At 62.2% G+C, this 198806-nt stretch carries 171 protein-coding genes and 2 tRNA genes (1 of these 173 cut by a window edge); 86 read left to right on the forward strand and 87 right to left on the reverse strand.

The window, feature by feature from the left end; genetic code table 11:
• A protein-coding gene (locus tag KBB96_RS20030; protein ID WP_211631270.1) for an esterase/lipase family protein crosses the window boundary here: on the reverse strand, nucleotides 1-497 show its start. Its footprint begins 1081 nt before the window's first position; only the first 497 of its 1578 coding nucleotides appear in the window; the start codon lies at nucleotides 495-497; the stop codon falls past the left edge of the window.
• Nucleotides 498-606: 109 nt separating this feature from the next.
• Between KBB96_RS20030 and KBB96_RS20035 the strand changes: the two genes are divergently transcribed.
• The 4 genes from KBB96_RS20035 to KBB96_RS20050 all read left to right on the forward strand — a co-directional run bounded on the left by KBB96_RS20035 (nucleotide 607) and on the right by KBB96_RS20050 (nucleotide 4016).
• Entirely contained in the window at nucleotides 607-1218 is a 612-nt protein-coding gene (locus tag KBB96_RS20035; protein ID WP_211631271.1) for a hypothetical protein, read from the forward strand.
• 79 nt (nucleotides 1219-1297) lie between these two features.
• A tRNA-His gene (locus KBB96_RS20040) sits at nucleotides 1298-1372 on the forward strand.
• A 62-nt stretch (nucleotides 1373-1434) separates the two neighbouring features.
• A complete protein-coding gene (gene rnc, locus KBB96_RS20045; protein WP_211631272.1) occupies nucleotides 1435-2142 on the forward strand; it encodes a ribonuclease III in 708 nt (235 codons plus the stop codon).
• A 125-nt stretch (nucleotides 2143-2267) separates the two neighbouring features.
• Nucleotides 2268-4016 carry a LamG domain-containing protein gene (locus KBB96_RS20050; RefSeq protein ID WP_211631273.1) on the forward strand — a complete coding sequence of 583 codons (1749 nt, stop codon included), beginning with the start codon at nucleotides 2268-2270 and terminating at the stop codon, nucleotides 4014-4016.
• A 61-nt stretch (nucleotides 4017-4077) separates the two neighbouring features.
• Here the strand turns inward: KBB96_RS20050 and KBB96_RS20055 are convergent, their stop codons facing one another.
• On the reverse strand, nucleotides 4078-4938 hold the full coding sequence (locus KBB96_RS20055; protein WP_211631274.1) for a sugar phosphate isomerase/epimerase family protein: 861 nt from the start codon (nucleotides 4936-4938) through the stop codon (nucleotides 4078-4080).
• 96 nt (nucleotides 4939-5034) lie between these two features.
• On the opposite strand from KBB96_RS20055, the gene KBB96_RS20060 reads away from it, so the two are divergent.
• Both KBB96_RS20060 and KBB96_RS20065 read left to right on the forward strand, forming a co-directional pair.
• Nucleotides 5035-5811, forward strand: coding sequence for a DUF4339 domain-containing protein (locus KBB96_RS20060; RefSeq protein WP_211631275.1), 777 nt, complete (start codon nucleotides 5035-5037; stop codon nucleotides 5809-5811).
• Between the two features lie 69 nt (nucleotides 5812-5880).
• Complete coding sequence (locus KBB96_RS20065; RefSeq protein WP_211631276.1) at nucleotides 5881-7920, forward strand: thioredoxin domain-containing protein; 2040 nt, start codon at nucleotides 5881-5883, stop codon at nucleotides 7918-7920.
• A gap of 3 nt (nucleotides 7921-7923) precedes the next feature.
• On the opposite strand, the gene KBB96_RS20070 is transcribed toward KBB96_RS20065, so the two are convergent.
• Nucleotides 7924-8397 carry a nuclear transport factor 2 family protein gene (locus tag KBB96_RS20070; protein WP_211631277.1) on the reverse strand — a complete coding sequence of 158 codons (474 nt, stop codon included), beginning with the start codon at nucleotides 8395-8397 and terminating at the stop codon, nucleotides 7924-7926.
• 182 nt (nucleotides 8398-8579) lie between these two features.
• Between KBB96_RS20070 and KBB96_RS20075 the strand changes: the two genes are divergently transcribed.
• The 3 genes from KBB96_RS20075 to rpmB all read left to right on the forward strand — a co-directional run bounded on the left by KBB96_RS20075 (nucleotide 8580) and on the right by rpmB (nucleotide 14682).
• Nucleotides 8580-11339: a PD-(D/E)XK nuclease family protein gene (locus tag KBB96_RS20075; protein ID WP_211631278.1), complete on the forward strand. Its 2760-nt coding sequence runs from the start codon at nucleotides 8580-8582 to the stop codon at nucleotides 11337-11339.
• On the forward strand, nucleotides 11336-14344 hold the full coding sequence (locus KBB96_RS20080; protein WP_211631279.1) for a UvrD-helicase domain-containing protein: 3009 nt from the start codon (nucleotides 11336-11338) through the stop codon (nucleotides 14342-14344). Before KBB96_RS20075 ends, KBB96_RS20080 begins: the two co-directional genes overlap by 4 nt.
• A gap of 74 nt (nucleotides 14345-14418) precedes the next feature.
• Nucleotides 14419-14682, forward strand: coding sequence for a 50S ribosomal protein L28 (gene rpmB, locus KBB96_RS20085; RefSeq protein WP_211631280.1), 264 nt, complete (start codon nucleotides 14419-14421; stop codon nucleotides 14680-14682).
• Nucleotides 14683-15479: 797 nt separating this feature from the next.
• Here rpmB and KBB96_RS20090 read toward each other — a convergent pair.
• Entirely contained in the window at nucleotides 15480-15644 is a 165-nt protein-coding gene (locus KBB96_RS20090; RefSeq protein WP_211631281.1) for a YegP family protein, read from the reverse strand.
• Nucleotides 15645-15829: 185 nt separating this feature from the next.
• On the opposite strand from KBB96_RS20090, the gene KBB96_RS20095 reads away from it, so the two are divergent.
• Both KBB96_RS20095 and KBB96_RS20100 read left to right on the forward strand, forming a co-directional pair.
• On the forward strand, nucleotides 15830-16663 hold the full coding sequence (locus KBB96_RS20095) for a DDE-type integrase/transposase/recombinase (protein WP_211631282.1): 834 nt from the start codon (nucleotides 15830-15832) through the stop codon (nucleotides 16661-16663).
• Nucleotides 16660-16947, forward strand: a complete 288-nt coding sequence (locus tag KBB96_RS20100) for a hypothetical protein (protein ID WP_211631283.1) — start codon at nucleotides 16660-16662, stop codon at nucleotides 16945-16947. Before KBB96_RS20095 ends, KBB96_RS20100 begins: the two co-directional genes overlap by 4 nt.
• Before the next feature lie 13 nt (nucleotides 16948-16960).
• On the opposite strand, the gene KBB96_RS20105 is transcribed toward KBB96_RS20100, so the two are convergent.
• Nucleotides 16961-17548, reverse strand: a complete 588-nt coding sequence (locus KBB96_RS20105; RefSeq protein WP_211631284.1) for a hypothetical protein — start codon at nucleotides 17546-17548, stop codon at nucleotides 16961-16963.
• A 134-nt stretch (nucleotides 17549-17682) separates the two neighbouring features.
• Between KBB96_RS20105 and KBB96_RS20110 the strand changes: the two genes are divergently transcribed.
• The 3 genes from KBB96_RS20110 to KBB96_RS20120 all read left to right on the forward strand — a co-directional run bounded on the left by KBB96_RS20110 (nucleotide 17683) and on the right by KBB96_RS20120 (nucleotide 19093).
• Complete coding sequence (locus KBB96_RS20110; protein ID WP_211631285.1) at nucleotides 17683-17928, forward strand: helix-turn-helix domain-containing protein; 246 nt, start codon at nucleotides 17683-17685, stop codon at nucleotides 17926-17928.
• 95 nt (nucleotides 17929-18023) lie between these two features.
• On the forward strand, nucleotides 18024-18575 hold the full coding sequence (locus tag KBB96_RS20115; protein WP_211631286.1) for a hypothetical protein: 552 nt from the start codon (nucleotides 18024-18026) through the stop codon (nucleotides 18573-18575).
• A gap of 5 nt (nucleotides 18576-18580) precedes the next feature.
• Nucleotides 18581-19093 (forward strand): ImmA/IrrE family metallo-endopeptidase, encoded by a 513-nt coding sequence (locus tag KBB96_RS20120; RefSeq protein WP_211631287.1) that lies wholly within the window; start codon nucleotides 18581-18583, stop codon nucleotides 19091-19093.
• 199 nt (nucleotides 19094-19292) lie between these two features.
• On the opposite strand, the gene KBB96_RS20125 is transcribed toward KBB96_RS20120, so the two are convergent.
• Together KBB96_RS20125 and ruvA are read right to left on the reverse strand one after the other, a co-directional pair.
• Complete coding sequence (locus KBB96_RS20125; RefSeq protein WP_211631288.1) at nucleotides 19293-20576, reverse strand: hypothetical protein; 1284 nt, start codon at nucleotides 20574-20576, stop codon at nucleotides 19293-19295.
• A 14-nt stretch (nucleotides 20577-20590) separates the two neighbouring features.
• Nucleotides 20591-21211 (reverse strand): Holliday junction branch migration protein RuvA, encoded by a 621-nt coding sequence (ruvA, locus tag KBB96_RS20130; RefSeq protein ID WP_226373594.1) that lies wholly within the window; start codon nucleotides 21209-21211, stop codon nucleotides 20591-20593.
• 347 nt (nucleotides 21212-21558) lie between these two features.
• Between ruvA and KBB96_RS20135 the strand changes: the two genes are divergently transcribed.
• From KBB96_RS20135 to KBB96_RS20145, 3 genes are all read left to right on the forward strand, one after another.
• Nucleotides 21559-21798: a hypothetical protein gene (locus KBB96_RS20135; RefSeq protein WP_226373595.1), complete on the forward strand. Its 240-nt coding sequence runs from the start codon at nucleotides 21559-21561 to the stop codon at nucleotides 21796-21798.
• A gap of 108 nt (nucleotides 21799-21906) precedes the next feature.
• Nucleotides 21907-22278 carry an NADH-quinone oxidoreductase subunit A gene (locus tag KBB96_RS20140; RefSeq protein ID WP_211631290.1) on the forward strand — a complete coding sequence of 124 codons (372 nt, stop codon included), beginning with the start codon at nucleotides 21907-21909 and terminating at the stop codon, nucleotides 22276-22278.
• Nucleotides 22279-22287: 9 nt separating this feature from the next.
• On the forward strand, nucleotides 22288-22605 hold the full coding sequence (locus KBB96_RS20145; protein WP_211631291.1) for a Dabb family protein: 318 nt from the start codon (nucleotides 22288-22290) through the stop codon (nucleotides 22603-22605).
• Nucleotides 22606-22640: 35 nt separating this feature from the next.
• On the opposite strand, the gene KBB96_RS20150 is transcribed toward KBB96_RS20145, so the two are convergent.
• The 3 genes from KBB96_RS20150 to KBB96_RS20160 form a co-directional block, all read right to left on the reverse strand.
• Nucleotides 22641-26873 carry an alpha-N-acetylglucosaminidase TIM-barrel domain-containing protein gene (locus KBB96_RS20150; RefSeq protein ID WP_211631292.1) on the reverse strand — a complete coding sequence of 1411 codons (4233 nt, stop codon included), beginning with the start codon at nucleotides 26871-26873 and terminating at the stop codon, nucleotides 22641-22643.
• Between the two features lie 49 nt (nucleotides 26874-26922).
• Nucleotides 26923-27591, reverse strand: coding sequence for a hypothetical protein (locus KBB96_RS20155; RefSeq protein ID WP_211631293.1), 669 nt, complete (start codon nucleotides 27589-27591; stop codon nucleotides 26923-26925).
• A 120-nt stretch (nucleotides 27592-27711) separates the two neighbouring features.
• Nucleotides 27712-28617, reverse strand: coding sequence for a helix-turn-helix transcriptional regulator (locus KBB96_RS20160; RefSeq protein ID WP_211631294.1), 906 nt, complete (start codon nucleotides 28615-28617; stop codon nucleotides 27712-27714).
• Between the two features lie 65 nt (nucleotides 28618-28682).
• Here KBB96_RS20160 and KBB96_RS20165 point away from each other — a divergent pair, with 65 nt between their 5' ends.
• On the forward strand, nucleotides 28683-29441 hold the full coding sequence (locus tag KBB96_RS20165; protein ID WP_226373596.1) for a phytanoyl-CoA dioxygenase family protein: 759 nt from the start codon (nucleotides 28683-28685) through the stop codon (nucleotides 29439-29441).
• 152 nt (nucleotides 29442-29593) lie between these two features.
• Here KBB96_RS20165 and KBB96_RS20170 read toward each other — a convergent pair whose 3' ends face one another.
• On the reverse strand, nucleotides 29594-32023 hold the full coding sequence (locus KBB96_RS20170; RefSeq protein ID WP_211631296.1) for an ATP-binding protein: 2430 nt from the start codon (nucleotides 32021-32023) through the stop codon (nucleotides 29594-29596).
• 140 nt (nucleotides 32024-32163) lie between these two features.
• Here KBB96_RS20170 and alr point away from each other — a divergent pair, with 140 nt between their 5' ends.
• The gene (gene alr / locus KBB96_RS20175; protein WP_211631297.1) at nucleotides 32164-33270 is read left to right on the forward strand and encodes an alanine racemase; all 1107 of its coding nucleotides are present in this window, start codon (nucleotides 32164-32166) and stop codon (nucleotides 33268-33270) included.
• 79 nt (nucleotides 33271-33349) lie between these two features.
• Here the strand turns inward: alr and KBB96_RS20180 are convergent, their stop codons facing one another.
• The 6 genes from KBB96_RS20180 to KBB96_RS20205 form a co-directional block, all read right to left on the reverse strand.
• Entirely contained in the window at nucleotides 33350-33856 is a 507-nt protein-coding gene (locus tag KBB96_RS20180) for an RNA recognition motif domain-containing protein (RefSeq protein WP_211631298.1), read from the reverse strand.
• Between the two features lie 147 nt (nucleotides 33857-34003).
• Complete coding sequence (gene hisF, locus KBB96_RS20185) at nucleotides 34004-34783, reverse strand: imidazole glycerol phosphate synthase subunit HisF (protein WP_211631299.1); 780 nt, start codon at nucleotides 34781-34783, stop codon at nucleotides 34004-34006.
• Between the two features lie 119 nt (nucleotides 34784-34902).
• Nucleotides 34903-35175 carry a type B 50S ribosomal protein L31 gene (locus KBB96_RS20190; RefSeq protein WP_211631300.1) on the reverse strand — a complete coding sequence of 91 codons (273 nt, stop codon included), beginning with the start codon at nucleotides 35173-35175 and terminating at the stop codon, nucleotides 34903-34905.
• A gap of 272 nt (nucleotides 35176-35447) precedes the next feature.
• On the reverse strand, nucleotides 35448-35831 hold the full coding sequence (locus KBB96_RS20195; protein WP_211631301.1) for a hypothetical protein: 384 nt from the start codon (nucleotides 35829-35831) through the stop codon (nucleotides 35448-35450).
• A gap of 94 nt (nucleotides 35832-35925) precedes the next feature.
• Nucleotides 35926-36837, reverse strand: a complete 912-nt coding sequence (locus KBB96_RS20200) for a hypothetical protein (protein WP_211631302.1) — start codon at nucleotides 36835-36837, stop codon at nucleotides 35926-35928.
• Between the two features lie 90 nt (nucleotides 36838-36927).
• Complete coding sequence (locus tag KBB96_RS20205; RefSeq protein ID WP_211631303.1) at nucleotides 36928-37899, reverse strand: KpsF/GutQ family sugar-phosphate isomerase; 972 nt, start codon at nucleotides 37897-37899, stop codon at nucleotides 36928-36930.
• An 83-nt stretch (nucleotides 37900-37982) separates the two neighbouring features.
• On the opposite strand from KBB96_RS20205, the gene KBB96_RS20210 reads away from it, so the two are divergent.
• Together KBB96_RS20210 and KBB96_RS20215 are read left to right on the forward strand one after the other, a co-directional pair.
• Entirely contained in the window at nucleotides 37983-38969 is a 987-nt protein-coding gene (locus tag KBB96_RS20210) for a hypothetical protein (protein ID WP_211631304.1), read from the forward strand.
• 10 nt (nucleotides 38970-38979) lie between these two features.
• Entirely contained in the window at nucleotides 38980-39582 is a 603-nt protein-coding gene (locus KBB96_RS20215; protein WP_211631305.1) for an HD domain-containing protein, read from the forward strand.
• Nucleotides 39583-39586: 4 nt separating this feature from the next.
• Here the strand turns inward: KBB96_RS20215 and KBB96_RS20220 are convergent, their stop codons facing one another.
• The 5 genes from KBB96_RS20220 to KBB96_RS20240 form a co-directional block, all read right to left on the reverse strand.
• A complete protein-coding gene (locus tag KBB96_RS20220; RefSeq protein ID WP_211631306.1) occupies nucleotides 39587-40240 on the reverse strand; it encodes an HAD family hydrolase in 654 nt (217 codons plus the stop codon).
• Nucleotides 40241-40291: 51 nt separating this feature from the next.
• Nucleotides 40292-40945, reverse strand: a complete 654-nt coding sequence (gene infC / locus KBB96_RS20225) for a translation initiation factor IF-3 (protein ID WP_211631307.1) — start codon at nucleotides 40943-40945, stop codon at nucleotides 40292-40294.
• Nucleotides 40946-41338: 393 nt separating this feature from the next.
• The gene (locus tag KBB96_RS20230) at nucleotides 41339-41848 is read right to left on the reverse strand and encodes a hypothetical protein (RefSeq protein WP_211631308.1); all 510 of its coding nucleotides are present in this window, start codon (nucleotides 41846-41848) and stop codon (nucleotides 41339-41341) included.
• A gap of 268 nt (nucleotides 41849-42116) precedes the next feature.
• Nucleotides 42117-43994, reverse strand: a complete 1878-nt coding sequence (gene thrS / locus KBB96_RS20235) for a threonine--tRNA ligase (RefSeq protein ID WP_211631309.1) — start codon at nucleotides 43992-43994, stop codon at nucleotides 42117-42119.
• Between the two features lie 146 nt (nucleotides 43995-44140).
• Nucleotides 44141-44386 (reverse strand): hypothetical protein, encoded by a 246-nt coding sequence (locus tag KBB96_RS20240; RefSeq protein ID WP_211631310.1) that lies wholly within the window; start codon nucleotides 44384-44386, stop codon nucleotides 44141-44143.
• 297 nt (nucleotides 44387-44683) lie between these two features.
• On the opposite strand from KBB96_RS20240, the gene KBB96_RS20245 reads away from it, so the two are divergent.
• From KBB96_RS20245 to KBB96_RS20255, 3 genes are all read left to right on the forward strand, one after another.
• The gene (locus KBB96_RS20245; protein ID WP_211631311.1) at nucleotides 44684-46552 is read left to right on the forward strand and encodes a polysaccharide lyase family 8 super-sandwich domain-containing protein; all 1869 of its coding nucleotides are present in this window, start codon (nucleotides 44684-44686) and stop codon (nucleotides 46550-46552) included.
• Nucleotides 46553-46702: 150 nt separating this feature from the next.
• On the forward strand, nucleotides 46703-47770 hold the full coding sequence (pelA, locus tag KBB96_RS20250) for a pectate lyase (protein WP_211631312.1): 1068 nt from the start codon (nucleotides 46703-46705) through the stop codon (nucleotides 47768-47770).
• 194 nt (nucleotides 47771-47964) lie between these two features.
• Nucleotides 47965-49380 carry a sulfatase family protein gene (locus tag KBB96_RS20255; RefSeq protein ID WP_264176979.1) on the forward strand — a complete coding sequence of 472 codons (1416 nt, stop codon included), beginning with the start codon at nucleotides 47965-47967 and terminating at the stop codon, nucleotides 49378-49380.
• An 85-nt stretch (nucleotides 49381-49465) separates the two neighbouring features.
• Here the strand turns inward: KBB96_RS20255 and corA are convergent, their stop codons facing one another.
• The 8 genes from corA to KBB96_RS20295 all read right to left on the reverse strand — a co-directional run bounded on the left by corA (nucleotide 49466) and on the right by KBB96_RS20295 (nucleotide 58359).
• Nucleotides 49466-50557 carry a magnesium/cobalt transporter CorA gene (gene corA, locus KBB96_RS20260; protein WP_211631313.1) on the reverse strand — a complete coding sequence of 364 codons (1092 nt, stop codon included), beginning with the start codon at nucleotides 50555-50557 and terminating at the stop codon, nucleotides 49466-49468.
• Nucleotides 50558-50629: 72 nt separating this feature from the next.
• The gene (locus KBB96_RS20265; protein WP_211631314.1) at nucleotides 50630-51373 is read right to left on the reverse strand and encodes a transporter; all 744 of its coding nucleotides are present in this window, start codon (nucleotides 51371-51373) and stop codon (nucleotides 50630-50632) included.
• A gap of 160 nt (nucleotides 51374-51533) precedes the next feature.
• Nucleotides 51534-54182, reverse strand: a complete 2649-nt coding sequence (gene mgtA, locus KBB96_RS20270) for a magnesium-translocating P-type ATPase (protein ID WP_211631315.1) — start codon at nucleotides 54180-54182, stop codon at nucleotides 51534-51536.
• A gap of 56 nt (nucleotides 54183-54238) precedes the next feature.
• Nucleotides 54239-55261, reverse strand: coding sequence for a sensor histidine kinase (locus KBB96_RS20275; RefSeq protein ID WP_211631316.1), 1023 nt, complete (start codon nucleotides 55259-55261; stop codon nucleotides 54239-54241).
• On the reverse strand, nucleotides 55258-55956 hold the full coding sequence (locus KBB96_RS20280) for a response regulator transcription factor (RefSeq protein ID WP_211631317.1): 699 nt from the start codon (nucleotides 55954-55956) through the stop codon (nucleotides 55258-55260). Before KBB96_RS20280 ends, KBB96_RS20275 begins: the two co-directional genes overlap by 4 nt.
• Before the next feature lie 139 nt (nucleotides 55957-56095).
• Nucleotides 56096-56172, reverse strand: a tRNA-Met gene (locus tag KBB96_RS20285).
• 154 nt (nucleotides 56173-56326) lie between these two features.
• The gene (locus tag KBB96_RS20290) at nucleotides 56327-57475 is read right to left on the reverse strand and encodes a glutathionylspermidine synthase family protein (RefSeq protein WP_211631318.1); all 1149 of its coding nucleotides are present in this window, start codon (nucleotides 57473-57475) and stop codon (nucleotides 56327-56329) included.
• Nucleotides 57476-57498: 23 nt separating this feature from the next.
• Nucleotides 57499-58359, reverse strand: a complete 861-nt coding sequence (locus KBB96_RS20295) for a hypothetical protein (RefSeq protein WP_211631319.1) — start codon at nucleotides 58357-58359, stop codon at nucleotides 57499-57501.
• 264 nt (nucleotides 58360-58623) lie between these two features.
• On the opposite strand from KBB96_RS20295, the gene KBB96_RS20300 reads away from it, so the two are divergent.
• The 7 genes from KBB96_RS20300 (at nucleotide 58624) to KBB96_RS20330 (ending at nucleotide 65312) form a co-directional block, all read left to right on the forward strand.
• The gene (locus KBB96_RS20300) at nucleotides 58624-59382 is read left to right on the forward strand and encodes a hypothetical protein (protein ID WP_211631320.1); all 759 of its coding nucleotides are present in this window, start codon (nucleotides 58624-58626) and stop codon (nucleotides 59380-59382) included.
• A 64-nt stretch (nucleotides 59383-59446) separates the two neighbouring features.
• Nucleotides 59447-60124 (forward strand): response regulator transcription factor, encoded by a 678-nt coding sequence (locus KBB96_RS20305; protein WP_211631321.1) that lies wholly within the window; start codon nucleotides 59447-59449, stop codon nucleotides 60122-60124.
• Nucleotides 60121-61563 (forward strand): sensor histidine kinase, encoded by a 1443-nt coding sequence (locus KBB96_RS20310; RefSeq protein WP_211631322.1) that lies wholly within the window; start codon nucleotides 60121-60123, stop codon nucleotides 61561-61563. Before KBB96_RS20305 ends, KBB96_RS20310 begins: the two co-directional genes overlap by 4 nt.
• A 69-nt stretch (nucleotides 61564-61632) precedes the next feature.
• Nucleotides 61633-63147 (forward strand): ArnT family glycosyltransferase, encoded by a 1515-nt coding sequence (locus tag KBB96_RS20315; protein ID WP_211631323.1) that lies wholly within the window; start codon nucleotides 61633-61635, stop codon nucleotides 63145-63147.
• Between the two features lies 1 nt (nucleotide 63148).
• Nucleotides 63149-64153, forward strand: coding sequence for a glycosyltransferase family 2 protein (locus tag KBB96_RS20320; protein WP_211631324.1), 1005 nt, complete (start codon nucleotides 63149-63151; stop codon nucleotides 64151-64153).
• Complete coding sequence (locus KBB96_RS20325) at nucleotides 64150-64536, forward strand: GtrA family protein (RefSeq protein WP_211631325.1); 387 nt, start codon at nucleotides 64150-64152, stop codon at nucleotides 64534-64536. The genes KBB96_RS20320 and KBB96_RS20325 overlap by 4 nt, the downstream gene beginning before the upstream one ends.
• Nucleotides 64533-65312 carry a ChbG/HpnK family deacetylase gene (locus KBB96_RS20330; protein WP_211631326.1) on the forward strand — a complete coding sequence of 260 codons (780 nt, stop codon included), beginning with the start codon at nucleotides 64533-64535 and terminating at the stop codon, nucleotides 65310-65312. Before KBB96_RS20325 ends, KBB96_RS20330 begins: the two co-directional genes overlap by 4 nt.
• Here KBB96_RS20330 and KBB96_RS20335 read toward each other — a convergent pair.
• Nucleotides 65293-67164, reverse strand: coding sequence for a beta-N-acetylhexosaminidase (locus KBB96_RS20335; RefSeq protein ID WP_211631327.1), 1872 nt, complete (start codon nucleotides 67162-67164; stop codon nucleotides 65293-65295). The genes KBB96_RS20330 and KBB96_RS20335 overlap by 20 nt on opposite strands.
• A gap of 204 nt (nucleotides 67165-67368) precedes the next feature.
• Between KBB96_RS20335 and KBB96_RS20340 the strand changes: the two genes are divergently transcribed.
• Both KBB96_RS20340 and purB read left to right on the forward strand, forming a co-directional pair.
• On the forward strand, nucleotides 67369-67842 hold the full coding sequence (locus KBB96_RS20340; protein WP_211631328.1) for a hypothetical protein: 474 nt from the start codon (nucleotides 67369-67371) through the stop codon (nucleotides 67840-67842).
• A 56-nt stretch (nucleotides 67843-67898) separates the two neighbouring features.
• Complete coding sequence (purB, locus tag KBB96_RS20345) at nucleotides 67899-69317, forward strand: adenylosuccinate lyase (protein ID WP_226373597.1); 1419 nt, start codon at nucleotides 67899-67901, stop codon at nucleotides 69315-69317.
• 112 nt (nucleotides 69318-69429) lie between these two features.
• Here the strand turns inward: purB and KBB96_RS20350 are convergent, their stop codons facing one another.
• On the reverse strand, nucleotides 69430-71634 hold the full coding sequence (locus KBB96_RS20350; RefSeq protein ID WP_211631330.1) for a beta-N-acetylhexosaminidase: 2205 nt from the start codon (nucleotides 71632-71634) through the stop codon (nucleotides 69430-69432).
• Nucleotides 71635-71829: 195 nt separating this feature from the next.
• On the opposite strand from KBB96_RS20350, the gene KBB96_RS20355 reads away from it, so the two are divergent.
• The gene (locus tag KBB96_RS20355; protein WP_211631331.1) at nucleotides 71830-73233 is read left to right on the forward strand and encodes an Nramp family divalent metal transporter; all 1404 of its coding nucleotides are present in this window, start codon (nucleotides 71830-71832) and stop codon (nucleotides 73231-73233) included.
• Nucleotides 73234-73246: 13 nt separating this feature from the next.
• On the opposite strand, the gene KBB96_RS20360 is transcribed toward KBB96_RS20355, so the two are convergent.
• Both KBB96_RS20360 and KBB96_RS20365 read right to left on the reverse strand, forming a co-directional pair.
• Nucleotides 73247-74200, reverse strand: a complete 954-nt coding sequence (locus KBB96_RS20360; protein ID WP_211631332.1) for a DMT family transporter — start codon at nucleotides 74198-74200, stop codon at nucleotides 73247-73249.
• 185 nt (nucleotides 74201-74385) lie between these two features.
• Nucleotides 74386-75087 (reverse strand): helix-turn-helix transcriptional regulator, encoded by a 702-nt coding sequence (locus KBB96_RS20365; RefSeq protein WP_211631333.1) that lies wholly within the window; start codon nucleotides 75085-75087, stop codon nucleotides 74386-74388.
• 395 nt (nucleotides 75088-75482) lie between these two features.
• Between KBB96_RS20365 and KBB96_RS20370 the strand changes: the two genes are divergently transcribed.
• Nucleotides 75483-75848: an ArsR/SmtB family transcription factor gene (locus KBB96_RS20370; RefSeq protein WP_211631334.1), complete on the forward strand. Its 366-nt coding sequence runs from the start codon at nucleotides 75483-75485 to the stop codon at nucleotides 75846-75848.
• 175 nt (nucleotides 75849-76023) lie between these two features.
• Here the strand turns inward: KBB96_RS20370 and KBB96_RS20375 are convergent, their stop codons facing one another.
• The 4 genes from KBB96_RS20375 to KBB96_RS20390 all read right to left on the reverse strand — a co-directional run bounded on the left by KBB96_RS20375 (nucleotide 76024) and on the right by KBB96_RS20390 (nucleotide 79271).
• Entirely contained in the window at nucleotides 76024-76881 is an 858-nt protein-coding gene (locus tag KBB96_RS20375; RefSeq protein WP_211631335.1) for a carbon-nitrogen hydrolase, read from the reverse strand.
• A gap of 245 nt (nucleotides 76882-77126) precedes the next feature.
• Nucleotides 77127-77516 carry a type II toxin-antitoxin system VapC family toxin gene (locus KBB96_RS20380; protein WP_211631336.1) on the reverse strand — a complete coding sequence of 130 codons (390 nt, stop codon included), beginning with the start codon at nucleotides 77514-77516 and terminating at the stop codon, nucleotides 77127-77129.
• Entirely contained in the window at nucleotides 77513-77797 is a 285-nt protein-coding gene (locus tag KBB96_RS20385; RefSeq protein ID WP_211631337.1) for a type II toxin-antitoxin system Phd/YefM family antitoxin, read from the reverse strand. The genes KBB96_RS20380 and KBB96_RS20385 overlap by 4 nt, the downstream gene beginning before the upstream one ends.
• Before the next feature lie 103 nt (nucleotides 77798-77900).
• A complete protein-coding gene (locus tag KBB96_RS20390; protein ID WP_211631338.1) occupies nucleotides 77901-79271 on the reverse strand; it encodes an alpha-L-fucosidase in 1371 nt (456 codons plus the stop codon).
• Between the two features lie 384 nt (nucleotides 79272-79655).
• On the opposite strand from KBB96_RS20390, the gene KBB96_RS20395 reads away from it, so the two are divergent.
• The 6 genes from KBB96_RS20395 (at nucleotide 79656) to KBB96_RS20420 (ending at nucleotide 96616) form a co-directional block, all read left to right on the forward strand.
• Nucleotides 79656-88550 (forward strand): tetratricopeptide repeat protein, encoded by an 8895-nt coding sequence (locus KBB96_RS20395; protein ID WP_211631339.1) that lies wholly within the window; start codon nucleotides 79656-79658, stop codon nucleotides 88548-88550.
• A gap of 135 nt (nucleotides 88551-88685) precedes the next feature.
• Nucleotides 88686-90386: a hypothetical protein gene (locus KBB96_RS20400; RefSeq protein ID WP_211631340.1), complete on the forward strand. Its 1701-nt coding sequence runs from the start codon at nucleotides 88686-88688 to the stop codon at nucleotides 90384-90386.
• A 14-nt stretch (nucleotides 90387-90400) separates the two neighbouring features.
• Nucleotides 90401-91381 carry an AAA family ATPase gene (locus tag KBB96_RS20405; RefSeq protein WP_211631341.1) on the forward strand — a complete coding sequence of 327 codons (981 nt, stop codon included), beginning with the start codon at nucleotides 90401-90403 and terminating at the stop codon, nucleotides 91379-91381.
• Nucleotides 91382-91449: 68 nt separating this feature from the next.
• A complete protein-coding gene (locus KBB96_RS20410) occupies nucleotides 91450-92319 on the forward strand; it encodes a DUF58 domain-containing protein (protein WP_211631342.1) in 870 nt (289 codons plus the stop codon).
• Entirely contained in the window at nucleotides 92316-94085 is a 1770-nt protein-coding gene (locus tag KBB96_RS20415) for a BatA domain-containing protein (protein WP_211631343.1), read from the forward strand. Before KBB96_RS20410 ends, KBB96_RS20415 begins: the two co-directional genes overlap by 4 nt.
• Before the next feature lie 20 nt (nucleotides 94086-94105).
• Nucleotides 94106-96616 carry a VWA domain-containing protein gene (locus KBB96_RS20420; protein WP_211631344.1) on the forward strand — a complete coding sequence of 837 codons (2511 nt, stop codon included), beginning with the start codon at nucleotides 94106-94108 and terminating at the stop codon, nucleotides 96614-96616.
• A gap of 14 nt (nucleotides 96617-96630) precedes the next feature.
• Here KBB96_RS20420 and KBB96_RS20425 read toward each other — a convergent pair whose 3' ends face one another.
• Nucleotides 96631-98553, reverse strand: coding sequence for an alpha-L-fucosidase (locus KBB96_RS20425; protein WP_211631345.1), 1923 nt, complete (start codon nucleotides 98551-98553; stop codon nucleotides 96631-96633).
• A 96-nt stretch (nucleotides 98554-98649) separates the two neighbouring features.
• Here KBB96_RS20425 and KBB96_RS20430 point away from each other — a divergent pair, with 96 nt between their 5' ends.
• Nucleotides 98650-100017 (forward strand): GH1 family beta-glucosidase, encoded by a 1368-nt coding sequence (locus KBB96_RS20430; RefSeq protein ID WP_211631346.1) that lies wholly within the window; start codon nucleotides 98650-98652, stop codon nucleotides 100015-100017.
• A gap of 88 nt (nucleotides 100018-100105) precedes the next feature.
• Here the strand turns inward: KBB96_RS20430 and KBB96_RS20435 are convergent, their stop codons facing one another.
• The 11 genes from KBB96_RS20435 to KBB96_RS20485 form a co-directional block, all read right to left on the reverse strand.
• Nucleotides 100106-103432 (reverse strand): GH36-type glycosyl hydrolase domain-containing protein, encoded by a 3327-nt coding sequence (locus KBB96_RS20435; protein ID WP_211631347.1) that lies wholly within the window; start codon nucleotides 103430-103432, stop codon nucleotides 100106-100108.
• A gap of 38 nt (nucleotides 103433-103470) precedes the next feature.
• Nucleotides 103471-104193, reverse strand: a complete 723-nt coding sequence (locus KBB96_RS20440; RefSeq protein ID WP_211631348.1) for a C40 family peptidase — start codon at nucleotides 104191-104193, stop codon at nucleotides 103471-103473.
• 119 nt (nucleotides 104194-104312) lie between these two features.
• On the reverse strand, nucleotides 104313-105623 hold the full coding sequence (sufD, locus tag KBB96_RS20445) for a Fe-S cluster assembly protein SufD (RefSeq protein WP_211631349.1): 1311 nt from the start codon (nucleotides 105621-105623) through the stop codon (nucleotides 104313-104315).
• Nucleotides 105624-105669: 46 nt separating this feature from the next.
• A complete protein-coding gene (gene sufB, locus KBB96_RS20450; RefSeq protein ID WP_211631350.1) occupies nucleotides 105670-107106 on the reverse strand; it encodes a Fe-S cluster assembly protein SufB in 1437 nt (478 codons plus the stop codon).
• 21 nt (nucleotides 107107-107127) lie between these two features.
• On the reverse strand, nucleotides 107128-107658 hold the full coding sequence (gene dps, locus KBB96_RS20455; RefSeq protein WP_211631351.1) for a DNA starvation/stationary phase protection protein Dps: 531 nt from the start codon (nucleotides 107656-107658) through the stop codon (nucleotides 107128-107130).
• 36 nt (nucleotides 107659-107694) lie between these two features.
• Nucleotides 107695-108453 carry a Fe-S cluster assembly ATPase SufC gene (gene sufC, locus KBB96_RS20460; RefSeq protein WP_211631352.1) on the reverse strand — a complete coding sequence of 253 codons (759 nt, stop codon included), beginning with the start codon at nucleotides 108451-108453 and terminating at the stop codon, nucleotides 107695-107697.
• Nucleotides 108454-108470: 17 nt separating this feature from the next.
• Nucleotides 108471-108878, reverse strand: coding sequence for a Fur family transcriptional regulator (locus tag KBB96_RS20465; RefSeq protein ID WP_226373598.1), 408 nt, complete (start codon nucleotides 108876-108878; stop codon nucleotides 108471-108473).
• A 224-nt stretch (nucleotides 108879-109102) separates the two neighbouring features.
• Nucleotides 109103-110995 carry a hypothetical protein gene (locus KBB96_RS20470; protein WP_211631354.1) on the reverse strand — a complete coding sequence of 631 codons (1893 nt, stop codon included), beginning with the start codon at nucleotides 110993-110995 and terminating at the stop codon, nucleotides 109103-109105.
• Nucleotides 110996-111015: 20 nt separating this feature from the next.
• Nucleotides 111016-111420: a hypothetical protein gene (locus KBB96_RS20475; RefSeq protein ID WP_211631355.1), complete on the reverse strand. Its 405-nt coding sequence runs from the start codon at nucleotides 111418-111420 to the stop codon at nucleotides 111016-111018.
• Between the two features lie 77 nt (nucleotides 111421-111497).
• Nucleotides 111498-113237 (reverse strand): ABC transporter ATP-binding protein/permease, encoded by a 1740-nt coding sequence (locus KBB96_RS20480; protein WP_211631356.1) that lies wholly within the window; start codon nucleotides 113235-113237, stop codon nucleotides 111498-111500.
• Between the two features lie 54 nt (nucleotides 113238-113291).
• Complete coding sequence (locus KBB96_RS20485; RefSeq protein WP_211631357.1) at nucleotides 113292-113795, reverse strand: iron-sulfur cluster assembly scaffold protein; 504 nt, start codon at nucleotides 113793-113795, stop codon at nucleotides 113292-113294.
• A gap of 123 nt (nucleotides 113796-113918) precedes the next feature.
• Between KBB96_RS20485 and KBB96_RS20490 the strand changes: the two genes are divergently transcribed.
• From KBB96_RS20490 to KBB96_RS20515, 6 genes are all read left to right on the forward strand, one after another.
• Complete coding sequence (locus KBB96_RS20490) at nucleotides 113919-114362, forward strand: hypothetical protein (protein WP_211631358.1); 444 nt, start codon at nucleotides 113919-113921, stop codon at nucleotides 114360-114362.
• Nucleotides 114363-114449: 87 nt separating this feature from the next.
• Nucleotides 114450-115949, forward strand: a complete 1500-nt coding sequence (locus KBB96_RS20495) for a xylulokinase (RefSeq protein WP_211631359.1) — start codon at nucleotides 114450-114452, stop codon at nucleotides 115947-115949.
• A 4-nt stretch (nucleotides 115950-115953) separates the two neighbouring features.
• The gene (locus KBB96_RS20500; protein WP_211631360.1) at nucleotides 115954-116646 is read left to right on the forward strand and encodes a lysophospholipid acyltransferase family protein; all 693 of its coding nucleotides are present in this window, start codon (nucleotides 115954-115956) and stop codon (nucleotides 116644-116646) included.
• Nucleotides 116643-117524, forward strand: coding sequence for a bifunctional methylenetetrahydrofolate dehydrogenase/methenyltetrahydrofolate cyclohydrolase FolD (gene folD, locus KBB96_RS20505; protein ID WP_211631361.1), 882 nt, complete (start codon nucleotides 116643-116645; stop codon nucleotides 117522-117524). Before KBB96_RS20500 ends, folD begins: the two co-directional genes overlap by 4 nt.
• Nucleotides 117525-117622: 98 nt before the next feature.
• Nucleotides 117623-118966 carry an alkaline phosphatase family protein gene (locus KBB96_RS20510; protein ID WP_211631362.1) on the forward strand — a complete coding sequence of 448 codons (1344 nt, stop codon included), beginning with the start codon at nucleotides 117623-117625 and terminating at the stop codon, nucleotides 118964-118966.
• Between the two features lie 101 nt (nucleotides 118967-119067).
• Nucleotides 119068-119952 (forward strand): metallophosphoesterase family protein, encoded by an 885-nt coding sequence (locus tag KBB96_RS20515; protein WP_211631363.1) that lies wholly within the window; start codon nucleotides 119068-119070, stop codon nucleotides 119950-119952.
• 6 nt (nucleotides 119953-119958) lie between these two features.
• On the opposite strand, the gene KBB96_RS20520 is transcribed toward KBB96_RS20515, so the two are convergent.
• Together KBB96_RS20520 and KBB96_RS20525 are read right to left on the reverse strand one after the other, a co-directional pair.
• Nucleotides 119959-120147, reverse strand: a complete 189-nt coding sequence (locus tag KBB96_RS20520; protein ID WP_211631364.1) for a hypothetical protein — start codon at nucleotides 120145-120147, stop codon at nucleotides 119959-119961.
• A gap of 18 nt (nucleotides 120148-120165) precedes the next feature.
• Complete coding sequence (locus KBB96_RS20525) at nucleotides 120166-120960, reverse strand: histidinol-phosphatase (RefSeq protein ID WP_211631365.1); 795 nt, start codon at nucleotides 120958-120960, stop codon at nucleotides 120166-120168.
• A 76-nt stretch (nucleotides 120961-121036) separates the two neighbouring features.
• Here KBB96_RS20525 and KBB96_RS20530 point away from each other — a divergent pair, with 76 nt between their 5' ends.
• The 3 genes from KBB96_RS20530 (at nucleotide 121037) to KBB96_RS20540 (ending at nucleotide 125957) form a co-directional block, all read left to right on the forward strand.
• Nucleotides 121037-122110, forward strand: a complete 1074-nt coding sequence (locus KBB96_RS20530) for a phosphate acyltransferase (protein ID WP_211631366.1) — start codon at nucleotides 121037-121039, stop codon at nucleotides 122108-122110.
• Nucleotides 122107-122931, forward strand: coding sequence for an SAM-dependent methyltransferase (locus tag KBB96_RS20535; RefSeq protein ID WP_211631367.1), 825 nt, complete (start codon nucleotides 122107-122109; stop codon nucleotides 122929-122931). Before KBB96_RS20530 ends, KBB96_RS20535 begins: the two co-directional genes overlap by 4 nt.
• Before the next feature lie 74 nt (nucleotides 122932-123005).
• A complete protein-coding gene (locus KBB96_RS20540; RefSeq protein WP_211631368.1) occupies nucleotides 123006-125957 on the forward strand; it encodes an alpha-amylase family protein in 2952 nt (983 codons plus the stop codon).
• Nucleotides 125958-125979: 22 nt separating this feature from the next.
• Here the strand turns inward: KBB96_RS20540 and KBB96_RS20545 are convergent, their stop codons facing one another.
• Entirely contained in the window at nucleotides 125980-126201 is a 222-nt protein-coding gene (locus tag KBB96_RS20545; RefSeq protein WP_211631369.1) for a hypothetical protein, read from the reverse strand.
• A 107-nt stretch (nucleotides 126202-126308) separates the two neighbouring features.
• Between KBB96_RS20545 and KBB96_RS20550 the strand changes: the two genes are divergently transcribed.
• Both KBB96_RS20550 and KBB96_RS20555 read left to right on the forward strand, forming a co-directional pair.
• Nucleotides 126309-127175 (forward strand): GH25 family lysozyme, encoded by an 867-nt coding sequence (locus KBB96_RS20550; RefSeq protein ID WP_211631370.1) that lies wholly within the window; start codon nucleotides 126309-126311, stop codon nucleotides 127173-127175.
• 46 nt (nucleotides 127176-127221) lie between these two features.
• Nucleotides 127222-127665, forward strand: coding sequence for a DUF5069 domain-containing protein (locus KBB96_RS20555; RefSeq protein WP_211631371.1), 444 nt, complete (start codon nucleotides 127222-127224; stop codon nucleotides 127663-127665).
• A gap of 37 nt (nucleotides 127666-127702) precedes the next feature.
• Here KBB96_RS20555 and KBB96_RS20560 read toward each other — a convergent pair whose 3' ends face one another.
• Nucleotides 127703-129688, reverse strand: coding sequence for an alpha amylase C-terminal domain-containing protein (locus KBB96_RS20560; protein WP_211631372.1), 1986 nt, complete (start codon nucleotides 129686-129688; stop codon nucleotides 127703-127705).
• Between the two features lie 189 nt (nucleotides 129689-129877).
• Here KBB96_RS20560 and KBB96_RS20565 point away from each other — a divergent pair, with 189 nt between their 5' ends.
• Nucleotides 129878-130258, forward strand: a complete 381-nt coding sequence (locus KBB96_RS20565) for a hypothetical protein (protein WP_211631373.1) — start codon at nucleotides 129878-129880, stop codon at nucleotides 130256-130258.
• Between the two features lie 62 nt (nucleotides 130259-130320).
• On the opposite strand, the gene KBB96_RS20570 is transcribed toward KBB96_RS20565, so the two are convergent.
• The gene (locus tag KBB96_RS20570; protein ID WP_211631374.1) at nucleotides 130321-130845 is read right to left on the reverse strand and encodes a cob(I)yrinic acid a,c-diamide adenosyltransferase; all 525 of its coding nucleotides are present in this window, start codon (nucleotides 130843-130845) and stop codon (nucleotides 130321-130323) included.
• A gap of 137 nt (nucleotides 130846-130982) precedes the next feature.
• On the opposite strand from KBB96_RS20570, the gene KBB96_RS20575 reads away from it, so the two are divergent.
• The 3 genes from KBB96_RS20575 (at nucleotide 130983) to KBB96_RS20585 (ending at nucleotide 132927) form a co-directional block, all read left to right on the forward strand.
• A complete protein-coding gene (locus tag KBB96_RS20575; RefSeq protein WP_211631375.1) occupies nucleotides 130983-131735 on the forward strand; it encodes a 7-carboxy-7-deazaguanine synthase QueE in 753 nt (250 codons plus the stop codon).
• A 105-nt stretch (nucleotides 131736-131840) separates the two neighbouring features.
• Nucleotides 131841-132239 carry a hypothetical protein gene (locus KBB96_RS20580; RefSeq protein ID WP_211631376.1) on the forward strand — a complete coding sequence of 133 codons (399 nt, stop codon included), beginning with the start codon at nucleotides 131841-131843 and terminating at the stop codon, nucleotides 132237-132239.
• A gap of 37 nt (nucleotides 132240-132276) precedes the next feature.
• Nucleotides 132277-132927, forward strand: coding sequence for an HAD family hydrolase (locus tag KBB96_RS20585; protein ID WP_211631377.1), 651 nt, complete (start codon nucleotides 132277-132279; stop codon nucleotides 132925-132927).
• Nucleotides 132928-132964: 37 nt separating this feature from the next.
• Here the strand turns inward: KBB96_RS20585 and KBB96_RS20590 are convergent, their stop codons facing one another.
• Genes KBB96_RS20590 through KBB96_RS20615 form a run of 6 tightly spaced genes read right to left on the reverse strand, consistent with a single transcriptional unit; the run spans nucleotide 132965 to nucleotide 139762 of the window.
• Nucleotides 132965-134377, reverse strand: coding sequence for a sensor histidine kinase (locus tag KBB96_RS20590; RefSeq protein ID WP_211631378.1), 1413 nt, complete (start codon nucleotides 134375-134377; stop codon nucleotides 132965-132967).
• Nucleotides 134374-135024: a response regulator transcription factor gene (locus KBB96_RS20595; protein ID WP_226373599.1), complete on the reverse strand. Its 651-nt coding sequence runs from the start codon at nucleotides 135022-135024 to the stop codon at nucleotides 134374-134376. Before KBB96_RS20595 ends, KBB96_RS20590 begins: the two co-directional genes overlap by 4 nt.
• Before the next feature lie 11 nt (nucleotides 135025-135035).
• On the reverse strand, nucleotides 135036-136253 hold the full coding sequence (locus tag KBB96_RS20600; RefSeq protein WP_211631380.1) for an ABC transporter permease: 1218 nt from the start codon (nucleotides 136251-136253) through the stop codon (nucleotides 135036-135038).
• Nucleotides 136250-136987 carry an ABC transporter ATP-binding protein gene (locus KBB96_RS20605; protein ID WP_211631381.1) on the reverse strand — a complete coding sequence of 246 codons (738 nt, stop codon included), beginning with the start codon at nucleotides 136985-136987 and terminating at the stop codon, nucleotides 136250-136252. The genes KBB96_RS20600 and KBB96_RS20605 overlap by 4 nt, the downstream gene beginning before the upstream one ends.
• On the reverse strand, nucleotides 136984-138312 hold the full coding sequence (locus KBB96_RS20610; protein WP_211631382.1) for an efflux RND transporter periplasmic adaptor subunit: 1329 nt from the start codon (nucleotides 138310-138312) through the stop codon (nucleotides 136984-136986). The genes KBB96_RS20605 and KBB96_RS20610 overlap by 4 nt, the downstream gene beginning before the upstream one ends.
• A gap of 22 nt (nucleotides 138313-138334) precedes the next feature.
• A complete protein-coding gene (locus KBB96_RS20615) occupies nucleotides 138335-139762 on the reverse strand; it encodes an efflux transporter outer membrane subunit (protein WP_211631383.1) in 1428 nt (475 codons plus the stop codon).
• Nucleotides 139763-140447: 685 nt separating this feature from the next.
• On the opposite strand from KBB96_RS20615, the gene KBB96_RS20620 reads away from it, so the two are divergent.
• The 4 genes from KBB96_RS20620 to KBB96_RS20635 all read left to right on the forward strand — a co-directional run bounded on the left by KBB96_RS20620 (nucleotide 140448) and on the right by KBB96_RS20635 (nucleotide 153245).
• Nucleotides 140448-141344, forward strand: a complete 897-nt coding sequence (locus KBB96_RS20620) for a hypothetical protein (protein WP_211631384.1) — start codon at nucleotides 140448-140450, stop codon at nucleotides 141342-141344.
• Nucleotides 141341-143002: a LamG domain-containing protein gene (locus tag KBB96_RS20625; protein ID WP_211631385.1), complete on the forward strand. Its 1662-nt coding sequence runs from the start codon at nucleotides 141341-141343 to the stop codon at nucleotides 143000-143002. The genes KBB96_RS20620 and KBB96_RS20625 overlap by 4 nt, the downstream gene beginning before the upstream one ends.
• Before the next feature lie 11 nt (nucleotides 143003-143013).
• Nucleotides 143014-151257 carry a glycohydrolase toxin TNT-related protein gene (locus KBB96_RS20630; protein WP_211631386.1) on the forward strand — a complete coding sequence of 2748 codons (8244 nt, stop codon included), beginning with the start codon at nucleotides 143014-143016 and terminating at the stop codon, nucleotides 151255-151257.
• Between the two features lie 455 nt (nucleotides 151258-151712).
• The gene (locus tag KBB96_RS20635; RefSeq protein WP_211631387.1) at nucleotides 151713-153245 is read left to right on the forward strand and encodes an RHS repeat protein; all 1533 of its coding nucleotides are present in this window, start codon (nucleotides 151713-151715) and stop codon (nucleotides 153243-153245) included.
• A gap of 602 nt (nucleotides 153246-153847) precedes the next feature.
• Here KBB96_RS20635 and KBB96_RS20640 read toward each other — a convergent pair.
• On the reverse strand, nucleotides 153848-154708 hold the full coding sequence (locus KBB96_RS20640) for a sigma-70 family RNA polymerase sigma factor (protein ID WP_211631388.1): 861 nt from the start codon (nucleotides 154706-154708) through the stop codon (nucleotides 153848-153850).
• 362 nt (nucleotides 154709-155070) lie between these two features.
• Here KBB96_RS20640 and KBB96_RS20645 point away from each other — a divergent pair, with 362 nt between their 5' ends.
• The 3 genes from KBB96_RS20645 to KBB96_RS20655 all read left to right on the forward strand — a co-directional run bounded on the left by KBB96_RS20645 (nucleotide 155071) and on the right by KBB96_RS20655 (nucleotide 158805).
• The gene (locus KBB96_RS20645; RefSeq protein WP_211631389.1) at nucleotides 155071-156093 is read left to right on the forward strand and encodes a quinone-dependent dihydroorotate dehydrogenase; all 1023 of its coding nucleotides are present in this window, start codon (nucleotides 155071-155073) and stop codon (nucleotides 156091-156093) included.
• 100 nt (nucleotides 156094-156193) lie between these two features.
• Entirely contained in the window at nucleotides 156194-156451 is a 258-nt protein-coding gene (locus tag KBB96_RS20650) for a YMGG-like glycine zipper-containing protein (RefSeq protein ID WP_211631390.1), read from the forward strand.
• A 134-nt stretch (nucleotides 156452-156585) separates the two neighbouring features.
• Nucleotides 156586-158805: a protein-disulfide reductase DsbD family protein gene (locus tag KBB96_RS20655; protein ID WP_211631391.1), complete on the forward strand. Its 2220-nt coding sequence runs from the start codon at nucleotides 156586-156588 to the stop codon at nucleotides 158803-158805.
• 9 nt (nucleotides 158806-158814) lie between these two features.
• Here KBB96_RS20655 and KBB96_RS20660 read toward each other — a convergent pair whose 3' ends face one another.
• Genes KBB96_RS20660 through KBB96_RS20670 form a run of 3 tightly spaced genes read right to left on the reverse strand, consistent with a single transcriptional unit; the run spans nucleotide 158815 to nucleotide 160549 of the window.
• Nucleotides 158815-159102, reverse strand: coding sequence for a Smr/MutS family protein (locus KBB96_RS20660; protein WP_211631392.1), 288 nt, complete (start codon nucleotides 159100-159102; stop codon nucleotides 158815-158817).
• Between the two features lie 2 nt (nucleotides 159103-159104).
• The gene (locus tag KBB96_RS20665) at nucleotides 159105-159794 is read right to left on the reverse strand and encodes a glycosyltransferase family 25 protein (protein ID WP_211631393.1); all 690 of its coding nucleotides are present in this window, start codon (nucleotides 159792-159794) and stop codon (nucleotides 159105-159107) included.
• Nucleotides 159795-159805: 11 nt separating this feature from the next.
• Complete coding sequence (locus KBB96_RS20670) at nucleotides 159806-160549, reverse strand: glycosyltransferase family 25 protein (protein WP_211631394.1); 744 nt, start codon at nucleotides 160547-160549, stop codon at nucleotides 159806-159808.
• Nucleotides 160550-160630: 81 nt separating this feature from the next.
• Between KBB96_RS20670 and KBB96_RS20675 the strand changes: the two genes are divergently transcribed.
• Nucleotides 160631-160951 (forward strand): hypothetical protein, encoded by a 321-nt coding sequence (locus KBB96_RS20675; RefSeq protein ID WP_211631395.1) that lies wholly within the window; start codon nucleotides 160631-160633, stop codon nucleotides 160949-160951.
• 7 nt (nucleotides 160952-160958) lie between these two features.
• Here KBB96_RS20675 and KBB96_RS20680 read toward each other — a convergent pair whose 3' ends face one another.
• Nucleotides 160959-161270: a DUF4177 domain-containing protein gene (locus tag KBB96_RS20680; RefSeq protein WP_211631396.1), complete on the reverse strand. Its 312-nt coding sequence runs from the start codon at nucleotides 161268-161270 to the stop codon at nucleotides 160959-160961.
• A gap of 110 nt (nucleotides 161271-161380) precedes the next feature.
• On the opposite strand from KBB96_RS20680, the gene KBB96_RS20685 reads away from it, so the two are divergent.
• From KBB96_RS20685 to KBB96_RS20695, 3 genes are read left to right on the forward strand one after another with little or no spacing between them, the layout of a single operon-like run.
• Nucleotides 161381-161713, forward strand: a complete 333-nt coding sequence (locus KBB96_RS20685) for an ArsR/SmtB family transcription factor (protein WP_211631397.1) — start codon at nucleotides 161381-161383, stop codon at nucleotides 161711-161713.
• Nucleotides 161710-162252, forward strand: coding sequence for an SRPBCC family protein (locus KBB96_RS20690; RefSeq protein WP_211631398.1), 543 nt, complete (start codon nucleotides 161710-161712; stop codon nucleotides 162250-162252). Before KBB96_RS20685 ends, KBB96_RS20690 begins: the two co-directional genes overlap by 4 nt.
• Nucleotides 162249-162689: an SRPBCC family protein gene (locus tag KBB96_RS20695; protein WP_211631399.1), complete on the forward strand. Its 441-nt coding sequence runs from the start codon at nucleotides 162249-162251 to the stop codon at nucleotides 162687-162689. Before KBB96_RS20690 ends, KBB96_RS20695 begins: the two co-directional genes overlap by 4 nt.
• 23 nt (nucleotides 162690-162712) lie before the next feature.
• Here KBB96_RS20695 and KBB96_RS20700 read toward each other — a convergent pair whose 3' ends face one another.
• On the reverse strand, nucleotides 162713-163699 hold the full coding sequence (locus tag KBB96_RS20700; RefSeq protein WP_211631400.1) for an aminopeptidase: 987 nt from the start codon (nucleotides 163697-163699) through the stop codon (nucleotides 162713-162715).
• Between the two features lie 90 nt (nucleotides 163700-163789).
• On the opposite strand from KBB96_RS20700, the gene KBB96_RS20705 reads away from it, so the two are divergent.
• Genes KBB96_RS20705 through KBB96_RS20715 form a run of 3 tightly spaced genes read left to right on the forward strand, consistent with a single transcriptional unit; the run spans nucleotide 163790 to nucleotide 166345 of the window.
• On the forward strand, nucleotides 163790-164788 hold the full coding sequence (locus KBB96_RS20705) for an NAD(P)/FAD-dependent oxidoreductase (RefSeq protein WP_211631401.1): 999 nt from the start codon (nucleotides 163790-163792) through the stop codon (nucleotides 164786-164788).
• Nucleotides 164785-165381 carry a tRNA 5-(aminomethyl)-2-thiouridylate-methyltransferase MnmM gene (gene mnmM, locus KBB96_RS20710; protein ID WP_211631402.1) on the forward strand — a complete coding sequence of 199 codons (597 nt, stop codon included), beginning with the start codon at nucleotides 164785-164787 and terminating at the stop codon, nucleotides 165379-165381. Before KBB96_RS20705 ends, mnmM begins: the two co-directional genes overlap by 4 nt.
• A gap of 49 nt (nucleotides 165382-165430) precedes the next feature.
• Nucleotides 165431-166345, forward strand: a complete 915-nt coding sequence (locus KBB96_RS20715) for an alpha/beta hydrolase (protein ID WP_211631403.1) — start codon at nucleotides 165431-165433, stop codon at nucleotides 166343-166345.
• A 77-nt stretch (nucleotides 166346-166422) separates the two neighbouring features.
• On the opposite strand, the gene ndk is transcribed toward KBB96_RS20715, so the two are convergent.
• Both ndk and KBB96_RS20725 read right to left on the reverse strand, forming a co-directional pair.
• Nucleotides 166423-166857, reverse strand: coding sequence for a nucleoside-diphosphate kinase (ndk, locus tag KBB96_RS20720; RefSeq protein WP_211631404.1), 435 nt, complete (start codon nucleotides 166855-166857; stop codon nucleotides 166423-166425).
• Nucleotides 166858-167028: 171 nt separating this feature from the next.
• Nucleotides 167029-167811: a hypothetical protein gene (locus tag KBB96_RS20725; protein WP_211631405.1), complete on the reverse strand. Its 783-nt coding sequence runs from the start codon at nucleotides 167809-167811 to the stop codon at nucleotides 167029-167031.
• 57 nt (nucleotides 167812-167868) lie between these two features.
• Between KBB96_RS20725 and KBB96_RS20730 the strand changes: the two genes are divergently transcribed.
• From KBB96_RS20730 to KBB96_RS20760, 7 genes are all read left to right on the forward strand, one after another.
• Nucleotides 167869-168264, forward strand: a complete 396-nt coding sequence (locus KBB96_RS20730) for a DUF3147 family protein (protein WP_211631406.1) — start codon at nucleotides 167869-167871, stop codon at nucleotides 168262-168264.
• Nucleotides 168265-168447: 183 nt separating this feature from the next.
• The gene (locus KBB96_RS20735; protein ID WP_211631407.1) at nucleotides 168448-168666 is read left to right on the forward strand and encodes a DNA-directed RNA polymerase subunit omega; all 219 of its coding nucleotides are present in this window, start codon (nucleotides 168448-168450) and stop codon (nucleotides 168664-168666) included.
• Nucleotides 168667-168727: 61 nt separating this feature from the next.
• A complete protein-coding gene (gene smpB / locus KBB96_RS20740; RefSeq protein ID WP_211631408.1) occupies nucleotides 168728-169186 on the forward strand; it encodes an SsrA-binding protein SmpB in 459 nt (152 codons plus the stop codon).
• Nucleotides 169187-169293: 107 nt separating this feature from the next.
• On the forward strand, nucleotides 169294-169545 hold the full coding sequence (gene rpsO / locus KBB96_RS20745) for a 30S ribosomal protein S15 (RefSeq protein WP_211631409.1): 252 nt from the start codon (nucleotides 169294-169296) through the stop codon (nucleotides 169543-169545).
• A 208-nt stretch (nucleotides 169546-169753) separates the two neighbouring features.
• Nucleotides 169754-171895 (forward strand): polyribonucleotide nucleotidyltransferase, encoded by a 2142-nt coding sequence (locus KBB96_RS20750; protein ID WP_211631410.1) that lies wholly within the window; start codon nucleotides 169754-169756, stop codon nucleotides 171893-171895.
• A gap of 135 nt (nucleotides 171896-172030) precedes the next feature.
• On the forward strand, nucleotides 172031-172357 hold the full coding sequence (locus tag KBB96_RS20755; protein WP_211631411.1) for a hypothetical protein: 327 nt from the start codon (nucleotides 172031-172033) through the stop codon (nucleotides 172355-172357).
• A gap of 86 nt (nucleotides 172358-172443) precedes the next feature.
• Nucleotides 172444-173385 carry a DUF2167 domain-containing protein gene (locus KBB96_RS20760; RefSeq protein WP_211631412.1) on the forward strand — a complete coding sequence of 314 codons (942 nt, stop codon included), beginning with the start codon at nucleotides 172444-172446 and terminating at the stop codon, nucleotides 173383-173385.
• Nucleotides 173386-173447: 62 nt separating this feature from the next.
• On the opposite strand, the gene KBB96_RS20765 is transcribed toward KBB96_RS20760, so the two are convergent.
• Nucleotides 173448-173921 carry a hypothetical protein gene (locus tag KBB96_RS20765; RefSeq protein ID WP_211631413.1) on the reverse strand — a complete coding sequence of 158 codons (474 nt, stop codon included), beginning with the start codon at nucleotides 173919-173921 and terminating at the stop codon, nucleotides 173448-173450.
• A 132-nt stretch (nucleotides 173922-174053) separates the two neighbouring features.
• Nucleotides 174054-175337 carry an argininosuccinate synthase gene (locus KBB96_RS20770; RefSeq protein ID WP_211631414.1) on the reverse strand — a complete coding sequence of 428 codons (1284 nt, stop codon included), beginning with the start codon at nucleotides 175335-175337 and terminating at the stop codon, nucleotides 174054-174056.
• 111 nt (nucleotides 175338-175448) lie between these two features.
• On the opposite strand from KBB96_RS20770, the gene KBB96_RS20775 reads away from it, so the two are divergent.
• Complete coding sequence (locus KBB96_RS20775) at nucleotides 175449-176192, forward strand: sulfite exporter TauE/SafE family protein (protein ID WP_211631415.1); 744 nt, start codon at nucleotides 175449-175451, stop codon at nucleotides 176190-176192.
• 3 nt (nucleotides 176193-176195) lie between these two features.
• On the opposite strand, the gene KBB96_RS20780 is transcribed toward KBB96_RS20775, so the two are convergent.
• From KBB96_RS20780 to thiH, 5 genes are all read right to left on the reverse strand, one after another.
• Complete coding sequence (locus KBB96_RS20780; RefSeq protein WP_211631416.1) at nucleotides 176196-176843, reverse strand: site-2 protease family protein; 648 nt, start codon at nucleotides 176841-176843, stop codon at nucleotides 176196-176198.
• Nucleotides 176844-176906: 63 nt separating this feature from the next.
• Entirely contained in the window at nucleotides 176907-179432 is a 2526-nt protein-coding gene (gene topB / locus KBB96_RS20785; protein WP_211631417.1) for a DNA topoisomerase III, read from the reverse strand.
• Nucleotides 179433-179589: 157 nt separating this feature from the next.
• A complete protein-coding gene (locus tag KBB96_RS20790) occupies nucleotides 179590-180090 on the reverse strand; it encodes a hypothetical protein (protein WP_211631418.1) in 501 nt (166 codons plus the stop codon).
• Nucleotides 180091-180099: 9 nt separating this feature from the next.
• Nucleotides 180100-181203, reverse strand: a complete 1104-nt coding sequence (gene dprA / locus KBB96_RS20795; RefSeq protein WP_211631419.1) for a DNA-processing protein DprA — start codon at nucleotides 181201-181203, stop codon at nucleotides 180100-180102.
• A gap of 10 nt (nucleotides 181204-181213) precedes the next feature.
• Nucleotides 181214-182371 (reverse strand): 2-iminoacetate synthase ThiH, encoded by a 1158-nt coding sequence (gene thiH / locus KBB96_RS20800; RefSeq protein ID WP_211631420.1) that lies wholly within the window; start codon nucleotides 182369-182371, stop codon nucleotides 181214-181216.
• A gap of 105 nt (nucleotides 182372-182476) precedes the next feature.
• On the opposite strand from thiH, the gene KBB96_RS20805 reads away from it, so the two are divergent.
• The 5 genes from KBB96_RS20805 to KBB96_RS20825 all read left to right on the forward strand — a co-directional run bounded on the left by KBB96_RS20805 (nucleotide 182477) and on the right by KBB96_RS20825 (nucleotide 186207).
• On the forward strand, nucleotides 182477-183316 hold the full coding sequence (locus KBB96_RS20805) for a hypothetical protein (protein ID WP_211631421.1): 840 nt from the start codon (nucleotides 182477-182479) through the stop codon (nucleotides 183314-183316).
• Nucleotides 183317-183407: 91 nt separating this feature from the next.
• Entirely contained in the window at nucleotides 183408-183650 is a 243-nt protein-coding gene (locus KBB96_RS20810) for an acyl carrier protein (protein WP_211631422.1), read from the forward strand.
• A 101-nt stretch (nucleotides 183651-183751) separates the two neighbouring features.
• Nucleotides 183752-184288: a hypothetical protein gene (locus tag KBB96_RS20815; RefSeq protein WP_211631423.1), complete on the forward strand. Its 537-nt coding sequence runs from the start codon at nucleotides 183752-183754 to the stop codon at nucleotides 184286-184288.
• Between the two features lie 18 nt (nucleotides 184289-184306).
• Nucleotides 184307-185239, forward strand: a complete 933-nt coding sequence (locus tag KBB96_RS20820) for a LysM peptidoglycan-binding domain-containing protein (protein WP_211631424.1) — start codon at nucleotides 184307-184309, stop codon at nucleotides 185237-185239.
• A gap of 14 nt (nucleotides 185240-185253) precedes the next feature.
• Nucleotides 185254-186207 carry an acetyl-CoA carboxylase carboxyltransferase subunit alpha gene (locus tag KBB96_RS20825; protein WP_211631425.1) on the forward strand — a complete coding sequence of 318 codons (954 nt, stop codon included), beginning with the start codon at nucleotides 185254-185256 and terminating at the stop codon, nucleotides 186205-186207.
• Between the two features lie 81 nt (nucleotides 186208-186288).
• Here the strand turns inward: KBB96_RS20825 and KBB96_RS20830 are convergent, their stop codons facing one another.
• Together KBB96_RS20830 and KBB96_RS20835 are read right to left on the reverse strand one after the other, a co-directional pair.
• Nucleotides 186289-186582 (reverse strand): hypothetical protein, encoded by a 294-nt coding sequence (locus KBB96_RS20830; RefSeq protein WP_211631426.1) that lies wholly within the window; start codon nucleotides 186580-186582, stop codon nucleotides 186289-186291.
• 44 nt (nucleotides 186583-186626) lie between these two features.
• The gene (locus KBB96_RS20835; RefSeq protein ID WP_211631427.1) at nucleotides 186627-188000 is read right to left on the reverse strand and encodes a mandelate racemase/muconate lactonizing enzyme family protein; all 1374 of its coding nucleotides are present in this window, start codon (nucleotides 187998-188000) and stop codon (nucleotides 186627-186629) included.
• Between the two features lie 221 nt (nucleotides 188001-188221).
• Here KBB96_RS20835 and gpmI point away from each other — a divergent pair, with 221 nt between their 5' ends.
• Entirely contained in the window at nucleotides 188222-189760 is a 1539-nt protein-coding gene (gene gpmI / locus KBB96_RS20840) for a 2,3-bisphosphoglycerate-independent phosphoglycerate mutase (protein WP_211631428.1), read from the forward strand.
• Nucleotides 189761-189821: 61 nt separating this feature from the next.
• Here gpmI and nagZ read toward each other — a convergent pair whose 3' ends face one another.
• The 9 genes from nagZ to KBB96_RS20885 form a co-directional block, all read right to left on the reverse strand.
• Nucleotides 189822-190886 (reverse strand): beta-N-acetylhexosaminidase, encoded by a 1065-nt coding sequence (nagZ, locus tag KBB96_RS20845; protein ID WP_211631429.1) that lies wholly within the window; start codon nucleotides 190884-190886, stop codon nucleotides 189822-189824.
• A gap of 171 nt (nucleotides 190887-191057) precedes the next feature.
• Nucleotides 191058-192014, reverse strand: a complete 957-nt coding sequence (locus tag KBB96_RS20850; protein WP_211631430.1) for a phosphatidate cytidylyltransferase — start codon at nucleotides 192012-192014, stop codon at nucleotides 191058-191060.
• A complete protein-coding gene (locus KBB96_RS20855; RefSeq protein ID WP_211631431.1) occupies nucleotides 192011-192616 on the reverse strand; it encodes a lysophospholipid acyltransferase family protein in 606 nt (201 codons plus the stop codon). The genes KBB96_RS20850 and KBB96_RS20855 overlap by 4 nt, the downstream gene beginning before the upstream one ends.
• On the reverse strand, nucleotides 192613-193245 hold the full coding sequence (locus KBB96_RS20860; RefSeq protein ID WP_211631432.1) for a CDP-alcohol phosphatidyltransferase family protein: 633 nt from the start codon (nucleotides 193243-193245) through the stop codon (nucleotides 192613-192615). Before KBB96_RS20860 ends, KBB96_RS20855 begins: the two co-directional genes overlap by 4 nt.
• Nucleotides 193246-193314: 69 nt before the next feature.
• Complete coding sequence (locus KBB96_RS20865; RefSeq protein WP_211631433.1) at nucleotides 193315-193716, reverse strand: type II toxin-antitoxin system death-on-curing family toxin; 402 nt, start codon at nucleotides 193714-193716, stop codon at nucleotides 193315-193317.
• Nucleotides 193713-193940, reverse strand: coding sequence for an AbrB/MazE/SpoVT family DNA-binding domain-containing protein (locus KBB96_RS20870; protein WP_211631434.1), 228 nt, complete (start codon nucleotides 193938-193940; stop codon nucleotides 193713-193715). Before KBB96_RS20870 ends, KBB96_RS20865 begins: the two co-directional genes overlap by 4 nt.
• A gap of 45 nt (nucleotides 193941-193985) precedes the next feature.
• Complete coding sequence (pyrG, locus tag KBB96_RS20875; protein ID WP_211631435.1) at nucleotides 193986-195605, reverse strand: CTP synthase; 1620 nt, start codon at nucleotides 195603-195605, stop codon at nucleotides 193986-193988.
• A 19-nt stretch (nucleotides 195606-195624) separates the two neighbouring features.
• Nucleotides 195625-196380, reverse strand: coding sequence for a 3-deoxy-manno-octulosonate cytidylyltransferase (gene kdsB / locus KBB96_RS20880; RefSeq protein ID WP_211631436.1), 756 nt, complete (start codon nucleotides 196378-196380; stop codon nucleotides 195625-195627).
• Between the two features lie 212 nt (nucleotides 196381-196592).
• Nucleotides 196593-196820, reverse strand: coding sequence for a hypothetical protein (locus KBB96_RS20885; RefSeq protein WP_211631437.1), 228 nt, complete (start codon nucleotides 196818-196820; stop codon nucleotides 196593-196595).
• A 25-nt stretch (nucleotides 196821-196845) separates the two neighbouring features.
• Between KBB96_RS20885 and KBB96_RS20890 the strand changes: the two genes are divergently transcribed.
• Nucleotides 196846-198516, forward strand: a complete 1671-nt coding sequence (locus KBB96_RS20890; RefSeq protein ID WP_211631438.1) for a sodium:solute symporter — start codon at nucleotides 196846-196848, stop codon at nucleotides 198514-198516.
• Nucleotides 198517-198806: the final 290 nt, after the last annotated feature.

A 198806-nucleotide genomic window follows, 5' to 3' on the forward strand; every position in this document is an offset into this window, starting at 1 on the left:
ACCGCGGTGACATTGAACGGCTGGCCTGTCGGAGGTGCGAATTTCGCCCGGGACTGTTCCTTGCCCTCGGATGACTGGGCGTGCCAACCCACCAGCGGAATTCCGAGTCCGGGTGTGGTCTGGCGCGGGCCGACCGACGAGGTGTTCACAAGGTTCGCCGGGAAGAGGGACTGGATGTTTTCCAGATAAGCGTCGTCCTCGCCATGAGCCTGGATGCGGGTGCCGAGCGAGGCCGCAGCCTCTTGCCAAGGGCGAGCGGGGCAGCGCATCTGGTCGAAGAGTTTTGCCACCGCATCATTGTAGGCTGCTTGGGCCGCCGGCCACTGGGCACGGCGTGCGGGGTTGGCCAGAATGTGCCAATCCGCCCGAGCCTCCGCGATCAGGGCTGCGGCAGGCACGCGGGATTCCTTGGGGACGCTGGGGCAGCTGGGAGCCTTCGGGGCTCCGCACTGGGTGAGCATCAGCACGGCCAAGGCGAGGGCGGGGAATCGGGTCATGGCGGAGTCGCCCGCATCATGCGGTCGGAGCCTTTTCTGCCAAGTTCGGAATGGCGGTGTGGGCCGTAGTGGCTCGACAAAGAGGAGGGAGGATGATTTCGATGGAGTCATGTCGGACCCTTATCTTCCCGGTGCCCCCTTCGGTCAGCCTTCTCCGTCAGCCTTCCCGCCTCCCGCCCGCCCGGCGCAGGTCCGTGTGTTCGGCATCCTCCATCTTGTCATCGCCTGCCTGGGAGTGCTGATGGTTCTCTTCTCGCTGGCCATGCAGGGTATGACCCGCACGATGATGGAAAATCAGGAAAAGGCCGGCGGCGTGCAGGAGCTCCAGGCCAAGATGACCCGTGAACTGACCGAGGCCACGAAATCACTGACCTACGCGCAGCACGGTGCCTCCATCATCCTGGCGGTGATGCTCGTCATCGCGGGGCTCGGTCTCCTGAAGTGGAAACGAAGTGGATTGAAATGGTCGAATGCCTACGCGTGGACCTCGATCCTCATGAAGATCCTCCTCATCGTGCTCATGTTCGTGGTGGTGCTGCCGCGGATGAACACCTTCTTCGATCAACTGGAAACGGGCGCGAAGGGTGACAAGACCATGATCGGAGTGATGAAAGCCACGATGATGGGCAGCATGGTGGTGAGCCCGCTGCTCTACTGCATCTATCCGGTGCTGGTGTTGATCCTTCTGAACCGGAAGTCCGTGCGGGAAGCGCTTTCGTGAAAGGTTTTGGCGGCGCGGGCGATTTTTCACTTCCCAAATCCGGGAACGTCGCGTAGTTCTCCCGCCCGCCGAAAAAATGGTGGCCGTAGTTCAATGGTAGAGCCCCAGATTGTGATTCTGGTTGTTGCGGGTTCGAGTCCCGTCGGTCACCCCACTTTTCTCATCGGGTAGCGTCAGCGTCCGGGTGAGGAGAGAGGAAACCTCGACCGCGTGACCATGCAGCCCCTCGAAAGCCGGATCGGCTACAAATTCCGTAATTCGTTCCTCCTTGCGGAAGCGCTCACCCATCCGAGCCTCGCCTACGAGTCCCAGCGGCCTCATTTCGACAACCAACGGTTGGAGTTTCTCGGCGATGCCGTGCTGCAACTGATCCTCACCGAGGAACTCTTCAAGATGTTCCCGGACTTTCCGGAAGGCCGCCTGACCAAGCTCCGCTCCCGGGTTGTATCGCGCCGGGCCTTGGCCCGTTTCGCGATGACCATCCACCTCGGCGACTACGTGTTGCTGGGGAAGGGCGAGGAGTCCACCGGCGGCCGCCGCCGTCTTTCCACCTTGGCGGATGCCTTTGAGGCGCTCATCGGTGCCGTTTACCTTGATTCCGGTGTCGCTGCATCCCGCGAGCTGGTGCTGCGCCTGCTCCAATCGGAGATCGGCGGACTCGCGGCCAGCCCGGAGGAGCGCAATCCGAAGGGTGAGCTTCAGGAATGCCTGCAATCGCTTTGTCCGCAGGCTCCCACCTACCGGATCATCGGCGAGAGCGGTCCCGACCACCGCCGTGTGTTCCAGGCGGAGGTCGCCTGGCAGGGATTGATCCTCGCCACCGGCAAGGGCAAGAGCAAGAAGGAGGCCGAGGCCCGCGCCGCATCCGAGGCACTCCGCTCCCGTGTATGGGAGAGGGAGGAGTGGAAGAAAGGTCAGGCCTGATGGCATATCCATCCTCTGTGACGGGGATGTGATGTTTGGTTTGACCGTGTAAGTTGCACGGCGGAGTTGAATAGACTTGAGTGAACTCAGGAGGCTGGGCACGCAGATGGCATACGCCTTGTACCATGAAGTTGCCCCCGCTTTCATCCTGCACCTTGCTGTTGCTGCTGGCTCCCGCCGCCCATGCCATCCAGGACACCAATGGCAATGGCATGGGGGATGCCTGGGAGAAGTACTTCAATGGCGGTAGTTTGTTTTCCGCGGCTAATACCAATCATGCCGCGACCGCTGATCCGGATCGTGATGGCTGGACCAATGCCATGGAGGCCTTGGCGGGAACGGACCCTTTCAAAGCCACCGCGCCGACGGGACATGTGGATTTGAAAATCACCCGCACGGTCCCGGATGACTTGCTCAAGTTCTCGTGGCTGTCGCAGGCAGGGAAGGTCTATCAACTGGAGACGTCTCCCAATCTCATGGCCTGGAGTTCTTCCGGTGCTCCGGAAGAAGGCACGGGAGCGGAAATCCAACGTACGCTGGGTGGTCCGGTGGATGTGAAGCGGTTCTGGCGCGTGAAAATCACCGATTCCACCGTGGACCCCGATGGTGACACGTTGAATGCCTGGGAAGAGAACGCGCTCGGCACGAACCCGCTGCTGGCCGATACGGACGGCGACAACATCCCGGACAACCTTGATCCCTATCCGACGGTGAATGCCGCGTTGTCCGATCCGGATGGCACGGGAGTTTCCGCGGCCTTTGCCACCGGGTTGAAGGGCTTCTGGGATTTCGAGTCGATCCAGGGGGCCACCTTTGCCGACCGTTCCGGAAGCAACCGCCACGCCACCTCCTTTTCCGGAGGGCCGGTTCGACTCGGCATGCCGTCACAGGCGGCGCGCCTCAACACCACCGGCTATATCACGATCCCCCCGGCGACTGTTAAGCCTGCTAACGCAAGCCAAGACATTTGGACGGCCAGCGGGTGGTTTCGGTTGGGCAAAGACAGCATCAAGAATTCCAATGGATTCTTCCGAGTCATTTTCTCGCTTTATGATCAGCAGGGGACGGGACCAGCACCCAATTATGCCACTCTTGCCCAAGGGACCTGCTTCATGTTGCGGCGGACCGCCGCAGGCCAACAGTGGTATGTGGGCGGGTATCGTCAGTATGCGTCGGATGGATCGAACGGCACGTCGGTAGGCAGCCCTCTCACCGATTTCAACGGCTATGACTTTTCTTGGACCAAGGGGACTGCGGATGACGGCAATTGGCATCATTTCGCGGTGACTTACGCGCCTTCCATGGCGAACGGCCAGAGGGTTTATCTTGATGGTGTACTCGTGAAGCAGGTGGCGACTCAGTACTATCCTGTAGCCTACGATACCGATACGACTTTCACATTTGGCCGACTTTACCCGGCATATGCACCCAGTGCCCTGCCGGATGCCATGTTGGACCGCCTGCGGGTCCACTCCCGCGTGCTGAGTGCCACGGAAGTGCAGGACCTGTTCCATCAAGATGCCGATGGCGATGGCCTGTGGGACGTCACCGAATCCCGCACCGTGAACTGGGTGGACGCGAACTCCAACGGGGTGGTGGATGCCGGGGAATATACCTACGTGTCCTCCCCCTACCTCTGGCAGGCGGCATCCACCGATCACGATGGAGATGGCCTGACCGATTTGCAGGAGCAGACCGCCGGCACGGACCTGACCAAGGTCGATACCGATGGCGACCTGATGCCGGACGGATGGGAAGTGACCTACGGTCTGAACCCTCTCAGCTCCGCCGATGCCGCGGTCGATACCGATCACGACGGCAAAACCAACCTCTACGAGTACCAGCACGGCACCAATCCGACGGTGCCGAACTGAACCTTCCGGCCGGATTCGCTTGCCCGCGTGACGGAACACGGGCAAGCCGGTGACTTTTTCGTCACGCCTTCAGCTTCGAATAGGCCCGCAGATAGCCCACGCACTGGGAGATTTCCGGAACGGATGTTTCCCAGTTGTGCTCATACTCGATGCTGACGTTACCCGCGAAACCCTTCGAGCGAACTTCATCGAGGATGGCGGGCAGGTTGATCACGCCGGTGCCGAAGGGACGGTCGTGGGTCCATTTCTCGATCGATTCACGATCCTTGAGATGGAAGGAGCGGATGCGGGTCGAGATTTTCTTCACGATTTCGAGCGGCTCCCAGCCGGAGGAGGCGAGGTGGCCCACGTCACAGCAGAAGCCGACATTCTCGTGGCGGTCCTTGATCTGCTCCCAGGTCTTGAGCGGATCGCCGAGCTTGGTGCCCTTCGGGTGGTTGTGGAAGCAGACCTTCACGTCGTATTCCTTGGCGAGCTTCTCGATGGTGTCGAGGGCTTCGAGGGATTCGGTGGTCAGGCCGTAGAGGCCGAGGGTCTTGGCCATTTCGAAGGTGGCGCGGGCTTTCGTCTCATCCTTCGGGACGTCGCAGACGCCGTAGTTCACGGCGACCAGACCGTTTTTGGAGAGGTGATCGAGCAGGCTTTGATAGATCTCGGGCTTGAGGTCGGGACCCATCTTGAGATCGCCGTGGGGGCCGCCGAGTTTCTGGCCGGGGTAGAGTTCCACGGAGGATGCCCCGGTCGAGGCGGCCTTTTCAATGGCCTCCCAGAGGGTGTATTTGTTGAAGGACCAGCACTGCACGGCGATGGAAAAGCCGGCTGCGGTGAGCGCGGGCTGCGGGATCGGTTTTCCATTGGAGCGCATGGCGAAAAGGACGGAGACGGCGGGGACCATCGTGAGCAGGGATCGGCGTTTCATCATGACAATGCTTGGGGAACAGACGCCCGGTGGCGAGGGATTCTTTCCGGGGCGCGGCGGGTTTGACGATTTCGGTACGATAGGGTATTCCGGGGAGCAATGAGCGACGTGCCGCAGGACGCCTGGTTTTTCTCCAAGGATGGGAAGCAGTACGGCCCCGTGGGCATGGAAGAACTGAGATTCGTCGCCAGCCAGGGCCAGCTCCACCCGCGCCAGGATCTGGTGTGGCGGCACGGCATGGAACAGTGGACTCCTGCCGGAGAAATCGAAGGCCTCTTCGAGAAAGTGGTGGCGGTGCCGGAAGCGGCGGTGATCCTCGCTCCGCCGATCAATCTCGAAGTACCCACCGATGAGGAAGAGGCGGCGCGCGAACTGATGGCCCATCAGAAGGATTGGGTTGGAGTGAGTCGCATCGGCTACCCCATCGGCATCATCCTGGTTCTCTTGGGCGCCTATTTGGTCACGAAGTATCTGGTGCCCTTTGCCGCGCCTTTGATCAAGGACGCTCCGCAATCCCTCCTGGCCATTCCGGTGCTGACGGTTTTGGGGCTTGTCGTTCTCAGTGTGAAGCGTCTCCGGAACGTTGGCATGAGCGGCTGGTGGCTTCTCGGTGCATTGGTTCCATTTCTGGGCCTTTGGGTCGGCTATCGCGCGGTTGCCTGTCCCGGTGGTTACCAGTTCCACCGCAAGATGGATGGGGTCGGGATCTTCCTCGCGATCCTCTATTGGTTGGGGGTGCTTTGCCTGGTCCTGTTGGTCGTAGTGGTCGTGCTGGCGATATTCGGTGCGCTGGGGGACCCCGAATTCCAACAGAAGATGAAGGAGGCCATCGAAGAGGGGCAAAGGCAGGCGGCTGCCAGGCGTCCGGCTCCTTGAGGGCCCTTGTTTGGGAGCCGGGATGACATTCCCGGTGGCCATGCCGCCGGGTTCGATGTTTGTTGCGGCATGCCCAACGCGCTCATCGGAGAGACTTCTCCCTATCTGCTCCAGCACGCCTGCAATCCGGTGGAGTGGCAGCCGTGGAGCGAGGAGGCATTCGCGCGGGCAAAGGCGGAGGACAAGCTGGTGTTTCTCTCGGTGGGTTACTCGACCTGCCACTGGTGCCATGTGATGGAGCATGAGAGCTTCGAGAACGAGGCGATCGCCGTGTTGATGAACCGTCACTTCATCAACGTGAAGGTGGACCGCGAGGAACGCCCGGATGTGGATGCGACCTACATGGCTTTCGTGCAGGCTACGACCGGACAAGGCGGATGGCCGATGAGCGTGTGGTTGACTCCGGAGGGGAAACCGGTGGTTGGCGGTACCTATTTTCCACCGGAGGACCGCCATGGACGCGCCGGCTTTTCGCGCTTGTGCGAGGAGATCGGGAAACTGTGGAAGGACGATCGTGCGAAGATGGAAAGCAGCGCCGAGAAGGTGATGATTCATCTGCGCGCGGAGGCGGATGTCGGCGCGGTGATGCAGGGCCTGCCGGATACGCGGGTGTTCGGGGATTTCATCGATCGTTGTGAGGCGATGTTCGATCCGCAGGAAGGCGGCTGGGGTGGTGCGCCGAAATTTCCGCGTCCCGTGGTGCCGCGATTGCTGCTCCAGCTGTCGGAACGGTTCGGCCCGGAGAGCGAGGAAGGCGCGGCGTGCCTGCAGATGGTCGAGCGCACACTGGATGCGATGCAGGCGGGCGGAATGAACGACCAGCTCGGCGGCGGATTCCACCGCTACTCGGTGGACCGCTATTGGCACGTGCCACATTATGAAAAGATGCTCTACGACCAGGGTCAGCTCGCGTCGCTGTATCTGGATGCCTGGCAGGCCACGGGCAAGGACAGCTATCGTGAAACCGCCGAAGACATCTTCCGCTACGTGCTGGATGAAATGACCGATGAAGGCGGCGCCTTCCACGCGGCGGAGGATGCGGACAGTCTGCCGGAGGCGGATGCCGCGAAGAAACGGGAAGGGGCTTTCTGGACGTGGGAGGCGGATCGGATTTTCGACCTTCTCGATGCGAAATCCGCGCTCATCTTTTGCGCGGCATACGGCGTGCAGGCGGAGGGCAACGCCCGCTCGGAAAGCGATCCGCACGAGGAGCTTGTCGGGCAGAATACGCTGTATCGCGCCCTTGCACCGGAGTCGCTTGCGACCCGGTTCGGGATGACCGTGGAGGAGATTCGCGAAAGCCTCGGACAATCGCGCCGTGTGCTGCTGGCCGCCCGCAAGCAACGTCCTATGCCACATCGTGATGACAAGATTGTCACGGCGTGGAACGCCTTGATGATCGGAGCTCTCGCGCGAGGTGCGCGGGTGCTGGATCGCTCGGATCTGCTCGATGCGGCGAAAAAAGCGGCGGCTTTTCTATGGGAAAATCTTTGGGACGGACGACGCCTCTTCCGCAGCTATCGCCAGCGGAATAGTGGCATCGCTGCCTTCGCTGCCGACTACGCCTTCCTCATCGCCGCTTTCATCGATCTGCATTCCGCGGATGGAGATGCCATTCATCTTGATCGCGCGCTTGAACTCCAGGCCGCGATGGATGGGGAGCACTGGGATGGTGAGCGCGGCGGTTACGTCATGAAGGCCGAGCTCGCAGGCCAGCCGTTGTTGGTGATGCGCGAGGACTACGATGGCGCGGAGCCTTCACCGGGGCATGTCGCGGCGGAAAACCTCCTGAAGCTTTCCATGCTCACCGGGCGCACGGAATTCGCCGGACAAGCGGAAATCATCCTGCGCGCGGAGGCAAGGGTGGCGGCCAGGCAAGGCTTCGCCGTGCCGGTGTTGTTGTCCGCGTGCGATCTTCATGATCGCGGCGTGATGAAGATCGAGCGGCAGGGTGATGCGGCTCCCGAACTCGAGGCGGCTTTGCGCTCCACCTATCTGCCGCGGGCGGTCTTCAGCCGCAGCGAGGGGCCCGGCCAGGTGATCGTCTGTGAAGGCCGTGTTTGCCTGCCTCCAGTCAGGTCATTGGAGGAATGGCGGGTTCGGTCCTGAGGTTTATCTTCCCGCCTGCTTGTAGACTCCGGGATCCGGAGCCAATGACGAGATCTTCAACCGCCGGTGGAAGAAGCGCATCAGCGAACCGAGAAACGGAACCTCCCCATACACAACGAAGGAGGCATCCCAGAGGTCCTGCTGGTGCGAGATCCGGCCGTCGCTTGCGAATTTCACATGACTGGCGCCGGTGATGGAGTGGTCCTTGCCACGGAAGCTGTAGAGCAGCGTCCAGAGCAGAAAGCCGCTGTGCTGGTCGCCCTGGGCATCGATCACTTCCATGGACCATGCGTCCATGCTTTTCAAAGAGTCCTCATAGACGCCACGCAGGGCGGGCAGGCCGTTGGCCTCGCGGATGGGATCGCGGAAGTGGACGGAGGGGGAATAGATATCGCTGAGTTGGTCGAGCTTTTTGAGGCTCAGTTTTTCGTAGTGGGCCACGATGGCGGCGAGGGACTCGGGACAGGAGATGGACATGATGAAGGCGAACGGACGGGGAGCGATAGCAGCGTCGGCGGGGTCCGCAAGCACTCATGGATTCTGTTAGATCGGGCTGCGGAATCCACGCGCGGGTTTTCACCTGGAGGCGGGTCGGTGGACCCGGGAATTTACGAACTTTTGCTTCCGTGGAGCGGATCGCCGGGGCATGAAGACCTGCGATGGTTGAGCGTGAATTCCTGGGCTGGGACCGGCCGTTCCTCGGACTGCTGGTGGCTTGGCTGTTGGCACGTCGGGACGCTCTGCCGGGCATGCTGGTGGTCGTTCCCACGGCGCAGTCCGGAAGGCGCTTGCGCGAGGCGCTGGCGGAGGCCGGTGCGGGACTTGCGCCACGGGTGGTCACACCGGGGCATTTCATGCGTACGGAAAGCGCGGCTCCGGCCGCCATCGAACATCTGGCGTGGGTGGAGGTTCTGGAAAACATCCCGGACTGGCATGCGTTCGAAGAGGTGTTTCCCATTCCACCCGGGGAGGGTGAGGCTGCCGGTTGGGCGCTGGGCCTGGCTGGAGCGATGACGAATTTGCGGATGGGTTTGCAGGAAGGGGCGATCACACTGGCGGTGGCGGCGAAGAGGATGGTGAAATCCATCGAGGCCGGGCGCTGGCAGGCGCTGGCGGTTCTCGAGGAGCGCGTGGAAAAGCGGCTGGCCTTGTGGGGATTCACGAGTCGCAGTGCGTTGCTCGCACGGGCGGAATTTCCGCTGCTGGAAGGAGCTCGCGAAATCGTATTGGCGGGATTGCCGGATGTTCCCGCTGCCGTGGCCACCCTTTTGTTGAAGTCTCCGGTGCCGGTCACTGCTTTGGTGGGGGCCCCACCGGATGAGGATATGGCTTTCGATGAGTTGGGCAGACCGAAAGCACTCAAATGGGAGGAGGATCCGGAGACGAAAAAGCCGACAGAGGCAAACGACGATATTTGGACCGGCAGGACCTATGACTGGCCTTCTTCAAACTGCGGTTCCGTGACGCTCACCGCCGATCCCCGCCAGCAGGCGGCAGAGGCCGTGAGGATGGCGGCGCAGGCAGGCGCTCCTTCCGATGATCTCGTGGTTGGCTCCGCCGATGAAGAAACCGCGGGCGAGCTGGTGCGTGCCTTCGGTCGCGCGGGATGGGTGTTGCACGATCCCTCGCATCTGCCGCCGCAACCGGTGATGGCGTGGCTGGCGGCATGGAGCTCGTTTGTGAAAACACCCACGCTCGCCACCGCGATTGATCTGCTCGGATTTTCGCAGACCGGTGTCTTCGTATCGGGCCGCCGGGCCCAGCGTGCGAAGGCGTTGTCGGCGGCGCGCGACAAATGGCTGGCGAAGGAACGCGCGGACCTGGTGCGATCGCTGGAGCTTGCCACCCGCGGGCAGGACCAGGAGAGCCTGCGGCTTGCGATCGAGACGATGGAGGCCTTGGAGAAGCGCCGTGGCCTGTTTCAGCGCGATGGCTTCCATGCCGGCTTGGAAAAGCTGATGAAGGCCATCGACCCGAAGCGTGAGGAAACCTCGGAACTGCACGATTGGTTGGAGGCGACCGCGGGCATGGCGGAAAGGGTGGATCGCGATCCGGGCTTTTGGATCGATCTGTTGCTGGCATCCGGACCCGAAGCCATGGCGGTCCCGCCGGATGACCGGGTGCTGGACGTGCAGGGCTGGCTGGAGCTTTTTCACGAACCCGGCCGCCATCTCATCATCTGCGGTATGAATGAGGGCAAGGTGCCCGGACGTGCCAGCAGCGATGCCTGGCTGCCGGAGAACATCCGGAAACTGCTCGGCCTTTCGACCGATCACACGCGTGCCACCCGTGATGCCTATCTGCTCACGGCGATGACGCATGCACGCCGCGGGGGCGGGCGTGTCGATCTGCTGCTGGCGAAGTCCGGCGCGGGCGGGGATTCGTTGCTGCCGTCGCGCCTGCTGCTGGTGGCGGAGGAAAAAGATCTGCCCGGGCGGGTCACGGCATTGTTCCGCGAGATCGAGCCGCCGGATGCCGGATTGGCGTGGACTTTGGAAGAAGCGTGGAAGTGGAGACCGCGGACGGTGGAGATGAAGCCGCGTCTCGGCGTCACCGCGTTCTCCGATTACCTCGCATGCCCGTTCCGTTTTTATCTGAAGCATGTGGTGGGCATGAGTGCGCCCGAGCCGGAGCGCGTGGAATGGAATGCGCGCGACTTCGGAAACATCGCGCATACGGTGCTGGAGAATTGGGCGCGCGATGAGGAGGCGAAGGACTATTCGAAGACCGAAGCCATCGAAGCCTGGGTGCACGCGGAGTTGGACCGGATCGTAATCGAGCATTTCGGCACAAGGCCGCCTTTGGCGGTGCGCATTCAGAAGGAATCGCTGAGGCAACGGCTCTCGTGGTTCGCGAAGGTGCAGGCCTGCGAGCGTGCTCTGGGTTGGCGGATTGTGGAGGTGGAGCAGAAGTTCGAGATCCCCATCGATGATTTCACCATCGTGGGCCGCATCGACCGCATCGAGCGTCATGAGGATGGCCGCCGCCGCGTGCTCGACTACAAGACGGGCAATGTCGGCCCCATCGAGTCGGCGCACCGGGTTGCGATGACCACGAGGACCGTATTGCCCGCGCACTTGGAAAACGTGCCCGCGATCATCCACACCGCTCCGGATGGAAAGATGAAGCGTTGGAAGAATCTCCAGCTCGCGATGTATGCCGCCGCGCTCGGAGATGTGGATGAGATCGGCTACTTCGCGCTCGGTGCGGTGGAGGGGGATGTGGGACTGTCGTTGTGGGATGGATTTTCCGCCGATGATCGGGATTCGGCGATGGCCTGTGCGCAATGGGTCGTCGGCCAACTGAAAGAAGGCGTGTTTCATCCGCCCGCGGAGAAGGTGCCTTGGGATGACTATCAGGTGCTCACCTTCGGGCGTTCGCTTGTGGAGACCGTGGCGTGGGAAGGTGGTGCGGAGTGAACGACGATGCCATCCACATTCTGGAGCGGAACCTGATGATCCTCGCCTCGGCGGGTTCGGGAAAAACCTTCCAGCTTGCGAACCGTGTGATCGGCCTGGTGGGTGCGAGGGGGGCTTCTCCGGAAAAGATCGTCGCGCTGACCTTCACTCGGAAAGCGGCGGGTGAGTTCGCGGATTCGGTGCTTTCGCGTCTCGCCGGATGCGCCAGCGATCCGGTGAAGGCGGCGGAGTTGTGCGCACAGATTGGAGAAAGCTTCGAGGTCGGGCCGGTGCTGGCAAAGGTGGTGCGTGCCTTGCCACGCTTCCAGCTCGGCACGATGGACGGCTTCTTCGCGCGGATTGTACGAGGTTTCCAGTATGAACTCGGACTTACCGGCGGCACCTTCGAACTGATCGAAGGTCCGCGCTTGGAGGCGGCGATGGCGGACATCCTCTCGGCGGTGCTGGGGGGCGCGCTGGATGATGGCAGCGCGGAGGAATTCCTGCATGCCTTCCGCCGTGCCACGCTGGGCAAGGAAGGGCAGGGCGTGCTGCGGGACGTGGAGAAATTCCTCGGTTCCTGGCACGGCTGGTGGAAGTCCGGTACCGTGGCTTCCGGCTGGGGCGGGGGACATCTTTTCACCGGTCTGCCGGAGGTGGATCTGTGGGAGACGGAGAAGATGGGATTGCTTGGAGCACTGCGCCGCGGCGAGTCGAACGATGCGGTGCTGAAGTTGATCGACCACTTCGAATTGCATACCGTGGGCAGCGGACGCGTGGCAAAAGCGGGTACGTTGTTCGAGCGTCTGCTGGAGGCTGTGCCGGCAAGCGGTGAAATGGAGCTGGCCTACAACCGCAAGGTGATCCGCTTTTCGCTCGCGGTCTCGGACCAATGGCGGGATGTGGTCCGGCTGTTGGCCGCGTGCGAGCTTTCCGCGTCCGTCGCCCGCACCCGCGCCGTGGCGGATTTGGTGGCGCGGCTGGACGGTGAGTGTGAGCGCCGTTTGCGGAACCGCGGGCTGCTGGGTTTCGATGACGTGAAGGTGCTGATGGGGCGCTGGGCCGGGGATGAGGAAGCGCGTGGCCGCCGTGAAGCCGTCGATTTCCGTCTCGATGCCCGCTATGATCATTGGCTGCTGGATGAGTTCCAGGATACGAGCGTGGCGGAGTGGCTGGGCATCGTGCCGTTGCTCGATGAGGCCGCGACCAATGATGACGGTACGTTGTTCGTCGTGGGTGACCGCAAGCAGGCGATCTACGGCTGGCGGGGTGGCGAGGTGGCACTCTTCGATGAAGTGGAGCGCCGCTACCGCCAGTATGATTTGCAAACCCGTCCGATGCCGAAGTCGTGGCGTTCCTGTCCGGCGGTGCTGGATCTGGTCAATGCGGTCTGCGGCCACAAAGCGGTGATCGGCTCGCTCTTCGGAGAGGAGATGATCCGGCGCTGGGTGTGGGAGGATCATGATTCCGCGAAGCCCGGCCTCGGGGGTTGCGCGACGGTGGAGGTGGTGGCGAAGGAGGACCGCGATGAGCGTCTGGTGGAACTGCTGCATGAGATCGGCATCGGAGAACGCGCGCTGACCTGCGGAGTGCTGGTACGGACGAACTCGCAGGTGCGGGAGATCGCCACCTTGTTGCGCGAGCACGGCTTCGATGTGATCGAGGAAGGTCGCCGCCATCCGGTGGAGGACAATGCGGTGGGTGTCGTGCTTTTCCATTTGATGCGTTGGCTGGCGGACCCGGCGGATGCATTCGCCGAGGAGGTTGTGCGGATGTCACCGCTGTGGAGCGTGGTATCCGCCCGTTTTCCGGAGGACTGGTATATGGTGTGGGAAGGGCTTCTCAAAGAGGCTCGTACCGATGGCTTTGCCGCAATGGCGGGGAAGGTGGTCGAGCCGCTGTGGGATGGGCTTTCGGAATTTTCACGCCGCCGTGCGGGGGACGTGATCGGCGCTCTGGCGGAGTTCGATGCGGGTGGAGCGGCCACGGCCCGTGAGGCCGCGCGTTGGCTTGCGGATCTGGAAATCGCCCAAGCGCCCGGCGTGGCGGCAGTGCAGGTGATGACGATCCACAAATCGAAGGGGCTCGGCTTTGACGTGGTGGTACTGCCGGAGCTCGAGGACGGACAGGTGCCGGATCGCGGCAACTTCGATGTGGCGCGCGGCATCCATGCCGGGAAGAGCTGGTTGCTGGAGCCGCCCGCGCGCTGGGTGCGTGGGCTGGTGCCTGCGCTTGCCGCCGCCGAGGAGGCGTGGGCGGATGACCAACGCTATGAAATGCTCTGCACGGTCTATGTGGCGCTCACGCGGGCGAAACGCGGCCTGCACGTGCTGCTGCCGCAGGTGCCGAAGAGCCGGAAGGACGCGGACGATTGGGCTTCGCCGGCGAATTGGATCGCCCGGGCCGTGGGCACGGATTTTCAGGCTGGCGATCCGAGGTGGTTCGAGTCCATCCCTCCCCGGGAAATCAAACCGACTCCCACCATGCCGGATCTCGGTCCTGGGGTGGCGCGCCGTGCCCGGCTCAAGCCATCGGGCGGCGGGGTGGCGGCTTCCCAGGAAGGGCTGCGGTTTGGGACCAGCGTCCACGCCGCCTTCGAGCGGGTCGGATGGCTGGACGAGGGTCGACCGGTGCTGCCGGATGACGAGGGCGGTCGTCTGGTGAACCGTTTGATCGGGTTGTCCAAGCTGTCGCGGTGGTTCGAGCGGAAGGGCCGGAACGTGGAACTGTTCCGGGAGCAGCCATTGGAGGCGATCGTGAACGGGGCTTGGATGAGTGGGGTCATCGACCGCCTCCATCTCGTCCGGGACGATCTGGGGATGGTGGCTGAATTGGAAGTCTTTGATTTCAAGACGGATCGCGTGGATTCGGCCGCGGAATTGCTGGAGCGCCACGCGGCCCAGATGGACGCCTACCGAAGCGCCTTGCAGCGGGCCTACGGAGGGGCCATGATCCGATGTGTCCTGATTTCCTCCCATTTGGAAATGGCGGTGGAAGTTCAGGATTCCGGGCAATCGGTAAATTAGACATAGGATTTCCCTTGACCTATCGGCGTGGAGAGACAGACTCCGTGCCCCGCAATCCTTTTCCGACCACGACCATGGCACGTATCTGCAGCATCCGAGGAACCCGCGTCCGCTCCGGTGGTAAAATTCACCGTTCCGGTCTCGCGAAGAAAAAGGGCGGTATCGGCCGCCACGTCACCAAGGTCGTGAAGCGCACCGTTTCGCCGAACCTCCAGACCAAGCGCATCTGGGTTCCGGAACTCAACCGTTTCGTCCGCGTCAAGCTGAGCTGCCGTGCGCTCAAAACCGTCAACAAGAACGGTGCTTACGTGACTCTCAAGGCCGCCGGCCTCGTTTGATCCATTTTCCCATCTTCCACGTCGAGGTTTCATGACGTAAGCGGCCCGGAGGAAACTCCGGGCCGTTTCCTTTTGTACGTGGCGGTAATGGAGCGCAGCGACATGGACCGGCTGGTTATTTCACTACTCGGTCAGTTTTCAACCGCGTTGCTTTTGCTCCTTGAGCAGATAGTGTCCTAATTTGAATGAATCCTTACTGAGCAAGTAAGGATTCGTGTGGATCTTTCAATCCCCTTGGGACATGCTTCACTGGAGGCATGCCGGAAGCATCAGCGTCTAACGAATCTCGGTACGTCCTTGTCTCAGTTGTGAAACCAGAAGGGCTTTTACCCACCGAACCAAGAGCAGTGGCTTGGAAGAAGTTCTCAGGTGATATTTCCACGAATAAAAAGCTAGTTTCAGGAGACCGACGCCTTGCCGAAAACTGTTGGTTGCTCCAGCGAGATAGTGACATGCACGATCTAGTGGAGCTTCTAGTCCATCTTGCCAAAATTGGGATGAAGCCGACAATTCGGTTTCTTCGGAACGATTGAGGGTCATGCAGACATTTATTCCGGCTCACTTCCATCCAAAGTGGGCACTGAGCCGGTCTAGAGCTTCGTCGATCTCAGTCCGCTGGCTGCGCTTCTTGTCAGCCTCCCTCTGCCGCTCTGTCTGGCGGACGAACCCTGATTCTAGATCCGTACGCTCTCGGCTTCCCTTGTCTTTGGCGCTCTCCTCCATTTCCCCATTTATCATCTAACAGAGAGAAATGGCGGGCTCCGAGGGGAGTCCGGAGCCCGCCATCTTGTAAACGCTTACCGTTCGTAAACGGGTGCGTTCTGAGATGCCTTCACGAGCGAGATCGCGTGAAGCGCGCTCGATTTGGCAGTGTAGCCTTCGCCGTTGGCAATGATCTCGTTGTTGCCACCTTTGAGGTGCCAATACCAGAGGCCTCCACGTTGGAACACTTCGTAGTACATGTTGCTTGGTCTGGTCGGGAGGTTGTGCCCGACACGTGCAGAATGCCTGATTTCGATAGCAGGTCAAGCGAACATGCATGTTCAAAAGACCATTTTGTTCTTTTGAACTCAAATCTTGGAAGCTTTCTCGAAAAAATCGGGTGTACTGCCATTTTGAAGCCGGTTATTTCCCTAGGTAGAGGACGATGGCAAACCACCTTCCATTTAAGAAGAAAGTCTTGGCGGTCTCCATGCTCTGCGAGGGCAGCAGCATCCGGGGAGTAGAGAGGATCACAGGCGTTCACCGCGACACCGTGCTGCGGCTTGGACTCCGGGTCGGGATAGGCTGCAAGGCGATCCTCGACGAGAAGATGCGAGGCTTGGACTTGAGGAACATCCAAGTGGACGAGATGTGGGGCTTTGTGAAAGCCAAGAAGAAGACAGTGAAGGAGAAGGGGCTGGGTCCCGATGCAGGCGACGCCTGGCTCTGGGTCGCTCTGGACGCGGACACCAAGGTCGTTCCCTGCTTCCTCGTCGGAAAGAGAGACCGAATTCACGCCAACCTGTTCATGAGGGACCTCGCCTCCCGGCTGACACCTCGTCCCCAGATTTCTTCAGACGCCCTCATAGCCTACAGAGACGCAGTGCGCCTCGCCTTTGGAAAGGAAGCCGACTACGGGACCATCGTGAAGACGTTCCCCCAAGGGAAACTCAGAGCCTCCCGGAACGGCACCGAGCCGGGAGAGATGCGGATAGATAAGGCTGTGATCCAAGGGGAGCCTGACCCGGCGAAGATCTCCACGTCCTTCGTGGAGAAGCAGAACCACACGGTCCGGATGCACTGCCGGCGCCTCGCCCGTCTCACCAACGCCTACAGCAAGAGGAGAGAGAACCTCGATGCGGCGGTAGCCCTCCACTACGCGTACTACAATTTCTGCAAGACCCACTCGACCATCCGCTGTGCGCCTGCCATGGAAGCTGGTATCACAGACACCCACTGGTCGGTGGCAGACCTGCTTGAGATGACAGGAGAGAAATGAGCGAATACCTGAGCAATCTGAGAGAGGCCATCCGAGAGCTGCACGGGTGCGAGAGCACCCACGCGGGCACGTCTCGCGTCGTCGAGTACTTCGGGGAACAGAAGGTCTGGGAGGGAGACGTGGAGACGTTCTCCCTCTCCGGTCACCCAAAAGCGGAGGAGGCCTTCGCCTGGGCTTTCGACAACGGAGAGGAGCCGCAGTACGTCGCCGTCCTGAAGCTCCCGCCGGTGAAGGACCCGTCCGACGCCGTTAGGGCGTCGATCGCCTCCGGGGCGTTCTACTAGGGCGAATGCTCTCCTAGAAGCCGAGCTTCACGGCTTTATCGTCTCCGCCGAAACCGAGCTTTCGGGTCATGAAGACGAATCCAGAGGCGTCTGAGGGCACCTCGTAGAGCGCAGAGAAGCTCTTCGACATGCCCGAGGTGAGCTGCTCCAGAGTCAGCGTGTTCTCTCCGTCCTCAAGGTAGAGGGAAGCTCCGTCGAGGTGCTCGAACTCTCTGCCCTTGGAGTCTCTGAGCTTCGGCGTGTCGAGAATTCGCTCCTCTCGGTTCTTGGTGTTCGTGATCTTGTAGCGGACGTAGAGGAACTTCCCGTCCGTGCGCTTGGTCTCTGCGAGCATGTTCGTCCCTTTGAGGACGCTACCGAGGGACTTGGCTTCCAGCACCTGCCACTGGGAGTCGTCCTCAAAGGTCACGGTATCTCCGATCTGGAACGTCTCGACCGGACGCTCGGTCTTGTTCTTGCCGGAAGCGCCGACCAGAGCGGCTAGGAGGGCACAGCCTCCAATTGCCGCTACGGCACCGAGACCGGTGACGATCAGGAAAACCTTGAGGCATCCGGGTTTGGACTTCTGGACGGGAGGCTGGGAGAGAGGCGGAGGATTCATATCTGTCTGTTTTCAAGCACTTTGTGTTCTAACAGGGCGCTCAAAATTCCAAACAGGAGAGGGGCTAAAAGGGAAGGAGAAATTCTAGAACTCTAGAGCTTACTCCGCAGAAGGGCGTAGAAGAGGCTCGGCGGGTGATACCCGTAGAAGAAATTACCGCCACGTGCCGCGCCGTCGCAGCAGTCCTTCGAAAGAGGAGAGAAAGCCTCGGGCTCACGAAGACCGCCGTCGCTCAGAGGGCTGGGATCAACAACCAGACGGTGACCTTCATTGAGGACTGCGTGAACATCCCCACGATCCACACCCTCCTGCGCTTCTGCTGGGCTCTCGACACGACGCCGGAGGCGGTCTTCAAAGAAGCCAAGAAGACAATAAAGTAGGGCTTGTTGGAAAATTCCCGAAATTTGTAGTTCTTTTGAACACTGAATTGTTTTAGCTTCCGCTCAGATGAACCTGTTGGTAGCACCACTACGGAATGTTTTCCTCCCTAGTCATTCTCTCGCTCTTTTTAGCAGCGGATCTCCCAAACGAGCCGCCGACCGGACAGCCGCCGCCATCGAAGATTGTTGCCGATGCTAATTCCGATGCGTCCAGCAAGCCTCCATTAGCGAAGAAAGAGCCCGACCCTATTGCTTCAGAAGCTTCTATGCAAGTGCTGGAGATCGCGTCCAAGAACGTCGATATGTCGTCGTCTTTGGTCTCCATGGCTGCTTATGTCTTAGGAGCACTGGGAATTGTTTTGGCTGTAGCAACTTTGCTTATTCAGGTGATCGGAGCTACTTCGAGAAAACGGGCAGTTGATGCTGCCATCAAACGAACTCTCGACGGCTTAGCTACTAATACCGACTTTGCCGAATTAGTTTTGCAGGAAATCATTCAAAAACAGAAGCTTAAGGATTATATCTTCAAACAAATCGATGAGGCAGTCAGGCAAACCGCGGAAACGATTTTAACGAAAGAATACTTTGAGGCGCGAAGCCGCGAGCTAGGGGTGAAATGGAACGAACTGAACAACCATAAATCCTAAAAATCATGGATTACGTTCTACCAACCAAAGATCCTGAGCAGCTATACCTTCACCAAGGTTCCTGTGCTTTTCCTCCTGTGGATGTGGAGGGATTGGCTCGCGCTATGGGTATTGTCTTCGACAATAACTTCAGCCTTTCGCGCTTCGGATATTCGGGTGAAATTAGATGGCAAGAAAATCGTCCCGTCGTATGGATCAATCCAGGCGACTCCCTTGTTCGCAAGAGGTTCACATTGGCGCACGAAATCGGGCATTACATCCTTCACATGCTGGATGACCGAGACGCTGTTTTTAAGGACGATGTCAAGATCATGAGGCGAGGTGGAGAATGGACAAGCAAAGAGATGCAGGCAAACCGATTTGCAGCGTCTCTTCTTATGCCGAAGGCACTCCTCGTTGCCGAAATGCAAAAGCCCCGCTTTTGGGGACCCACTACGGCACACTTAGCGGAGCGTTTTCAGGTCTCTGAAGAGTCTATGGGATATCGTCTGTCGAACCTTGGATTGAAGGCTTCTTGAACAAATCTTTACTGATTCAGTAAAGATTCGTTCAAATTAGGACACTATCCAAGTTCGACGGAGAGATCACAGATTTCACAGATTGCGCTGATTTTTCAGAGCGGTAGTCCGCTTCTCTCTTCAATCTGTGTAATCAGCGTAATCCACGTCATCTGTGGTTCTTGCGCCGCTGTCCTGTGAGGCGCCGTCACTACATACATCACACCGCGACGGTTACCGGCACCAGCACGCCGTCGCTCATGCCGTGGATCTTCTTCTTATCCGCAGGCACCAGCGTGGCCAGGCAGCCGGCGAAGGTGGTTTCCCCGGCATCATCGGTGAAGAAATAGGGGCAGAGGCGTGCGCGGCCGCGCATCATTTCTACCGAACCATCGGCATTGAAAACGGGATGTTCGATGAGCCGGCCCTCGCGGAATTCCTGGAGCAGCCACGGTTGCTCATCGGCGGAGGCCAGAGCCTCGTCGATGCGGGCCTTCCACTCGGTGCCAGGCAAGTCGTGGCCGATGTAAACACCGCGGGAGCCCCAGGCGGTTTCGTGAAAGCCGCTGATCTTGAGCACAAGCTGGCGTTCCTTCTGGCTGAAGGCGGCGACCTCCTCCCAAGAGTTCACGTCCAGCTTCGGGAGTGCGGCATGGGGCGGCAGTGGGGCAGGGTCCATGACCCAGCCGAAGGGGACCAACTCGCGCAGGCGCTGGAGGTGGTTTTGCCGCATCGATTGTTCCCAAATGCGGCGCAGGCCCGGGGACCACAGCAGGGCGAGCCAGAGCTTGTCCTCCAGGTGCGGCTTGAAGGGAGATGAGAGGGAGATTTCACCGGCTGTGGCCTTCGTGGCAATGCGACGTGAGGACGGGATCGCCTCCCAATCGAAGAGCTCGAAGAAGCGGTAGAGCGTGCGGCCATCCGGTTCGTATTCCTCGGCTGCCATGACCTCCCAAGCCTCACCCAACTGGGACGCCAGCCATTCCATTTCCGGCCGATAGTCACCGGCTTCCTCGGACACGAGGATCGCGCCGCCCTCCGGCATCAGCGAGCGGAAGCCATCAAGCATGCCATCCCGGCCGCCAAGAATGTCGTATCCGGCGTCCGCATAGACGCGGGACAGCCACGCGGTCACGCCGATGCCGCCCGGCACGCTATCCAGCTCGGTGAGAGCGAAGCTGTCGTGGCCAAGGATGAGATCCGGACGGATGACCCGCGGCAGCTGGTTGACCGTGCCCGCGTGACGTTGCTCGCGGACCATCCATTCGGGTTTTCCGACATCGAGGGTTTCGGCGATCCAGCTGGGCAGTTTACCATTGGCGCTGCGACGGTAGATCGTGTCGCTGGCCTTTTGGAACTGCGCCAGCGGATGGCCGAGCCGGGTAATGAAACGAGCCTCCGAGGCGGTGAGCTTCAGCGGCTCCGGCGACCAGCGCCAAGCGCCACCGCCGAAGAGTCCACCTTGTGGCAGCGAGGACTGGAGCTGGGAAAGAGTCAGGGGCATGACGGATGTCTGGCTCAACCTTGCAAATGGCGGAGCGCGCCGCGGATAAGAGCCTCGGTGGCGGCTCCGGGCTCGGCATCGAGCACCTTGCGGACAGCCTTGCGGGCCTCGACCTGCTTGTAGCCCAGCGCGATGAGCGCCAGCTCGGCATCGGCGGCTCCGGCGGTGACCTGGCCGGCGGCGGCGTCCTGCCAGGTATCGACCACGCCCACCTTGTCCTTGAGTTCCAGCACGATGCGTTCGGCGGTCTTCTTGCCGACACCCTTGACCCGGGAAAGGGCTGCAACGTCATTCTGGACCACCGCGCTTTTGAACGCCGGGACCGGCATACCGCTGAGGACTGCCATGGCGATGGCGGGACCGATTCCACTCACGCGGTCGATCAACAGCAGGAAGACATCGCGTTCCTCCTCCGAGGCGAAGCCGTAGAGCGTGTGGGCGGTTTCACGGATATGGAGATGGGTCCGGAGATCCACCATCAATCCCTCCGCGGCATGCAGCCGGTCGAATGTGGATAGCGGCACGTGCACCTCGTATCCCACCCCCTGTACATCCACCACCAGCCGGTTTGGATAGGCTTCCAACACTGTTCCGCGGAGTCGCGCGATCACGCCGCCACCTTGGCGAGGGGTCACGCACCGTCAATGCACATCTCACGATTCACACAGGTGAAAACTTTTTTGCACGATGACCGGGAAGGACTCCGATTCCGTTACCAAGGGTGGGGGGATTTACGCAAAATCAAGGCTCACAGGGATTTGTGGATTGGAACGCGGAATGCTATTTTGCGTTGCAACCGCTTGGGATCACCCTCCTGAAAGAAACTTAAGTCTTGCAAAATATCTCAATTGTGAGTGGATCGTAGTTCATTTTTGGGGTCGCTTTTGTTACAAAGGGGTGGTATAATCGCGCCGTTATGGCAACCACCACGAAACGAACTCGATTCTCGCGCCGTCTCCCTGACCATGTCACTGACGAGCTCGTGAACGTACTTTCTGAGAGCAAGGTGTTTGGTTTCAACGACCTCTTCGAACGGGTCTTCGAGAATCTGAAGGTTCGAAATGCGGTCAGCGGCGGCGAAGAAATGCTCCGCCTGCGCGCATATGAAAAACTGCAGAACCTGGTGACGCGCGGTCTCGTCGAAAAGATCGGCAAGGAATACAAGGGCACCGCCCGTGTGCGCGAGGCCTCCAGCGAATACGCTGCAGCCCAGGAGGACTGAAGCCGCCTGCCATTCCCTGATTTATGAAACCCGCGCCGGAGATCCGGTGCGGGTTTTTTTTCTATCCATCCGGCGCAGCGGCCGACACTATCCCCACACTCAGCCGCCATGTTGCAGGACTACCTTCCGATTTTCTTCCAGATCCTCATCGCCCTCGGATTCGCGGCGGTGACCCTGACGCTCAGCGTGGTGCTCGGCCGCTCGGCAAAACGCAATGCGATCAAGGACAGCGCCTACGAGTGCGGCATGCTGCCGATCGGTGACGGCGCGCCGCGTTTCTCGGTGAAGTTCTATCTGGTGGCGATGCTCTTCGTGATTTTCGACATCGAAGTGGTCTTCATGTATCCGTGGGCGGTCCAGTTCAAGGATCTCGTTGCGAACAGCCCGGTGGCGCTGGTGAGCATGGCGGGCTTCGCCGGCACGCTGGCCTTCGCCTATGTGTATGCGCTGAAGAAGGGCGCGCTGAACTGGAAGTCCTGAACCTCTCCCATGATTTCCCACGTTGTTTTTTTCCAACTGAAGCCCGAGGTGGATGAAGCCCGGGTGGAGGAAATGGTGCGCACCACGCGCAGCCTGCTGCTGAAGATCCCGGAGGTGCTCAGCGTGAAGTCCGGTCGCAACGTTGACACCGCGTCCGAGTGGCAGTTCTTCTTCAACATCGAGACCGAGTCGCTGGAGAAACTGAAGATCACGCTGGAGGATCCGTTCCATCTCAAGTTCGTGGAGTCGGTGATCAAGCCGAGCACCACGGCCCACTTCGCGATGGACTTCGAACTCGATCCCTCGAAGGACCTGCGGTACTCGTGAGATTCCAGGGAGCAAGGAATATCCTTCCTCCATGATCACCGCGCAACTTTCGCGCGCAGACGATAGAAGCGCTTTGGTGAACCCTGTGTGTCGAGCTGGTAGCTGCGGCGCACCCGGTTTCCGGACAGGCTCGATTCACCGGTGAAGAAGGCGTCCGCCGCCTCGCTCCAGTTTTGGAGATCATTGCTGCCTTCGATTTGCAGCGTCACGCCCGTTCGCTGTTTCGCAGCGGTCAATTCGAGATGATTGCCGTTCGGCATGGCGAGCAGGCTGGTGTCGCTGCTGCTTCCTTGCAGGAACTGGAGGACATCGGGTACGCCATTGTGATCGGTATCCTGTTGCGGCTGATCCGGATTGAAGCCCTGTTGGACGGCCCATTCGCGCCAACCGGTCGGGTTGGCTGCGGTCGGGGCGTTTTTCTGGATGGCGATCGTTCCCAACGAGCCGGCGGATGTTGTGCTGCCGGTTGCGATCTTCAAAGTGACCGGCTGGTTGCTGGTGAGGTTCGTCACGCTCAAGGTCCAGCTTTGCGTGGGTGTGGTGGCATCCAGTGATTCATCGCGGATCTCGCTGCCGATCGCCTGTCCACCTTGCTCGAGCCAGACCCGGTCCACGATGAGCGCGCTGGTGCCTCCGGTGCGATTCATCGTGATCTGATACGTGCCCCCGGTGTTGACCGTCGATGAAACATCTTGTGTCCAGATGCGGCGGGTCGTGGAGCAATCGGCGGGTGCCCATGCGCCATTCACCGGCCATTCATCGCAACGGACCAACGTGATCGTGCCGCTGGAGTTGCTGCCACCGGCTCCGTTTGCCACGGCGTTGAGAATGATCGGGCCATCCAGCGACGAGACCTTGAAGTAGTAGCGGTTGTCATAGGTCGCACTGCCGGTCCAGCCGGGGTGGCGGTCGGTGTCGAGCATCACGCCGTTTCCGGTCAGGGATGCGGAGGAGATCTGGAGGGCGTTGGCGCCGCTGGTGTATTGGAATGTGACTACCCAGGTGCCGGTCTGGTTCACCACGGAGGTCACGTCACGGGTCCATTTTGCGGCGGTGGGTTTGCAAATCGCGGGAGTCCAGCCGGCACCTACGGTGAACGTCGTAAGATCGAAATCGCCCGAGGCTTCCGCGCCATATTTCTGCCACAGTGAACGGGAGATGGCGATGGTGTCCCCGGTGGGAACGGAGGGGTGGCTCTCGTGGCCGTTCACCCAGTTCAGCTCCCAGGCCGCCACCTGATTTCTGGCGGTGGTTTCATTGAAGGCCGTGCCGTTGTCCACCGCGCTGTGGAGTGCCGTGAGGAACTGCTGCCAGCGTGGCCGGTAGAAGCCATTCAGCAAACCCGCCCAGTCCCGGTTCGCGTAGTCGTTGAGATCGCTGACCGAGGCTCCCCACGTCGTGACCAGCAGCCGGGCATCGCGCTCGCACAGATCCTTTTCCGCCGTGGTGCCACCCCAGGAGCGGGCGTCCCGCAGCCAGGTGCCGAGCAGCCATTCCGGGCGTGTGGCGCAGAGTGTATCGAGGTCGGTGATGATTTCGAGAATGCGGTCGCCATGCGCGTGGACTCCGGCGGCATCGTTGGCGGCGTAGGCGGCGGCCAGCATCCGCTGGTGGCGGGTGGCGAGGTCGCACAGGTTCTGGCGGGTCACATCGGCGAGATCGAAACGGAAGCCGTCCGAGCCGGAAACCTGATCCGCAGCATCGAGCAGTTTGCTCCAGGCCCGCGCCATCCGGAAGGTGTCGTAAGACACATCGGTGGTGGTCCAGGTGCGGGCCTTGATGGTCGTCAGCACGCTCGGGCGCGCATTCACGATCGAGTTGTGCGGGTGCTGGTCGATGGCGCTGATGTTCTGGCTGGTCGCCAGCAGATCATCCCATGCGGAATCCAGAGCCGGGAGGGTTTTGCCATAACGACGGCGTGTGTAGTCGCGGACCCAGGGCACGAGCGCCGGGGCATCGCTGCGCCATGCGTGCTCAAAGAGCATCTCGTAGGCGGCGGGAATCGTGTGACTGCCTTCCGGTACCGCGCCGATGCCGGCCATTTGTCCCCGCGAGGCGTCCGCCAGTGCGGCGGCGGGACCGGAGGCAAGGATGCCGAGCTTTGCATCCATGCCGGTATTGCCACCAAAGTTCTGAATGGCACACCACACCCATGGCGTGCCGTTGTAGGCATTGCGGCCGCGCCATATTTCCGTGTTCGAGCAATCGAGATCGAGGACGAGCAGGCGGCTCTTGTCCACGGCATCCAGGATTGTCTGGAGCGGATTGCCACCCCATGCCTCGATCACCCAGATACCCCGCGGATCGGCGAGGTTGATGCCATCACGGATGGCGCGGAAGGCGGCGGGAAGATCGACGCCGGTTGTATTGCCCCCTTCATGGAAGGGATCGGCGGCGAAGTAGCGGACCGGTCCATAGACATCGACCAGGGCCGGATAGTAGGCCTGCGCGAAGGCGGCGAACTTCGCATCGGAAGGATTGAGCATGTCCGGCCGGGTGAAGCCGCCCGCCCATCCACCCTGCGACAATACGTTTGCAGCGGGGTAGCGGGTTTTGAAATCCGGAGGCACCATGCCGTAGTAGCCCTGCACCATCGGCGCGATGCCCAGCGCGCGCATGCGGTCGCAGATCTGGCGGCCGAGTGTGGCACGGGCATCGATCAGCGAGGATGGCACCGGTCCATTGAACGACTGCATGTTCGAAAGCATCATCCACGGCAGATGCGCGGGCATGCACAGCCACGAGCGCACGTCGGCATCGCTGTAGCCGAAGCCGTTCATCAATGCGCGCCGGTAGACCTCCTCCACCCCCGGTGTGACCTGGGCCACGTTCACGCCGGAGAGCGCGAGCAGGTCGATCTCCCGTTCCCACTGGCTCCAGCTCCACCACGCCGAGGTGTAGCCCATCGTGCAGGGATTGTAGAAGAAGCGCACGCGGTGCGGGCTGACGATGCGGACCTTGGCTGGCACCAGTGGCAGCGGTGCGGGGAGTTGCATCTGGTCGCCGTTGCGCGAAATGCTGCATAGGCAGATGTTTTTCAAATACCAATTCAGCGCGGAGGCCACGCTGACCGGGGTATTGCCGCGCAGCGCGATCTTGTCGCCGATGCTCTCGACCTCGAAGACATCTTTGCCGTCCTGTGGCTCGATGAAGGCTACGGTGAAATGATTCCCCTGATCCGGCAGCAGCCGGTTGACCAGGGATGAGGCTCCGCTCACATCGCGGTTGTAAGGCAGCACTGTCAATGTGGCCGCAGTACTGGTGGCGGAACCCTGGCTGTTGGTGGCGCGGACCGAGTAGTCACCGGCATCGGCCAGTGTCAGGTTGGAGAGGGGCAGGCTCGCCGATGTTTTTCCCGGGAGATCCACGCCACCTTTCATCCACTGGTAGGTCGGTGCCGGTGTGCCGGTGGCCTGCACGGTGAAGGTCTGGCTGCCGAATTCGGTGGCGGTGGCCGATGCGGGGGGGATGGTGATGGCAGGAGCGACGGCGACCACCGGCGTCGACACCAGATCGGCGAAGGTGGTGGCGATGCGGATCTCGTCGATGGCCAGATTTTGATACGATATTCGTAGTCGATCGAAGACCGGTTGTTTCGCCGCGTCGTTATTGGTCCCGGCACTGGAGGTGTAGGTGGCGTTGGCGAGGTTGGTCACATCCGCGACCGAGGTATTGAAGAGATACATCGTCGCGGTGGACGACGTGGCCGAGTTGAAGTGGAAGCGGATCGCGTAGAAGGCCTGATTGGTGGTGTCGATGTTCGACAGGTTGCCGTTGCCGACCGTGGTTTCATTCGTCCAGCTCCACGCGTTGCCGGTGAAGGTATTGGTGCCGGTGAGGATCTTGCGGTTTGCGGCGGTATCGGTGAAGCCGGTCATCAGCGCGCACATGAAACCCTTGCCGGAGGCTCCGGTGTTTTTGCCGAGATAGCCGACCCAGACATCGCCGGCATTCGTCTGCTGCTGCTGGATCGCGGCGATGGCGGAGGACGAGAGTTGGCGGAAGCGGGTGGTCGAAGTCGCCCCGATACTCATCGAGCCGCCGGTGGTGCCGAGTCCTCCCGCATTCAAGCCCGCATTGATGGTGAGGGCTGCCGTCGTGCCGGTGGCATCGCACCACGCACCGTTCCAACCGGTTCCGCCATTGGCCGTGGGAACGGTACCGGCGGTGTAGTCGAAGGGTTCGTAAGCGATCAGTTCCGCACGGGCCGTGGCCAGGCAGAGCAGGAGGCTTGGGAAAAGAACCGAAGGAAAGGCAGACGGGCGCATGGCTGAAAAGTGAATACCGGGTTTTGGAGGAAGCTGACTGGACCGGCCGTCATCGACGGCGACGGGCCAGCAGCGTGAGACCCGCCAGGGCGGCCAATGCGGCGGCCGAGGGCTCCGGGACGGCGGTGGCGGAAACGTTGTCGATCATTCCCGTGCGCTGGAAGGTGAAGCCGGTGGTCGTGTTCAGGAATACCAACCCGATGTTGTTGATGGAAGGTGAGGAAAAAGTCAGCGTGGGATTCTCCGTGGTCAGGACCGGAGTGCCGGTAGTGGCGGCGGTGCGTGAGAAGTCGTAGCTGGCCAGCACCGCGTCCGAGGACTGGTAGAGGCCGTCGCTTCCGAGATCGACCAGGCGGACCGTCATGGCGGCGGTGCCGGTGGCGGCATCGCTGCGGAAGCCGGCAGCGAAGCTGATCGTGTAGCTGTTGTAGGTGGAAACGGTGAGGCTCGCGTTCGAACTACTGAGATTCTGGTAGATTCCGAGAAAGTTGGGCGCGCTGGAGGAGCCTGAGGCCATGAGGTAGGCGATGTCATCCGGAGCGGCGGCTTCGGCGGGGTTGTAGTAGACGTTGCCGCCGCCGACCTCGAGATCCGTCCAGCCGGTGGCGGTGGTGCCGGTATTCGGGGAAAAACCGCCGTTGTTGACCACGACGGCGGCAGCAGGGGTGTGGACCGTGGACAGGGCGATGACGGACGAGAGAGCGACGATGGTTTTCATGGGGGTTGTGCGGAACGGGACGAACCGGAGCGGAGATGCTCCGGGGCCGTGTGATGGCGGCATCGTCTGATTAGCACGCCGCCACCTGTTCCGCGTTCAACCCATCGCCATGATCGGATCTCAAACATCCCCCATGCCCCGGCGATCCGCCGAGGCCAGCCATTCCGTCGGCGTGACGCGCGTGTAGCGCTTGAACACGGTGGCGAAATACTGGGAGGAACTGAAGCCCAGTTCCATCGCGGCGGTGGTCACGGATTTCCCAGCCCGCAAGCGCCGTTGAGCCTCCAGGATCTTCCGCCGCAGGATGAAATCGGCCGGGGAAACGCCGATCTCCCGCTTGAAGCGGCGATGGAAATGGCTCTCTGAAAGTCCCGAGGCCGCAGCCAGTTCCGCCACCGCGGGTGGATCGTCTTCCAAGCGTTTTTCCAGCCAGTGCAGGGCCTTGCGGATGCCGGAGGAAATGTGTGCATCCGCGCCTGAGCCGATGACGCGCTGGAGTTCGACAAGGAAGAGACCAAAGGTCAGATCGTATTCGGTCCGCGTCGGATGCGATCGGTCGGAAGCATCCATCGCCACCAGTTTCGCGACGAGGGATTTCAAGGCCGGTGGAATGCCGAACCGGAGCTGGCTGGGTCCGGTCATCACCTTCCACCATTCTTTCGCGGCTGTTTTTCCGAACCCGGGCAGCGAGAAAGAGCCGGCGTGTGGTTTCTCAAGGGTCAACCAGACCATTTCCCCGCGTTCCTCCGGAAGCATGCCACTGCCGTAGCGGACTCCCGGCAGCAGCCTCAATCCCTGGCCGCCGCGCAGCACGTGTTCCCCGCCATCCACGCGGTAGTGCTGCATGCCGGAGAGCAACAGGGCGATCACCAGCCGCGAATCGCTGCGCTGCATGGGAACCGGCGGCATCGCGCGATCGTAGCGGTAGTGGCCGAGCGCAACCACGCTGCCGCCGAAACGACGGCGGAAATCGTGGATCGTCCGCTGGGGTGTGTTTTCCAGGTCCAGCCACTCTTCGCGAGCCATGTTTGAATTTCTAGCGTGGTCTGGAATCAAACGCAAACATCCATGGCGGCCGCTAGTGTAATGTCATGCCCAGCATTACGAATCTCAGGCGCGAATTTTCAGAAAACGGGTTTTGTATGACGGAGGAACTTCTGTCCGCGGCGGAGGTGGCCGCCTATCTGGAAACCTATGACAAGTTCCTCGATGGCACCATCTCCTGTGGAGCGAAACGTTCCGATCTCGGAGCGGGGGAAGCTCGGAAGGGAACGGTGGAGAACATCACCCAGATCATGTGGCCTTCCGCGCTGCTGCCAGTGCTGAGAGCGGCACCGTTCCACCAGCGCGCGTTGAGGCTGGTGCGCGATCTTCTCGGAGAGGACATGGACCTGGATTTCGACATGCTCATCAACAAGGCGCCGCATTCGGATACGCCGACACCCTGGCATCAGGACTGCGCGTATTGGATCGATCTTCCGGACAAACGCGCCGCCTCGATCTGGATGGCGCTGGACGAGGCCACCCTCGACAACGGCTGCATGTGGTATGCCCCGGGCTCCCACTTGCAACCGGTGCGTCCGCATCGGTCGGCTGGAAAGGGCGGAGGCGCGTTGTCTTGCGATGGAGATGAGTCGGAAGCCGTGGCGGTCCCTTTGAAGCCGGGAAGCGCCGCGATCCACGGCGGCGGAACTCTGCATTATTCTCGAGGCAACAAGACCGCCGGGCACCGGCGTGCCTTCATCCTCAATTTCCGCCCCGCGGCCATGATCCGATTGGAGCGCGAGCAGGGAATGGATCACGGGTTGACCGACAATACCCGCAAGGTCCGTAGCGCCGCCGCGAAATGAAAAAGGCGGCCGGATCCCAGAAGAGACCCGGCCACCTTGCTCTGTTCATTGCATCATGTTACCCAGGAAATCCGTGGCCGGTGACCGACCATGGATACTTTACGGATTTCCCGGGGGCGCGGTAGTGGGCAAAACTGCCTACACGTGCGCGGTTACCAGGCCCGGTCGCCGCGCTCGTCGTAGGGCAGCCACAGCAGCGCGATTGACTGCACCTTGACGTCGGTTTTGGCGGGTTTCAGGGACTTGGTGTCCAGCTTGAGGCCTTCCGGAGTGAAGCTCTGATCCAGCGCGGCGATCTGGTCGGCCACGGATTGGTTGATCGCGTCGATGTCAGCCTGGATGCTGTCGAGCTTGGCCTCCGCATTGGCCACGTCCTGATGCTGCTTGTAGGCACCGGTGGCTTTGCCGAAGGCGGAGGTGCCGCTGCGGGCGATGCTGGTGATGCCGCTCTTGCGACCCAGCACCGCACCAAGGATGCCGCCGAGCACGGAGACGCCGGCCTGCATCGAGGCGGACTGGGATTCGGCTTTCTGTTTGGCGAGCTGGCCCTCCGCAGTGGTCCGCTTGCTCTCCTGAGCGGCGACTTTTTTTGCAGCGTCCTGGCGGATTTTTTCGACTGCGGCGTCACGGGCTTCACGGGTTTCAAGCGCGAGCCGCTGGCGGAAATCGGCTTCTTGTTCTCCGGGCTTCGATTCTCCCTTCGGAGAATCACAAGTGAAGATGTCGAGTCGCTCGTTGCGGTAGAGCTCGTCGGCGAAGTCCTTCTCCACCGTCTTGTAGTTCGCTGCATTCATGGCATAGCCGGGCAGCGGCGCGAAGCCGACGCCGGAAGCGGGATCGCCGCCGAGGTTCTCGGGTTTCAATGGCGGAGGCAGTGGTGTGGTGGACGGTCCGGTCTCGGTCAGTTCGTTGAGCCGCCGTACTGAGCGGGCATAGTCGCCTCCCGTGGTGGTGAAATGAACCACGCCAACCTTGAGCAGGTTCGGCCGATAGACCATGCCGTCCTCCTCACGGGCAGGCGGTGCGAATTTCTCCACCACGCCCATGCCGACTGCAGGACGGTTCGAAGAGGCATCCGAGGCCGGACGGGGCGCGGCCATCGGATTGTCCGGGACTGCGGGTGTGGCGGAGGTGCTGCCGGCATCCGTAAACTCGGCGCGACGCGGGTCCATCAGCGTCTTGATCTGTGCGCGGGTGAGCGGACCTGTTAGATAGCTCATGGCCCAGCGGACCTGGAGCAGTACGGGATGATCCTCGTGGACGTTGTTCATCAGGAACACGCGGTTGCCGAGGGCGGAGAGGAGTTTCTCCATTTCATCGCGGTTGAACTTCACGTTCTGGCTGCCGGCGGCGCCCTCGAGTCCATCGAGCACACGCAGCTTGTCGCGCTCGGTTTGCAAGCGGCCGAGAAACCAGGTGCCGATGTTCGAGAGCGCCTTGTAGTCGAGATCCACCGGGTTCTGGGTGGCGAGCAGGCAGCCGAGACCGAAGGCGCGGCCTTGTTTGAGCAAAGTCATCAGCGGCTTCTTCGATGGCGGGTTCGCCGTCGGCGGCAGATAGCCGTAGATCTCATCCATGTAGAGAAGCGCGCGCAGCGAGGTGGTGCCATTCTGCGTGCGCATCCATGCGAGCGTCTGGTTGAGCAGCAGGCTCACGAAGAACATGCGCTCCGCATCGCCGAGATGAGCAATGGAGAAGATGGAGAGCCGTGGTTTGCCACTGTCGGTGCGGAGCATTTTTCCGATGTCGAGCGGCGGGCCTTCCAGCCAACTGGCGAAACCGGGAGAGGCGATCAGGTTGTTGAACTTGAGGGCGAGTGCCTGGCGGTTTTTTTGCGGGAAGAAGGTTTCCAGATCGATCACGCCGACTTTGGCGAAGCCGGGCTTCTGGATCAGCGCGATGAGGCCTTCCAGAGTGACATTGCGGCCGTTCTTCCATTCGTTCTGGAAGATGGCGGCGAGCAACACCGCCTCCGGGCTCTGGATCGGATCCGCATCCACGCCGACGAGCGAGAGCAGTGAAAGCACGGTGCTCTCCACCCGCTCTCCATAGATTTCCGCATCCTCGGTGACTTCCTCCGGAGGGGCTTCGAGAGAGGCGAGGATGGATACGGGAATGCCGGCCTTGCTGCCTGGCGTGAAGAGGGTGATGTCCACCTTGTCGCGGAGCTGCTGGATGCGCTCCGGAGCCTGTCCCCAATCGGCGAGGCCCTTCTTCCACATCTCCGCCGTCTGGGCGGCGTATTCATCGGGCGAGACGCCTTTTTTCGCCGCATCATCCTCATTGATCCAAGGACGGAAGTCCTCCGGAGCGAGGTTCGGGAAGGTCAGCAGGAGATTGGAAATGTCGCCCTTGGGATCGATGATGATGGCCGGGATATTGTCCATCGCCGCCTCCTCGATGGCGGCGAGGCAGAGACCGGTCTTGCCCGAGCCGGTCATGCCGAGGACCACGCCATGGGTGACGAGGTCCTTCGAATCGTAGAGGACGAGATCGTCCGTGGGTTTTTTGGTGGCTTGGTCGTATTCGCGACCAAGGTAGAATTGTCCGAGTTTCTCGTAGTCCGCGGAAGAGATGCTCATGCGGTTTCAGATTGGCGGCAGGTCGTTGGATCTTCCAGTGATTTCCGCGCCTGCCGCAAACTACACAGCCAGGTGGAAATCCGGCCTGAACAGTGCTGGCCACGCTTGCCCGCCGCGTTGTGGCCGATACCGTTTCCGCCGTGAGTGTTTCCGTTGCAGCATCGCCGCCCCGTGCGTGGGCGGAGGTTGATTTGTCCGCCCTTCGTCACAATCTCGGCGTGGCCCGCGAGGCTTGCGGCTGCCATTTGATGCCGGTGGTGAAGGCGGGAGCCTACGGGCACGGATTGGAGGAAATCGCCCGCGCCCTGGAGGGCGAGGGGATCGAATTTTTCGGTGTCGCCAATGTCGGCGAGGCCCGCCGCATCCGCCATGCCGGGGTGAAGACCCGCATCTATCTGCTGGGGGCGACGTGGTCCGAAGAGCGCGCGGAAATCGTGGCGCAGGATTGGACGCCGTGCTTGTCCTCGATCAACGAAGCCCTGCATTTCAACGAACTGGCTGCGGATGCCGGGGTGCGCCTGAAGGTGCATATCTCCGTGGATACCGGCATGGGGCGGGGCGGGTTCGTGGCGGCGGATTTGCCCGGGCATATGGCGGAACTCGAATCGCTGGAGCACCTCATCATCGAGGGCCTGGGTTCGCATCTTCCATCGGCGGATGAGGACCGTGAGTTCACGCTCGCCCAGTTCGCAAAATTCGAGAGCGTGCTTGCGGAACTCGGCGGCGAGCGCTTCCAGTGGCGGCACCTTTCCAGCAGCGCCGGTTTGCTCGGCTATGACAACCACGCATGCAATCTGGTTCGTCCCGGCCTGCTTCTCTACGGAGTCTCGCCACTTCCGGGATTCCAAGAGCGGTTGCGCACCGTGATGTCGCTGAAGTCCCGCATTACGCTGGTCCGCACCCTGCCTGCGGGTCACGGGGTTTCCTACGGCCGCGACTACATCACGGATCGTCCCACCAAAGTTGCCACCATCGGTATTGGCTACGGAGATGGTTATACGCGGCATCTCTCCAACAAAGGCACCGAGGTTTGGATCCGTGGCCAGCGTTGTCCATTGCTGGGACGTGTTTCCATGGACCAGATCATGGTGGATGTCACCGCGCTTCCGGAGGTAGCGGAGGGGGACGAGGTGGAATTGTTCGGCGCACACATCCCGGTCGCCGAGATCGCGAAAAAGGCGGGCACCATTCCATGGGAGATTTTCACCGGCATCACTCCGCGGGTGACACGGGTTCACCGGAGCTGACCGTTCCCGGAAAAGAAAAACACCCGGCCTCTTGCGAAGCCGGGTGTCTTGGAAATTTGATTTGGGTCAGGAGTGGGGATCAATCCCAGCCGCCGCCGCCACCTTTGTAGCCGCCGCCGCCGCCGCCACCGTTGTAGCCGCCACCGCCGCCATCTTTGTAGCCGCCGCCGCCACCACCCTTGTAGCCGCCGCCGCCACCGCCACGGCGTTCGCCGTAACCGCCGCCGCCGCCACCACCGTAGCCACCGCCGCCGCCACCTTTGTAGCCGCCACCGCCGCCACCTTTGTAGCCACCGCCGCCACCGCCCTTGTAGCCACCGCCACCACCACCGAAGCCTTTGTTTTCCTTAGGCTCGGAAGCGTTGACACGGAGGACACGGCCTTGGAGGTCGTAGCCGTTGAGGGCTTCAACCGCGGCTTCGATCTGGCTCTGGTCGCCCAGGGTCACGAATGCGAATCCCTTGGAGCGGCCGGTTTCACGGTCGGTGATGATTTTGACCCGATCAACCGGGCCATACGAGGCGAAGAGACCAGTGATGTCTTCTTCCGTCGCGGTGTAGGGCAGGTTGCCCACGTAGATGTCCATTTGCTTCTATTCTCAGATTACGCCATCACACTGAACACTTCCTGAGACCATGGCGTGGGAGACCAGACGAAGCGCGTCCCAACCGGACGAGCCGGGAGGACCGCACATCCATAAGCGCGAATGCGCGAGGCTGGCAAGAAGTAAATTTCAAGCACTTGCAGCTCCAAACGGGGGGCGGACCGGGATGCCGTGTTTGGCGAAATGGCGTTTTGCCTCGCCCACGGTGTGCTTGCCGAAGTGGAAAATGCTCGCCGCCAGCACCGCATCCGCCTTGCCTTGCTCCAACACCTCCACCATGTGGTCGAGATTGCCTGCGCCGCCGCTGGCGATCACGGGGATGCCCACGGCCTCCGAAACGGCAGCCGTGAGACCGAGATCGTAACCCGCCTGGGTGCCATCCGCGTCCATGCTGGTGAGCAGGATTTCACCCGCTCCCCGGCGCCAGACTTCCTTCGCCCACTCTACCGCATCCAGGCCTACCGGAGTGCGGCCGCCGTGGGTATAGACGCCCCATTTGCCGGGGCCTTCGCGCTTGGCATCGATGGCTACCACGATGCATTGGCTGCCGAAGGCTTTGGCGCCAGCGTCCACCAGGTCGGGGTTCTTCACTGCGGAGGTATTCACCCCCACCTTGTCCGCTCCGGCCATGAGCATCTCGTGCATGTTTTCCACGCTGCGGATGCCGCCGCCGACGGTGAGCGGAATGAAACAATGCGCGGCGGTGCGGCGGACCACGTCCACCATCGTGCCGCGATTGTCGGATGAAGCGGTGATATCGAGAAAGACCAGCTCGTCCGCCTGTTGGGCATTGTAGGCCATGGCGGCCTCCACGGGATCGCCGGCGTCGATCAGGTCGACGAAATTGACGCCTTTGACCACCCGGCCATCGGTCACGTCCAGACAGGGAATGATGCGTTTCGCGAGCACGCGGGGAGCAAAGCGCCGATGCGGCCCGCCGCCAAGCAAAACGCCCGGCCGCAGGCTGCGGACGGGCGTTTTGTGGAAAACCTTTGTTGGTGCCGGACGGGGAGTCCGGCCGAGGTTCATCAGGCGCCGAGCTTCGGCTTGCCGACGCGGCGGACAGTGCCGAAGCGCTTGGTGAACTTGTCGATGCGGCCTTCGGTGTCGACGAACTGCTTCTGACCGGTGAAGAACGGGTGGGAATCGGAGGTGATACCCATCGAGATCACGCTGTGCTCGACGCCGTCGATGACTTCCTTCTTGTCGGAGGTCTTGGTGGAGCGGGTCACGAAGCGCGCACCGGTCGTCATGTCAACGAACACGACCGGATTGTATTTGGGATGAAGATCCTTTTTCATGGCGGAGAGGACCACCACGTTTCCAACGCGGCGGGGCGGGGAGAATGCCGGAAAAGTCCGGTCTGTCAAGAGGGGAGGTTGGGGGCGGGAAATCCATCATCCCACCCTGAAAACAAGCGCCGGACACCCGGTATCGGAATGAACCGATACCCGATGCCCGGCGGCCTGGAAAACGTGCGGGTTTGAAAACCGGGGGTGACGGGGATCGTGGGGCGATCAAGGGAGGCCGGAACCATCCCCGTCATCTGCGGTTTTGAAGCTGCCTTCCAGGTTCAGTCGAGGTTGAGCGTCCAGCGGGCCTTCAACTCCCGGTTCTGCCAGGGCAGACGGTGGTTGATGGGGTCCTGGAGCGTCCGGCGGACCTTGCGGCCACCGGCAAACACGAACGAAGGGGTTTCGATCGTGACGACCTCAAGGCCCTGGTAGTAGGTATCCTTGAGGATGATAACGGCATCCTCGCCAAATGCTTGGGCGAGGTGGCCGCGGAGCAGCCCGGTTTCCTTTTTCCCGAGGAACAGGAAGGCCGGGGTTTCGCCGTGGTCGGACTTGGAGCGGATCAATCGTGCGATCGCTTCAGAGTCCCAGGCTTCCCCCATCCTCACTTCGGTGGGGACCAAAGTGTGATCGGGGATCATGTAGGGTGTGTTGGCACTCATGTCTGCAGGGCAACGCCCGCGACCCTACTACAACTTCCCGACCCGGCATCTTTCGCCGAGTGACAATTCCGTTGACTTTTCTTAAGGAATCGGATTATCCGGCGTTCTTCGTCCACAGCCACAGATTCTCACCCCAGACGGCGGCATGGCGCACCCACTCATGTACGAACGCTTTTCCGCTGAGCCAGGGATTATCGGCGGCCAGGCACAGCAGCAGTGCCATCACCAGCAGGTTGGCCAGATAGATGACGGTCAAGGAGAGGAAGGTGCCGTTTTCTTTCAAATCCGGCTGGTCACGCGGAATCATCCACAGCGTCCAAGCGAAGTGGAAGGTCCAGGTGAAGCCGGTGGCGGCGAAGAGGATCTTGTCCGCATAAACCGGCAGCCCGGTGGTGTGGCGGAAAATCAGATAGAGGCCCACCACCACCGCGGACCAGAACGGAACGAAGTAAGGCGAAAGAGCGATGATGATGTTCGTCTTGTTGGTGGTGATGTAGCCGCCCTCCAGACTTACATGGAAACCGGTCACCTTGCCACGGCAGAGATAGACGAAAATGGCATGCGTCAGTTCGTGACCAAGTACGTAGAGATAGAGGAAAACGGACTGTAACAGCCCCGAAAGGAACCAGCCGACCATCAGCAACGCGCCGGTGGCGAAGTACCAGAAGGCGGAGGTCTGCCAGAAGCCGCGGTCGATCGCGGCGTGGGAAAACTGGGAGAAGAAGGTCCAGGTGGTGACCCAGCCAAAGGGCAGCAGCGCAAGACCGATCAGCCAGCGCATCATCCGGTGTCCGAGGCTGACATCCGGCTCGCTGTCATCCATCACCGGAGCGGTCGCGGCGATGGCGGCGCGGATCGATTTTTCACCGCGCTTGCCGAGGCGGCGGTTTGCCTGCTCATGGGCGCGCTGGTTGGCGGCACGCATCATCTCCCCGAACGTCGGGCGGTCCCGGCGACGGTTTTTCGCCAGTTTATCGGAGAGTTTGAGCGAGCGTGACCGAGCCATTCGAAGCGCGATCTTGATAATCCGAAGATCTTAAAGAATCAAGATCGGAATCCAAAAAATAGTGGATTTATGAACAGTGGAATGCGGTGTTCAGACAATCTTCAACCGGGCCAGGTCCTGACTGTCGATGAGGCCCACCGGACGGTTTTGGGCATCCAGCACGATCACGTCGTCCACGCGGTTGTGGCCGATGGTTTTCACGGCCTCCGCCGCCAGCGATTCGGCCTGCACGCTGATCGGCCTGCGGGTCATGAACTCCGCCACCGGACGGTCGGCGATGTGGGCGTCCTGCTGGAAGCAGCGGGCGAAGTCGCCGTGGGTGAAGATGCCGGCCAAGCCGCCATCCGGCTGAAGAATCAAGCAAGCTCCGGAACGGGCGGCGGACATGGCGAGCAGGGCTTCGCGAACGGTGGCGTTCTCCGGCACCGTGGCCAGTTCGCTGCCGCTGCGCATGATGTCTGAGACTTTCGTCAACAGGGCGCGGCCGAGGGTTCCTCCGGGATGAAAGCGGGCGAAGTCGTCCTCGGTGAAGCCACGGGCCTCCAGGAGCACCATCGCGAGCGCATCTCCCATCACCAGCATGGCGGTGGAGGAAGAAGTGGGAGCGAGATTCAGCGGACAGGCCTCGCGTTCCACGGAGGTATCGAGCGTGACATCACTGAACTCGGAAAGCGTGGAGGAGGGCTTGCCGGTGAGGGCGATCAAGCGCACATCGAAGCGCTTGATGAAGGGCAGCAGGTCCAGCAGCTCGCGGGTTTCACCGGAGTAGGAGAGAGCGACCACGGCATCGCCATCGGAAATCAGGCCGAGATCGCCGTGGAGGGCGTTCTGGGAATTGAGGACCACGGCGGTGGCACCGGTGGAGTTCAGGGTGGCGGCGATCTTGTGGCCGATGTTGCCGGATTTGCCGACGCCGATGACGACGATTTTACCACGCTGGTCGAGGGTGTCCTTGAGCAGGGTTACGGCGCGGGTGAAGCCCTCGTCGAGCCGGCTGGCCAGCCGCTCCAGCGAGTCGGTTTCGATCCGGATCACCCGGCGGGCTTTTTCAATCGCGTCCATGGGCGGAGCATGAACGCCCGGCGGCCCGGCGTCCAACATCGATCATTGATCGCCGCCGCATTCCGGTTCCACACTTCCCGCACGTGAACGACGAGGAACTCCAGCGGATCAAGGTCGGCTCGAAACAGGAGATGCAGCAGGGGATCGCCCATCTCAACCAGGGCGAGTGGCAGGCGGCATTGGGCTGCTTTGATCGTGCGGTGGCGTTGCGCGAAACGACGCCATGGCGCGAGGATGGCGAGGCCGCCTGGCTGCTGGCAGCCGCTTGGATCAACCGCAGCGATGCTTTGCGTCAGCTCGGGGATGCGCGCCTGTTGCCGGAGGCGATCCGATCCCTGGACCGGGGCATCGAGGCCATGCAGCACGTGCGTTTGGAAGGCGATCCGATGTTTGCGGAGCGACTCATTCTCGCTTGGATCAACCGTGGCACGGTCTGTGGGGATGCCGGACAGAGCGAGGAGGCCTTGGCGGGTTTTGCCAAGGCGGATGAGGTCTTGGAGACATGGGGCAGGGAGGTGACCACCACCCGCCGCTTCATGCATGCGATGCTGCTGGTGAACCGGAGCCGGGTCTTGTTGGAGAGCGGCGCGGTGGAGGAAGGCTGGCGGCAGTCGGCGGCGGGAGTGGAGCTTTTGAAATCCCTGGAGCCCGGTGACGGGCTGGTGGCCCAGACCGGCATTCGTGCCCGCGGGGTTTTGTGCCATGCGCTCGCGCTGCTGGTGGAGAAGCCCGGTGGCGAGCAACCGGACGACTGGATCGCCGCAGCCACTGATGCGGCGGAAGAGGCGCTGGCGATCGTGAAGCGCACGGGCACCCGCGACCCGGGCGTGGCGGATCTGGTGCGCTATGGGGCACGGATCTACCGGATCTGCCAGCCGCAGTTCCTCGCCGAGTTCGTGCGGGAGTGGCTGGCACCGGACGGCCCGCTTGCGCATGATGCCCGTTTGCGCGAGGAAATGCAGGGAGTGGTGCAGCTCGCACGCGCCGAAGCGGAAACGCGGCTCCGCGCCGCTCCTCATGACGATGCCGTGGCACAGCGCGAGCTACGGATTCTCAAAGCCCTCGAATGACCTCCTTTCCATGAAAAGCCGATTCCTGATGTGGTGCATCGCCGCGGGTGCCGATGGCGAGTCCGCAGGGTTGTTGTGGCTCGATCTCGGCAGCCGCTACAGCGAGCCGCACCGCCACTACCACACGCTCGACCACATCGAAGCTTCACTGGCTCATCTGGATGAAGTGGAAGTCAATCCGGCGGTAGAGGGGGCGATCTGGTTTCACGATGTGGTCTATGATCCCACCCGCGATGACAACGAGGCACAAAGCGCGGCCTTCTTTCTGGAGACGACCCGGCCGTGGATCGATCCGTCCTTCGCCGAACGGGTCCATCGCCTGATTCTTGCCACCGATTTCCGCGTCGCGCGGGAAGATGATCCGGATGAATGGCTGATGACGGACATCGATCTCGCGATTCTCGCGGCGGAGGCTTCGGAATACGACGCCTATGCGAAGGCGATTCGTCAGGAATACGCACATGTGCCGGATGAGGAATTCCGGCGCGGGCGGCTGGCTGTGATGCAGCGGTTCCTGGAAGAGCCGGTGTATCGCAGCGAGGCGTTCCGCTCCCGGGAAGAAACCGCGCGGGAAAACATCCGCCGTGAGTTGGCGGCGTTGGCGGGCGGATAGAGGTTTATACTTCCTCCAGCGTCTTCACCACCCGGTCAGCCCCACAGGCGCGCAGTTCATCGGCGGTGAACTTGCCCGTCGCGACGGCGATGCAGGGAGCACCCAGCGCTTTTGCGCAGGCGATGTCTTTCGGCGTATCGCCGACCACCACGATTTCATCCGGTGTGAAACCACGCCCGGCATGCTTGGAGGCGCGGTCCGCGGCGACCGGACCGAGGAGGTTGCGGTCGGCATGATCGCAACCGTAGGCGCCGAAAGGGAAGAAATGGTCGAGGCCGTAGTGGCGCATCTTTGCGGCGGCACCGCCGGCGATATTGCCGGTCAGCAGGCCGAGATGCACCGAGTCATCCGCATGGAGGCGTTCGAGAAGCGGCACCACGCCGGGCAGGACCCGTCCGGGATAGCCGCCATGGGTGAGGTTCCACTCGAGCCGCTCCAGATAAGTACGGAAGAAGGAGTCGATCCGCTCGCTTTGCGGCTCGAGGCCGAAATGATCCAGGATTCCATGGATCACGCCCAGATCGGTGCTGCCGGCCAGATCGAGTGGAGGTCCTTCGCCGCCGAAGCATTCGGTGGCGGCCTCCTGCAGGGCACGCATTCCCGCGCCACCGGTGTCGACGAGGGTGCCATCGATATCGAACAACCAGAGTGCGGCCATGAAAAAGGAAAACGGGCCTTCCCGGAGGAGGAAGGCCCGTGGGAAATGGATTCAGGACTCGGACTCGCCGGAGGCCACGGATTCTTCCGCATCCGACTCATCGTCGTCACCGACACTTTCGTCGAAGTCTTCCGCTTCGTCTTCTTCGAAGTCGTCTTCTTCCTGCAGCTCGCCGTGGAAGAGGTGGAACTTCCGCTTCCGCTGGTGGGCGGGCAACGGGGACAGGGTCATGCCGATGGCGCGACCGTTGAGGCGCGCTTCCTGGTCGACCTGGCCCATCTGCTTGAGGTCCTCGACGATCTTCTTCATCACCACGAAGCCGAGATCCTTGTGGGCGTTTTCACGGCCACGGAACTGGAGGATGAAGCGAACCTTGTGGCCCGTGTCGAGGAAGCCCTCGGCGCGGCCCATCTTGATGTTGTAGTCGTGGGTGCCCGTGCCGACGCGGAATTTCACTTCCTTCATACGGCTGGCGTTCTTCGACTTCTGGTTCTTCTTCAGCTTCGCCTGCTCGTACTTGTACTTGCCGTAGTCGACAATCTTGCAGACCGGCGGATCGGCCTGCGCGGCAATCTCGACGAGGTCGAGGCCGAGCGACTGGGCTTTGGCGAGGGCTTCGCGTGAACTCATCACGCCGAGCTGGTCCCCGTTCGCCATGACGACGCGGACGCGCGGGGCGCGGATTCGGTCGTTGATCCGCGTCATATCGCGGAAACGACCCCTGTTTTGGTCTCTCTGTGGCTTAGGTATGGCTTTGTCCTCCGATGGGTGGCTGCGACGCGACGGCACCACGCGGGCGGACGAATCCGGCGCGCAACCCCGTTGCGAAGAAGAATGCGGAACGATGGCACATGCGCCGGATCATACGGGCATGGAGAAGCCGCTGGGCCGGTCGGCTCGACCGGTTGCGGACGGGATCTCGTATCGTTCCTTGGAAATCATGAAGCGGCTGGTGCCGGATGCAGAACCGGATACCGGGACGAAAAGGGAGAACCGCGGCTCTCCGTGTCCCGGCGGGCTTGCTGGGCGCAGGGTATAAGGGACTGAGGCCCTGTCAATCAAGGGGAAACTTGTGCGGTTAGGGGCTTCCGCCGGTGGTCAAGCGCGTCCCAGAATCATCGCCAGCTCCTCAAGCTGGTCGCGCCGGAGGGCGGCGGTGTCCTCCTCTTCGTGAAATTCCATGAGCACATCGCTCGACTGGCGCTTGAGGGCCGTCATCGCGCGGGACTTCACCAGATCGTCGATCGCGCCTTCCACGAGCAACTGGGCGAAGGCCAGCCCGAGGATGAACTCATCGCGCGTGACCACACTGAAGCCTTCGTCTTCGTCGAGCGCTTCCTGCAGCGCCTCGGCATCAAGGAGATCCCAGTCGGCGTCTTCGATTTCAAGGGCGTCGAACAGATTGGTGATGAAGGTTTGCACTTTTCCTTTCGGCTGCTCCCGGCGGAAATCCAGATAAGCCGCGAAGGTGTCCGCGCCGATGTCATTGCCCAGCGGCGAATCCTCGTCGCTGAAGTCCCAGATCCAGGAATCCGCGGGGATCAGCTTGCTGGCGCGTTCGTGGGCGGTATCAGGGGTGACTTCCCAGATGTCGGTGAAGGAGGGCATGTTCCGACAGGCTCCGGGGAAAGCGTGGTTTCGCCAAGGAGAAATGATGTCGGGAGCTTTCTCTCTTCGTAGCTGGAGTCGTGAGACTTCAGGTGGGGCGAGGTTGCCCGGATCCTTCGATTGCTTTCGCTCATCCATATTCATGGATGGAGGTATCCGAGCAACGGGTGCTCTGACGAATGCATGCATCCACCCCGCCCGAAGTCTTACGGCTCCGGCTACCAAAAAAGAGAGGCGGACTCGCGCCCGCCTCTCTCTGGTCGAATAGTTACAACCGCCGCTCGGCGATCTCCGCCTTGAGCTCGGCGAGGAATTCGTCCACCGGCTTCGAGCCGAGGTCGTCTTTGTCGCGGTGGCGGACGGAAACGGTGCCTTCTTCTTCCTCACGCTGGCCGATGACCAGCATGTAGGGGATGCGCTCGAGGCGGGCATTGCGGATCTTCGCACCGATTTTGTCGGAATCGCGGTCGATGGAGACGCGGATGCCGGCATCTGCGAGCTTGGCCGTCACGGCTTCCGCCGTTTCGAGCGTCTTTTCGGAGATCGGCAGCACGCGCACTTGTTCGGGAGCGAGCCACGTCGGGAACTTGCCTTCGAAGTGCTCGATGAGCAGACCGGTGAAACGCTCCAGCGAGCCGAAGGGCGCGCGGTGGATCATGACCGGCGTGTGCTGGGTGTTGTCCGCGCCGATGTAGGAAAGCTTGAAGCGCTCCGGCAGATTGTAGTCCACCTGCACGGTGCCGAGCTGCCAATCGCGGCCGATCACGTCCTTCACCACGAAGTCGATCTTCGGGCCGTAGAACGCGGCCTCGCCGAGCTCTTCCGTGTATTCCACTCCGAGCACCTGTACGGCGCTGCGCAGGGCGTTCTCCGCCTTGTCCCAGTTCTCCGCCTTGCCGACGTATTTGTCGGAGTCCGGATCGCGGAGCGAGAGCCGCACGCGGTAGTCGCCCATGCCGAGGGTGCCGAGCACCTTCTTCACGAGATCGAGGCACTTCGTCACTTCTTCCGCCACCTGGTCCGGCGTGCAGAAAAGGTGGGCATCGTCCTGCGTGAAGCCGCGGACGCGCGTCATGCCGCCGAGTTCGCCGGATTGTTCCCAGCGGTACACCGTGCCGAACTCCGCGAGACGCACCGGCAGATCACGATACGAGCGATGCTCGCTGGCGAAGATCTTGATGTGGTGCGGGCAGTTCATCGGCTTGAGCATGTAGCCCTCGTACGTGCCATCGGAGAGACCGTTGATGAGCTGGCTGCACGTCGCGTCCTCGTCGGCGAGCTTTTCGAGCACGTCGCGCTCGGCGATCGCCGGGTACTGGCTTTCCTGATAGTAGGGGAAGTGGCCGGAGGTGCGGTAGAGGTCGAGCTTGCCAATGTGCGGCGTGAAAACCTGCGAGTAGCCCTGCTTGTCGAGCTCGGCGGTGATGAAGTCCTGGAGCGAGCGGCGGATGAGCGCGCCCTTCGGTTTCCACAGGATCAGGCCCTGGCCGACTTCCTCGTCGATGTGGAACAGGTGCAGCTCGCGGCCGAGGCGGCGGTGGTCGCGCTTCTTCGCTTCCTCCAGGCGCACGAGGTGCTGTTCGAGGAGTTCCTTGTTTTCGAAAGCCGTGCCGTAGAGACGTTGGAGGCTGCCTTTCGATTCATCGCCCATGTAGAAGGACGAGGACACCGACATCAGCTTCACGTTCTTGCACTTCGCCGTGTAGCCCACGTGCGGGCCGGCGCAGAGGTCGATGAACTCGCCGTTCTGGAAGCAGGAGATTTCTTCGCCTTCCGGAATCTTGTCGATCAAGTCGAGCTTGAAACGGCTCGGATTGCCCGGGCGCTCCGAGAGACCGCCGAGGCGGCCGCTTTCGGCCATCGCCTTGGCTTCCTCACGGGAAATGACGCGGCGCTCGAACTTCTGGTTCTCCTTCGCGATCTTCTTCATCTCCGCCTCGATCTTCTCGAAGTCATCCGGCGTGATCCGGTGCTTCATCTCGAAGTCGTAGTAGAAACCGCTGTCGATCGGCGGGCCGTAGGCGAACTGGGCGTCCGGCCAGATCCGCAGGATGGCGGTGGCCATGACGTGGGCGCAGGAGTGGCGCAGGCGCTCCAGGTCCGTCATCTGCTGGCGCTCGTCGAGGGTCTTCCGTTCGGCTGACATGGGACGGCGGATGAAACATCCCGCGGCCCGATTTTCAAGGCAAACCCGCCACCCACCGGGTGACATCGGAGGCATGGAAACGTTGGAATCCCGACCATGCGCCGGGACGCGGACGCGATTGGCGAACTGCCAAGGTAAATTCGGGACTACCCCCGTTCGCGGGCGGCTTTCATTTCGTCACGCACGACGTTGGCGAGACCACCGATTCCCGCCCATGCCAGGAAAAGGAAGGCAACGACGAGAAAGGCGACTCCACCTTGCGGGTTTCCACGATCCAACGCGACACCCGTCGCTGCCGAAAAGACGATGAATCCGGCGTGAATCAGACGGCGGAGTCGGTTGATGGCCGCAGCCACTTCGTGGTTGCCGGATTGTGGTGGAGTGTCAGACATGACGGTATCTGGATCATTTGCCGGATTTGATCATCTGCCCAACCAAATCCGGCAGTGTGAACGGGATGGGCCGATGAGCCGAAAGATCCGCCAGATTGGCAGCGTTTCTGCTTTAAGTTGCACGCCATTTTATCTGTGTCTCGCCTACTACTTCTTCTCTTTTTCGGGCTTTCCGTCGCCCTTCAGGCGTCGGAAGCGGATCTGGATCGGACCATCGTCCAGTTCCGGGAATTCTTATTGGGGAAGGTTGCGGTGGGGATGGAGGACACGAACGAGCCGCGTCATTCGGACACAAAGGTGGACCGTTTCGTCCGCGCATTGAAGCCGGACGGCTCATGGGCGGATGTCGACTACGGTGGCAAGGCGCGTTCCGGGTGGCAGCCTGCGGAGCATGTGGCGCGGCTGCGGGCGATGGTCGGTTCCGTGGCAAAGAACGAGGGCAACCGCGCTGAAACGCTCGCCGCCGTTCACCGGGCTTTCGCGTTCTGGATCAAGAGCGACCTCCAGTGCCCGAACTGGTGGTACAACAACATCGGCATGCCGAAGGAGCTCGCCGCCTGTGGCATCCTGCTCGGCAAGGATCTGCTGCCGGAGGAAAAACGCTTTCTCACGGAGGTGCTGATGCCGCGCTCGAAGATCGCCATGACCGGCCAGAACCGGCAGTGGTTGGCCGGAAACACGCTGATGTTCGGTTTGCTCAAGCGCGATGAGGCGGTGGTGGGTGAAGCTGCCGCAGTGATTTGGAACGAGGTACAGGTGGTGGAGAAGGAAGGCATCCAGCCGGATGCAAGCTATCACCAGCACGGACCGCAGCAGCAGTTCGGGAACTACGGGCTGGCCTTCGCGGTGGAGATCGGGCGCTGGGCGACCATGCTCGGGGGCACGCCGTGGGCGCTTCCGCCTGCGAAGCTGGAGGCCTACCGGTTGTTCCTGCTCGATGGTGTCGCCTGGGTTTGCTGGCGCGGGGTGATGGACGTGGGGGCCTGCGGACGGCAGTTTCAGCCGGGCTCTCCCGTGAGCAAGGCTTCGTCGGTGGCCCGGGCGATGGAATGCGCGGCGGGTTTCGATCGCGATCACGCGGCGGCTTATCTGGCAGCGGCGAAGCGTAACCAGCCCGGCGCGGCAAACGATCTCACCGGAAACCGTTTCTTCTGGCGGTCGGACGGCATGGTGCAGCGGAATGCCGAGTGGAGCGCCACGCTCAAGATGTCCTCAAATCGCGTGATCGGCTCGGAGATCGTGAACGACGAGAACCTCTCCGGCTACCATCTCGGGGATGGCATGCTGTTGTTCTACCGCAGTGGCAGCGAGTATCAGGACATCTTTCCGGTGTGGGACTGGCAGAAACTTCCTGGCACGACATGTGCGCAGAATGAGCTGCCGAGATCCAACCGCTCATCGGTCGCGCGGGATTTCATCGGTGGTATCTCCGATGGCAGATCCGGGATGGCGGTGATGGATTATGCCCGCGATGGCGCGAGCGCGCACAAGGCGTGGTTTTTCAATGACAGCACGGTGGTGTGCCTCGGCGCGGCCATCCAAGGTGATACGAAGGAAAAGGTGGTGACCACGCTCGATCAATGCCTCGTCCAAGGACCGGTCAAAGCCCAGCGCGAGGGGAAAACCGCGCCGTTGTCACCGGGCACGGTTTCCGGGATCGAGTGGGTCGAGCATGGCACCTTCCGCTACAGCCTGCTGGAGAAATCCCCCGTGGTCATGACCGCCGGACCGGCCGCCGGAAACTGGAGCCGCATCTATCGGAATCCAAACACGCCGAAGGCGGATGTCACCAAGCCGGTCTTCTGTCTCACCATCGATCACGGAGCGCAGCCGAAAGACGCCCGGTATGCCTACGCCGTGTCACCCGCGGGTGAAGCAGCGCGGGCGAAGGTGCTGGTGAACACCGCGGATCTGCAGGCGGTCCAGCTCTCCCCGGATCTGACCGGCATCATTTTCTGGAAAGCCGGGGTATTCACCACGGCATCCGGTGCTCCGATCACGGTGGATCAGCCCTGCGTGGCGCTGTTGGATGCGACCAAGCGCGAACTGAGGGTGGCGGATCCCACGCAGAAGCTGGCGACGGTTCACGTAACGCTCGGCAGCGGAATCAAAACCGTAGTGTTCCCGACCGGTGGCCAGGCAGGAACCGCAGTGGTGGTAAGGTAGGAAGGAGCCGGGGCTCTACCGGACTCATCTGGTTCAAGTCTGCCACGCTTCGTTGCCCGACAGCATGCCTGCCGTGAAATGAGGTGCTGCCGCAAATTGTGCGGTCGTGACCGTTGCCGTGTGACCGCGGCGGGGGCATGATGCCTCCCCATGCGAAATGCCGGCCTTTCCTTCGCGCGTGTCCTGGGACTCGCTCTGGCGCTGCTGGCTCCCGTTCCGTCGATGGCTGCCGGAGGCGGCACCGCGCCGTATCTCCAGAAGCCGGATGCCTGGTTTGCCACGCCGGAGGCGAAGCACGTTGCGGAGATCATCCTTTCCTACCAATCCGATCTCGGCGGCTGGCCGAAGAACACGGACACCGTGGATGCGCCCTACACCGGGGATCGCAAGGAATTGCATCCGACCTTTGACAACGGCGCCACCACCGGTGAGCTGCGCTTTCTCGCGCGCATGTTCAACGCCACCAGGGACGAGGCCTGCCGCACCGCATTCCAACGTGGCCTTGCCTACATCCTGAAGGCGCAATATCCCACCGGCGGCTGGCCGCAATTCCATCCGCCGGGCAAGCAGTACCACCGCCATATCACCTTCAATGATGATGCGATGGTGCGGCTGCTGGAGTTCCTGCGCGAAGTGGCTCGGGAGGATGCCTGCAAGTTCGTGCCCGATGTGGAACGCAAGGCGTCGGACAAGGCCTTTGCCGATGGCATCGCGTGCATCCTGAAGTGCCAGATCCGCATCGATGGCAAGCCGACCGTGTGGTGCGCACAACATGACGAGATCGACTACAGTCCACGTCCCGCGCGCGCGTTCGAGCTCGCATCCTTCAGTGGTTCCGAATCGGTCGGCATCGTGAGGCTGCTCATGAGCTTGGAGAAACCCACGCCGGAAGTGATCGCTGCCGTGAATGGCGCGATGGCGTGGTTCGAGGCAGCGAAGATCACCGGCATCCGTCTTGACCGCGTATCCGACCCGCAAAGCGCGAAAGGAAAGAACCTCGTGGTGGTGGCGGACCCGGAAGGCCCGCCGCTGTGGGCGAGGTTTTACGATCTCAAGACCGGAAAACCGTTCTTCTGCGACCGCGATGGCGTGCCGAAGGCGACCATCGCCGAGATCGGCTACGAACGCCGCAATGGCTACGCGTGGTACGGCGAATGGCCGGCGAAGTTGATCGAGAAGGACTATCCGGCTTGGAAGGCGCGGAATCATTTTCGCTGAAACTCCGACTGTGCTCGTGGAGGGTACGGTGGATGCCGTGTGTTTGTGGGAACTATTTGCGTGAGAAGTACGTAAGAATGGATTCCATCAGCCTATAGTCTTCCATGATGATGAGAATCCCGACCATCGTTTGCGCCCTTTTCGCGTTGGCAGCTTGCGTTGCGCCACTATCCGCGGCGCCGAAACCGAACATCGTGCTTTTCGTCACCGATGATGAAAGCCCCATCGCCGGTTGCTACGGATCGCCGGTGATCCAGACGCCGCATCTGGATGCCCTGGCCAAGGATGGCACGATGTTCACCAACGCCTATGCCACCACGGCCTCGTGCTCGGCGAGCCGCTCCGTGATTCTCACCGGTACTCACAATCATGCGAACGGCCAATACGGACACGTTCACGACTACCATCATTTCGAGACCTATGCGAACTGCGCCGCCATCAGCCTGCCACAGCAGTTGAAGCTTCTCGGCTACCGCACCGCCCACATGGGCAAGAACCACGTCGCGCCGGATTCGGTTTATCACTACGATCAGGAGCTGAAGGTCACCGGTCCGCACGATTCGCCGAACTGGGTGAAGAACTGCGAACCGTTGTTCAATGAAAAGTCGGACCAGCCATTCTATCTTGCCTTCTGGACGCATGATCCACATCGCAGCGGTGAGGAGCAGCAGTCGGTACCCGGCGATCTGAAGCCGAACGCTTTCGGCAACCCGCAGGTCGGCAAGGAATATCCGGGAATCAAGGAAGTCATCTATGATCCATCGAAAGTGGTCGTGCCTTCCTATCTGCCGGATACGCCGGAGTGCCGTGCGGAGATCGCGCAGTACTACCAGAGCGCGACCCGCACCGACAAAGCCCTGGGCGCGCTCGTCGAGGCGCTGAAGAAAGCGGGCCAGTATGACAACACCATCATCATTTTCACCGCCGACCATGGCATGGCATTCCCGGGTGCGAAGACCACCGTCTATGAAGCGGGCCTTCGTGTGCCCTTCGTGGTTCACATGCCGGGCGCGAAACCCGGCGTGGTGAATGATGCGATGATCTCCCACCTGGATCTCACGCCGACGTTGGTGGATGCCGCAGGAGGCCTGGATAAAGCGGCCAATGCCCCGAAGCAACTCGCACCAGTGGAGAAGGCCGGCCTTGGCGAGAACGCAGGGAAGAAGTTCACGCGTTACCAAGGTCGTTCGTGGGTGGGCCTTGTCGGTCGGGAACACGGTGAAGGCTGGGATGAAATCTCAGCCTCGCACACCTTCCACGAAATCCAGATGTACTATCCGATGCGCGCGATCCGTGATCGCCGCTACAAGCTGATCTGGAACATCGCCTCACCGCTGCCATTCCCCTTCGCTTCCGACCTGTGGGCGGCCTCCACCTGGCAGGGCGTGTGGCGCAAGGGGCCGCAGGCGCTCTATGGCAACCGTACCGTGGACTCCTACATCCATCGCCCGCCGTTCGAGCTCTACGACATGGAGAAAGATGCGGCGGAAACGAAGAACCTCGCCGAGGATCCGACTCACAAGGAGCTGTTGGAATCGATGAAGAAGCGGCTCAAGGAGATGCAGAAGCGCACCGACGACCCGTGGCGTCTCAAGTGGGAGTACGAGTGAGAGGGCGGGGAGGGGGGCGTTGAAGGTCACATGGCCGCCGCCCGGCGCGGTTTGTTCGCCCGCATACCGGATTCCAGCGGCAGCATCAAAGCCACTTCTTCCATTTGAAGAGCCACAATTGGATCGCGGCAATGACCGCCATGACGGTCATGACTCCGATGTAGCCGTAGGGATGGTACAACTCCGGCATGTTCAATGGCAGTGTTCTGCCGGCGGGGGGATCGGGGGCGAAGTTCATGCCATAGACTCCGACGATGAACGTCAGCGGAATGAAGATCGAAGTGATCACGGTGAGCACCCTCATGATCTCGTTGGTCCGCAGCCCGACGCTGGAATGATAGAGATCCATCAGACCGGAGGTGATGTCCTTGTAACTCTCCACGAGGTCCATGAGCTGGACCGTGTGATCGTAGCAATCGCGGAGGAACACCTTGGTCGGCTCGGCGATCTGGCCGGATGCGTCATGGAGCAGTCCGTTGACCACGTCGCGCAGGGGCCAGATCAAGCGGCGCAGTTGGGTGAGACTGCGTTTGTGTTCATGGAGGGCCAGCACCATCTGGCGCGAGGGTTTTTCAAGCAGGTCGTCCTCCAGTTCCTCAATGCTCTCACTGATGCATTCGAGCACCGGATAGTAGTGGTCGATGATCGAATCCAGCAAGGCATAGGCGAGGTAGTCCGCCTTGGATTTCCGGATCGGCCCCATTCCGGCCCGGAGGCGATCCCTTACCGGATTGAATACATCATAGTCGGCCTCCTCCTGGACCGTGATCAGGAAATGATCACCGAGGAAAAAGCTCACCTGTTCGCCGCAGATGTTGCGCTTTTTGTCCTGATATACCATTTGGGCGACGATGAACAGGTAGCCGGGAAACTGTTCCGTCTTGGGGCGTTGGCCGGTGTTCAGGGCGTCTTCCAGAGCCAGGGGATGGAGGTCGAAGTGTGCGGCGAGCGTTTGGAGAGCCTCGACGTCGCCTAGGCCGTCAACATTGATCCAGGTGATCTTGTGATTGTCGATGTGCGAGATCAGCCCCTGAATGTCGGTTATCTCGCGTTCCTCGAAGTGGCCGGCGTCATACTCGATGCACTGGATGCGGGGTTTCCGGGTTTTGCCGTCCACCAGATGAGGGAGAAGGGTGGCTGGAGATGAACCTGGTGCCGAATAGCGTTTTTCGAACATGGAGCGGGGCTTCATAAAATGAAACAAGATCGGGTGTTTCCGCGGAGGCCGCTGCGAAACGCGGCCCTTCTGTCAAAAAATGAGTGTTAGTCCGAGTGAAATCGCGGCTTCTTCGGTCCCCTTGCAACCGGCTTCGAATGCACCGCCGATGTAGACCCCGCGGGTGACTTCCGCTTGGCAACCGCACCGCAGGAAGCTTTGGAGATCCGCTCCATCGTGATCGGGCAGCAGCATGTAGGTCTCCACAAACAACATCCATTTCTCCGTAGTCTGCCATCGGAGGGCGGCTCCGAAGAATCCGGCTTCCTCGCTTTTGTTGTCCCTGCCGCTTTCCGGCACCCAATTGAACCCGGCGTTGCCATCGAAGCTGACCCTTCCCCATTCCCGTGTAGCGATGAGGAGGAAATTGAAGTTCGTCGCCCCAACCCCCAATCCATGGGACGCGGTGGGGAGCGTGGCGGTGGAGCTCAGGCTGAGGGCAAAGGGACACCGGGACGAATCGACCAAAGGGGTTTTCAATCCCAAACTCAGATCCAGGAGTCCTTCCCGCTCATTGGGAGTTGCGGAATCTCGTTCGCGCTGCCACCCGAATCCCAATCCCACGGATCCTTCGATCCGGGAGCAGATTCCCGTCGTGAACGAGAAACTGTTTCCGGCTGCATGGGTCGCCGGATCACGCCGTACGTCCACGGTCACGTCGATCTCCCTTTCGCCGGGAGGATGAATTGCCGCGTCGTCCACCACCAGCGGGTAGGCGGCGCGGAGCGTGCCCATCCCTGCAAGGGTGACGATGCCGATGCGGATCGATGGTTTCATCGCATTGAATGTTGGTTCAAATCATGGCGCTCCGTGCGGGCCGTCTTGCAACAGCGGGCGAGAGCGGCGCGGATCGGACCCAGTCCGGAATCGGCCACAGCCGATGGTCCGGACCAGGGTGGTCGTAGGACCGGATGCATGGCGTGCTTTCGTCCGGGGTTTACAGCCATGCTCCGAACCTGCGGATATACATCCGCTTCAGTGTCTGGGTGAGGACACAGTAGGCAAACAGCGTGATGATGAGAAACGGCCAATAGGCGGGTGGCAGGGCTTGCAAGCCCACCGAGTGACCGAAGCCGGTGAAGGGGATGAGGCAGCCGATGGCAACGATGATTCCCGACAAGAGGATCACCACGGGAGCCGCGGCACTCTGGATGAAGGGGATCTTCTCCGTGCGGATCATGTGGACGATCAAGGTCTGGCTCAGCAGCCCTTCGACAAACCAGCCGGAGTGGAACAGGCTCTGTTTGTCCGCCGAGTTCGCACCAAAAAGGAACCACATGCCAAGGTAGGTCGTGATGTCGAAGATCGAGCTGATCGGACCGATGCAGATCATGAACCGCGTGAGATGTCCGGATGCCCATTTCTTCGGCGTCTTCAGCCAATCCTCATCCATGCGGTCCCATGGAATGGAAATCTGTGAGATGTCGTAGAGCAGGTTCTGGATGAGCAGGTGGATTGCCAGCATCGGCAGGAACGGGATGAACGCGCTCGCCACCAGGACGCTGAAGACATTCCCGAAATTCGAGGATGCCGTCATCTTGATGTACTTGGTGATGTTCCCGAAGGTGACGCGGCCTTCGATCACGCCCTCCTCCAGCACCAACAGGCTTTTCTCAAGCAGGATGATGTCGGCCGCCTCCTTCGCCACATCCGTGCCGGTATCCACGGAGATGCCCACGTCCGCCTCGCGGAGAGCTACCGCGTCGTTCACGCCATCTCCCATGAATCCCACGGTGTGACCATTGGCCTTGATAGCCCGGACGATCCGCGCCTTTTGCATCGGCGAGGCCTTGGCAAAGATCGTGGTTTGATCGACCGCGCGGCGCAATTCGTCGTCATCCATTTTCTCCACCTCGGTGCCTGTGAGCACTCCCGAGACATCCAGTTCCACGTCACGGCAGATCCGGCGGGCGATGTTGGCGTTGTCCCCCGTGATCACCTTGACGCCGACCCCGTGGTCCTTCAGCAGGCGCAGTGCTTCCCGGGCGCTTTCCTTGGGGGGATCGAGAAAGCAGATGGTGCCGCAGAGGACGAGTTGTGTCTCGTCTTCCCCGCGCAGGGGGCCGTGGTTGTTGGGCAGGGTTTTGTAAGCCACGGCGATGACGCGGAAGCCGTCCTCGTTGTGATCGTCCCGCTGTCTCAGGATTTCCGCCCGCATCGCCTCATCCAGAGGCAGGATCCTGCCTTGGTCTTCGTAAAAGGCGCAGACATCGAGCATTTCATCGGTCGCGCCCTTGGTAACCATGAGTTGCTCCGTGCCACTGGCCGCCTTGACCAGAACGGAGAGGCGGCGGCGGTTGAAGTCGAACGGAAGTTCGTCCGTGCATTCATGGTCACGGGCGGCATCGCGCAGTCCCTGTTCGGCGGCGGCATCAATCACCGCCCGGTCGATGAGGTTTTTCAGACCGGTTTGGAACAGGCTGTTGAAGTAAGCGATTTCAAGGACACGGCTGCTTTCCTTGCCGTGGATGTCCAGATGGTGGATGAGCACCACGCGGTCCTGGGTCAGTGTGCCGGTCTTGTCGGTGCAGAGCACATCCATGGCTCCCAGGTTTTGGATGCTGCTCATGTTCTTCACCACACACTTCCGCCGGGACATGGCGACGGCACCGCGGGCGAGGTTCGCGTTCACGATCATCGGCAGCATCTCGGGTGTGAGCCCCACGGCCACGGCGACCCCGAAGAAGAAGGCTTCCAGCCAATCTCCTTTGGTCAGCCCGTTGATGAGAAAGACGATGGGCACCATCACCAGCATGAAGCGGATGAGGATCCAGCTCACGCGGTTCACCCCTTTGTCGAAGTCGGTGGCGGGGCGTTCTCCGGTGATCCTTCCGGCGAGAAAGCCCATGTAGGTCTTCGCGCCGGTGGCGAGCACGAGGGCCCGCGCCATGCCGCTGATGACGCTGGTGCCCTGGAGGGCAAGATGGGTGGTGCCGAATGGATCACCCGCGTCCACCCGGGCGCCGGGTTGCCAGGCCTCCTTCTCCACGGGCATGGCTTCCCCGGTCAGGGCGGACTGGCTGACGAAGAGATCCCGCGCTTCCAGCAGGATCACGTCGGCAGGTACGAGATCGCCTGCAGACAAGCGGATGACGTCCCCTGGAACCAGATCGCGCATCGGGATCTCCGCAGCCTTGGGATCGAGGGAATCCCGGGGAATACCCTGCGGAAGATCGCCCTGACGATAGACCGTCGCCGTGTTGTGGACCATCTTGCGGAGGGCGTCCGCCTGCACCAGCGCCTTCATCTCCTGCCAGAAGCGCAGCAGGGTCGCGATGGTGATCATCACGCCCAGCACGATCGTGGCCTTCAGGTCATCGGTGAAGTACGATACCGCTCCGAGAAACAGCAGGACGAAGTTGAATGGGTTCCTGAAAGACAGCCAGAGCACGAGCCACCGGGATTTCCGCTTGTCCGAAAGTGGCGCGTTCGGTCCATGGAAATCGAGCCGCGCGCGGGCCTCGGGCCACTCGAGGCCGAGGCGCGAGGCGGAAAGACGGACGAGCGCCTCGTCGGCTCCCAGCAGGAACTCGGCGGATGCGGCGTCCCCGTCATTCGGACGGATGTCGGTAGCGTGGCGGACCATGGGACAAGCCTCGCGGCTTCGAGGGGGACCGGGTAGAAATGAAACCTGAAGATTGCTTAGGAATCGGACTGCGCTGGCAGGACGACGGCAAAGGTGCTGCCGCGCCCGGTGGTGCTCTCCAGCTCGATGGTCCCACCGATCTGCTCGATGGAGCGGAGCGCGATGGCCAGTCCGAGCCCGCTGCCCGGTGGTGCCTTTTCGCCATGCGCACCCGGACCGCGATAGAACCGCTCGAACAAGCGATGGCGTTCGGATTCCGCGATGCCGGGACCGTGGTCGATCACTTTGAGGACGAAACGGTTTCCATCCGCGCGTCCGGATCGGAGGATGACCTCTCCCATATCCGGGGACCAGGCGATGGCATTGTGCAGCAGGTTGAGAAGCGCGGTCCGCAACAATCCCCGGTCCGTCCGGAGAGGGACTTTCTCCGCACCCTCCACCACGATGGTCACCCGCCGGTCCTCGGTAAGGGCCAACAGGCTTTCGCGGCATTCGTGCAGCAGTTCCACCGCGTCGAAGGAGGTCACGCTCAATGGGGTTTGACCGCTCTCCAGGCGCGCCAGTTCAAGCAGGCGGCTGAGCAAGCGGTTCAGGCCCTCGGTTTCCTCCAGCATCATCCCGATGGTATCACAGAGCTTTTGTGGATCATCGGCGTGCTGGCGCAGGGCGAGTTCCCCGACGGTCCGTAGTGCCGTCACCGGGCGGCGCAACTCGTGCGAGACATCTCCCGTGAAACGCCGCAGTTCGGCCAACAGTTGATCCCGCCTCCGGGCCTCGCTGCGGAGCAGGGACGCCAATCCTTCCAGTTCCGAAGGCACCTTGCCCGGGCGTGGTTCATTGATGGAGGCACCCAGGCGGCTGATTTCCGAGAGACACCATCCTGCGACGAGCCAACCGCCCGCGAAGAAGATTCCCAGCACAAATACCGAGGCCGGGATGATCTTGCCCTCTGTCAGCACATGGATGCCCGAGGACCGTGCGATCAGGGCCAGAAGAAAAACCAACGCTCCCGCCGCCAGCGATCCGAAGGCGAATGCCAGCCGCGCCCGCAATGAGAGCTGTCCCCACCATGCTTTCATCGGATGTCCTCTCTCAAGACGTAGCCGACGCCGCGCAGCGTGTGCAGCAGTTTCTTCCCGCGCCCTTCGTCCAGCTTCCGGCGCAGATGGGTGATGTGGACATCGATGACATTGTCGATGGGGGTCGCGCGGTTTGGTTCCCGCCAAACACCACGGGCCAGTTCATCCCGGCTCACCGCCTCACCCGACCGGACCAGCAGATAGGCCAACAGATCGAACTCGCGCGGTGTCAGTGCCAGCACCTCTCCGTCACGCATGGCGAGCCGGGTGACGTAGTCCACCGTCAGGCCGCCCAAGGACCGCCGCAGCGGCTCGGCTGGCATCGCCCTGCGCAACAAGGCGCGGATGCGTGCCAACAGTTCGGCGAAGGCAAACGGTTTGGCCAGATAGTCGTCCGCGCCGGATTCCAGACCATGCACCCGGTCCGTCACGGCATCCCGCGCGGTCAGCAGGAGCACCGGGGTGCGGACACCCCGCTTCCGCCAATCCGCGAGCACTTCCACTCCGGCCTGCCCCGGCAGCATCCAATCCAACACCACCAGATCGAACGATCCCGCCAGCAGGCTCAATGACGCATCCTCCGCGGTCCCTGCAATCAAGGCTTCGAAGCCCTCCTCTCCCAGCGCCGAAACAAGCGCCTGGGCGGTGCGCTCGTCATCTTCGACGATCAGGAGCCGGGACTTTGTTGCTGCCATGGGCACAGCTTAACAGCCCGGCGACGGTATTTGACAGGGCCCAGGAGCGGATTTTTTCCTGCAATGGAACTTCCGGAACGCGCAGGCGGCGGCATCAAAAGGCGAAGGCCGCGAACTCTTCCGAGTTCGCGGCCTTCATTGGTTGCGGGAGTAGGATTTGAACCTACGACCTTCAGGTTATGAGCCTGACGAGCTACCGGGCTGCTCCATCCCGCGATTCCATTTGGTCACCCCTTGCGGGGCGGGGCGGGAAACTAGTCGGACGGACCCGGGTTGCGCAAGAGGAATGTGAGGATTTCTTCACTTCTTGAGCGGGGGGAGGGCTGCCATCGTCCCTCAGAAACAAGGACAGGAATGTCCTTGCTCCCAGTCACCCTTCGAGAACATGGGCGAGGAAGCGGCTGGTGTTGCGGGTGATGGGGCCGTCGTCCTCGCGGACGGAGAGGCCGCGGCAGGTGTCGCCGATCATCCAGGCACCCCAGACACAAGAGCGGGAGCCGTTCTGGAGGAGGTCGGCCTTCTGCTGGTAAACGAGCGGAGAGTCCGTGAAGTCGCCGGAGGAGTCTGCGGTGATGCGACCGCTTTCGAAGATCCGGACGTTCGCGCCTTCGCGACCGAGCAGGGGCTTCGAGACGTAGCGGTCGATGCCGGCGCGCTGGAGATCGGTGAAATCGAGCGAGGCGGGAAGCAGCAGCGGATGGCCGGGATTCAGTTCCCAGAGGATGGGAAGAAGGCCTTTGTTCGAGAGCAGCATCTTCCAGATCGGTTCGGTGAAGAGCGCACGGTGTGGGGGGATGTGGCGGAAGAAATCTTCCGCGGCCATCCATTCCCACGGGTAGAGCTTGAAGAGGCGTTGGATGCGGCGCTCTTCCAGATCGGTGAAATAGCCCTCCGGGTGAACGCCGAGCTCATGCATGCCGAGGAGGACGGTTTCCTTGCCGGCTTGCTCGGCGGTTTCGGCGAGGTAGGCGATGGTCTGGCGGTCTTCGTGCGAATCCCAGACACAGGTGAAGTGGATGACGGGCTCAGGGAAAAGGGACCAGCGTTCGATGAGAGCCTCGTGCAACGAATTGAGTTGGTCGAGATGGGGCGCGGTGTCTTCCAGCCATTGCCACTGGATGACGGATGCCTCCAGCAGCGAGGTGGGCGTGTCGGCGTTGTATTCGAGGAGCTTCGGTGGGCCCTGGCCGTTCCACGCGAGGTCGAAGCGGCCGTAGAGAGATACATCGCCCTCGCCCCAGGAAGCCTCGATGAGCGGAATGGCGGCGGCCGGAATGGAGAGCCGGTCCCACCAGCCACGGGCGATGATTTCATCGCAGGCACGGAGACAGAGCTGGTGGAGCTCATTGGCGGCGTCTTCCAGCACCTCGGCGGCGGCGAGGGAGAGGGTGACGTGGCGCCCCTCGGCCCAATAGGGCTGGTCGTCCGCGCTGTGCCAGGTGAGTCCGGCATCCTCGACGCGTTGTTTCCAGTTGTGACGGCGCAGGCGTTCCTGGATGCGGATGGGGTGATCGGGCATTCGGAAAGAGACGGAGAGAACTATCAGGAAGAAGAGGAGCCGCCGCCACTGCTGCCGAAGCCACCGCGCGAGGAAGGCGATGACGAGGAACCGGAGGCGTGGGTGCTGCCAGAGGGAGAGCTCGGGCGCGAGGCGCTGGTGGAGGAGTGATTGTCTCCGGAAGAAGAACTACTGCTACTGCCTTTGCCGTAGGTGGTGTGCGAGGAGCCGGAAGAACCGGACGTGCCGCTGCGGGAGCCGCCGCCCGCATAGCTGGCGGTGCGGGCCTGCTCATCCCGCTGGCGGCGGTAGGTGGTCTCGAAGAGCGGTGCGCGTTGACCGAAACTGCTGAAGCCGGGGCCGGGAGCATAGGAGCCGCGGTTTCCGGACAGCAGCCAGTACATGGCCAGCGCGGTGCCGAGACCGGGGCCGGAAGAGTGGCTCTGGTTCTGGTAGTAGGTGGCCTGTTGCGCGGTGGTGTCGAGCGACTGCTGTTGTTTCGCCAGGGCATCATCAATGCGTTTCAGCGCCTCGGGCGAGGGACGGCTGGCGGGAACGTCTTCGGGACCCGGAGCTTCGGCCCAGGTGTTGTTGACGAACCATTTGCCATCGCGCTGGAAGTTGTAGGAGTGCTCGTAGAAATCGTGCGCGCCGGCGTGGTAGTAGCCGATGTCGTCGATGCGGAAATTGTTCGGCACCTCACCGGAGAGGAGCTGGGTGCGCTGGTCGTCGAGTTCGGCGATGAGACGCTTCGACTCCGCCTCGTAGCTGGCCTGGGCCTGGCGTGCCTTGCGTTCGGAGGAATCGCAACTGGTGAGCGTGAGGGTGCTGCCCGCCAGGATGATCCAGGTGGAAAGTTGCAGGATTCCGCCGCGGCGGATCTGAAGGGAGGGGGCGCGTTTCATGGCGAGCATCGAAGATAGCGGGATTGGGCGCGGAGAGTCAATGCGGGTCCGATTCCAAAGGGGGGGCTTGGTTCCAATCAGAAGGCGATCCGTGGGAAGAGGGAATTTCGTGCTTAGTGCTTTGATCCTCTTGTGCTGGGGTGGGGCATGGTCACCGCCGCGCCCGTTTTTCTCTCCGCCGCCGCTTGGCGGGAGCGGGAGCGTGCGCACCGGGCGCGGGCGGAGCGGTGGACCTTGCCCGCGCGGGATCGGCGGGGGCGGCGCGTGCCGCATCCCATTGATGATTTCCTGTTCGTGTATTATCCGTTTTCCTTCGGGAAGCTGGAGGCGTGGCATCCGGGTTTCGGCACCGCGCTGGAGGTGGTGGAGGGAATGCCGGCGGCATTTGGAAGCGAGCCGTATCGCATGACCGGCGGGGTGGCGTTTCTGGATACGGGAATGCCGGGCGGGAAAGAGCGCCAGCGCTTGCAGTGGATTTTGGAGCTGCTGGAGGCTACCCGCGACCGCGCGCCAAACTTCGCGTGCTACGGACTGCACGAGTGGGCGATGGTCTATGGTGGCAAGGAAGTGCGCCACGAGAAGACAACTCCGCTGCGCCTGCCGCAGGCGGAGATCGATGCATTGGTGAAATCCCGCCCCGTGGTGTGCTCGCACTTCGATGCCTTCCGGTTCTTTGCTCCGGATGCCCAGCCGCTCAACCGCCTCCAGCCGACGCTGATGGATCGTCCGGCATTCGAGCAACCGGCGTGCATCCATGCGAATATGGACCTCTACAAATGGGCGGCGAAATCGATGCCATGGATCGGCTCGGAGCTGTTGCTCGATTGCTTCGAACTGGCGGTGGAACTCCGGGATCTGGACATGAGGGCCAGTCCCTATGATCTGACGGCCTGGGGGCGGGAGCCGGTGCGGATCGAAACTCCGGAAGGGCGTCGCGATTATGAGCGCGAGCAGCGGGCGCTCGCCGAGAAGGCGGCGGTGCTGCGCTCAAGGCTGGTCACGGCACTGGGCTTCCTGGCGTGAAGGATGTCGCACTACTTGCAGTGGAGCTTTTCCTGCACGATGGACCCTGATAGGGAAACCGAAGATGCGCTTGCTGCTGATCGAGGACCATGACCCGCTGCGGGAAGGGCTGTGCCAGTATTTCCGGGAGGCGGGCTATCTGGTGGATGCGTTTTCTTCCGGAGATGAGGGGCTGTGGGCGGCGGAGAGCGGCGGTTACGATCTGGTGCTGCTGGACCTGATGCTGCCGAGGGTCGATGGGATGTCGATCTTGAGAAAACTCCGTGCGATGGAGAATCCGGTTCACATCCTCGTGATCAGCGCGCGGGATGGGTTGGAGGACCGGTTGGAGGCCTTGGATGGAGGAGCGGATGATTTCCTGGTGAAGCCTTTCCCGCTGGCGGAGGCCTTGGCACGGGTGAGGGCTCTCCTGCGGCGGAGCTACGTGAAGAAGAGCCCGTTGATCCACGTCGCGGATCTCGAGGTGGATCCGGTGAAGCGATTGGTTCGCCGGGCGGGCCGGGTGATCGAACTGACCGCATTGGAGTACCGGCTGTTGGAGTACCTCGCCTATCGCACGGGAGAGGTGGTGCCGCGCACGGACATCTGGGAGCGCGTGTTTGAGGATGGCGAGGGCGGCAGCAGCAATGCGGTGGACGTTTACATCGGATACCTGCGGAAGAAACTGAACGCCGGTGGGGAAGCGGACCTGATCCAGACCCGCCGTGGCCAGGGCTATGTGTTGGAGGGGAGGGAGTCATGAGGGCGAAATCGATCCGGCTTTCGCTGCTGATCCGTTGTGGAATCGGCGTGGGAGTCCTGCTGTGCCTGCTCTCGTGCTCCGTTTACTGGCTGGTCCGGCAGAGCCTCTACCGCGAGCTGGACAATTCGCTTGAGGAAACAGCTTCCCTGCTGGGGAACCAGGTGGAGCTGGAGAACGGCGGCATCGTCCATGAATGGCGGGAGGGCATGGGCGCGAATCATCCGCTGATCGCCAATGGGCTTTATCAATTCTGGGATGAGACCACCGGGGACACGGTGCGGTCTCCGGCTTTGCATGCCAGCAATCTGCCGAAGTACTCCGGCCTGGATGGGAAGCCGCTCTTGCGGAACATACCGTTGCCAGAGGGAGGCCGTGGCCGTGCGGTCGGCTTGCGGATTTATCCCTTCGTACTGCCGGAGGAAGTGGAGCGCATGAAGGAACGCCATGCGGTGATCGATCCCAGGACATTGCCGCATCTGCTGGTGGTCGCGCGCGATGCCGAGCCGATCCACCGGACCCTTGAGCGGTTGAAGATGATGCTGGTCGCGGGGACGGCGTGTACCCTGGGGCTCGGGTATCTGTTGGTCGGCCGGGTGGTGCATATTTCGCTACGGCCCCTTGAGCGGCTCACCCGTGAGGTGAGAGGACGTGCCGAGCACCAGTTGGATGCGGCGTTGGACGTGCCGGGTGAATTGCCGGTGGAACTCACGGGATTGGCGCGTGACTTTGATTCATTGCTCGGGCGCGTGGCGGTGACCCGGCAGCGCGAGCGGGATTTCATCCGCCATGCGGCGCATGAGCTGCGGACCCCGATCGCCGGGCTGCGGGCGACCACCGATCTTGCGTTGTCGCAGACCCGGGAAGCGGAAGCCTACCGCCATCACCTCGCGGTGTGTCAGAAGACGGCCATCGAACTCGGGGAGCTGGTCCAGCGGCTGTCCATGCTGGCACGCATCGGCCAGACGCCACAGTCGGCGAAACAGGAGCCGGTGGATGTGGCGGGGCTGCTCACCGATTGCGAGGCGTCCTTTCAGCGTCGGGCGCATGAGCGCGGGCTGTCCATCGACCATCGCTTTCCGGATGAGAAGGTGATTGCGGGAGCCGACCCCGCGCTACTCAAGATCGTCTTCAACAATCTCCTGGATAATGCGGTCTGCTACGCCGCGGCAGGCAGCACCTTGTGGATCAGTCTCCGGAGGGCGGACGGGCGGGTTGAGATGGTGTTCGGAAATGCCGCCGAGGATTTGCCGGACCCGATCGAGCGCCTGTTCGAGCCCCTGTTCCGTGGAGAAAGCTCACGGCATGATGCGGAATCCCATCTCGGAGTCGGGCTGACCTTGAGCCTGGATGTGGTGCGTGCCATGGGGGGGACGCTCCAGGCCCGCCGTGCGGAAGAGGGGGCGATCGAACTGGTCCTTGAATTGCCGGCGGCGGAGTAATTCTACGGATACGGGAACAGCGGGGCTCTCACCGGGTTCTCATGTTGGCTTTGCTAGGAGACACGCCACATGGCCGATGTCTCTTCCGCGGATGACCGCAAATTGTTACGCCGCCTCTGGCTGATGCTGGCGGTTCTGGTGGCCTGCCGTCTGGTGTTGCTGGTGTTCGCCCCTCACACCGATCCTTCGGAATCCCGCTACGCGGAGATCTCCCGGAAGATGGTGGAAACGAGCGATTGGATCACTCCGCAGTTCAAATACGGGGTGCCATTCTGGGCGAAACCGCCGCTCTCCATGTGGATGTCCGCGCTGGGCATCGGGCTTTTCGGTGCGAATGAGTTCGGATCGCGGATCTTCATCTTCCTGGCCGCGCTGGCGGTTCTATGGCTGGTCGCGAAAATGGGAGCCCGCGAGCGGGATCCCGCCACCGGCCTCGCCGCGGCAGTCCTGTTGATGGGGATGCCCTTGTTCTTCTATTGCTCCGCGGCGGTGATGACGGATCTGCCATTGCTGCTCGGGATCACGATGGCGATGGCGGGTTTCCGGTTCGCGGTGAGGGATGGTTCGCGAGGATGGGGCTACGTTTTTTTCCTCGGGCTGGCGGTCGGGCTGCTGGCGAAGGGGCCCTTGGTCGGCGTGCTGGTGATGCCGCCTCTCGTCGGTTGGGTGGTGGTGACCGGCCGCTGGCGGCAGACATGGAAGAACCTTCCCTGGTTCACCGGTACGCTGCTGATGCTGCTCATCGCAGTGCCGTGGTATGTGCTGGCCGAGCGGAAAACCCCGGGATTCATCGACTACTTCATCGTGGGCGAGCACTGGAAGCGTTTCACCGTAAAAGGCTGGCAAGGTGACCTCTATGGCCATGCCCATGCCACCGCTCCGGGCATGATTGCGGTTTTCGTCCTGGCGGGAACCTTTCCCTGGTGCCTCGGGTTTCTGGCGCTTCCGTTCCGTCGCCTGCGGAGTCTCCTGGAGTGGGCGAAGGCGGATGAAGGCGGCGGTCTCTATTGGATGCTGTGGGCGTTGTGGCCGGTTGTCTTTTTCCTTCCGGCCCGCAATATCATCGCCACTTATCCGCTGCCCGCACTGCCCGCGCTGGCCATGCTGTTGGCAGGGATCGCGGTTCCGCTGGTGAGGAAGGGAGTGGGGGTGGGATCGCCGCATGCGCTGAATCCGTTGATCGTCTCCGCCTGCGGGGCGGTCATGGTGTGGGCGCTCGGCGTTTCCCTGGTATGGACCGACCATGCACCGAAGTTCTCCGAGCGCGAGCTGGTGCGCCGCTATCAGAAACAGCACCAGACGGGGGATGTCCTGCTCTACTATGGACTCCGTAAATTCTCCGCCGAATTTTATGCCGAGGGCAACATCGACTATGCCAGCTCCGCCGATGAGGTGGAACAGAAGCTCGCGGCACCCGGGCGTCTCTTCCTGGCCTGCCCGACCCGCTATATTTCATTGCTTCCGGAACCCGTGCGCCAGCGCTTCGCCGCCGTCGGCACATGGGGTCCGGAAACCCTCTACGAAGAAATTCCCATGCTGCCGGCCATGGCTGGCGGCCACCAGGCATCCACACCCAAGCCCTGACATGAACCCGACCCTGGCTCCGCCTGCTCCGGCTCCACACGCGCAACGTGTCTCAAACGTGCAGCCGTCCATTTCGTGCGTGGTGCCGGCCTTCAACGAGGCCGCTGGAATCGCGGCGTTCCTCACGGAACTGTGCGCTCATCTGGCCACCCTCAGCTCCCGGCACGAGGTCATCGTGGTGGACGACGGGAGCCGTGACTCGACGGTGCTGGAGGTGATCGCCGCTTCGGGCGGGCTGCCGGTGAAACTGGTGGCGCTATCCCGCAACTTTGGCAAGGAAGCCGCGATCAGCGCGGGCCTCGATGAAGCGCACGGCGAAGTGGTGGTGATTCTCGATGCCGATTTCCAGCACCCCTTTTCCACCATCGGTGAATTCATCCGCCACTGGCAGCAAGGGTATGACATGGTCTATGGGGTCCGTGCGGACCGCCGCACCGATCCGATGGTCAGGCGTTTTCTCAGCCGGAGCTTCTACGCGATCATCAGCCGCGGGGCCTCGGTCGAAATCCCCGCGGATGCGGGCGACTTCCGGTTGATGGATCAGAAGGTGGTCGCGGCGATCCGCGATCTGCCGGAGAACAGCCGTTTCATGAAGGGGCTCTACAACTGGGTGGGCTTCCGCTCGATTGGCATCCCATTCGAGGTCGCCGAGAGAGCGGAGGGGCATTCCCGTTTCAATTTCAGAAGGCTCTTCGAACTGGCAATCACCGGACTCACGTCGTTCTCATCCTTCCCGCTGCGGTTGTGGGTGGGCGTTGGCTCGCTGGTCTCGGGAATCTCGATCTTCTACGCGTTGTTCATCGTCACCCGGACGTTGATCAGCGGCGCGGATGTGCCCGGTTGGGCCACGCTGGTGGTGGCGGTGACATTCCTCGGAGGCGTCCAGTTGTTCTCGATCGGCATCCTCGGCGAGTATGTCGCGCGGATCTTCAATGAGGTGAAGCACCGGCCCAATTATCTGGTGGCGGAACGCCATGGTTTTTCCAGAGACGATCACCGCTCATGAAACTAAGTGTGCAGGTGATCCGCTTCGGATGCGTGGGAGTGGCGGCGATGCTCGTCCACCTCGGCGTGGTATCGGTGCTTGTGCCGGGTGGCATGTCCCCGCTGGTGGCGAACGTGGCAGCCTTCACCGTGGCGTTCCAGGTCAGCTACGGCGGGCATCGTAGGTGGACCTTCGAGGCGGACGGCGGATGGGGTGCGTACCTGCGGATGCTCGCGGTTTCGCTGGCTTCCTTCGCCCTGAATGAAGCGATGTATGCCGGGCTGCTGCGCTTCACCACGCTCGACTACCGTGCCGCCTTGTTCCTGGTGCTGGTGGTGGTGGCGTTTCTCACGTTCGCCGCTTCCCGGCTGTGGGTGTTCACACGTGGAGAACAGCCGTCATGAAACGGATGACCCTGTGCGCGGACGACTACGGCCAATCGCCGGAGATCTCGGACGGCATCCTGAAGCTGCTGGCGATGGAGCGCCTGCAGGCGGTGTCGTGCATGGCGGAATCACCGGATTGGCCGGCTGCGGCGAGAGCCCTGCGTGAGCGGCCGGGCGAATACCAGACCGGCTTGCATTTCAATCTCACGCATCCCTTCACGCAGGCGGGCCGATCCCTGTCCTCCGTCATGAGAGACGCCTGGCTGCGGCGGATGAATCCCATGGAGGTGGAGCGGCGGTTTGATTCCCAGTGGCAGGCGTTCGTCCGGGAAATGGGCAGGCCGCCCGACTACGTGGACGGGCACCAGCATGTGCATGCTTTTCCAGTGATCCGGAAGGTGGTGGCGCGGCGGGTGAGGGAACTCTCCGCCACCGCATGGATCAGGACTCCCGGAGGACGGGAATCAGCTCCGAAGGCGTTGGTGCTGGCATGGGCCAGCCGCGGCCTGCGGCGGACGCTTGGAATGGAAGGCCTCGCCACGAATCCCGGGTTCGCGGGACTGCGACCCTATGAACCGCAGTTCGATTTTCGCAGGGCCTTTTGGAAATGGCTGACGGCAAATCCGGATGGCACACTCATCATGTGCCACCCGGGGCTTCCTTCGGAGGATGTCCACGATCCCATCCGGGACTGCCGGCCGCTGGAACTGGCGTATCTGACATCGGACGATTTTGCGGATGATTGCCGGGCGTCCGATGTCGTGTTCGAGCGTCCTACTTTTTCTGGAAGCTGATGGAGCCGTTGGAGTCGGTGCCCTCGTGGCTGTCGGCGCTGGCACGCAGGACGAGCTTGGCTCCGGCAGGCACGCCGGATTTCACCTCCAGCGTGTAGGCGGCATCCTTCGGGTTCGCACCGGTGAAGCCGCGGTGTGCATCGGTGGCGATGACCTTGCCATCCGCGAGCAGTTCGATCTTGTCGAACCACAGGCCGAAGCCGCCGCTTTCATAGGTGGGCGTCGCGATATAGATGCCCGCAGCCAGCGGCCCGTTGACAGGACCCTCCAGCGTCACGGTTTTGCTGGCCGGGCTGATGCTGGCGGTGTCCCACTGGACCGGCGGAAGAGCTTCCAGCTTGCGGTAGTTCACCTTCATGGCATCGAGCCGCTTCACATGCACGGCGAGGCGCTTTTGGAAGCTCTTGAAGTCCTTGTTCGCGGCGATGGTCCAGGTGGTTTCACCAAGAGCTACGGCACGTGGATAGGCCTGGTACTCGACGTGTTCGGGCTTCGGCATCAGCTCGGTCCAGAGCTGTGCCTGAGCGCCCCAGAGATTCTGCTTCTTGTCCGCGGCCACGTTCGGCAGGTCGCAGTTGAAGTTATAGACGGAACGCAGGGTGATCGGCCCCTTGTAGAGGGCTTGGTTGTCGGTGGGATCGCTGGTCTGGTAGGAGTCGAAATACAGCGGACCGACCGGGCAGAGGATCACGGGGTTGCCTTCGTTGGCGACCTTGGCCGCAGTGCCCATGGAGAGCCATGGCATGACCACGGCATTCTTCGGCGTGCCTCCGTGGGTGATTTCCTCCCAGCCCACTGCGACGCGGCCTTTCTTTGCGATGTGCGCGGACATTTGATCGAAGAGCCAGCCTTGCAGGGCCTCCTCGTCTTTCAGGCCCAGCTCCTTGATGCGCTGCTGGACATACTCGCTCTGCTTCCACTGGCCTTTCGGCGCCTCGTCACCACCGAAATGGATCCACTTTCCGGGGAAGAGCGCCATCGTCTCATCGAGGATGTCCCTGAGGAAGTTCAGTGACTTTTCATCGACATTGATGAGGTCCGGCGAGTGGTTCGATTTCACCACGGGCACCTTGCCGGTGGTGGAGAACTCCGGATAGGCGGTGAGCATCGTCATCGCATGTGCGGGGAACTCGATCTCCGGCATGATGGTGATGTGGAGCTTCGCCGCGTGGGCGACGATCTGCTTCACGTCCTCCTGGGTGTAGAAGCCACCGCCGTGGAAGCTGCCGTAGTGGAACTTCGCCTTCACCGAGTGATCGGTGGGGTCTTCACCGGGATAGGAGGCGGGCTGGTCCTGGCCCACCTGGGTGAGCTTGGGATACTTCTTGATCTCCAGACGCCAGCCCTCCGAGTCCACGATGTGCCAGTGGAAACGGTTCATCTTCTGCGTGGCCATCACGTCGAGGCACTTCAGGACGAACTCCTTCGGCATGAAATGGCGGGCGCTGTCGAGATGCAGTCCGCGCCATGGGAATGCAGGGGCGTCCTCAATGGAAACGCAGGGAACATCCGCGGCAACCGCCTTGTCGGCATCACTGCCATAAACCTGCGGTGGCAGGAGCTGGAGGAGCGTCTGTACGCCATAGAAAACGCCTGCGGAGTCACCCCCTTCGATGAGGGCTCCCTGTGGAGTCACCTTCAGGCGGTAACCTTCGGTGGGCAGACCGGAGGTGATGGCGAGCTTGATCGGGCCGTTCTTGTCGAGCGACACCGGGTGGCCGAGCCCGCTCTTTAGGCGGGTGCCGAGGTAGGTGGCCTCGTTTTTCAGGTCCTCCGGAGCGCTGATGCCGACATTGGCGGGGAGCTTGAAAGAGCCGTCCGCGCGCTGCACCGAGCGTGGCTGTGGGATCAACGGCAAGGGTTCCACTGCAAAGGCAGCGGCCGACAGGGCTATGGTTGTAAGCAACGAACGCATGGGATGACAAAAAGATCGGCCGCGATACGAGCAGGGTGCGCGGGTTCTGTCGATGAGAAGGAAGAGGTCGGCAAGGAGGCCTCAGTCGCTTGGCCTATCTTTTTTCTCGCCAGTGGATTTCTTCCCGCCCGACGTTCGGGTATGTCTTCCCTCGATCTCGAACGTCTGACTGCCTATCATGAGGCGGGCCATGCGGTGATCGCATTGTCGGAGGGGCGCATGATCCAAGAGGTGAGCATCGTGCCCAAACTCCAGCGACTGGGACACTGCGAGGTGAAAAAGGGGACGGCGCGGAAACTGAAGGACAGTCTCGAAACCGACCTGCTGATCCTGCTCGGGGGGATGGCGGCGGAGGCGCGACTGACCGGGCGTTATCACCTCCCGGGAGCGGCGCAGGACTTGGAAATGGCGCGGCGGCTGGCGGAAATGCGGGCTCCGAATGCGCGCCAAGCCGGGCGTTTGCTGGAGCGGATGCTCTCCAAGGTGGAGCATCTGCTGGAGGACGCCGCGACTTGGAACGCGGTGACGGCAGTGGCGGATGAGCTGTGCAAGTCACATAAAATCAGTGGCCGAGCCGCCCGGCATTTCTACGATCTGGCGATGGCGGGAAGGTGATCCGGGCGATCCTCCCGGGCTTGCGCTGCCCGGTGCGGTTTCCTACGGTCCCGCCCGTGATTCCCAACGTCCTCGCCGAACGCTACGCTTCCTCCGCCACCCAAGCCATCTGGTCCGCCGAGGGCCGCATCGTGCTGGAGCGGGAATTCTGGATCGCGGTGATGAAGGCCCAGCGCGATCTCGGCCTCGACATCCCGGCCGAAGCCATCGCCGCCTACGAAAAGGCGAAGGACAGCGTGGACCCCGGCTCGATCATGGCCCGCGAGCGGATCACCCGCCACGACGTGAAGGCGCGCATCGAGGAGTTCAACGACCTCGCCGGGCACGAGCACATTCACAAGGGTCTGACCTCCCGCGACCTCACCGAGAACGTGGAGCAGCTTCAGGTGTTCCGCTCGCTGGAAGTCATCCGCGACAAAACGGTGGCCACATTGAAGCGCCTGCGCATCCGTTCCGAGCAGTGGGCGGATGTGGTCATCACCGCCCGCACCCACAATGTCGCCGCCCAGCCGACCACCCTCGGCAAGCGTATCGCGATGTTCGGCGAGGAGTTGCTCGGAGCCTTTCATGCACTGGAGGACGTGATCGCCCGCTACCCGGTGCGTGGTCTGAAGGGTGCGGTTGGCACGCAGATGGACCAGCTTTCCCTGTTCGAAGGCGATGCCGCGAAGGTGGCGGAGCTGGAGAAGAAGGTCGTCTCCCACCTCGGCATCCCGGCGGTGTGGATGAATGTCGGTCAGGTCTATCCGCGCTCGCTCGATTTCCGCGTGGTGTCCGTGCTCACGGATCTCGCCAGCGGCCCGTCCTCTTTCTCCAAGACCCTGCGCCTGATGGCCGGTCACGAAACCGCCAGCGAAGGCTTCGCGCCGGGCCAGACCGGATCGAGCGCCATGCCGCACAAGATGAACTCCCGCTCGTGCGAACGCGTGAACGGCTTCCACGTGATCCTGAAGGGCTACCTCGCCATGGCCGGCGGCCTCGCGGGTGACCAGTGGAACGAGGGGGACGTGTCCTGCTCCGTGGTACGCCGCGTGATGCTGCCGGATGCCTTCTTCGCGCTCGATGGTCTCTTCGAAACCTTCCTCACCATCCTCGATCAGATGGATGCCTATCCGGCAGTCATTGCGAAGGAGAACGCGCACTATCTGCCATTCCTCATGACCACCACCATCATGATGGAAGCGGTGAAGGCCGGTGTCGGTCGTGAAACCGCGCACAAGGCGATCAAGGAGCACGCCGTGGCGACGGTGAACGACCTGCGTGTTGGCAAGACCACGGTGAACAATCTCGTCGAGCGCCTTGCTGGCGATGATCGCATTCCTCTCACCGGCGAACAGCTCGCCGCGATCGTCGCGGAAGGTGAAAGCAATGCAGGTGCCGCACGCGCGCAGGTGGCCGCGTTCGCCGCTGCGGTCAGCACGATCGAAGCCGCGCATCCGCAGGCCGCAGCCTACGCACCGGGCTCGATTTTGTAAGGTCGCGCGAAGCTTGGCTTCGCGCGCCGGTAGCAAGCCCGGTTCTGATCGGGCATGCTTGTGACCGAACAGGGCGTTTTCCACACGCGAAGCCCAGCTTCGCTTCACTTGGCTACGGCACCTTCTTCAGGAGCACCACGCCGTTGGAGTCGCTGCCTTCGTCACCATAGACGGCGGCGCGGATCTTGAAGGAGGCACCGGTTTCATAGCGGTCCACCTTCAGGCGATAGACATTCTTGTCGTTCGTCGCGCCGGTGGTGCCGTGATGCACATCCTTCGCCACGCTGTCCTGGTTGAGGAAGACCTCCACGGAGTCGATGTCGAGGCGCTGCTTGCCATCGGTGAACTGGAAGGTGACCTCATAGGTGCCCGCTTGGTTGATCTTGCCGGTGGCATCGAATTCCACGGTCAACGGCTTGCGATCTCCAACCTTGCCGGATTTCCACTCGCCGATTTGCTCTCCATATTTCGCGAAGCGGTTGTCCGCGGCCTTGGTTTGGAAAGGCAGGCTGATGTGTCCGTCCGCGTTCACCGCCACGGCGCGGAAGTCGGATTCCTTTTCCACGGTGACGGGCTTGGTGTAGGCAGGGGAATAGGCGAGCGGCCAGTTGCCATCCGTGGTGTAGCGGATGCCGCCGTCTTCCACTTCCGAAACGGCGGTGGCGGTGAGCTTGCCATCGGTGCCCTTGGTGAAGGTTACCTGCGGGATCGGCAGACGGTGATTCCATCCGGCGGCGGCGTAGCGCGCGTATTGGCGGGCCATGCGGGTGGAGAAGTCCTTCCAATCGCGTGACGCCTTCGGGGTCCACGTCACCTCGGCCAGCGCGGCGGCGCGGGGCAGCATCAGATATTCCAGATAGCGTGCGGAGCGATCTTCGTTGAACGGTGTGGTATCGGCGAGGAACGGCTTGTGAAGGAATTGGTCGCTCCACAGGCAGCCTTCGGCTCCCAACACGGTCTTCTCCTGCTGGGGCGTGAGACCGTCCGGAGTCGGATGCCACTCGTAGGCCTGCTGGAGGGAAATCGGCGGCAGCCAGGTGGCACCAGGCACTTCGCCGGGCTCCTTGCTTTCCGGCACGTCGAAGTAGCAGCGGTTCGTGAGCGCGAGGACGAGCGGGTTGCCACGCTTCGCGCCTTCGGTCACGGCCTTCGGGTCATGCCATGGCATCAGGCCCGCGGTGGTGGAGACGCCGCAGCCGAGGATCTCATCCCAGCCGAGGATCTGGCGGCCCTTTTTCTTGAGGTAGTTTTCCACCTCGGTGGTCATCCAGCCTTGCAGCTCGTGTTCGCTCTTCAGGCCCAGTTCCTTCATCTTCTTCTGGCAATCCGGACAGGCCTTCCACTTGGTGTATTTCGCCTCATCGCCGCCGATGTGGATGTAGGTGGACGGGAAGAGCACACACATTTCATCGAGCACATCGTGGAGGAACTGCCACGTCGTGGCCTTGCCCGCGCAATAGAGATCGTCCGAGATGAAATGGACGGCGGGAACCTTCTGCTCCTTGCCGGTGCAGGACAGCCACGGGTAGGCGGCGATGGCGGAGAGCGTGTGGGCCGGAAGCTCCAGCTCGGGGACGACGGTGATATTACGATCCGCGGCGTACTTCACAATCTCGCGGATGTCCTCCTGCGTGTAGAAGCCGCCCTGGCGGGTCGGGCCCTCGCCGCGGAAAGCACCGATCTCGGTGAGCTTCGGGTATTTCTTGATCTCCAGGCGCCAGCCCGCGTCATCGATCAGGTGGAAATGGAGCACGTTCAGCTTGTGTGCCGCCATGATGTCCAGATAGCGGAGCACGAAAGCCTTGTCGAAGAAGTAGCGGGACGAATCCAGCATCATGCCACGCCACGCGTAGGACGGTTGGTCCTCGATCCGCACCGCCGGGATGACCCACGTCCGGCCTTTGACCTCATGGTCGGAATAGATGGCGGAAGGCAGGAGTTGGAGGAGCGTCTGCACGCCATTGGCAATGCCCGCATAGGCGGGAGCCGTGATCGTGGCTCCGGAGGAGGCGACCGCCAGCTTGTAGGATTCAGCACCCGCGGCAGCGGAGCCTTCCACGCGCAGGATGATGGCCGCACCATTGGCTTGGGACTGGATCGGCAGGCGATAGCCGGTCGACTTGAAAAGCTGGTCGGCAAGGATCCGTGCAGCCGGTTGGCTGGCGGTATCCGCCACAATCACCGTCTGTGGCGTGAGGGTGAAGCTGCCGCTGTCGCGGGTGAGGGCGACCGGTTTGGGGATCACCAGCGGAGAGGGATCGGCGGCGAAAACCGGTAGTGCGGCGGCCAGAAGGGCAAGTGTAAGCGCAAATCGCATGGCAGAAATCGGTGAAACAAAAAAGGAACCGCCACCAAACGGAGCAGGATGGGCAGTCATTTCAATCTCTTCATGGGGAGTTCTGCCGATAGAGGCTTCTTGGCCCACGTTTCGGAGGCTCGCCCACAAATTTTAGCTTAGGCTAAAATTCGGTGTTGATCCGTAGAATTTGAAGGGTAACAAGTGTGCAGCGACATGTCCGACCCGGCCGCCACGTTCGAAGACACCACTCCCAGCCCGGAGGACACTCCCTGCCGCGGCAAAGGATGGCGAGGCAAGGGACGCGAAAGTTTGCCGGAGGTCTTCCGCTCGATCAGGATACCGCAGAATGCCTCATGGTGGCGGAAACTTCTCGCCTTCGCCGGACCCGGGTTCCTCGTTTCGGTTGGTTACATGGATCCGGGCAACTGGGCGACCGACCTCGCGGGCGGAGCGAAGTTCGGCTACACGCTGCTTTCGGTCATCCTGATTTCGAATCTGATGGCGATCCTCCTCCAGCACCTGTGCGTGAAGCTGGGGGTGGTGACGGGCCGCGATCTCGCGCAGGCGTGCCGGGACCACTATCCGCGCCCGGTGGCGTGGATGCTGTGGGTGCTCTGTGAGGCGGCGATCGCAGCGTGTGATCTGGCGGAGGTGATCGGCTCGGCCATCGGCCTGCAACTGCTCTTCGGCATCCCGCTGGTATGGGGCTGCGTGATCACCGTGGCGGACGTGATGATCGTCATGCTGCTGCAGAACAAGGGCTTCCGTTACGTGGAAGCGCTGGTCATCACGCTGATCCTGACCATTGGAGGCTGCTTTGCGGCGGAGATGATTTTCGCGAAGCCGGATCTCGGCGGTATTGCCCGCGGCTTCATGCCTTCGGCCGAGCTGCTTCATAACAAGGAGATGCTGTTCGTGGCGATCGGCATTCTTGGTGCGACGGTGATGCCGCACAATCTCTACCTCCACAGTTCGATCGTGCAGACACGTGATTTCCAGCGCACCGACGAGGGGCGAGCGGAGGCAATCAAGTATGCGACCATCGATTCGACCGGCGCGCTGATGTTCGCCCTTTTCATCAATGGCGGCATCCTCATTCTCGCGGCCGCGGCATTCCACACGACCGGGCGGCACGAAGTGGCGGAGATCCAGGAGGCGTATCAGTTGCTCAGTCCGGTGCTGGGCGTGGGCATTGCCAGTACGTTGTTCGCCGTGGCATTGCTTGCCAGCGGCCAGAACTCCACGCTCACCGGCACGCTCGCCGGTCAGATCGTGATGGAAGGCTTCCTGAACATCCGCATGAAGGCGTGGGTGCGGCGTCTCATCACCCGCCTGATCGCGGTGGTGCCGGCGGTGATTATAATCGCGATCTACGGGGAAAATGAGACGACCAACCTGCTCATCTGGAGCCAGGTGATTCTTTCCATGCAGCTCGGCTTCGCGGTTGTGCCGCTGCTGATGTTCACCGGCGACAAGGTGAAGATGGGTCGCTTCGCGAATCCACTGTGGATCAAGCTCCTCGCCTGGCTCACCGCGGTGGTCATCATCGTGTTGAACGTGAAGCTGCTGGTTGATTTCTTCGTGCCGGAGGCCTGGCGCGCGGCGATCGGTTTGTGAACTGCGGATCGCTTCACGGCATCGGAGCGATCGAAGGATCGTGCGGAGGACGTTTCCACTGCATCAGCACGTTTGCCGCCAGAATCAGCGAGCCGCCCACCATCAGCGAAAACGTCAGCGTTTCGTTCGGGTATTCCTTGCCGACGAATGTTCCCAGCATCGCAGGGAGGAACAGCGCGTAGCCCGCGGTGAATACCGGTTCGATGGTGTAGATCAGGCCGGCCTCGGTGGCGGAGACACGCGGTTGCCAGACGTTCATCAGCAGGTAAGCCCCCACCGAACAGAACACCGCCAGCACCGCCACCAGAACGAACGAAGGCAGCGAGGCACCTGCCTGGATCATGGCAGATGAGGATGGAGCGAGCACCCACGCGATCGGGATGAACAGGATCGCGATGCCGGAGCACATCACGAAGGTCACGGGCAGGCCGCGGTTTCCGTCATAGCGGGGATTTTCCAGCGTCAGGATCTGGAAGGTGAAAATGAAGGCCCCGACCAGCGTTTCGATCTCACCACGGCCGAGACGGAGATCGCCCGGGCGCAGGCCCGCGAGAATCGCTCCACCCGCCACTACCAGAGCGGTGGCTCCCACCACGCGTAATGTCGGCCACTGGCGCTGCCGCAGGCAGGCCCACAGAGGCAGGATCACACAGTACGCTTGGGTCAGGAAGGCGGATGTGGAAGCAGGGGTGTAGGCGAGTCCGTCCGCCTGTACGGCCATGCCAAAGCCACCCCAGAAGGCCAGCAGGAGGCCTTGGCGGAGCTCCTGACGGGTTGGTCGCACCCGATGCAGCAGAGGCAGGAGGATCAAGGCTCCGAGGCCGAAGCGCCCCACCTGCATCCATGCCGCCAGAAAGGCACTGCTCGCCTCCGGGATCCGCAGCGTCTGCTCATAGTGCAGCGCCTTTACCACGGGAAAACTCAATCCCCACAGCGCACATGCGATGATCAGAAACAAAACCGGCACGGATGGATGCTAACCGGGACTTCCGTTGCGTGGCCAGCCGCATCCCGGGAAAAGCCCGGGCCAGCCCGACTGTCCCCGACCCGCTGTCTGTCATGAGCACCGGGCCGGGAGACGTCGGCTTGCCACTTCGTGGCCTGCGCTGGTGGCTGTAATGTGAAACACCTTGTCCCGCCAATTCCCCAAAACTAGGGGGTGTCCCGCCCATCCCCCACACGGAAGCGGGCCAGCAGCTCCGGTGTGGAGCGCACGGTGAAGTGCGAGAAAAGTGTTTTGACGTAATCGTTGACCGTATGGACGGACAAGCCGAGGTCCGCCGCGATCTGCTTGCGGGACCTCCCGTGCAGGAGCTGGGTGAAGACCATGCGGCAGCGCGGAGACAACGCGGGCAGCGAGCGGGACTCCTCCACCGGCAGGCCATCCACATGCAGCCAATCCACCTCCGTGAGCAGGACATGGACGATTTTTGATTCGCGTTGGGTGAACTGCGGCTTGTCGAGATGACGATAGATTCCCACCGAACTGATGGCTCCACGATCCAAGGGGCGGAACGAAAGGATGAGGGGACCCAGACCGGCCTCCTCCCATAACTTCGAGGCGGGTGAAGTCTGGAAGCGCTCATCCGGGATGATTTGCTGACGGCGGCGGGTGAGGTGGGTCTTCTCGTTCTGGAGTTCCATGATGAACGGAAGGGTCATCTCCCCGGTGTCCGGATGCTCCACCGCCTTGAGATAAGCCGGAAGCTGCTCCGGACCGAGTCCGCCGAGCTGATGATAGAAATAGACCGGCTGTCGTCCGGGGATCAGGGAAGGGGCCGCGGCCCACAACCAGGCCTGGGCGTCGATCAGGCGGCAGAGGCCTTCCATCAGGATCTCGCGCTTGCGGTTCACGGGACCCGATTCCGCCGCTACTTCGGATAAAAGCCGGACAATAGCTCGTACATCCTCGTCTTCCAACAGGTGTTCCGGGTTGGGGGGATGTTTTGAATTCTCCACGCGGCGAGGCTGCGGTACAGATCAATGTTTGTGGAAATGTTTTCGATCATGTGATGACAACTTTTTTATCCTCTCGGTGTTGCATATTCGTGCGATCTGCGGTCTCTTGTATCCGGTCGTTGGTAATCAGCGGGTTGGTGGTTAATATTGGTAATCTGAGGGTTACGCATATGTTTCGGGCTATGGGTAATTTTACGATTACCATTGAACTTCAGAAGAAAACTTATGTCTTTCACGGGTTAAGGGATTGCCAAGTCAGGTGATAATACCTATGCCTCGCATGAGTGGAGATGAGCGGTACGAAGACCAGATTACGGGCGGGCCTGAAAGAACAAGGAAAAGCCTTGGCTGGTGCCCGGAAACCCTTGGCTCTCGGGCATCCGGTGAGGTGGGCCTTGATCCGTGAGGTGGCTTTCCATGGTCCGCTGCCGGTGAAGGAACTGGCCCAGCGGCTGGGGGTGGACCGCCCGGCCTTGTCGAGTCATTTGCCACAACTCCTCGAGTGCGGAATCGTGGCGGTCTTCCCCGATCCGGGAGGGGATGCCAGACGGCGCTGCATCGGTTTGTCCGAGTCCGCTACCTGTCACCAGAACGGCCACGGACTGGAAGTGGACTTCGGAGAGCTGGTGGTGCGCTTCGGCGAGAAGGGGGAATAGATCTCCCGATCCGCAGATACGTCATTGCGGGCAATTTCCGGATAGTTCAAGGCAGGCTCACATCAATCCGGCCGACCCGGTGCCGCGGACGAGCCGACGGGTATCGATGGCGAGCGGACTGAGATTGAAGGCGTACTTGATCAGGTTCGGCACCTGGTCCTTCGCCGCGATGATTTCAACTCCGCCAGCGCTTCGTCAGATCGCCGTAGGCATCGATACGGCGATCGCGGAAGAACGGCCAGATGCGGCGGAAATCCTCCACAAGCTGGAGGTCCACATCGTGGTAGAGGATCTCTTCGTTCTCCGTGGAGGCCTTTGCGACGATTTCGCCATAGGGATTGGCCACAAACGAGCGGCCCCAGAACTCGGTGTTGTCCTGGTTGCCGGTGCGGTTGATGGCGGCGAGGTAGCAGCCATTGGCGACGGCATGGCCACGCTGGACGGTTTCCCAGGCGCAGTGCTGGGCATCGCCAAGGGTCGGTTTTTCCTCGGGAAGCCAGCCGATCGCGGTAGGATAGACGAGGAGCTGGGCACCGCCGAGGGTCATCAGGCGGGCAGCCTCCGGATACCACTGGTCCCAGCAGATCAGCACGCCGAGCTTGCCGAACTTCGTGTCCCACACCGGCCAACCGGAGTCGCCGGGGGTGAAGTAGAATTTCTCCTCAAAGGCCGGGTCCTGTGGGATGTGGGACTTCCGGTAGAGACCGAGCAGGGCGCCATCGGCATCGTGGATCGCGGCGGTGTTGTGGTAGAGGCCGGGGCCGCGTTTTTCGAAAAGGGAGGAAACCAGCACGATGCCGAGTTCCTTCGCCAGCGCGCCGAGGCGGTCGGTGACCGGGCCGGGCAGGGGATCGGCCAGGTCGAACAGAGCCGGATCCTCGACCGTGCAGAAATACGGGGTCAGGAACAGCTCCTGCGTTACCACGATGTTTGCGCCGCCTGCGGCGGCTTCGCGGATCAGCTTCTCATGGTGGGAGAAGGCTTCGTCCTTGGTGGCGAAGGTCTTGGACTGGAGCAGGGCGAGACGCGGCATGGCGGGAGAACCTGAACATGGCATCCGCCGCGATCAACGTCGAACATCGGGGCGTGAAAAATCCGCCAGTCATGCTTGGGTCCCTGCATGGAGAGCGATCTGCCCGTAGTGAAAGACGAGCCGCAGCCCTGCCACCTTTGTGGTCAGGAGGCCGTGATCGTGGTCGGAGGCGAGGCATGGTGCGCGTCCTGCCTCCATGCCCGGGGTTCGTGTTGTGCGGAATCGGAGATAGATGAGTAGGGAAGCTACCAGAGCCGCTTCGGCGCGTATGCGTCCAAGCTGTTATCGGCGCTGAGGATCGCCAGGCCGTCTGTGGCGGCTTGTGCCACCAGCAGACGGTCGAAAGGATCACGATGATGCCAAGGCAGCCGGGAAACGGTTTCGCAATGGATCGCGGATAGGTCGATCCGACGGACGCCATTGCGGGTCATTTCTTCCGGGATCAATCGCGCCCAACCACGTCCAAGCTTGAAGTCCGGGCGATCGAGGCTGAGCTTGATGGCGATTTCCCAGAGAGAAGCCACACTCCAAGCCAATTCATCCGCGCTGGTGATATGACGCCGTGCCGACGGAGAGAGCCTTGGATCATCCGCGATCATCCACAGCAGGGCATGGGTATCGAGCAGCAGTCTCATGGCTTTTTCCGCCGGTAGGGTTTCTTCGGCTCCGCCACCCGTTGTGAGATCGGGGGCGCATAGTCACCGAAGTCTTCCAATTCATCGTTGAAGTGGTCTCCCATCGCCAGGACGAGGCCCTTGAGGCCGCCGAACTGCCTGGAGGGAGGGCTTTCACGGACCACTTGCAGCCGGACCATGGGCTCGTTCCGATTGGCGATGATGATTTCTTCACCCTCCAAAGCCCGCTGGATCAGCCGGGAAAGATGGGTTTTCGCTTCATGAATGGAAACGATGCTCATGATCAAGACTTAGTCATGAGACTTGGTCTTGTCAAGATGGCCGAGAAAAGCCGCCATGAAGGCACGGCGGCTAAGGAAGAATGCCCGATTGATTTGTGAGGATTCAGTCCACTTTGATCACCGTGGCGATCGGATCGGCGAGGGTTTCCGGCAGGGTAATGGTGGTTTGATCGCCATCCACCTTCACTTCCAGCGCCTTTCCGCCATCCAACAGCACGGCCTTGGCGGCTTTCACCGGCAGGACGATGGTGCCATTGTCCGGACGCTTGAAGACATGGAGATAGAGGGTGCCGCCCTTCTTGGTTACGCGGCCGTCGAAGGCGGATTCCTTGAAGGGATTCGCCTTGGTGCCGTAGATCGCCTCGCCGTTCTTCTTCAGCCACGCTCCCATGGCTTCCATGCGCTCGACGCTTTCCGGAGGAATGGTGCCATCGCCGGTCGGACCGACGTTGAGCAGGTAGTTGCCGCCCTTGCTGGCGATGTCGATGAGGTTGCGGATCAGCTTCTCGGTGGATTTCCACGCCTTGTCGTGTTCGGAAAAGCCCCACGTTCCGTTCATGGTCATGCAGGTTTCCCAATCGACCGTGCCGAGCCCGTTGGCGGGGATGTTGTTTTCCGGGGTGACGAAGTCGCCGTATTGCGGGTCCATGCGGTCAGTGACGTTGTGGGTGCCCATGCCGCTGAAACCCGCCTCCGGGCGGCGGTAGAGGCGGTTGTTCATGATCACGCCCGGCTGCTTGGCGCGCACTTCCTTGATCAGATCGGCGGCTCCCCAGGCGGCATCGCCATCGAACTGGGTCGAACTGTAGTCCCACCAGATCACATCCACCTTGCCGTAGTTCGACAGCAGTTCATCGACCTGGCCGTGGAGATACTTGATGTACTTTTGCTGATCCCGCGGTTCCGTCGCCTTCTCGGCGGCTTGTTTCGGATAGGGCAGTCCCTTGGCGGCCTTGAAGTCGTAGTCCGCATGATGCCAGTCGATGATCGAGTGGTAGAAGCCGACCTTGAGGCCTTCTTCATGAAGCGCGTCGGTGATCTCCTTGATCAGGTCGCGGCCGGTGAAGTCCTTGCCATCGAAGTCGGTGAGCTTCGAGTCTCCGAGGTAGAAGCCTTCGTGATGTTTGGTGGTGAAGACGACGTATTTGCAGCCGGCGTCCTTCGCCACCTTGGCCCACGCTTTTGCAAAGCCCGGCTTTGGAACAAACTTCGGCTTCGCGGCCTTCGTATAGGTTTCCGTGTCCACTCCCACGCGTGTCTGGAGCCATTCGACCCCGCCACCGCCGATCGACTTGCCTTCCCATGTGCCGGCCAGTCCTGAATAGAGGCCCCAGTGGACGAACATGCCGAAGCGGGCTTCCCGCCACCATTCCATGCGGGCATTCCGCTGTTGTTCGGTTTCGGCAGCGCGGGCGGGAACGGCCTGGAGCGCGGTGAGTGCGGCGGCCAACGCGAGGACGGTTTTGCGGATCATGGGAATCGTGGGAATGTGCGGGAAATCCAGCGAATGGTTGTGAATCCGGCGGCTTCTGGCGATTGGTATTTTCGAAGGAATGGGGGTGGAATCTGCGCTCGTTTCCTTGGCAGATGAGTGGGAGAGGAAGCCGGGGGAGACAGGATTTTTTGTCGCTCCGCAGACAAAACGGGGCGCGGTGGGAGTTGGAAAATGAAGCGTCCTTTCCAATGACGATTCGTGATTTTGGACGGGACAGCGGCCTTGGCTTTTGAAAGGTAATCAGACGCAACCTCCTGACTCATGTTCCATCGTCCTCTTCTCTTTGCGTTGGTTCCCGTTTCCCTGGTGTCAGCCGCGCCGGAGGCTCCTCCGGAGAAGGCTTTGAAATATCATGACGCCTTGATGAAACGACCGCACAACGCGGCGTTGTTCGACCGGTTCTTCGGCGCGTGGATCGATGAACAGCCGGTGGAGTCTCTCGGCGTTTTCCTCACTGATCGCGCGGAGAAAAACGGTGGCCAGGATTGGACGGTGCTGGCGCTCTATCAACTGCGGCGTGGTCAGGAGGACGGTGCGCTGGCCTCTCTGGGCAAGGCGATCGCCGCGGTCCCGGACGACCCGGCGCTGGCGATGGATCGCGCGAAGTTGCGCTTGCGCCGCATGGAATTTGATAGTGCGCGGAAGGATCTGGCCGCGGTTGTGGCAGGAAAGGATGAAGCACTTGCTTTGGAGGCGTCCAAGCTGTTGGGGAAATCCTGGCTGCGGGAAGGCAAGGCCGAAGAGGCGATCAAGGCTTGGGATGCCGTGTTGGCCGCGCATCCCGGAGATGAGGATTTGCTGGAGGATCTTGTGGAGACGGCGGCTGCCGAAGGCGAGACCGCACAGGCTTTGACTTATGTCGGGAAATTGATCGAGGTCAGCAAGGACCCCTATCAGAAAACGCTCCGCGGGCTGCGGCGGGGCGATTTGCTGGCGCATTCCGGCAAGAATGACGAAGCCGTGGAAGCCTACGCCGCCACGCTCGCCCAGGTGGGCGAGGGATCGTGGTTGGAACGCGAGGTGCTGGCCCAGATCGAGAAGGTTTTCCGCAAGCAGGACCGGCTGGATGAACTGGCGGCCCAGCTCGCGAAACTCGCGGAGGCGAATCCGCGCCGCCTGTTGATCCACCGCCAGCTTGCCAAGTTGGAGGCGGCCCAGGGAGATGCGGACAAGGCGATCGGCCGTTTCCGCGAGGTGTTGAAGCGCTCGCCGGGAGACCGCGAGCTGCGGGAGGAATTCGTGCGTCTGCTGACCGATGGCGAGCGGTTCGATGATGCCTCCGCGGAACTGGAAAAGCTCATTGAAACCGCACCGACCGAGAGTGGTCTCTATCTCCAGCTCGCCTCGTTGCGCAGCAGGCAGGGCAAGCCGGAGGCCGTGCTGACCGCTTTGAAGAAGGCTCACGAACTGATGGGCAAGGACGAGGGCGCGGGCATCCGCATTGCGGGCCTGATGCTCCAGTATAACCAGAATGAGCCGGGAGAGGCGTTGTTGAAGGAGTTGTCGGCGGCACCTGGTGCGGGACCGGCACCGGCCGAGGTTCTGGCCGCGCAATATGGACGTACCAACCGCAAGACCGAGGCGTTGGATCTGTTGAAAAAGGTGGGAGTCTCGGATGACGTGGATGTGGTGATCCGGGTTGCCGGGGCGATTTCCGCACTGGGCGAGAGTGCCACGGCATATGACGTGCTTGTTGCGAAGGCGGAGAAATTCCCATCGGAGCCGCGGTTCCTGATCGCGCTGTCCCAGACCGCCCTCGCGGCGGGCAAGGCGGAGGGTGCCGTGCCACAGGCGGTGAAGCTGGTGCGGCTGGCCAAACAGAGTACAGAACTGGCCGAATCCATCGGCCTGGCGGGCCGTGTGATTGCCGCGGCGGATAAAGGCTTGGAATGGCGCAAGACGTTGGAGGCACAGGCGGCGAGATCTCCGAGCGAGACCTGTCTGCTGGCCAGCCTCGCGGAAACGCAGGGGGATCTGCCCGCTGTCGGCAAGTTGCTCGATGCCGCCACCGATCCGCTGGTGGTTCATTTCCACGCCGCTCTTCTCGACCGGCGCGGGGATTTTGATACGGCAATCGCCGTACTTTCCCGCCTGGCGGATACAGATGAGGGCAGGAAGGCCGCCTATTTCAAGGATCTGGCGGAACTCCAGCAGCGGGCGGGAAAAGCGGCCGATGCCATCGCCACGGTGGAGCGCTGGAAACAAAGCGCGCCGGGGGACAAGACCGCGTGGACGATGGCCAGCCGCCTGCTGCGCGAAAGTGGCAAGGCGGATGAGGCGGTGAAAGTGGCGCGGCAGGCCGCCGCCCGGTTCGAGGGCGATGCGGATCTCGCGGCGGCGCTGGCCTTGCTGCATGACGAGGCCGGCCAATGGGCGGACGCGGAGGCGATCTATTGGCGGCTGTATGATGAATCGCAATCCCCCACCGATCAGGCCCGGTGGGCGGCGCAGCTTGCCCAGCTCGCGTTGAAGAATGGCCGGACTGAAGAACTGGATGAAAAGCTGAAGGAACGTGCGAAGGGCAACCGCCGTTCGCTTGGTCCCATCCTCGCGCAGGCGGAACTGGCCCGGGTGATGCAGAACGAGGACAAGCGCCGCGATCTGTTGCTGGAAGCGGTCCGGATCCAGCCGAAGGACGTGGACCTGCGGTTGCAGATTTCCGCGTTGGAAGACAAGGCGGGCAATCAGGACCGCGTCGTCGCGGTATTGGAAGAGGCCCTTCCCTATGACAATGCCAACAAGGTCCGCTCCGCTTTGGCCCAGGCCTATCTGCGACAGGGGCAGGCACTGAAAGGTCTGCGCGAAATGCGGGCGATGTCGGGCAAGAAGGCCGGTGATCCGCGTTCCACCGAGGAAAGCGCCGCCGCGCTCGCGGGATCGAAGATGCACGATGAAGCCATCCGCTTCATGCGTGAGGAGATCCCGGATGGCGGCGACTGGCGCTCGAAGTATCTGCTGGCGGTGCTGCTCGAAGAGGACGGTCGTGAGACCGAGGCGCTGCCGATCTTCATTTCACTGATGCAAGCCGAGGGGGATCTGCCCTCGGCGAAACCCGCGACGCCCAATCCACAACAGGTGCGCAACAACTACGAAGCCTATGGTGAGGATGTCCAGAAGCTCATGGAACTCAGCGGTGCCTCCCAGGCCGCCTACACTCACAAGCGTCCCGGCAATTCCTATGGTCATATGCTGAGTCGGGGCAGCGGGATGACCGGTTCTTTCCGCCTTCCGGATACATCGGAAGAGGTGCGATCTTATTCCCTCGTCCATCTGTGCAAGCTGGCCAAGCGGGGAGGAGGTGGACTGGACCCATCGGTGGCCGCGCTGATCAAGGCGGCGGGAGTTTCCAACATCGAGTTCGCCTCCGAGTTCTTCGAACAGCAGTCGAATGGGAATCCGGATTTCGCCCGTCTGATGGAAAAGTTTCCGGACCAGCCGGGGCTGATGGAGCTCGCCGGCATGTACGGCCGCGGCGTGACAGTCGCCGTCGCGCGCAAGGTGCTGGAGAAGGGGGACAAGGTCAGCCCGCTTTCCCGGGTGAATGCCTGCATCCGGATCCTGTCGGAAGCCGGTGACAAGCCGGAGGACAAGACGTGGGATGCCTTGATCGATGCGGCTCGCGCGGCGGGTGATGTCAAAAGCGGGCCGATGAGATCGATGATCGGCTATCAGGTGCTGTCGCTGCTCACGCCGAAAGATCCCCGGAACGGATCGCAGAACAACACGGTCACGGTGCCGGACTCGAAGAAGGAGCCGCTGAAGAAGCTGGTGGTCGAGACCCTGGTGGAAAAGCAGGAGCAGGATATGGATTCACTGCATCTGCGCCTCGGGGCGCTTTCCGTGGCGGGGACGACGGAGCAGTGGATCGATGCGCTCAACAAGGGGATCAAGGATTTCCGCAACCAGCCGCCGAACAAGAAGGCGGGGCAGATGATGGGGGGACGCAGCGCCTATTCCCGCATCCTGCAATACGGCCGGTATTCGAGTGGGTACAACCCATGGGAATCGAACAATCCCTTTGAACTGCCGAAAGCGGAAACCTGTCCTCTGGGGTCGATCCCTCCCTTGATCTTTTCCCAGTTCAAGATGCCTTCCGCGGACACGAACAATTATTATGGCTCGTATGGCCGGGGGGTCGAGATCGCGGAGGCGATGAAGAGCCTGGACCGGTTCGAGTCGCCGGTGTTGCGGGTATGGATCGCCACGCTGTCCGGTGATGATGCCGCCATTGCAAAATCGCTTTCCGCCTCTCCGCCGAAGGAGGAGGCGGCGGACTTCGAGGTGTTCCGCGCGCTTCAGCTCATCAAGCAGAAGAAGATGGCGGATGCCTATGCGACCCTGGAGAAAGCCCGGACCCTCGGTGCCGCAGACCGGGATTTCGCCATGTGGGTGAATGTCTCGATGGTGGCGGTGGCGGGAGAGATCCCGGCGGAAGAGCGGGCGGGAATATCGGACTCGCTGCAAGCGGCTCTGATGCAGTGCCGCCAGAGCTTCGGGCCGATGGCCGCTGCGGTTGTGGCGGGCCAGGCGACCAAGCTCGGACTCGCCGATCTGGCGAAGCGCCTGCAACCGCCGCCGGGTGGCGGAGGGACGTCCGGCCGATCCGTCATCGGACCCGCGGGTTTTGCCGCGCGCTCCAGTTCGTCATCTTCTTCGTCCGGAGGCGTGACAGCCTCGGTCCAGCGGATGACCAAGTTTGTTTCGGAGAAGAAATACGAAACCGCGGCCCGTGAGGCGCTGCAGATCCTCCGCAACCAACGCAGCAATCCATATGGCTACAGCGGCGAGGAATTGCAGAACCTCAAGCAACAGCTTGGCGAGGAAGGATCGAAGGAACTGATGAAACTGGTCGATCCGGGTGAATCGAAGAGTTTGGTCAAGCGACTGGAATACGCGGACGTGTGCGGCCGCCTCGGCATGAAGGACGCCATGGTCGCCACCTTGGAGAAGCTGCATGAGGAACGTCCGGACGATGTTTCCGTGGCCGCGCGCCTGGCGTTTTCGCTGCCGCTGGAGAAGAAGGATGAGCGGCTCAAGCTCATGAGTGCGGCTGCCGGAAACGACGAGTTCGTCAGCATGGCCATCGAATCGGCGAATGCGCTGGGCAGGAATTCGTCCACCGATGGCAAGGCGTCCGTGGATTTCCAGGAGAGCGTGACGGCGTGGCTGGAGCAGACGGATCCCAAGACGCTGGAGAAGGCGAACCTGACGTGGGTCAGCTACTATGGAAAATCCTTCTTCGAAGAATACTACGAGGCCGGTCTTCCCAACCTGATGGAGTCTCCGGAAAAAAAGAAAGGCGAGGGCGGAGAGCCGAAGGACGGGAAGAAGAGCGACAAACAGTTGCTGGTGGAGCGGCGCCAGGAAGTGGCGAAGCGTCTGGCCCTGGTGATGTTGAAGTATCCCGTGATGGCGGAGGAAGGTTTCCGTTTGCTGGCGGGCGCCAGGTGCTGGACGTTCGCGCCGGAGGAGCTGGATGGATACGCGCGGCAAGCGCTGATCAACTCGAAGAACGAGTTCACCAGCGGAGCCTATTCGGATTCCCGCTATTTCGTGCTGCGCCGTGGAAACGGCGGATCGAGCAGCGGCGACGATCTTGCCCAGCATGCGTCCGTGAAATGGATCATGACCCGTCTGGGGCAGGTCAAATCACCGGACGTGGTCCTGCCACCCGCCTATCTCGAGGATCTGAAAAAACGCGATGCCTCCATCGGAAATCTGGTCGCCTCGCTTGCTTCGCTGAAGAGCGTGGATCAGCTCAAGAAGCTGTGGCAGGACGAAACCATTTCCTCCGGCCAAGGGCGGGTTCATCAGATGCTGCGACTGGGACTCATCGCCCGTGCGGCGACGGTTCCGGGTTCATCCGCCTTCTTTCTCGGAGAGCTGGCCAGAATCAAACCGGGTTCGACCCGCTATGGATACTCGGAGATGTCCAAGGACATGCTCCTGATCCAGTCGGCTCTTTTGTCGGCGGGTGCGATTGTCAGGGACAGCGAGCGCGAGAGCCTGTGTCTCGCGGTTCAGAAGGCGACATTCGGCGAGAAGGTGGACTGGGAGCATCCGGCGGATACCCAGGCGCTGATCAGCCAGGTGAACATGATCGAGCAGATCCTGAGGGCGGGCGAAATCGAGCCCGTGGCCGCGGCCAGACTCTGCCGGACCCTCCATCGGTTGAAGATCCCGGTGGGCAGTGGTGAATACTCGGTGACCCAGCATTTCCAACGTTCCAACCTCAAGACCGCGGAAGAAGCCGAGGCGTATCTGGAATCCCTGGGATGCCTTGCCGAGGTGGATGCGTGGAGCCCGATGGCGGTGTGGACGATGCGCTGGGAGGGTGGCTCGCGGAATGCCAAGATCACCGTGAAGGAAACCCTGCTGCAAAACCGCTTGTTCGGTTCGACGGACTTCTCGTCCTCGGACCTGGTCAAGCGGCTCAAGGAACGGAAAAAGGGGCGCTTCGGATCCTTGATTTGCGCGGCGACATTGTCGTCCTCCAGCGACCGGGACGCGCTGGTGCTCCAGGCGATCACGGAAGCGGCTCCCGTGATCGCCAAGATGCCGGAAGCGCGCCTGGGCGGCATCAACCTCGTGATGACCTGGCTGAAGCCCGAATCGATCGCGAAGCTTCCGCCCAATCTGCGCTCGAAGTTCAAGGGCGTGGATGAGAAGCGGCGTGTGGAGGTGGCCAAGCAGGCGGAGGAGTTCCTGAAGAACAAGCCGACGGTCTCGCCGGGATCGTATTACTCGATGCGTGGGGATGTCAGCAATCTCGTGAAGCAGCTGCTGCCCTTGGCTCCCGACAAGGCCTTGGAAGTCTTCCTGGAAGCGGAGCGGCGTTATACGAAGGCGCTCGCGCAAGGCGCGCGCTCATCCCGATCAAACTACAATGGCTTTGAACTCAGCGACCGGGATTCCATGCTGATCTCGCTGTTTGATTCTTCCAGCGAAACGCCGGGTGCCAGTGCCGATGAAGCGCTGAAGTTCTATCAGAAAGTCCAGACCGCGCCGGAGGGGGGGCGTTTCAGCTTCAGCCCGCGGTATGAGGACGACAACAACGAAGCCTTCTCCCGGATCGGCGGCATGCTCGTCACCGCTTCAGCAGGGGACAAGGCCAAGGCCGCCTTGCCGGAAATGCAGCGGATGATTGAATACGCGTTGTCCCGCGATGCGGCCCTCCGCGCGGACGCGGTGATCGCCATGGTATGTTCGAAGCTGGATTCCGGCCGCTACAACTCGGTCAACGTCGCCGAGGAAAGGAAGAAGCACGAGCCTGCTCGTGCCGCGCTGGGTGCGAACTACCGTTATATCAGCCTCCGCTTCGGGCTGCTGAACTGGAAGAATGACAGTGCCGAGGTGCGCAAGGAGACGGTGGATGCCTTGGCCGCCGTGCTGGGGGATGCCGCGATCCGGACGCCGTTGAAACAGGCTCTCGCATTCCGGGCGGTGGCGAGGGTTCCCGAATTGTTGGCCGAGCCGGCTGTTTTCGAATCCCTGGCATCACTTTATGAAAGCTATTGTGCGGATGAGCGCAGCGCCGTGAACGGTTGGAGCGGAGTCTTGTTCGCGGCACTCGCCCGTTATGAGGCGCAAGCGTCGGCACTGCCGGTGGTGAAACGTTTCGGAGAGGCTTTCTGGAAGAACGCGCAGGCTTCGAAGCCCGGCGGCCATGGCAATATCCCGTCCTCGCTGGCTGGAAACCTGATGGTGGTCGCGGCGAGAACCGGTGATGGCGCGACGGCCAAGCGCCTGTTCAGCCAGACCCAGGGTGAGATGTCGGGCAATCTCAAGGTCATCACTTCGATGATCGCTTCCGGCCAGTATGATCTGGCGAAGATGCTGCTGCCACCGCGTGGATTCCTGTATCCGGTGGATCAGCAGCAGGCCGGGGTATTCACGCGCCAGTTGGAGGAACGCCTGCCCGGGTTCGTCGCATTTGTGGCGGATCCCGAATTGTCGATCCGTCTGGAGACGAAGCTGCTGACCTATGGGGATGCCGAGGGGGGCGATGCTCCCAAGGAGAAAAAGCAGCAACGCTCCGAACGCCTCGCGAAGAGCTATCCCGAATGCCGTCCCAAGGATCGTGTGATCCAGGCGGAGGTGCTGTGCGGATTGATCCGGAACAACCGGTTCACCACCATCCCGTTGGCGGATGAACTCGCGGCATGGGCAAGGGACTGCGACTACAAGGCGGGCATCGATCAATGGGAGAATGCCTACAACTCGAAGGTGAACAACATCCTCCGCTACCAGTATGCCTCCATCGAGAACGAGGTGTATGGAGCCGCGGTGATGGCCTCCCTGTTGCGCGGTGATCCGGCGTTGTTGGAGAAGGCCACGGAGATATTCGGAAATTCACCCGTCCTCGAGAAAAGCAGCCGGAACAGCTACAAGGGGAGCACCCAATACGTGCTGAAGACCTGCCAGATGGATCTCATGGACCGTGCGTGCTTTTGGTACTGGTATGCCCTGGCGAATGGCGGCACGGACGGTTTTGAAAAGGCTTTGCCGCTCTTCGAGACTCTCGCACTGAATGCCGAGAAGCGTTTCGAGTTCGAACAGGATGAGTTGAATTCCGGTCTTTCGATCTGCCAGTTCCTTGCTGTCTGGAGCGGGCATCCGGAACGCTTCGACGAACTCAAGGCGAAGATGCAAACGCGCCCGGATATGGTGAAGAAATATCAGTCGCGCTGCGGCATCGCGCCCTTCGCCTATTCCGGCGCGCGCTTCGCGCCATGGAAAAATCCGCAGTTCAAGGACATGCGGAAGGTGGCGGTGGAGAAGGTCTTCGCCAATCCGAAGTTCGCTTCCCTGGTGCCATGGGACGGTGGGTGGCTGGAACAGTTGAGCACCAGCGTGCCGATGGAGCAGTTGTGCGAGATCGCACTGCTGCCGGATGACAAGCTCATCCCGGAAGTCCGTCCGACTCTCTTTGAATACCGTGGTAAGAAAATGGCGGGCCAGAAGAAGCCGGAAGAGGCCGTCACCGCCTACCGCCGCGCTCTCTCCTCCACTCCGGCAGAGCCGGCATGGAACAGCGTCCGCGGTGCGGTGAAGGTTCCATTGGCCGAACTGTTGGTCGCGGATGGCAAGAAGGACGAGGCGAAGCAACTCGTGGGTGGCATGCCCGCCGGGGAAGTCGGCGATTGGATCAAGTCCCGCTACAAGAAGATCGCCCCCACGCTGGGCGTGCCGGATGTGACGGCTGGCAAGGAGCCCCCACCGCCTCCGCCGCCACCCGCGAAAGAGGAAGATGAATGAAATCTCCAAGGAACGCGTCACGAAATTGTCGGGACAGAAGACGAATGATCTGAAAGGAAATGATGGCAACGGTTTGTAGCTTGGAATCCTGTTCCTTCGGATTGCGTCCCGACTTCCCATCCCTTTCTCCGAGTCATGGCTGAACATCCGGAAATCGACCGTTTGGTTCATCGGGTCGCGCGGCGGCACGATGGCTTCCTCGCGCGGAATATCGCCGTGCGCGGACTTGGCATCGTGGCAGGTACATCGGCACTTGCCTCGCTGGTCTGGGTTTTGCGCGGATACCCGGTGCCCGCGCTGGTTCCGTTGGCGATTCTCTCCGTGGGGATCGTGACCGGGATCGGCTGGTGGGTATGGAAACGCATGCGCCTCGCCGCGGCGGTGCGGGAGACGGATCGGTTCTTCGATCTCAAGGATGCGATTGCCAGCGCCCGTCATTTGGCCGCCACTCGTCCGGATGAGCCGACGACGACCCTTCAATGGGAATGGTTGAAGCCCCGGTTGGCGGCCTGCGATCCGGGAACGATCCGTTCGCCGTTTCCCCGTCGTTCGGCGGGTGCATCCGCGGGCCTGCTGTTGGTGGCTGTCTGGCTGGGTTTGATGCCGCCATCGCCCCAGGTGCTCGCGGCTCAGAAGGAGGCGCGTGAGACGCGGGAGCGCGTGGCGGAGTCCAAGCAGGAACTTGAGAAGCTCATCGGGGAAATGGAGAAGGACATCACCGCGCCCGAGGAAAGGGAGGCGGTGAAGATGGATGAGTTCCGCAGGATGGTGGAAGCCATCAATGAGAGCGGGGACAAGGCGGATGCCGCACGGCAGTTCGCCCGCATCGAGCAAAAGCTTCGCGATGCCAGCAAGGCGCTCGACCAACGCCGCGATGAGGAAACCATGCACCTCGCGTCGAAGGAGCTGGCAAAAGCAGAAGAGACCGAGCCGCGCCAGCTCGGCAAGAAGATGGAGGCGAAGGAGCTGAAGGAAGCCGCAGAGATGGTGGAGAAACTGGCAGGCAAGAAGCTGGACAAGCAGGATCTCAAGGACGCGAAGACTCCCGAGGAGAAGAAACAGAAGCTCAGTGAGGCGAAGAAGGAACTCGCGAAGATGCGCGCCGTTTCCAAACGCCTTGCTGCCGCCGGCAAGCAGCGCCAGGGCGCCCGGAACGCGCAGGGGCAACAGAACGGACAGAACGCCCAGGGCCAAGGCAACCAGGGTGAGAACCAGCAAGGGCAGATGGCCGAGGGCAATGGCCAGCAGGCGGAGCCGCTGGAAGATCTGATGGCGGAGCTCGATGACGCGGCCGCGGAGGTCGAGAAGGAGCTGCAGGAGATCGAACTCGATCCCGATGCCGAGAAGGGCGACGAGGCAGCCATGGAAAAAGCCAATGGCGTGCTTGGCAAGCTGGGCAAGCACATGAAGGGCATGCACGGCAAACGCATGGCGAAAGGGAAGCTCGACCAGCTCCGTGACGCGCTCGCCCAGGCCGGTTCGTTTTCCCAGGGTCAGTCGCAGATGCTGGGGCTGGCGGAGGAGCCGGGTGGTCGCAAGGCGGGAGTCGGCACGGACGAATCCCGCCGTCAGGAGCGTGACAATTCCCAGAAGAATGGCCAGCTCACCGAGCTCAAGGGCCAGCACGGCGAGGGGCCGTCGCTCAGTTCCGTGGAGGAAGCGGACAGTGGCGCGGGTGTCTCCGGCCGCCGTGGCGATATCAGGCAGCGCGAGTTTGCCCGCCAGACCGAATCCTTCGTCCAGCGCGACGATGTGCCCGAGTCATTGAAGCTCGGTGTCCGCAATTATTTCGAGAACCTCCAGTCCGCGCAGCCCGCTGCTAAGGAAGACAAGTAATCCTCTCCACCATCATGACCGCCACCGCTGAACCTGAAGTCGCTCATTTCAAGGAAACCTTCGACCGCATCCGCGGCGCCGTCTCCACCTTCATCGTGGGACAGCAGGAGATCATCGAGGACGTGCTGATCGCCATCTGTTGCGGCGGCCACGTGCTGCTGGAAGGCGTGCCCGGGCTCGGCAAAACTTCGTTGGTCAACACCATCGCCCAAGCCATCGACGTGCAGTTCAAGCGCATCCAGTTCACCCCCGACCTGCTGCCGAGCGATGTGGTGGGGACCCAGGTGCTGATTGATCGTGATGGCCGCCGCGAGCTGGAGTTCCAGCGCGGCCCGGTGTTCTGCAACCTGTTGCTCGCGGATGAAATCAACCGTGCCACGCCGAAGACCCAGTCCGCACTGCTGGAGACGATGCAGGAGAAGCGGGTGACCGTCGCGAACCACACCCACAGCCTGTCGCTGCCGTTTTTCGTGATGGCCACGCAGAACCCGATCGAGAACGACGGCACCTACCCGCTGCCGGAAGCGCAGCTCGACCGTTTCTTTTTCAAGCTGGAAGTCGGCCTGCCCTCGCACGATGAGTTCAAGCAGATCCTTGATCGCACCGGAGGCAACGCGAAGCCGCATGTGCCGGCCGTGGCACACGGTGCGGACATTCTCCGCATGGGGGAAACGCTGCGCGAGGTGCCGGTGGCTCCGGAGGTGCAGGATTACCTCGTGCGCGTGGTGCGCGGCACCCACCCCAGCGAGCACGCGCCGAAGTCGGTGAAACAATTCGTGCGTCACGGTGCCTCACCGCGTGCCGGCCAGGCCATGCTCGCAGCCGCCCGTGCCCGCGCGCTGCTCGATGGCCGCTATCATGTGGCCCGCGAGGACATCGACTCCGTCGCGCTGCCCGCGCTGCGCCACCGTCTTATCCTCTCCTTTGAAGGCGAAGCGGAAGGCGTGAAGCCGGATCTGCTCGTGAAGGATGCCATCGCCGCCGCGAAGGGCTGATCGAGCGAACGAGTTCGCCAGCCTCCTCTTCCTGGATTCTTGATTCTGGTCTCTGGATTCCAATACCCGTGTCCTCCCTCACCGATCCCGCATTCATCCGCCAGCTTGACGCGCTGAACCTGCTCGCCCGCCGCGTGCTGCGCGGATCGTTGCAGGCGGACCGTCGCACGCAGCGGCGTGGCACTGGCATCACCTTCGCCGACTACGCTCCGTATAATTTCGGCGACGACTACCGCGCGATTGATTGGAAGATCTACGCCCGCACCGAGGAACTGCTCATCAAGCTATTCGAGATCGAGGAAGATACGACGGTGTACATCCTCTTCGATTGCAGCCGTTCGATGGCGACGAAGTTCGATTACGCCCGCAAACTCGCCGCGGCCATCGGCTACATCGCGCTCAATGGCATGGACCGCGTGATGGTCTATGGCATGGCGGAAAAGCTGAGCACCATCGTGGAATCCGCGCGCAGCCGCAGCCAGGTGTTTCCTTTCCTTCGCGATCTCGAAGGAGCTGAGACGTTCGGCGTGGATACGGATTTCAGCGCCTGTGCGCGCACCTTCCAGGCGCGGAAGGGTAAGAAAGGCGTGGTGCTGGTGGTGTCCGACTTCTTCTTCCCGAAGGGCTTCGAGGAGGGACTGCGCTTTCTCCAGTGGTCCGGGCACGATGTCTTCGCGCTGCAAGTGCATGACCCGGCGGACCTGGAATGTCCCTGGCTTGGTGATTTGGAAATCGAATGCGTGGAGACCGCTGCGACACAACGTGTGACGATCAGCGAGAAAGAGTCGAAGCAGTATCGCGAAGCGATCGCGGCCTGGAATGACAGCTTGAAAAATGAGTGCGCGCGCCGTGGCGTGGGCCTCGCGAGCACGACCTCGGACGTGCCGTTCGATGTGGTGATCCAGTCGATGTTGAGGAAGGGAGGGCTGGTCGCATGACGTTCGGTTTCCCGATGTTCTTCTGGGGCCTGCTGGCGCTGCTGCCGCTGGCGGCCGTCTATTTCATCCGCACGCGTCCGCGCCGCCAGCCTGTCAATGCGTTCTTTCTGTGGCAGCAGGTATTCCAGCAGAAGGCGGCGAGCTCGCTGTTCCAAAAACTGCGGAACCTGCTCTCGCTGTTGCTGGTGGCCTTGGCCTTCGGAGCCGCGGTGGTGGCGCTCACCCGTCCGCGTTTCGATGATGGCAGCGCGCCGGATCTGTTGATCGTGATCGATCGCTCGGCGTCGATGCAGTCGGTGGAGGATGGCAGGTCGCGGATCGATCAGGCGAAGGATCTGGCCCGTTCCTGGATCACGGCGCTCGGAGGTTCGCAACGCGCGGCCATCGCGGATGTGGCGGGGAGCCTGGAATATCGCGCCCATCTGACCAATCACGCGCGGCTGCTGAAGGATGCCATCAATGGCATGACTGCTTCCGATCAGGCGCTCGATCCGCACGCGTTGGATGAACTCACCCTGCTCTCCGCGGCGGCGAGTGATGGCAAGGCGGGGACGCGCATTCTCTTTCTCACCGACCGCCACTCCTCACCGATGAAGCTGCCGGACGGCGTGGAGGTCGTGCAGGTCGGTGGAAAGGGTGGCAATGCGGGCATCACGGCAGCGGACCTGCGTTGGGATTCGCCCGGCAGGGCATCTCTGTTCGTCTCTCTGATCTCGGACTTTCCGGAAGACCGTGATGTGGAACTGGAGCTGGTTTCGGCGAATGATGGCGTGCTTGCGCGATTGTTCACCGTTCATTTGCCCGCACATGGCACGGCGAACGAGTCGATTGCGGTCGAGCCGATCGAACCCGGGAATTGGCTGCTGCGGCTGCGTGGCAAGGATGTGTTCGATGCGGACAACATCGCGCCGCTGGGGCTGAATGCACCGCAGCCGATTCCGGTGCAGGTCGCGGCGAAGAATCCGTATTTCTTCCAGCAGTGCATCGCGGCGTTCTCGCGTGCGGACTCGCTCTTCGAACCCCTCGATGGTTTCGCCCGGCTGTCATTGGCGGTGGGGTCTCCTCCGGAGACGGAATGCTCGATCGTGTTCGCACCTGCGGGGGAATCTCCGTTCTGGAAGAGCGTGGGAGAGGAGCTGCCACCCGGCCCGCCGGAGGTGATGTCGAAGGATCATCCGTTGATCGCCCGGATCGATCCGGCGCTGCTCGGTTTCGATGGCGCGCGCAAGCTCACGGCTCCGCAGGGCGCGGTGGTGGTGCTGGCTCATGCCGATGGCACGCCCTTGGTTTACACCTGCTCCGTGGACGGGAAGAGCGCGGTGGTGCTGAACTTCGATCCGTCCCGTGAGGATTTCTACCTTTCGCCATGGTTTCCGGTGCTGGTGCATGATGCGGCGGTGCTGCTCACCGGCCGCGAGAACCAGTTCCCGTCCGCTGTTGCCACCGGCAGCCATGTGGAAGTGCCGGGAACCGAGGATGTGAAGAAGGCGCTGCTGGAGATGGACCGTAAGACGGTTCCCGTGACCACCACCATGCCCGCGCTGATCGAGCGTGTCGGAAACTACTCCTTCTCTCGTAATTCGACCGATTGGCACCTGGGCGGCGCGGTTTTCTCCGCCGGGGAATCCGGACCGGCTCCTTCGGGTGATCCGCCGCCGCAGGTGAAGCTGGCCACCGGCTGGCCGCTGGCAGGATGGTTCCTGTTGGGTGCCATCGGCCTCGTGCTCGGCGAGGAGTTTCTCTACCACCGCCGCAAGGTTGGCTGACCGCTTTCGCTTTCCCCTTCATGCAGTTTTCCTCCTTCCTGCCCCTCTGGTTGTTGCTCGGCTGCGCTGCCGCGAGCGTATTCGCGTGGCGGCGTTCGCTGGTGGACCGTCCGCCGCTGCGCAAGTGGCTGGCGCACGGGCTGCGCCTGCTGGGCGTGGTGTGCCTGGTGCTGGCGTTGTGCCGCCCCTATTGGCTGTCCCGCAGCGACGATCTCCATGTGATCTATCTGGTGGATGTTTCCGAGTCGGTGGATCCGGGCGCGATGCGCACGGCGGCCGGAGAGATCGAACAGGCGGCCCGGTCCTTGCGAGGATCGGACCGTGCCTCGGTCCTGTCGTTTGCTGCGAAACTGACTCCCTCAGATCCCACGACCCTGAGGAAATTGGCCGATGAAGCGGATAGGGGAACGGCGGATGCAACCGTTCGCGATTCCACGAGACTGGCGGAGGCCCTGCTCGGTTCGAGACTGGTCTTCGACGCGGGTATGGCGCGGCGATTGGTGGTGTTTTCCGATGGCGCGCCGACGAGCTCCGGCGTGGCGGATGCGATCAAAACGCTGGAGCAGGAGGGCGTGGACGTGCGTTTCCGGCGGATCGATGGATTGAAGCGGCCGGAAGCGGCGATCGTCGCGCTGGAGCCGATGACCCGGGTGGCCTATCGTGGCGAAGTCGTGCGGATGCGTTTGCGCCTGCGCGCGAACGAAGCGATGAACGCCACCGCCCGCATCCTGCATGGTGGCGTTTCCGTGGCGTCCACGCCGGTGAAGCTGGAGGCAGGCAAGGAGACGGCTGTCACGCTGGACGTGGCGATGACCGCCACGGGCGAGAGCCGTTGGGAAGCGGAACTGCAACCGGAGAAGGATTGGTTTCCGGTGAACAACAAGGTGGCCACCACCATCACGGTGAAGGGCGAACCACGGCTGCTGGTATTGCATCGCGATGAGAAGCAGATGCGTCCGCTGGCCCGGGCGTTGAAGAAGCAGGGGATCGAGCTGGAGCTGCGGGGGGAACGCGGTCTGCCGGATACGATGGCGGAGATGCTCGCCTTCGATGCGGTGGTGCTCGCGGATGTTCCCGCCACGGCGATGAACCTGCGGCAGATGGAGCTGCTCAAGCGTTACGTTTCCGATTTCGGAGGCGGGCTTGCCATGCTCGGTTCGGAGGATTCCTTCGGCCTCGGAGGCTACTACCGCACGCCCGTCGAAGAGGCGCTGCCGCTGACCTCGCGCTACGAGAAGGAGAAGCAGAAACCGAGCCTCGCCATGGCACTGGTGATCGACAAGAGCGGCTCGATGAGCGGTGAGCGCATCGCGCTGGCACGCGCGTCGGCGAAGGCGGCGGCGGAATTGCTTGGTGCCCAGGATCAGATCGCGGTGATCGGCTTCGACAGCGCGCCGCAGGTGATCCTCAACATGACCAGTGCGGCGGACAAGGGCACGGTGCTCAATGCGATCGACTCGCTGGAGGCGGGCGGTGGCACCGATGCCTATCCGGCGATGGTGAAGGGCAAGGAGCTGCTCCAGAATTCGGTGGCAAAGGTGAAGCATATGATCGTGCTCTCCGATGGTGAGACGCCGGACTATGACTTCCCCGGACTGGTGCGCGACATGCGCTCCCAGGGCATGACCGTTTCCTCCGTGTGCCTTGGCGAAGGCGGTGCCACGGAGTTGATGAAGATGATCGCACAGGAAGGCGGCGGCCGTTACTACGAGACGAGCGAAGCCGCGAACCTGCCGCAGATTTTCACAAAGGAGACCATGCAGGCCTCGCGTTCCGCGATCAAAGAGGACCTGTATGCCACGGTGGTCACGGGCGATCACCCGATGCTCTCCGGCTATGAGAAGAGCCAGCTTCCCTATGTGCTCGGTTACGTGATGACCCAGCCGAAGCCATCCGCGAACCTGCTGCTGGCGGCGGAAACCGGTGATCCGCTGCTGGCGGTTTGCCGCTATGGCCTCGGCACCGGGTTGTGCTGGACCTCCGATCTCACCGAGAAGTGGGGTGGTGAATGGCTGGGATGGGGCAATGGCGGCGCGTTCTGGGCGCAGGTGTTCCGCGGCATTGTCCGCAAGGAACAATCGGCGGGTCTTGCGGCCTCCGGTTCGGTGGATCGTGAAACCTGGCTGGTGAACATCACCCGCCGCGATGAACAGGATCGTCCGGTGGATCGGGTGAAGTGGGATGCCAAGGCCATTGATGCGAACGGCGTGGACGTTCCCGCGGCTGTCCGTCAGACAGGCGTGGGTCGTTATGAAGCGAGCGTCGATCTTGCGGGCCGGGACCGGGTGAACCTCAGCCTGCGCGATCCGGATCATGCCTTGATGAAAACTCTCGGCTGGCAGCGCGACTATCCTGCGGAATACCGTCTCGACCGCGAGACGGATTCCGCACTTGCAGCTCTACCGGAGTTTGATCCGGCGGCGGTCCGGGCGGACATGCCGAACACCGCCGTGTATCAGGACATCGCCCACTGGTTTGTCTACGCGGGCTTTGCCTGCCTCATCGGTGGCATCGCGGTGAGGCGGATTTGAAGTCGACGGAGCTGTTACTTCGCCAATACCACACCGATCTCGGCCAAGGTGACGTTGTTCTTCTCCAGCACGTGCAATGCGGTGAAGCGCAGATAGCGTGCGCTGGTTCCAGCCGGGAGATCGACGCGCTGTTCGATCGGGTTCGCACGGATGTTCGAAAACTCGCCTTCCTGTGGTGAGCTCCACGCCTGGCCATCCGCGCTCCATTCGAGGCGGTAGCGATCCACTACGGCGTGCGTCGTGCCGTCCTGACGCGGCAGGAAGGTGGCGGCGGCGAGCTTCTCGGTCTTGCCGAGATCGAGTGTGATCGATTGGGGTGGTCCTTGCTCGCCCTTCTCCGCATCGTGCGTGCACCAGAAGGTGGCGGGATTGCCGTCGATGGCCGCGGCGGCGGGATGGTCCTTGGTCTCGAAGCTGGAGGTGACCTTCCAGCCCTTCTTCAATGCGGCCGTGGGATCGGCCTTGGCGAGACTGTCCGGCACGTCGTCCGGCATCTTCCAAAGCGAGACTTCGGCGAGGCAGGGGGATGCGGCGCTCTCAAGAATGCGCACACGCACTCCGTCCGCTGTCACCGGCTTGCCGGGCAGCAGTACCTGGTGGCCGATGCTCGACCCGTTCCCGATCCATTCGCTCCACGTTCCATTCTGGCGGACATCCACGGCGAACTTCCGCACCCGCTGGCCGAGCTGGATAGGCTCGCGCAGGCGGATGACATCGAAGGTGCGTGCTTCCGGCAGGGCGAGTTCAAGTGCCGCCGTCTTCGTGCCATCCGGTGCAGCCCAGTAGGTAGCCTTGTCGGTGTCGAGCACCTTGGCGGCCTCGAAGCCCTTGCCACGGTTTTGGTCGGCGGTGGCTTTCGCTCCATCGGCGAAGTTCTTTGAGAACAGTTGATCCAACGCCTTCTTGTAGCCTTCCAGCGCGGCGACATCGGCCTCGTTCAAACGGCCACGGCGGTCGGGCGGAATATTGAGCAGGAAGGTCGCGCCGTGTCCCACCGAGTTGAAATAGAGGTTCAGGAGGTTCTTTGGGCTGCGGACCTTGCCGTTTTCCGACTCATGCCAGAACCAGCCGGGACGGATGGATACGTCCACCTCGCCGGGGATCCACGCGGTGCCATCCGGCGTGCCGGTACCGAGATCCTTCATTGGCATGCCCGGACCGGGCTTCTCGCCATTGCTGGTGGCCGGGGTGTAGGTGGCCCAGCAGGGATAGCCGGCGATGCCGCGTTCGTTGCCGATCCAGCGTGTGCCCGGACCGACGTCCGAGAACAGCGAAGCCTTTGGTTGGAGCTTGCGGACGAGTGCCCACGTGGCAGGCCAATCGTAGTAGCTCGTCCGGTCGATGCCGCGCTTCTCGCGCTTGCCGCCGTAGAATCCATCACCGCCATTCGCTCCATCGAACCACACGGCGAAAACGTCGCCGTAGTTGGTGAGCAGTTCGGTGAGCTGGGCGCGGTAGAGCTTGATGTAATCCGGGGTGCCATAGGTCGCGTTGTTGCGATCCCAGGGAGAGAGATAGACGCCGAACTTGATGCCCGCACGTTTCGCAGCGGCGGAGAACTCCTTCACCATGTCACCCTTGCCGTCCTTCCACGGACTTTGCGCCACGCTGTGAGCGGTGGTTTTCGTCGGCCACATGCAGAAGCCGTCGTGATGCTTGCAGGTGAGGATCACGCCCTTGAAGCCGGCCTTCGCGATGGAGCCGACGATCTGGTCGACGTCGAAATCGGTGGGGTTGAAGATCGACGGGCTCTCGTCACCATAGCCCCATTCCTTGCCGGTGAAGGTGTTCGTCGTGAAATGGACGAAGGCGTAGGTTTCCATGTCCTGGATCGCGATCTGGGCCGCATCGGGTAGAGCTCCATAGGGAGCGGGGGGCGGCACCGCCTGGGCGAGGCCGAGCGACAGGAGGGCGGGAATCAGGAAACGGGTATTCATGGACAAACGAAGGTAATCGCAGAAATTTGACGGCGATTTACCGGCCAGAGCGAGGAAAACTTTCAGGGTACTCCATCTGTGTTAGGGTTGTCCGCGATGCCATCCGAGTTCGCATTTCCCGAAGGTTTTGTGTGGGGAGCCGCCACCGCCGCGCCCCAGATCGAAGGAGCGGCTGCCTTGGATGGGAAGGGGGATTCGGTCTGGGACGTGTTCTGCCGGGAGCCGGGACGCGTGTACGGTGGGCATACACCGGAGAAGGCGTGCGATTTCTACCATCGCTGGCCGGACGATGTTGCGATGATGCGGGCCGCAGGTTTGCCTGCATTCCGCTTGTCCATTGCGTGGCCGCGGGTGATGCCGGAGGGGACGGGATGCATCAATGAGGCTGGATTGGCATTCTATGACAGACTGATCGACGGGCTTTTGGAGGCGGGCATCCGCCCCTACATCACCTTGTTTCACTGGGATCTGCCGGAAGTGCTGCAGGAGCGAGATGGCTGGGCGAACCGCGACATGGCCGGGTGGTTCGCGGACTATGCGGCGGAGGTGACAGCGAAGCTCGGCGACCGGGTGAAGGATTGGATCACCTTCAACGAGCCGCAGATCTTCCTCGGTTTCGGGCATCGCGCGGGCATTCATGCGCCGGGTTTGAAATTGTCCGAGGCGGATGTGCTGCGATGCGCGCATCATGTGAACCTTGCCCACGGTCGGGCGGTCGGAGCGATCCGCTCCCAAGTGAAGGATGCGAAAATCGGTATGGCGCAGGTGGCGAACGTGGGCATTCCAGCGGACCCGGATGATCCCGGGTCGGTGGAAGCGGCGCGGCATGTCACGCTGGAGCCGGAGTGGACCGGCGATGCCTCGATGTTCCTCGGCTCCTGCTGGTGGTCGCAGCCGATGTATCGGGGCTGCTATCCGGAATCACTGGCGGCACGGCATCCGCGTTTCCTCGAAACGGTGGTGAAGGCGGGGGATTTCGCGGAGATCTCGCGGCCGGTGGATTTCCACGGCTTCAACTACTACTTTGGTCGTAGAATCGCGGCGGATGGATCGGTGGTGAAAGCCCCGCCCGGTGAACCACGCACCGCCTTTGGCTGGCCGCTGCATGCGGAGGGAATGTATTGGGCCGCACGGTTCTATCATGAGGCGTGGGGGTTGCCGCTGTATGTGTTCGAGAACGGGTTGTCTTCGATGGATTGGGTGGATGTGGGCGGTCGTGTGCCGGATACGATGCGAATCGATTTCCTCACCCGCTATTTGCGCGAACTGCACCGTGCGATAGCGGATGGTGCGGACGTGCGCGGATGGTTCCACTGGTCGTGGATGGACAACTTCGAGTGGGCGGATGGGTACAAGGAACGCTTTGGATTGGTCCACGTGGATTACGAGTCACGGAAGCGCACACCGAAAGACTCGCTGGCATGGCTCAGCGAGGTGATTCGGAGGAATGGGGGCAACCTCTGAAGAAAATCACGAAGGGACACGAAATCAGAAAGAACTTCCGTCGATCACTTCCTTTCGTGGAGTTTCGTGTGTTTCGTGGTTGATGGATTCAGGGCGTTTTGATCTCGAGCAGGTTTTTGTCGTCCTTGAGGAGCGATGAGAACAGGGAGGCATCCACTGAGAATCCTCCGCGTCGGTAGGGATGTGGGGTTTCGGTGGTTTCCACGTCCTTGCCGTTCAGACGCACGGCAGGGGATCCGCGATGGAACACCACTTTCAACGGCTTGCCATCCCAAGTGAGTGTGGTTTCCAGGCCGTTCGCGATCTCTGGCAAAATCGGATCGAGACACACGCGGTCGTAGTGACGGCGCAGGCCCAACACCCGTGTGCGGACCAGATGGCAGAAAAGTCCGGGGCCACTGGAGTAGAGACGCCAGCCACCGGCCACCGGGATCTTGCCGGCAACGATGTCTTCATAGCGGTCCGCGGCTTCATAGCGGTCATGCACTGCGGCATCCGAGCTACTGAAGTAAAGGTTTGCCTGCCGTGGCAGCGCGTGGGGCACCGAACGGGTGAGGCCCACCGGATTGACCTGCTGAAGTCCGAGCCACAGCGCATCACGCTCGCCGAGAATCGAGAGCATTTCGAGATAGCGCAGATGGGCGTGCGAATAGAACACGCCGATCTCGCGGGCGAAGGCGGCGGAGCTTTCCGCGCGTTCGAAGATCTTGCGCGGTCCACCACGGTAAGGCGCGGGCCGGTCCATCAGACGCGCGCCATCGGCGGCGAGGAGCTTTTCACGAATGATGACAAGGTGATGCTCCGCTTGTTCCTTCGAGAACAGTCCGGAGATGATCGCGCGTTTCATCGGCAGCAGGCGGTAGTGGATGCCGGTTTCGGTGTCCCGCGGATGCAGCAGGGGATGACCCGCCTTGCCATCTTCATCGAAGACGAAGAAGCCGCTGGCCACGCCATCCACCACCAGCCAGCGATGGAAGTCGGCATGCACCGCATCCGCGAACCCGGCGAGACCCGCGATGCTCTTGCCGCTGCGTTGCTCCAGTTCCTCCAGGCGACGGAGCACTTGATAGGAGAGCGCGACGGTCCAGGTGCTGACCATGTGCTCGCGCAGCTCCGGGCGCGCCGGTTGCAGCGAGTCGTCCCAATCGCCCTCGCCGTAACGCAGCAACGCGGTGCCGGGGAAACATTGCTGGCGCATCCATGCCACCGCGGCTTCCACATGGGCGAGGATGGTGGTGGGTTTGTCCACCGGGCGTGCCGTGTTGGCATCGGTCCAATCGACCAACTCATCGAGGAAGGCGAAGTCGGAGGAGTTCTCGATATAGTCGCACAGCGCCTTCAGCGGCCACAGCGGGATATCGCCATGCATGTGGCGCTGCTGGATCCAGCCGAAGGGATCGAGCATGAACCACTGCGGCCAATCGCCGCTGCCGAGATACTGATGGCTGAAGACGGACACGAGCGTCTCGCGCACCGCATCGTTACGGTCGATGGCGAGCAGCAGTTCCACGGAGCCCTGCGTGACATCGCGACAACCCCATGCACCGCCGTTCCATTGTTCCAGGCCATGCGGATCGCTGTAGTGGATGATGCCGTTGTGAATGAACCACGGCAGGATGGCATCGAGCGCCTCTACCTCCGGGAGATCGACACCGGAGACGCGCAGGGCACGGGTGGCGGCCTGCCAGACCGGTTGCGCTTTCGGGCGTGCAACGTAAGCGCGGGTGAAGCCACTCAAGCGAAGGCCGAACTCTTTCACCGCGGCGGTCTCATAGACGAGGTGCGACGTCGCCGCCTGTTCGAAGCCGAGTCGTTCCGAGCCGCCAATGTTCCGGAATGCAGTGGGGTCGAGCGCCTCGACGGTGAACTTCGCGTCCGGAAAATGTTTTCGGGCCAGGGAATCCGGCCCGGCTTGAACGATGGCGGTGAAGCCATCAAGCGCGATTGAAGCATCCTCCTCACCCTCGCGCTCGCCGCCGACGAGTCCATGGCTGATGACAAACTCCGCGGGTTCGCCCGCCTCCACCACCAGCGAGGTCGTCGCCTCAGGAGCGCCGGTGGAGACTTCCGCCGTCACGCGGATGCGGCGCCCATCGAGCTGATAGATCCACTCGCAGGATGTGAGAGACATCACGAAGGCCGAGGGAATGCCGAGCCATGAGATGCCATCCGCATTCCGAATGCCGATGCGCTGGCCGGAGAAACGTTGCAGGCCGAAGCGTTCGCGCACCGGGCTGAGCAGGCGGTGGAAGCTCGGATGGCCCACTGCGAGCAGGCTCTGGAACACGCCCGCCATGTGACAGGTGGTATCGAGATGATCGTTCACTGCATCGACCGCGGAACCGCTGCGCAGGATGAGTGCATGCGGCCGTGCGGCGGTGTCCTCTTTCATGCGGGTCACCAGGTGACGTCGTTCATTGCCGATGAAGGCCGAGCCGATCTCTCCATTTCCGAGTGTTTCAACCGCGCTCCAATCCGTGCCGAACCATGCTTCGAGACCGGCTTTCGACGGATGACGACCGTGCAGCACGCATGTGGGTGGCGGTGCCGCTTGCAACTGTGGTGGCACCGGGAACTCCATCACCGGCAGATCCTCGATGGCCTGATGCAGGCAGGTGACGTCCTCCGGTCCGCTGGCAGCGGGATGATCCGCGCGGTATTGAGCGATATAGCGGCGTGTCAGCACCGCGCCAGGGGGCACGACCGCAGGTTTTGAATAGATGGCGGGATAGGAGGTTTCATCCTGCCGCACGCGGCCCGGAGCGGGTGCGTCGACAAGTCCGCGCACTAGGCTGCCGCGAGTGCCCTGGGGGCCGAAGAAATCCACGGCATCGGTGCTGAATCCGGCGGTGCCTTCGATCCATGCCTGGATCAGCCACGGATACTTGCCATCGACCGCGAGGTTCTGCCGCGAGGCGATGACGTGGCCGAGCTCCGGATCGATGATCTCATGGTGATCCACATACTGGCTGGTGTAGGACTCGTTCAATCGTGCCGCGAACTGGGTGGTGAGGCCGAGGTCCAATCCATGCACAGCCTGCACGATCACAGGATGGGAGAGGTGATTGGTGGCGGTGACCTCGATCACCCAGCCGTCCCTGATCGGTTGGAGCACGGCGGTGGCTTCGATGCCATCCACTTCCGTTTCCCAACAGGCGGAGTGTTCATCCGCGGAGAAGAGTCCACCGCCGGGACCAGCGAGAGTCACCGCGCGGCGTCCGTGCGCGTCCGCCACCACCAGTGCGATGCGGTGAAGCGATCCTCCGACCGGGCAGCCGAGCAACAGGTTGAGCAGGACATTGTCCGCCCGCAGCGCATGCAGCGTGCCGTCTGGCAGGAACTCGAATACCGGCGAGGTCCCGGTGCGGATCAGGGGGAGATTCGAATAGCGGAGAATCGGTCGCGGCTCGGACATTTGCTTAACATTCCAGCACTCCATGCCGTGGTCGTCAGCTATTTCTTCTCAGGCTGTTTGGGCCGCTTGGATTTTGAAGCGGCTGGTTTTTTCAAATCGGAGGCATGGCGGTTGGAAATTGACCGAGGAGGTGAAGTAGTCTGTCGGTCCATGTCGCTCCGCTTCATTGCCGCCACGGTTTTCCAAACGGGCGGCCCGTAAGCTAGCAACCGTTTTGGAGCGTCCGCGTTCGGCACCTTGAAATCGACGATGTCGAAGCCGTCCTTTTTCACGCCGCGGTAGGAGCGTCCGTCGCTGGCTCCAATCATGATGCGGCGCCCGTCTTTCGCCTCCTTCCCCAAATAGATCTGCACGTGGGTGACGTTCGCTCTGCCGTCCGGACCGAGGGTGCCCCAGAACAAGAGGTCACCCGGCAACAAGGCGGCGAAGGCGGGATCATCCTCATCCGTGACCGATGCGGCGAGCGGGGTGAGCGTGCTTTCTTTTTTCACCCAGTCGTATTGGGCCTGGGCGGAGCGCGGCGGATCGATGCCGACTTTTTCCAGCAGATAGAACACCGCGCCGGAGCAGTCCATGCCGCCGGCCTCCGGTGAAGAACCTGCGTAGCGGTAGGGGATGCCGGGGTGGGCATCGAGTTCCTGCAATGAACGCTCGATGAGGCCCCGGCGCGGCGGGCTCAGCAGTTCGACTCCTTGCAACGCGGGCTGTGCCGCGTGGGCCGCGGTGCAGAGGACAAGGATGATGGGCAGCCTCCATGTCATGCCATACCCTAACACCGGGCGGTGGTGCTTTCAAAAAGCAATGTGCCCGATCCTGAATGCAAAACGCGATGGACACCCTCAGGCATCCATCGCGTGAAATCGGAGAACTCCGTCGAGGGTCAAGCGCCGCCACCGGCGATGTGGGCGAACTTGTCGTCCACGAAGCGCAGGACCAGTTCCTCCACCTTCTCGTCGCCGAGGCGCTCGATCACCTCCACGGAGAAACCGCGGGCGATGAGCTGGCGGGCACGGGTGGGGCAGATGCCGCGGGCTCGCAGGTAGAAGATCTCCTCGTCGCTGATCTGGCAGGAGGTGCTGCCGTGCGAGCACTTCACATCGTCCGCGTTGATCTCCAGGCCGGGCATGGAGTTGGCCTCCGCGTCATCGCTCATGAAGAGGTTGCGGCAGGTCTGGTAGGCGTCGGTGCGGTGCGCGCCCTCGTCCACGAAGATCAGGCCGGAGAAAATGGTACGGGATTTGTCGTAGAGAGAGTTCTTGTAGAGCAGGTCGCTGTAGGCACCCGGGGACACGTGGTGCTGGAAGGTGCGCTGGTCGTATTCCTGGTCGCGGGCCGGGATGCTCACGGAGAGCATGTCCGAGCGGGAGCCTTCGCCCTCGAGGCGGCTGAGCGATTCATTGCGCGCCCAGGTGGCGCCGGTGTTGAGGATGAAGCCGATGGCGGACGCATCCTTGGCCACGCCGGTTTCGTTCACCTGGATGACCTTGGTGTTCTCGTTGAAGGCCTGGATGGCGACGTAATCGAGCTTCGAGCCCGGACCGGCGCTCAGATCGTTCACGGCGATGGCCAGACCGGCGGACGATTCATCGGCGGACTGGAAGTAGTCGACCACGCGCACCTTGGCGTTCGCGCCGGTGACGATGAGCGTGTGCGGGAAGATCACGGTGTTCCCACCGGCGATCCAGTGGAAGACCTCGATGGTGCCCTCAACCTCGACATTGGCCGGGACGTGAACGAACAGACCGTTGCGCAAGTTCGCCTCGTGCAGGGCGGTCCACTTCGCGGAACCCAGGCGGGTCTCCTGCTTCATGAAGTGCTTCTCCACCAGATCGGAGTGGGAAACGAGAGCCTCGGCCAGCGGCAGGCAGATCACTTCCGCTGGGAGATTCGACTCGGAGTGGAGCAACTCGTCATTGCCGAACACGAACTTCGCGACCGGAGCTTCCAGGCCGCTGGAGCGGGCGGTCAACAGGGTGGCATCGGCACCGCCGTTGGTGGGGCGGAATTCGGCGAAATCGAGTTCCTTGATGGAGGAGAAGCGCCATGTCTCATCGCCGCGCTTCGGCTGCGGGGTTTCGAGAAAGCGCTGCCAAGCGGCACGCTGGCGCTCGGCGAACCAAGCGGGGAACGTGGCCGGAGTGACCGGAGCGGAATCGAGGAGTGAGGCGGATTGTTCGAGCACGGCGGGCATCGGAGGCGGGAAAATGATACGTGGTGGGGAGGAGTCGCGGCGTGGTTCAGCCAACCGAGCCTTCCATTTCGAGGTCGATGAGGCGCTTGAGTTCCACCGAGTATTCCATCGGGAACTCGCGGACGAGGTCGTTGATGAAGCCATTCACGGCGAGGGACATCGCGGCGCCTTCGCTGATGCCGCGCTGCTGCATGTAGAAGAGCATTTCCTCCGACACCTGCGAGACGCTGGCCTCGTGCTGGGTGGCGTGCTGGTTGCCGCGCACCGTGATCGCCGGATAGGTGTCGGTGCGGCTGCGGGTGTTGATCAGCAGCGCATCGCACTCGGTGTTGTTCTTGCAGCCCTTGAGGTGCTTCGGGATGTGGACCTGGCCGCGGTAGGTGGAGCGGCCTTCGCCTACGGAGATGGATTTGGAAACGACGTTCGAGGTCGTCTCATCGGCGGCGTGGATCATCTTTGCGCCGGTGTCCTGATGCTGTCCGGTGTTGGCCAGAGCGATGGAGATCACCTCGCCGCGGGCGCGGCGGCCCTTCATGATCACGCCCGGATACTTCATCGTCAGGCGGCTGCCGATGTTGCAGTCGATCCAACGGACTTCCGCGTCCTCCATCGCGAGGCCGCGCTTGGTGACGAGGTTGAAGACGTTCGAGGACCAGTTCTGCACGGTCACGTACTGGATCTTCGCGCCCTTCAGCGCCACCAGCTCCACCACGGCGGAGTGCAGCGTGGAGGTTTCGAACTTCGGTGCGGTACAGCCTTCCATATACATCACCTCCGCGCCTTCGTCGGCGATGATGAGCGTGCGCTCGAACTGGCCGAAGTTTTCGGAGTTGATGCGGAAGTAGGCCTGCAGCGGCTGCTTCAGCTTCACGCCCTTCGGGATGTAGATGAAGGAACCACCGGAGAACACGGCGCTGTTCAGCGCGGAGAACTTGTTGTCGGCGGTCGGGATCACCTTGCCGAACCACGGGCGGAAGATCTCCTCGTGGTGCTTCAGGCCTTCCGTCGAGTTCACGAAGATGACGCCCTGCTTGGTGAGCTCCTCCTTCATGTTCGAGTAGGCGGCCTCGGAATCGTACTGGGCCTCCACACCGGCGAGGAACGCGCGTTCCTGCTCGGGGATGCCGAGGCGCTCGAAGGTGCGCAGCACGTCCTCCGGCACATCCTCCCACGAGCGCTTCGGCTTCTCACCGTCGGACAGGTAGTAGCGGATGATGTCGAAATCGATGTTGTCCAGGTCCTTGGTCGCCCAGTTGGTGGGCATCGGCTTGTCGCGAAAGACCTGCAGCGCCTTGTGGCGGAAATCACGGACCCACTGCGGGTCGTTCTTCACGTCGCAGATATAGTCGATGGTCTTCTCGGTCAGACCGCGGCCGGCATCGAACTTGTGGCGCTCGGGGAAGCTGAAGTCGCCCTTGCTGCGGTCGATGTCGATCGCTTCGCGGGTTTCGGCGTCGATGGTACTGGAAGCTTCGTAGGACATGGAAATCGGGAAAATGGAAAATCAGAGCAGGGGCGTGTCGTCGCCCTCTTCGGGTTCTTCGTCGGTGAACTCCGGTTCGAGATGGGCCTCGAGCAGCCAGAGATTCTTGTCGATGGAATGAGTGGTGCCAATGAGCAGGTCTGCGGTGACCTCGTCATCCACCACCTGGGCATGGTTGATGCCGATGCCAAGCACGGCGGAGACGGCGGCATAGCGTTCGGCCAGCAGTTCGATCAGGTCGAAGCTGCCGGTGGCCTCCGGCGGCAGGGTCGGCAGCGAGGTCACGCTGCCGATGCCGGGCAGGGTGCCGAGGGCGCGGCCGCCGAGGGCGACGGCGCGCTCCGCCAGTTCATCGGTCGATTCATCGAGCTGGCCGACGAAGCCGTCGAGCATCTCGTGGATCGCGATCATGTTGGAACCCCGGACATTCCAGTGCGCCTGCTTCACCTGCAATCGCAGGTCGATCAGCACGGCGATGGTGTCGTTCAGAAGATTGACGACCTTGGCGCGGCTCTGGGCGTCGAGCGGATGGCGGCTGGAGCGGAGGTTCATGGGGGATGTCGGGGATTGGAGTTGGTTTGGATCGGATCAGGCCGTCACGAGTTCCTCGTCCTTGAGGAATTCGTAACCGGACTTCTCCAGCTCCAGAGCAAGTTCCGGACCGCCGGAGCGGACGATCTTGCCCGCAGCCATCACGTGGACGTAGTCCGGGCAGATGTAGTCGAGCAGGCGCTGGTAGTGGGTGATCATCAGGATGCCGCGTTCCGGGGAGCGGGTGGCATTCACGCCGCGGGCCACGATCTTCAGGGCGTCGATGTCGAGGCCGGAGTCGGTTTCATCGAGGATGGCGTACTTCGGCTCCAGCATGAGGAGCTGGAGGATCTCGTTGCGCTTCTTCTCCCCACCGGAGAAGCCTTCGTTCACGGAGCGGCCGGTGAATTTCCGGTCCATTTCCAGAAGATCCATTTTGGAATAGAGGTTCTTATAGTAGGCCACGGCGTCGATCTCCTCGCCCTGCGGCAGGCGGGCCTGGAGGGCGGCACGGATGAAGTTGGCATTCGAGACCCCCGGAACTTCGGACGGATATTGGAAGGCGAGGAAGATGCCGGCGCGGGAGCGCTCGTCGATGCTCATTTCGAAAATGTCCTCGCCATCGAGCGTGACGCTGCCACCGGTGACGACGTAGCCCTCATGGCCGGCGATGACCTTGGAAAGGGTGGACTTCCCGGAACCGTTTGGTCCCATGATGGCGTGGACTTCCCCGGCGGGGATTTCGAGGTTCACACCCTTGAGGATTTCGGTGCCGTCTTCGAGCGTGGCGTGGAGGTCTTTGATGACGAGGGACATGGCGTGGGAGTCGGGAATCAGTGGGAGGGGGTGGAAGAGGGGAGTTCGCCGCGCAGCGTGATTTCCACATCGCTGATCACGGTGCCAGGTGGCAGGTCGAGAAGGTCGGCGAGGTTCACGCCGGGTTTGAAGGTCACGTCGTGGATCGCGCCGGTGGACTCGTCGTGGAAATGACCGTGCTCCTCCAGGTTCGGGCAGAACCGGGACGGATTGCGGTCGAAGTTCACCTGCCGGACGATGCCGTGCTGAACGAGGACTTCGAGGCAGTTGTAAACCGTTGCCAATGAGATGTTTGGCAGGGAGTCCTTGACCCGCAGGAAGACGTCGTTCGCGGTCGGATGATCACGGTTCGTCATCAGGACGCGGTACACCTCCCGCCGCTGGCGGGTCATGCGCAGTCCCTCGATTTCATCGGGGATTGGCATTTCGGAGTTGCTGTCTGACAGATCGTGGACCATTCCGGCGCGGGAAACTACGGCTCCGGAATCCAATATCAAGAATTATTCTAAAAAGCTGCAAACAGTTTTGGTGATTCAAAAGTTACCCGGATTTCCCTCCGTTTTCGGCAGTTCCAGAAGGAGGACTGCACAAAAAGAGCCGACGAGGCGCAATGCCTGCCGGCTCCAAAAGGCTGAAATAGCTCGAGTTGTTACTTCGTGCTGGAAGTGGCTCCCGCGCCGTCTTCCGGCAGGATGTCATTGAGCACGCGCTTGATGCCTTGGTCGGCAAACTTGCTGCCCGCGAAGATTTGCTTGGCTTTCAGGTACCAGGCCAAGGCGGAGCCGGTCTGTTTCTGATCGCGGTTTTCGAATTGCTTGGCGCGGTCGAGCGCGTTGGTGAACTGGGAGACATTGGGCGCGAGCAGCTCCAGTTCACGACCCAGCTTCGGATCGTCCGGGAAGGATTCGCGCAGCTCGGCGAGCTGTTCCCAAGCCGCGCAGGACTGGCCCATCTTGCTAAACTCGGCGGCCTTGCCGAGGGCGGTTTCGATCTTGGTCAGGTTGGTGATGATCTGCTTGAAGGCGTCCTCGCGGCCCGGATCACCCTGAATCGCCGGGGCCAGCTCATATTGGCGGCGCAGGATCTCACGATAGTTTTTTTCGGTGAGCAGGCGGTCGAAGTCGTTGCGGGCGGTGACCAACGGACCGGCGGCTCCGATCATCTGGCGGAATTCGGAGAGCTTCGGATTGGTCGGCCAGATTTCCGCGGCGGCCTTGATCTTCTCGGCGGCCTTGTCGTTGTTTTTCGAGAGCAACTGGGCTTTCGCTTCCTCGATGGCGAGGTCGGAGGCGAGGGTGTAGCCGGCGATGGCACTGTCCACCTTCGAGGACGGGAAGTCCTTCGCATCGGTCTTCAACTTGTCGGCCAGCGTCTTCGCACGGGTGTAATCGTGGGCTTCCAGGGAACCATAGAGCTCATGAAGGTCGCGGACGTAGGCGGCCACGCGGAGCTTCTTGTCCAGTGAGAGGGATGCGACCGGGCCGAGGTATTCGCCGATGGCATAGGCTTCCATCAACCGCTGCGAGGCGGAATGAAGTTCGCCGCGGGTCAGCATCAAATTGAAGGCCTCGATGTACTTGTCCACCTCGCGAATGGCATCGTTGGAGAACGAGTCGAGCGAGGACACTGTCGGGCTCATGCCCACGGACTGGGTGAAGAGCTTGCTGACGTCCGAGTTCTTGTCGATGCGGAGGGCGGAGTCCCCGTCCTTCCAGATCTGGTTGTAGAAACGGGAGGCCATCAGGACGTGCTCATAGCGGCGCTGGGCGAACCATTGCATCATGTTCACCTGATACTGGGTTTTGGCCTGGATCGTCTGAACTTCCGTCTGGAGGATGTTCTTCTTTTTGAGGGCCTCGATCTCGACGATGCGGCGGAGGGCGTCCTTGTAAGCAAGCGATTTGGTGCCCGTGCCTTCACGTTCCACCTGCTGGGTGGTCGTCCCCTGGTTGGTCCGGGTCGTCTGATCCAGCATCTGCGAGCGGTTGTGGGAGGTTTCCCAGTCCTGCTTGGCGGTGAGAGCTTTCTTTTCCTGCTCGATGGAATCGTTGAGTCCTTTCAGCCCATTCACGTCCTGCTTGGCCAGCATGGCCACGTAGATGGCCTCGGCCAGCGAACTGCAGATGTTGGCATCGCCCGGGTAGGTGCCTGCGGACGGCAGTTTTTTGAATGCCTCGTAGAGCTGTGGTCCGCCTTGGCGGAGCGGGGAGATCGTGGCGAGGATGTCCTTGATGTTGGCGCGGTACTCCATCGCTTCCTCCGAACTTTCCGGCGGCTGGCTGAGATACTTCTCGAACCGCGCCTTGAGGATGCGGTTGTCCCCCAGCGGAATGGTCATGCCGCCGATGGTGATTGTCTCCGCGGATGGATCGAGCATCGGCAGTTCACTGCCGAGCGGGCTCTTCTTGTCCGGCTGTTGCGGCCGGGTGACCGTGGTGTCCTGGCTCGGCGGCGTCACCGGGGCGGTGGGCGGCGGCACGTAGACCCCGCCCTGGCCGGCGGCCATGCCCGAGAGGAGGAGAAGCGTGTAGAAGGGTTTCATGGCTTGTGCGGGGATGAGCCTCAGAGGCGGTTGATGCCGGTGGCGACGGGGATGCCACCCTGGCGGAACTTCACTTTGAACTGATAGCGTTGCTCACGCTCGATGTTGCGGTTGTTGAACTCGGCGGGAACTTCGATGCCGATCATCTTCGCCTGCTCGCCGCTGCCGACCTTCACGCTCAGCACCTGGCCGCGGTCCGGAGTCCAGCGCAGCTTTTCATCCACGGTGCCCTCCACCACATACTCGCTGCCGCGGAGGCTGTTGCCGTTCTGGAGAAACTCTTCCATGTTCAACTGGGTGAGATCGCCGAAGTTGGCGGATTTTTTGGGAAGAAGCGCCTTTCCGGCGAAAAAGAGGACGGCCACCCCGGCGACAATGCCGATGATGATGCCGGGATGGAGACTGGAACTGGCGCGACGAGGCATGATGCGAATTCGGTTCGGAAACGGGGAATCTTACGGGAGCGATAGCACGGGAAGAGTGGCCATGGAATGGGGAACTTTCAGTCCCATTGATGGCGGCGGGTTCCCAGCCAGGAGGCGAAAAGGGCGACTCCAATGTGGGCGGCGAGCGTGTAGAGACAGGCGTCCCGGGAGGACAGGGTGGTGTCGATCACCGCCTTCACGGCATCGTGGACCTGGGTCTGGAGACCCTCAACGCTACCGGACCACGCCCAGTAGGAAGAGATGAACGGGCGGGTATAGGTCTCGACGCTTTCCGGCAGGGCCAGCACGGCACCCGAAAGAGGAAGCTGGAAGCCCACAAGGTAGATGGAAAGCAGGGAGGCCTGCTCGGCGGTCCGCATCAGCGATGAGATGGCGAGACAGATTGCCGTCATCGCTCCATTCACCAGCAGCAGGAAACCCGCGTGCTGGACGAAGTCGCCGCGGAACTGGCCGAAAGTGTTCACGAAAAAGGCCATCCACAGCGACTGCGCGATCACCAGGCAGGACAGGAACGCGACTTTGCTGGCGAGGTAGGCCGAGGGCCGCAGGCCACCGAACTTCTCCTTTTCGTAAATCAACCGCTCTCCGGCAATTTCGCGTGCGGAGTTGTTCGAGCCCATCAGCGCCAGCAACACCACCTGGAACATGATGATCCCGGACACGGCGGAGCCGACCTTGACCTGGTCCATGCGGACGTTCTGATGTTCCTGAACCTCCTCCTGCATGTCCGACTGGCGGGTATCAGAATATTTCCGGATCGGATCCTTCGCCTTGTCACTGAAGAGGATCACCAGCAGCGGAAAGCAGATCATGATCGCGAGCTGGAGCAGCACCTGCCCGCGGTCGCGGAAGAAAATCCGCCATCGCCGGGAGAGCAGCGTGCCGAACTGGCTGACAAGGCCCGGCATCTTCGTCGCGACCTCGTCCTTCACCTCTTCACCCTCCACCTTTGCCGGAGGCAGGCTCAGGGCACCGGAAGCCACCGATTTCTCGCGGTTGCGCTCCAGCATCTTGTAGTAGGAAACGCGGTGTTTTTCCCAGGACGATTGCCATCGGTCGGACGGCTGGCCCGCGAGACGCGGATAGACCTCCTCGGTGTCCTTGACGGAGAAGTAGTGGGTCAGTTGGTCCGGCGGGCCGTGGTAGGCGACCCGGCCCTCATGGAGGACCAGGATGGAATCATAGAGCTCCAAGTGCGCCAAGGAGTGGGTCACGGACAGGACGATCCGGCCGTCCTTGCGCGAAAGATCGTGCAGCAGGCGGACGATTTCGCGCTCCGAGCGCGGATCGAGGCCGCTGGTGACTTCGTCGCAGAGCAGCAGCTTCGGATCGGAAACCAGCTCCATGGCCAGGCCGAGGCGGCGCTTCTGGCCGCCGGAGAGCACCTTCACCGGGCGGTCCGCGATGGGAGCGAGACCGGTTTCCTCCAGCACCCGGTCGATTCGCTGGTCGAGCTCGGCATTGTTCTTCGTCTTCACCCGCAGGCGGGTGGCGGCCTCCACCGATTCGTCCACCGTCAGCGGATCATAGGCGATCGAGAACTGCGGTACGTAGCCGATTTCGGATGGGGAAAAGTCGCCCTCCTTCGAGAGATCCCGGCCGTCCCAGATGAGCGCTCCATCGGATTCGGGATTCAGTCCGGCGATGGTCTTGAGCAGGGTGGTCTTGCCGCAGCCGGAAGGGCCGACGATGGCCATGAAATGCCCTTTCGGGATCTGGATCGAGACCTTGTCGACGAGGTTGGCATCCTCGCCGTCCTTGCGGATGGTGAAACAAACGTCCTTGAGTTCGAGCACGGGAAAGCTGGGAGGGTTTTCGGAAAAGTAGCAAACGCAGTGAACAGGTCATTCCTATCCGGCGCGTGCAATAAACACACGGCTGTCAGGAAGGTTGCACTCCGTCGAGCGGTACGATGCGGATTTTTCCCGCCGGACGCTGGAGACCGGCGGACAGGGTGGGGGGTGCGGAGGGGCCGGGGCGGCGGGTGTCTGGTCGAGCGCGCTCTTGAGAGCCCCTTCGACGAGCTGGCCGCAGTGGATCTTCATCGGCGGCAGCGGACCGAGGTCGCCGGTCAGTTCCGAGGCGGATAGCTCCCGGGCTTCCTCGGCGGTCTTGCCCTTCAGCAGCTCGGTGGCCATGGAGGCCACCGCGATCGCCGTCTGGCAACCGAAAGCTTGGAACGAGGCGCGGTCGATCACCCGCTTGCCATCCTTTTCGGTGAACTTCAGCCACATCCGCAGCATGTCCCCGCAATCTGGGCTGCCGACGGTGCCCACGGCATCCGCGTCGGCCAGTTCGCCCTGGTTCTGAGGGTTGGCGAGGGCGTCGCGCACCTTCGATTCAAAATCGTCCATGCCCGAATTTGGCTGTGGAGGAACGTCCTTGCCAGTCTGCATTTTCCCCAAGTGGAGCCACGCGGAGGGCTGCGGCATCTTTTCTGAAAAGTGACAAATGGCGCCGATGTAGCTGACAGGGTCATGTTTTTTGTCCGCCGTATCTTCCAATTCCTCCGGGCCTTGCGTCCCGAGGTGCCGCCCTGTGAGGCGGAGTGGGAAGATGTCACTCCCGCTGAATGGCGGGCGTGGGAGGCCGACCGGAAGTTTTCATTCTCTCTGGACCGGCTGGGGGAGGATGGGGTCCAGAGGGTGGTGATGACCGTTCTGGCCACCGCGGAAAGGGTGCCGGACCGGACCACGGTGAGGGAGCAGATGAGGCGGCTTTTCGGCATGCGCCCGCCCGATGCGGCCCGGGCGGTGGACCGGGTGATCGGCGGGGTGGTGCGGGCGGGTTCCGGCTTTGAATGCCCGGATGCCGGGGCGGACCCTCTGGCCGCGCGGGCATTCATGCTGGCGTGGCGGGACCGGCCGCTGGTTCCCGCGATTCGTGCCCGCTGGGGAGCCTGGAGGCCGGGGGGCGTGTGAAGCCGGTGCAAGGTCCAAAAGCATTTCGCCCAACATTGGCGCTTGGCAGTCTGCTGGACCGGTTTAGAAGTGGAGGTCTTCTTCCCCATGTATTTTCTAGGCATCGAGATCAATCCCGCCGGAACCCGTGTGGTGGCGCTCGATCTTGAGGCGGCGGAGATCGCCGCCGAGGCTGTCGCCCCCCATGCTTGGATCGAGGGGCTGCCTCCCGGCTACCGCGAGCAGGATCCCGCCGGATGGATCAATGCGGTGGATCATGTGATGCGGGAGTGCCTGGCCACCCTTGGAGAACGCCGGGGCCGCGTGGCTGCCATCGGCGTGGCCGGACCTCTGCGTGGCACCGTGGCACTGGATGCCTCCAGCCGGGTGATCCGCCCGGCGAAGCTGGCGGGCGATCTGTCCTCGAAACGCCAGGCCGAGGAAATCTCCCGTGTTTTCGGCGGAACGCCCGGGCTGCTGGAGCTGCTGGGCCAGGTGCCGGGCGTGGATTCGCTGGCAGCCGAGTGCCTGTGGCTGAAGCAGCAGGAGCCCTACCACTTTCAAAAGACCGCATTCTTCCTGCCCGCGCAGGATTTCATCACCTACTGGCTGACGGGCGAGCGCGCCACCGAATCCGGCAGCGCCTCGACCACGGGCCTTTTCGACATCCGCTCGTGCCGTTGGTCCGCGGAGCTCGTCCACGCCATCGATCCCGGCCTGGCCGAGCGCCTGCCACCGCTGCAATCACCCGTCGAGCCACGTGGCCAGCTCCGGCCCGCTTTGGCGCAGGCTTGGGGGCTTTCGGAAGCGGTGCAGGTCGGAGCGGGGAGTGCCTCGCCGATGCTCTCGGCGCTCGCCGCAGGCTGCGTGACCGATGGCTCCATCGCGGTGGAACTCGGGTCCTCCGGAACGATCGTTGGCGTGCAGGACAGCCCGGTCATCGACCTGCGCGGGGAAATCTCGCCGCTTTGCAGCGCCACCGGCGGCTGGCTGGGCACGGCCACCATTGCCAATGCGGTGACCGCTGTCGAACTGGTGCGCCGCCACTACGGCTGGACGCCGGAGCAATTCGAGCAAGCGGTTGCCTCGGCTCCTCCCGGAGCGGACGGCCTGTTGTTCCTGCCCTATCTCACCGGGGAATCGCTGCCTCGCCTCCCGGAAGGCTGTGGTGTGCTGCACGGAATGACGCTTCAGAATTTCAGTCCTGCGGGCTTCGCCCGTGCTGCAGCGGAAGGCGTGGCGCTCGGGCTCGGCTATGGCGTCAGCCGTCTCACCGACCTTGGGTTCGAGCCGGTGGAAATCCGCTTGCTCGGTGCCGCCAGTGTCAGCCGCACGACCCGCCAGCTTCTCGCGGATGTCTTTGGCATGCCGGTGGTGCCGGTTGGCAGCCGCCAGGGACCGGCCGTGGGCGCGGCCATGCAGGCGGCCGTCGCGTTTTTCCGCCAGAGCGGTGAATCACTTGGCTTCGGGGAAATCGCCAGCTACCTCGTCTCGTCCGAGGCGCACGGCCGCTGCGAGCCGGACATGCGCCGCCACGAACTCTACCAACATCTGATGTCCCGCCAGCAGTATCTCGTCGATACACTCCAGCCGGCCGGATTCCTCTGAACGCATGGCCGCCGCCTCCCGCCACGAAATCCGCAAGAGCCGGAAAACCGCCATCTTCGGCACCCTCGCGGGCGGGTTGATGCGGCTGTGGTGCTCCACCCTGCGCTATGAGATCGTGGACCGCTGCAAGCTCGGCGTGCCCGATGGAATCTCCGGCCCGGTGATATACGCGCTGTGGCACAACCGCCTCTTCTCCGTCCCCGCCGCGTGGAAGCGCCTTTGTGGCAAGCACCGCGGCGCTGCCGTGCTCACCAGCGCCAGCCATGATGGTGATGTGCTTTCCCGCGCCATGTCCGCCTTTGGGATCGGAGCCGTGCGCGGCTCCAGCTCCCGCCGTGCCATCGCCGCTTTGGTGGGCCTGAAGCGTTCGCTGGAGGAGGGCGTGGACGTTTGTCTCACGCCGGATGGTCCGAGAGGCCCTCGCTACAAGCTGCAAGGCGGCCTCGTGAAACTCGCCCAAGCAACCGGCACGCCGGTGGTGCCTGTGCATGTGGAGGTCTCGTCCTGCTGGCGCTTGAAATCGTGGGACCGCTTCATCATTCCGAAGCCCTTCAGCCGTGTCCGCGTCATCTTCGACGAGGCGCTTGCCGTCCCGGCCAAGCTTTCCGACGATGCCTTCGAGGCCGAGCGCGCCCGCATCGAGTCCATTCTCCTCGCCGCCACCCACGATCCCGAACCTGCCACACCAGCCCCATGAGCGATTTCAAAATCATCGACGGGAAAGCCGTCGCCGCCTCCGTTCTCGATGAAGTCCGTGCCGAAACCGCGGAACTGAAAGCCCGTGGCGTGACGCCCGGCCTGGCCGTGGTGCTCGTTGGTGAAGATCCGGCATCGAAGGTGTATGTCGGCGCGAAGGACCGCACCTGCCGCGATCTCGGCCTCTACTCCCGCAAGATCACCCTGCCGACCGAGACCACTCAGGAGGAACTTCTTGCCGTGGTCCGCGAGTTGAATGCCGATCCGCTCATCCACGGTATCCTGGTCCAGTCACCGCCGCCGAAGCACATCAACGAGGAGGAGATCATCCGTGCCATCGATCCGCGCAAGGATGTGGACGGCTTCCATCCGCAGAACGTCGCCAAGCTCGCGCTGGAAGACCCGTCCGGCTTCGTGCCCTGCACGCCCGCGGGCAGCATGCGCCTGCTCGCCTCCGCCGGAGTGCAGACCAGCGGTGCCGAGGCGGTCGTCATCGGCCGTTCGATGATCGTTGGCAAGCCGATGGCCCTGCTGCTCATGGCGAAGGGTTCCGATGCCACCGTGACCGTCGCTCACTCCCGCAGCAAGGATCTGCCCGCTATCTGCCGCCGTGCGGACATCGTCATCGCTGCTGTCGGCCGCCCGGAAATGGTGAAGGCCGATTGGGTCAAGCCGGGTGCGGTGGTGATCGACGTGGGCATCAACCGCGTCGAGGACGCCACCGCCAAGAACGGTTATCGTCTTACCGGTGACGTCGCCTACGACGAGGTCGCCCCGAAATGCGCCGCCATCACGCCGGTGCCCGGTGGTGTCGGTCCGATGACCATCGCCATGCTGATGAAGAACACGCTGCAGGCCGCGCGCCAGTTGACGGCGTAAGAGTGTTAAATGTTATTCGTTAAAGGTTATTGGGGGAAAACTCTCCTTTACGCATTCTTCCCCAATAACCTCTAACCATTAACTTCCAGCCCTCTCTCATGCGCCTCGCCGTCATCAATGTCGTCGGTCTCTCGAAGTCGCTGCTGCCGCACGCGCCTTTCTTGAAGGCCTTTGCAGAGAAGAACGGTTTGCAGAGCTTCAAGCCCGCATTCCCCGCGGTGACCTGCACGGCGCAATCGTCGATGGTCACCGGCACTACGCCTGCGGAACATGGCGCGGTGGCGAACGGCTGGTATGACCGCGAGTCCGCCGAGGTGAGATTCTGGAAGCAGAGCAACCACATCGTTCACGGCGAGAAGGTGTGGGACACGTTGCGGCGCGAGATCCCCGGCTTCACCTGCGCGAAGCTGTTCTGGTGGTACAACATGTATTCCACCGCGGATTGGTCGATGACCCCGCGGCCGCTTTATCCCGCGGATGGCCGCAAGGTCTTCGATATCCACACCCAGCCGATGGGTCTGCGTGAGGAGGTGAAGGCGGATCTCGGGCCATTCCCATTCCCCGCGTTCTGGGGTCCGGCGTCCGGTATCGCGTCCTCCGAGTGGATCGCGAATTCGGCGAAGTGGACGGAGAACAAGCACAGCCCCACGCTGAGCCTCGTCTATCTGCCCCACCTCGACTATTCATTGCAGAAGGTCGGGCCGGGTGACCCGTCGATCCCCTCGGAGGTCGCCGCCATCGACCGCGTGGTGGCGGATCTCGTGAGCTACTATGAATCCCGTGGTGTCAAATCGCTGATTCTTTCCGAATACGGTATTTCACCGGTCAACCAGCCGGTTCATCTCAACCGGATCTTCCGCGACAAGGGCTGGCTGTCCATCAAGGACGAGCTTGGGCTGGAGGCGCTCGATTGCGGCGGCTGCAAGGTTTTTGCGGTGGCGGATCACCAGATCGCGCATGTCTATGTGAACGACCGCTCCCTGCTCGGCGAGGTCCGCGCCTTGCTCGAAAAAACTCCCGGTGTGGATGAAGTCCGCGAGGGTGGCGGATCTGGCATCGGCGCGGAAAGGGCGGGGGATCTCATCGCCATTTCGAAGCCGGAAGCATGGTTCACCTACTACTTCTGGAAGGATGATGCGAAGGCTCCCGACTATGCGCGGTGCATCGATATTCACCGCAAGCCGGGATACGATCCGGTGGAGCTTTATCTTGATCCGGCCATCCGTTTCCCGAAGCTGAAGATCGCGAAGTTCCTGCTGAAAAAGAAGCTCGGCTTTCGTGGGCTGATGGATGTCATCCCGTTGGATGCCACGCTGGTGAAGGGTTCGCATGGTCGTGACATCGTGCCGGAGGACGAGCGGCCCGTGCTATTGGGTGCATCCTTCCCAGCCCATGCCGCGGAGGATGTGTTCCTGGCCATTCTAGCCGAGTTCGGCAAGTAGCGCGAAGCCCTGCTTCGCGCCACCTGTCCGTGGCCGAAACGCCCAAAACTTCGGCGGTTTTGCCCGTAAGACTCCATCCGCTTTTTCGTTAAGAACGGACCATGTCACACCCGTCCCTCAACCGCCGCGGCTTCCTCACCCTTGGTGCCGCGACCGCCGCCTCTCTGCCGATGGGCGCGGCAGCCGCTCCGGATGCCGCCGCGGCGCTTACCATTCTCCATATCACGGACATCCACCTGCGTCCGGAATACGATGCACCCGCCCGCTGCCGCAAGATCCTGCGTGCGATCCGCCAGAAGCACCGTGACATCAATCTCGTCCTCAATACCGGCGACAGCATCTACGCCGCCGACTACAAGAACATCACCCGCGAGCGTGTGGAGGAGCAGTGGAAGCTCTGGGACGAGGTTGTCGTGTCGGAGTTCAAGGGTCTGCCGATGCTTCACACCGTAGGCAACCACGATCCCTGGTGGGCTGCACCGGAGGGCGATCCGATGCGCGGTATTCCTTATGTCTGCAAGCGTCTTGGCATCGCGGAGCCATGGGGCCACACGAAACAAGGCGGCTGGGAAATCATCACGCTGGAGAACTCCGGTGGTTCGCTTGGCAAGCCGCAGCAGGACTGGCTGTTCCAGAAGCTCGATTCGCTGCCGAAGAACGCGCCGCTGCTCATCGCGGGACACCTGCCGTTGTTCTCGCTCGCGGGCGATTACGATGGCGGCAACATGAGCGGCGCGAAGGCGGTGATCGACAAGCTCGCCGCACGTGAAGCTCCGACCGTTGCCCTGAGCGGCCACATCCACATCCAGAGCAGCGAGGCCCTGTGGAATATCCGCTTCCACTGCAATGGTGCTCTCAGCGGCTCATGGTGGGAACCCGGAGACCGCAAGGACGGCAGCTACAAGCGCACGCCGATGGGCTACGCCCTCCTCAAGCTCTGGCCCGATGGCCGCAGCGAGTGCCGCTACATGCCGCTGCCGGCGTGAGGTTGCTTATTTGGGCAACATCAGCAGACCTGTGACAATGAGCACAAGGCCGAGCAAGCCTTGGGTGAGAAGGAATGCGTGGAATTGAAATGGCTGGGTCTTGCGATTGACCTCGTAGAGCCCGCCGTTGAAATGCCCGCGCCGATAAGCGAGGAGCGTGAGAATGATCAGAATCGATCCCAGTGCGATGAACATGACGATGGGGCAGGGGGCTTAGAGGGTTTCGCTCCTCCGCTTCCTCCCCTCGAACAGCAACGTCTCGCGATATCCCGCCGCCTTCGCCCATTCGATGGCCTTCGGGAAATCCCGCGCCACTTCGGAGGGATGGTGCGAGTCGGAGGAAATGACCAGCGGGATGCCCGCCGAGCAGGCCAGTTCCAGAAAGCGCGGGGCTGGGTAGGCCTGGGCACAGGGTTTGTGCCAGCCGGCGGTGTTCAGTTCGATGGCGCAGCCGGAGGCGGCGATGGCGTCGATGGCCGGTTCGTAGAAGCGGTCGAGGTCGCCGCCGGGGACGTGGGCGAATTTTTTCACCAGATCCGCGTGGCCGAGAATGTCGAACAAGCCGCTTTCCGCCATTTGGGCGTAGGTGTTCCAGTAGTGGGCCCATACCGCCTCCACATCGGACTCTGCCCAGCGGCCCAGCCACTTCGGATTGTCGAAATCCCAGTCGCCCAGATAGTGGACCGAGCCGATCAGGTAGTCCCACGGGTAGCGCCCGGCCAGATCCGCGATCCAGCCCTCGCAGCCCGCCAGCCAATCGCACTCCAGACCGGCCCGGATCGGGATCCGACCTGCCGCGTGGGTCCGGGCGCGCTCCAGCCAGGAGAAATATTCCGGCAGGTCCGCCACCGCCATCCGCCAGTCATCGAAGGGTTCCGGGATGGCCGGGGCGTGGTCGGAAATCCCGTATTCCGTTAGGCCCGCGGCGATCGCGGCGTCGATGTAGGCTTCCGGCTCGCCTTCGGCGTGATGGCAGAGCGGCGTGTGGGTATGGTAGTCGGCAGGCACTCGGGCGGATTCGGGGTTGAAGGACTTTCAGCAGGGATACTAGAGTAACGGCACGGTGCAAGAGCGCCGAAATCTCATGTCGACCCTTTCCTCTGAAGCACCCGCCGGTAACGCGTTCACGCGGCACCTCATCGAAGCCCTCCGCCGGCACCCGAAACGCATCGTTTTCACCGAAGGGGAGGATCTGCGGGTGCTGGAAGCAGCGGCACGGCTGGTGAAGGAGGAAGCCATCGCCCCGATCCTGCTGGGCGACCGCGAGCGGATCCGTGCTCTGGCGGCCGACAACGGCATCAAGCTGACCTTCATCAACATCATCGATCCGCCGAAATCTTCGGATTTCCAGCTGTTCTGCCAGCGTGTCGACAACATGGCCCGCTACCGCGACATGCAGGTCGGCGATGCGGCGGAGATCGTCGCCCGCCCGCACTACTTTGGCGCACTGATGACCCAGTATGGCCAGGCGGACGGCTTGGTCGGTGGCAACAAGGCTCTCCCGGCCGCGTTGTTCCGCGCCCTGATCAACACCATCAAGCCGCTGCCCTCCGTGCCGAAGATCTTCGGTGCGATGGTTCTTGTGGGTGACCACCTGAAGCATCTCGGCGGCAGCGGCGTGCTGTTCATGGCGGATTGCGGCCTGATCCCGCAGCCGTCGGTGGACCAGCTCGCGGCCATCGCGGTGGAAACCGGCAAGGTTGCCCGTCATTTTCTCGGCCGCACGGCCAAGGTGGCGCTGCTCAGCCACTCCACCAAAGGCTCCGCCGTGACCGATGAGGCGCGCAAGATGATCGCCGCCACCGCCATCGCCCAAGAGGTGGTGCGGAAGGAGTATTTGGAATTGGAAATCGAAGGCGAACTCCAGGCGGACGTGGCCCTCGATCCGGCGGCTGCGGAGGTGAAGCTCCCGGACTCGCCCTTCCGCCAGACTGCGGACGTGCTCGTTTTCCCGAACCTCGATGCCGGTCACATTTCCCTGAAGCTGCTCCAGCACGTCGCCGGAGCGCAGGGCTACGGCCAGCTCATCCTCGGCCTTGCCCGCCCCGCCGCCCAAGTGCCGCGGACGGCCACGGTCGAAACCATCTTCGGCACCGCCGCCGCAGTCGGTGTGGAAGCCATCAAATCCCACCAGCTCTTCCCGGACGGCGAAGTGTGAAGACCCTCGGCGCGGCGCGGCACTACGACACGCTTGACGTGTGGTACCGCGCGCTGTGGGGGGAGCACCTCCATCATGGAATTTGGCTGCCGGAGACGGCGGACCATGCGGAGGCGACCGCGAATCTGTTGAAAGCGGTCGCCACCGCCGCCCGCCTCCAGCCCGGCATGCGGGTTTGCGATGTCGGCTGTGGTTATGGTGGCCCGGCCCGCTGGCTGGCTGCGAACCATGGGGTGGACGTGACTGCGGTGACTGTTTCCGCGGTCCAGTATAAAGCGGCGGTGGGGATCGAGGGGTATTCGCGGGTTTCCTATGAACTCGGGGACTGGCTGGAGAACACCTTTCCGGAGGGCGCCTTTGAAGCCGCGGTGGCCATCGAGTCCGTGTTCCATTTCGAGCAGCCTGACCGCGCCTGCCGCGAGATGGTGCGGGTGGTAAAGCCCGGTGGACGGATCGTGACGGCGGGGTGGATCACGGCGGATTTCGTGCCCGGCTGGGCGCGCTGGCTCCTGATCGATCCGATCCGCGCGGCCGGGGAAATGCCCGGCTTGGCGGACGAATGGACGAGCCGACAGTGGCTTGAGGAGGTGGGCGCGGAGGTGGTGTCCCTGGAGCGGCTCGGGCATCGGGTGGATCAATCCTGGCTGCATGCCATGGGCATTGCTCTCAGGGAATTGCTGCGGAATCCGGCATTGCGGTGGGAGACGCTGCGAAAGCCGCTGCAAGCGTTCCGTTTGGCTCTCAGTTCGTTGCGGATCTGGACTGCCTATCGGTGGGGGATGCTCGACTATCTGATTCTAGCGGCAGAAAGGCGGCGTTAGCGGCGTTTTACCTTGGAGCGAAAGATTGAACTAGCACGCCCGTAGAAGCGGGGATTTCTTTGTTTTTGTTGGTTATGTTTCGATTTCACATTCTTTTGATGGGCTTGTTGGGTGGACTTGGCTCGGCGCAGGCCGGGGCCGAAACCGTGCGGATCGGCAACGATCTGGTGCAGCGCGAACTGACTTTCGATGGCAAGGTCTGGCGGACCACGAAGTTCATCGCCGGGACCGAGTCACTGGAGACGCAGAGCGATGAATTCCACATCCGCATGATGGATGACGCGGAGTTCACGGTGGCGGACTTCGTGGCGGAGGGAAAACCGGTTGAGACCAAGGACGGCAAAACCTCGGTCTGGACGGTGCGGTATCATCCCGCTGCGGGTGACAAGGTCGCGGCCATCCCCGCCACGGTGACGGTTCGCTATACCGCGACTCCCGGCGAGCGCTTCATCCGTAAGGCGGTGGCATTGGAATATTCCGCTGAGGCGACCGTGGATCGTCTGGAGGTCGAGCGCTTTTCCGCGAAGGGCGATGCCACCCGCGGCGGTCGCGGCGAGCCGGTGTTCCTCGGTGACCGTTGGTTCTTTGGCCTCGAATATCCCGCCGGTCACAGCCGCCACACCGATGGCAACACCCCCGAGCCGGACAAGCATCACTATGAGCTGGTAGGAAACTACAGTTTCGTGGACCTGCAAGGTCGCGACAAGGACGCGAAGGGGCGTCCGGGTCTCATCCGCCTGTTCCATTTCCCCGGCTATGCGGTGAAGAACGGCACCACCTGGCAGATCGTCAGCAAGACCGCGGTCGCCGGTGGCGGTGCGGCGGGGCCGGTGGTTGATCAGTTCAATGCTTACATCAAGACCATCGAGAAACCGGATCGCAGCTTCACGCACTACAACAACTGGTTCGACCCGGCGGGCAAGTCGCTCAAGGTCGACAGCTTCATCGCGATCTACAAGGACTTCGCCAAGGCGGTGAAGCCGTATGGCGTGAAGATCGATGCGATGGTGCCGGACGATGGATGGCAGGATCGCAAGTCGGTGTGGGAACCGGCTCAGCGCGATTTCCCCGGTGGCTTCACGGATCTGGTGAAACTCAGCGAGGCACTGAAGAGGGAAGGCACGGAGCTTGGTCTGTGGCTGGCGCTGGATGGCACCAACACCGATATCAAGTGGGGCGAGAGCCAGGGCTACGTGCGGGCGAAGGCGAATCCGTATTTTTCACGCTACTTCGCGCACTACTCGCTGAGCCATCCGGCCTATCAGGAGTTGCTGCGCAAGCAGCTCGTCCGCTTGGCGGGGGAGGGCAAGGTCGGCTACTTCAAGCATGACTTCAACCACCTTTCGGATATTGGCGAGGGCAACGGCCATCCGCCGACCGACCGCCACGGCCATGAGGCGAACGTGGACGCGATGATCTCGCTTTTGAAAGCGACACGCGGGGCGAATCCGCAGGTTTATCAGAACCTCACCAACTGGATGTGGTTCTCGCCATGGTGGCTGATGCACGGCGACGCGTTGTGGATGCTGGCGGGCGACGATGGAGCGAATGGCAACTGGCCGGAGCTTTCCGTGCGGAACATGGCCACCACCGACCGCGATACCTTCCTGTGGCGCATGTGGGGAGATGCGAAGGACCGTCCGCTGGTGCCGATCTCCCGCCTGATGACCCACGGCATCATTCTGAACGAGAAGCACCAGCTCGAAGGACCCGGTGATGGAGTCCGCGAATGGGCGGACCACGTGATGATGTACTATGGACGTGGTATCCAGATGAAGGAGTGGTACATCACGCCGAAGACCGCCACGCCGGAACACTGGAAGGCGCTGGGGACCATCCACCGCTGGGCGGAGAGGAATTTCAAGGCGCTGGCGAAGACCGAGTATGTCGGGGGGCGTCCGGACGAGGGCCATGTTTACGGTTACATCGGTTGGGATGGCTCCCACGGCGTACTGGTGACGCGGAATCCCTCCGCTGAAACGCAGACGTTGGAAATTCCATCGCCGTTCACCTCCGGCGAGATTCGCTCCCGGGTGGTGTTTCCCTATCATGCGGATGGAGCGCCGGTGAAGAGGGATGGCGGCACGATCCGCGTCGAGGTTCCCGGCTACCAGACCCTCGCCGTGGAGTTCGATCCGGGCGGCTCCAAGACGGTTGCCGCGCTTTCCGCCGTGCCGACGAAGGTTTCCGGCAAGGAAGCGTCCGCCATCGTGCCCTCGGATGTCAAAGGCCGCGTGGAGGTGCTGGTCATCGGTTATCCGGATCTCCCGGAGGTGAAGATCAACGGCCAGGTGGCCACTCCGCTCCGCACCAGCAAGGCGCGGCTCAATCCTTTCCCCGGCTATGCCCGCGCGGGCATGCCGAGCGACAAGGCGCGCACCTGGACGATGGGGTCCTTTGATGTGAAGTCTTCCATCGGCAAGGAAGTTCGTGTTTCGCTGGCAGATACGGATGGCAAGGAAGGAACCGCCGAGGCATGGTTGTTGGTCGAGCGGGCGGGCAAGGATGCTTCATTTCCCGAAGCCACGGTGCCATGGGCCATTGACGCGGGGCTGCGCAGCCAGACGGTGCGCTTGATCGCGGAGTCTCCGGTGACGGCTGTCCAAACGGCGTCGCGTGCCCTCACTCCGGCGGAACTTTCCGGCATCAAGGCGGCGAAGCTGACGGTCGGACTGTTCGGAGTGAACGACCGAACGTCCGGGGTGAAGACTCTTTTCCTGAATGGCCGGAAACTCGTCGAGTTGCCAGTGGTGGGGGATGAATGGCAGAACCGGCCGTTCGATCTGGATGCGGAGGCGCTGAAGAGTCTGAAGGCATCCAACACGATCGAAATCCGCCGCTCGACCGCGGAGGACAAGTTCAAGTTCCGTGGTGCCCGTCTGCGGGTGCAGCTCGCGGATGGATCATGGGTCCAGTCTTCCGCGCAAACCGGCACCCAGACGACCGACAAGGACTGGGCGTTTTTCGAGGGCGAGGCATTCGTGTCGAAGGAAGCGTCCGCGCCGGTGACGCTGGACTTCAAGTGACATGCGCCAACGTTTGGGTGCGCTACTTCTGTTTCACCCCCATGACGACGACTACAACTCCCGCGGCAAGGACGGCTCCGCCGATCCACGGCGAGACGCGGTAGGTCACCGGCTCCTTGGCACTCAGGCGAACGTCCCCCACCTCGATGCGGGCGGTTTCCTTGGTGGTGGTGAATCCCTTGTAGGTAAGCAACACCGCTCCCACGATGATGAGAATCACTCCCAGAATGGTTTGGCCTTTCATGGTTCTCTAACATCACCCCGATTTCTTCGGAATCCAGTGGAAATCGAAACAGGCCGGTTTCCACTTCGACAGCAGCCTTCCGATGGGGCAGGATGGAGCGCAAACGCATGAAAAAGCTCCTGCTGCTCATCCCCCTTGCGGGGCTCCTCACCCAGTGCGGCGGCGGTGGTTCCGCCGGCATTCCCTCGCCGCGCCATCCGCAGATCATCAATGTCTCCGGCTACGATCCGAAGGAAAAGCAACGGGCGGGCCGCTCCTATTCCGAGCATGACGTTTCCGCTCTCCGTGCGAACGGAGCCCAGGGACTGATCGCCCGCTGCGGCAAGGGCGGCGTGCTCGATACGAAGTGCGCCGATTTCCTCGCCTCCGCGGACCGCGCCGGGATGCTGGTGGGTGCCTATTACCGCCTTCAGAACCACGTGGACGCCGCCGCGCAGGCCGACCAGTTCGTCACGCGCATGCAGCAGATCGCGCGGGGCCGTTCCTGGCGCACCGGCCGCATGCTGTTGTGCGGGGATTTCGATGCGAACTCCCGCCTTTCCGACATCACCCGCTTCATCGACCGCGTGGAATCCCGCACCGGGGTGACGCCCGTCATTTATCTGGAGAACAGCGAGCACCTGAAGCTGATGCTGCGTTCCGCCGATTCCGCCACGAAGGCGAAACTACGGCGTTCACCGTACTGGGTGGCGCTCTACTCGCACGAGAGCGGTGCGGGCCGGATCTTCCCGGCGCCGGGGAATCCGGAAGGCCTGGTGAAGCAGTATGACGTCTGGCACGACTGGACGCTGTGGCAGTATGCCGGTGTCGATTGGCAGCGCGGTCGTTCCGTGCCGAAGCATTATTCGCACGGCCGTTTCCGCTCCGGTCCGTATTTCGGCAGCCTCGACCGCCCGGTGGAGCGCAATGTCTTCAACGGCAGCTCCGGCGAACTGGCCGGATTCTGGGCGCGCCATGGCATGGCCGCCCATTGACAAGGAATTTGAACGGCGCGCCGGGCTGTGCTTGGTTAGGGACGCCATGAACAAAATCGTCCCTCTCATCAGCTCCGGCATCGCCGGTCCGCTCGGCGTGCTCCATTTGCCGCGCCTGTGGCTCAAGGTTTCCCTCGCCTCCGTGGGCAAGCTCGCCGACGGCTATCCCGCCATTGGCAAGGGGTTCGACAAGATGGTCATCGACGCGCTGGGGCTTACCGAGGATGCCGTGACCGAATACGTGGATGAGCACCATCCCACTTATCCGCAGTTCGAGGAATGGATCATCGAGCAGAAAGGCTCGAAGACCGACGCGGCCACCATCGAGAAGCTCAACCGTGCGATCCGCGGCTACAACCACGGTGATGACACCCGCAGGTCGATCCTTACGGAAGCCGGTTTCGATGAGGACAAGCCGCCGTTCCTTGATGCGATCAACCTGAACAACCTCGAAGACTGGGCCGCGTTTCATGACGCGGAGCTGGATTGAAGAATCGTGGCGGTGGTTGGAAACCGCCGCCACGGATTCACTTCGCGAACACCAGAGCGGTGCGCGCGGGAGTATAAACACTCAGCTTGCCTTCCTCATCGACCGGATACGCGATGGTCCGGTCGATGCGGCCTTGTCCGCCGAACTCCACGGCATCGGTGTCGAGCACCAGATGGTAGTCGCCGCCCTTCGCGACCGGCAGGCGGTAGTCTGGGATCGAGCGGTCCACGGACAGATTGATCACGAAGATCAGGTTGCCGCGCTCGGCGCAGATCACCTTGTTCTCAAGGTCGAGGTTGAGGAGGTTCGCCTGCGGGGTGGCGAGCAGATGGTGGTGGTCCGCGAGTCCGATCAGGGCGCGGTCGAAGGCGGCGAGCCATTTGTATTTGAGATCGGGGTTGTCCACCAGCGACCACTGGCGGCGGCAGTGGTGGAACGACCAGCCATTGCCCTCGCGCGGGAAATCGAGCCACTCGGGATGGCCGAACTCATTGCCCATGAAGTTCAGCCAGCCCTCGCCGCCGAAGGCCAAGGTGATCAGGCGGATGATCTTGTGCAGGGCGATGCCGCGTTCGATCACCGGATCGGGATCCTCGACCGCCATGTGCCAGTACATTTCCTTGTCCATCAGCCAGAAGGCGAGGGTCTTGTCCCCCACCAAGGCCTGGTCATGGCTCTCGGCGTAGGCGATGGTGGCTTCGCCGTGGCGGCGGTTGGTCACGACATTCCAGAGTTGGCTGAGGTCCCAGCCTTCGTCGGGGATCTCCTTGAGCAGCTTGATCCAGTGGTCCGGCAATCCCATCGCGAGGCGATGGGTGAATCCGACTCCGCCTTCCTCCACCGGCCGGCACAGGCCCGGCATGCCGGACATGTCCTCCGCCACGATGATCGCGCCGGGCTTGAGACGGTGGATCAGGGTGGTGGCGAGCTGGAGGTAGAGGATCGAGTCCTCGTCGGCATCGCCGCCGAAGTAGTCGTCATAGCTGTTGAAGGCTTTCGCGCCGTGGGAGTGGTAGAGCATCGAGGTCACGCCATCGAAGCGGAAGCCGTCGAAATGGAACTCCTCCAGCCACCAGCGCAGGTTGGAGAGCAGGAACTGGCGGACCTCCGGGCGGGCGTAGTCGAAGCACTTCGAATCCCACTGCGGATGATCGCCGCGGCCTCCGGCGTGGAAATACTGGTTTCCGGAGCCATCGAAGTCATTGAGACCTTCCGCCATGTTTTTCACGGCATGGGAATGGACCACGTCCAGCAGCACCGCGATGCCCAGGCCATGGGCGGTATCGACCAGATACTTCAGGTCATCCGGCGTGCCGCTGCGTGAGGTGACGCCGAAGAACGAGGACACGTGGTAGCCGAAGGAGCCATAGTAGGGATGCTCCTGCACGGCCATGAGCTGCACCGTGTTGTAGCCGCCTGTCTTGATCCGCGGCAGCACCTGATCGGCGAATTCGCGGTAGGTGTGGACCCGGCCTTCCTCACCGGACATGCCGACATGGGCCTCGTAGATGAAAGGGGATTTGACCGTGGCGGGATCGAAGGAGTGCTGCCAGACGTAAGGTTGCGGCGGACTCCATATCTGGCCGGAGTAGTCGTGGGTCACCGGGTCCTGCACCGCGCGGCGGATGCAGGCGGGGATGCGGTCGCGGCGGGAACCGTCCGCTCCCGTCACATGCAGCTTCACCCGCTGGCCGTGGCCGAGCGTGTCCGCGGGCAGGCGAAGCTGCCAGATGCCGCCGGTGGACTGCACCAGAGGATGAGTGTCGCGGCTCCAGCGGTTGAAATCGCCGATCAACGAGACCGCTTTGGCCTTCGGAGCCCACTCGCGGACGATCCAGCTTTTCGATGAGTCCTGCCAGTGGATGCCGGTGAATTTATGACCGGTGGCGTAGGCGGCGAGCGAACCCGTTTGGTTCTCGATGCCTTTGAGCGTGTCCCGGAAGCGGTTCAGGCGGCGGCGGATCGCGTCTTCGTGGGGCTTCAGCCAAGGGTCGTTATGAACCAACAGCGGGATTTCGCTCATGCGCCCTCACTCTTGCTCATAGCGTGCCACAAGAAAGACGAAACGCCGTATTTTTACGGACTGATTTTCCTTACGGAATTCAATCTTTAGTAACTAGAGTAGAAAAATCATTAAAATAATCATTAGTGAATTGACAATATTAGTCATGAATCTTATCCAAGGGCGTGCCGCGAAGGCACCCAAGACGAAATGATCGCGAAGTCCTACCTGCTGCCAGACACCCGCAGCCTGGAACCAGAGCTTTCCCTTGAGGGAGGCTGGGATTCCCGGGCGGTGTCCGATCTCATCCGTAGAAAGAGCTCTTACGATCGCACTCCGGCTTGCCTGTTCCTCGGTCGTAGGGAGGCCGCGCTGCTGCGCGGGCACCTCTCGGCGGCCTTCGGTTCGAATGCCGTGGCGACCTTGAAGAGCACCTACTACATGGGCCTCGAAGTGGTGGAGATCGATTGCGATTCCTTCGTCTACGTCGGCGGTCGGAAAACCGTCCGCACGCTCCAGGATCCCATCGCGCGGCGCCCGGCGTGGCGCGATGCGGATGAGGAGGGGCTGTGGCGGCTCCGGCTGGCCTGACGTTTTTCCTTTATCCGGTGGTTCGTTGGTGGCGGTTCCTGGCGGGACCGCCACCGCTTTTTTCAGCTCACGCGGGCGAGGATCCAGAGGAGATCGGAGAGGCGGTTGAAATAGAGACGGACTTCCTGCGGCACCCGTTCGCCGGATTCGTGGAGCGCCAGCACGGCGCGTTCCGCCCGGCGGGCGATGGTACGGGCGAAGTCCATCCCGGCCCGGGCCATGGAGCCTTCCGCGCCCGGACGTGCCCAACCGGTGAAGCGCACCCCGCGGGCTTCGTGCTCCTTGGCGATGGTTTCCAGGGCCGTGACATCTTCCGGGTGGACGGCGGCGTAGCCTTTTTCGCGATAGCGTTCCTCGTCCTCGGGCAGGCAGGCGATCTGCCCCATCAGGCCGACAAGCTTTTCCTGGATGTCGTCGATGATCGAGAGCGCTTCATCGGTGGGACCGGCCGCGCGGGCGAGGCCGAGTGCGGCATTCAGCTCATCCACCAACCCCAGTGCATCGACGCGCAGCGAAGTCTTCGCGATGCGCTTGCCGAACAGGAGATCCGTCTGTCCCTCGTCGCCACGACCGGTGATGATGCTCATGGCGGAGGTTGCGGGAAGCGATGAGCAGGAAGCAACCGCGAATGGCCAATAGGCGTCTGATAAAAATTCGTGTCCATTCGTGTGCATTCGTGGTTCCTCATTCCCGCAGCCGGAATCCCGGCCTAGATTTCCCGCGGATGAAACTGGCGAAGCTGAACGACGGACCGGAACTGTTCTTCACCCTGCAGGGCGAGGGCATCTCCGCCGGGCTGCCCGCGGTCTTCGTCCGCTCCTCGCGCTGCAACCTCCACTGCCACTGGTGCGACACCGACCACACCTGGAACTTCGTTGGCACGGCGTGGACCCACGAGAAGGACGGCACTCCGGGCTATGAGAAGCATCGCAAGGAGGACGTGACCTTTGAAATGGCTCCGGAAGCCATCGCGGAGCGGGTGGCGGCGTTTCCGTGCCGCCGCGTGGTGCTCACCGGCGGCGAACCGCTGATCCAGCAGGACGGTTGGCTGGAACTGATCGCGGCACTGCGGCGGCGCGATCCGGCGTATGTGTTCGAGGTGGAAACCAATGGCACGATGGCTCCGTCCGCGGACTTCGCGGAGGTGGTGAACCAGTTCAACGTGTCGCCGAAGCTGTCGAATTCCGGCATGGCCACCTCGATGCGGTTGAAGCCGGAGGTGCTCCGGCTCCTCGCGGAGACAGGCAAGGCTTGGTTCAAGTTCGTCATCGCCAGTCCGGCGGATTTGGACGAGGTGCTGGCGTTGGTGCAGGTGATGCCCCTGCCTCGCGAGCGGGTGCTGCTGATGCCGGAAGGGCGGACTCCCGCCGAGCTGGACCAGCGTGGGCCGTGGCTGGCGGACCTGTGCCGGGACCATGGGTTCCGTTTCTGCGACCGGCTCCACGTCCGGCTCTGGGGCGACAAGCGCGGGGTCTGAATCCTTGGAATTCAGGGCGTTTGGCAGCAGGGGGTTGATTTTTACGCTGATTTTCCGCAACCTGCGGATCGCGCCGGGGTTTCTCCCGGTGAATCGCCTCCGCCCATGAACCGCAACCCGCTGCCCGAAGACGAAAACTGGGAATCGGACTCCGTCTGGAAGCTTCTCGATGAAGCTCCGCCGGTTTCCGCACGCCCGCGTTTCGCCGACAACGTGATGCGCGCCGTGCGCTTGGACGAAGCTCCCGCCCCATGGTGGAAGCGCTGGGCGCTGCCGGTTTCTGTGGGCGGGCTCGTTGCGGCCACCGCCGCGATCGTGCTGACAGTCCAGGCGGTCGTTTCCCATCCTCCGGCTGCGAAGCCCGGCCCGGTCGCAAACAACGCGCCCGCTGCCGAGTCCTTCGATGCGGTGCAGGATATCACCGACTCTGAAGTGCTCGTTGCCGCTGCGGATCATCTCGACCGCTACAGCGATACCGAACTGGTGAGCCTGATCAGCTTCTGATCTTCCCATCCGGGACCGGTCCGGCCAGCTTCGCGGCGTGGCAAGCAGCGGACTGATTTTTGATCTCGATGGCACCCTTGTGGACTCGTTGCGCGGCATCGCCGCCGCGCTGAACCGCACGCTCCACGATCATGGCCGGGACATCCACGATCACGCGGCGGTGCGCCGTTTCATCGGGAATGGCGCGCGTGACCTGCTGCGCCGCGCGGCGGGTGGGGAGATCACCGAGAGCGGCATCGATGAGATGGAAGCCACCTTCAAGATTCATTACGCCGCAGCATGGCGGGATGGCACGGACATCTATCCCGGTGTGCCGCAGATGCTGGAGAAACTGGCGGCGGCCGGACATCGGCTGGCGGTGCTTTCGAACAAGCCGCATCCCTTCACGGTGGAAATGGTGACCACGTTGTTTCCCGGCGCGAAGTTCGATCTGGTGCTCGGGCAGCGGCCGGAAGTGCCACGCAAACCGGATCCGGCGGGAGCGTTGGAAATCGCGGCGGCCTTTGGGTTGGAACCGGCTGCCTGTGCGATGATCGGGGACTCCACCATGGATCTCGATACCGGCAAACGCGCGGGCATGCGGACGGTTGCCGTGACGTGGGGTTATCACGATCGTGAGGCATTGGTGGCTGCCGGAGCCGATGCGATGGCGGAGGACGCCGGGCAGCTTTGTGCGTTGTTGCTTTGAGTGCTGACCGTGGGGGTTGAGAACCGCCGCCACGAATTCAACAACCGGCTTTCGGTAAACTCACCGTAAACACCGCTCCTTGTCCCGGCGCACTCTGCACGGACACGGTGCCGTGATGACGGTCCACGATCGCCTTCACGATCGCGAGGCCCAGGCCGGAGTGGCCGCCTGCGGAACCGCGTGCCTTGTCGGTGCGGTAGAAGCGGTCGAAGAGATGTGGCAGATGGTCCGCGGCGATGCCCGGGCCGGTGTCGGAGACTTCCAGTACCGCATGCCCGTTCTCGGAAAACACACGCACTTTCACGCGGCCGCCGGAGGGCTGATGGTGGATGGCATTGGAGACGAGGTTCGCCACGACCAAGGGCAGCGAACGCGGATCACCTTCCACCCGCGTGGGTTGAAGATCGGATTCGATATGAATGGAATGGGCTTCCGCCAATGGTTTCAGCAGGCCGATGGATTCCGAGGTGATACCCGTGAGATCGCATGCTTCCGCTTCAAGGCTGCCGGAGGTGCCATCCTGTCGTGCGAGTGTGAGCAATGACTCGACCAACGTGCGCATCCGGTCCGAGGCGAGGTGGCAGGTATCGAGGATGTCCTTGTATTCCTGCGGCTCGCGCTCGCGCTTCAGGCCGCGCTGGGTTTCGCAGAGGATCACGGAGACGGGCGTGCGCAGCTCATGGGACGCATCCGCGATGAACTGCTTCTGGCGGTCGATGGCGGATTGGAGCCGATCGAAGGTTTCGTTGAGCACCTGGCTGAGACGGCCAAGCTCGTTGTCGGTGTCCGCGATGTCGATGCGTTCGGCGAGATTGCCATTGGCGATGCGCGAGGCGGTGCCCGCGATCACCGAGATCGGCTTGATCGCACGGCCTGCCAGCCACCAGCCTCCGATGAGCCCGAGCGACCACAGGCCGCCGCCGCACAGCACCAGCTTCCACGTCAGGCGGGCGAGTTCGTCCCGCTCGCGGCTGAGTTCCTTGCCGATGGCGATGCCGGCGTTGTTCTCCATCATGCGGAACCACTCGCGACGGCCGTTTTCGGTGCGGAGGAATTCATAGGCATCCTTGCTGCAACCCGGCGGTTGGAGGGAGTCCGGTGCATTGGCGGAACGGAAAACCTCCACTCCGTTTTCGTCCCACGCCACGCAATAGGGCTCGCCGGATTCGCCTTCGCGGAAGAGTGCCTTGAGCACTTCCGGCATCGAGCCTTCCGGTTTGAGGTTCCGCAGGCGCTCGCGGATGACCTCGGGACTGATCGGGCCTTGGTTCGAGGTCAGGTAGCGGAACATCGCGCGGTCGAATGAACGCAACTCGCGGTCCACGCGGCGCAGGCGTTCCTCCTGGGCCACGTGATGCACCAGCAGGCACAGCGCGGTGATCACTGCCAGCAGGATCAGCGCGTGCCAGATCTGCAGGCGCCAGCGGACGGACTGGACGACGCGCCTCATTCGATGCAGTAGCCGTGGCCGCGGCGGGTGGAGATGAAGGCGTGGCCGAGTTTCTTCCGGACGTTGGAGACGTGGACGTCGAGCAGGTTGGAAAGCGTGTCGTCGTCCTCGTCGAAGAGATGGTCGTAGAGCTCCGAGCGGCTGACCACCACTCCGCGGCGCAGCATCAGATACTCGACCAGCGCATACTCGCGGGCAGTGAGCGGAATGTCTTCGCCTGCATTGGTCACCGTGCGTGCGGCGGTATCGAGCACCACATCACCTGCTTCGATGCGGCACGACGTTTGCCCGGTGGTGCGGCGGATCAAGGCGCGCAGGCGTGCAAGCAGCTCGTCGAAGTCGAAAGGCTTGGTCAGATAATCATCCGCGCCCGCATCAAGTCCGCGGATGCGGTCCGGCACGCCATCGCGCGCGGTCAGCATCAGCACCGGCACCTTGTGATCCGGACGCAGGCGTTCCAGCACCTCCCAGCCATCGAGGCCGGGCAGCATGCCATCGAGGATCACGCAGTCGTACTCCGCGGAGGAGGCCTTCGCCAAACCATCGGTGCCGTCCACCGCGGTATCGACCGCGTAGTTCTCCTCGCGCAGGCCCATGGTGAGGCTGCGCAGGAGTTGGGGATCGTCCTCAATGAGAAGCAGGCGCATGACGGAAAGGATCATTCGTGGCGGAGCGCGTCGATCGGGTCAAGGGACGCGGCCCGGCGAGCGGGCATGAATCCAAAAAGGACACCAATGGCGGCCGAGAACGCGAAGGCGATGATGTTGATCGTGGGATCGAACAGGAACGGAAGTTGTGTGAGCTTCGCCAGCAGCGAACACAGCCCTGCCGCGAGGGCGATGCCGATGATGCCGCCGACGGACGAAAGCGTGATCGCCTCCACCAGGAACTGGAGCAGGACCTCGCGCGCCCGTGCGCCGATGGCGAGACGGATGCCGATCTCCCGCGTTCGCTCGGTGACGGACACGAGCATGATGTTCATGATGCCGATGCCACCGACGAGCAGGCTCACGCCCGCGACCGCGCCGAGCAACGTGGTCATCACCTTGGTGCTGGAGCTGACCGCATCCGCGATCTGGCGGGTATCGATCACCGAGAAGTTGTTTTCCTCGTTCCGTTGCAGACCGCGGCGGTCGCGCATGAGCGAACTGATGTCTTCGACAAGTTCCTCGCTGTCCGTGCCATCGGCTCCCGAGATCATGATCTGGTCGATGTTCTGCTTCGAGGTGCGGCCGGTGAGGCGCAGCCGCAGCGTGGCCAGTGGCATGATGATGGTGTCGTCCTGGTCCTGGCCGAAACCGGTTTGTCCCTTCGGCGACAGCAGGCCGATGACCTCTACCGATGCATTCTGAAGCCGCAGCTTCTGACCGACGGGATCGGCATTGCCGAAGATCGCGCTGCGCACCGTCTGTCCGATCACGCACACCGCGGCCCCGGAGTGTTCCTCCTGCTCATTGAAGAAGCGTCCGCTCACCAGGTTCCACTTTCCGATCTCGAAGTATTCGGAGGTGGTGCCGGTGATGTTCGTATTGCGCGCGGCCTGGAGGTGGACCGTGCTGACGTTTTTTTGACCGACGGGAGCAATCCATTGCACACCCGGGATTTGGGCGCGGATCTGGGTGACGTCCCCTTCGCTGAAGAGTGGTACACCGGCGGAGGATGAGCGCGGGCCGAAGCCCTGGCCCGGACGCAGTACCAGCAGGTTGCTGCCTAGCCCGGAGATCTGCGACTTCACGGCCTCGGTCGCGCCGCGTCCGAGCGTGACCATGGTGACGACAGCCGCCACACCGATGATGACACCGAGCACCGTGAGGAAGGCGCGCGTCAGATTGCGGCGGATTTCGCGCAGGGCGATGATGAATGCATTCCAGATCACGGCGTGTGATTGCGGCGGGAAGTGTTGATGTGGTCCGATTCGATCAGGCCGTCCACGACGCGGACCACGCGCTTGGCGTAGGCAGCCACGTCATCCTCGTGGGTGACCATCAGCACGGTGATGCCGAGGTCGTCGTTGAGCTTGCAGAGCAGATCCATCACCTCGTGGGTGGTGGTGGAGTCGAGGTTGCCGGTTGGTTCGTCCGCGAACAGCGTGCCGGGTTCGGTGACCAGCGCGCGGGCGATGGCGACACGCTGCTGCTGGCCACCGGAAAGTTCCGCAGGCGTGTTCCGCTCCTTGGTGGGAAGGCCGACGCTGGCGAGAGCCTTGCGGGCGAGGGCGTGGCGTTCGTTGCGGTTGACGCCGCGATAGAGCAGCGGCAGCTCGACGTTCTCCAATGCGGACGTGCGTGCGAGCAGGTTGAAGCCCTGGAAGATGAAGCCGAGCGCATGGCGGCGCAGCAACGAGCGCTGGTCCGGATTGAGCCCTTCCACGGCGATCCCCTGGAACAGGTAGTTGCCGGTGGTGGGCGTATCCAGGCAGCCGAGGATGTTCATCAGCGTGGACTTCCCCGAGCCGCTGTGACCCATGATGGCCACGAATTCGCCTTGGTGGATTTCAAGGTTGATGCCCTTGAGTGCCTGGAACGCGGCATCACCCTTGCCGTAGGTCTTGGTCAAACCGCGGAGTTCGATCAGCGGTGCGCCATTGCCGTTGGAGGCGGGGGTGCTCATGAAGCGGCGGCGGTTTCGCTGCGGATGATGATGGCATCGCCTTCCTTGAGTTCGGGAGACGAGACTTCGGTGCGGCTGCCGTCGGTGAGACCGGTTTCCACGGTGACTTCCACCGGCTTGCCATCGCGCATGACCCATACGTGGGACTTCTCCTTCTCAGCGGAGGGAGGACGCGGGCCGGGCTTGCCACCGTTGCGCTTGCCGCCGCCTTGGTTGAATCCACGGCGTGGCGGGCCGGGCATCAGGTTCTGGACGAAGGATTTCTTCGGACCGGCATCGGCGGGATTGGCCGTGTCCTTGTTCGGGTTGAAGCGCAGCGCGGTGTTCGGCACGACGAGCACGTCCTTGCTGGAGGCCACGGAGATGTCCGCCGTGGCGGTCATGCCGGGGCGCAGGCTGAGGTCCGGGTTCGGCACTTCCAGCTCCGTGTCATAGGTGACGACGTTGTTGGTCACCTTGGAACCGTAGGCCACCATCGTCACGCTGGCGGTGAAATTGCGGTCCGGCCATGCATCGACGGTGAACACGGCCTTCTGGCTTTTTTCGACGCGACCGATGTCCGCCTCCGCCACCGCGACCTGGAGCTCCATCTTCTCCAGGCTCTCCGCGATCACGAACAACTCGGGCGCGGTGAACGAGGCCGCTACCGTCTGCCCCGGCTCCACGCTGCGGGTGAGCACGATGCCATCGATGGGCGACTTGATGACCGCTTTCGAAAGGTCGGTTTCGTTCGAACGGACGGCGGCTTCCGAGGCTTGTGCGGAAGCTTTCGCGGCTTCGAGATCGGCTTGTGCGCGATCGCGGGTGGCACGGGCGGTGTCCATCTCGGCCTTCGCCGGAGTCTTGCCGCCGCTGAGCTGAAGGAGTTCCTCCAGGCGTCCGAGATTCGCCACGCTTTCCTTGGCGGTGGCGTCCGATTGCGCCACGCGGGCCTGGGCGGTGGCGAGGTTCGCCTTCATGCTGGCATTGGTCTGCATCAGCTTGGTGGTGTCCAACTTGGCGACCACCTGGCCCTTCTTCACCTCATCGTTGCGATCCACCAGCACCTCGGCGACGGTGCCGGAAAGCTCCGAGCCGACGCTGACCTTGTTGGTGGGGGCGAGGTTGCCGGTGGCGGTGACCTCCAGGGAAATCTCGCCGCGCTTGAGCGGCTCGGTGACATAGATCGGTCCGGCATTCTGCTCGTCCAGACGATGGCGGTACCATGCACCGCCACCCACGACAACGAGGGCCAGCAGGCCGAGGATGATGACATAGCGCCAGCGGCTTTTCTTGCCGGCTGCGGCCACGATCGTGGAGAGATCGTTCGATGCGTCTTGTTTCATGCGATGGAGAAAGAAGGAGAAATCAGGAGTTGGCCGACCAGCCGCCGCCGAGGGCCTTGTAGAGCTGCACGTAGGCGGAGGAGCGGTCGGTGCGGGCGGAGATCAGGCTTTCTTCAAGACCGAGCTCGGTGCGCTGGGCATCGAGCACGGTGACGAGGTCCACGACCCCGGCGCGATAGCGTTGTCCGGCGAGGATGGAGGCCTCCCGCGCGGAAACGGTGGCGCGCTCCAGCACGGCGATGCGTTCACCGGAGCGACGGCAGGCGATCAGTGCATCCTCCACATCCGAGAGGGCCTGGAGCACACTGGAAGAATAGGCGAGCAGCGCTTGTTCCTCCGCCTCGGTTTGGATTTCGATGTTGGCGCGGATGCGGCCGGCATCGAAGATCGGGCCGGAAAGACCGGCGACGAGGCCTGCGGTGGCAGTCTGTGGATTGAAGACCTTGCCGACGGTGGCGGCATTGATGCCGAGAGATCCGGAAAGGTTCAGGTTGGGCAGGCGCTCCAGTTTTGCGGCGCGGGTCTTGTAAACGGCGGCGACCCACTGGTAGGCGGCGGAGCGGACATCCGGGCGCTGGCACACGGTGTCAGCGGGAATGCCGACGGCGAGGCCGGAGGGCGGAGAGGGGATGTCGCGTCCTTTTGAGGACAACAGGCCATCGAAGCTTCCGGGCGTCTGGCCACCGAGGAGGGCGAGCCGGTTTTTCGCCTGGGCGATCGATTGCTCCAGCGAGGGAATGGAGGCCTTGGCCTGTTCCAGACTGGTCTCGGCCTGGCGGAGGTCGAGTTGGTCGATCTGGCCGGCCTTCTGGCGCCAGACGGTGAGCTGGTAGGTTTCCTCGCGGCTCTTGAGGCTGTCCCGCACGACTTGCAGGCGGGCCTGCGAGGAACGGAGATCGAGATAGGCGAGAGCCACTTCCGAAGCCAGCGAGGACTGAACCGTATGCAGGTTCTCCACCGCCGCATTGATGTTGGCGCTGGAGGCGAGGAGGGAAGTGCGGCGCTTGCCGAAAAGATCCACCTCCCACGAAGCATTCAGGCCGGTCGAGTAGCTGATGCTGCGGCTGTCCGCGGCATTGTCACGCATGGTGGTGTTGGCACTTGAGCCGGCGGAACCGGAGAGTGTGGGGAGGAGCGAGCTGGCCTCGGACTCGCGGCTGGCGCGGGCTTGGCGGACGCGGGACATCGAGGTCTCCACGTCGAGATTGTTGGCCAGCGAGGTGGTGACCAGACGGGTGAGCGTCGGATCACCGAAGCGGCCCCACCAGCGCGAGAGATCGCGGGACGGCTCCGCCACTTTGAAACCCGCGGCGTTTTTCCATTCCTGCGGCAGCGAGACGGAGGAAGTGCCGGGTTTTCCAAAATCAACGCAGGCCGTCAGCCCCAATGCGGCAAGCACGGGCGCGACGGAAAGCCGCAGCGGGATGGAGTGCAGGGAGCGGATCGGCATGATGATGATTACCACCGTGCCAGACCGAACCTTTAGAAAAGGTGAAGGTGCGGGATTTTTCGAGCCCTCCCGTCACAACCGCCAGGGAATGCGTGACGCCGCCACTTACCTTCGAACTGAAGCCGGACCATCCTTGGTTCGCGGAGGCTGGAATCCTGCCGGAGACGATCGAGGAATTCGGACTCGGATTTTGCCCGAGGGGATGATGGCAAACCGGATCGTGTTTCCGCTTCGTGACCAGGATGGCAGACTGATCGGTCATGTCGGCCGCTTGTCGGACGCGATACTTCCGGAGGGACAAATCCGATGGAAGTACCTACCCGTCCGCGCCCTTCGCATGATCGTTTTCCCGATGCACAAGCTTGCGGGCCCGCACTCTCCGACAGTCCATTGGGTGGACGAGATTCCCTTGAAGTGGTCGTCGGATGGCAGCAGGGAACACGAAACCTTGCCGCCACTCCGACCCGTGAAGTCTCACTGTCCGTAATCCAAACCCTCCGCCAAGTGGTCGCATAAAATAACAAACAAAAACAACCGGTCGTTCCCTATGGAAAATGACCGGCTTTTTCTGATCCATCCGATTGTGATCAATTCGTGATAAACCGGTGAATTTCCCATGAGTCATGGGATTCGCCTTGTGAACCTCCATCCGATCGGATTGCTAATCACCCAGTTCCCTCCTTCCATGTCAGCAAGGCATCTCATTCTCCCGGCAGCGGTTCTCATATCCTCGGTCCGTTCCCTGTCCGCCGAAGAGGTGGGCGTTCCGATGGAGCCGACCGCGGCGATCACCAGCCCCATCGCGGATGGGACTCCGCCACCGCCTGCTCCGAGGCCGGAAACGCCGGATTTCGTGGTGAAGGACTCCGTCAGCCGGCAGGTGGATGTGGTGGAAGCATCTCCGCTGCCCGGGTTGCCGCCGGTGGCGGGAAGGATTTCGGTGACCACCCGGAAGGTCGAGAATCCCGGACTGCCGGATCTGCCGCCACCGTTGCCACCGGTTGATATGAACGATCCGGCGGTTCAGGCCCGGCTTGCGGAAATCCGCGAACGCTTCCAAGGACAGGACCAACCCGTGATCGCGATAGTTGCGGCAACCTGGTATGTGCAGGAGAAAGTCAGCCGGATCAACTGGTGGGTGGATGGGGAGCAGATGTCTTGTGTGAGTCGCCTCAACATGCTGCATTTCGGAGGATTCGGGGAGTTCAAGGTCGGGGAGCGCCGGTATGCCTTGGTGATGGGGCTGGGGTCTGAAGACACCGGCAGGCTGGAGCAACTTGCGCGCGCGAAGGGCGTGGAGTTCGTTCCTCCCGATTTGCCGGTGATTCCCGATGGCCAGGATTTCGCCGTCACCAAGGGCGATGCCGCCGATGCACAAAAAGTGCAGTTGATCCGCGATCTCCACGCGCTCTCGGCAGTGGAAGGCATCCGCATGGAAGAGGCGTACCTCGCCCGCGAGCAGGCGAACAAGGAGAAGGAAGCCTACCTGCGGGCACATCCACCCAAACCGAAGGACGTAATGATCCACTATTGGCGCGGTCAACGGCCGGAAACCAAAGCTGTCGAAGGAGGTGGGCAATGAAACCGCGTTGGATGATCACCGTGTTGCTTCCTCTTGCTCCGTTGCGTGCGGCGGAGCCCCCAAAGACCACTTTCATCCCGCTTGGAGAAAGCAGCTACCGCTTCGATTGGGAGGGCGAGGAAGGCAGGACCTATTTCGCCCAATACTCCACCAATCTCGTCGATTGGTTTTACTTCCCGGAAGTGGATCAGGGAGTGGTCCACGATCCCCTGGACATGACCCCGCTGGACGGCGGCAACCTGCCGTTGCCGAAATACTTCGTGCGGCTCAAGGTCCGGGAGCACCCGACCCTCGACCCGCGCAACGCCGACTTCGACAACGACGGCATCAGCAACTGGGACGAGTTGACCGTCTATGGAACCGACCCGCTTAAATTCAGCACCGCTGAAGATGGCAATCCAGATGGATACGAGGACACCGATGGCGATGGGATCTCGGATCAGTGGGAGCGCACGCTCATCGGGCAAAGCGCCGATCCGGGCTCATTGACCTTGGAAGACATTGATCCGGGAGACGATTTTGATGGGGACGGGGTATCCAACCTCGTGGAATACCAGCGTGGCTTGAACGGCTGGCAGAAGGACACCGATGGCGATGGCTACGGCGACCGGCTTTCGTTGGACCAGAAGGTGTGGCTGAAGTTTGACGAGACCTCCGGAACGCAAGCGAAGGACAGCAGCGGAGAAAACAAGAACGGCACCCTTGCGGCCACAGCGGCATGGCAGACGACCGGAGGGATTGCCGGAGGCGCGGTTCAACTGCATGGCGGTAGCGATGCGGTGCAGCTTTCGGCGTCCGTTCTGAATGGGGCGGGCGACCTGACCGTCAGTCTCTGGTTCAAGACGAGTGCTTTTCCTGCCAGCCAGGCGTTGCTGAGTGCCGCCCGGACCTCGCAGGCTTCGGAGCTGGCAGTCACCCTTGAGAATGGTTCCACCCTCCGGTTTTACACCGGTGGCGGGAGTTCCGTGAACTGGCCGGTGGGCCGGAGTCTGGCCAACGGCCTGTGGCATCACGTCGTTCTCACCCGCAACGTCGTCACGGGAAAGGCGGCGCTGTTCCTCGACGGGGCCTCGTTCGGCAGTCCTCAGACGGTTTCGCTGGGCACTCTTTCGGTGGAGAGCCTCGTGCTCGGGCAGCGGCATCAGACCGTCTCCTCCTACGTGTCGGCGCAGGCCTTCACGGGTTCGCTCGACGAAGTGCGGGTGTATTCAACGGTTCTTCCCTCGTCCTCCCTCGCGGAGCTTTCCGGCCCCGGCGACCTGGATCGCGACGGGCTGCCCGACAACTACGAGCTGTCGTTGTTTGGCAACCTCGCCACGCTGGCGGGCGGTGGCGACGATCTCGATGGCGACGGCACCGACAACCGCCACGAATTCGAGAATGGCTCCGATCCGAACGACTGGTACAACGGCCAGCCTCCGGTCATCACCCTGGCGTCCGGTGGTGGCCAGACGATCTACAAGGGAGAAAGGACGCGCAACCCGCTGGTCTTCCTCGTGACCCGGAGCGGCACGCCGCTCGCGAACGCGCCCGTCGATCTCAGCCACCTCGAATTGATCGGGGGGATCGAGTCTCCCGATGGGAGCGTGTCCGCCACCTCCCTCACGCTCAGGACCGATGCCCTCGGCAAGGTCTCCGTCTATTTCAAAGCCGACTGATTTCCCCCCCGATGTCGAACCATCACCTTCTCCTTTTTCTCGCTCTCGTCCAGCCGCTGTTCGCGGAAACCGCGACCATCGAGGGCCGTGCGGGCGGCGCGACCACCAGCGGGACGATCACCGTGACCGTCGATTCCGACCGCGACGGCCTGTCGGACGCCGACGAGGCGACGCGCGGCACCGATCCCCACAAGGCCGACACCGATGGCGACGGCATCTCCGATGGTGCGGAGGTCACCGCCGGGACCGATCCGCTCGTCAACCAGTTCACGGCCGATCCCGACTGGGGCGGCATTCCGGCAGCGACCAAAGCCAAGATCACAGGGGGATTCTGGGATTTCGAATCCTATAGCAATGGGTTTGCCAGCCGGGTCGCTCCCACCGTTTCGAAGCTGGTTCCCAAGGTGGGGCCGTCGTGGATCCAGAACACCACGGGCATTTGGAATGAAACGGGCGGATTCTCCGGCAAGTCGATCAACCTGGGGCCGAACAAACAGGTCCAACTGGTCCAGTTGGGAGCGGCGGCGCTTCCGATCAAAAACCACGTGTGGACCGTGGGCTTCGCTCTCAAGCTCAACAGCAGCCTGACCACCGGGGGAGACGTGCTGCCGGTGTTCAGCGCCTATGCGAACGGGGTGACGAATCTCTCGGACCAGTTCAGGATCGAACTGCTCGCCGTTTCCGTTGGAAGTCCCGCCCAGACCCAGAACCTGCTCCGGATTCGCGACGATGGCGGCAACCTGTCGGGGCAATGGGTCATTCCGCCGACGGTCAATCTCCAAACCTGGAATGAATTTGCGGTCCGGGCGTCGGCGCAAAACCCATCGGCGACCACCCGCACCTGCTTTGTCAACGGCAGTGGGCTGGCATTTGTCACCACCGGGGTCACCTACACCCAACTGCCCGGGCCGACGAGCAATGTGGACACCTTCGACGGGCGGATCGGAGGGGTTCGGATCAACAATGTGGTCACCGCTTCCTCTTACAATTTCTCGGTGGACCGCTTCTTCATCACCAACGGGGCGACATTCACCACTTCGAATCCCGATCCAAGCGTGGTTCCGGATTTCGTTGCCGTGACCAACCGCGACACCGATGGCGACGGCATGTCCGACCGCGACGAAGCGGCGAATGGCACCGATCCCCTCCACTACGATCCCGACGTGGACAAGGACGGGCTGACCAACGCCGAGGAGGCGGCGGGCCAGGCGGTGTTCAACGGCGTGACCAGGACCTTCGGCGCCACCAACCGCAACAATCCCGACACCGACGGCGATTTGTTCGACGATCTGTGGGAGGCGAAGTACTACCATTCCAGTAACGTCGATCCGAACAATGCGGCGAAGCCCGTCCACGACAACCCCGCGACCACGGGCGTCATCGAAGGCGACTACGACGGCGACGGCCTGTCCAACGACCTCGAATGCCTCTACGGCACCGATCCGAACAACGCGGATACCGACGGCGACGGCATCAGCGACAAGGACGAGGCTTCCGCCGGATCGGACCCCTCCGACAGCACCGACAAGCCCCTCAACCCGGCGGACTACTACGGAGACACCTCGCTGGGGGACTACTCGCCGATCGGCGACCTCAACACGATGGTCAAGAGCGACGGCGGTGATGGTGTCGTCAAAATCGCGGTCGGACTGGACCCCGCGCCGGCAGCAAACGGCGATCAGACCCTGGGCGCGAAAGGGGCCTATTGGAATACTGAGATCTGGCAGCTCAAGGTGGGGAAGATCAAAGCACTGGCACCGTCCCGAACCACCATGTCGCCGGTGAAGAAGATTTCGCCCAAGGCCGAAATCCAGGAGATCCTTGTGACAAGTGCCGCGACCGTCGGCAGCGCGGCCACTCCGGTCAAGGACCACGACTACCACTACACCGCACGGGTGGACGTTGGAAACGCTCCGTTCATTCTCTGCGATTTGAACCAGATCCTGGGTGTACACAATGACTCGGGACCCAACGGCACTCACATCGAGCGTCACGACGGGCCGATCAATCCCGTGTTTTCGGGGGCCGCGGCACCGAGCGCCTGGCTGGTGCCCCTCGACAACTACTCGTTCGCCACCAGCTACGGCGGCGGCGATGCGGTGGGACCGAAGTACCGCAAGGTCGCTCTCAACGGCCGTCCGATCCCCGACGAAAAGCCCCAGCAGGAGGCGGAGAGCGACCAGCCGGAGGAGGAAACCTACGTCGATGCCTTCAACCTCGGCCTGCACCACGACACCAGCTACCACTACACGCCGCTCGGAGCTTCCGACCTCGCGCTCCAGGTGACGGCCAGCACCGAGGAAACCGGCTTTTCCAGCCGCTCCGGCCTCCGGCCGAACGAGCGCCTCGACCTGCCCTTCGGGGTTGGCTGGTCGTCGAACCTCTGCTCCTATGTCGAGGTGGTGGAAACCCTCGGCGACGACACCCACGAGCCGGTGACGGTGAACGTGGTCGACGAGTCCGGGCGGTCCCAGCGGTTCGGGACCATGGATTTCGGCAGCTTCTTCCCGTGGCCGTCCGCCCGCGTCGACAAGAAGACCTATCTCAACACGCTCACCCGCGCCGGAAACAACTTCACGCTCCAAAAGAAATTCGGCAGCACGCTGACGTTCACGCCCAGCAAGGCCTGGTTCATGTATTCGACCGACCGGCTGGAGGGCTCGACCAAGATCCGCCGCCACACCTACTGGCGGCTTTCGGAAGCGCGGGACCGCTTCGGCGTCCGCCTTCGCTACGACTACGACAACGGGCCCGGCGTGCCCAACGAGGTCGCGCTCATTCCGCGGCAGATCAGCTCGCCGGACCGCGAGGGCCAGTTCCTCGTCATCGGCCGCAGCCCCGATTCCCGCCGCGTCACCTCGATCACCGACAGCCGCGGCAACACCACCAGCTTCGAATACGCGACCAACAATAGCGAGTATTCCCACGATGGCATGACCGCCGGGGCGTCGAAGCTGACGGAGGTCCATTTCGCCGACGGCACGGTCGTCTACTACACCTGGCAAAGTGTCTACGAGCAGGAGGTCGACAACACCGATCCCGTGAACCCGCGGGTCACCCGTCACTTCCACACCAACCTCAGGTCGCTCACCGACAGGATCACCCCGCTCGCCGGCAGCCCGAACACCCACGTTTTCAACTACGGCTTCGACCAGTCGAAGCAGTACTGGGATTCCAGCGTCAACGGCACGCGCGCGGCGGTCGATCTCGGGCAGTTGCCCGCGGACGTGCGCGCCTACGTGGAGACGGAGATCTCCAAGCGCAACGACTCCGGCCACGGCCAGTGGAAGACGATGTACGGCCAGCCGCGCCGCGTCACCTCTGTCGTGCGGCCCGCGGGCATGGGCACGACCACCTTCGCGATCCAGGGGCAGACCCTCTTCGGACCCACGGTGAGCTTCCCCGAGATGCCGGTCACTACCGTGACCGATGCCATCGGCAGCAAGACCGTCTATGAGTTCTCCAACCTGCTCGCGGAGGTGGTGAACGTGGACTCCTCGGAAAAATCCGTGAGCGCCCAGTGGATGATCTACTACCTCACCTCGAAGATCCATCACGGCGGCGCGGTGGGAACGGGCGGCTACCTCGGCACGGAGACCTACGAGTATGAGCCCGCCGCGGGTCTGGCCCTGAAGAAGGCGACGGACTTCTCCGGCAATGTCACCACCTGGGAGTTCGGCAACGACTACAGCGGATTGCCCGCGGGTCTCGCCGCCACCTCGGCCACGATGACGAAGTGGGCCGATCCCACCGCAAAGGTTGATGCCCTCGGCCGCCTCGAAACCTATACCTACAGCAGTTCCCACCGGATCATGGACAACACCGATGATCCGTATCACACGACGAGCGCGTTTAGCGTCGACGGCCTCGGCCGCAGGCGCACGAAGACGGTCCAGCAGAACGGCAGCCAGCCGCTCCAGCAGGAGCGCTACGACTATGGCAACGCCCGCTTCCAGGGATTCCAGACCAGCTCGTCAAGACTGGCATTCTCCAATGTGACCGGACAGGCTTGGGAGACTGCCCTGGAAACCGCCACCCTTCCCGATGCCAACGGCCGCGTGTGGAAGGAAATCACCGATCCTCGCGGTCTCTCGCTCGTGACCGAGCACGGCTACGACTTCAACAACAACAAGACCTGGACGCTCGATCCGCGCGGCAAGCGCACCCGCTTCGCCTACGACAAGCTCAACCGCCTCACGGAAGTCACCTACCCGGAGGCGGGCACCAGCACCGGCACCGCCGCCGCGATCAAGAAGATCTGGTACAACGAGAACGGCAGCAAGGCCGCGGAAATCGACGAGGAAGGCCGCTACCTTATCCACCACTACGATGCGCTGAACCGCCGCATCGCGACGATCCGGGACATGGACGGCCTGGGCCTGCCCACGCTGGATTTCCGGGGAGTGGTCAACGAGGATACCAAGGGCAGCGCCACCGGCGACGATCTCGTCTCGCGGGTCGCATACGATGCCGTGGGCAACGCGATCCGCAAGACCGATCCGCGCGGCATCGTGACCCGCACGTTCTACGATGCGATCCAGCGGCCCGTGCACGTCTTCGGCGGCTTCACCATCGCGGAGGCGGATGCGGCGGAATCTTCCGGGGACGCGTTGGGAGCCTACACCTCGCAGGCCGCCGCCTCGACCAGCCGGACCCACACCGAGTTCCGCTACACCGACACCGGCCTGGCGCTGCCGGAAGGCGGCACGGTGAAGGGCAATCCCGGCGGCAGCGCCTTCAATTCCTCCGGGTTCAAGCCCACCGTGGCGATCCAGCACGCCGCCGTGCTCACCGCCACCGGCACCGCGGACGTGGTGACCTACGCGAGCTACGATGCGCTCTACCGCCCGCTGCGCACGGAGACCGTCTATGAAACCGGTTCCGTGGCCGTGGCGGTCACCGCCTATGGGGCGCTCTCCGGGGCCAAGGAAGCGCTCGACACCACCTCCACCGATGACCGGGGCAAGGTGACCCGGTCCGTGATGGACGGACTCCAGCGCGCCACCAGCGTGACCGATGCGTTCGGAACCGCCCTCGCCGCGACGAAACAGACCGTGTATTCCAGCACCGGCCTGGTGTGGAAAACCATCGACCCGCTCAACCGCGAATCGGAAACCGATTACGACGGAGCGGGCCGTGCCGTTACCGTTTGGCAGCCCGATCCCGTCACCGGAGTGGTGAACCGGGCGAACCCCACCGATCCGCTCGCAGGCTCGCCGCGCACGCAGACGGCGTATGACAAGAACGGCAATGTCACCGTCACGCTCGATCCTCTCGGCTACCGCCACGAGTTCGAGTACGACGCCCGCAACCGCAAAACGCTGGAGCGCCTGCCCTCGGTCACGGCGACGGAAATCACCGCCGGCCAGCCGGTATCGACCTCCTTTGTCACTCCGGTGCTCCGTACGGCATATGACGGCGTCGGCAACGTCACCTCCGCCACGGACGCGCGCAACCACATCACGCGCACGTTCCGTGACCGGGCCAACCGCGTCACCGCCGTGCTCGTCAATCCGGTCAGCGGCAATCCCTCCACCAATCCCGCCAGCCCCGGGACCCATGACATCGCCACCCGCACCAGCTACGATGCCGCGGGCAACGCGCTGGATGTGACCGATGGCAACGGCAACCACACGCGCAACACCTACGACACGCTCAACCGTCTCGTCACCACCGCCACCAATCCCGATACCGGCGCTCCCTCCGCCGATCCCGCAAGTCCGGCTACCGGAGACATCACCGTCCGCAACGCCTACGACGATGCCGGGCATCTGGTGAAGGTCACGGACGGCGAAGGGCATGCCACCGGCTTCCGCTACGATGGCCTGGGCCGGAAGACCCGCACCCTGTGGGACGAGGGCACCGGAGTCGAGAGGGCGGAGCAGGCCACGTTCGATGGCGTGGTCCAGCTCACTCGCACCGATCCGAAGAACCAGACCGTCACTTTCCAATACGATGCCCTGCATCGACTGCAGGACGTGCTCTACAGCGGTGCCTCCGCGGACAACCGCCACCTCGGATACGATCTCGCGGGGAATCTACTGGAGGTCTCGTATCCGAATGAAACCACCGCCCGCAAGACCTTGAGAGGGGTTTCGCAGGTCTTCGACAAGCTCAACCGGCTGACCCAGGAAACCTCCGCCGGGGCGACGCATGTCCACAGCTACGACAAGTCCGGCAACCGCCGCACCACCACCTACGCCTCCAGCGGACGCTTCCTCGCCAGCACCTATGACAAGCTCAACAGGCTCTTGACCTGCACCGAGAAGGCGAACGCCTCCGCTGCCACCGGCAGCGTCACCAGCTACTTCTACGACCTCGGCGGCAATGTCACCCGCAAGGTCCTGCCCAACGGCACGGAGAACCGGTCCACGTTCGACGCGCTCAACCGCAAGCTCGGCGAGGACACCCGCACCGCCGCGGGCGGGCTGGTATCGCGCTTCGACTACTCGCAGTCGCCGGGCGGCTGGCCGACGGGCTACGATGGCACGGGCAATGTGCTCAGGATCGTCGAGTCCTACGGCTCGATCAGCGGCCGCACCGTCACCAACAGCTACGACCACGCCCATCGCCTCACCAGCGAGGTCGCGGCCACCACCGGCAGCGGCACCGTCACCACCGGCTACGCCTACGATGCGGCGAACAACCGCACCCAGAAGGTCGTCACCGGCGGCAGCAGCCCCGGCACCTGGACTTCCGCCTACGGCACCCTCTCGGACGGTTACAACAGCAACCAGCTCAAGAGCGTTACCAAGGGCTCCGCCACCACCACCTTCCTCTACGACTCCAATGGCAACCGCTCGGAGAAGAAGGTCGGGACCACCACCGTCCAGAGCTACGGCTACGATTACGACAACCGCCTCGTCACGCTGACGGACAACGTCAAAGGAAGCTTCGCTTACAGCTACGACCACCGCAGCCGTCGTGTCGGCCGTGATGAAAGCTCGGCGGGCGGCGCGAGCACCGAGCTTTCCTTCTCCGGCGGCCTGTCGGTGCAGGAATACACCAGCGGCACCGGCACGCCGGTGGTCGAGCTGATCCGTGGCAGTGACTGGGGCGGCGGCATCGGCGGTGTGCTCTACACGATCCGAAACGGCGGCACTCGCAGCTACAACGCCTACAACTCACGCGGCGACGTTGTCAGCCAGACGGACACCTCCGGGGTGATCACCTGGCAATCGAGCTACGAAGCTTTCGGCACCCGCACCCAGGAACAAGGCACGACGGAGGACCGCCAGAAGGCCAACACCAAGGACGAGGACCCCACCGGCCTCCTCAACGAAGGCTTCCGCTACCGCGACCTTGAGTTCGGCATCTTCCTGACTCGAGACCCCGCGGGCTTCGTGGACGGGCCGAACGTCTACACCTATGTAAGACAGAATCCGTGGACCAAGTTCGATCCCGAAGGGTTGTTTGATTGGCGAAAAACCGGGGAGAGCTTTATGAATACGCTAAATGGCGTCGGTGAATATACCCATGATGCGGTTAATTCATTGGTTGAATTGGCTAACTTCGGAATGGCCGGCATGGAGGCCAATAAACGCTTTGGCGACAAGACCATCAATGCGGTAACCGGAACTGTGAAAAGCTGCGACACTTTAGGTCGTGCTGGCCGGGAGTTTGTAGGAGGGCAATATCAGCAATCCGCGGAAACGGCCTTGTCGACTTTGGGGGCTACGCCCGAACAGCAAACGGCAAATGGGTTAATCACGGCTGCAACCTTTGGCATCGGGAAGTATCTTAAGGGTTTTAGCATGCTCGATGAGGTGGCGCCCACCATCGAAACTTTGGCTCCCACGGCCAAGGAGACAGCTAAAGGTTCGATTACGCTTGCGGGCGAAATTCCCACCACCACTGGTGGCGGAACGCTGAGCATTGATGATTTTGTCCCCTCCTATGCCGCGAAAGAAGGAACAACGTCCACCTCCCTTATCAAGTATTTTCCTGACAACAATGGCTTTGCAGGGGAGACGACACAAACTTTCCTAACCAAAGGCCAGAAAATCGATAGGTATGGTGGGGGGGATTGGTCGAGATTCTTCTCGCCACAAGGAACTCCCGATTATGGCCGCGCATTGCCTCCTGGAACGGCGGGGCAGCAGCTACGGACATTTGAAGTGATGAAGCCGTTTCCTGTCCAATCGGGACGGGTTGCTCCAGCTTTTGGTCAGATGGGAGGCGGAACCCAAATGGTATCGCCTGTGAATCTTAAAACATTGCTAAAAAGAGAGATTTTGAGGGAAACAACGGAATGAAATTTAAAGAGCTACCAGACTGGATTTTTGAGGTCCAAGAAACTTCCGCGAATGTCTACAAAGTGACAGGCCATGATTCGGCAGGCAGGAGTGTAGAGCGGCAAGGTCTAGATCCTGAAACTTTGTTAGAAGCGGCAAAGTTAGATGCTATAAAGATGTCTAAGGAGAATAGTGGCAACCAACCGAATAGTGGCAACCAACCGCAGTGAACGTGCCACTCGGATTCCATGCCAAAATCGGATCGAGCTTCTCGTGCGCAGCGGCCCGTGACGGCTTGCGGTCTTATCATTCCGAACGCTCCAACCCAAGGTCCACCCACTCCATGAGCTGTCGCCGCCAACCAAGCCCGCATTCCAGAGCGTCTTTCAGCCATGCAGGTTTTCGGAAGCGGATGAGGAACGCGACTCGTCCGACGATGTTCCGGGATGAAAGCTGACTGAGGTCTTTTCCCGCAAGTGCCAATCTGGAAGCATCGCACCGCTTTGCCCCGTGCGGCCTCCATTTTCCTGATCTGCCTGCTGTTTCTGTGGAGCGGTTTTTCTGCCTCCGCCGGGGCGACGCATGTCCACACCTACGACAAGTCCGGCAACCGCCGCACCACCACCTACGCCGCCAGCGGACGCTTTCTCGCCAGCACCTATGACAAGCTCAACCGGCTCTTGACCTGCACCGAGAAGGCGAACGCCTCCGCTGCCACCGGCAGCGTCACCAGCTACTTCTACGATCTCGGCGGCAACGTCACCCGCAAGGTCCTGCCCAATGGCACGGAGAACCGGTCCACCTACGATGCGCTCAACCGCAAGCTCGGCGAGGACACCCGCACCGCCGCGGGCGGGCTGGTGTCGCGGTTCGACTACTCGCAGTCGCCGGGCGGCTGGCCGACGGGGTATGATGGCACGGGCAACGTGCTCAGGATCGTCGAGTCCTACGGCTCGATCAGCGGCCGCACCGTCACCAACAGCTACGACCACGCCCATCGCCTCACCAGCGAGGTCGCGGCCACCACCGGCAGCGGCACCGTCACCACCGGCTACGCCCACGATGCGGCGAACAACCGCACCCAGAAGGTCGTCACCGGCGGCGGCGATCCCGGCACCTGGACCTCCGCCTACGGCACCACCTCGGACGGCTACAACAGCAACCAGCTCAAGAGCGTCACCAAGGGCTCGGCCGCCACCACCTTCCTCTACGACTCCAATGGCAACCGCTCGGAGAAGAAGGTCGGGACCACCACCGTCCAAAGCTACGGCTACGATTTTGACAACCGCCTTGTCACGTTGACGGACAATGTCAAAGGCACATTCTCCTACAGCTATGACCACCGCAGCCGTCGTGTCGGCCGCGATGAGAGTTCGGCGGGCGGCGCGAGCACCGAGCTTTCCTTCTCGGGCGGCCTGTCGGTGCAGGAATACACCAGCGGCACTGGCACGCCGGTGGTGGAGCTCATCCGCGGCAGCGACTGGGGCGGCGGCATCGGCGGCGTGCTCTACACGATCCGAAACGGCGGCACGCGCAGCTACAACGCCTATAACTCACGCGGCGACGTTGTCAGCCAGACGGACACCTCCGGGGTGATCACCTGGCAATCGAGCTACGAAGCTTTCGGCACCCGCACCCAGGAACAGGGCACGACGGAGGACCGCCAGAAGGCCAACACCAAGGACGAGGACCCCACCGGCCTCCTCAACGAAGGCTTCCGCTACCGCGACCTTGAGTTCGGCATCTTCCTGACCCGCGATCCGGCAGGCATCGTGGACGGTCCCAATGTCTACACGTATGTAAGCCAAAACCCGTGGACGATGTTCGATCCTGAAGGATTGAGAATGTTCAGAGGAGAGACCCCCCAGGGAGAGGATCCAATTTTACATGTTCTTGGCTTGTTTGGCGAGAAGGTCGGACAAATGCAAAAAGCCCTGGGAGAGGGGCTCGATTGGGTTGGGGGTAAGGCAACTGGGAAAACCCCGGAAAAGTTCAGGTCTGACAAATAGTGGCAACCAACCGCAGTGAACGTGCCACTCGGCTTCCATGCCAAGGTCGGATCGGAGCTTCTCGTGCGCAGTGGCCTGTGACGGCTTGCGGTCTTACCATTCCGAACGCTCCAAACCAAGGTCCACCCACTCCATGATCTGTCTCCGCCAACCGGAGCCGTGTTCCAGAGCATCTTTCAGCCACACGACTTTTCCGAAACGAATGAGAAGCGCGACTCGTCCGATGATGTTGTTGGATGGAAGCTGACTGAGGTAGCTGACTGAAGTCTTTCCCTGCAAGGGCCGACCTGTCCGATGGGGCTTCCATTTTCCTGACGCCATTCCTTCTCCGCTTCTCTGCCCGGTCGGAGATTCTTGTTCCGCAGCCTCTTGATTGCGGTCGTGGAGGTCGGGAGACTACCTTCGGCCTTGGAATTCCAAGTGCCGATTTTGGCTTTCAGGGTGATTTTGCAAAACCCCCCAAGGTATTGCATTGATCATACTGATTGAAGAGGGGAAGGGAGGTTAAGCCACCTTCTCTTCCCGTTGAATCAGGAAATGACAAGGCCGCCGCGGATTGGCTTCCGCGACGGCCTTTGACACACACATGAATCGTAAGGCTCTCAGGCTTCCGCCGGGGTGGCCCCGAGGGGCTTCGGCATCGGCTTTTCCTTCTTGCGAAGGGCCCGGCGCATCTTGTTGAGCGCCGAGTTCTGGAGCTGGCGGATGCGCTCGCGGGTCACGCCGAACTGGCGACCGACCTCCTCGAGCGTGAGAGGCTTCTTGCCGGTGAGGCCGAAGCGTTCGTCGATGATCTTGCGTTCGCGCTCGTCGAGCACGGACAGCAGGCCGTCGAGCTGGTTGTGAAGGTTCTTGTCGGCGAGCATTTCCAGCGGGTTGCCGGCACGTTCGTCGCCAATGATTTCACCGTATTCGGTGGCTTCGCCCTCGTTGATCGGGGCATCCAGCGAGGTCGGGCGCTGCGAGGCCTGCTTGAGCATGGCAAGCTTGCGGCGGGGCAGGCCGATTTCGTCGGCGAGTTCCTCTTCCGTGGGCTCGCGGCCCAGTGCTTCGGCCAGGATCGTGGAGATGCGGCGCATCTTGGCGATCTTGTCCACCATGTGGACGGGCAGGCGGATGGTTTTCGACTGGTTGGCCAGCGCGCGCTTGATGGATTGCTTGATCCACCATGCGGCGTAGGTCGAGAGCTTGCCACCCTTCTTCGGGTCGAAGCGCTCCACGGCCTTCATCAGGCCGATGTTGCCTTCGGAAATGAGGTCGGAGATCGGCAGGCCGTAACCCGCGTAATCCTGGGCGATCTTCACCACCAGGCGGAGGTTCGCGCGGATCATGTGGGACCGGGCTTCCTTGTCCCCCTTCTTGATGCGCTTCGCCAGCTGGATCTCTTCTTCAGGCGTCAGTAGCGGCGTCTTGGAAATCTCCCTCAGGTAAAGCTTCAGGCTGCTATCTGATTCGTAGGCCATGGTCGTGGAATGTGAGGTGTTATAGGTACAACGCCCGGGAGATTGGAATTATTCTAAAAATCTTCCGGATTTCTTCTGTGACCACTCCGTATGCACGATTGACTGACTATGCAGGTCGCTTCGCGGCGATGGTTTGATCGATGCCAAACCTCCAGCACGCCCCGTGCCCCCAACAGTTGGGTTCGCAAGTCACTCATTTTCAATAAAACCGTTTGACAATTTGTTGGCATGGTATCGTGCAAGTGACAACTTGCCGTGCAAAGTGCGCCAATTTGTCAACTCCCTGCGTCATTTGTTGTAACTCCGGGGCGTGCCAAAACACCGGGTTCGACAAGCGCAACGCGGTTTTTCATCCTTTTTCCGTGTTCGACGCCTACTCCCTGCTCCGCCCGCTGCTTTTCCGTCTTGATGCCGAGACCGCGCACCATCTCAGCCTGAAAGCCCTACGCCTTGCGGAAGGCTCCGGATTGTTGCAACTTGCATTCCCGTCCGATGAGTTCGCGACGCCAGTGGAGGTGATGGGGCTGAGATTTCCGAACCGGTTGGGCCTCGCGGCGGGCCTCGACAAGGAGGGGAATACGATCGATGCGCTCGGGCGGCTGGGTTTCGGGTTCGTGGAAATCGGCACCATCACGCCGCGTCCACAACCGGGAAATCCGAAGCCGCGTTTGTTCCGCCTGATTTCCCATGAGGCGATCATCAATCGGATGGGCTTCAATAATCCGGGAATCGAGGCGGGGGTCGCCAACGTGCGCGGAACCCGGAATTTCCACGGCGTGATCGGTTTCAACATCGGAAAGAACAAGGACACGCCGAACGAGAACGCGGCGGATGATTACCTGGCTTGTCTCAAGGCGGCGTATGCGGTGGCGGATTACATCGTGGTGAATTTGTCCTCGCCGAATACCCCGGGCCTGCGCGACTTGCAGGGTGAGGAGGCGTCGGCCCGGTTGCTGGAGACCTTGAAGAAGGAGCAGGAGAAGCTGTCCATCCAGCACGGCAGGAAGGTGCCGCTGTTGTTCAAGGTGGCACCGGATCTGGAGCCTGCGCACATCCAGGGATTGGCGCGGGTGTTCCGCGAGGGTGGCTTGGACGGCTTGATCGCCACCAATACCACGCTCGACCGCTCGCTGGTGCAGGGGCATCCGCGTGCCAGCGAGGCGGGTGGCCTTTCCGGCAAGCCCTTGACCACACGCAGCACGGAAGTGATCGCGGCCTTCGCTTCGGAACTGGGCGGCCGCATCCCGATCATCGGGGTGGGTGGCATTTCCACGGTGGAGGATGCCCGGGCGAAATTGCGCGCGGGAGCCTCGCTGGTGCAGATCTACAGCTCGTTCATTTTCCGCGGACCGGAACTCGTGAAAGAATTGGTGAAGAATCTTTGATCGGTTATCGTCAGAAGGACAGAAGGCGTAGAAAGAATTTCCCTTGAGGACTTCCGCAATACGTCTAACGGTAATGATGTCCAACCAACCGAATCCCATCATGAAAAAGATCCTGCTTTGCACTCCCGCCGTCATCGCTGCCATGGCTCTCTCGAGCTGCGCTGACGCCGGCCCGAACACCCAGCGTGGTGCCGCCACCGGCGCGCTTCTCGGCGCGGGTGCGGGTGCCATCATCGGCCACCAGTCCGGCCGCACCCTCGAAGGTGCCGCCATCGGTGCCGGTTCCGGCGCGCTTATCGGCGGTGCCTACGGCAACGCCCGCGACCAGGAAGACCGCCGCTACTACGGCGGCTACTAATCCGATCAAGATACTCACCATCCAACAGGGCATCCGGTTTCGGCCGGGTGCCCGTTTTTTTTGGATGAAATCAGCGTCCGGCGTCTCTTAACTGCGCGAAACCCAGCCGCTTCCGCATCGCCTTTTCCCTTCGTATGAGACGCCTCGCCACCTTTCTGTTCCTAGCCGCCTCCGCGCTGCTGCCGGTCCGCGCCCAGTATGACTTCGGCCAACTTGGAGGAGATGGTGGCAAGGAGGGTTCGAGCGCCACGCTGGTGTCCGAGGTGAAGTCGATCGCTCCCGGCAAGCCGTTCACCGTGGCGCTGCAATTGAAGCATCCGGAAGAGTGGCACAGCTACTACGTGAATTCCGGCGGTGTGGAGAAGGCTCCGGAGTTGAAGTGGACGCTGCCTGATGGATTCACCGCCGGACTCATCCAGTGGCCGACACCGGAAGTGAAGGACGGTTTCTTCGGCAAGAGCTTTGTGTTTGGCGGCAGCCCGGTCTTCCTCGTGGACATCACGCCACCCTCCACATTGAAGGCGGGCGACCACGCCAAGCTCGAACTCGCGGCGGGCTGGCAGATCTGCAAGGAGATGTGCAAGGATGAGAAGGCAACGCTGAATCTCGATCTGACAGTGGCGGATGCCCCGGTGACGGATGCTTCGAAGGCGGAGTTTTTCCAAAAGGTGCGCAAGACCCATCCACGTGCTTCCACCGCATGGAGCTACATTTCGGTGAACAAGGGCGATACCTTCGAGGTGAGGCTCACGCCGGGCGCCGGTGCTGCGGGTGATCTCGACAAAGCGGGATTGGAATTCGTTCCCGCAGTGCCATTCGTGCAGGCGCTGTCCGATGGGGGCTCGCTGAAGCACGAGGGATCTTCCTGGGTGCTGGTGCTGAAGCGCAAGACGAAGGACGCGTTGGAAAACGACATCCCTGTTGGCCGAACGATATCCGGTATTCTTTCTGCGAAGACTCCACTGGATACCACCACCGGCTCTCCGGCGATTGTGCTCACCGATGTTGGCATGATCACGAAGGTGGGTTCGATGGTCGTGGAGTATTCATCGGTCGTCGTCATGGAGAACGGCCAACCGGGTGCAACCGACTCGTCTGGTAAATCCGTGGCCACTTCACAAGACCTGCCGTTTCCGAAACTGCTGTTCGTGTTGGGTTCGATGGCCGTTGGCGGCCTGATCCTGAATCTGATGCCCTGCGTGTTTCCGGTGATCGGATTGAAGATCATGGGCTTCGTCCAGCAGGCCGGTGAGGATCGCAGGAAGGTGGTGGTCCATGGGTTGGCGTTCACCGCTGGCGTGCTGATTTCCTTCTGGGTGCTCAGTGGCGTGTTGTTCGCGGCACGCGCGGCGGCCTTTGCCAAGACCGGCTCCGCCGAGAGCGTGGGCTGGGGCTACCAACTTCAGGACCCGCGGGTGGTGCTGGGATTGTTGCTGCTGATGTTCGTGCTCGCTCTGAACATGTTCGGCGTTTTCGAGATTGGAGCGTCGGCTACATCGATTGGCGGTTCGTTGCAGGCGAAGCAGGGAACGATGGGGGCCTTTTTCTCCGGCGTGCTGGCCACGCTGGTGGCGACTCCTTGCTCGGCTCCGTTCCTGGGAGTCGCGATCGGTACGGCCATCGGGTTGCCCGCGGTGCAGTTTTTCCTATGCTTCACGGCGATGGGAATTGGACTCGCCTTCCCGTATCTGCTGCTGTCCTGCGTGCCTTCGCTGATCCGGTTCCTGCCGCGTCCGGGTGCGTGGATGGAAAGCTTCAAGCAGGCGATGAGCTTCCTGCTGTTTGCCACGGCGGGCTACCTGCTGTGGGTGTATGTCGGACAGATTTCGTTGGAGAACATGCTGGGGCCGGTGTTCGGCCTGAGCTCCATCGCACTCGGCGCGTGGATCTACGGTCGCTGGCATCTGCCGCACCGGACCGCGCGCACGCGCATGACAGCGGTGGTGCTCGCGCTTGTCTTCGTTCTTGGGGGTGTGTGGCTTTCCAAACCTCCGGCGAAAAGCGCTCTGGTGTGGGAACATTGGTCCGATGCGCGCGTGCAGGAACTTCTCAAGCAGGGCACTCCGGTCTATGTGGATTTCACCGCGCAGTGGTGCGCGACCTGCCAGGTCAACAAGAAGCGCGCCTACACTCCCGAGGTCATCAAGCTGATGAACAGCCGCGGAGTCGTCACCCTCAAGGCGGACAAGACCAATCCGGACCCGGCCATCGAAACCAAGCTGCGCGAGCTGAACCGCAGCGCGATCCCGGTGAATGTCCTGTACGTCCCGGGCAAGGAGCCGGTGATTACTCCGGAACTGCTTTCGCCCGGTTACCTCACCGACCTGATCGGGAAGGAAGTGCCGGCCAAGTGACCCGGCGGATCATTCGCGTGGCTTGAGATAGACCCAGGTCGCACCCCAGCCGCCGGAGCCTTCTCCGGCGGGATACTGGAAATCCCGTACTTGCGGCAATTTCCGCAGCAGCGCGTGGACGCCCTCGCGGAGCGCGCCGGAGCCCTTGCCGTGGATCACGCGTATGGCGTGAATGCCGCGCTCCAGGCAGCCATCGAACCATTCCGGAAGCAGGTCGCCGAGATCGGACGGGTGGAAGGTGTGTAGATCCAGCTCGGGTCCCGGCTCGATCGGGATGATGTCGTCGTGTTCCTCCATGGTCAGGAAGTGGCGGAGGATTTGAACAAGCGCCGCAAGCCACTCCACCAGTCGCGCTTTGCCCTTGGAGCGCCGTTGATATTGGATGGCTCGTCCGGCAGGATGTTCACGAGGCAGTCCACGGTGTCGTGGAATCCGAAGCGATCCTGCAACTCGCGGCTGAGCTGGATGTAGAGATGGTCGATGGGGCGGCGGGGCTCCGCGTGGTGGATGAGGATGTGTTCTGCGAGCCTCCGGGAGATCAGGTAGCCCCAGGAGCCGATGCTGGTGGGGCCGACACGGTTGAAACGCCGGCCCGGTTCCAAACAACGGTATTCGTCGTAGAAGGGGAACTTCAGGTTGTGGAGCTGCACGTGGTCCGCGTCCGGCGGGAGATGGTCCCACAGGTTTTCCAGCGTCATTTCCCCGGCAGGATCCAGCACACCATCGTCCTCCAGCACGATGGCGTGGTCCAGCTGGTAGTCGACGATCCTTTGCAGCACGCCGAGGTGCGACCGGTAGCACGCGACCTGGGTCACCGTCAGCGGCCAGGCATCCACCGGCACCACGAGGCGCTCCGGTCTGGTGGCCAGGCCATCGACCGCATCGACCACCTCGAAATCCCAGCCGGTCGGCAGCAGCTGCGACAGCAGGTGCAGGCGGCGCGAGCGGGCGCGGGGCAGGGAGATGGCGAAGATGCGGCTGCGTTTCACGGGCGACCGCATCATGCCCGGTTTGGCGTGGGCGACAAGGCCGCCGGGGGCGGATGGTGTTTCCTCGCCTGGTATTCTTTCCAATAACGGAGCGTGAGCCGGGCGCTGCGTGGAGCAGGAATCCAGCGGTTGATCGAAGAAGGGTTCCCCCAATGCGTGTCCACCAGCCGCTCCACGGTATCGTAGAAGCCGAAACGGTCCTTCCGCGTCCGGCTGAGCTGGATGAAGACATCGTCCATCGGCTTGCGCGGGATGGAATGATGTTCCAGCACGTAATCCACCAGCCGCCGCGAGACGATGTAACCCCATCCGCCGGTGTTGGTGGGGCAGACGCGGTTGAAGCGCTCGCCCGGCTCGATCATCCGGTAGCCGCGGAACTTTTCATCGCGGACATTGTGGAGCTGGATGTGATCCGCGCCCGGCGGCAGATGGTCCCACACGGTGGCGAGAGTCATCGTGGTGCCGGGCACCAGCTTGAGGTCGTCCTCCAGGATCAGACCGTAATCGAGATCCGCGGCGGTGATCCGCCGGAATACCTCCAGATGCGAATGGTAGCAGGCGACTTCGCCGATGAAGAAATTCAGCCATGCATGCACGGGCACAACCAGCTCGCGGCGCTTGACCCGGAGCGCATCGATCCCTTCGACCACCTCGAAATCCCAGCCAGTGGCCTCGAGCTGGTGCAGTGAGCGCTCCCGCCGTTCCCGCTGCCGGGCCAGCGAGATCAGGAAAATCCGCGTGCGGATGGGGGACATCGGCCGCATTTTGCCCGTTTTCTGCGGCGCAGGCAAGTTCTCCGGGGTTGGCAAGCGCCCGCGATCCGCTACACCGGGGGCATGGAAGAACCGACACGCGACCACGGCACGCAGCCGCTCGACCGGCTGATGGAACGCTGGAAGCTGGGCAATCACGATCTGGTGGACGCCTCCACCGAGCAGCTCAACCACAAACAGGTCCAGAAGGCACGCAAGGGCCGCCAGCTCACCCTGCACCTGATGCAGAAGGTGACCCGTGGCCTGAATGTGGCCATCTGGAACCGTCTGCCGAAGGAGCAGAAAGAGGTCTATTTCGAATACCTGCACCGCCACCTTTTCGACTATGCGAAGGGCTACGACGCGGAGTGGCAGGATCCGAATGAAGCGTTGATGCCGGAGTGAGAAACGGCTACCTGCCCAACCGTTTCAGGTAGTAGGTGCGGGATTCCGCATTGCCGCTTGTATGGGCGGTCACTGAGACGAGCTCCCATCCTTCGTTTCCGTGGTTGGCTAATGCTTTCGAAGAGGCCTTTTCAAACTGCGTTTCCGTGAGGTTGTCCGTCTTGTCGGACAAATCATTTGAAGGGAGAACTTCGTAGAGAATTTTGTATTCCCAGCGGGGTTGGGAGGCGGGCTCCGGCGGAGTGGTCTTTGATTGCGCGGTGACGAGGGCCGCACCAACCATGCAGGTGGCGATGAAGATCAAATATGCAGGTTTCATGGGATGAAGCGGGTTTCCTTCAAGCTATGAAACCGGGGGAGCGTGTTCAATCCGGTTCGATCATTTAATTAAATAATTGCTTAATTAAGTGGTGGGTGTAGTGTGCGGGTGTGGAAGCTCTCGCCGCCATTGCCGATCCGACCCGCCGCCGCATCGTGGAGATGCTGGCGGAGCGGGATCGCACGGCGGGCGAGATCGTGTCTGAGTTCCGCGTCAGCGCCCCCGCGATTTCCCAGCACTTGAAGGTGCTGCGGGAAGCGGGTTGGGTGACGGTGCGGGTGGATGGACAGCACCGTGTCCAATCGCTCAATCCCAAGGCCATTGCCGAGGTGGAGGGATGGCTGGCGCGCACCAAGCAATTCTGGTCGAACCGTCTCGATGCTCTGGAGCGGGCGTTGGAGGCGGATCGTGGCAAACATCACAAACCAAAGAAATCGTCATGAGTGCCTATGGAACCATTGTAGAGCCGGGAGTGGTCCGCTTCGAGCGGTTGCTGCCGGGGCCGATCGAGCGGGTGTGGGAGTTTCTCACTGATTCGGAGAAGCGCGGACTTTGGCTGGCCAGCGGACCGATGGAGCTGCATGCGGGAGGCAATCTGACATGGCGGTTCCATCATGCGGATCTGTCCTCGGTGCCGGAAGAGACGCCGGAGAAATACCGCGATGAAAGCGGCGGCTGCACCCATCACATGATCGCGAAGGTGACGCGCTGCGAGCCGCCGCATGTGCTGGCATTCACGTGGCCGGGCGATGGCACGGAATCCGAGGTGACCTTCGAGTTGCACGAGCGCCAGGAGAAGGTGCTGCTCATTCTCACGCACCGCCGTCTCGCGGATCGCAAGGAGATGCAGGATGTCTCCGGTGGCTGGCACAGTCACCTGCGGGTACTCGCGGATCGTCTGGAAGGCCGGGAGCCGGGGCCCTTCTGGGGACCGCACATGGAGACCGAGAAAGCATACGAAAGAATCTACGCCGAATCATGAGCACGCCGCCGATCGTCAAGATCGTCCGCCGTTATCAAGCTGCGGCGGAGAAGGTGTTCGATGCCTGGCTGGACCTTGGGATGCTCTCACGCTGGATGTTCGGACCGGACATGCGGGATGAGGAGATCGTGCGGCTGACGCTGGATGCGCGGCCGGGCGGACGGTTCTCGTTCGTGGTGCGGCGTGGCGATCAGGAGATTGATCACGTGGGGCAATACCTGGAGATCGAGCGGCCACGGAGATTGAAGTTCACCTGGGGGCTTGCGGGGATGTCGGTCGATGAGAGCTGGGTGACGATCGACATCGTGGCGGATGGCGGGGCCTGTGAATTGACGCTCACCCATGAGCTTGATCCGGCTTGGAGCGACTATGCGGATCGTACCAAGCAGGGCTGGACGATGATGTGCGGCAAGCTGGCGGAGGTGTTGGAGAGGTAGTAGCGCAAGGCGGGAGCCTCGCGCTACTTCTTCAGCTTGCTCACCTCTTTCCAGAACGTCGGGAAGTCGCCATGGCAGTCATGCAACAGCAGCTTGGTGAAGCGCGGCACTTCATCCTCGTAGGTGGTGAAGGAATTGAGACGGGCGTTGTTGATCGGGTCCTCGATCCATGACTTGAGACCGCCGCCCCATTGGCCGCGGAGCGCGCGGAGGTTGGTTTTGAGACGGGTGTATTCGCGGGTCTTGCGTTGGCGCTTCACGGCATCGCTCGCGCCACTGGCGTAGATCGTTTTGAGGTTCGCGGAGGTGGTGCCGATGGCGGCGCGCGCTTGGGCGAGGCGGTGCAGGCGTTGCTCGTAGTAGCGCACGATGTCCGGACGATGATTCGCGGTGAACCAGCGGCGGACGCTTTCACGCGCCACGGCCTCGGCCATGCCTTCATTGAACTTGGTGTTCCCGGAGACGTGGTAGCGGCGGTGGGATAGCTCGTGGAAAATCAGTTCCGCAAGTTCCACTTCATCGCGGTCGATGAAGGTGTTCAGCAGTGGGTCGCGGAAGACTCCGAGGGTGGAATAGGCATCAATGCCATCGCACCAGGTCTCGTAGCCATCGCGATGCAGCCTCGCTTCTTCGGCGCGGGCATCGGCCTCGTTGAAGTAGCCGCGGTAGCTTTGTTTCCCGATCACGGGATACCACCACTGCTTTGCCTCCATCGAGAGCTCCGGTGCTGCGTGGATCACCCATACGAGATGCTCGCGGTGGAGGTCCGCGTATTTCTCGTAGGCTCCGCCGTTGGGCATGTCGAGATGGTCGCGGGCGAAGGCGAGCAGGCGGGTGGTGAGTTCCAGCTTTTTGCGCAGCTTTGCATCCGTGTTCGGATCGGCCTTCAGGCGGCCCACCGGCTTCTGGCGCGACATGACGTCCATCTGCCCTGCCACCGCCTGTGAATAGAAATGAACCGTGCTGCACGAGGCACAGAGGAGTGGAAGCAGGACGAGGAGGAATCGCACGCCGCACTCTAACCTCATTTTCGGAGACGCCAACTCCTTGGAGAGACTTGAAAATGCAACGTTCGCGCACGATCCTATCCTCTCATCCTCATGAGTGCGCCCCATCGGATCATCGGTCAAGGCCTCGCCGGCACCTGCCTGGCGTGGAGCCTGCATGACCGCAGAGCGCCCTTCGAGATCATCGACCGTGAGGGCCACGGCAGTTCGAGGGTGGCGGCAGGAATGATCAATCCGGTGACCGGGAAGAATTTCCAGCCGTCGTGGCGGATCGCGGAATTCCTGCCCGAGGCGGTGGAGTTCTATCGGCGTTTGGAAGAGCGGCTCGGTGCTGTGTTCTGGCATCCGCTGACCGTGGTCCGGTTGGCCTCGCGGGAGGCGGATTGGGAAAAGATCCGCAGCAAGCTGGCGGATCCGGAGGTGGCTCCGTGGGTGGCGGGCGAAGTGTCGCCGCCGGACGAGCGCTGGGTCGGCGCGGTGGAGGTGAAAGGTGGTGGGCGGCTCGACGTGCGCGCCTTTCTCGATGCCTCGCGGGCGTGGTTTGTGGAGCGTGGATTTTATCATCAGGCGGAAGCCGATCCTGCCTCGCCGGAAGACCGACAGGGGATCTGGTGCGAGGGGGCAGCCGGTTTGATCGCCGGGCGGCCCGGTCTGCATCGTTGTGCGAAGGGTGAGATCCTCACATTGCGCGCCGATGGCTGGGAGGAACCGCGTATCCGTGTCGGCGATGGCGGCTGGTTGATTCCGATTGGCGGAGATCTCTACAAGGCGGGCGCGACCTACGTGTGGGACGTGCTGGATGCCGCGCCTACGGAGAAAGGGCGGCGGCAGGTGGAGGACATCGCGCATCGTCTCGCACCGGGGCCATTCGAGGTCATCGGGCACGATGCGGGGGTGCGCCCGATCCTCCGGCGCAGCCAGCCCTTGATCGGACCACTGGGTGAGGGATGGTTTTTCAACGGGCTGGGATCGAAGGGCTCGCTCTACGCGCCCGGCGTGGCTCGGCGGCTGGCGGAGTGGATGTTGGATGGCACCGAGCCTGATCCGGATCTCGACCTGCGGCAGTTTCTGGCCAGCGTGAAACACTCATGACGTCGCATTCCCAGATCACCGGTTGGGCGAATCCGCCGAGACCCACGGAACTTGCGCACCGCTTGTTGGAGGACGTGTTGAAGCCGGGCGATCATGTGATCGATGCCACCTGCGGCAATGGCCACGATACCCTGTTCCTCGCGCGCTGTGTGGGAGACGCCGGGCGAGTGCTGGCCTTCGACGTGCAGGAAGCCGCGATCCATTCCGCGAAGCAACTGCTGCAATCGAAGGGTGTGGACGCCCGGGTTGCTTTCCATTGCGAGTCGCACGCGTATCTGGCGCAGCACACGGCTCCCGCGAGCATTGCGGCGGTGATGTTCAATCTCGGCTATCTGCCCGGGGCGGATCACTCGATCATCACCCGATCATCGGAAACGTTGCTCGCGTTGGAAGCGGCGGCGCATGTACTGCGGCCGGGCGGCTGGTTGTGCGTCGTTTGTTATCCCGGTCACGAGGGCGGGGACGACGAGGCGGCGGAGGTCGGGCGGTGGATGGAGGCGCTGGCTCCCGTTGGCTGGCGGGTGGCGCGTTACGGAATGCTGGGGACGCGGAGGCCCGCGCCCTTCCTCCTAACGGCGGTGAAGCCGGGTTGACGAACGGCGGGAAGAGCGGATGATGATCCTTGTGCGTTTGATCCGGTCCATGGCGATCCTGCTGGCGGGAATGCTTCCCCTGTGCGCGGGGGCGGAATCGCCGCGCCCGGTGCCGAAGACCCCGCGGGAGCTGATCCATGAGCTGACCCGCGATCCCGATGGAGACCTCGCCACGCTGGCCCGCGTTTTCGTTGGCAAGGGCGGCGGCAATTCACTGTTCTACTATCCCACGAAGGACGCGGCGGATACTCCGGCGACCTGGGGGTGGAAGTTTGAGAATGTGTGGTTCAAGTCTGCGGATGGCACCCGCATTCATGGTTGGTTCCTGCCGACCAATCAGAAGAAGGCCAAGGGCACGATCGTGTTTTCCCACGGCAATACCGGCGCAATGGGCTATCACTTCGGTTTCGTCGAGTGGCTGCTGCCAGAGGGATTCAACGTGCTGATGTTCGACTACCGTGGCTTCGGCAGTTCCGGTGGCTCGCCGGTGCGCCATGGCATGATCGAGGACGTGCATGCGGCCTTCGATTACGTGAGGATGCGCAAGGATGTGGATGCAAGCCGCTTGATTTCCCTCGGTCACAGCCTGGGGGCCTCCAAGTCGATCACCGCGCTGGCGGAGAAGCCGGTGGCGGGGGTGCGCGCGATCATCAGCGACAGCGGCTTCGCGTCCTACGTGGGAATGGCGAATGCGGTCGCGGGCAAGGTCGGCACGGATATGGTGAGTGATGAGTGGTCGCCGAAGGATTGGGTGGCGAAGCTCACCCCGATGCCCTTGTTGGTCATCCACGGCACGGATGACGAGGTGGTGCCTTTCGCGCAGGGACAGCAGCTTTTCTCCGCCGCCGCGATGCCGAAGACGATGTTCGCCGTGCAAGGCGGCCATCACGGAAACTCCCTGTGGCGGAACAACGGCGAGTATCGGAAGAAGATGCTCGAGTGGCTGGCCACGGCGATGAAGTGATACCCCAACTCCGTACGCAGAAACGGCGCACGGGAGATCCCATGCGCCGTTTGGTGGAAAGATGAACCGGAAGCGGATCAGGCGATCACTTCGCCTTCGTTGAAGAAGCGCTTCAGCTCGGCTTCGGCGGCTTCGACGGAGTCGGAGGCGTGGCAGACGTTGCGCATCTTGGCGTCGCCGTCCTTGAAGCCGAAGTCACCGCGAATGGTTCCAGCGGCGGCCTGGGTGGAATCGGTCGGTCCGAGGAGATCGCGGACGCGGGCGATCACGTCCTCGCCTTCGAGGGCGAGAGCCACGACCGGGGCTTCCTGCATGAACTCGCGGACGGACGGGAAGAACGGCTTGTCGGCGATGTGCGAGTAGTGCTCGGCGAGGATCTCATCGCTGAGGGCGAGCACCTTGAGGCCGCGGATGCGGAAGCCTTCCTGCTCGAAACGGGAAAGGACGGTGCCGACGATCTTTTTCTCAACGGCGTCGGGCTTGAAAAGAATCAGTGTGGTCTCAAGAGACATGCGGGGGAGTTAGGAGCCGTGGTGCTGACTGACAAGCATTTAAACCAGAAACGGGGAGAACACTTTCGCCCCGTTTCTGGAAACTTGATCATCAAACCTTGGAGGGTGTACCGAAACCCCGGTTGAAGCCCTTTCGTCCCGTTGGGACGAAGAAGGTTTGGTTACACGCCATTAGAGAGGCCGTCCGTAGGTGTCGCAGCGGTTGTGCCAGCCTTCCTTCCAGCGGGCCTCGCCGCGGGCGGGCGGGGAGTTGACGATGCGGCGGTCGAGCACGCGCTTGGAGGCTGCGGCGAATTCGCTGGCGGAGGCCGCGCCGCCGCCGGTGTCGCGCATTTCACCGAGCACCTGCATCAGGCCCCAGCCGCGGCCGTTGTAGCGCTCGGAGGGATTCACGCCCTCGCCCTTGAAATTGACATAGTCGATCAGGGCGTAGGTGCCTTGGCCGGTGGTGGCCACCTTGTGGTAGTTCGCCTCGATGCGGGTGCGTTCGCTGGCCGGAGCGGCGGCGAGGATCTTGCCGAGCGCGGCCTTCGAGCGGGAGATGATGAAGTCGGTCTGGAGCGGGACATTGCCCGCCAGCCACTTGCGCAAGGTGGAGAGGCGCTCGCCGCGGAAATCGGCCTGGAACTGGGCCTTCGAGTTCCACGGGCAGTGGGGCAGGGTGCCCACGGCGGGCGGGGTCACGCCGCGGCTCTTCGCGTAGGCGATGAACTGCGGCCAGGTTTCATTGAAGCGGCCGTTGAAGCCCTCCGGATACCAGATGAAGTGGCCGATCCCGAGGGAGGGGAATTCCTCGCCCACGTTCCAGGTCGTGAGGCCGTCCACGGTGCCCCCGCACTCGTTTTTCCATATTTTCTGGCCGATGGCCGCTTTCTGGCCGGCAGTGAGCTCCGCGGAAGCAATCCCGGCGGTAAGGGTGAACATGAACAGGCACAGGGCGCGGGCGGCTTGCATGAACGCACGCTAGATGGTTCTTCCTGTTCCAGCAAGTTCACCCTGACCGATCCTGACATGAGCCGCTTTCCCTGGGACAAACTCCTCTCCTTCACTCCGATGGACCTCGTGAAACTGGCCATCACGGCCTTCATCATCGTGGTGGTCACGAAGATCCAGGTGGTGAACGACCGCCTCTCCTCCCTGCTGATCGCGCTGCCGATCACCTCGTTGGTGGCGATGTGCTGGATGCAGGCGGAGAAGCAGGGGAATGCCCGGATCGCGAACCACTCGGAGGGCACTTTCTGGTTCGTGCTGCCGACCCTGCCGATGTTCCTGATCCTGCCGTGGATGCTCCGCAGCGGCTGGAATTTCTGGCTGACCCTGGCGGCGAACTGCCTGCTGACCATTGGCTTTTTCTGGCTCACGGTGGTGATCCTGCGGCGTTTCGGGATCGATCTGATGCCGAAATAACCGGGCAGGGGCAAAAGTCTGATAGAGATTGGGCTTGTCAAAAACCCGGATTTCTGGTTCATCCCGCCCTCCGGCTGCTTGCCGGATCTATTTCAATCGAGCGAAAACGACCGCGGAATGACTCCGGACAATATCATCCCTTTCGAGTCGCCGCGTCCGCATTCCCGATTCCCCGGCCTACCCATGAAAAGCGACCTTGTCGAAAAAGCTTCCGAGATCGTTTCCGATCCGCTCGTCCTGGTGAACCTCGTCTCGCAGCGGGTGCGCCAGCTCAACAGCGGACGTTCCCCGTTGATTCCGACCCGCCCGAGCATGGGTGCCGCCGATATCGCCCTCCAGGAGATCATCGAAGGCAAGATCAAGCTCGGCGAGAAGAAGAAGGAAGAGGCCGTCGCCGAGTAATCGGATCCGTGGCTCCGGCCGCATTTGATTTCTCCCGGTAGAACCGTACCCTGCCACCACCATGAGCGAGGACATCGCGACCAATCGGAAGGCCGGGCGCGATTTCCACATCACCGCCAAATTCGAGGCGGGGCTGGAGCTGAAGGGCACCGAGGTCAAATCGATCCGCGCCGGGAAGATCAATATTTCCGACGCCTTCGCCCGCGTCGAGAAAGGGCAGGTGTTCCTGTATGGTTGTGACATCCAACCGTGGGAAACCGCCGCGGAATGGTTCAACCATCCCGCGAAGCGCCCGCGCCGCCTCCTGCTGAACAAGAAGGAGATCTTCAAGATGGAGCAGGCCACCGCGCTCCAGGGCTGCACCCTGCCGCTCCTCCGGATGTATTGGAAAAACCGCCGGGTGAAGGTGGAAATCGGCATCGGCAAGGGCAAGACCCACGCCGACCAGCGCCACGATCTGAAGAAAAAGGTCGAGATGCGGGAAGTGCAGCGCGAGATCCAGCGGTTCAACCGCAGGTGAGCCTTGAAACCGAAAAACCTTGCCAAGTCCCCCCGGCGGCGGTTACCTCCCCGCCCGAACTCCAACGAGGACGGTCCGGCAGCCGCTGGATCCATCCGTTTACGACCATGAGCGAAATCAACCTGAAGGACTATCAAGTCCACGACAAAGACACCGGCAGCGCCTCCTACCAGGCCGCCCTCCTCACGCAGCGCATCCAGCACCTGACGATCCACCTGAACGCCAACACGAAGGACTTCTCGTCCCGCCGCGGCCTTCTGAAGATGGTGTCCCAGCGCCGCAAACTTCTGGACTACCTCAAGGGTGAGTCCGAAGAGCGTTACCAGCAGGTCATCCAGGGCCTCGGTCTCCGCCGCTAACTTTCGCGCCAACAGCCACCCGGGTAACCGGGTGGCTGTTCCGCAAAACAGGGAAGGCACCCAAAAAAGAAAACGCCTCCCTGCTCCCGGACAACGATCCGCTTCCCTCGTCCGCATGTGCGGAATGCTTCAGGAAGCCGTCCGGAACCCCAAGACCCCGCGTGGCAAGGTGCCCCGCGGGTTTGATGCAAAAAGAAGAAACAAGAATATGAATATTCACACCATCACGGCCGAGGTCGGAACGAATCCGATCACGATCGAAACCGGCAAGCTTGCCAAACTCGCCGACGGTGCCGTTACCGTCCGCTCCGGTGACACCATCATCCTCGTCACCGCCGTCTCCGCCACCAAGGTGAAGGACGGTCAAACTTGGTTCCCCCTTTCCGTCGAGTACAAGGAAAAGGCCTCCGCCGCCGGCGTGTTCCCGGGTGGCTACTTCAAGCGTGAAGGCCGTCCGACCGAGAAGGAAATCCTCACCTGCCGCATGACGGACCGCCCGCTGCGTCCGCTGTTCCCGAAGGGTTACTTTTACGACACCCAGATCGTCGCCCTGCTCCTCAGCGCGGACGCGATCAACGACGCCGACATCCTCTCGATGAACGGTGCCTCCGCCGCCCTCTGTCTTTCCGACATCCCGTTCGCCGGCCCGATCGGCGCGGTGCGCGTGGGCCGCGTCGATGGCGAGTTCGTCATCAACCCGACCTTCGACGAGCGTGAGAACAGCGATCTCGACCTCGTCTACGTGGGTAACAAGACCGACGTGATCATGATCGAAGGCGCCGCCGACGAGCTCCCGGAAGAGGAGTTCGTGAAGGCCCTCCACTTCGCCCAGGAAGCCGTCCAGAAGCTGGTGGTTGTCCAGGAAGAGCTCGTCCGCCTCGCGGGCAAGCCGAAGCGCGATTACACCCCGGTGCTCGCCAAGGAGAACCTCCTTGAGATCGCCTACGAAATCGCCGGCGACCGCATCGAAGGTGCCATCTACGCCCCGACCAAGGTCGAGCGTGCGAAGAAGGTCGGTGCCCTCCGCGACGAAGTGGAAGCCGCCATCAAGGAGCGCGCTCCGGAAGCCACTCCGTTCGACGTCGAGCAGGCGTTCGAATACCTCCAGAAGAAGGCCTTCCGCATCTCCATCATGGAGAAGGGCGTCCGCGCCGACGGCCGCACCGTGGGCCAGCTCCGCAACCTGTATGCCGAGGCCAACGTGCTTCCGCGCGTTCACGGTTCCGCCATCTTCTCCCGCGGTGAAACGCAGGCCCTCGCCATCGCGACCCTCGCGCCGGGCGATGAGAAGCAGTTCATCGACAACTACGCCGGTGGCGAAAGCGAGAAGCGCTTCATCCTTCACTACAACTTCCCTCCGTTCTCCGTGGGTGAAACCGGCCGCATGGGTGGCCTGAACCGCCGCGAGATCGGCCACGGTGCGCTCGCCGAGCGCTCCATCGAGCCGGTGCTCCCGCACCCGGACGAGTTCCCCTACGCGATCCGCGTGTCCTCCGAAGTGACCGAGTCGAACGGCTCCACCTCGATGGCCACCGTGTGCTCCGGCACCATGTCGCTCCTCAGCGCCGGTGTCCCGCTCATCCGCCCGGTTGCCGGTATCTCCGTCGGCCTCGTCACCGAGTTCAGCGAAGCCGGTGTCATGGAGAAGTACATCCCGCTCCTCGACATCATCGGCAGCGAAGACTTCTACGGTGACATGGACTTCAAGCTTTGCGGCACCAGCCACGGTGTCACCGGCTACCAGCTCGACCTGAAGCTCCCGGGCATCCCCCTCTCGATCCTCGCGGAAGCCGTGACGATCGCGAAGAACGCCCGCACGCCGATCCTTGAGAAGATGGCCGAGGCCATCCCGTCCCACGGCGAGCTCAGCCCGCACGCCCCGCGCATCGTTTCGATCAAGATCCCGGCGGATCGCATCGGCGAGCTCATCGGGCCTGGCGGCAAGAACATCAAGGGCATCCAGGCCGAGTCCGGCGCGGAAGTCAGCATCGAAGACGACGGCACCGTGCGCATCTACGCCTCCAAGCAGGAAGGCCTCGATCGTGCGAAGTCGCTCATCGAGCGCATGTTCCAGGAGATCGAAGTCGGCAAGGTCTACACCGGCAAGGTTGTCAGCATCACCGCCTTCGGTGCCTTCATGGAAGTGCTCCCGGGCAAGGACGGTCTCGTCCACGTCTCCGAGCTGGCCGAAGGCCGCACCGAGAACGTCGAAGACATCGTCAAGAAGGGCGATCTCATCACCGCCAAGTGCATCGGCGTTGACGAGAAAGGCCGCGTGAAGATGAGCCGCCGCGCTTACCTCCGCGACCAGAAGGCTGCTGAAGCCGCTCCGGCTCCGGCCGAGGCCTGATCGTTTCCGATCCATTGATTCCTCCAAACACCCGGACCGGAAACGGTCCGGGTGTTTTGCTTTGTGGAAAGCCGCTCTGAAGGGCGGGTGTTCATTGCACTGTCCTGACATCCTATCGGTGGATAGGCTTCGCTCATGATCCGCTGCGCCGATCAACTCATCGCTGGTCACAAGAAGGGAGTCAGACGAATGATTCCGTGGATGATTCTGTTGGGCGTGCTGTCGGTGCTCTTTCCGAAATCGCCATGGATGGTCATTCCCTTCCTGTTGATGATGCTCGCGGTCGGAGGTTTTCTGATGGCGCGGCGGCGGGATGTCCGCGAAATCGCCTGTTCATCTTGTGGTGGAGCATGTCGGGATGGATACAAGTGCGGCCCGTTGGTTCTCATCTGCGATCAATGTGGTGAAGTTCACCAGACGGACTGCGTGATTGAGAAGGCGGGTCCGCGCCGGAGTTTTTGAATTTCCGCGGCTGGCGTATCATGCATTTCGCCGGATGGCGGCTTGGGGCTTTCCAAGTCGGAACCGGGTTGTTATGTCCCCGCGCCATGAAGAAACAGTTCATTTGGCCACTGATGGCGCTCGCTTTCGGTTTGATGGCGGCGATGCCGGTTCGCGCCGCCCAGCCGGAAAAGGAAGCGGACGAGCAGACCCGCCAGGAAAACGTGTCGAAGATCCGCGAATGGGTGGACGGGCTGAAATTCCAAACCGGCGAGGTGCCGGTGGGCACCGTGGCGAAGGCGAAGGTGCCGGACGGCTACAAGTATCTCAATCCGGAGGACTCCGGCAAGTATCTGCAACTGCTGGGCAATCCGCCCGCGGAAGTGCTCGGCATCCTCTTTCCGAAGGACATGGACCTGATGGGGGACTCGCGTTGGTTCGTCGTGCTGGAATACGAGAAGGAAGGCCACGTGAAGGACGACGATGCGGCGAAGATCGACTACAACGATCTGCTGGACGACATGAAGAAATCCTCCGCGGAGATCAACAAGGAGCGCGTGAAGCAGGGCTACGATGCCGTGGAGATCGTCGGCTGGGCCGCTTCACCGCGCTATGATGCCTCCACCCACAAGTTGTATTGGGCGAAGGATCTCAAGTTCGGAGGCGCCGATGGGGAGCACACGCTGAACTACAACATCCGCATGCTGGGACGCGAAGGCGTGCTCGTCGCGAATGCGGTGGGTGGCATGCAGGACTTGAAGGACATCGAGAAAGCCACGCCGGACATTCTTGCGATGGTCGATTTCACACCCGGCAACCGTTACGAAGATTACAATCCGAAGACCGACCACACCGCCGAGTATGGCATCGCCGGTTTGATCGCCGGAGCCGCCGGCCTCAAGGTCGCGGCGAAGCTCGGCATCTTCGCATTGATTGCCAAGAAGGCCGTGATCCTGTGGAAACCGATCGCGATCGCCCTGGCAGTCATCGCCTCGCGCTTCAAAAAGATCGTCGGCTTCTTCCGAAAGAAGAGCCCGGACGCGGTCTGACGATAGACCACCTCTCCGGCCGGTCTCCCCAGGGGGGCCGGCTTTTTCGCGTCAGGATGGTTTCAAGGAGCTCTCCGGCTTCCTCGCGGGGAAGTGATGCCGCAGGCTTCGAGTTCCAGCGGTGCGGCGGCGTAGCTCTCGGTGAGGCATTCGAAGAGATAGCGTTTGAGAAACGATGAGGTGCCGCCTAGCCGCTCGAACTGGGCGACATGGTGGAGTTCGTGCCGGATCAGATCCATCGACTCATGCGTGGCGAAGATGCCGTGGCCGAGAGTCATGCCGGATGGCGCGAAGACCGGGAAGGACCATCGCATGGCCAGACTTACCATCCAACCTGGGACTGGAGCGGGAATGGGATCGAGATGGAGGATGCGGACTCTATCCGGCCGGATGACGCCGATTTCCGCGGCCAACGCATGCTCCTGGATGCTCAAAGGCCGGCCTTCACGGAGGATGCGCCGCTCCTGATGCTCCGCCCACGGCGTTACCGCGGAGGCGAGGGCATCGGCGAGGATATGTGCGAACAGCGGACTCATGTTGTCGGAGCGCGGACTTCAGTCCGCTTGTTTCTTATCAGAGCGGGCTGAAGTCCTCGCTCCAATTTTGGCTGCAAATGAAAAACGGCCGCTTCCGTGAGGAAGCGGCCGTTGGAAGGGATCGGCTTCGCCTTACTTCACCTGGCGCGCGCTGGCTTTCAGGCGCAGGGCGTTCAGGGCGATGAAACCGGTGGCGTCGTCCTGGTTGTAGGCCGCTTCCTGCCCGCCTTCCATGGTGGCGACGGCTTCGGAGTAGAGGCTGTGCGGGGACTTGCGGCCGGCGTTCATGACGTTGCCCTTGTAGAGCTTCACGCGCACTTCGCCGGACACCGTCTTCTGGGTCTCGGTGACAAGGGCCTGGATGGCCTCGCGCTCCGGGGCGAACCAAAAACCGTTGTACACGAGCTGGGCGTACTTCGGAATGAGTCCGTCGCGGATGAACATCGCCTCGCGGTCCACGGTGAGGGCTTCCAGGTCGCGGTGCGCGGCGAGGAGGATGGTGCCACCGGGGGTTTCATAGACGCCGCGGGACTTCATGCCCACGAAGCGGTTTTCCACGATGTCCACGCGGCCCACGCCATTGCGGCCGCCGAGAAGGTTCAGCACGCGCATCACACCATACGGAGTGAGCAGGGTGTAGCCGTCCTTGGTGCCTTCCACCTTCACATCACCGAGTTCGGTGATGAGTGCGGCAAGGTTGTCGTGCTTGATGCCGACGGCATTGCCCTTGTCGAAGAGGATCTCGACGTATTCCGGCGCATCCGGTGCTTCTTCCGGAGACACGGAAAGAACGTACATCTCGCGGTCGGCTTCGGTGGTCGCGTCGTACCACGGGTCTTCCAGCATGCCGGCTTCGAAGGAGATGTGCAGGAGGTTGCGGTCCATCGAGTAGGGCTTCTTCATGGAAGCCTTGATCGGGATGCCGTGGGACTCGGCGTAGGCGATCATCTCGGCGCGGCCCGGGAACTCCTCGCGGAAGGAAGCGTCGCGCCATGGGGCGATGCATTTCACGTTCGGAGCGAGAGAGGCGGCGGAAAGTTCGAAGCGGACCTGGTCGTTGCCCTTGCCGGTGGCACCGTGGGCGATGGCATCCGCCCCTTCCTTGAGGGCGACTTCCAGCATGCCCTTGGCGATGCAGGGGCGGGCGATGGAGGTGCCGAGCAGGTAGCGGCCTTCATAGATCGCGCCAGCCTGGATCATCGGGAAGATGTAGTCGCGGGCGAAGTCTTCCTTCAGGTCACCGAGATAGTACTTCGACGCACCGGTGGTGAGGGCCTTTTCCTCAAGGCCGTCGAGTTCATCCGCCTGGCCGACGTCGGCACAATAGGCGATGATCTCGGCGTTGTATTTCTCCTTGAGCCACTTGAGCAGGACGGAGGTGTCGAGACCTCCGGAATACGCGACGACGATTTTCATGGCGGCGGGAGAAAATCACGCCGGGGCCGGGGGTGCAAGCGTAGTGGCGGATTTCGACGGAATCGTGCCTTGGGGCTTGGGAACAGGAGGCTGGGAAGTTAGGAACCCGGCATGCCCCACCTGTCGCCCGCCGGATACGCCCTCGCCGTGTTGGCGGCGCTGTGCATCGGGCTTTCCAAGTCCGGGTTCAGCGGAATTTCGCTGGTTTCGGTGGTGCTGTTCGCGGAGCTGTATGAGGCGAAGAACTCGGTGGGCCTCGCCCTGCCACTGCTGATCGCGGCGGACCTGATGGCCTATCCGGCGTTCCGGAAACACGGTTCGTGGAAGCCGGTGTGGGGCCTGCTCTTGCCGACCTTGGCCGGTCTCCTGATCGGCTGCTTAGTGCTGCACTACATGGACGACCGCCAGCTCCGGCGGGCCATCGGCGTTTCCATTCTGGTCATGGTGGCGGTGCAATCGTCCCGCCGCCTGAGCCCGGAAATCTATGACCGCTGGGCGCATTCGCGCGGCTGCGGCACCTTTGCGGGACTGGCGGGTGGATTCTCCACCATGCTGGCGAATGCGGCGGGGCCGGTGATCCAGCTCTACCTGCTGGCGCGGCGGATTCCGAAAATGGAACTCATCGGCACCGGTGCGCGATTTTTCCTTCTGGTGAATCTGATCAAGGTGCCGCTCAATGCCCAGCTCGCGACCATCACCCGCGAGAGCCTGCTGGAGAATGCGAAGCTGGTGCCCGCCGTGGCAGCCGGGGTGTTCGGCGGGCGCTACCTGATCAAACTGGTGCCGCAGCGGGTCTTCGAGTGGATGATCGTCGGCTTCTCGCTGATCGCGGGAATCCGGCTGCTGTTCTGGTGAGAATCAGAAACCGCGGCGCTTGATTTCCTGCAGCAGCTTCCAGTTTTCGAAGGCGAAGCTCGCCATGAAGATCGGGAACAGGATGCTGCGGCCTTGGGTCAAAAGCAAAAGTCCCAGAGCAGCGATCACCGCCACCACCAGACTGATCCACAATGAGATCGTAAATCGCTTCGGTCCGAGCACGGCCACCACAAGCTGTCCGCCATCCAGTGGAATCACTGGCAGCAGGTTGAGGATCGCCCAGGCAAAGCTGACGTTCCTCAGTGATCTTACGAAACTCTCCGCTGCAGGGGTCGGCAACGTTTCGGAACGGAGAAGCATGAGAGCGCCGATGCCGAGCAGGATCTGGATGGCAGGTCCTGCCGCCGTGACCAGGAAGCTCTGGACCCGGGTGAAGCTGCGCGCCGGGAACGAAGCATAGCCTCCGAAGGCCTGGAGCGTGATGGAGGTTGGAGCACCGAACGCCTTGCCCGTGAGCGCGTGGCCGAGCTCATGGACGAGGATGGAGATGGTGCCCGCCAACATGAATAGCAGCAGGTCAAGGAGCAGCTCGGGCGTGCTCGCGGAGAGCGCGCCCCCCAGAAGGGCGAGCGTGATCCAGAACCAAGGCTGGATTTCGACCGGGATACCGAACAGGCGGAAGCGGACCATGGGAAGGGAGGGTGACGATCGGTGGCCGGACGGGTGGATTGGCACCCGTTCAGCGGCACCGGATCAGGATTCAGTCTTCGCGGTTTTCTTCGCCCGCGGCTCGAATTCGAAGCCGATCTTTCCGGTATCGGCTTCGAAGGTGAGCATGGCGTCGAACTTCCGTTTCGTCCGGTTGGAGACGAAGCCGCGCAGCAGGCTGGTCTTGCCCTGGCTGAGAAGCTGCATCACCTCCTCGCGGGTGATCGGACGCTGGAGGATGGTGCGGCCGATGCGGATGCCGTTCGCGTCCTTTTTGGTGACGATCTCGGGCAGGTGCCAAGCCTTCTCGGCTTCATAGACCTTGGTGGTGCGGCCGTCCGGCAGCGTGATCGAGCCGATCACCTGTTCCTCGCTGAGTTCCGCAGGTTCATCGCCATCGGCTTTCTCGAACACGAAGTTGACCTTGAACTTGTCGTCCAGTTCCAGCGCGGCTTCGAAGGGCTTGTTGAACTTGGATTTGAAGCCGTCGGTCTTCGGCAGGAACTTGGTGGTGAAGAGCGTTTTCGCTTCCTCCTCCGTGAGCGTGCGGCCGGCGATGTGCTTCTTCGCCTTGAATCCGCAATCGAGCTCGCGGCACTCGTAGGTGGCGTCCGTCTGCTTCAGTGGACGAGCGTCGCATTTCGGGCAGGCCACGTCGAGATCCGGGAAGGGCTTGTTCTTGATCTCGTCCGCCAGCTGGCGGGCTTTCGCGACGATCTCATTGGTGTAGGCCACGATCTCGTTCATGAACTCCTCGCGCTTGAGGTTTCCGTGCTCCATCTGGCGAAGCTTGAATTCCCAGTCACCGGTGAGGGATGGCGAGGACAGGCCCTTGATACCCATTTCCTGCACGATCTCGATCAGGCGCATGCCGTTCGGCGTGACGTGCAGATCGCGGCCATCACGGGCCATGTATTTCTGCGCGATCAGGCCTTCGATGATGGCGGCACGGGTGGCGGGAGTGCCGAGACCGCGCTCGGACATCGCTTCGCGCAGCGCTTCATCATCGACGAGCTTGCCCGCGCCTTCCATGGCGGAGAGCAGGGTGGACTCGGTGTAGCGTGCGGGCGGCTTGGTTTCGAGCGACTCGACGCGCACTTCCTCGGCCAGCGCGGATTCACCGGGCTTCGCAGCCACGAGTTCGTCCTTGCCGGAGGCGACACCGGGGCGGCGGCCATAGACTTCCAGCCAGCCGGGTTTGATCAGCACGCGGCCTTCGGTGCGGAAGGTATCGGTGACATCCGCGTGTTCGATCTTCGTCGCGCGTTTGGTCACTTCGTACTCCGCGGAGGGATAGAAGACGGCGATGAAGCGCTTCACGATCATGTCGTAGAGCTTCTGCTCGGCATCGGAGAGCTTGGCGAACTTACCGGTCGGGATGATGGCGAAGTGGTCGGATACCTTCTTGCTGTCGAACACACGGCGGCTCTTCACGAGGCGCGGACCGTTCTCGTCCTTTCCTTCCAGCACCGCGCGGGCGTAGTCGGCTTGTGGCAGATCGCTGGCGGCCACGTCGCTCATCGTCTCGCGCACGGCACCGGTGTAATCCTCCGGCAGGTAGCGCGAATCGGTTCGCGGATAGGTGATCATCTTGTGCTTCTCGTAGAGCGCCTGGGCGATCGAGAGCGTCTGCTTCGCGGAGAACGGAGCCTCGCGCTGGAGGGTGGTGAGATCGTAAAGCTGCGGCGCGATCTGGGACTGCGCTTTCTTCTCTTCCTCGATGCGGCCGGTCTTGCCATCGCAGCGGTCGCGGATGGTCTGGGCGAGCGCCGGGTCCCACAGGCGGTCGGCGCGACCGTGGGGATTGGTTTCGTCCTTTTTCCAGCCTTCCTCGGTCCACTTGCCCTCGTAGGTGCCATTGGCGATCCGGAAGGAGGCGATGACCTCCCAGTAGGGAGCGGGCTTGAAGGCCTGGATTTCCGCTTCGCGGGCGGCGAGGATGGCGAGGGTCGGCGTCTGGACGCGACCGGCGGCGGTGATATTGAAGCCACCGTGGCGGGAGCGGAAGCAGGTCAGGGCGCGGGTGGAGTTCAGGCCCACCAGCCAGTCGGATTCGGACCGGCATTTCGCGGCATCCGCCAGCGGCTGCATTTCCTCATCGCTGCGGAGCTTGTCCCAGGCGGCGATGATCGAATCATTCGTCATCGACTGCATCCACAGCCGCTGGACCGGCTTCTTGATGCCGCCGATGTCCATGATGTAGCGGAAAATCAGTTCACCCTCGCGGCCGGCGTCGCAGGCGTTGACGATGTTGTCCACGTCCTTGCGCTTGGCCAGTTTCAGGACCTGCTTCAGCCGGGCCTCGGAATCCGGGATCGGGTCGAGCTCGAAGCGGTCCGGGATCGCCGGCAGCACGTCGAATTTCCACGGCAGCTTTTTGCCGTTCGGGCCCATCGGCATCCGCAACTCGACCAGATGGCCCACGGCGGAGGTGATGACCGCGTTGTCGTTCTCGAAAAAGACGTCCCGTCCGGACCCGTGCTTGTCGAATTTACCGAGCGGCTTGGACAGCGCCCGGCTGAGGTCGGTCATGACACTGGGTTTCTCGGCGATGATGAGAGTTTTGCCCATGGCGAAAATTTGCCGTAAGGTCGGCGGGTTGAGGGACTAGACGTGGATCAACCTGCTTGGCAAGGGGATTTCCTGACGGCGTGGACCCTCCCGTAGGGAGGAAATCAGGCTCCGGCCTTCCGGATACGCACGCGCCAGGGACGAGCTTCCGGGGAATTCAGGGGTCTCCCGGGACGCTCCAAGGTGCCGGAGGCGTGGAATCCGGCTCCTTGAGAATCAACCACTCCGACTTTCGCAGGAGAAACCGGACCGCCCACACGCAGCCAATCATTCCGGCAAGGGCTGGAACAGCCGTCCAGTCGAGGCGGATGCTCCGGACCACGAAGGCGGTAAAAAGGGGAAGCGCCAAGGTTCCCGCCCAGATGGCAAACACCCGGCAAAACCACCACGGCAGAAACTGCTCCTGCCGGACCGGAAGACGACCGCGCAGCAGCATGAGGCCGAATTCCAGCAACAGTGTGCAGAATAGATACGATCCCAGCAGTGCCAGTAGTGCGACGATCATCGGCAGCCACAACACCGTGGCCCAAGCTCCCGCCATGCCGGTCAACAGCACCAGCAGCAGGCAAATCACCGCACAAACCGCCCCCAGCATCGAGCACGCCGTGCCCATCAGGCGGATGATGACCGGTTTCGATTCTGACGGATCTTCGGACACGGTGCGACTTCAGGACCGCAGACTGTAGCGGAAACCCGGCAGGCAGCGCACCAACCGTTTCATTTCCAGCTTCATGAGGGTCGCCGTGACCACCGGGGCGGGCAGGCCGGAAGCGTCGATGATCCGATCCACCGGCTGGTCATCATGGCCGACCATCGCGAATACCTTGGCCTCCTCCTCGGACAGCGGTGGCAGATCGGCGGCGGGCGCTGCGGCGGGCTTTCCGGCCGGGGTAAACTGGAGTCCGCCGAGGTCATCGAGAATCTGGCCGCCATCGAAAATCAACGTGGCTCCGTCCCGGATCAGCTCATGGCAGCCCATGGACATGGGGGAGTCGATGGATCCCGGCACCGCGTAGATGGTTTTCCCGTATTCCGAGGCAAGATTCGCGGTGATCAGAGAGCCGGAGCGGGACGGGCACTCGGTGACCAGCACCGCCTTCGACCACGCGGCCACGATGCGGTTCCGCATCGGGAAAGTCTGGCGGTCGGGCGGGGTTTGGAGCGGGAATTCGGATACAACCGCGCCATTGCCATCGGCGATTTTTTCAGCGAGGCCGAGATTTTCCGGAGGATAGAGCTTGGCCAAGCCGGAGCCGATCACCGCGATGGTTCGCCCTTGGGCCGCCAGCGCGCCCTCGTGAGCGGTGGTGTCGATGCCGCGGGCGAGACCGGAGACGATGGTGAATCCGGCCCCGGCGAGTTGGAAGGAGAGCTTCTTGGTGACGTTCCGGCCGTAGGGCGTGGCGCGGCGGGAGCCGACGATGCCGATGGCATGGCGGTCGCGGTCTTCGACTTTTCCCCACACATAGAGAAGCAGCGGCGGGTCGTAGGCCTCCAGCAATGGGGATGGGTAGTCCGGATCTTGCTGGGTGACGATCGAGATGCCGCGCTGCTTTGACTCCGCGATCTCCGCCACCGGATCGGCATGGTCCTGCCAGCGGTGCAGGATGGAGCCGGTTTCCTCGCCGATGCCGTCCACGCGGACCAACTTGTCCTTGGGCGCGCCGAGAATGGCCGCAGGTGTGCCGAAATACTCCAGCAGCCTCCGCACCCGCACCGGGCCGATCTTCGGCAGCAGGTTCAGGGCGACAAGGGCTTCGAGATCGGTCATCGGCCGGATGTTAGACCGTGGCCGCGGCCGCTTGTGGAGTCGAAAGAATCGCCTCGTCCCAATCCTTCCACACCGGATCGAGCCCCTGTGCGCGCAGCATCGCGGCGACCTGGGCCGGAGTGCGGTCATCTGAGATCTGGAATTGCTCGGTGGCCTTTTCGCAGCCGCTCTTGCGCTCCAGTTCCACGCGGCGGCCCTTGACGGTCAGGTGGACATCGTCATGGCCCGCTCCGGTATAGCCACCCGGCTCGGTGCGGGCACCGGCGGACATGTGGGTGGTGCCCAGTCCGGCGATGGCATCGCGGAAAGTCGGGGACTCGCGGGTGGAAACCACGATTCCGACTTGCGGGAAAAGCTGCCGGAAGGCCGTCATGACCTGCACGAGCTGGCGGTCCCGCAGCAGCAGGTTGTCATCGGTCTGGTATTCGTAGTTGCCCGCGTAAGGGCGCATCCGTGGGAAGGCGATGGTGAAATTCGCCTTCCAGCAGTGCTTGTAGAGGTGCTCCAGATGCGCGGCGAGGGCCAGTGCTTCGAATTTCCAATCCGCCAGCCCGAACAACGCGCCAATGCCGATCCGGCGGAAGCCACCCGCATAAGCCCGTTCCGGGCAATCCAGGCGCCAGTCGAAGTTCTTCTTCGGTCCCGCAGTGTGGAGCTTCTGGTAGGTCTCGCGGTGGTAGGTTTCCTGATACACCACCAGCCCCTCGGCTCCGTGCTGCACCACCTCGGCATACTGGTCGTCCTCCATCGGCCCGATTTCGAGGGCGAGGGTGGGAATGAAGGGCTTCAGGGCGTCCAGACAGGCTTGGAGATAACCCTCGGACACGAACTTCGGATGTTCGCCCGCGACCAGCAGGACGTTGCGGAAACCGAGGCCGTGGAGGTGTTTCGCCTCCCGCACGACCTGTTCGATCGTAAGAGTGGTGCGCAGGATCGGATTGTCCCGGGAAAAGCCGCAGTAGGAGCAGTTGTTCACGCACTCGTTCGAGACGTAAAGCGGGGCGAACAGGCGCATGGTGCGGCCGAAGTGGCGGCGGGTCAGCACCTGGCTGCGGCGCGCCATCTGCTCGAGCACGGCATCGGAAACCGGTTCGATCAGGTCCGCGAACCGGCGCATCAGCGGCGTCGGTCGTTCGAGGAGTTCGGGAAAACGTTCGGAAAAGCCCATGGCCGGGGGAACCATGCGCCCCCGGGGGCGGCCCGTCAAAGGCGGATGCGCGGGCCGAGTGAGCTTGCCAATTTCCCGCCGCGCGGGTTTTCTGCCCGCGATCCCATGAACGACTCCGAAAAGATCGTCTGCAAACCGACCCCGTGGTTCCTGCTGAGGGCCTTGGTCATGCTCGCCATGTTCGGAGTCTTCGCGGTGCTTTTCTATCGCGATGGAAACATCGGCTACCGCCGCCAGAACGCGACGTACTATCTGCGCGAGGCCTTCATCAAGGCGGACCAGGAGTTCAAGGCGAAGGGGGAAAGCCTCACCCCGGCGGACTGGCGGAAGTATGCGGAGCAGCAGCCGGTCGAATTCATTTGGAAGGGCAAGGGGCAGGATGGATCGGTTCTGCCGCCGGAAGTGCAGCCGGGCATGAAGTGGCCGGAGCCCCTGCGCGATGCGGAAGCGATGAAGGCCAATCCCCAGTGGCAGCGCCGCTGGGAGGAATTCTCCGCGAAGTGGCCGGCATGGAAAATGGACTCCATCCCGCCGCACGAGCCCTTTGAGGCGGGCAAGATCCGCGAGCAGTGGATCGTCTTCGGGATCTGTGCCGCTCTCGCGGCGCTCGCCGCCTATTTCCTGCTCCGCACGATCGGCCGCAGCATTGTGGTGGATGGGGAGGCGCTCTACGTGCCCGGCGGGAAACGCATCCCCTTCGCCGATCTGAAGCGCCTCGATCTCCGGAAGTGGGAAACCAAGGGTCTTGCCTTCGCTGACTACTCCGGCAGCGCGGGTTCCGGCCGGGTCCGCATCGACGGACTTACCTATGGCGGCTTCAAGAAGGAGCAGGGCGAACCCGCCGAACAGCTCATGAAACATCTCCGTGCCCGCTTCTCCGGGGAAGTCATCGAGTATGCCCCGGTCTCTTCCGGCGAAGTTGACTCCCCCGCCGGAACCGATTGAAATCCCCCGGAGACCCATAGGTTTTTCGGGGTTGCCAAGCCCGGCCCCCCCCGATAAGCAGCCCCAACGTCAACTACCAACCAAGCAGCACATGTCTGACAAAAGCATTGAAGACCGCGTGAAGGACATCATCGTCGACCAGCTCGGTGTGAGCGCCGACCAGGTGACCTCTGAAGCCAAGTTCATCGAGGATCTCGGTGCCGATTCGCTCGACACCGTCGAGCTCGTGATGGCCTTCGAAGAAGAATTCGAAATCGAAGTCCCGGACGAAGAAGCTGAAAAGCTCCAGTCCGTTGGCGATGTCGTGACCTACATCAACTCCCAGCAGGGTTGATCGGTCCCGTCTGACCACTTTTCCCAAAAAGGGGCGGACTCCGGATGGTGTCCGTCCCTTTTTATTGCAATCCGCGCGGGACGATTGAAGTTGCGCCGCCCATGCACTCTCCGGACGACATCCAGTATGCGCTCGAGACGACCCGCGTTCTGCGCGAGCCGGACCGCCGCATCGATACGTTCGGGGACACCCGGTTCGAGTTCCAGCTGCTCAGCGAACTGATGGACCGCAGCGGCGAGGTGCGCATCCGCACCGGGCATCTGGAGGCCATGCGCCCGCGCATCATGCGTCCCAGCGCCTACAGCGAGATCGAGCTGGAGGGCTTCAACAACGATGCCCGCAAGCGACTGGATGCGATGGTGGAAAAGCTCCGTGCCGAGGGCAAGGACCTCGCTTTCCTGCAATACGGCTTCCAGTTCCGCCGCACCCAGGTCACCGAGGAGATCGTCCACGACCGCATCGAGGCCGTCCGCGATCGCGTGATGGAGGACATCCGCCGTACCGGAAATCCCGCCCGCGCGATCATCGAGGGCGTGGATGATGCCTGGGAGGTTTCGCTTTTCAAATTCGCCTTCGAGATGATTCTCCGCTCGCAGGACATCAACGCGTTTGACTTCAAGCGCCGGGGATTGCTCTGATCGCCACGCGACCTTGCCATGCGGATCTGGACGTTTTTCAAGCTGCTTGCCGCCCTCGCCGTGCTCGGCGTGCTCGGCCTCACCGGGGGCTTGATCTATCATATCACGGTCAAGCCGCTCCCGTTGTTCAGCAAGTACGTCCCGAACCCCTCCGATGTGGTCGCGAAGGGTTCCGAGAACGACGTTGCCAAGATGCTCGAGTCCAGCGAGATGCCGGATGTCGAGCCGGGCGAGGTAGCCTATCAGAAGGCCGTCGAGTTGATCGCCATGGGGAATGTCCCCGAGGCCCGCGAGAAACTGGAGACGGTGGTGAACGTCTATCCGTCCTCCGCCTCCGCGCCGGACGCCCGCCGCATCGTCGGCGAGATCAATCTGGATGAAATCCTGTCCCCGGATTTCAAGGACGGGAAGGTCACCTACGATGTAACGAGGGGGGACTCCTACCTGAAGATTTCCGAGAAGACCCGCTGCTCGCTGGATTGCATCATGATGCTCAACGGCCTCACCGATTTCGGCGGCCTGCATCCCGGGGACGACCTGATCGTGCTGCCGCTGGATTTCCGCATTCTCATCGAGCCTCAGAAAAAGAGCCTGTCGCTGTGGCAACTTGTCCAGAAGGGCGGCCAGCCGCCGCTGGCGAAGTTCGTGAAGGACTATCCGATCATCTACGTCCAGATCCCCTCCAACATGGCGGCTCAGAAGACCGTCATCGACTCGAAGGCGGGCTATTTGGACGGAAAGAAGCTGGTGCCCGGCAACAAGGGCTACCGCCAGTCCGAAAAAATCCTCCATCTGGCCAAGATCAACATCCAGATCCGCCCGTTGGCCGGTGGATCCGACCGGGATACCGTCCTTCCCCGCGGCCTCTATCTGAAGCCCTCCGACATGGAGGAACTGAACCTCCTCACCCGTACGGGGAATGAGGTGGAAATCCGCCCCGCCACCCGCTAGCCTTCCCCACGCCCATGCAGCTCCTGGAATTCGAAAAGCCCGTCGCCGAACTCGAACGCGAACTCGAGAAACTTCGCACCAAGGCGGCTTCACAGAATATCGACATGTCGGCGGAAATTGAGACGATGGAGGGCAAGCTCGCCGACACGCGCCGGTCGATCTACGAAAACCTCACGCCGTGGCAGCGCGTCCAGATCGCACGCCACACGAACCGCCCTTTCATGCTCGATTACGTCTCGCTGGCCTTCACCGATTTTTCCGAGCTGCACGGAGACCGCCACATCGGCGATGATCTCTCGATGCCCGGTGGGTTCGCCCGCATCGGCGGCAAGCGGGTGGTGGTCCTCGGCCATCAGAAGGGTCGCGACACCAAGGAAAACCTCAAGCGCAACTTCGGCAGCGCCCATCCGGAAGGCTACCGCAAGTCCCTCCGCCTGATGAAGCTGGCGGAGAAGTTCGGCCTGCCGGTCATCGCTCTCATTGACACTCCGGGAGCTTTCCCGGGCATCGGTGCGGAAGAGCGGAACATCGCCGAGGCGATCGCCTACAATCTCCGCGAGATGATGCTCCTCAAGGTGCCGGTCATCGCCGTCGTCCTCGGTGAAGGTGGTTCCGGCGGTGCCCTTGGCATTGGCGTGGCGGACCGAGTCCTGATGATGGAGAACGCTTATTATTCGGTCATCAGCCCGGAAGGTTGTGCGGCGATCCTCTGGAAGCACCGCAAGCACGCTCCGGAAGCCGCCGAGGCCATGAAGCTCTCCGCGCCGGATCTCAAGAAGCTCGACTTGATCGATGACGTGATCCACGAGCCCACCGGTGGCGCGCATCACGACCACCAGGCCACCGCCGCCAATTTCCAGGCGGTCGTGCTGAAGCATCTGGAGGAACTCTCCAAGCTGCCCGTGGATGTCCTCCTCGACCGCCGTTACGCGAAGTTCCGCGCGTTCGGGGATTGGCAGGGGAAGTGAGCCCAAGCCAACTATCGTCGGGCCTCGACGTCATCTCTTGGCCACGGAGTGGCTTGAGGAAAAACCGGACTAACAGGCCTTTTAGTCAGCCGACGTCGAGTCGTTGGTTGGCTCTTCTTCTTCACTACCATCATCGGCCGCCACCGGTAGCTCATCCAGCAGTCCTTTGTAGGACTTCTCATCGAATCCCCGGCGCTTGCGATAGGCCGCGTCCATTTCCTGTCCGAGGCACAGCGCGATCTGCTCCTTCGCCTCTGCCTCCGGTACGTTGAGCTTCAGCAACCGCTCAAGGGTCTTTGCCACGTATTTCGTTTGTGGCGAAGTGAGCTGCTGTTCTACGGCGGCGAGGAGTTCCGGTAGGAGATCGTCGTTCATGAGCTGAGTTTGCACGGCATTCGCCGCTTGGGAATGAAACTCGATCACGCGACGGCACCGAGACCCGGTCCGGTGAGTTGCTTGGTCGCCAGCTTGCCGTCCCGCGTGTCGAACAACCCGGGAAACTTCGCGGTCCATGCGGCATTCGCGGATGGCACGTATTCGCGGGCGTTGCTCTCGATGGTGGAGAGACCGGGAATGTGCGACGCGATTCCGGCGGAGTGGATGAGCGAAGCTCCCGGACAAGTGAGATCCTGCACGCAGAGGAACATGTCATATTTCTTCCCGGCGGCGGCCATCAGCATGGCGTGGGATTGGCCCTTGCAAGCCTTCAGGCAGGCACCGGTATAGCCCATTTCGCGGGATAGCATCAGGTTCTCCAGATCGGTCAGGGATTCATCGATCACCACTGGGCGCAACTTGGCTGCTTCGTGCATGACATTGCCGCGATCCGCACGCAGGTCTCGTTTGGTGGGCTGCTCCAGATACAGGATGCTCTCGAATCCCTGCGGGGCCTGCTCCTTCACTTTGCGGAGATACTCCAACAGGTAGTCCACGTTCGGGCAGTGCTCGTTGAAGTCGCAGCAGTATTTCCATTCCACATCCGGACGGGTTTCTCTCGCCACCCGGTCGATTGCTACGGTGCGGGCGATGTCCCATTCGAGATTCTCACCCTGGAGCTTGATCTTGATGCGCTGGAGGCCATCCCGCTTGATCCATTCGCCGAGTGTTTCCGGCAGGCCGTCGTTGACCCGCTCCTTGAGTTCGTCCGGCGTGACGGGATCGAGGCCGCCCACCGAGTGGAACAGCCACACCCAGTCACGCGGGGTGGGAGAAACGTAACTGGCGAGCGATTCGCCTTTGAAATCCGCATTCAGATAGCGCGGGAGATCGTAGCCCATCAGCTCTCTGGAATAGGTCTGATAGCAGTTCAGCCCGAGAATCTTGCCGAAGGCATCGTGCAGCGCCGCGTCAAACGGGCTCGCGGTCACCTGCGTGCAGAGCTTCGGGACCGGTGTGGCCAGCGCCAGATCGCGGGACACATCCGCAGCGGCTTTCAGATACTCGGGTTCGAGCGTGTGATTGATCTCGATCGGATGGGTGGTGCCTTTGAATTCTCCGGTGATCTTCGCGATCCGCTTGGCCAGCTCCCGCATCGCGTTGAGCGTGGTTTCGTAGGACATCGCTGTGGACGGGAATGACCAGACGTTGCCCATCGGCATCGAGCCGAAACCCTTCGCCGTTTTTCCCGCGGCATTCGATACCTCCACGGTCACATTGAGCAGGGTCACACGGTCCACCGCCGTGCCGCCGAACTTGTAGGGCGTGCGGTATTTGAAGTCCTCGAACGCCATCTCCACTTTCTCGATCCGTATGCCATTGGACGGCGTGCCGGGGATGATGGCGGGAGCCGCCATGACCCGTCCGGCGAAAGACAGCAAGGGTGCCGATTTCAGGAAGCGTCGGCGGGACCACGATGAGCACATGATGGGAAAATTACGCCGGAAAACCGGGTGTATATCCAGATAAACCCACGAAATCCAACATTCGTGACGGGCCCCTTTGTCGCTGCGAATCTTGCGGTCGGAGCTTTCCCGCGCTGGACGCCCGCCCTCCGGGACGTTAAACGCCCGGCATCATGGCGAAGAAACCGGTGGTGCTCATCATTCGTGACGGCTGGGGTGTGAACCCCGGAGGAAAGGAAACCGCGAAACGCGACGGCAATGCGACGTTGCTTGCGAACACCCCCTTCCACGATATGGCGCTGGAAAAGTATCCGAAGGGCCTCGTCAGCGCGTCCGGTCTCGATGTGGGCCTGCCGGCCGGCCAGATGGGTAATTCCGAAGTGGGCCATCTCAATCTTGGCGCGGGCCGCATCGTCTATCAGGATCTCACCCGCATCAACAAGGCCATTGAGGAAGGCACCCTCGCGACCAACCCGGTGTTCGTGGAAGCTCTCGAAAAAGCGAAGGGCAGCCGACTGCATCTCATCGGTCTCGTTTCGGATGGCGGTGTTCACAGCCATCTCGACCATCTCATTGCGATCACCAAGCTGGCCGGAGCCGCAGGCGTGAAGGACATCGCCATCCACGCGATCACCGACGGCCGCGACACTTCGCCGACCGGTGGCGAAGCCTACCTTTCCAAGTTGGAAGACGAAGTCAGCCCGGTGGGCGCGCGCATCGTCACCGTGACCGGCCGCTACTTCGCGATGGATCGCGACAAGCGCTGGGAACGCACCAAGCTCGCCTGGGATGCCATCGTCCACGGCCATGGTGAGGAGCGTCATGTGCTCGCCAGCGAGGCGGTGGCCGATTGGTACCGCCAGGACAAGACGGATGAATTCCTTCCTGCGATGGTTTTCACCAAGCCGAACGAGGAACTGGTCCGCGATGGCGATGTGGTCCTGTTCTTCAACTTCCGCGCCGACCGTTCCCGCCAGCTTTCCGAGGCGTTCCTGCGTCCGGATTTTTCCGGCTTCGACCGCGGGCATGTGCCGAAGGTCCACTACGTGACCCTCACCGAGTATGACGAGACCTACGGCGTGCCGGTGATCTTCGGCTCCCAGTCGATGGCGATGGTGCTCGGCGAGACCGTGGCGAAGGAAGGCAAGACCCAGCTCCGCATCGCGGAAACCGAGAAGTATCCGCACGTGACCTATTTCTTCAATGGCGGCGTGGAGCAGCCCTTTGAAGGCGAAGACCGTTCGATCGTGCCCTCGCCGAAGGATGTGCCGACCTACGACTTCAAGCCGCAGATGAGCGCGCCGGAAGTCACGCGCATCGTGTTGGAGAAGCTGCCGGACTACGATCTTGTGATCCTGAACTTCGCGAACCCGGACATGGTCGGTCACACCGGTGTGGTGGAGGCGGCTATCAAGGCCTGCGAGGTGATCGATGCCAGCGTGCAGGCGATCGTGGAAAAGACGCTGTCGCTCGGCGGCAAGCTGATCCTCACCGCGGACCACGGCAACTGCGAGTACATGCGCAATTCGGATGGCTCCCCGCACACGGCTCACACCACCAATCTCGTTCATGCGATCTACGTGGCGGAAGATGCGGACGAGTATCACGTGAAGGACGGCATCCTTGCCGACATGGCACCGACGCTCCTTGAGATGCTCGGCCTCGTGAAGCCGAAGGAGATGACCGGCAGCAGCCTGTTGCAGAAGAAGTAGCGGCTCATTGCTGCAACCGGACCGCGGGCTGAAGTCCGCGATCCGGTTGTGTTGAGCAGTTTCAATAGTCCGCCACCGGACTACCGCTCTTCACGGAGCTTTCCGGCACGGTGGCGGATAGTTTTGCGATCTCGTCGCAGGTCTCCTGCCATTTCTTTTCGGTGAAGGTCATCGGTGCGACGAGCTTCTTGCGGAACTTGGTCACGCGTTTCAGCGCTTCGTCGACCGTGTGGATCGGCAGCGTTTTCAATGCCTCCACTGCAGTGTCCGCGGTCTGGATCTGATGGCAGATCATCGCGAGGTCGTTGCCCGCTTCGATCGCGCGACGGACATCCTCGCCTCGACCGTAGCGCTTGGTGATCGCACCCATGTCGAGGTCGTCGGTGAGGACCACGTGTTTGTCGAATCCGAGCTGATCGCGGAGGAACGAGGTGATGATGCGTTTCGACATCGAGGCCGGATGATCCGGATCGATGTTGGGGAATTCCACGTGCGCAAGCATGATGGAGTCCAGCTCCGGCATCAGCGCGGTGTAGGGGATCACGTCCTCGCGCAGAAGCTCGGCCAGCGTTGCGTCCGATGAGGGCAGATCGTGGTGCGGATCGGAAAGCGCACGCCCGCAGGCCGGGAAGTGCTTGCCGCAGGACTTCACGGAGCGTTTGCGGAGCCAGCGGTTCCACATGCCCGCGTGGTCGATCACACGCTGCGGGTCACGGCCCCAGCAGCGGCCGCGCAGGGAATTCTGGACTTCCGGGTGATGATCGAGATCGAGCACCGGAGCGAAGTTCAGGTTGAAGCCGAGCAAGCGCAGTAGATCGGCGGTCAATGCGCCCGCATTGGCGATGGTCATCGGATTGCCTTGGGCGGCGAGATCGGTGGCGGAAGGCAGGGCGGGCGCGATGTCCTTCGTGCGCGTCACCCGGCCACCTTCCTGATCGATGGCCAGGATCGGATCGTCGTAGGAGAGCGAACGCAGGTCGTCGGTGAGCTTCCGTGTTTGCTGCGGGGAGACGATGTTCCGCGTGAAAAGGATGTAGCCCGCAGGCTGGAGGCGGCGGAACAACGCGGCTTCGTCCGGAGTCAGTTCAGGACCGGAAACACCGAGGAGCAGAAGCGAGCCGTGCATGAGGCGACGATAGCGGCATCCGGGGCATTGGAAAGTCAAGGAGTGTAGCTGAAAGCTCCGCTTTCAGAATGTAGGGGGAAGCTCCAGCTTTCCCTCTTCGGGGGAGTAGAATCGTTTGGCCCAACCGCCCGCCTGCCGGAGACAATTCGAAAGCGGAGTTTTCGACCACCCTTACGTGAAGAACCACCGCGTGAGATGGAAAAACACCGGCGCGGCGAAGCACAGCGAATCGATGCGGTCCATCATGCCGCCGTGACCGGGAATGGAGGCGCCGTAGTCCTTTACGCCGCGGTCGCGCTTGATCGCGGACATCACCAGCCCCCCGCAGAACCCCATGACCACGATGGCGGCGGACATGCCCGCGGCTTGCAGGAAAGTGAATGGCGTGCTCCACCACAGGCCCGCGCCAAGCAAGGTGGCGCTGAGTCCGCCGCCGACAAAGCCCTCGATGGTCTTGTTCGGGCTCACTTTCGGCACGATCGGATGTTTTCCGAACAACTTGCCGAAGACGTACTGCATCACGTCCGAGATCTGGGTCACGAAGACGAGGAAGAACAGCAGCTTGGCATTCTGTGCCGGATTTTCCGCCGAGTAGCCGGGGATCTGGAGGAACCACAGCAGGGCGGGGGCGTAGCTGGTGAAATAGACGCAGACCATCAGCCCCCACTGGATCTTCGAGGTGCGTTCCAGAAAGCGTTCGGTTTCACCCGCGATCGCCGCGCGGATGGGAATGAACAGGAATGCATACACCGGGATCAGAACGACAAAAAGGCCGTACCAACGGCTTGCCAGCGTCCAGTATTGCAGGGGCAGGATCAGGAAGAACGCCCAGGTCAGAGCACGGTGGTCGCCTTGGCGGGTGGGCGTGAGCGTGATGAACTCGCGCAGCGCGAGGAACGAGGTGAAGGCGAACATGAACACCGGCGCGAGACGGCCGATGGCCAGGGCGGTGCCGAAGACCGCGCACATGATCCACCACGCGCGGATGCGGGCGTTGAGATTCCGCACCACCTTGCGGCGGCTGAGTGTGGTGATGCGGGCGTGCAGGATGCCGCCGATGATCGAGGCGATGGTGAGGATGCCGATCATCCCGCCGAAGAGCCACAGCGTCTGGTGGTCGAGGTTCATAGCGGCTTGAGGGCGAGGACGGCGTTGCGGGCGCGGAGCATGAAGTCGTTCTTGGTTTCGTCCGGCAGGAGCTGGAGCGGTTTGCCGAAGTTCACGGAGCAGAGGATCGGCACGGGGAGGAACTCGCCCTTCGGCAGCACGCGGTTGAGGTTCTCGATGAACACCGGGACCAGTTCGACCTCCGGGCGTTCCTTGGCGAGATGGTAGAGGCCGGGCTTGAACTCGCTCATCTCGCCGCTGGGATTGCGGGTGCCTTCCGGGAAGATGATCAGGGATGAGCCCTGCCCGAGCGCGGTGAGCATCGGTTCCAGCGGATTATTCTCGCGGCTGACTTTCTTGCGCTCGATCAGCACGGCGCGGAACACCCGGTCCGCGAGCCAGCGGCGGATGGGATCACCCTTCCAATAGTCCTGCGCCGCGATGGGGCGGGTCTTGCGGCGGATTTCGTCCGGGAAGGAGGCCCACAGCAGCACGAAGTCGAGATTGCTGGTATGGTTGGCGAAGTAGATGCGCTGCTTTTCTTCGTCCGGATCACAGCCACGCCATTGGGCGCGGGCACCGGTGAAGAGACGGGCGAAGGAGGCGATGGCGGACGCGATCATCGGGATTTCTGATACATGCGGCCGATGCGCAGCACGGCGGTGATGGCGGTGAGCGCGGCAATCAGCCACAGCGCCCATTCAAGCACCGGCCACGCCTGTTTGCAAAGGAGCACCACCGCTTGGGCGATGAGGCCGACTGTCAGCAGGAACATCCGGTGCGGCTTCGCGCACGGACCACCGAAGTCCTGGCCTTGTCCGAGAGATGCGCCGAACGCCCGCACGTAGGCGGTGAAGACCGCGAGCAACGCGCACAGCCAGCCAACGGTGGTGTTGCCACAGGCGTAACCGGCGCCGACCAGGAACATCGAGTCCTCGATGCGATCCGGGATCTCGTTGAAGAGGTCGCCGCCCTTCGATTTCAAGCCGCCTTCCACCGCGACCAGCCCGTCCATCATGTTGCACATCAGGCGCGCCTGCACGCACAGCGCGGCGAGAACCAGAGCGGCCCATGCCGGGAGCCCGCCGTGGTGATACCACCAGAGGACGCCGAACGCCGCGGCGGCGAAGACAATGCCCACGGCGGAAATCGTATTCGGCTTCACCCTCGCCCGCACCAGAAGGCGGGCAAAAGCCTGCACCCATCCCAGAGATCGGGACTTCAACGGCCGACGGTCTTCAGCAGGTTCCATGGACAAGGCAAACTAACAGCCTTTGCCGGACATGGAAATAAAATGGAAGGTGGGAATCTTCAGCTGCGATTAATGGAACAACAGTTCCCGCAATTTCCGTGTGGCGGCAATCCGATCGATTTCCCCGGCAGCTACTTTCATGGTGAGGTCTTCCCACTCCTGGCTATCTGCGGAGGTGGCATGGCCATTGATACGGAGGAATACGATGCATGCACCGAGGGCGACACGCTTGTTCCCATCGATGAAGGGATGATTGCTGCAAAGATAGTAGAGGTAGGCCCCGGCGACCTCTACCGTGTCTCCGTAAACGGACTTGCCTCCGAATCCCGCTTGCGGAGCCGCCGCCGCAGATTCCAAGAGAGCAATATCCCGGATGCCAGATGCTCCTCCGAATTGGGTGATGGCTTCGTGGTGAATCTCCAGAATGACCTCAACCGGGAGATGGAAGCATTGGTCCGCGTTGGAATTCATGCCAATCGCTTCATCGTGCGGGCATAGTCCTTCATCGTCTGCTTGATGACAGCGGAGACGTCCTCCGGCGATGGAGCATTGCGGATCGGGGTCAGTGTGATGGTGCCCCCCGCATGGACTTCCAAATTCATCGAATCGCCCACCTTGAGATGGGCGAGTTCCATGATGGCATTGTCGAAAATAACGCCTTGGGAATTTCCGATCTTGGAGACGGCCTTCAGCATGCGGTAAAACTACGTTTTACCGCGCCAAATGTCAAGGGGCGGGCTTCAAGCCTCCGCCAGCGCTTTGTCCAAGGCTCCCTTCACGAAGCCGGAGAACAGCGGATGCGGCTTGTTCGGTTTCGATTGGAATTCCGGGTGGAACTGGCAGGCGACGTAGAACGGGTGGTTAGGCAGCTCGACGATTTCGACGAGGCCTTCCTTCGCGGAGACGGAGGAAATCACCAGTCCGGCATCCTGAAGCTGCTGCTGGTAGTCGGAATTGACCTCGTAGCGGTGACGGTGGCGTTCGTGGATGCGGTCCGCGCTGTTGTAGAGGTCGCTGGCCTTGGTGCCGGCGAAGATGATCGATTCGCAGGAGCCGAGACGCATGGTCGCCCCCATGTCTTCCACGCCCTTCTGCTCCTCCTGGAGGCAGATCACGGCGTGCGGGGAGTTCTTGTCGAACTCGGTGGAGTTCGCGCCTTCGAGACCGCAGACGTTGCGCGCATACTCGATGGTCGCGATCTGCATGCCGAGGCAGATGCCGAAATACGGAATGTTGTTCTCGCGGGCGTACTTCGCGGCGAGGACCTTGCCCTCGATGCCGCGGTCGCCGAAGCCGCCGGGAACCAGGATGCCATCGACTTCACCGATCACCTCGGCGGCGCCGCGTTCCTCGATCGCTTCCGCTTCCACACGGACGATCTGCACCTTGGTGTCGTGCGCGGCACCGGCGTGGATGAGCGATTCGTAGATCGATTTGTAGGCGTCCTGCAGTTCGATGTATTTGCCGGCGACCGCGATGGTGACCTTGTTCTTCGGGTGGATGACGCGCTGGACAAAACGCTCCCAGTCCTCGAGGGCCGGTGGCGGCGTGTGGCCGAGGCCGATCTTGTCCACGACGAGGCGGTCGATCTTGTCGCGGCGCAGGTCGAGCGGGCACTCGTAGATCGAGTGATCCACATCGCGGAAGGCGACGACGTTCTTCTTCTCGACGTTGCAGAACATTGCGATCTTGCGGCGGTTGTCCTCGTCGAGATCCGCTTCTGTGCGGCAGATGATGATGTCCGGCTGGATGCCCAGCTCGCGGAGCTTCGCGGCGGACTGCTGGGTGGGCTTGGTCTTCACCTCGCCCGCGGCCTTGATGTAGGGCAGCAGCGTCACGTGGATGAAGCACACGTTCTCGCGACCGACTTCGAGGGAGAACTGGCGGATGGCCTCGATGAACAGCAGGCCCTCCATGTCGCCGACAGTGCCGCCGATTTCCGTGATCAGCACGTCCACGTCCGGGTTGTTTTCGGAAACGGTGTGGATGCGTCCCTTGATCTCATCGGTGACGTGCGGAATGAACTGCACCGTCTTGCCGAGGTATTCGCCGCGGCGCTCCTTCTTGATCACGGAGTCGAACACCTGGCCGGAGGTCAGGTTGTTCATGCGGGAAAGCACGCCGCTGGTGAAGCGCTCGTAGTGGCCCAGGTCCAAGTCGGTTTCGGCGCCGTCGTCCAGCACGTAAACCTCACCATGCTGGTAGGGGGACATGGTGCCCGGATCGACGTTGAGATACGGATCGAACTTCTGCATCAGCACCTTGAGGCCGCGGTGTTCGAGCAGGGCGCCGATGGAGGCGGCTGCGAGGCCTTTTCCGAGGGAGGAAACGACGCCGCCGGTGACGAAGATGTATTTCATGGCAGAAGTGGGACGGGGATCAACGTGAAGTGAGAAGGAGGGATTCGACGAGCGGGGCCTGTTCGGGGGTGTCCAGGCCGATCGAGTCGTCGGTGGTGATGAGCACCTTGATGCGCGCACCGTTTTCGAGGGCGCGGAGTTGCTCCAGGGACTCGGTTTGTTCAAGCACCGATGGAGGCCAGGTGACGAAGCGTTCGAGGAAATCGCGCTTGTATCCGTAAAGTCCCTTATGCCGGTAGAGGACGAGGTTCGCCGGGGTGGTGCGGCGGTAGGGGATCGGACTGCGGGAGAAATAGAGCGCGTGGCCGCTGGCATCGAGCACCACCTTCACCACGTTGGGGTCGGCGATGGCTTCCTCGTCATCAATCACATTGGCGGCTGTGGCCATCGGCAGATCGGGATCGGCGGCCATGGCGGCGGCGAGATCATCGACCAAGGCCGGATCGATCAAGGGTTCGTCGCCTTGGATGTTGATGACGTGAGTGGCGTGCGGCAGCGACTTCACGGCCTCGGCGAGACGGTCGGTGCCGGTGGGGTGATCAGGCGAGGTCATGATGACCTTGCCGCCGAAGGAGAGCACGGCATCGCGGATGCGATCGTCATCCGTGGCGACGTGGAGCTCATCGAGCTTCGTGCAGCCGAGGCAGCGTTCCCACACGTGCTGGATCAGCGGCTTTCCGGCGAGGATGTGAAGGGGCTTTCCGGGGAAGCGGGAGGACCCCCAGCGGGCTGGGAGGATGCCGACAAGATGGAGGCCGGAAGAGGAACGATTCACGCGGGACGCGGGAAATTACCCGGGGGGGCAGGGGCCGGACAAGAGTGGTTTGCAAAAAACGCTCCAGCCCGCCTAGGGCGGGGGATTCAGAGGCTTGGAGTTTTCTCCGCGAAGCCTTCGACGTCGAAAGTCTCAGAGTCGAAGGTCGGAGCCAGTCCGGCTGGTGCCGGAGGACTTTAGACTTTCAGACCTTCAGACCAGCGACTCTTTCCTCACCAAGTGTCCTGAATGTGGGCCAGCGCCTTCTGATAGCTGGCGTTCGCAAGGAAATGGCGGAGCTGGGGGTCGATTTCGGTCCGGTGGAGCTTGGTCCACTCGGCGATTGCCTCGGAGGCCTCGCGCAGCGCGTCGAGATGGGCCGCGGCATCGCGGTCGCGCCAGGCGTGATCGTTGATGACGGCCAGCCGGTGGAGCAGCAGCGTCTGGAGCTCGGATTGCATGGCGGGACGATGGCTGAAACACGCCATGCCCGCAACTGCGGCATCGACGCTCGCCGGATCGGCCGCTAGACCCCTGTTGGAAATGGGAAGCTACTGGATCGACGGACTCGTGCTGCTGGCGTATTTCGCGCTCATCTTCGGCATCGGCCTCTCGCAGCGGAGCAAGAGCGGCAGCATGGAGGGATTCGCCCTCGGTGACCGCCAGATCGCCTGGTGGGCGGTGCTGGCCTCGATCCTCGCGGCGGAAATCAGCGCGGGCACGTTCTTTGGCGCGCCGGGCGAGGGCTACGCGCTGCGGAACTTCACCTACGTCCAGCTCATCGTCGGGTATCTGTTGGCGCGCATCGTGGTCAGCGCGGTGTTCATTCCGGCCTACTACAAGCACAATGTCGTCAGCATCTATGAGTTCCTCGGCCAGCGTTTCGGTCCGGTCACGCACCGTGTTTCCTCCGGGGTGTTCCTGATCACCCGCCTGCTCGCCAGCGGGACGCGTCTGTGGGTGCCCACGATGATCCTTGTGCTGGTGTGGCACCTGCATCATCCGGACCAGAGCATCACGCCTGCCACGGAATTCTGGCTTACCGCAGTCGCGCTGGTGCTCGTCACGCTTGCCACCGCGATCTACACTACGGTCGGCGGCATCCGCGCGGTGATCTGGACGGATGTGATCCAGATCCTCGTGCTCGTCTGCGCGCTCGGATTTTCCCTCAACTATCTGCTCGGTCACATCCCCGGCGGATGGGATGGAGCCAAGGCGGTGCTCACGGGGCCGAAGGATCTGAAGGTTTGGGATACCGGACTGAAATCCGGAGTCGGATTCTGGGAGAACGTCAAGGGCGTGCTGGAACAGGAATACACCATTTGGGCGGCCTTTCTCGGCTCCACCTTCGTGACCCTGGCCACGCACGGCACCGACCAGGACATGGTGCAGCGCATGCTCACCGCGAAGAACAAGCGCCAGAGCGCGGTGGCCACCATGTTGTCCGGCCTCGCCGACGTGCCGATCACGCTGGTCGTGCTCGGCATCGGCATCCTGCTCTATGTGTTCTATCAGCAGCATCCTGATCCGCTGCTGCCATCTACGAATGGCGTCGTATCTGCGAACAAGGTGTTCCCGCATTTCGTGCTCACGGTGATGCCCGCGGGTCTGCGCGGCCTCATCATCGCGGGTGTGCTTGCGACCACCATGGGCTCGCTGAGCACGGCGTTGAACTCGCTTGCGACGAGCTACGTGAAGGACTTCCACTTCCGTTGGTTCGGTGAGCCGGCGGAGGAAAAGGGCAAGGTCCGCGCGCTGCGTTTCGGCACGGTATTGTTCGCGGTGCTGCTCATTTCCGTGGCGCTCGCCACCGCGTGGGTGACCGCACACAAGCCGGGGCTGCGCATCCTGCCGATCATCCTCGGCATCTTCGGCTACACTTATGGCTCGCTGCTCGGCGTCTTCATGGTGGGTCTGTTCACACGCACGCGTGGCAACGACCGGGGCAATGTGATTGCGATGATTACGGGATTCATCGTGGTCGCGTATTTGTCCGGTTTGGACAGCGATGTGGCGAAGCTCTGCGGTGGTCATGGCATTCCGCGCCCGGAGTGGATGCCGGTCATCGAATTCCCTTGGCGCATCATGTTTGGGACGATCGTCACATTCGCCGTGGCGGTGTCTTTCCGCACTCCTCGCGGGGCTTCCAAAATTTGAAACGGATTCGTCACCATCCATTGCGTTTGTTTCCAATGGAATGCGTAAAATCCGAAGTTGGATTGCTCTCCGATAGTTTGGCGATGTGAAATAATAAGGGGGTCAAGTTCTAAAAAAATTTGGCCGTGGAACGCTTGTGGAAAGCGAGGAAGGACTTCCATCTGTTAGATGGGTGTAAAATTTTTATCCAACAGGACGCGTGATCGCGTCATGGTTTCCAAGCGCGGCGGTTGCCCGGCACGGGCCAGGAACCGGGCCGCGCGAAAAGTGAGACACCCGACACGAACGAC

This window comes from Luteolibacter ambystomatis, assembly GCF_018137965.1.
GTDB classification, from domain to species: domain Bacteria; phylum Verrucomicrobiota; class Verrucomicrobiia; order Verrucomicrobiales; family Akkermansiaceae; genus Luteolibacter; species Luteolibacter ambystomatis.

Bases quoted from the DNA above. Each gene is read 5' to 3' on its own strand.
- KBB96_RS20035 (WP_211631271.1), top strand. From the start codon at position 607: ATGTCGGACCCTTATCTTCCCGGTGCCCCCTTCGGTCAGCCTTCTCCG.
- rnc (WP_211631272.1), top strand. From the start codon at position 1,435: ATGCAGCCCCTCGAAAGCCGGATCGGCTACAAATTCCGTAATTCGTTC.
- KBB96_RS20050 (WP_211631273.1), top strand. From the start codon at position 2,268: ATGAAGTTGCCCCCGCTTTCATCCTGCACCTTGCTGTTGCTGCTGGCT.
- KBB96_RS20055 (WP_211631274.1), bottom strand. From the start codon at position 4,938: ATGATGAAACGCCGATCCCTGCTCACGATGGTCCCCGCCGTCTCCGTC.
- KBB96_RS20060 (WP_211631275.1), top strand. From the start codon at position 5,035: ATGAGCGACGTGCCGCAGGACGCCTGGTTTTTCTCCAAGGATGGGAAG.
- KBB96_RS20065 (WP_211631276.1), top strand. From the start codon at position 5,881: ATGCCCAACGCGCTCATCGGAGAGACTTCTCCCTATCTGCTCCAGCAC.
- KBB96_RS20070 (WP_211631277.1), bottom strand. From the start codon at position 8,397: ATGTCCATCTCCTGTCCCGAGTCCCTCGCCGCCATCGTGGCCCACTAC.
- KBB96_RS20075 (WP_211631278.1), top strand. From the start codon at position 8,580: ATGGTTGAGCGTGAATTCCTGGGCTGGGACCGGCCGTTCCTCGGACTG.
- rpmB (WP_211631280.1), top strand. From the start codon at position 14,419: ATGGCACGTATCTGCAGCATCCGAGGAACCCGCGTCCGCTCCGGTGGT.
- KBB96_RS20090 (WP_211631281.1), bottom strand. From the start codon at position 15,644: ATGTACTACGAAGTGTTCCAACGTGGAGGCCTCTGGTATTGGCACCTC.
- KBB96_RS20095 (WP_211631282.1), top strand. From the start codon at position 15,830: ATGGCAAACCACCTTCCATTTAAGAAGAAAGTCTTGGCGGTCTCCATG.
- KBB96_RS20100 (WP_211631283.1), top strand. From the start codon at position 16,660: ATGAGCGAATACCTGAGCAATCTGAGAGAGGCCATCCGAGAGCTGCAC.
- KBB96_RS20105 (WP_211631284.1), bottom strand. From the start codon at position 17,548: ATGAATCCTCCGCCTCTCTCCCAGCCTCCCGTCCAGAAGTCCAAACCC.
- KBB96_RS20115 (WP_211631286.1), top strand. From the start codon at position 18,024: ATGTTTTCCTCCCTAGTCATTCTCTCGCTCTTTTTAGCAGCGGATCTC.
- KBB96_RS20120 (WP_211631287.1), top strand. From the start codon at position 18,581: ATGGATTACGTTCTACCAACCAAAGATCCTGAGCAGCTATACCTTCAC.
- KBB96_RS20125 (WP_211631288.1), bottom strand. From the start codon at position 20,576: ATGCCCCTGACTCTTTCCCAGCTCCAGTCCTCGCTGCCACAAGGTGGA.
- KBB96_RS20140 (WP_211631290.1), top strand. From the start codon at position 21,907: ATGTTGCAGGACTACCTTCCGATTTTCTTCCAGATCCTCATCGCCCTC.
- KBB96_RS20145 (WP_211631291.1), top strand. From the start codon at position 22,288: ATGATTTCCCACGTTGTTTTTTTCCAACTGAAGCCCGAGGTGGATGAA.
- KBB96_RS20150 (WP_211631292.1), bottom strand. From the start codon at position 26,873: ATGCGCCCGTCTGCCTTTCCTTCGGTTCTTTTCCCAAGCCTCCTGCTC.
- KBB96_RS20155 (WP_211631293.1), bottom strand. From the start codon at position 27,591: ATGAAAACCATCGTCGCTCTCTCGTCCGTCATCGCCCTGTCCACGGTC.
- KBB96_RS20160 (WP_211631294.1), bottom strand. From the start codon at position 28,617: ATGGCTCGCGAAGAGTGGCTGGACCTGGAAAACACACCCCAGCGGACG.
- KBB96_RS20165 (WP_226373596.1), top strand. From the start codon at position 28,683: ATGCCCAGCATTACGAATCTCAGGCGCGAATTTTCAGAAAACGGGTTT.
- KBB96_RS20170 (WP_211631296.1), bottom strand. From the start codon at position 32,023: ATGAGCATCTCTTCCGCGGACTACGAGAAACTCGGACAATTCTACCTT.
- KBB96_RS20180 (WP_211631298.1), bottom strand. From the start codon at position 33,856: ATGGACATCTACGTGGGCAACCTGCCCTACACCGCGACGGAAGAAGAC.
- KBB96_RS20190 (WP_211631300.1), bottom strand. From the start codon at position 35,175: ATGAAAAAGGATCTTCATCCCAAATACAATCCGGTCGTGTTCGTTGAC.
- KBB96_RS20195 (WP_211631301.1), bottom strand. From the start codon at position 35,831: ATGAGTGCCAACACACCCTACATGATCCCCGATCACACTTTGGTCCCC.
- KBB96_RS20200 (WP_211631302.1), bottom strand. From the start codon at position 36,837: ATGGCTCGGTCACGCTCGCTCAAACTCTCCGATAAACTGGCGAAAAAC.
- KBB96_RS20205 (WP_211631303.1), bottom strand. From the start codon at position 37,899: ATGGACGCGATTGAAAAAGCCCGCCGGGTGATCCGGATCGAAACCGAC.
- KBB96_RS20215 (WP_211631305.1), top strand. From the start codon at position 38,980: ATGAAAAGCCGATTCCTGATGTGGTGCATCGCCGCGGGTGCCGATGGC.
- KBB96_RS20220 (WP_211631306.1), bottom strand. From the start codon at position 40,240: ATGGCCGCACTCTGGTTGTTCGATATCGATGGCACCCTCGTCGACACC.
- infC (WP_211631307.1), bottom strand. From the start codon at position 40,945: ATGACGCGGATCAACGACCGAATCCGCGCCCCGCGCGTCCGCGTCGTC.
- KBB96_RS20230 (WP_211631308.1), bottom strand. From the start codon at position 41,848: ATGCCCTCCTTCACCGACATCTGGGAAGTCACCCCTGATACCGCCCAC.
- thrS (WP_211631309.1), bottom strand. From the start codon at position 43,994: ATGTCAGCCGAACGGAAGACCCTCGACGAGCGCCAGCAGATGACGGAC.
- KBB96_RS20240 (WP_211631310.1), bottom strand. From the start codon at position 44,386: ATGTCTGACACTCCACCACAATCCGGCAACCACGAAGTGGCTGCGGCC.
- pelA (WP_211631312.1), top strand. From the start codon at position 46,703: ATGCGAAATGCCGGCCTTTCCTTCGCGCGTGTCCTGGGACTCGCTCTG.
- corA (WP_211631313.1), bottom strand. From the start codon at position 50,557: ATGTTCGAAAAACGCTATTCGGCACCAGGTTCATCTCCAGCCACCCTT.
- KBB96_RS20265 (WP_211631314.1), bottom strand. From the start codon at position 51,373: ATGAAACCATCGATCCGCATCGGCATCGTCACCCTTGCAGGGATGGGC.
- mgtA (WP_211631315.1), bottom strand. From the start codon at position 54,182: ATGGTCCGCCACGCTACCGACATCCGTCCGAATGACGGGGACGCCGCA.
- KBB96_RS20275 (WP_211631316.1), bottom strand. From the start codon at position 55,261: ATGAAAGCATGGTGGGGACAGCTCTCATTGCGGGCGCGGCTGGCATTC.
- KBB96_RS20280 (WP_211631317.1), bottom strand. From the start codon at position 55,956: ATGGCAGCAACAAAGTCCCGGCTCCTGATCGTCGAAGATGACGAGCGC.
- KBB96_RS20290 (WP_211631318.1), bottom strand. From the start codon at position 57,475: ATGCCCGATCACCCCATCCGCATCCAGGAACGCCTGCGCCGTCACAAC.
- KBB96_RS20295 (WP_211631319.1), bottom strand. From the start codon at position 58,359: ATGAAACGCGCCCCCTCCCTTCAGATCCGCCGCGGCGGAATCCTGCAA.
- KBB96_RS20305 (WP_211631321.1), top strand. From the start codon at position 59,447: ATGCGCTTGCTGCTGATCGAGGACCATGACCCGCTGCGGGAAGGGCTG.
- KBB96_RS20310 (WP_211631322.1), top strand. From the start codon at position 60,121: ATGAGGGCGAAATCGATCCGGCTTTCGCTGCTGATCCGTTGTGGAATC.
- KBB96_RS20315 (WP_211631323.1), top strand. From the start codon at position 61,633: ATGGCCGATGTCTCTTCCGCGGATGACCGCAAATTGTTACGCCGCCTC.
- KBB96_RS20320 (WP_211631324.1), top strand. From the start codon at position 63,149: ATGAACCCGACCCTGGCTCCGCCTGCTCCGGCTCCACACGCGCAACGT.
- KBB96_RS20325 (WP_211631325.1), top strand. From the start codon at position 64,150: ATGAAACTAAGTGTGCAGGTGATCCGCTTCGGATGCGTGGGAGTGGCG.
- KBB96_RS20330 (WP_211631326.1), top strand. From the start codon at position 64,533: ATGAAACGGATGACCCTGTGCGCGGACGACTACGGCCAATCGCCGGAG.
- KBB96_RS20340 (WP_211631328.1), top strand. From the start codon at position 67,369: ATGTCTTCCCTCGATCTCGAACGTCTGACTGCCTATCATGAGGCGGGC.
- KBB96_RS20350 (WP_211631330.1), bottom strand. From the start codon at position 71,634: ATGCGATTTGCGCTTACACTTGCCCTTCTGGCCGCCGCACTACCGGTT.
- KBB96_RS20355 (WP_211631331.1), top strand. From the start codon at position 71,830: ATGTCCGACCCGGCCGCCACGTTCGAAGACACCACTCCCAGCCCGGAG.
- KBB96_RS20370 (WP_211631334.1), top strand. From the start codon at position 75,483: ATGAGCGGTACGAAGACCAGATTACGGGCGGGCCTGAAAGAACAAGGA.
- KBB96_RS20375 (WP_211631335.1), bottom strand. From the start codon at position 76,881: ATGCCGCGTCTCGCCCTGCTCCAGTCCAAGACCTTCGCCACCAAGGAC.
- KBB96_RS20380 (WP_211631336.1), bottom strand. From the start codon at position 77,516: ATGAGACTGCTGCTCGATACCCATGCCCTGCTGTGGATGATCGCGGAT.
- KBB96_RS20385 (WP_211631337.1), bottom strand. From the start codon at position 77,797: ATGAGCATCGTTTCCATTCATGAAGCGAAAACCCATCTTTCCCGGCTG.
- KBB96_RS20390 (WP_211631338.1), bottom strand. From the start codon at position 79,271: ATGATCCGCAAAACCGTCCTCGCGTTGGCCGCCGCACTCACCGCGCTC.
- KBB96_RS20395 (WP_211631339.1), top strand. From the start codon at position 79,656: ATGAAACGACCGCACAACGCGGCGTTGTTCGACCGGTTCTTCGGCGCG.
- KBB96_RS20400 (WP_211631340.1), top strand. From the start codon at position 88,686: ATGGCTGAACATCCGGAAATCGACCGTTTGGTTCATCGGGTCGCGCGG.
- KBB96_RS20405 (WP_211631341.1), top strand. From the start codon at position 90,401: ATGACCGCCACCGCTGAACCTGAAGTCGCTCATTTCAAGGAAACCTTC.
- KBB96_RS20415 (WP_211631343.1), top strand. From the start codon at position 92,316: ATGACGTTCGGTTTCCCGATGTTCTTCTGGGGCCTGCTGGCGCTGCTG.
- KBB96_RS20420 (WP_211631344.1), top strand. From the start codon at position 94,106: ATGCAGTTTTCCTCCTTCCTGCCCCTCTGGTTGTTGCTCGGCTGCGCT.
- KBB96_RS20425 (WP_211631345.1), bottom strand. From the start codon at position 98,553: ATGAATACCCGTTTCCTGATTCCCGCCCTCCTGTCGCTCGGCCTCGCC.
- KBB96_RS20430 (WP_211631346.1), top strand. From the start codon at position 98,650: ATGCCATCCGAGTTCGCATTTCCCGAAGGTTTTGTGTGGGGAGCCGCC.
- KBB96_RS20435 (WP_211631347.1), bottom strand. From the start codon at position 103,432: ATGTCCGAGCCGCGACCGATTCTCCGCTATTCGAATCTCCCCCTGATC.
- KBB96_RS20440 (WP_211631348.1), bottom strand. From the start codon at position 104,193: ATGACATGGAGGCTGCCCATCATCCTTGTCCTCTGCACCGCGGCCCAC.
- sufD (WP_211631349.1), bottom strand. From the start codon at position 105,623: ATGCCCGCCGTGCTCGAACAATCCGCCTCACTCCTCGATTCCGCTCCG.
- sufB (WP_211631350.1), bottom strand. From the start codon at position 107,106: ATGTCCTACGAAGCTTCCAGTACCATCGACGCCGAAACCCGCGAAGCG.
- dps (WP_211631351.1), bottom strand. From the start codon at position 107,658: ATGAACCTCCGCTCCAGCCGCCATCCGCTCGACGCCCAGAGCCGCGCC.
- sufC (WP_211631352.1), bottom strand. From the start codon at position 108,453: ATGTCCCTCGTCATCAAAGACCTCCACGCCACGCTCGAAGACGGCACC.
- KBB96_RS20465 (WP_226373598.1), bottom strand. From the start codon at position 108,878: ATGCCAATCCCCGATGAAATCGAGGGACTGCGCATGACCCGCCAGCGG.
- KBB96_RS20470 (WP_211631354.1), bottom strand. From the start codon at position 110,995: ATGAAACCCTTCTACACGCTTCTCCTCCTCTCGGGCATGGCCGCCGGC.
- KBB96_RS20475 (WP_211631355.1), bottom strand. From the start codon at position 111,420: ATGCCTCGTCGCGCCAGTTCCAGTCTCCATCCCGGCATCATCATCGGC.
- KBB96_RS20485 (WP_211631357.1), bottom strand. From the start codon at position 113,795: ATGGACGATTTTGAATCGAAGGTGCGCGACGCCCTCGCCAACCCTCAG.
- KBB96_RS20490 (WP_211631358.1), top strand. From the start codon at position 113,919: ATGTTTTTTGTCCGCCGTATCTTCCAATTCCTCCGGGCCTTGCGTCCC.
- KBB96_RS20495 (WP_211631359.1), top strand. From the start codon at position 114,450: ATGTATTTTCTAGGCATCGAGATCAATCCCGCCGGAACCCGTGTGGTG.
- KBB96_RS20500 (WP_211631360.1), top strand. From the start codon at position 115,954: ATGGCCGCCGCCTCCCGCCACGAAATCCGCAAGAGCCGGAAAACCGCC.
- folD (WP_211631361.1), top strand. From the start codon at position 116,643: ATGAGCGATTTCAAAATCATCGACGGGAAAGCCGTCGCCGCCTCCGTT.
- KBB96_RS20510 (WP_211631362.1), top strand. From the start codon at position 117,623: ATGCGCCTCGCCGTCATCAATGTCGTCGGTCTCTCGAAGTCGCTGCTG.
- KBB96_RS20515 (WP_211631363.1), top strand. From the start codon at position 119,068: ATGTCACACCCGTCCCTCAACCGCCGCGGCTTCCTCACCCTTGGTGCC.
- KBB96_RS20520 (WP_211631364.1), bottom strand. From the start codon at position 120,147: ATGTTCATCGCACTGGGATCGATTCTGATCATTCTCACGCTCCTCGCT.
- KBB96_RS20530 (WP_211631366.1), top strand. From the start codon at position 121,037: ATGTCGACCCTTTCCTCTGAAGCACCCGCCGGTAACGCGTTCACGCGG.
- KBB96_RS20540 (WP_211631368.1), top strand. From the start codon at position 123,006: ATGTTTCGATTTCACATTCTTTTGATGGGCTTGTTGGGTGGACTTGGC.
- KBB96_RS20545 (WP_211631369.1), bottom strand. From the start codon at position 126,201: ATGAAAGGCCAAACCATTCTGGGAGTGATTCTCATCATCGTGGGAGCG.
- KBB96_RS20550 (WP_211631370.1), top strand. From the start codon at position 126,309: ATGAAAAAGCTCCTGCTGCTCATCCCCCTTGCGGGGCTCCTCACCCAG.
- KBB96_RS20555 (WP_211631371.1), top strand. From the start codon at position 127,222: ATGAACAAAATCGTCCCTCTCATCAGCTCCGGCATCGCCGGTCCGCTC.
- KBB96_RS20560 (WP_211631372.1), bottom strand. From the start codon at position 129,688: ATGAGCGAAATCCCGCTGTTGGTTCATAACGACCCTTGGCTGAAGCCC.
- KBB96_RS20565 (WP_211631373.1), top strand. From the start codon at position 129,878: ATGATCGCGAAGTCCTACCTGCTGCCAGACACCCGCAGCCTGGAACCA.
- KBB96_RS20570 (WP_211631374.1), bottom strand. From the start codon at position 130,845: ATGAGCATCATCACCGGTCGTGGCGACGAGGGACAGACGGATCTCCTG.
- KBB96_RS20575 (WP_211631375.1), top strand. From the start codon at position 130,983: ATGAAACTGGCGAAGCTGAACGACGGACCGGAACTGTTCTTCACCCTG.
- KBB96_RS20580 (WP_211631376.1), top strand. From the start codon at position 131,841: ATGAACCGCAACCCGCTGCCCGAAGACGAAAACTGGGAATCGGACTCC.
- KBB96_RS20590 (WP_211631378.1), bottom strand. From the start codon at position 134,377: ATGAGGCGCGTCGTCCAGTCCGTCCGCTGGCGCCTGCAGATCTGGCAC.
- KBB96_RS20595 (WP_226373599.1), bottom strand. From the start codon at position 135,024: ATGCGCCTGCTTCTCATTGAGGACGATCCCCAACTCCTGCGCAGCCTC.
- KBB96_RS20605 (WP_211631381.1), bottom strand. From the start codon at position 136,987: ATGAGCACCCCCGCCTCCAACGGCAATGGCGCACCGCTGATCGAACTC.
- KBB96_RS20610 (WP_211631382.1), bottom strand. From the start codon at position 138,312: ATGAAACAAGACGCATCGAACGATCTCTCCACGATCGTGGCCGCAGCC.
- KBB96_RS20615 (WP_211631383.1), bottom strand. From the start codon at position 139,762: ATGCCGATCCGCTCCCTGCACTCCATCCCGCTGCGGCTTTCCGTCGCG.
- KBB96_RS20620 (WP_211631384.1), top strand. From the start codon at position 140,448: ATGTCAGCAAGGCATCTCATTCTCCCGGCAGCGGTTCTCATATCCTCG.
- KBB96_RS20625 (WP_211631385.1), top strand. From the start codon at position 141,341: ATGAAACCGCGTTGGATGATCACCGTGTTGCTTCCTCTTGCTCCGTTG.
- KBB96_RS20630 (WP_211631386.1), top strand. From the start codon at position 143,014: ATGTCGAACCATCACCTTCTCCTTTTTCTCGCTCTCGTCCAGCCGCTG.
- KBB96_RS20640 (WP_211631388.1), bottom strand. From the start codon at position 154,708: ATGGCCTACGAATCAGATAGCAGCCTGAAGCTTTACCTGAGGGAGATT.
- KBB96_RS20650 (WP_211631390.1), top strand. From the start codon at position 156,194: ATGAAAAAGATCCTGCTTTGCACTCCCGCCGTCATCGCTGCCATGGCT.
- KBB96_RS20655 (WP_211631391.1), top strand. From the start codon at position 156,586: ATGAGACGCCTCGCCACCTTTCTGTTCCTAGCCGCCTCCGCGCTGCTG.
- KBB96_RS20660 (WP_211631392.1), bottom strand. From the start codon at position 159,102: ATGGAGGAACACGACGACATCATCCCGATCGAGCCGGGACCCGAGCTG.
- KBB96_RS20670 (WP_211631394.1), bottom strand. From the start codon at position 160,549: ATGTCCCCCATCCGCACGCGGATTTTCCTGATCTCGCTGGCCCGGCAG.
- KBB96_RS20675 (WP_211631395.1), top strand. From the start codon at position 160,631: ATGGAAGAACCGACACGCGACCACGGCACGCAGCCGCTCGACCGGCTG.
- KBB96_RS20680 (WP_211631396.1), bottom strand. From the start codon at position 161,270: ATGAAACCTGCATATTTGATCTTCATCGCCACCTGCATGGTTGGTGCG.
- KBB96_RS20690 (WP_211631398.1), top strand. From the start codon at position 161,710: ATGAGTGCCTATGGAACCATTGTAGAGCCGGGAGTGGTCCGCTTCGAG.
- KBB96_RS20695 (WP_211631399.1), top strand. From the start codon at position 162,249: ATGAGCACGCCGCCGATCGTCAAGATCGTCCGCCGTTATCAAGCTGCG.
- KBB96_RS20705 (WP_211631401.1), top strand. From the start codon at position 163,790: ATGAGTGCGCCCCATCGGATCATCGGTCAAGGCCTCGCCGGCACCTGC.
- mnmM (WP_211631402.1), top strand. From the start codon at position 164,785: ATGACGTCGCATTCCCAGATCACCGGTTGGGCGAATCCGCCGAGACCC.
- KBB96_RS20715 (WP_211631403.1), top strand. From the start codon at position 165,431: ATGGCGATCCTGCTGGCGGGAATGCTTCCCCTGTGCGCGGGGGCGGAA.
- ndk (WP_211631404.1), bottom strand. From the start codon at position 166,857: ATGTCTCTTGAGACCACACTGATTCTTTTCAAGCCCGACGCCGTTGAG.
- KBB96_RS20725 (WP_211631405.1), bottom strand. From the start codon at position 167,811: ATGCAAGCCGCCCGCGCCCTGTGCCTGTTCATGTTCACCCTTACCGCC.
- KBB96_RS20730 (WP_211631406.1), top strand. From the start codon at position 167,869: ATGAGCCGCTTTCCCTGGGACAAACTCCTCTCCTTCACTCCGATGGAC.
- KBB96_RS20735 (WP_211631407.1), top strand. From the start codon at position 168,448: ATGAAAAGCGACCTTGTCGAAAAAGCTTCCGAGATCGTTTCCGATCCG.
- smpB (WP_211631408.1), top strand. From the start codon at position 168,728: ATGAGCGAGGACATCGCGACCAATCGGAAGGCCGGGCGCGATTTCCAC.
- rpsO (WP_211631409.1), top strand. From the start codon at position 169,294: ATGAGCGAAATCAACCTGAAGGACTATCAAGTCCACGACAAAGACACC.
- KBB96_RS20750 (WP_211631410.1), top strand. From the start codon at position 169,754: ATGAATATTCACACCATCACGGCCGAGGTCGGAACGAATCCGATCACG.
- KBB96_RS20755 (WP_211631411.1), top strand. From the start codon at position 172,031: ATGATCCGCTGCGCCGATCAACTCATCGCTGGTCACAAGAAGGGAGTC.
- KBB96_RS20760 (WP_211631412.1), top strand. From the start codon at position 172,444: ATGAAGAAACAGTTCATTTGGCCACTGATGGCGCTCGCTTTCGGTTTG.
- KBB96_RS20765 (WP_211631413.1), bottom strand. From the start codon at position 173,921: ATGAGTCCGCTGTTCGCACATATCCTCGCCGATGCCCTCGCCTCCGCG.
- KBB96_RS20770 (WP_211631414.1), bottom strand. From the start codon at position 175,337: ATGAAAATCGTCGTCGCGTATTCCGGAGGTCTCGACACCTCCGTCCTG.
- KBB96_RS20775 (WP_211631415.1), top strand. From the start codon at position 175,449: ATGCCCCACCTGTCGCCCGCCGGATACGCCCTCGCCGTGTTGGCGGCG.
- KBB96_RS20780 (WP_211631416.1), bottom strand. From the start codon at position 176,843: ATGGTCCGCTTCCGCCTGTTCGGTATCCCGGTCGAAATCCAGCCTTGG.
- topB (WP_211631417.1), bottom strand. From the start codon at position 179,432: ATGGGCAAAACTCTCATCATCGCCGAGAAACCCAGTGTCATGACCGAC.
- dprA (WP_211631419.1), bottom strand. From the start codon at position 181,203: ATGACCGATCTCGAAGCCCTTGTCGCCCTGAACCTGCTGCCGAAGATC.
- thiH (WP_211631420.1), bottom strand. From the start codon at position 182,371: ATGGGCTTTTCCGAACGTTTTCCCGAACTCCTCGAACGACCGACGCCG.
- KBB96_RS20805 (WP_211631421.1), top strand. From the start codon at position 182,477: ATGAACGACTCCGAAAAGATCGTCTGCAAACCGACCCCGTGGTTCCTG.
- KBB96_RS20810 (WP_211631422.1), top strand. From the start codon at position 183,408: ATGTCTGACAAAAGCATTGAAGACCGCGTGAAGGACATCATCGTCGAC.
- KBB96_RS20815 (WP_211631423.1), top strand. From the start codon at position 183,752: ATGCACTCTCCGGACGACATCCAGTATGCGCTCGAGACGACCCGCGTT.
- KBB96_RS20820 (WP_211631424.1), top strand. From the start codon at position 184,307: ATGCGGATCTGGACGTTTTTCAAGCTGCTTGCCGCCCTCGCCGTGCTC.
- KBB96_RS20825 (WP_211631425.1), top strand. From the start codon at position 185,254: ATGCAGCTCCTGGAATTCGAAAAGCCCGTCGCCGAACTCGAACGCGAA.
- KBB96_RS20830 (WP_211631426.1), bottom strand. From the start codon at position 186,582: ATGAACGACGATCTCCTACCGGAACTCCTCGCCGCCGTAGAACAGCAG.
- KBB96_RS20835 (WP_211631427.1), bottom strand. From the start codon at position 188,000: ATGGCGGCTCCCGCCATCATCCCCGGCACGCCGTCCAATGGCATACGG.
- gpmI (WP_211631428.1), top strand. From the start codon at position 188,222: ATGGCGAAGAAACCGGTGGTGCTCATCATTCGTGACGGCTGGGGTGTG.
- nagZ (WP_211631429.1), bottom strand. From the start codon at position 190,886: ATGCACGGCTCGCTTCTGCTCCTCGGTGTTTCCGGTCCTGAACTGACT.
- KBB96_RS20850 (WP_211631430.1), bottom strand. From the start codon at position 192,014: ATGAACCTCGACCACCAGACGCTGTGGCTCTTCGGCGGGATGATCGGC.
- KBB96_RS20855 (WP_211631431.1), bottom strand. From the start codon at position 192,616: ATGATCGCGTCCGCCATCGCCTCCTTCGCCCGTCTCTTCACCGGTGCC.
- KBB96_RS20860 (WP_211631432.1), bottom strand. From the start codon at position 193,245: ATGGAACCTGCTGAAGACCGTCGGCCGTTGAAGTCCCGATCTCTGGGA.
- KBB96_RS20865 (WP_211631433.1), bottom strand. From the start codon at position 193,716: ATGAATTCCAACGCGGACCAATGCTTCCATCTCCCGGTTGAGGTCATT.
- KBB96_RS20870 (WP_211631434.1), bottom strand. From the start codon at position 193,940: ATGCTGAAGGCCGTCTCCAAGATCGGAAATTCCCAAGGCGTTATTTTC.
- pyrG (WP_211631435.1), bottom strand. From the start codon at position 195,605: ATGAAATACATCTTCGTCACCGGCGGCGTCGTTTCCTCCCTCGGAAAA.
- KBB96_RS20885 (WP_211631437.1), bottom strand. From the start codon at position 196,820: ATGCAATCCGAGCTCCAGACGCTGCTGCTCCACCGGCTGGCCGTCATC.
- KBB96_RS20890 (WP_211631438.1), top strand. From the start codon at position 196,846: ATGCCCGCAACTGCGGCATCGACGCTCGCCGGATCGGCCGCTAGACCC.